We start from the raw sequence: 227786 nt of genomic DNA on the forward strand, positions 1-227786 counted from the left end.
ATTTCGGCATGTCCATGCCGGTGTAATAGTCCCAGGTGAGGTTCGGCAGATACTTGTCGCCGTTCCACGGATTCTGCTTGTTGAACTGGCGGTCGAAGGAGAAGACGACGTCGTCGGCATTGAGGTCGCGCGTCGGCTTGAAATAGTCGGTGGTCTGGAACTTCACGCCCGGATGCAGGTGGAACGTATAGACCAGGCCGTCGTCGGAGATTTCCCACTTGTCGGCGAGACCGGGCTCGATCTCGGTGCCGCCATGCTTGAACTCGACCAGTCGCGAATAGACCGTGCGCGAGGACGCGTCGAAGTCGTTACCGCCGGTGGTCGTACCCGGATCGAAGTTCGCGGGCGACGCTTCCGAGCAGTAGACAAGCGTCTTTGCGCTGGCCATGCCGCTGAGGACGCTTGCAGCCAGCAACGCGGCTGCAAAAGTCATTGTCTTTTTCATTGAGCACTCCCTGATGTTCTCCCAAGCCCCTCTATCAGGCCGGTGAAGGGCGCATATAAGCACCGTTTCCTCGGCTTTGGAACACCTCGTTTGCGTACCCCATGGGAAGCAGGAAAAGAATCTAGTCTTTGCTCAGAATGGAGAAAAAATGAGCAGTTTTTTCCGCTCACGACAATGTTAACGACGCCATTTTTTTATTGATATGCCGCCATTCGGAATGGCTTTGGCGCGGCGCGAATGGCGAAAGTCAAGCTGCTGCTCAAACCCGATGCCGGGCGGCCGAAGACGAGGATTTCGACGGCAAATCTTTCCTCGCCTTGCCGCTGGGGCAAGACTTGCACCGCCGCCGATAGAGGCAATACATAGATGCTGGCGGATTTCCTGGGGGAATCCCCGACCGGCGCGGAGGACGCTTGTTTCAAGAGCGTGCGCCACAGCGAAGGCGACAGGGAGAGACAGGGTGGCAAAAGCAGCAAAGACGACAGCGCCGGCGAAAGCAAAAGCCAAGCCTGCCGCCGCGAGCGACGCGCCGAAGCCCGCCAAAGCCGCCGCCGCGCCCAAGGCGAAAGCCGCCGCCAAATCGACTGCCGCGAAGGCCAAGCCTGCGACCGCAAAGGCAGCCGCCGCGAAAGCCGCTCCTACGAAGGACGCCGCGAAATCCGCCTCCAAGCGCCTGCCGAAAGCGATCACCGCGCTGACTGCCGGGCTGCCGGAAAAGCCGTGGCTGAAGAGCTACCCGAAGAACATGCCGGCCGAGATCGGCACCCTGCCCTACAATTCGATCGGCGACTTCCTCGTCGGCGCCTGCAAGCAATTCGCCAGCCAGCCGGCCTATGTCTGCATGGGCAAGTCGATCACCTATGCCGAGTTGGAGCGGCTGTCGGCCGCCTTCGGCGCCTATCTGCAGTCGAAGGGCCTGGAGAAGGGCGCGCGCGTGGCATTGATGATGCCCAACGTGCTGCAATATCCGGTGGCGATGATGGCGGTGCTTCGCGCCGGTTACACGGTGGTCAACGTCAACCCGCTCTACACGCCGCGCGAGCTCGAGCATCAGCTGAAGGATTCCGGCGCGCAGGCGATCGTCATCCTGGAAAACTTCGCCGGCACGCTGCAGGCGGTGGTCGCCAGGACGCCCGTCAAGCATGTGGTGGTGGCCGCCATGGGCGACCTGCTGGGCGGGCTCAAGGGCGCTATCGTCAATCTGGTCGTGCGGCGGGTGAAGAAGATGGTGCCGGCCTGGTCGCTGCCCGGCCATGTGAAGTTCAACGCCGCGCTCAAGACCGGCGCCACGATCGCCTTCAAGCCACCGGCGGTTTCGGGCGACGCCATCGCCTTCCTGCAATATACCGGCGGCACCACCGGCATCTCGAAGGGCGCGGTGCTTTTGCACAGCAACGTGCTGTCCAACGTCGTGCAGAATTCGCTGTGGGTGGAGGATGCCTATACGGTGAAGCCGAAGCCGGCGCATCTCAACTTCATTTGCGCGCTGCCGCTCTATCATATCTTCGCGCTGACGGTGAACGCGCTGATGGGCATGCAGCAGGGTGCGCAGAATGTGCTGATCCCCAATCCGCGCGACATTCCGGGCTTCGTCAAGGAGCTCGGCAAATATCCGGCGCATATCTTCCCCGGCCTCAACACGCTGTTCAACGCGCTGCTCAACAATGAGGAGTTCCGCAAGCTCGACTTCAAGCCGCTGATCCTGACGCTGGGCGGCGGCATGGCGGTGCAGAAGGGCGTGGCCGAGCGCTGGAAGGCGCTGACCGGCTGCGCGGTCAGCGAAGGCTACGGCCTGTCCGAGACCTCGCCCGTGGCCACCGCCAACAAGTTCAGCGCCAGTGAATTCACCGGCACGATTGGCCTGCCGCTGCCCTCGACCGAGATCGCCATCCGCGACGACGACGGCAACAACGTCCCGCTGGGCGAAGTCGGCGAGATCTGCATCAAGGGACCGCAGGTGATGGCCGGCTATTGGAACCGGCCCGACGAGACCGCCAAGGTGATGACCAAGGGCGGCTTCTTCAAATCCGGCGACATGGGCTTCATGGACGAGCGCGGCTACACCAAGATCGTCGACCGCAAGAAGGACATGATCCTGGTCTCGGGCTTCAACGTCTACCCGAACGAATTGGAAGAAGTGGTGGCGCATCACCCCGGCGTGCTGGAAGTTGCGGCGATCGGGGTGCCGGACGAGCATTCGGGCGAAGTGCCTAAACTGTTCGTGGTGAAGAAGGACCCGGCGCTCACCGTCGAGACGCTGATGGCCTATTGCCGCGAGAACCTGACCGGCTACAAGCGGCCGAAATTCATCGAGTTCCGCACCGAACTGCCGAAGACGCCGGTCGGCAAGATCCTGCGGCGCGCGCTGCGGGACCCGGCTTGAGCGAAGCGTCCGGAAACGCAACGCGGGAGCCTGCCCAGAGGCTCGATCCCGCCGCGTTCATCCAGGCGAACATGCGGCTTATGCTGGTGCCTTCGTTGCCGGAGATCCAGCTCTACCTTGCCCATCCCGGCAGCGGGCTGAGGCGTTTGCTCGAACCGGACGACGACAGCAAGGCCGAGCCGCAGCCGCCCTACTGGGCCTATGCCTGGGCCGGCGGCGCCGTGCTGGCGCGCTACATTCTCGACAAGCCGTCGGTCGTCGCCGGAAGACGGATGCTCGATCTCGGCGCCGGCTCGGGGCTGGTCGGCATGGCTGCGGCCAAGGCCGGCGCGCGCGAAGTCATCGCGGCCGAGATCGACCGCAACGGCATCGCGGCGCTCCGCCTCAACGCAGCGGCCAATGGCGTTGCCATCGATATCGTCGACAAAGACATCACCGCCGGTCTGCCGCCGGCCGTCGATCTGGTGCTGGCCGGGGACGTCTTCTACGCGCAGGAGGTGGGGCTGCGCATGATGCCCTTCCTCGATCGCTGCCTCGCCGCCGGCATCGAGGTGCTGGTCGGCGATCCCGGCCGCGCTTGGCTGCCCAGATCGCGGTTGCGGTTGCTCGACGAATATCAGGTGCCGGATTTCGGCGACGCGAAGGGTGCTGTGGTTCGGCCAAGTGGAGTGTTTTCATTGGAGAAAGAGCGCGATCGCTGAGTGGCCGGTTTCGACTCACCAAACGACTCTTTGCGCCTAATTCCGGTCGCTGCAAGAGTTGTCTCTCTCGACCGACACGGACGCGAGGTGCATCGGCGAGACGGCTGATCTAATCTGTGTATGAGCAATGGCGAGGATTAAGACCGATGGAGGATTTTGTTGGTCGCTGGATCGCTGGAAACGACTGGCACACGACCACGACGATCGAGATCAAGATTGTCGATGGCCACCTCGTCGTGTGCGCCATCGATGGCTCCAACGGCGAACGAGCGGAAATCCAGGACCTGATCTATGGGAATGACGAAGTCCGCTTCGCTTCCCATTGGTCATCCGGCAAAACCACCACATACCGGCTTCTGCTGTCGGACGGACGGCTGGTCGTGCATTTCACGGTTTCCGACACCGACTATTTCAAGAGAGATCTGAACCCGGACGGGACGCAGAGGTGGCGCAGCGGCATCCTGCACATCGCGCCCGGCCATTCGGCGGGCGGTTCGCTTCGCCGGGCGGTCCGCACGAGCGGGCGTACCGACGATGTGATCAATTATCGCGACGATCTCAGCTGCGGCCCAATTGATTCCGAAGAGCCCTCTGCGCGAGTGCGCTGGTGGGCGTCGATATACGACGAGTACGAGCGGCACGACGTCGATCTCGACGGTTTCTGGAAGCAAATCATGTCGACCTCGGACCGTCTCGTCGTCTGGGTCGGACGCCATAGCGCCCAGGAGCATGCTTTCTTCCTGGCCCTGGTGGATCGCCTTGGCGACCGCCCCTACGACATCATCGATGTCACCGGGCTGCAGATGCCGTTGACACGGCCCGACGGCAAGCCGCGATTATCGAGCCCCAAACAGGCCGTTTCGCTGATGAGCGAGACGGAGCTCGCCTCGTTGTTTGGCACGCAACGCGCGTTGACGAGCCAGGAACGAGAGGATGCCGCGCGACGCTGGCGAACGTTGAAATCCGAAAACGCACCGTTCCGTATCGTCGCAGATTCTGGGCTGGTCTCGGCGCCTGCGGATGTTTTCGACGCGCTTCTTCTCGAGCGGGCCAGCAAAGATTGGCGCAAGGTTGCACGCGTCATCGCCGAGACTATGGGACACAATATGGAGCCATATACCCAGGTCGGCGACCTGATGCTGCTGACCCGTATCGTTGCCCTTGTCGATCAGGGAAAGCTCATCGCCCATGGCGACCCCTGGCTCATGCGACAATGCGAAGTACGGCTCCCGGATTAGCAAGATAGGCGTCTTCTTTCGGAAGAGCCTCTGCGGACCAGCCGGTCCGCTTGTGGCCCAATCTCGGCGGTTGAGGGCAACGTGCTTTTTTGCCCAAGCCTTCCCGGTCAGATCGTCTCCTTGACCCTTGCCGCCAAGAAATCCGGCAGGTCGGCGACCGAATCCAGGATGACGTCGGCCAGCGGCGCCAGCGAATCGCGCGTGCCGGTGCCGGAGAGCACGCCCACCGCCAGGCCGCAGCCGCCGGCGCGCGCCATTTCGAGATCGTGGCGGTTGTCGCCGACCATGGCGATCTCGTTTGCTTTCAACCCGGTCAGATCGCAGAACGCGACCACCGTGTCGGGCGCCGGCTTGGAGTTGGCCACGGCGTCATAGCCGAAGGCGGCATCGAAGAGCTGCGCGATGCCGAGCGTCGCCAGCGTCTTTTCGGCGCCGCTGGTCGAATCGTTGGTGGCGACGCCCATCCGGAAGGATCGTTGGTGCAAGGTCCGCAGCGACTCGATGATGCCGGGTAACGCGACGGCCATCGATGAGCCCTGCACCGAGGTGATCTCGTTGAAGCGGGAGACCGCAAGCATCTGGTCCTCGTCGGACAGACGCGGGAACCAGAGCTCGACGACGTCCATGTTGGAGCCGGAAGCAAAGATCGAATCGGGCTTGAAGCGCTTGGTGACGAAGTCGAAGCCGGCGGCGGCGAGCAGGCGATCGGCCTTCCAGCGATCGCCCTCAGCGGCGTCCATGGCCATGAAATCGGCAATGCCGAGCCAGGTTGTGTTGAAGTCGACAAGCGTGCCGTCCTTGTCGAACAGAATTCCTTTGATATCCGCCAATGCTTTTACTCCACGCTACGCAATTGGTGGATGTGTCCCACCAGACCGGCAGTCGAGGCGTCGCGTTTTGCGGCAGGCTCCTTGCCCTCAACGACAGGCAACAGGCCTGTCGCCAATTCCTTGCCGAGTTCGACACCCCACTGGTCGAAGGAATTGATGTTAAACAGCGTGCCTTCGACGAAGACGCGATGTTCATAAAGCGCGATGATCCGGCCGAGCGTGCGCGGATCGAGCTTCCTGTAAAGAATGGTCAGCGACGGGCGGTTGCCCGAGAAGACGCGATGCGGCGCTATCTTGTCTACATCGGCTGATTTCATGCCCTTGGCCAGCATCTGCGCGCGCGCCTCCTCCAGCGTGCGGCCCTTCATGAAGGCTTCCGACTGCGCCAGGCAATTGGCGAGCAGAAGGTCGTGCTGATGCTTCAGCTCGGGTTCGTGACCGACCGCGGCGGCGAGGAACTCGACCGGGATGAAATCGGTGCCCTGATGCAGCAGTTGGAAGAAGGCGTGCTGGCCATTGGTGCCGGGCTCGCCCCAGACCAGCGGGCCGGTCGGCGTGGCTACCGCGGTGCCGTCCAGCGTCACGCTCTTGCCATTCGATTCCATGTCGAGCTGCTGGAGATAGGCCGGCAGGCGTGACAGGCGCTGGTCGTAAGGGATGACCGCGCGGGCCGGATATTTGCAGACGACCCGGTGCCACCAGCCGATCAGGCCGAGAAGAACCGGCAGGTTCTTCTGCAGCGGCGCCGAGCGGAAATGCTCATCCATCTCATGCGCGCCGTCGAGGAAGGCGCGGAAGTTGCGCGGACCGACGGAAATCATCACCGGCAGGCCAATGGCGCTCCAGACCGAATAGCGGCCGCCGACCCAGTCCCAAAAGCCGAAGACGCGGTCCTTTTCGATGCCGAACTTGGCCACGAGATCGAGGGCCGTCGAGACGGCGGCGAAATGCTTGCCGACCGCTTTCTCGCCAAGCGCCTTCTGCACCCAGTCGCGCGCCGTCTGCGCATTGGTCATCGTCTCGACCGTGGTGAAGGTTTTCGAGGCGATGATGAACAGCGTCGTTTCGGCCGAAAGTCCCTTCAGAGTGTCGTGGATATGGGCGCCGTCGACATTGGAGACGTAATGCGCGCGCGGCCCGTCATGGTAGGGGGCGAGCGCCAGCGTCACCATGGCCGGGCCGAGATCCGAGCCGCCGATGCCGATGTTGACGATGTCGGTGATCTTCTTGCCGGTGGCGCCGGTGGCCTTGCCGGACCGGATGGCGTCGGCGAAGGCGCCCATGGCGTCGAGCACGGCAATGACGTCGGCCTTGGTGTCCTGCCCGTCGACGATGACGCTTTTACCCGTGAGGTTGCGCAGCGCGGTGTGCAGCACGGCGCGGTTTTCGGTGATGTTGATCTTCTTGCCTTCGAACATGGCGGCGCGGCGGCCAGCCAGGTCGGCGGCGCCGGCGAGCTTCTCCAGCATCGCCATGGTGTCGGCATCGATGGCGCATTTCGACCAGTCGAGCAGAAGGTCGCCATCGGTGGCGGAAAATTTCTCGAAGCGCTTTGGATCGGCGGCGAAAGCTTCGCGCATCGTACCCTTGGCCGCCGCGCGCTGGTCGCGCAAGGCGGCAAGTTGCTTGTCGAAAGAAGACTGATCCACTGGCGGGCTCCTGGCGGGTTTTTGGACCATTTTAACAGGCCGGATGTTTCCGGCGCGTGTCGGCGCGTCATTCTATTGATGCGATTTCCATTTCGTTCAAGCGCGGCTTTGCCGCACCGCATCACGCTTTGATGAGGCGTGGTATTTGACGGTGAGGGGCGAGAATTTCGCGGTGACGATGCTGGGCGGGAGGGTGATGATGCTGTCGCTTCGCGCCTTGGATGGTGCCGCGACGATGCTTCGCATCGCGCTTAATCGCGCCGGCGACGACGCTGCGCGTCGCGCCTGATAGATCACTGGCATAAATCCCTGCGATCAGAAAAATTGATTGGCGCAACCCCTTATGCCACCCATACACTCAACTGGTCCAGCCAAATGAAAACAGCTGGCCATCCGAGGATGATTCTCCATGCCACAGCGCAATGACACGGCCATATGGTCCGGCCTGTTCCGTATTTCCGCCGAATCCGGCCAAACCCTCCAGGCACAGATCCGCCAGGCGATCGTCGCGGCCATTCTCGACCGACAGATCGCCGCTTCGATGCCGCTGCCGTCGTGCCGAATTCTCGCGGAAAAACTTGGCGTTGCCCGCGGCACGGTGGTGCTGGCGTTCCAGCAACTGGTCGACCAGGGTTTTCTCGTGGCGCGCGAGCGGCGCGGCCATTTCGTCAACCCCGACGTGCTGGCCACCCCCGCCAAGCCGCACCAGAAGGCGCCGGACCAGCAGAACGAGATCGACTGGAAGGCGCGCCGGCAGATCGCCGCCAGCGACATGCCGCCGCCGGCCAAGCACGACAACTGGATCAAGTCGTCCTACCCGTTCGTCTACGGCCAGTTCGATCCGGCACTGTTCCCGACCGCCGAATGGCGCGAATGCAACCGTATGGCGCTCGCGGTGCTGGAGATCCGCAACTGGGCGTCCGACATGGTCGATCGCGACGATCCGCTGCTGATCGAGCAGATCCAGGCCAGGCTTCTGCCGCGCCGCGGCATCTTCGCCAATCCGGACGAGATCATCGTGACGCTGGGCGCGCAGAACGCGCTCTACATGCTGGCGACGCTGCTGATGACCAAGGGCTCGAAAGTCGCGATGGAGGATCCGGGCTATCCGGATGCTCGCTCGATCTTCCGGCTGGCCGGGGCCGATATCCAGCCGGTTCCGGTCGACCAGTCGGGCATCGTCACGTCGTCGATCCCGAGCGATTCCGGCTTCGTCTTCGTCACGCCGAGCCACCATTGCCCGACCATGGTGCCGCTGTCGGCGGAGCGCAGGCAGGATCTCTTGGCGCGGGCCAACCGCAACAACCAGATCATCATCGAGGACGGCTATGACAGCCAGCTTCTCGACGAGGCGCCGCAGCAGGCGCTGAAGAGCCTCGATCGCTCGGGCCGCGTCATCTATGTCGGCTCGATGTCGAAGACGCTCGCTCCGGGCCTGCGGCTTGGCTACATCGTCGCCTCGGCCGGGCTGATCGCCGAGCTGCGCGCGCTGCGCCGCTTCATGCTCAGGCACCCGCCGGCGAACAACCAGCGCGCGGTGGCGCTGTTCCTGTCGCTCGGCCACCACGAGGCGCTGGTGCGCAGGCTGTCGGCCGCCTTCGACGAGCGGCGCAAGCGTCTGGTCCATGCGATTTCCGCTTTCCTGCCAGAATGGCGCTCGACCGACTCGGCGGGCGGCACCTCGCTCTGGCTCGAAGGGCCGCGCGGCACCGACTCGCGCGGTTTGGCCGAAGCGGCAGCCTCGCGCAGCGTGATCATCGAACCCGGCGACCGCTTCTTCGACCGCAGCGAAAAGCCCTCGCGTTTCATGCGCTTGGGCATCTCCTCGATCTCGCTGCAGCATATCGAGCCTGGCATCCGCGAGCTCGCGACCGCCGCGGGGCGCAGACCGGCGGCGGCCTGATCATCGAAAGAACTTTTCCGAAAGGAGCCGGCCTCGTGCCGGCTCCTTTCGTTTTGGGCCGACCGCCGCTCCAGCGCCTGGTATACTCGACGGCGATTCCTGGCCCATATTCTGTACCAATGCCGGTAGCATAGTCGGGGCCAGAAGGGGACTAGGCAGGCCGATGGTGGACCAACCGCTGCGCCCTGACCGATAAAAATCAAAGGTGGAGTGCATCCCATGTCAGTGGCTCTCGAGAAGCAGGAAGCGTCGTCGGACCAGCGTTCGCGGCGGTCCGGCGGGCGCGAAGCGCGCCGTGCAATGCGGGCAGCGCCCTTGGCCGACGACATCCGGCCAGTGCGGGCTGGCCTGGAGGGCGGCAGCTACGGCCCGTTGAGCCAGAACGACAAGGAGCGCATCCACGAAGCGGTGCTGACACTGCTGGAGACGGTCGGCTTCGCCAACGCCATCCCGTCCTGTATCGAGGCGCTGGTCCGGATCGGCGGCACCTATGGCGATGACGGCCGCATCCGCCTGCCGCGCGCCCTGGTGCTGGACACGATCAGACAAGCGGCGCGCAATTTCACCCTCTACGGCCAGGATCCGAAGCACGACATGCTGATCCAGGGCAAGCGCGTGCATTTCGGCACGGCGGGCGCGGCGGTGCATCTGGTCGACGTCGAGAAGCGTGAATACCGCGAATCGCTGCTGCAGGACCTCTATGACGCCGCCCGCATCGTCGACGGGTTGGACAACATCCATTTCTTCCAGCGCACCATGGTGCCGCGCGACATCCCCGATCCGCTCGATATGGATTTCAACACGCTCTATGCCTGCGTGATGGGGACCTCCAAGCATGTCGGCACCTCGTTCACCGTGCGCGAGAACGTCAAGCCGGCGCTGGAGATGCTTTATGCGATTGCCGGCGGCGAGGAGAATTTCCGGGCGCGTCCCTTCGTTTCCAACTCCAACTGCTTCGTCGTGCCGCCGATGAAATTCGCCGAGGACGCCTGCGGCGTGCTCGAAGCCTGCGTCGAGGGCGGCATTCCGATCCTGCTTTTGTCGGCCGGTCAGGCCGGCGCCACGGCGCCCGCGGCGATTGCCGGCGCAGTCGTCCAAGCGGTGGCCGAAGTGCTGATGGGCCTGGTCTATGTCAACGCGATAAAACCCGGACATCCGGCGATCTTCGGCACCTGGCCGTTCGTCTCCGACCTCAGGACCGGCGCCATGTCGGGCGGCTCGGCCGAGCAAGCGGTGCTGACTGCCGCTTGCGCGCAGATGGCGCAATTTTACGACCTGCCGGGCGGCTCGGCCGCCGGCATGACGGATTCGAAACTGCCCGACATCCAGTCCGGCTATGAAAAGGGCATCACCGACGTGATGGCCGGTCTTGCCGGGCTGAACCTCGTCTATGAATCGGCCGGCATGCATGCCTCGCTGCTCGGTTTCTGCCTGGAAAGCCTGATCATCGACAACGACATGCTTGGACATTGCCTGCGCTGCGTGCGCGGCATCGAGGTGACCGACGAGGCGCTGTCGATCGACACCATCGCCGAAGTCTGCCTGAACGGTCCCGGCCACTATCTCGGCAACGAGCAGACGCTGAGGCTGATGCAGACCGAATACTTCTATCCTGCCGTCGGCGACCGTTTCTCGCCCAAGGAGTGGAACGAGAAGGGCCGGCCCGACATCCTGTCCAGGGCCATCGCTGAGAAGAAGCGCGTGCTGGCCGAGCGTTTCCCGCGCCACGTGTCGCGCCTGCTCGACGACAAGCTGCGCGCCCGCTTCGGCGAGATGATTAAGCTGCCGCGCAGCGGCATGGGCGGCTAGGACGCATCGATATCCGGTGAGGCCGGTCTGCAAACGATATTTTTCTGCGCTTCCGGTGCTCACGTACTTAAGTACGCTCCGCTCCGGTTCTCGGAAACCACCTTGTTTGGTCGCTTCGCGCCCGTCTTCGACTCCGACACGGCCTGACCGGAATCTCAACGCGTCCTATTCCGCGGATCACTCGGCGCTCAGTCCGTAGCGCTCGACCACTTCGGCGTTGATCAGCTTGGCGTGCAGCGTCATCAGCACGATCTGCGCGTCGAAGCTGTCGCCGGTTTCCAGCGCCGCCTCGATGCGGCGCTCCACCTCCAGCGTGCGCTCCTTGCCATTGGCCCGCTCGAACACGTCCGGACCAGCAACGCAGTAGCCGCAGAGCTGCGCTACCGACGTATAGGCCTGCGCCGGCGGCTCGTCCGGCCAGCGGTCGTTCATCAGGTTGACGATGGTGAGTTTCACCCCTTCCGGCACCAGGGCCGGATGCAGGTCGGCGGCGCGCAGGGCGTCGTCCAGCTGGCGCAGGTCGCTTGAGCGGCCGAACATGCCGAGGAAGCCCAGGGAAGAACGCCTTTTCGCCATGGATTGCCTCCCGTTCGCGGAACCTGCCGATACAGGGCTTATCTGTAGGTTCCGAGCGGCCGAAACAAGGGCATGAAAAAGGGCGGCCTGCCGTCGGCAAGCCGCCCCTTTGATTGGACCGAATACGCGATCAGTGATTGTCGCGCGGCACGCCCCTGGTGTGCGCGACGTCCTGATATTTCACCGCCGGCTTCAGCACCATTCCCTGGTCGAACTGGTCGACCATGCCGCGCTGAATCTCCTGCCACGGCGTCTGATGCTGCGGATAGTGGTAACCGCCATTGCCGTTGATCGCCGCGCGGCGGCTGGCGAGTTCCTCGTCACTGATGAGGATGTTGGCGGTGCCTTTCTTCAGGTCGATGCGCACGCGGTCGCCGGTCTTGAGCAGCGCCAGGCCGCCGCCGATCGCGGCTTCCGGCGAGGCATTGAGGATCGACGGCGAACCGGACGTACCGGACTGGCGGCCGTCACCGATGCATGCCAGCGCATGGATGCCCTTCTTGATCAGGTAGGCCGGCGGCTGCATGTTGACCACCTCGGCGCCGCCCGGATAGCCGATCGGGCCGGCGCCGCGCATGAACAGGATGGTGTGCTCGTCGATGCCTTGCGCCGGATCGTCGATGCGGGCGTGGTAATCCTCCGGTCCGTCGAAGACGATGGCCTTGCCCTCGAAGGCTTCCGGATCGTTCGGATTGGAGAGATAGCGCTCGCGGAATTCCGCCGAGACGCCGCTGGTCTTCATGATGGCGGAATCGAACAGATTGCCCTTGAGGTTGATGAAGCCGGCATTCGCCTTGAGCGGCTTGTCGGCGCTGCGGATGACATCGTGGTTCTCGTTGGCTGCGTCGCGGCAATTGTCGCCGATCGACTTGCCGTTGGCGGTAACCGCATCGGGATGCGGCAGAAGCCCGGCCTTCATCAGTTCGGCCACCACCGCCGGCACGCCGCCGGCACGGTGGTAATCCTCGCCGAGATATTCGCCCGTCGGCTGCAAATTGACGATCAGCGGCACGTTGAGGCCGATCTTCTGCCAGTCGTCATTGTCGAGCGGTACGCCGAGATGGCGGGCGACGGCGTTGAGGTGGATCGGCGCATTGGTCGAGCCGCCGATGGCCGAGTTTACTACGATGGCGTTCTCGAAGGCCTGGCGCGTCATGATGTCGGACGGCTTCAGATCCTCATGCACCATCTCGACGATGCGCTTGCCGGTCTCGTACGAAATCTGGCCGCGCTCGCGATAGGGCGCCGGAATGGCGGCGGAACCCGGCAATTGCATGCCGAGCGCCTCGGCCAGCGAGTTCATCGTCGTGGCGGTGCCCATGGTGTTGCAATAGCCGGTCGACGGCGCCGAGGAAGCGACGATGTCCATGAATTCGTCATAGCCGATCTCGCCGGCCGAGAGCCTTTGACGGGATTCCCAGACGATGGTGCCGGAGCCGGTGCGCTTGCCGTGATGCCAGCCATTGAGCATCGGGCCGACCGACAGCGCGATCGCCGGGATGTTGACGGTGGCCGCTGCCATCAGCAGCGCCGGCGTGGTCTTGTCGCAGCCGATGGTCAGCACGACGCCGTCGAGCGGATAGCCGTAGAGCACCTCGACGAGGCTGAGATATGCGAGGTTGCGGTCGAGCGCCGCGGTCGGCCGCTTGCCAGTTTCCTGGATCGGATGACAGGGGAATTCGAACGGAATGCCGCCCATCGAAACGATGCCTTCGCGCACGCGCTTGGCGAGCTCGATGTGGTGACGGTTGCAGGGCGATAGGTCGGATCCGGTCTGGGCGATGCCGATCAGCGGCTTGCCCGACATCAATTCGGCGCGGGTCAGGCCGTAGTTCAGGTAACGTTCCAGATAGAGCGCCGTCATGCCCGGGTTGTCGGGATTGTCGAACCACTCCTGCGAGCGAAACTTCTTCTTCTTGGTGGGGGCGCCTGCCATGGTGGACTCCGTATTTGTATGACAAATCGATAAGACAACGCGCCCGTGCAGGCAAGAGCATGAGGGCCCTGAAACCAGACTTTGGTGCGATAGACATGCATCGGGCGCTGCGTTAGGCCTTTTTGGAATAGCGCTTGGGAGGTGTCGATGGCGTTGGTGATGGAAGGCGAGGAACACATTGCCGCACCTATCTCGAAAGTGTGGCAAGCCCTCAACGATCCGGAAATCCTGAAGGAGGCCATTCCCGGCTGCCAGAGCCTGGAGATGAACTCGCCGACCGAGATGGCGGCGACCGTGGTACTGAAGATCGGACCGATCAAGGCGACCTTCAACGGCGCGGTGACGCTGAAAAATCTCAAGCCGCCGCACTCCTACACCATCCAGGGCGAAGGCAAGGGCGGCATAGCGGGCTTCGCCAAGGGGGGCGCCGACGTGACGCTGACGGAGGACGGGCCGAATGCCACGGTGCTGAAATATGCCGCCAAGGCGGAAGTCGGCGGCAAAATCGCGCAACTCGGCAGCCGGCTGATCGACTCGACGTCGAAGAAGCTTGCGGCTCAGTTCTTCTCGAACTTTGGCGAGAAGGTGGGGGCAGCTTAGGTTGTGCTTCGCCTGAACAGCACCTGGTTTATCGAGCGCCGGCGCCGCCCCTCATCCGCCCTTCGGGCACCTTCTCCCCGTGAACGGGGAGAAGGCAGCGTAGCGACGCTGGCGATTGGCGAAATCCTCGGCGCGGGCTTCTTTCTCCCCGTCACTATACGGGGAGAAATGCCCGGCAGGGCAATGAGGGGCAGCGCTAACTAAAGCAATTATTCAAACACGATTGAAGGCACGGAAGCCTCGGCCGCGCCGCGTTCTTCGTTGACCCTGTCCCAAACTTTCGAAGCGATCTCGCGATAAATTTTGGCCTCGGCGCCGTCCGGCTTGGAGACGACCACAGGCGCGCCGGCGTCGGAGCTTTCGCGGATGCCCATCTCCAGCGGCACCTCGCCGAGGAACGTCACGCCGAGGCGCTCGGCTTCACGTCTGGCGCCGCCATGGCCGAAGATGTCGTAGCGTTTGCCGGTGTCGGGGGCGAGGAAATAGCTCATATTCTCGACGATGCCGAGCAGCGGCACGTCGACTTTCTTGAACATGTTCAAGCCCTTGCGGGCATCGATCAGGGCCAGGTCCTGCGGCGTCGAGACGATGACGGCGCCGGCGAGCGGCACCTGCTGGGCCATGGTGAGCTGGGCGTCGCCGGTGCCGGGCGGCATGTCGACGACCAGCACGTCGAGCGGACCCCATTCGACCTCGCGCAGCATCTGCGTCAGCGCCGACATCACCATCGGGCCGCGCCAGATCATCGGCGTCTCCTCATCGACGAGGAAGCCCATCGACATCACGTTGAGCCCATAATTCTGCATCGGCTTGAGGATCTTGCCGTCGACGGTCTGCGGCCGGCCATGGATGTCGAGCAGCCGCGGCATCGACGGGCCATATATGTCGGCATCGAGCACGCCGACCTTCAACCCGTTGGCGGCGAGACCGAGCGCCAGGTTGACGGCGGTGGTCGACTTGCCGACGCCGCCCTTGCCGGAGGCGACCGCGATGATGGCATCGATGCCGGGCACGCCGCGCTTGCCGTGGCTGTGCGAAGCAGGCGCCTGCGGCGCAGGACGCTGCGGCGCCGGCTGCGGAGCGGCGGGCTTGGGCGCTGCAGGGCGCGGCGGGACCGGTGCTTCCATGCCGCCGCCCTTCTTCTCGGCCGTCAGCGCGACCATGGCGCTGGCGACGCCGGGAATAGATTTGACCACGCGTTCGGCGGCGGCGCGCAGCGGCTCCATCTCCTGCGCGCGGGCGGCCGGCACGGTGATGGAAAAGAAGACCTTGGAATCGGCGATGAAGATATCGGAGACCATGCCGAGGTCGACGATGTTGCCGGTGAAGTCCGGCCCGTTGACCGTCTTCAGCCGCTCGATGACGTTTTCCTTGCTGACGGACATGGTTCTTTCCTCGGCGTTTGGCGATCCAGATAGTGCAGTTTCCCGCCAGAACCAAGCCGTGGCGCAAAGGCTTGCCCGACGTGCCACGGAAAACGACGGCGCAGGTCGGATTTGGCGGTGGAACACATACGCCCTGCTTCAGTTACCTGATCGGCCACGACAATCCCGGGAAGGAGACGGTCATGCTCGAGAACAGCAATGCGACGGCCAATCTCGCGGTAAAGGACCTGGCGAAGGCAAAGGCCTTCTATGAAGGCACGCTGGGCCTCAGCCAAGTGCACGACATGGGCGGCGAACTGGTCGTCTACAAAAGTGGCGACACGCTCATCAATGTCTATCATTCGCAGTTCGCCGGCACCAACAAGGCAACGGCGGTGACTTGGGCTGTCGGCGACCGGATCGAGCCGATCGTCAAGTCGCTGAGATCGAAGGGCGTCGCCTTCGAGCACTATGAGATGCCCGGTCTGGCGCTCGAGGGCGATATCCATGTCGGCCACGGCATGAAGGTCGCATGGTTCAAGGACCCCGACGGCAATATTCTGAACCTGGTCGACAAATAGATTTCATGATGGGCTGAGCACTGCGTCAGCCGATCAGCCGCGTGACGAAAAAGGTAAGCGCCGAAATGGCGGCTGTGGCCGGCAAGGTGACCACCCAGGCGACGACGATGTTGCCGGCGATGCCCCAGCGCACAGCCGAGACGCGGCGCGCAGCGCCGACGCCGATGATGGCACCGGTGATCGTATGCGTGGTCGAGACCGGAACACCAAGCCAGGTGGCGGCAAACAGCGTTATGGCGCCGCCGGTTTCAGCGCAAAAACCCTGCATGGGGTTCAGCCGCGTGATCTTCGAGCCCATGGTGTGGACGATGCGCCAGCCGCCGAACAGCGTGCCCAGCGCCAGCGCCGACTGGCAGGTGAGGACCACCCAGAGCGGCACGTAGAAGCTCTGGCCGAGCATGCCCTGGGAATAGAGCAGCACGGCGATGATGCCCATGGTCTTCTGCGCGTCATTGCCGCCATGTCCCAGCGAGTATAGCGATGCGGAAACGAACTGCAGCACGCGAAATGTGTTGTCGACCGCGAACGGCGTCTGGCGCACGAACAGCCAGGAAACGATGAGAATAAGCAGGAGCGCGAGCACGAATCCCGTCGCCGGCGACAGAGCGATGGCCGCGACCGTCTTGCCGAGCCCCGACCAGACGATGGCGCCCGTTCCGGCCTTGGCGACGCCCGCGCCGACCAGCCCGCCGATCAGCGCGTGCGAGCTGCTCGACGGAATGCCGGCGATCCAGGTGACGATGTTCCAGACGATGGCGCCGACAAGTGCCGCAAAGATGACCGCCGGCGTGACGATGCTGGCATCGACAATGCCCTTGCCCACGGTCTCGGCGACATGCAGGCCGAAGAACATAAAGGCGATGAAATTGAAGAAAGCTGCCCAGAACACCGCATAATGCGGCCGGAGCACGCGGGTGGAGACGATGGTCGCGATCGAATTGGCGGCATCGTGCAACCCGTTGAGGAAATCGAAGAACAGCGCCACGGCAACGAGGCCGATCAGCAGGGGAAAAGCGATCGTGGCGTCCATCGCCTAAACGTTCTCGATCACGATGCCGCTGATCTCATTGGCGACGTCCTCAAACCGGTCGACCACCTTTTCCAGCTGGCCATAGATCTCCGAGCCGATCAGATAGGCCATGGGATCGCTGCGGCCATGCCGCTTGAAAAGGTCCTTGAGGCCCTGTTCGTGCAGGTCGTCGGCGCGGCCTTCGACGCGCATGACCTCCTCGGCGACGGCGTTGAGGCGCGCGGCATTCGCGCCGACCTTGCCCAGCAGCGGGATCGCCTCCGCCACCAGCCGGGCGGCCTGGACGATGACCTCGCCCATTTCCCGCATCAGCGGATCGAACTCCCGCACCTCGAACAACTTCACCGTCTTGACGGTCTTGTGCATCATGTCGATCGCGTCATCCATCGACTGGATCAGATCCTTGATGTCGCCGCGGTCGAAGGGTGTGATGAAGGAGCGCCTGACGGCAAGCAGAACCTCGGCCGTGATGCCGTCCGCCTCGTTTTCGAGATCGACGATCTTCTGACACCAGCGGTCGATCTCCTTGCCCTGGAGAAGCTGCTCGAGGGCTTCGGCGCCGCCTACCACGGTGCGCGAGTGCCGCTCGAACAGATCGAAGAAGCGATCTTCGCGCGGCAACAGCTTGCGAAACCAACCCAGCATGTCGTCCTCCCTGCTTCCGCTTACCCCACATAGCGCCATGCGCGGCGCGGGAAAACAGGTGAGCCGGCTCAAAAATGTGGACGAGACTAGTTTGCGCCCGCGTCTTGCGCGGCAGAGCGATTTCCTCGACCTTGGCCTGACCCGTGGGGATCGGACGGCATGATCGACAAGCTGGAATTCTTCATCGCTCTCGCCAAGGAAGAGCATTTCGGCCGGGCGGCGGAGGTGTGCGGTGTCACCCAGCCGACGCTGTCGGCCGGCATCAAGCAGCTCGAGGAGCTGCTCGGCGTCATGCTGGTGCTGCGCGGCTCGCGCTTCCAGGGGCTGACGCCGGAAGGCAAGCAGGTGCTCAGTTGGGCGCGCCGCATCGTCGGCGATTCACGCACGATGCGCGAGGAGATGCGCGCGGCGCGGCACGGCCTGTCCGGCCGCATCCGCATCGCCGCCATCCCCACCGCGCTTGCCATGGTGGCGCGGCTGACCACGCCGTTCCGCGACAAGCACCCGGGCGTGACCTTTTCGGTGCTGTCGCGCACCTCGATCGAGGTGCTGACGCTGCTCGGCAATTTCGACGTCGACGCCGGCATCACCTATCTCGACAACGAGCCTCTCGGGCGGGTTACCAGCGTGCCGCTCTATGACGAGCGCTACCAGTTGATCACGGCCATCGGGAACCCATTTTCGGACCGCGACAAAGTGACGTGGGCCGAGATCAGCCAGCTGCCGCTCTGCCTGCTGACGCCGGACATGCAGAACCGGCGCATCATCGACCAGCATCTGGCGGAGGCCGGCGTGCAGGTGCGGCCGACGCTGGAATCCAATTCGATGATCGTGCTGTTCTCGCACATCCGTACCGGCAAATGGTCGTCGATCATGCCGCTCAACCTTGCGGAAACATTCGGCTTTTCCGAGCCGATCCGGGCCATTCCGATCGTCGAGCCCGATGCCAGCCACACCGTCGGCCTGGTGGCAGCGCCGCGCGAGCCGCACACACCTTTGGTGCAGGCGCTGCTGGACGAGGCGATGGCGCTGGCGGACGATTTCCGGTCGCACAAGTGATTTAGACAGTCCGGGCCGGTTTTGATTGATAGAAAATTTCTATCAAGCGACGGATCGGCTTTATTGATTTCAGAGGTTTCCTCTGATTTCCTAAGGACTTAGCGATATTGCGCCTCATGCATGTCGTTGCCCCGAAATCGCTCTATATTGCGGGGTGGCATACATCAGGCCGCCACGACCAGGGAGGGCGCTGCTTGACCATGCAGCCCGCAGGTACCGAGATCGCATCGCGCACGGCCGCGATCATCGACGAGTTGAAGGACCTCGAAGGTCCGCTGTTGCCGATCCTGCACGAGATACAGGAAGAGTTCGGCCATGTGCCGCAGGCGGCGCTGCCGGTCATTGCCGATGGGTTGAACCTCTCTCGCGCCGAGGTGCACGGCGTCGTCACCTTCTATCATGATTTCCGCGCCCGGCCGGCCGGCCGGCATGTGCTGAAGCTCTGCCAGGCGGAGGCCTGCCAGTCGATGGGTTCGGACGCCGTCGCGGCAAAGATCAAGCATCTGCTCGGCATCGGTTTCCACGAGACCACCCGCGACGGATCGGTTACACTGGAACCGGTCTACTGCCTCGGGCTTTGCGCCTGCTCGCCATCGGCCATGCTCGACGGCGAAGTGATCGGCCGGCTCGACGACGAGAAGATCGAAGAGATCGTCGCGGAGGTGCGCTCATGATCCCGCGCATCTACATTCCCGGTGATTCCGGCGCGATCGCGCTGGGTGCTGAGAAGGTCGCCAAGGCCATCGCCAAGGAGCTTGCCGAGCGCGGCATCGAGGCCAAGATCGTACGCAACGGCTCGCGCGGCGCCTATTTCCTCGAGCCGATGGTCGAGGTGGCCACGGATACGGGCCGCGTCGCCTACGGGCCGGTCAAGCCGTCGGACGTGAAGAGCCTGTTCGACAGCGGCTTCCTGAAAGGCGCCCCACACAAGCGCTGGCTGGGCTCTCCCGACAAGATCCCGTTCCTGGCCAAGCAGACCCGGCTGACCTTCGCGCGCTGCGGCGTCATCGATCCGCTGTCGCTCGACAATTACAAGGCGCATGGCGGGCTGAAGGGCCTCGAGAACGCCGTCGCCATGACGCCGGCCGACATCGTCAAGCAGGTGACCGAATCCGGCCTGCGCGGCCGCGGCGGCGCCGGCTTCCCGACCGGCATCAAGTGGAAGACGGTGCTGGAAACGGCGGGCGAGCGCAAATACATCGTCTGCAACGCCGATGAGGGCGACAGCGCCACCTTCGCCGACCGCATGATCATGGAAGGCGACCCCTTCGTGCTGATCGAAGGCATGGCGATCGCCGGCATCGCCACCGGCGCGACCAAGGGCTTCGTCTATATCCGCTCGGAATATCCGCATGCGGTGGCGACGATGAACAAGGCGGTCGAGATCGCCCGCAAGCACGGCGTGCTCGGCGTCAATGTGCTGGGTTCCGCCAACGCCTTCGACATGGAAATCCGCGTCGGCGCGGGCGCCTATGTCTGCGGCGAGGAAACCTCGCTGCTTAACTCGCTCGAAGGCAAGCGCGGCGTGGTGCGCGCCAAGCCGCCGCTGCCGGCCATCCAGGGCTTGTTCGGCAAGCCGACGGTGATCAACAATGTGATCTCGCTGGCTTCCGTGCCGATCATTATGGACAGAGGTGCGGCCTACTACAAGGATTTCGGCATGGGCCGCTCGCGCGGCACGATCCCGATCCAGATCGCCGGCAACGTGAAAAATGGCGGCCTGTTCGAGACGGCCTTCGGCCTGACGCTGGGCGAGATCGTCGACGACATCGGCGGCGGCACCTCGACGGGACGCCCGGTCAAGGCGGTGCAGGTCGGGGGTCCCTTGGGCGCTTATTTTCCCCGCGGACTGTTCGACACGCCGTTCGACTATGAGGAATTCGCCAAGCGCGACGGGCTGATCGGCCATGCCGGCATCACGGTGTTCGACGACACCGCCGACATGCTGAAGCAGGCGCGCTTCGCCATGGAATTCTGCGCCATCGAAAGCTGCGGCAAGTGCACGCCCTGCCGCATCGGCTCGACACGTGGCGTCGAGGTTCTCGACAAGGTCGCGGCCGGCATCGAGGCGGAGAAGAACCTCGCTCTGGTCACCGACCTCTGCAACACGATGAAGTTCGGCTCGCTCTGCGCTCTGGGCGGCTTCACGCCCTACCCGGTGATGAGCTCGATCACGCATTTCCCCGACGACTTCAAGCCCGCGCCGGCGCGCGTGGCGGCTGAATAGGAGCTGGCAGATGAACATCAAGGCCGACTTCCCCACCCTCATCGAAGAGATCGACTACGGAACGCCGGAGTCGAAAGCGACGAAGCAGATCACCCTCACTGTCGACGGGCAGAGCATCACCGTGCCGGAAGGCACCTCGATCATGCGCGCGGCAATGGATGGCGGGGTCGAGATCCCGAAACTCTGCGCCACCGACATGCTGGACTCCTTCGGCTCCTGCCGCGTCTGCCTGGTCGAGATCGAGGGCCGCGGCGGCACGCCGGCCTCCTGCACGACGCCGGTCGGCGAAGGCATGGTGGTGCGCACGCAGTCGGACCGGCTCGACGCCATCCGCCGCGGCGTCATGGAACTCTATGTCTCCGACCATCCGACCGGCTGGAACGAAAAGGCCGGCACCGGCGCCAGCGAGTTCGATGCGGTGGCGAAGTCGGTCGGGCTGAACGAAAACCGCTACGGCACCGAAGGCCGCAACCACGTCAAGGAAGAGGGCGGCGTCGCGCCAGGCCATGGTTCTTTGGCCGTCGACTACATCGCCCGCGACGAATCCAACCCCTATTTCACCTACGACCCGGCGCAGTGCATCGTCTGCTCGCGCTGCGTGCGCGCCTGCGAAGAGGTCCAGGGCACCTTCGCGCTGACCATCGAGGGCCGCGGCTTCGAATCGCGCATGGTCGCCGGCATGCATGAGGACTTCATCGCGTCCGAATGCGTGTCCTGCGGCGCCTGCGTTCAGGCCTGCCCGACCGACGCGCTGCGCGAAAAGACCGTGCTCGAAAAGGGCATGCCGGAGCGCTCGGCCGTCACCACCTGCGCCTATTGCGGCGTCGGCTGCTCGTTCAAGGCCGAGGTTAAGGACGACGAGGTCATCCGCATGCTGCCTTACAAGGACGGCAAGGCGAACCACGGTCATAGCTGCGTCAAGGGCCGTTTCGCCTATGGCTACGCCACGCATAAGGACCGGATTCTCTCGCCGATGATCCGCGAGAAGATCTCGGACCCGTGGCGCGAAGTCTCCTGGGAAGAGGCGATCGCTCATACTGCCAAGGAATTCCGCCGCATCCAGTACCAGTACGGACGCACCGCGATCGGCGGCATCACCTCGTCGCGCTGCACGAACGAGGAGACCTATCTCGTCCAGAAGCTGGTGCGGCAAGGTTTTCGCAACAACAATGTCGACACCTGCGCGCGCGTCTGCCACTCGCCGACCGGCTACGGTCTCGGCCAGACCTACGGCACCTCGGCCGGTACGCAGGATTTCGATTCGGTCGAATTCACCGACGTTGCCGTCATCATCGGCGCCAATCCGGTTTCGGCTCATCCGGTGTTCGCCTCGCGGCTGAAGAAGCGGCTGCGCCAGGGCGCCAAGCTGATCGTGCTCGATCCGCGCCGCACCGAGATGGTCAAGTCGGCGCATATCCAGGCCGACTATCACCTGCCGTTGAAGCCTGGCACCAATGTGGCGGTATTGACGTCGCTGGCGCATGTCATCGTCACCGAAGGGCTATTCGACGAAGCCTTCATCCGCGAGCGTTGCGACTGGGCCGAGTTCCAGGACTGGGCGTCTTTCGTCGCGCTGCCGGAAAACAGCCCGGAAACCATCGGCAAACTGTCCGGCGTCGATCCCGAACTGATCCGGGGTGCCGCGCGCCTCTATGCCAAGGGCGGCAATGGCGCGATCTATTACGGCCTCGGCGTCACGGAACACAGCCAGGGCTCGACCACGGTGATGGCGATCGCCAACCTCGCCATGGCGACCGGCAATATCGGCCGTCCGGGCGTCGGCGTGAACCCGCTGCGCGGCCAGAACAACGTGCAGGGCTCGTGCGACATGGGCTCCTTCCCGCATGAATTGCCGGGCTATCGCCACATCTCGGGCGACGCGGTGCGCGACATCTATGAGAGCCTGTGGGGCGTGAAGCTCGACGACGAACCGGGTCTGCGCATCCCCAACATGCTGGACGCCGCCGTCGACGGCTCGTTCAAGGGCATCTACATCCAGGGCGAGGACATCCTGCAGTCCGACCCCGACACCAAGCATGTCGCCGGCGGCCTCGCCGCGATGGAATGCGTGGTCGTGCACGACCTCTTCCTCAACGAGACGGCGAATTACGCGCATGTCTTCCTGCCGGGCTCGACCTTCCTCGAGAAGGACGGCACCTTCACCAACGCCGAGCGCCGCATCAACATGGTGCGCAAGGTGTTGGAGCCGAAGGCGCGCTATGCCGACTGGGAAGCGACGCAGGAGCTTGCCCGCGCCATCGGGCTCGACTGGAACTACACGCATCCGTCGCAGATCATGGACGAGATCGCCAAGACGACGCCGAGCTTCGCCAATGTCTCCTTCGACCTGCTCGACCGCGTCGGCTCGGTGCAGTGGCCCTGCAACGACAAGGCGCCGCTCGGCACGCCGATCATGCATGTCGACGGCTTCGTGCGCGGCAAGGGCAAGTTCATCCGCACCGAATATGTGGCGACGGACGAGCGGACTGGACCGCGCTATCCGCTGCTTCTCACCACTGGCCGGATTCTCTCGCAATACAATGTCGGCGCGCAGACCAGGCGTACCGAGAATGTGATGTGGCACGCTGAGGACCGGCTGGAGATCCATCCGCACGACGCTGAAGTCCGTGGCGTCCGCGAGGGCGACTGGGTGCGGCTGGCCAGCCGCTCCGGCGAGACCACGCTGCGCGCGCTGATCACCGATCGCGTCTCGCCCGGCGTCGTCTACACGACCTTCCACCACCCGGACACGCAGGCCAATGTGATCACCACCGACTTCTCGGACTGGGCGACCAACTGTCCGGAATACAAGGTCACTGCCGTGCAGGTGGCGCCGTCCAACGGGCCGAGCGACTGGCAGAAGGACTATAACGAGCAGGCTGAGCGGAGCCGCCGCATCGCACCGCTGGCGGCGGCGGAGTAGCCTTGGCCGCGCGCCGCAAAGCGACGACGCAAATCTCGCGGCTGGCGCATCGCGCCGGCGGAACTGCTGCCGCGAACCGCATGGTGCCCGAGGAGACGCCGGTGGCGTTCTCCTTCGCCGGCACCACCCATGCGGTGATGATGGCGAGCCCGGCCGATTTCGAGGATTTCGCGCTCGGCTTCTCGCTGACCGAAGGCATCATTGCCGATCCGGCCGAGATCGAGGCGATCGAGGTCGAGGACCTCGGCGCCGGCATCGACATCCAGATCAGGCTGAAGGACCAGGCCAATACGCGCTTCCAGGCCAGGCGGCGCCGGCTGGCCGGACCGGTCGGCTGCGGGTTGTGCGGTATCGAATCCATTGAGGAGGCGATGCGCTCGGTCGATGCGGTCGGTGCGTCAAAACTTACACTTGGCGCCAACGACATCACGAGCGCCGTGCGGCTGCTTTCCAAGGTGCAGCCGCTGCATGCCGAGACCGGCGCGGTGCACGCCGCGGGCTTCTATGTGCCAGGCAAGGGCATCGTCATGGCGCGCGAGGATGTCGGTAGGCACAACGCGCTGGACAAGCTGGCCGGTGCGCTGGCCAAGGCCGGCATCGATGGCGCGACAGGCGCCGTGGTGGTGACCTCGCGCGTTTCGGTCGAGATGGTGCAGAAGACCGCCTCGATCGGCGCTTCGATCATTATGGCCGTGTCCGCCCCGACCGCGCTCGCCATCCGCACTGCCGACGCCGCCGGCATGACGCTGGTGGCGCTGGTGCGCGGCGACGAATTCGACATTTTCACCCACCCGGAACGGGTGGCTTCCGGAGTTTCCCAGCATGTTGCATGACGAAGAACACATCACCAGCACCCGGGAAAAGCTGGTGCGCATGGCAAACCAGATCGCCACATTCTTCGATTCCAAGCCGCGCGAGGAAGGCATTGCCGGCGTCGCCGAGCACATCAATAAGTTCTGGGAGCCGAGGATGCGGCGGCAGCTCTTCGAAATGCTGGACGGCGGCACCGAGCATTTCAACGAGCTGGTGGTGGCGGCTTCCGCCAGGATCAAGCGGCCAAGGACCGACGCGCAGGCCGATGCAACCATTGGCTACACCACGGCTGCAGATGCCGAAGGTGCCGTCCCGCAGAAATAGTGGCCTCGCGACGTCAAAGGTCCTACATTTCCGCCTGCTAAAGTTCGGCTGCCGTTGCGGCATATTTCTGCTACCATCGGACGAAAATCGTCTGGCTGGGCGGGGTAGCTTGCGTGAGGCCCATAGAGACCAGATACGCCCGTAGCGGGGATGTGCGGATCGCCTATCAGGTGGTCGGCCAGGGTTCGTTCGATCTGGTCTTCGTGCCCGGCTTCATCTCCAATCTCGACTTGCACTGGGAGGATGAAGGCTACAGCCGACTGTTGAAGCGGCTTTCGGCCTTCTCGCGGCTGATCCTGTTCGACAAGCGCGGCACCGGCCTGTCGGACCGCGTCGACAGTCACCACCTGCCCAGCCTCGAGACCCGTATGGACGACGTGCGTGCGGTGATGGATGCCACAGGCAGCGGCCGCGCGGCGATCCTCGGCGCCTCGGAAGGCGCGCCGATGGCGATGCTGTTTGCCGCCACCTATCCTGAGCGCACGCGCTCGCTGGTGCTCTATGGCGGCTATGCGCATTTCCACAAATGGGTGATGCCGCCGGAGCGGCTGCAGGCCTTCATCGATGCGGCGGAGACGGCCTGGGGCACCGGCGCCACGCTGCCCAATTTCGCGCCGGGCCGGGTCGACGATGCGCATTTCACGCAATGGTGGGGGCGCTTCGAGCGACTGTCGGCCAGCCCGACCGCGGCGGCGGCCCTTGCCCGCATGAATGCCGGGATCGACGTGCGCGGCATTCTTTCGATGATCCGCGCGCCGACGCTGCTCATCCATCGCCGCAACGACGTCCGTGTCGATCCCGACGCCAGCCGCTTCCTGGCGAAGAAAATTCCGAACGCCCGGCTGGCCGAGATCCCTGGACGCGACCACCCGATCTGGACCGGCGATGTCGACCGCGTCGCCGACCTGATCGAGGAATACCTCACCGGACAGCCGGCCGTGGTCGATACCGAGCGCGTGCTTGCCGCGCTGCTGGTGACGCGCATCTATGACACTGCGCGGCTTGGAGACCGGTTGTGGAGCGAACGCAGCCTGCGCTTCCAGGAGAACTGGCGAATGCTGGTCGGTCGTCACGGCGGGCGCGTCGCCGGAACGCATGGCGAACTCATGATCTCGCGCTTCGACGGCCCGGCGCGTGCCGTACGCTGCGCGGCGTTGCTGCGCGAAGCGGCGCAGGAGATAGGCGTGGCAAGCGCGCAAGGGGTGCATGTCGGCGAGGTCGAGGTGCGTGGGCCCCCGACTGGACTGACAGCGCGTGTGACCATCCAGCTTGCCGCCCATGCCGAACGCGGCCACATCCTCGCCTCACGGCTGGTCGCAGACCTGGCGGCCGGTTCCGGCTTGCATTTCGTCGACGCCGGGCGCGTCGGCCTCGACGAGCTGGACGAGCCGCTGGCACTGGTTCAGGTGACGGCCGAACAGCATCTGGAACCGGCCTGCCGTCCCAAGCCCAAACCCGCGGAACCGGCCACGCTGTCGGCGCGCGAAAGCGAGGTGGTGAGCCTGATCGCCGACGGCAAGAGCAATGCCGCCATCGCCGCCGAACTCAGCCTCAGCGAGCACACGGTCAAGCGCCACGTCGCCAACATATTGCTCAAGCTCGACCTGCCCTCTCGAGCGGCTGCGGCGGCTTTTTCCGCGAGGAACACTGGCCCGGACGGGCCATAAGAGCCATGGCGCTTTCGGGCGAAGCGGCGAAGGCAGGTTAAGCGGTATCACTTCTCCCATGCAGGCCAGGCGATATCGCCGCGACGGCCCTGCGAATGGAGGATGAAATGCTGAAGCTCAATCGCAAGATCGGATTGCTGGCATTTGCGGCAGGCGCATTGCTGGCCATCTCCATGGCGCGAGCCGAAGACGCCTCGGCCACCGCCGCCTACAAGGACATCCAGGCCACGCTGGGCTCGGTGCCCGACATGTTCAAGACGCTGCCGGACGTCGCGGTGGCCGGCGCCTGGGCCGAGATCAAGGCCGTGCAGCTCAATCCCAAGACCGCGCTGGACGGCAAGACCAAGGAGCTGATGGGGCTCGCGGTCGCCGCGCAGATCCCTTGCCAGTACTGCATCTATTTCCACACCGAAGCGGCCAGGCTCAACGGCGCATCGGACGAGGAGATCAAGGAGGCGATCGCGATGTCTGCGATCGTGCGGCACTGGTCGACGATGCTCAACGGCAGCCAGGTCGACCTCGCCACCTTCAAGAAGCAGACGGACGACGTGTTCGCGGCCGTCAAGGCGAAGTCGCAGTGACGAAATCCCCGCCCGGCGATGAGCGCCGGGCAGCATTTTCTCGTCAACCGCCCGATCAGAAAGACGGGCACATGGAGGATGACATGTTGACCAAGACCAAAGCAGTGGACGGCGCGGCGATCAAGAAGGCGATCGAGGGCCGGGACGGCAAGCTGCTGTCGAGCTTCTACAACGACGACGCGCTGGTGCGGGTCGTCGACCGCAACAACCCACCAAGCAAGCCGCGCGAAATCCGCGGCCGCGCGGCGATCAGTACCTTCTGGGACGACATCTGCAGCCGGGCGATGACCCATAAGGTCGACACCACCATCGCCGACGGCGACAACCTCGCCTTCATGCAGGCCTGCGCCTATCCGGACGGCACCAAGGTTTTGTGTGCCGCGATGGTGGAGCTGAAGAACGGTCTGATCGCGCGGCAGACGGTCGTGCAGGCCTGGGACGAGTAATTCAACCTCGGATGAATCAACCTTAATCACGCAGGAGAGTGGAAGATGTTCAGCGCCAGATGGCAGATCGACGCCAAGTTCGGGCACAAGCAGACCGCACTCGAGCTGATGCGGAAATGGGAGCGCGAGATCGGCTCGCAGGTCGGGCTCGCCGATCTGAATTTCCGGCTCATGACGGGCTCGATCGGCGCACGCGAAGCGACGATCGAGTCTCATCACGAGGTCGAGAGCTTGGCCCAGTTGGAGGCATTCTTCGCCAAGATCGCCAAGATCGACGCGCATGCCAAATGGGGCAAAGAGCTGGAGCCCTATGTGGTTTCGGGCACCAGCCTTTGGAACATTTACCGGATTGTCGGGTAGCGGCTTTCGCTCTTCTCCCCGTTTACGGGGAGAAGAGCCGGCAGGCAGATGAGGGGCGGCGCCAGCGTCCGCTATCTATTTGTTTTGCCGTAGTTTTGGGTCTGAAATTGCCGAGGTTGGCGCTGCCCCTCATCCGCCCTTCGGGCACCTTCTCCCCGTAAACGGGGAGAAGGAGATTTCTACCCGTGCGCCACCATTACGTGGCGGACGGCGGTGTAGTCTTCCAAGGCATAGAGCGACATGTCCTTGCCGTAGCCGGACTGTTTCAGGCCGCCATGCGGCATCTCGTTGGTCAGCATGAAATGGGTGTTGATCCAGGTGCAGCCATATTGCAGTCGGGCGGCGGTGGCCATGGCGCGCGAGACGTCCCTGGTCCACACCGAGGAAGCCAGCCCATAGTCGCTGTCGTTCGCCCAGTTCACCGCTTCGTCGACGTCCGAGAAGCGGGTGACCGAGACGACCGGGCCGAACACTTCGCGGCGCACGATCTCGTCTTCCTGCAGCGCGCCGGCGACGACGGTCGGCTGGTAGTAGAAGCCCGAGCCCTCGCCCGGCTTGCCGCCGGTGGTGATCTCGATGTGCTTGAGCTCCGAGGCGCGCTCGACGAAACTCGACACGCGGTCGCGCTGGCGGCGCGAGATCAGCGGGCCGATCTCGTTTTCGGTGTCGTCGGGCTGGTTGAACTTGATGGTCGAAACGGCCGAGGAGAGATCGGCGACCAACTTGTCGTAGATCTTCTTGCCGGCATAGATGCGGCAGGCGGCGGTGCAGTCCTGGCCGGCATTGTAGTAGCCGAATGCGCGCAGGCCGTTGACCACGGCGCCGAGGTCGGCGTCGTCGAAGACGATGACCGGCGCCTTGCCGCCGAGCTCGAGATGCGTGCGCTTGACCGACTTGGCGGCCGCCTGCAGCACCTTCTTGCCGGTTGCGACATCGCCGGTGATCGAGATCATGTTGACCTTGGGGTGGTTGATCAGCGTGTTGCCGACACTGTCGCCGCGGCCGAGCACGACGTTGACGACGCCCTCGGGCAGGACATCGGCGAGGATCTTCGCCAGCTTGAGCGCCGTCAGTGGCGTCTGTTCGGAAGGCTTGAAGACCACTGTGTTGCCGCCGCCGATGGCCGGCGCCAGCTTCCAGGCCATCATCATCAGCGGATAGTTCCACGGCGCGATCGAGGCGACGATGCCGATCGGATCGCGCCTGACCATCGAGGTGTGGCCGGGCAGATATTCGCCCGCCACCTGGCCGGGCATCGAGCGCACCGCGCCGGCGAAGAAACGGTAGCAGTCGACGATCGCCGGGATCTCGTCATTGAGCACGGCATTGATCGGCTTGCCGCAGTTCAGCGCTTCGAGCGCCGCGAATTCCTTGGCTTCCGCCTCGATGCGGTCGGCGATCTTGAGCAGATAGCCGGAGCGCTGCGCCGGCGTGGTGCGCGACCAGCTGACGAACGCCTGTTCGGCGGCGGCCACAGCAGCCTCGATCTGCGCCGGGCTCGCCTCCGGCAGGTTGAGAATGGTCGCCCCGGTCTTCGGATTGAGGATCGGCTCCTCGGTCTCGGTGCCCTTGTCGAATTTCGAGCCGATCAGCATCTGGGTGTCCATGGACATCACTCCCTTATGAATTTGGTTATTTGCCCGAACCGGCGATCTGGTCGCCGTCGCGGGTCAGGTAATAGGCAAAGAGGATCGGCAGCAGCGTCACCAGCACGACGACCATGGCCACGACATTGGTGACCGGGCGCTGGCGCGGGCGGATCAGTTCCTCCAGCATCCAGATCGGCACGGTCTGCTGCTGGCCGGCGGTGAAGGTGGTGACGATGACCTCGTCGAAGGACAGCGCGAAGGCGAGCATGCCGCCTGCAAGCAGCGCGGTGGCGATGTTCGGCAGCACGACATGGCGGAAGGTCTGAAAACCGTCGGCGCCGAGGTCCATCGAGGCCTCGATCATCGAGCCGGAGGTGCGGCGGAAGCGGGCCACCGCATTGTTGTAGACGACGACCACGCAGAAGGTGGCGTGGCCGAGCACGATCGTCCAGAACGAGAACGGGATGTCGGCGAGCGAGAAGGCCGAACGCAGCGCGATGCCGGTGATGATGCCGGGCAGCGCGATCGGCAGGATGACCAAGAGCGAAATGGCCTCGCGGCCGAAGAAGCGCGTCTGCGAGACGGCCGCCGCACAGAGCGTGCCGAGCACCAACGCGATCGCCGTCGAGATGGCGGCGACACGGACCGACAGCGAAAGCGCTTCCCAGACATCCGGGCGGTTCCAGGTGACGGCGAACCACTGCAGAGTGAGGCCGGGGGGCGGCCAGACGAAGCTCTTCTCCTCGGTGGTGAAAGCGTAGACGAAGATCAAGAGGATCGGCAGATGCAGGAAGAGCAGGCCGCAGCCAGCGGCGATCTTCAGGCCGAGCGGAGCGGATTGGCCACGATCAGAGCGCATCGAAGGCCCCCATGCGCTTGGCGCCCCAGAGGTAGAAACCCATGATGACGATGGGCACCACGGTGAAGGCGGCGGCCAGGGGAATGTTGCCGGCGGTGCCCTGCTGCGAATAGACGGCCTGGCCGATAAACAGGCGCGAGGTGCCGATGATCTGCGGGATGATGTAGTCGCCCAGCGTCAGCGAGAAGGTGAAGATCGAGCCGGCGACGATGCCGGGCAGCGCCAGCGGGAACAAAACGTTGCGGAAGGTTTGGCCGGGCGAGGCGCCGAGATCGGATGAGGCCTCGACCAGATTGCCGGGCACCCGCTCGAGCGCCGCCTGCACAGGCAGGATCATGAAGGGCAGCCAGACATAGACGAAGACGATGAAGGTGCCGGTGAAGGAGACCGACAGCGAATTGCCGCCAACGACGGGCAGCGACAGCCAGGCGTCGAGCAGCCAGAGCAGGTGCAGCTTGGCCAACAGCCAGGTGAGGATGCCTTCCTTGGCGAGGATCAGTTTCCAGGCATAGATCTTGACCAGGTAGCTCGACCACAGCGGCAGCATGATGCCGAGATAGAACAGCGCCTTCCAGCGGCCGCGCGCATAACGCGCCGCGTAATAGGCGATGGGAAAAGCGACGACCGCGGAGGCGAGCGTGACCAGCGCGGCCATCGTAATGGTACGCAGAATGATGTCGAGATTGGCGGCCTGGAACAGGTCGCCATAGGTCTTCAGCGTGAACTCGCGGTTGATGAGGCCGGAGAACTCGTCGATGGAGAAAAAGCTCTGCGCCAAGAGCGCGAACAGCGAGCCGATATAGACGATGCCGAGCCACAGCAGCGGTGGAGCTAGCATCAACAGAAGCAGGAATTTCGGTCGGCGCCAGAAGAGGTCGGACAAGGCACCACGCAGACCGCCGCTGCCGGGAAGGATGGCGGGTGCGGGATTGGATTGAACAGCGGCGATGGTCATGCCGGCTCGTCCATCAGGTGCAGGCTGTCGCGGTTGAAGGTGAGCATCACCGCCTCGCCTTCCGCAGGCAGCGCCGTTCCCGCCGGCACCATGGCGTGCAGCCTCAACCCGTCAGCGTCGAGCGCCAGCCTGGTCGTGGCACCTAGATAGTTCGTGCCGACCAGTCGCGCGGCGACGCCGTCGCCGCTGGTCGCGGTGGAGACGCGGATGGACTCGGGGCGCAGGCTGCCCCAGCGATGCTGGCCGGCATAGCGCTGGACGAAATCGGGCGGCAGCACGTTGGATGAGCCGACGAAATCGGCGACGAAGCGGGTCTTTGGCCGCTGGTAGATATCTTCCGGCGTGCCGACCTGCATGATCCTGCCGTCGTTGAAGACGGCGACGCGGTCGGCCATCGACAGCGCCTCGCCCTGGTCGTGGGTGACGAAGACGAAGGTGATGCCCAGCACCTTCTGCAGCGACTTCAATTCTTCCTGCATGTTCTCGCGCAGCTTGAGGTCGAGCGCGCCGAGCGGCTCGTCGAGCAACAGCACCTTGGGCTGGTTGACCAGGGCGCGGGCGAGCGCGACGCGCTGGCGCTGGCCGCCGGAGAGCTGGCCGGGGCGGCGCGCGCCATAGCCCGGGAGCCTTACAAGGGAAAGCGCCTCTTCCGCCGCCTTGAGGCGCTCGGCCTTGCCGACGCCCTTGACCATCAGGCCGTAAGCGACGTTGTCCAGCACATTCAGATGCGGGAACAGCGCATAGTCCTGGAAGACGGTGTTGACGTTGCGGCGATAGGGCGGGACGCCTTCGGCGCGCTCGCCGAAGATGGAGATCGATCCGGCCGTCGGCTGCTCGAAGCCGGCAATCAGCCTGAGACACGTCGTCTTGCCGGAGCCGGACGGGCCGAGCATGGCGAAGAATTCGCCCGGCACGATGTCGAGATCGACGGCGTCGACCGCGCGCACGCTGCCGAAATGGCGCGAGACTTGTTTGAAGGAAACGGCTGCGGTCATGGTCGCTTTTCAGTTACAGGTTATCGCGATTACCCCTCATCCGACCTCGCTTCGCGAGGCCACCTTCTCCCACAAGGGGAGAAGGGAAGTCCTGCGCAAAGGTCGCCGCAAACCACCGACGGTGGAGCTTATGAAAGGCGGCAGTGCCGCGACCTTCCTTCTCGCCTTGTGGGAGAAGGTGGCCGAGCGGAGCTCGGTCGGATGAGAGGTGGGTGCGAGGCAAGATTTCCTGCCTCGCCCCTATCAATCACCGCCCGCCGATGACGCCGATATAGTCCGACACCCAGCGGTAATAAGGCACGCACTGGTTGTTCTGGCTGGCGCATTTCGAAACCGGCGTCTTCCAGAACTTGATCTTGTCGAAATTGTCGTAGCCGTTGGTCTTGCAGCCTTCGTCGCCGAGCAACTCGTTGCCCTTGCAGGCGGCGGGCACGACGGGGAGCGAACCGAACCAGGCCGAGACGTCGCCCTGAACCTTCGGCGAGAGCGAATGCTCGAGCCACATATAGGCGCAGTTCGGATGGGCGGCGTCGGCCTCCATCATGGTGGTGTCGGCCCAGCCGGTGACGCCTTCTTCCGGCACGGTCGAGGCGACCGGCTTCTTGGCGGCGACCAGCGTGTTGACCTGATACGGCCAAGAACCGGAAGCGACCACGCCTTCGTTCTGGAAGTCGTCGACCTGGATGGCGGCGTCATGCCAGTAGCGGCCGACCAGCGTGCGCTGCGTGCGCAACAGATCGAGCGCCGCCTTGTACTGGTCCTCGTTGAGTTCGTAAGGATCCTTGATGCCGAGTTCCGGCTTGTGGAACATCAAGTAATTGGCGGCGTCGGCGATGTGGATCGGGCCGTCATAGGCCTGGACGCGGCCCTTGTTAGACTTGCCATCGGGCAGCTTCATTTCCTCGAAGACGACGTTCCAGCTCTTGGGCGCTTCCTTGAAGACATCGGTGTTGTACATCAGGATGTTCGGCCCCCACTGGTAGGGGACGCCGTAATGCACCTTGTCGACGGTGAACCAGGGCGCATCCTTGAGGCGGTCGTCGACCGTCTTCCAGCTCGGGACGAGATCGGTGTTGATCGGCTGCACGCGTTTGCCGGCGACGAGGCGCAGCGAGGCATCGCCCGACGCGGTGACGAGATCGAAGCCGCCCTCATTCATCAGCGAGACCATCTCGTCCGAGGTGTTGGCGGTCTTGACGTTGACCTTGCAGCCGCTTTCCTTTTCGAAAGCCGTCACCCAGTCGTAACCCTTGTCGGTCTCGCCGCGCTCGATGTAGCCCGGCCAGGCAACGATGTTGACCTCGCCCTCGCCCTTGCCGAGTTCCTTGACCTGGGCCATCGCCTGGCCGGAAAAAGTCAGCGCGACCGTCAGCGCCGTGCACGACTTCAGGAATGCATTCATCATCGACTCTCCCATTGCTAGGGGCAGCGCTCTCAGGGCGCGGCTTTGTTCCCTTGGCAAAAAGTGCTGTGAAAAATCCGGTTTCGCAAATTCATTTATCAGAAAGCCGGTATCGGTTTTTCCGATATGTATTTGGTCCGCCTGTCAAACCCGCTGACGGACCGTGCGCTGCGACTGGGCAAGGCCGATGAAGTCGCGCGCGGCCTGCGGCAGGCTGGAACCGCGGCGCCAGACCATGCCGACCTGGACGACCGGCAAGGACCCGGAAATATCGCGCGATTCGATGCGGTCGCCTTCCAGCGACCAGGGCCGGTAGACGAGGTCGGGCAGCAGCGCCACGCCGGCGCCGGTGGCGACCAGGCTGCGCACGGCCTCGACTGAACGCGTGCGGAAGGCGACATGGGGCCTCGCGCCGAGTGCCGACAGCAGTTTGCCGGTGTTCTCCTCGATCTCGTCGACGGTCAGCATGATCAGAGGTTCGGAGGCGATGTCGCCGATCGAGATGATGTCGGCGCTGGCCAGCCTGTGGCTAAGCGGTACCCATAGCCGATAGGCCGAGACCTCGAGGATTTCGGATTGCAGCGCGGTGCGGTCGCGTAGGTTGGACGTCACCATCACCGCAATGTCGAGCTTGCCGCCGACCAGAAGGTGCTCGAGATAGTCGCCATTGTCCTCGATGGCCGAAACCTCCACGCCCGGATAGGCGCGGCGGTAGCGGGCGAGCAGATCGGACAGCACATAGCCGGCGACCAGCGAGGTGACGCCGAGCTGGAGACGGCCGCCGGCGACGGCCTGCTCGGCGGAAAAGGAGCGGCGCGCATCGGAGACGTCGGCCAGGATCTTGGTCGCGTGGCGCAGGAACTGGTGGCCCTTGTGGGTAATGTTCAGGCCGCGCGGATGGCGCTCGAACAGCTCGACGCCGAGATCGCTCTCCAGTTCCTTGATCGCCTCGGTGACCGAGGATTGCGAGATGGAGAGGTTCTGCGCGGCGCCCGAAACCGTGCCCTGCTCGGCAACGGCGACGAAGAACTGCAATTGGCGAATGGTGAAGGCCATGGCCGGACTAAACACTGGCGGTGCTGCCGTGGGAAGTGCCCGCCTGTCGATCGCCGTTATCGGCCAACCGATCCTGTCTCAGCCGGCAGCGATGCTCAGGCGCGCGCCTGCCTGGTTCAGCGCCGCGGCAATGTCGCGCGGCGGCGGCTGGTCGGTAGCGAGTTCGGCAAAAGCATCGAAGCCGCAGACCCGCACCAGTCCTTGCCGCCCGAATTTGGTGTGGTCGGTGATGACCAGCGAGCGCTGGCCGCGCGACAGCACCATGCGGGCGAATTCCGCCTCGTCCAGCGCATAGTCAGTGAGACCGGCAACCGTATCGACGGCGCCTATCGAGATCACCGCGTGATCGACCGAGAAGCGGCTGACGAACTCGATCGCCGAATTGCCGAAGGCAGCACCTGAATCGCTGCGCAACTCGCCGCCCGCCATATAGACCTTGTTGCCGTTGACGGTGGCCAGCGTGCGGGCGATGTCCGACGAATTGGTGACCACCGTCAGCCGGCGGTGACCCAGCAATTCGCGCGCCAGGAAGGAGGTCGTCGTGCCGGTGTCGAGCATGACCGACTCGCCGTCGCGGATGGTGGCGGCGACCATGCGGGCGATCAGCCGCTTGGCCTCGGCATTCTCGCGCATGCGGCGCTCGAACGGCGCCTCGCCCACCATCGAGGCAAGGCCGACGGCGCCGTGCATCTTCAGCAGCGCCCCGTCATCGGCGAGCGGCTTGACGTCGCGCCGCACGGTTTCCAACGAGACACCGAGACGTTCGGCGAGGCTGGCAATGCTGATCGTGCCTTCCTCGTTGAGGAGCCGCAGGATCTCGCCGTGGCGTTTCGAATGGATCATCTGGAAGTCCGGGATTTTGACCGTTTGTAGGGCAATCCTGACGCTTTTAAAGGATTTGCTTATAGTTTCCGGGCAAAACACCCAAAAAAAGTCACAGCATTTTGATTGACAGTTGAAGGCCGCAGGCGTGTGATCGATGTCGTGTCAGGCTCGGAACTGTCACAGGAGAGTGATGGCAGAGCCTGGTGACCAGACCGTCTGGAAGCTTTCAGACGCGAGCTTTTTTCAAATCCGCGGGGGCGGATGCCGGGGTCACAAACCTGGCCAAGGGGCTCGTCGGTGCGGTGCGGGATACCGATCCCGGCGTCTCGCACCGACGAGACTTTTTTGTTGTCTCCCATCATCGCCTTGTCAAAAAACGGCTGGAGCAGGATCGAACCCGTGAGCGCCGAAGACCGCATCCGTGCCCTGCCCTGCTGGACCGGCCCGATCGACATCGAGCCGCTGCCGGGGGGCTTGAGCAATTCCAACTTCGTGGTGACGGACGCCGCCGGGCGGCATGTCGTGCGCTTCGGCCAGGATTTCCCGTTCCACCATGTCTTTCGCGAACGCGAGGTGATGACGGCGCGAGCGGCAGAGGCCGCCGGTTTCGCCCCGGCCGTGCATTATTCCGAGCCCGGCATATTGGTGACGGCGTTTCTCGGAGCGAAGACCTTTGTCGGCGAAGACGTGCGCGCCAATCTCGGCCGGGTGGCGGCGTTGCTGCGCTCCTTCCATCGCGAGATGCCGAACCATGTCTCCGGCGCCGGCTTCATGTTCTGGGTGTTCCACGTCATCCGCGACTATGCGCGCACGCTGGACGAAGGCGGCAGCCGCAAGAAGGGCGAGTTGCCGCGCTATCTGGCTCTGGCCGACGAACTCGAGCGGGCGCAGAAATTGCTGCCGATCGTTTTCGGCCACAACGATCTTTTGCCGGCCAATATCCTGGACGACGGCAAGCGGCTGTGGCTGATCGACTTCGAATATGCCGGCTTCAACACGGCGATGTTCGATCTCGCCGGCGCCGCCTCCAATGCCGGGTTGAGCGACGATGAATCCTTCGCCTTCCTGACCGCCTATTTCATGAAGGAGCCGGACAGTGAAATCCGCCGCTCGCACGCCGCCATGCAATGCGCCTCACTGCTGCGCGAGGCGATGTGGAGCATGGTTTCCGAGCTCTATCTCGACGCGCCCGGCATCGACTACGTCGCCTATACGGAAGAGAACCTGACGCGGCTCGACGCGGCGCTGGACAACTACCGGACCAAATACGGAACCAAGCCATGACCCTTCCCAGCCATGCCGGCATCGTCGTCATCGGCGGCGGCATCATCGGCTGCTCGACCGCCTATCACCTGGCCCGCGACCACAAGGCGGATGTCGTGCTTCTGGAACAGGGCAAGCTGACGTCGGGCTCGACCTGGCACGCGGCCGGGCTGGTCGGGCAGTTGCGCTCCTCGGCCTCGATCACGCGCGTGCTCAAATATTCGGTCGAGCTCTACAAGGGGCTCGAAGCCGAGACCGGTCTTGCGACCGGCTGGAAAATGACCGGCTGCCTGCGGCTGGCGACCAATGCCGACCGCTGGACCGAGTTCCAGCGGCTGGCGACGACGGCGAAGAGCTTCGGCATGGACATGCAGTTGCTGTCGCCGACCGAAGTCAAACGCATGTGGCCGCTGATGGAAACTGACGATCTTGTCGGCGCTTCGTGGCTGCCCACCGACGGCCAGGCCAGCCCGTCCGACATCACGCAATCGCTCGCCAAGGGCGCGCGCATGCATGGCGCGAAATTGTTCGAAGACGTGCGCGTCACCGGCTTTGCGATGAAAGACGGCCGCATCACCGCGGTGAAGACCGACAAGGGCGACATCGCCTGCGACAAAGTGGTGAACTGCGCCGGGCAATGGGCAAGGCAGGTCGGCGCAATGGCCGGCATCAACGTGCCGCTGCAGCCGGTCAAGCATCAGTATATAATCACCGAAAAGATTCCCGGGCTCGCCAACGACGCGCCGACGATCCGCGACCCGGACCGCCGCACCTATTTCAAGGAAGAGGTCGGCGGGCTGGTGATGGGCGGCTATGAACCCAATCCGCAGGCCTGGACGACAGGCGACGTCCCCAACGACTGGGAATTCCGCCTGTTCGACGACGATTACGACCATTTCGAACAGCATATGGCCCAGGCGATCGCGCGCGTTCCCGCCCTGGAGACCGTCGGCGTGAAGCAGATGATCAACGGTCCGGAAAGCTTCACGCCGGACGGCAATTTCATTCTCGGCGTGGCGCCGGAATGTTCGAACATGTTCGTCGGCGCCGGCTTCAACGCGTTCGGCATCGCGTCGGGCGGCGGCGCTGGCTGGGTGCTGGCGCAATGGGTGGTCGACGGCGAGGCGCCGCTCGATCTGTGGGTGGTCGATATCAGGCGCTTTTCAAACCTGCATCGCGACCGCGACTGGGTGCGCGACCGCACGCTGGAAGCCTACGGCAAGCATTACACGATCGGCTTCCCGCATGAGGAATATCTGTCGGGGCGGCCGCGCATCGTCTCGCCGCTCTATGAGCGGCTGAAGGCGCACCGCGCCGTGTTCGGCTCCAAGCTCGGCTGGGAGCGGCCGAACTGGTTCGCGCCCGATGGCGCCCCGGCCGAGGACGTCTATTCGATGGGCCGGCAGAACTGGTTCGACCCGGTCGGTGACGAGCACCGGCATGTGCGCGAGAAGGTCGGCATCTTCGATCAGTCCTCCTTCGCCAAATACGATCTGACCGGCGCCGATGCCTTGAAGGCGCTCGACTGGATTTGCGCCAACGATGTCGCCAAGCCGGTCGGGCGGCTGATCTATACGCAGCTCCTCAACACGCGCGGCGGCATCGAGGCGGACCTGACCATATCGCGGCTCGGCGAGGACAGGTTCTACATCGTCACCGGCACCGGTTTCCGCACGCACGACCTGTCCTGGATCGGCGACCATATCGGCCATAGGCTCGATGCGACACTGAAAGACGTCACCGAGGATTACGGCACGCTGTCGCTGATGGGGCCGCGCGCCCGCGAAGTGCTTTCGGCGGTGACGAAGGCCGACGTTTCGAACGCCGCCTTCCCGTTCGGCCATGCGCGCGAAATCGGCATTGCCGGCCATATCGTGAAGGCACTGCGCGTTACCTATGTCGGCGAACTCGGCTGGGAGCTGCATGTGCCGATCGCCGCCACCGGCGACGTCTTCGACGCGCTGATGGCTGCGGGCAAGCCGCACGGCATTCGCCCGGTCGGCTACCGGGCGCTGGAATCGCTGAGGTTGGAAAAGGGCTACCGCGCCTGGGGCTCGGACATCACGCCGAACGACACGCCGCTGGAGGCGGGGCTCGGCTGGGCAGTAAAGCTTCGCAAGAACACCGATTTCGTCGGACGCCGGGCGTTGGAAAAGGCGGACGGCAAGCTGCTGGTCAAACGCTTTGCCGGCTTCACGGTCGACGATGCCGAGACAGTGCTGGTCGGACGCGAGACGATCCTGCGCAACGGCGAGCCGGTGGGCTATCTCACCAGCGGCGGCTACGGCTACACGCTGGATAAAAGCGTCGGCTACGGCTATGTGCGCAACGCCGACGGCGTCAGCGACGATTTCCTCGCCTCGGGCGAGTATGAGCTGGTGGTGGCGATGCAACGCAAGCCGGCAAAGATCCATCTCGAGCCGATGTACGATCCGGCCGGGGCAAGGATAAAGGCCTGATCAGTTGACGCGCAGCACCAAGCCGCGGCTCGGCACCGTGTCGACCTCGCCGGGCATCGAGGCATAGGGCTTCGTTTCCTCGACACGCGTCAGCTTGCCTTCGGCTTCCAGCGCGGCGACGCGTTCGGCAAAGCCCGCCTGCCAAAGCGTGTTCTTGACCGTCAGCACGATGACGCCGCCGGGGCGGCAGATGCGGATCAATTCGTCCAGGCCCTCGGCTCCGACATGGCCGGAGGTGAAGACGCCGGCCGAGACGATGCCGGCATAGGCATTGTCGGCGAAGGGTAATGGCCCGCCCATCGCGAGTTTGTGCAGCGCCGTATAGACGCCCTTGGCCGCCGCCTTGTCCAGCATGCCTTGCGAGATATCGAGCGCCTCGACCTTCGGATAGCCGGTGATGACCAGCCACTCGCCGATCAGGCCTGTGCCGGCGCCGGCGTCGAGCACGGGTTCGGCGCCGCGCGGCAGGTGGCGGGCAAGCAGCGCCAGGCAGATCGTCGGATGGCGGTAGCCGGCGGCCGACATGTCGGCATCATAGGTCTCCGACCAGTCGTCATAGATAGCCGCGACATCCTCCGGCCGCTTCGCCGCATAGGCCGCGCTCAGCGCGCCGCTGTGCTTGCCTTCCGTCATCGTCTCTCCCAAAGCCGAATCCTTTTTGGGTGATGATAGCCAAGCAACGAAAACTGTGGAACCGTCCGAGCGTAAACATGATGTGAAGGTTAAAAAGGGGGAATTCAATGGAAGAGCTGCGCGCGGCATTGGCCGCCATTCCGGCGCTGGCCGGCTATGACGGGCCACTGGAGCGGCTCGGCGGCCTCACCAACAGGGTCTATAGGGCCGGCGAGATCTGCCTGCGCATACCGGGAAAGGGTACCGAGGAATATATCAACCGCGCCAACGAGGCGGTGGCGGCGCGCGAGGCGGCGAAAGCCGGCGTCAGCCCTGAGGTGCTTTATGCCGATCCGTCATCGGGGGTGATGGCGACGCGTTTCGTCGCCGGCGCCGAGACGATGTCGCCAGAGAAGTTCAAGGCGCGGCCGGGCAGCCCGGCCCGGGCCGGCGCGGCTTTCCGTAAGTTGCATTCGTCCGGTGCGGTCTTTCCTTTCCGCTTCGAACTGTTCGCGATGATCGACGACTATCTCAAGGTGCTGTCGACCAAGGATGTCGCCTTGCCCGCCGGCTACCACGACGTGGTGCGCGAGGCGGGCAGCGTGCGGGCCGCACTGACCGCGCACCCCATCCGGCTCGCCGCCTGCCATTGCGATCCGCTGTGCGAGAACTTCCTCGATACGGGCGAGCGGATGTGGATCGTCGACTGGGAATATTCCGGCATGAACGATCCGCTGTGGGACCTCGGCGACCTCTCCGTCGAAGGCGGGTTCGATGCCACCCAGGATGAGGAACTGATGCGCGCCTATTTCGGCGGCGAAGCAAAGCCGGCCGAGCGCGGCCGCGTCGTCATCTACAAGGCGATGTGCGACCTTTTGTGGACGCTGTGGGGGCTGATCCAGCTTGCCAACAACAACCCGGCCGACGATTTCCGCGCCTATGCCGACGGGCGTTTCGCCCGCTGCAAGGCGCTGATGGAGAGCCCAGCGTTTTCACGCCACCTGGCGGCCGTGCGCCTCGCATAGATCGGTTCCCGATTTTTCCGGCCGCCCTATCTGAAAACATTCTGTATTTCGTTCAGCGAACCGGTCTGATCGGACTTTTTGCAATACCAGATGAGCAACGCGATGGTGCCGATGGGAAACAATGGCGCAAGAAGTTGATGCCAGCCGCTTCTGTTGATGTCATGCAGCCGGCGAGCGGTGATGGCCAATGACGGCACCAGGACGGCAAGATTCCAGATCGATGAGATGATTTCATTGCCGACAACAGCATCGATCACGACCATGACGATGCCGACGATAAACAGGAATAGGTAGGCATACCAGAACGCCGAGCGGCTGGCCCTGCCGGAAAAATTCGCATAATTCCGGAAGAAACTTGAGGTAGCTTCACCAAAGCCCATCGGGAGCGATGTGTCGCCGAAACGATTGGCGCCGGCCGGCGGCGCTCTTAAAACAAACAGCAATGGCAGGCCGAGAAGGACCAGAACGATAAGCCAATGCCAAATGGAAAAACTACCCATAATTACCCCCCAATAATCCGGTTTTCCAGGCTACAGATATTCAACCTGTGCCGCCGAGAATCAACCACCGATTGCGCGCCGCAGGCGATTTGCACCGTAAAATGATATCGTGAAATCACTGTAATGCGCGTCACGCTGAAACGAGTTCAGGCGACGCGCTTCAAGTCCTGATTTTGGCTCATCGCATTGTCCTGGAAACCGCGGCGCACTTCCTGGGCGAGATGCATTAGTTCACGCCCTTCGGCACATTCTCCGGCGGCACCACCGTTTCCACCACCTTCTGGCGATGGAAGATGAAGATGCCGGCAAGCACGACGATCGCCGAGCCGATCAGGATGCGCGGGCTCGGCACGTCGCCGAAGAAGACCAGGCCGAAGACGATGGCCCACAAAAGCAGGCTGTAGTGCAGCGGCGCCAGCGTCGAGGCCGGCGCCAGCTTCAGCGCCCTGGTGATCAACAGATGCGCGGTGCAGGAGACCACGCCGAGCAGAAGCATGGCGCCAAAATCGAGCGCCGACGGCATGCGCCAGGCGCCGATGGCAAGCACGCCGCCGACAATCAGCGTGCCGACGGTCTGCCAAGTGACCAAGGTGGTGTCGCTGGTGGCGCGCAGGCGACGGCCGAGGATGATGGCGAAGCCGAAGGCGATGCTGCCGATCAGCGCAAAGCCGGAAGACATGGAGAAGGCGGCCGAGGACGGCTTCAGGATGATCAGCACCCCGCAGAAGCCGACCAGGATGGCCAGCCAGCGGCGCCAGCCGACCTTCTCGCCGAGCAGCAGGTGCGACAGCGCCGCGACGTAGATCGGACCAGCCATGTAGAAGCTCATCACGTCGGCGAGCGGCATATAGACGACTGCGGCGTAGAAGAACCCGGTATCGACCGTGGTCGCCACGACGCGCAGGACCTGCAGCAGCGGCCGCTCCATCTGGAACAGCTTGCCCGTGCCTTGGTTGGCGATCATCGGACCGAGCACGATGAAGGCACCGATCGAACGGATCAGCACCACCTGTCCGACCGAGAACGAGGCGACCAGCCATTTGCCCATCGCATCGTTCAGCGCGAACATGAAATCGCCGGCCAGCATCAGCAGGATGCCGGCCAGAAGCATGTTCTTGATCGTGAGGCCGCGGGCGAGAGACTGAGCCATGGCGGCGTCCTAGCCACAAGCTGGCGATTTGACGAGAAAAATCCGTAAGACCAGCGGCGGGAATCGAGGTTGGCCGAGGCGCGGAAACTTCGTCATCCACAGGCGAAGCGGACGCGCAGACCCGAGTATCCATGCCGTGACCTCGCGCGAAGGGTAAAGGCGGTGCAGGACAAAGGTCGTTCTGCACCGCCGTAACGCCTGCAGGTAACGGCATGGATTCTATGGTCTGCGCCGCGTCGCTTCGCTCCTTGCTTCGCCATAGAATGACGAAATCAAGGGCGTTCCGGCCAATTGGCGGACGCGCAGAGACCTAAGCTGTCTTATGCCGCCGGTTGACCCTTTGCGGCCTGCCCGCGATCGAAAGCCGGGTTTCCTGCTGCGTCCGTTCGGCTACGACCTTGCCCCTGGCGATGACACATAGGCGTTCGGGGCGCAGGCGCACGGCCTCGATCGGATCGCCGGCGTCGAGCACGACGAGGCTGGCGCGCTTGCCGACGGCTAGTCCCAGATGATCGAGGCCCATGATGGCGGCGTTGACGTTGGTGACCATGTCGAAGCAGCGCGCCATGTCGGCCGGGCTCGACATCTGCGCGACATGCAGCCCCATGAAGGCGACGTCGAGCATATCGGCGGTGCCGAGCGAATACCAGGGGTCGAGCACGCAATCCTGGCCCCAGCCGACGCGGATGCCGAGCGCCAGCATTTCCTTGACCCGGGTCAGGCCGCGCCGCTTTGGAAACGTGTCGTGGCGGCCCTGCAGCATGATGTTGATCAGCGGGTTGGGAATGGCCGACACGCCGGCCTCGGCGATCAGCGGCAAAAGCTTGGAGACGTAGTAATTGTCCATCGAATGCATGGAAGTGAGGTGCGATCCGGCCACCCTGCCCTGCAGGCCAAGGCGTTGCGTTTCATAGGCAAGTTGCTCGATGTGGCGCGACAGCGGATCGTCGGTCTCGTCGCAATGCAGGTCGACCATCAGGCCGCGTTTGGCCGCGATCTCGCACAGTTCCGTAACCGAGCGGGCGCCGTCGGCCATGGTGCGCTCGAAATGCGGGATGCCGCCGACGATGTCGACGCCCATGTCGAGCGCGCGGATGGTGTTTTCAAGCGCCGTCGGCGAGCGATAGAGCCCGTCCTGCGGGAAGGCGACCAATTGCAGGTCGATATAAGGCGCGACCGTCTTCTTGACGTCGAGCAGCGCCTCGACCGCAAGCAGCCGGTCGTCGCAGACATCGACATGCGTGCGGATGGCAAGCAGGCCCATCGACACAGCCCAGTCGCAATAGGCGAGCGCGCGGTCGCGCACCGCCTCATGCGTCAAAAGCGGCTTCAGCTCGCCCCACAGCGCAATGCCCTCGAGCAGCGTGCCGGAGGCGTTGATGCGCGGAATGCCGTAAGACAGTGTCGCATCCATATGGAAATGCGGATCGACGAAGGGCGGCGACACCAGATTGCCGCGCGCGTCGATCTCGGCCGGCGCGGAACCAGCCAGGTTCTGCTCGACCGCGCGGATGGTCTCGCCGGAAATGCCGATGTCGGCGATCCTGCCGTCCGGCAGCGTGCCGCCGCGCACGATGAGGTCGAAATCCATCTTTCGTCATCCTCTTCCCAAGAATCGGCCTTCATCGTGACCGAAAAGACAGCCTGCCGCAGCCATTTCTTTCCCTCGGCCGCCGAAAGGTTCCACTCCGCTGCAACTCGCTCTATAAGCCGCCTCTCGTCCCTGCGGCGAATCCGAAGTTCTCACAGCCAGGCATAGGATCGGCCGTTGTTTCGCTTCTTCCGCTCAACGGAAAACCAGCGCCTTATAGCGAGGCTGGTGAGGGAGTCGTTCCACGAACATAAATTCGGCTATGGCGCGGCCATATTGTCGATGCTGGTGGTGGCCGTCATGACGGGCGCCAGCGCCTGGATCCTGAAGGAGATCACCAACGAGTTCGTGATCTACAAGAGGATCGACCGCGTCAACCTGATTGCCGCGGGGGTGGCCACGATCTTTGTCGTCAAAGGTCTCGCAACCTTCGTCCAGAGCTATTTCATGAGCCGTGTCGGCAATGCCATCATTGCCGACCGGCAGCGCAAGATCTACGACCAGATCCTCGCGCAAGGCATCGAATTCTATCATTCCACCTCTTCGTCGGACCTGATCACCCGCATGACCAACAATGCGCAGGCCGCGCGCAGCGTGCTCGACCTTGTCGTCACCTCCTATGTGCGCGACCTGGTGACATTGGTCGTCTTGGTGGCGCTCATGGTCTGGCAGCAGCCGGCGCTGTCGCTGATCTGCTTCGTCGTCGGGCCGATCGCGGTCTACGGCGTCAACCGCATCCTGAAGCGCGTGCGCAGCATCGCCGCCATGGAGTTCCGCTCGCTCGGCCAGATCGTTCACGTCATGCAGGAGACGGCGATCGGCGTGCGCGTCGTCAAATCCTTCAACCTCGAAGGCGCGATGCGCAAGCGCATGTACAAGGCTGTCTCCGACGTCGAGAACCGCGCCAACAATATCGCCACGCTGGAAGCGGCCACCAGCCCGGTGATGGAGACGCTTGCCGGCCTGGCGATCGCCGGCGCCGTGTTCGTCAGCGGATTCCTGGTGCTGCAAGGCGGCCAGATGCCCGGCAACATCATGGCCTTCATCGCGGCGCTGCTGCTGGCCTACGAGCCGGCAAAGCGCCTGGCCCGCGTGCGCATATCGCTGGAGAGCGGCATTGTCGGTGTTCGCATGATGTTCGAACTCGCCGACCGGCCGTTGACGCTCGCCGAAAGGCCCGGCGCCACGCCGCTCAAGCGGGGGCCGGGCGAAATCCGCTTCAAGGACGTGACCTTCGCCTATCCGGAGAGCGCGCCGGTGTTCGAAGGCTTCGACCTGACGCTCAAGGCCGGCAAGATGACGGCGCTGGTCGGGCCGTCGGGCAGCGGCAAGTCGACGATCCTCAACCTGATCATGCGCATGTACGACCCGCAGGTCGGCAAGGTGGAGTTCGACGGCCAGGACATCTCCTACGCGACGCTCGATTCGCTTCGGCAAAAGATCGCCTATGTCAGCCAGGACACGTTCCTGTTCGCCGGCACCGTAATGCACAATATCCGGCTTGGCCGCGAGGACGCGACCGACCAGGAGGTGATCGCCGCCGCCAAGGCCGCCAACGCGCATGACTTCATCAGCGCCATGGCCAAGGGCTACGACACGGACGTCGGCGAGAACGGCTCGCTGCTCTCCGGTGGCCAGCGCCAGCGCATCTCGATCGCCCGCGCCATGCTGCGCAATGCCGAGATCCTGCTTCTGGATGAGGCGACCAGCGCGCTCGACGCCGAATCCGAAGCGCTGTTCCGCGACGCGCTGCAGCAGCTTACCGTCGGGCGCACGACGATCGTCATTGCGCACCGGCTGTCGACCGTGCACCAGGCCGACACGATCGTGGTGCTGGAAAAAGGCCAGGTGCAGGAAAGCGGCCCGCACAAGACCCTGCTCAGGCAAGGCGGGCTGTACCAGAAGCTTTATGAATATCAGCTGATGCCGTAGGGCGGGCTTCACCTTCTCCCGCAGCTACGCAATGCACGCATCTTCCGTGACCGGCGTGGCCGATCGGGCCGAAGCGCTTGATTGCCAGGTGGTTCCCCCAATCCGTCGCTGCTTCGCAGCGCCACCTTTCCCCCCTCCGGAGGGAAAGGAAGGGAGCCTTAATAAGCGCGTTGATGGCAAAGAGCCTGGCGCCCTTCCTCTACCCCGTCGATCGGGGGAGAGGTGGCCCGGCGCGCAGCGCCGAGACGGAGTGGGGGTCGACCAGCGCTGTAGTCTCCCGCAAAGGGAGAAGGTAAAACCGCGCTATTCCGGCACTTTGCGCACCGCGCCCTTGTCGGCGCTGGTGGCGAAGGCGGCGTAGGCGCGCAGCGCCGTCGTCACCTTGCGCTTGCGCTTTTCCGCCGGCTTCCAGGCATCCGGGCCCTTGGCGTTCATCGCCGCGCGGCGCGCGTCGAGCTCGGCATCGCTGATGGCGAGTCGGATGGTGCGGTTGGGAATGTCGATCTCGATCGTATCGCCCTCCTCGACCAGGCCGATCGCGCCACCTTCGGCGGCTTCCGGCGAAACGTGGCCGATCGACAATCCGGAAGTGCCGCCTGAGAAGCGGCCGTCCGTGATCAGCGCGCAGGCTTTGCCGAGGCCCTTCGACTTCAGATAGCTGGTCGGATAAAGCATCTCCTGCATGCCCGGGCCGCCGCGGGGCCCCTCATAGCGGATGACGACGATGTCGCCGGCCTTGACCTCGTTGGCCAGGATCGCCTTTACGGAAGCATCCTGGCTTTCGAAGACGCGGGCCGGACCGGTGAACTTCAGGATCGATTCATCGACGCCGGCGGTCTTCACGATGCAGCCGTCGAGCGCCAGATTGCCCTTTAGCACGGCAAGGCCGCCATCCTTTGAGAACGGCGTTTTCGCCGAGCGGATGACGCCTGTCTCGCGGTTGGTGTCGAGATCGTCCCAACGGCGGTCCTGGCTGAAGGCGACCTGGGTCGGCACGCCGCCGGGGGCAGCGAGGAAGAAGTCGCGGACATTCTGGCTGGAGGTACGCGAAATATCCCAATGGTCGAGCGCTTCGCCGAGCGTCGCCGTGTGCACGGTCGGCAGGTCGCGGTTGATCAGGCCGGCCTCGTCGAGCTGGCCAAGGATCGCCATGATGCCGCCGGCGCGGTGGACGTCTTCCATGTGCACGTCGGACTTGGCCGGGGCCACCTTGCAGAGCACCGGCACCTTGCGCGACAGCCGGTCGATGTCTTCCATGGTGAAATCGACCTCGCCCTCATGCGCAGCGGCCAGGATGTGCAGCACCGTGTTGGTCGAGCCGCCCATGGCGATGTCGAGGGCCATGGCGTTCTCGAAGGCGCCCTTGGAGGCGATGCTGCGCGGCAGTGCTGTCTCGTCATCCTGCTCGTAATAGCGCTGGGCGAGATCGACGACGAGATGGCCGGCCTCGACGAACAAGCGCTTGCGGTCGGCATGGGTGGCGAGCGTCGAGCCGTTGCCGGGCAGCGACAGGCCGAGCGCCTCGGTCAGGCAGTTCATGGAGTTGGCGGTGAACATGCCGGAGCAGGAGCCGCAGGTCGGGCAGGCCGAGCGCTCGATGACCTTGACGTCCTCGTCGGAGATGCGGTCGTCGGCGGCGGCCACCATGGCGTCGACGAGGTCGAGCGCCTGGGTCTTGCCGGCCAGCACCACCTTGCCGGCCTCCATCGGGCCGCCGGAGACGAAGACGCTCGGGATGTTGAGGCGCAGCGAAGCCATCAGCATGCCGGGGGTGATCTTGTCGCAATTGGAGATGCAGACCATGGCGTCGGCGCAATGGGCGTTGACCATGTATTCGACGGAATCGGCGATCAGCTCGCGCGACGGCAGCGAATAGAGCATGCCGTCATGGCCCATGGCGATGCCGTCATCGACGGCGATGGTGTTGAACTCCTTGGCGACGCCGCCGGCCTTCTCGATCTCGCGCGCCACCAGCTGGCCAAGGTCCTTCAGATGCACGTGTCCAGGCACGAACTGGGTGAAGGAATTGACCACCGCAATGATCGGCTTGCCGAAATCCGAGTCCTTCATGCCGGTGGCGCGCCACAGGCCGCGGGCGCCGGCCATGTTGCGGCCATGGGTGGTGGTGCGGGAACGATAGGCAGGCATCGGATTGTCCTTGGCTTGGCGGCCACGCCGATGCGCGGCGGGCGGCGCTCAAATTTTAGTCGGCAGCGGTTATAGCGGCCATAGCCCGGCATGACCACCATTTTGCACTGCGCCAGATTCTCCCGAAAAAACACCAGGCCGGTGTCGGATCGCGGGCCGCACAGCCGTCCTTGGGCAGACGGCATGGCACAATTCCCCCAGTCAGCCGTTTGACCGTAACCGCAAAAGAAGCATTCGGAGGACAGACGCATGCAAAAGATCACCACTTGCCTGTGGTTCGACGGCCAGGCCGAAGAGGCGATGAACCATTACATTTCCATCTTCAAGAACTCGAAGGTGCTGAGCGTCATGCGCTGGCCCAAGGGCCATCGCGATGAGGGCAAGGTGCTGGTGACCACGTTCGAGCTCGACGGAGTGCCGTTCCAGGCGCTCAATGGCGGACCGGAGTTCAAGTTCAACGAGGCGATGTCGCAGTCGATCGACTGCAAGACGCAGGAAGAGGTCGATCATTTCTGGAGCAAGCTCGGCGAAGGCGGCGAGCCCGGCCCCTGCGGCTGGCTGAAAGACAAGTTCGGCGTTTCCTGGCAGGTCGTGCCGGAGCAGCTGCCACGCCTGCTCCAGGATCCGGACCGGGCCAAGGCCGGGCGCGTGATGGACGCGATGATGAAGATGGGCAAGATCGAGATTGGCAAGATCGAGGAAGCGGCGAAGGGTTGACCGTGTATCGCCCCGCTTGTTCAGTGGCTGAATGGCCATGGCCGGACCAATCCGTGTCCGGCCAGAATATCGGCGATCAGACTGCCGACCACGACGGGCGAATGACTGCTTCGAAGGCGCTCAAACCCGCATCGCGCCCGCGCCTCAGCTCCGCTGAAATCGGCGTCGATGGCGCGCAAGGCAGCGACCGCGGCTTCGTGGCTGGGTGATGCCCAGACGTGCCCTTCGGCCCCGGGATACTCTTCGGGTCCAACCGGCACCATTTCATAGGCGACCGGATATCCGGTCGCCTCGCTGATGAAATCAGTCGTGCCGCCATAGTCGGTTGCCACCACGGCCTTGCCGGCGGCGAGCGCCTCGGCGGGGCCAAAGCCGAACCCTTCTGACCGATGCAGGGATATGAAGGCATCGCAATCCCGCATCAGCGCATCCATCCCCATGCGATCAACGGTCTGGTCCATCACGCGAATTCTGTCGTCTTGCGAGGCTGCCTCCATCAGCCAGCGTCGTCGGCCGCTGTCGCGTTCTCCACGCGTCTTGACGACAAGTTCGACATCTCTCCGGGCAGGCGGGAAAGCAGCGCGGAAAGCGTTGACCGCCGCTTCAGGGTTCTTGCGCGCGGCGTAGGAGGCATAGTCCAGGAATGTAAAGAAACGCAATGTGGAGCGGTCGGGGCGCGATTGCGGCACCTGTGCCCGCAGACGCACCGGCTGAGGCACGAAACGAACCGTGACCCCAGCAAGGTCGCGAAAGAGCGAAGCGACAAAACGCGATGGCGCCCAGATCTCGTCGAATGCGCGGATGTCGCGGTTCCATTCGGGTCGAATAGTGTCGACCTCCCAGAAAGGGTAGAAAATATTCAACCTGCCGGGGGCGGCTTCACGCAGAAATATTTCAACGCTCGGCAGACCGCCGACAATCAGATTGGCCTTGCGGTCAGCGACTGGAACGCATTTGCTTTCAAATTCCCTCTCGTTTTCCAATCCAGGGAGCCTCAACGCGCGGCATGACACGGGAAGGCGCACCGCATCGCAGGCGCGCACGAGATTGCGTGCTGCCTGCCCCAAGCCGATCTCGGAGCGCAGGTAGCCAGTTACGCATAACCCATCAGCAAGCGTTCTCGGCAGGCGCGCCTCCACGCGCATGGCAGGCGAGGCGCGGCTTTCTGCAGAGAGCGAGCTTGCGCTCCGTCTGACAAACAAAAAGCGTATCGGATTGTCCACGCCCAGCCGAAAGCCCGGATACCTTGCCGCGACTGACTCGATTTCGATGCGTTCAGCCGGCGGTATTTGAACCCGCCAGCCGCGGCGCATGTAGTGGACAAAAGGGTCGCTGCCCGGCATCAATTCATCGGCCAGGATCTCCCGGTACCATGCTGCATCGAACAATCCTGCTGTTTCAGCAAAAATCTGGAGATCGCGAAGCCTCCACCGGCGAAACCCGCTCTTCAACCGACGCGACCACTCCTCAACGCCGAGAAGATGGCGCATGGGCGATGGGCTCATATCACGTTCGGTCGTCACCGCTTGGGCTGGCTCCATGGAAAAAGAACGCTTTGAGCGTCTGTCGTCTCGATATGCGGATTGCAAAATAGATCGCGTTGCTTGCCCCAACGTGCCTGCATAAAGCGCGCATCCGCGCGGCGGGTTGCCAAGATCTCGGGCGTTGTCTCCAAGCCTCTGGTGGACGATTCACGATGAATAATTCCGTCGGTCGGCACGACTATGACCCGCAGGCCCATAGAACGAACGCGGAGGCAATAGTCGACATCGTTCTGCTCGATCGGCAGACTGATCTCATCGAAACCTTCGGCCGCATCGAAGACATCCCGGCGCGTGGCCATCAGCGCGCCGGTGACGACTTGGACGTTGCGTCGCGTGATCAAGGCGTGAAGATAACCCTTGGAATCTCCGCCAGCGCCACGCCAGGCGTGCTGGGCAGTACCTTCGGCGGGCCAAGTGAGAGCCATTCCGGCATGTTGCACCGTTCCGTCCGGATACAGCAGGCGCGCGCCGACGACGCCAACCTCGGGCCGCACGGCGTTTGCAACCATCTTTTCGACCTCTCCGGGTCGCGTGATCTCAACATCATTGTTGATCAAAATGACAACATCTGCCGTGGTCGCCGCCACGCCCAGATTGACCATGCGAGCGAAGTTGAAGGGGCCTTTCACTTTCACCAGACGGGCGCGATGCTTCTTCTGAAGATCGGCGTAGGTCGCCAAGGTCTCCGCATGCGTGCTGTCGTGATCCACGATCACCACTTCTGGGTCCGGTCCCTGGAAAAAATCCAGAAAGCGCACACACCGCCGCAAAAGCTCGGGCTGATCGCGATTTGGGATGATGACTGCAACTGAGGCTGTCAGTGGCAAGGCCGTGCCGCCAGCCGCCGAAGGCTCTGGCATTGGTGCCAGCAGATGCATGATCGGCTCGGTCAGGTGGGCGACCGTCAGAGAGTCGTTCGCCAACGCGCACAGCCAATCATGGAGCGAAGCTAGCGGCCCCGCCGGTCGCCGACGCAGAACAAGTTGCCGCGAAGCCATGAAGGCTGTTGCGATATAGTCCATTTGCTCGATCAGATCTGGGTCCCACCCTGGCAGGAAACAAGGTACGCCCATGCCGTCTGGGCCGACGCGGCGGTCATGATCGCAAACGATCAGGTCAGGCTGCTCGATCGCCGAGAGCTGGCCATTGAGCAAGGCGAACGCATCCGGATCGAAGGTTGTCCCGGCGGAAGCGAAAACCACATGGCTGCCGCGCCAGAGATGGTCCGCGCCGGCCTCCGACAGAACCGTCAGAGCCTCGAGCGCCGGTTCTAAGAACAGGCCCCGGAGGCCGAGGAAGTCGTCAGCATCCGGCAATTGGGCGGCATCGGCCCCTGTGACGATGATCTCGATATTGCGATAGTTCTGAGCGTTGAGCGACGCGAGCGTTTCTGTGAGCGCCTGCGCGCCGGCCTCTCGCGTATCGACGACGACCACGGTGATAAGGTGATTCCACAAGCCAATGGCCTGCGGCGTCTGCATTCTTTCGGCAAGCCTCTCCTGGCGCCATTTCTCATAGCCCGCGAGATCGACACTCTCTTGCGGGCTGTCGCTCATGCTGCCTTGTCGCGGACCTGGTAGTCCTTGACGGTGGCGAAGCGGATCGCCTTCCAGCGCTCGGCTTCGTAGTTGAGCGAGAAGGCGTGTTGCGCGAGGAACACCGGGTCGTTGTCGAGGTCGCGGGCGATGTCGCCGCGATGCGCCTCGATGAAGCGCTGCACTTCCGCCTTGTCGTCTGCCGATATCCAGCGGCAGACCGAAAAGCGCGACATCTCGAAATCCACCGGAAGCGTGTACTCGAAGTTCAGCCGCTCCTTCAGCACGTCGAGCTGCAGCGCGCCGACGACGCCGACGATGGCCGGCGAGCCGTCCTCGGGCGAGAACAGCTGCACGACGCCTTCCTCGGCCATCTGGTGCAGGGCTTCCTTCAGTTTCTTGGCCTTCATCGCGTCGCCCAAGCGGACGCGGCGCAGGATTTCCGGCGCGAAATTCGGCACGCCCCTGAAAAGAATCTCCTCGCCCTCGGTCAGCGTGTCGCCGATGCGCAGCGTGCCGTGGTTGGGAATGCCGACGACATCGCCGGCATAGGCTTCGTCGGCGGTGACGCGAGTGCGTGCGAAGAAGAATTGCGGCGCCGAGAGCGACATCGGCTTGCCGGTGCGCACCAGCTTGGCCTTCATGCCGCGCTCCAGCGTGCCCGAGCAGACGCGCACGAAGGCGATGCGATCGCGATGGTTGGGGTCCATGTTGGCCTGGATCTTGAAGACGAAGGAGGTCATCTTCTCCTCCGTCGCTTCCACCGTGCGGGTGTCGGCCTCCTGCGCGCGCGGCGGCGGGCCGTAGGCGCCCAAAGCCTCGATCAGGTCGCGCACGCCGAAATTGCGCAGCGCCGAGCCGAAATAGACCGGTGTCAGATGGCCCTCTCGGAAAGCGTCGACATCGAGAGGGCGGCAAGCTTCCCGCGCGAGTTCCAGTTCCTCGATGAAGGCTTCGCGCTCATTGGCCGGCAAAAGCCCGGCAACGCGGTTGGAATCGGGGCCGTTGACCGGCGTGCGTTCCTGTTCCTCGTCGCCCCTGCGCACCGCGTTGAGCGCCAGATGGTAGGTGCCGGAAAAAGTCCTGCCGCGGCCGATCGGCCAGGTGATGGGCGCGGTGTCCAGCGCCAGCTTCTGTTCGATCTCGTCGAGGATTTCAAACGGATCGCGGCTCTCGCGGTCCATCTTGTTGACGAAGGTGATGATCGGGATGTCGCGCAGACGGCAGACCTCGAACAGCTTCAGCGTGCGCGGCTCGATGCCCTTGGCGGCGTCGATGACCATGACGGCCGAATCCACCGCCGACAATGTGCGGTAGGTGTCGTCGGCGAAATCTTCGTGTCCAGGCGTGTCGAGCAGGTTGAAGACATTGCCTTCATATTCGAAGGTCATCACCGAGGTGACGACCGAGATGCCGCGCTCGCGCTCGATCTTCATCCAGTCGGAGCGCGTCTGGATACGGTCCTTCTTGGCCTTGACCTCGCCGGCAAGCTGGATGGCGCCGCCGAACAGCAGAAGCTTTTCGGTCAGCGTCGTCTTGCCGGCGTCGGGGTGGGCGATGATCGCGAAGGTGCGGCGGCGCGATACCGCCTGTTCGATGTCTTCTGCCAATTTCCGGAATCCTGTCTGTGGCGCGGGCTTCTAGCAGCGCTTACCCGGCATGTCGACAGTTTCGGGCAGATCGGCTCGGCCGGCAGGCATGGTCGCCGCCAATGACCAGGCGCCTGCCGACATTCAGGCGTCGCCGTGCCCGCCGCGGCCGAACCTGGTGATCGACCGTATCTCGCCGCGCCCGATGCCGATGTCGCGCAACAGATGGTCCGGGAATTCGTCCAGCCTGGCCCGGTCCCTGCGAATGCGGAGGATTCGCGCGATGCTGCCTATGCCGTGGCGGCAGATTTCGATGGCCACGGCGAAGAAGCGCCCAAGCGCCGACCGATCGGCGACAAGTTCCTGTTCGAGGATGGTCATGGTCATATCTCCCATTGGTTTGAACGATGATATCGGGAGAGCCGTTGAGTGGCCCTCCCAAGCGGTTTCTTGAAGGTCTGCGCCCGGTCAGGCGGCGGCGTAGGCCGTCGTCGGATCGAACAGGCGCTTGACCTCGGTGACCTTGGTCGCCGGGAAGCCGCTCATCTTGGCGTGGCGCTGGATGATCGCTTCGTCCTTGGCGAGGTAGACGCAGAAGGTCTTGTCGTCCGTAACAAAGGATTCGACCCACTGGATGTCGGGGCCGAGCTCGGCCAGGACGGCGTTCGAGGCCTTGGACGCATCGCGAAGCTGCTCGCGCTCGAAGGTGCCGACCTTAGGAATTTCCCTTTCGATGATGTACTTATGCATGTCGCAATCTCCTTGACCTGGGGTTCAATGCCCCGGCACCAGATCGGTGCCGGTGACATGCCCGGTGCCGCTGAGCTAAACTGCAGCTTGGCTCGCCAGGCAGGTGGAGAATTACGGAAGAGGCGGCCGACAGTCCTTACGCCGACCTTATCTTGTTCTGATCTTTTGCCCGATTGTCGTTACAGGAATTGCAGCCGATGGGACTCTATTGCTTCGGCAACTTCGAACTTAGCGAGGATACCCGCGCGCTTCGTCTCGCCGGAAGGGAGATCGAGGTGCAGCCCCTGGTCTTCGATTTTCTCGCCGTTCTGCTGCGGCACCAGGACCGCGCCCTGAGCAAGGACGAATTGTTCGAAACGCTGTGGCCGGACGTGACGGTGACCGAGGCCTCCTTGCAGCGGGTCGCGAGCCTTGCCCGCAGCGTCCTTCGCCGGGGCGGCCTGGAGACGGCGCTGCGTAACCTGCCGCGGTTCGGCTACCGGATTTGCCTCGATCAGCCGGCAGTCTCGGAAAACAAGGCCGCTCCGCCCGGCGAGGTGAGCAAGTCTTCGAGCCCCGGCTCGCCAATCCTATTGGCACGCGCGGCCGTTGCAGCCCGAAAATGGCGTGAGGCCGCGGCCTCCTTCGCCGAAGCAGACGCCACCAACGAGTTGCTGACGGCCGATCTCGAAGAATGGGCACTGGCGCTGGAATGCATGGGGCGGCCGTCAGAAGCAATCCCGCTCCTGACGCGCGCAGTGACGGAATACGGCGTCGCCGGCGAACGCCTGCGCGCGGCTTCCCCGGCAATCACCCTTGCCATGATCCATCTGGAAAGAGGAGAGCTTGCCGCGGCCAAGGGTTGGCACAAGCGCGCCGCGCAGCTGATCGACAAAGCAACCGAGAGCAGGGAGCATGGCCTCTGGTGCTGGATGGGCGCGCGCATCATGGGCGCGGATGCCGAGCCGGAGCGTGCGCTTGCCCTTGCCGAGCAAGCTTTCGAGGTCGGCAAGAACCTCGAAGACCCGGTTGTCGAGTCGCTCGGCCTCATCTATCGCGGCTTCTTCAAGCTTTGCCTTGGGGAAACAAAATCCGGGCAGGAAGACCAGGATTTTGCTGCGGCGCTTGGGCTCTCCAGCGATGTCGACCCGATCGTCGGCGGAATTCTCTATTGCAACATTCTCTGGGCCTGCCGAAATTTCGGCGACTGGACGAGAGCCAACCAATGGACCCTCAGCTATGAGGGCTGGTGCAGAGGACACGGGCTGGAGGAACTCACAGGCTCGTGCCGGCTGCATCGGGCCGAGGTGCTCGGCGTTCATGGCACGCTGAAAGAAGCGGAGACGCTGGTGCGTGCGGCGCTCGACCAACTTGCGCTCGACGCGCCTTGGGCCACGGGCGATGCGCTGCGCGTCCTGGGTGACATTCACCTTGCCGCCGGCGATTTCGCTGAGGCGGAAACAGCCTATCGCGCGTCCCACGCCGCGGGCTGGGACCCACAGCCTGGCCTTGCGCTGCTGCAGCTCGAGCAGGGGCAGGCAGAGGCCGCTTTCAGCGCGCTCGAGCGGTCCCTGGTTGGGAGCCGCTGGCCAACCCTGCAGCGGCGCGGCATGGTGCTTGCCACGCTCGCCAAGGTGGCGGCGCGGACCGACCGGCTGGAGCGCGCGAAGCAGGTGATTGCCGAACTGGAAAGCGATCCGCAGCGCTGGCCGATGGCCTCGATCCGGGCGCTGGCCGCCGAGGCCAAGGCGGAACTGTTTATGCGGGAAAATCGCTTCACCGAAGCGGTGCTGGAGCTGCAGATCGCATGCTCGCACTGGGCCGACATCGGCTCGCCGACCAGTTGCGCGGACGCCAGGCTTTCGCTCGCGGCGCTTCTCATCCAGCTCGGCGATCGAACCGGCGCGGAACTCGAGCTTGGCAGCGCCCTGGCTTGTGCGAGAAAGGTCGACTCGTCACGGCTCATGCGGCGCTGCGAAGAGCTGACGGCCCTACTTGGCGGCGCGCGGAGGGCAGCGTTGGGCAGCGCGTAGCCGCTTCTCCCCATTGTCGAGCCTGTGCCATGATCAGGTGACGGCGTGTAATTAGACAGGGGACGAATAAGTGCATAGCGAGTCGGTAGAAATATATTCGGACCAGACCAACGCGGCCATCATGCGGCATCCGGGTCGTCGTTTCCCTGGAGTCCTCATTCAGGGCGACTCGCTCTACATCCTTTGCCGGAAAGCGGATGACGCCTGCGCGGCGATCGGACGAGGACATCCAGGTTTTGAAGAGGCCAACGAATTGCGAAACAGTTTGTGGGCTTATCTCAATCACTACAAGGTCGTGCTGACCGAGCACGATCTCCCCCTACCTTTCAGTCATTAGGCAAGACATGAGCAGTCCAAAGCAAGTCATCGTCATCGGCGCCGGCATTATCGGCGCCTCGATCGCCTGGCACCTGGCGAAGGCCGGGGCGCGGGTGACGGTCGTCTCGGAAAGCGGCGCCGGCGGCGTCGCCACGCCCAATTCCTTCGCCTGGATCAACGCCAGCTGGGGCAACCCGGAGATCTATTTCCGGCTGCGCATGCGCGCCATGGCCGAATGGAAGCGCTTGGCAGGCGAGCTGCCCGGGCTGCCGGTCGCCTGGTGCGGCGGGCTGTGCTTCGACCTGCCGCCGGACAGGCTCGAAGCCTTCGCAGCCGAGCATTCGTCATGGGGCTACGGCATCGAACGGGTCGACGCCAGGCGGGCGGCGGAAATCGAGCCCAATCTCGTCGCGCCGCCCGCCTTCGCCGTCCATGTAGCGGAAGAAGGCGTCGCCGAGCCGGTGGCGACCGCCAAGGCGCTGCTGGCCGATGCCGAACGGCTCGGCGCGCGGGTGGCGACCGGGACGGTCGAGAGGCTGACCTTCGGCGACGGCAAGGTCACAGGCGTGGTCGTTTCGGGCGAAACCATCGGCGCCGACGAAATCGTCGTCGCGGCGGGTACAGGCGCCCCGGCCATCGTCGCCACCGCCGGTATTGTGCTGCCGATGGAGACGCCGCCGGGCCTCATCGTGCATTCGCGGCCATACAAAAAGCTGCTCAACGGGCTGGTGCATGGCGAGCTGCATCTGCGCCAGACGGAAGAGGGCCGCATCATCGCCGGTTCCGATTTCGCCGGCGGCGATCCAGGTGAGAACCCGGACGCGACGGCGCGCGACGTGTTCGCGGCGGCGAAGGCGGCCTTGCGCGGTGCCGAGGGGCTGGAGCTCGATTTTCACACCATCGGCTACCGCCCGACGCCGATCGACGGTTTTCCGGTCATCGGCCGGCCCAGGGATCTCGGCGGTCTTTACATCGCCGTCATGCATTCCGGCATCACGCTTGCCGCAGCGGTCGGCCTGTTCGCCACCCGGGAAATCCTGCAAGGCGAACGCAATGTGCTGCTCGCGCCATACGGGCTGGAACGGTTCGCTCAGTAGCGCCATCGACGGCGGATACTGCCGGTGAAGTGTCCTCAGCTTGCCAGCGCCAGTTCGGCTGCCGCAGGCGCGAAGGGCCGGATGCTCATGCTGTCCCTGGTCATGGTCACGAAACTGGACGGCGGGATAGCGTGCCAGGCGCGGCCATCGCGATCGAACGGTTCGGAGACGATGCAGCGGCCGACGCCCTTGGCGAAGGCGGCGGTATAGAGCGTCGGGGCATGATCGTCGGTGGCGTAACGAACGGCATGGAGCGCCTTTCCGTCGCTGAAGGCGGCGGTCAGTTTCAGGGACGGCTCGATGCCGGCGCGGCGCGAAGCCTCGATCACACGATGGGTCGCGCGCGACACCGCGCCTTGCGGATCCCGCGCCAGCCCTTCGTCGACCATGAGCAGGAAAAAGAGTTCGGAATCCGTGGTCCCCGCGAGCTGGTCGAACAACGGATCGGAGAGTGCGTTCTCGAGCGAACGGCGGATCCTTTCAAAGCCGCCGATCTGACCGTTATGCATGAACGACCAACGACCCGAGACGAAGGGATGGCAGTTCATGCGGCTGGTGGAGCCGCCGGTCGAGGCGCGCACATGTGCCAGGAACAGACCGGATTTTATCTGCCGGCCAAGGCTGCTGAGATTGGCATCCGACCAGGCCGGCAGAATGTCGCGATAAAGACCGGGTTCCGGCCGGTCGCCATACCACGCAACCCCGAAGCCGTCGGCATTGGTCGCGGATCTCGCCTCACGCGCCTCGCGGCTCTGCACGATCAGCGAATGGGAGGGTGCGGCGATGACGTCTTCCAGGAAGATCGCGTCGCCAAGATAGGCAGCCCACCTGCACATTGTCCTGTCATCCTCTGTTGAAGCGTTTTGAGCGCGCGAAATGATCTCCATTCGCGGCTCGTCGGGCGCTACAGATGACAGGGGCGCGCTTTGGCGTCCTTACGCCGCGCTTACGTTTTGCTGATCTTAGCCGAACATGGCAGCTCGGGATTTCGCTTCAGCCGACCAAAGCGAGCTTGTTTGCCGCGGGGGCAAACGGGCGGATCGCGATTGCGTCCCTCGTCATGGTCACAAAGCTGGCGGGAGGGATTGCCTGCCACTCGCCGCCTTCGCGGTCGAACGGCTCGGAGACGATGCAGCGGCCGCCATTGCGAAACACGGAGGTGTAGAGCGTCGGCGCATGGTCGTCGGTGGCGTAGCGCACGGCGTAGAGCGCCTGTCCGTCCGAAAAGGCGGCCGTCAGTTTCAAAGCCGGCTCGATGCCGGCGCGGCGGGAGGCCTCGACGACGCGGGCGGTGGCGCGCGAGACGGCGCCTTGCGGGTCGTCGCAAAGCCCTTCGTCGATCATGAGGAGAAAGAAAAGCTCGGAATCGGTGGTGCCCTCACGCTGGTCGAAAACGGCGTCGCAGAGCGAGTTTTCCAGCGCGCGGCGGATCTTTTCGAAGCCGCCTATCTGGCCGTTGTGCATGAACGACCAACGGCCGGAGATGAAAGGATGGCAGTTCATGCGGCTGGTGGCGCCGCCGGTCGAGGCGCGCACATGGGCGAGGAACAGGCCGGACCTGATCTGCCGGCAGAGACTTTTCAGATTAGGGTCCGACCAGGCCGGCAGGATATCGCGGTAGAGGCCGGGCTCCGGCCTGTCGCCATACCAGGCGAGGCCGAAGCCGTCGCCATTGGTCGGCGACTTGGCTTCCTGGGCGCAATGGCTCTGGGCAATCAGCGAGTGGCAGGGCGCGGTGATGATGTCTTCAAGGAAGACCGCTTCACCAAGATAGGCCGCCCACCGGCACATTCGCTTCTTCCGTCGTTACGCGCGATCCATCAGAGCCACCGGCTCCTTGACCGCATGCGAGCCTCTGTTGTGCGTCCGCTCATAGAGCTCGCGGACGATTCGGCTTGCCGTAGTCTCGAAGACAAATGGCAAGAAAGCGTGAACGAGCGCGGCGCCCGCGGCCATCGACAGGCGCGAGCAGAACCAGGCGGCGAAGGCCATATGACCGAAATAGGTCTCGCCGACCTTCTCCGGGTGCGAGGTGAAAAGCGCGGTCAGCCTGGTCGTCATGGTGATCCCTCCAGCCGGGATAAGCCCCGATATTGTGTATCGTGCCACATCGCTTCGGTTCATCGGTCCCAAATTATCCTTGCATTTTGCTCTTTGGTGGGACATTCATCCCAATATGGCGCTTGATATCGATGAAATCGATCGAAGATTGCTGGCCGAACTGCAGCGCGACGGCACGCTTTCGGTCGACCAGCTGTCGGAGCGGGTGGGCCTGTCGCGCAACGCCTGCTGGCGCCGCGTCAAGCGTCTGGAGGAAGACGGCGTCATCACCGGCCGCGTGGCGCTGGTCGACGCCGACAAGCTTGGACTCGGGCTTTCCGTCTTCATCCTGATCCGCACGTCCAACCACGACCCGGACTGGCTGCAGAAATTCCGCGCGGCGGTGACCGGCTTTGCCGAGATCACCGGCGTCTACCGCATGTCGGGCGACCTCGACTATGTGCTGAGGGCCCGGGTCGCCGACGTGAAGGCCTATGACCGGCTCTATCAGCGATTGATCGCCAAGGTGGCGCTATCGGATGTCTCGGCCTCTTTCGTCATGGAGGAGATCAAGGAGACGACGGTGGTGCCGGTCGAGCTCCGATAAGACGGAACCGGACGCGAAAGAAAGCCGTTGATAGGCTTGGCTGCGGGTTGACCGAATCGGCACTCGCGCCGATAGGAATGGGCTCATGCGCACCGCTGTCTATCCTTCATCCGTCATCGGCCCCACCGTCGGTTTCGTCAGGCTTCCGCATGGTGAAGGCCTGCCGCTGCCGGCTTACGAGAGCGCCGGCGCCGCCGGCATGGACCTGCGGGCCGCGGTGCCGGAAGACCGGCCGCTGCTGATCCTCCCCGGCAAACGCATGCTGGTGCCGACCGGGCTGATCCTGGAAATCCCCGAGGGCATGGAAGGCCAGGTGCGGCCGCGTTCGGGCCTAGCCTTCAAGCATGGGCTGACCGTGCTCAACTCGCCCGGCACCGTCGACAGCGACTATCGCGGCGAGGTGAAGGTGCTGCTGGTCAATCTCGGCGACGAGGATTTCGCCGTGACGCGCGGCATGCGCATCGCCCAAATCGTGTTCGCGTCGGTGACGCAAGTTGCCGGCGAGGAACGCGCGCTCGCCGGCGGCACGACGCGCGGCGCCGGCGGTTTCGGGTCGACCGGCACGGCGTAATGCTTGGGCCGTGTTTTGGTCATATTGAACCATTCTGCCGGGTGAATTCGAGCCAAATCCTTCGCCCTTCGGACTTGGCCGTGCTACCAGCACGACCTGCGCCGAAGGGCTCGACCTTGACCCGAATTCCGTCCGACAGAATTGCTTCAATATGACTAAAACACGCCCCCTCCCAAAGCTGGTCATTTTCGACTGCGACGGGGTCCTGGTCGATACCGAGAACCTTGCCAACAGGCGCCTCGCCGAATGGCTGACTGCGGCCGGTTTTCAAACCACCTTCGAATATTGCCGCAAGCATTTTTCAGGCCGCAGCATGGCTTCGGTGCAGAAGGAGATCGAAGCGTCGACCGAGGTGCGGCTCGGCGCCGATTTCGTCGACCGCTGGAATGCCGGCCTGCCTGACCTGTTCTCGCATGGCGTCGAGGCGATCCCTTATGTGCGCGACTTCATCGAGAAGGTGCGCGCGGCCGGCATCGCCTATTGCGTCGCTTCCTCGGCGCGTGTGTCGAAGATGCACATCACGCTCGGGCAAACCGGGTTTTTGCCGCTGTTCGAGCAGGCGATGTTCTCCGCCACCATGGTTACGCGTGGCAAGCCATTCCCGGACCTTTTCCTGCACGCCGCGAAGACGATGGGCTTCGCACCGGCCGACTCCATCGTCATCGAGGACAGCGTGGCGGGTACCGAGGCCGGCATCGCCGCCGGCATGCGCGTCTTCTCGTACCACGCCGATCCGCTTTCGGATCGCCATGGCCTGGCGGCGGCCGGCGGCATCCTGTTCGACGACATGCGCGAACTGGCTGGGCTTGTGCCGATTCCTTGATCGGGAAAGCTGCTGTGCGGGGAAATCTCCCGTGCTAAAGCGTTTCACCGTTTCATGGAAACGGCGAACCACTCTATCTCTTTGTTTTTACGCAATTCCGGACGGAAAACCGCTCACACTTTTCCTGGAATTGCTCTAGCGTGCAGCCGCCAGACAGCCGGCGGCTCCCATCGATGACATCCACCCTGCTTCGCCTCGTCCTTGCTCTCGTGTTTCTGCCATGGCTCTGGGGCCCGGCGAGCGCGGAGAATGTCAGCTTTCCGGATTTCGCCAGCGCCATCCCGGGCCATAAGGACGTCACCTACCTCGACCTCGCCAGGATGGTCATCCCCGATCTGGCCTCGAATGCCGATGGCTTCTACCACGGCGGTTTGCCGATCGAGATGCGCCACATCGAAGGCCCGGACGGCGGCGGCTCCCCGCCCGAGACGTCGAGCCTGCCCAACGCCGCCGTGCTTCCGATCAAGGCCGCCGGCAAGGACCGGCTGACCATGCTGTTCGATCTCGGCGACTCGCCCGACAGCGCCGAGGGCTATGCGGTGCTGGCGCTTTACGATCTGACCGGCAAGCCGGCGCTGCTCGACGCGGTCAATGTCGCCGTCGACCGCAGCACCTATTTCCGCGACCCGAACAAGCTGTCGATCGGTGCCGGCGACGACATCCTCATCACCATGAGCACGCATTTCAATTCGAGTCAGGGCTATGTGATCACGCCGCTGATCATGGTGCGCAACGACAAATTCGAACTGATCGACATGATCTACACCTTCGATGAGAGGCTTTGCACCTACAGCCGCAAGCAGGACATCGCCTTCAAGACCATCGCCGACGGCCAGCCGCATGCAGCCATCAAGGTGACGGTGACAGACGCCACGATACCGAGCGGTGAAAGCTGCGACGAAGCTCCGCCCAAGGCGTCGGCGGAGCACATCTCCACCACCTACCGCTGGGACAAGAAGGCGTCGCGCTATGTGGCGAATTCGGACGCCCTCAAGCGTTTGTCAGCAGAGAACGAGAAACGCTTCTGAACCGTCCGCATTCGTTTGCCCGGCCGGAATGGTCGCGGTAAATTCCCTTCACGACCGCCGCTCATGATCGAGGATCCGCCATGGACAAGGGCAAGATTTTTCGCGACCTGCATGCCTCCACTTTCGTCATGCCGAACCCGTGGGATATCGGCACGACCAAGCTTCTCTCCTCCTTCGGCTTCAAGGCGCTGGCGACGACCAGCGCCGGCTTTGCCTTCTCGCGCGGCCTGCCGGACGGCGGCGTGAGTTTCGAGGCGATGATCCACCATTGCCGCGAGGTGACCGCCGCGACCGACCTGCCGGTTTCGGCCGATCTCGAGCGCGGCAAGGGCGATAGCCCGGAGCAGGCGGCCGAAACCATTTTCGCGGCGGAAGCCGCGGGGCTTGCCGGCTGCTCGATCGAGGATCATTCGGGCGACGCGGACAACCCGATCTACGACTTCTCGCACGCGGTCGAACGCGTCGCCGCGGCTGTAGAGGCGTCGCGCGCGCTCAAGCATGATTTCGTCTTCACCGCGCGGGCCGAGAATTTCCTGTGGGGCAGGAACGATCTCGACGACACGATCAAGCGGCTGCAGGCCTTCGAGAAGGCTGGCGCCGACGTGCTCTACGCGCCGGGCATCGGCGACGTCGAGATGGTGCGTACGATCTGCGCGTCGGTGTCGAAGCCGGTCAATGTGATGGCGCGGCCGGGCTTCACCGTCGCCGACCTTGCCATGGCCGGCGTCAAGCGCATCTCGCTCGGGCCGTGGCTGACCAATTTCGCCTTCGGCATGATGGAGACGGCGGCGCGCGAGATCCAGCAGGACGGCACGTTCGGCTTCACCCGCGCCGCCATGCCGTTCGGCAAGCTGCAGGCGCTGTTCGGGGAAGGCAACGAGTAGGCTAACCCGGTTCCCGTGCCGACACCGCCTTGTACAGGTGCACCATCATGGCGGCCGCGAAGAGCGGCGTCAGAAGATTGAGCAACGGCACGGCGAGCACGACGGAGATCACAAGCCCGGCCAGGAACACGGTGCCGGCATATCTGCGGCGCAGCGCCTTTGCCTCCGCCTCCGGGCGGAAGCGCATGGCGGCGAATTCGAAGAACTCGCGCCCGAGCAGGTAGCCGTTGACGATGAAGAAGGCGGCAATGTTGATGCCCGGCACCAGAAGCAAGAGCAAAGCGACGATGTTACCGACAATGACCACACCGAAGAACTTGACCGCCAGCACCAGCGAGCGCAACGCCGGCACCGGGCTTCCGGGCGGATCGCCGGGGTAATCGGTGCGCTCGACCACCGCGGCAACGTCGTCGAGGAACAGGCCGGCGATGATCGCCGTCACCGGCGCGACGAGCAGCGCCATCCCCACCGCCAGAACGATACCGGCGACGATGGCGCTGAGCCAGCCGGCCCAGGACGGCAGCCCGGGCAAAAATGTCTCGAGCCACGGCCAGGCCAGCCATTCGAGCAGGCTCTGGAGACCGACCCAAAGCCCCAGCAGGGCCAGCAGCGTGAGCCCCAGCGTCTTCAGGAAGACGGCACGGAATTCGGGCGAGAACAGCTGACTGGCGGCGGCGCGGGCGGCGTCGAGGATCACGGCAGGTCCAAGCCCTCATCGAGAAACAACCTTTCCGAGATAGGCGGAGCCGAAGGCTAGCGCAACTGTTGCGCCTATTGCGCCAGTTCAGAGCGTTTCCCCGTATTCAAGGAACGGTGAACCGCTCTATCCCTTTTTGGCGCAATTCCGGACGAAAAACCGCTTCACATTTTTCCTGGAATTGCTCTGGTCTGCCGCGCCGGAATGGTCATGGCCGCAACGCCGGCAACGACAAACGCCATGCCGAGCCATGCGGCCGGGCCCAGACTTTCGCCGAGAAAGAGCGCGCCGATGCCGACGCCGATCGGCACGCGCAGATAGGCTTGCGAAGTGGTGCCGACCGAGCCCAGCGTGTGGATCAGGCGAAAGAAGATCGAGAAGGCGAGCGCGGTGGAAAAGATCGACAGGCCGAGCAATGCCAGGATCGAGGCGCCCGACGACGCCAATGTCCACGGCCTCTCGAAGATCAGGCTGAGCGGAATCAGGATCGCGGCGCCGCAGATCATCGAACCGGCCGCAGGCACCATCGGGTCCAGTCCCTTGAAGTTGCGGCCGAATATGGCAGCGCCCGCATAGCAGATCGTGGCGGCGACGACAGCAAGCTGCGCCCATAATTGATGGCCGATGCCGCCCAGCGCCTCGGTGCCGACGATCAGGCATATGCCGGCGATGCCGGCGCCGACGCCGACCAGCTTGCGCGACGTGACCGGCTCATGGCGGGTGATCAGCGCCGTCAGCAGGAAGGTGAAGATCGGCGATGTCGCGTTGAGGATGGTAGTGAGGCCGGCATCGATGGAGCGCTCAGCGGCGGCGATCAGCGTGAACGGGATGACGCTGTTCAGGCAGGCCTGGAACATGAAGCGGCGCCAGTTCAGCGCGTCGCGCGGCATGGCGAGGCCGCGCCAGCGGATGATGGCCAGAAGGATGCCGCCGGCGATCAGGGTGCGGCCGGCGATGAAGCTGATCGGCGGGATCGTTTCGACGCCGATCTTGATGAAGGTGTAGGAGGCGCCCCAAAGCAGAGCCAGGAAGCCGAGCAGCGCCAGTTCGGTGGTGAGTTCGGTCTTCTCGGACATTGATGGTTGGCGCCTTCAGCCTGGAACGATCCGCTTCTAGCGCTGGGCGAGGCGCAAATGTTTCGATCGTGGTGGAAAGATAGCCGTCGGCACTTCAATTGAGATGGGCCAGTTGGATGCGAATGCTGCCGCAGCCGGCGAACAATCGCGCATCAGGTCGGCCAGGCGGCAAACACCGCCGATTTTCCGGGTAGGCAAAGCGGTTGCGACCCGCTAGACCCGCGCCCGGCCGGCATGGCAGAAAGCCGGGGTGGTTTCTTGGCGGAGACATTGATGCCGGAATATGACGTGCTTTGCATCGGCAATGCCATTGTCGACATCATCGCGCAATGCGACGAGGCGTTCCTTCAAACCAACGGCATCATCAAGGGCGCGATGAATCTCATCGACACCCAGCGCGCCGAACTGCTCTACAGCCGCATGGGGCCGGCGATCGAGGCTTCCGGCGGCAGCGCCGGCAACACGGCGGCGGGCGTCGCCAGCCTCGGCGGGCGCGCCGCCTTCTTCGGCAAGGTGTCGAACGATGCGCTGGGCGAAATCTACACGCACGACATCCAAGCCCAGGGCGTCGCCTTCGACACCAAGCCGCTCACCGGGCAGCCGCCGACAGCGCGCTCGATGATCTTCGTCACGCCGGACGGCGAGCGCTCGATGAACACCTATCTCGGCGCCTGTGTCGAGCTCGGCCCGGAGGACGTCGAGGCCGACAAGGCGGCCGGCGCCAAGGTCACCTATTTCGAGGGTTATCTGTGGGATCCGCCGCGCGCCAAGGAGGCGATCCGGCAGACGGCGAAGCTGGCGCATGCCGCCGGGCGCGAAGTGTCGATGACGCTCTCGGATTCCTTCTGCGTCGACCGCTATCGCGACGAATTCCTCGATCTGATGCGCTCAGGCACCGTCGATATCGTGTTCGCCAACAGCCATGAGATCAAGTCGCTCTACCAGACTTCGTCCTTCGAGGATGCGCTGGCCGCCATCCGCCAGGACTGCAGAATAGCCGCCGTCACCCGTTCCGAAAAAGGCTCGGTGATCGTGCGTGGCAACGAGACCGTCACCATAGAGGCGACGACGATCAAGGAACTGGTCGACACGACCGGCGCCGGCGATCTCTACGCCGCCGGCTTCCTCTACGGCTACACGACCGGGCGCAACCTCAAGGACTGCGGCGATCTCGGCTCGCTGGCGGCCGGGCTGGTGATCCAGCAGATCGGCCCGCGGCCACGGCAGAACCTGCGGCATGAGGCGCAGAAGGTGGGGCTGCTTTAACGCATGCCGAGTTGGTGCCGCTGCGTCATTGCCTGCGACGTTCTCAAACTGGCCCTTTGTCGCGCGTCTGTCACAGAGCGATCCTACATGCAGGCTGAGGCATTCCGGGACTGACATTTTGGAATGCCCATCCAGGGGTGTGATGATGCAAGCCAGCAACCTTTCGGGTCGCTGCATCTGTTGTCGTTGCGATTTGTGCTTTCCGCTATAGCCGTCCAACAACCGGCCGTAGCCAGGGAGGGGCGCACGCAGCCAGCAAGACAGATGCATGACCAGATTCCAGAATCCGTCCGACGGGATTTCGCAACAGGCCCTGGCAGGCCTGTTGACCGACGCAGTGCAGCAGGCGCTGATGCAGCACGGCGTGGTGCTGGATGCGGAGGCCTTGGCCTCGGCCAGCATCATCGCCGGTAGCGTTGCCGCCGCCCTTCCCTTCTTGCCGCAGGCGCAGCGCCTTGCGGTCGCATCCTTCAAGGGCGACTGGACCGGGCTTGTCGCCGATTTCTTCCGTACCGTCGCGGACAGGATCGCCAGCGATCGCCCAGCCGCGTCCAGCCAGACTTCCGAAAGTGCAGCGCCAAAACCGGAAGCAGGAAGGCCTCTAGCCGAGCGCGCCACCGCGCTGCAGTCGATGCTGATCGAGGATTGGGCCGGCGAGGTCGCCGGGTCGACTTATCTGGAAGAGAAGCTGCGCATTCCGCGCTCGACGCTGCATCGCTGGCAGCGGCGGGGCGAGGTCGTTGCGCTTCGCAAGGGCGGCCGCAAGCATGTCTTCCCGCTGGCGCAGTTCATCGACGGCAGGCCGGTTCCGGGCATCGGCGAGGTGTTGTCGGCGATCGCCAATCCCAGGCTGGCCTGGTTCTGGCTGACGCGGCCCTCGCCGGAACTCGGCGGCCGTGTGCCGGTCGAGATGCTGCGCGAAGACCTCGTCGAGGATGTGGTGCGCGCCGCTCGCACCCTGCCCTGATCTCGATCCCCACGTCCGCGCCTCACCCATCCGCGTGACCACTAATTTAGCCGATTAATAACCTGTCATACAAATGTAATAATGGCACATTTGGCACATATACAAGATCTTCATTCGTCTCGATTGTATATATTGTGCCATATGTGTCATTCTTTCAGTTATGTGACGTGATATTTGAGCAACAAGACTTTCATAAGATTCGGAAAGTCGCCTTTCAGACACAATCTCTGTTGTGAAAGACCGGCGATTAGGCCATGTCCAAGGCGAAGAAGCGGCGCCGGTGCGCGTGCTTTTTCAACGATGGGGACGGGGTGGCAGGAGAGCCCAAGAGGCCTGCCGAAACCTGTCTTGAACCTTTGACTGGAGATTCAAGAAAATGAACATCAAGAGCCTTCTACTCGGCTCCGCTGCGGCCCTGATCGCAGTTTCGGGCGCCCGCGCCGCCGACGCGGTCACCGTCGCTGAGCCGGAACCGGCCGAATACGTCAAGATCTGCGACGTCTATGGTTCGGGGTACTTCTACATCCCCGGCACCGAGACCTGCCTGCGCATCGGCGGCTATCTGCGCTACGACATGGGCGCGGGCGACAGCGGCACGCTGGACGGCGTCAACAACGTCCCGGACCATATGAATGGCCGCGACCACGATACCTATTACAAGAACATGCGTTTCGCGCTGCGGACTTATACCGGCCAGGAAACCGAGCTCGGCACGTTGAAGACGTTCACCGAGACCCGCTTCCAGTTCGGCAACTCCTCCGGCGACTACGGGGTTAGCGGTTCGGGCTGGCAGGCTGGCAACAAGGCGGTCACCCTCAACTTCGCCTGGATCCAGCTCGGCGGCCTGCGCATCGGTAAGGATGAGACGGCATACGACCAGTTCATCGGATATGCAGGCGCCGTCATCCAGGACACGATCATCCCGTACGGCATCAAGGACACCAACGTCGTCCAGTACAATTTCGACGCTGGCAACGGCATCACGGGCGTGGTCTCGCTCGAAGAAGGTACCGACACCACGGGTGCCACGGCGATCCACGGTACCATTGACAGCTACGTTCCGCACGTCGTCGGCGGCTTGAAGTATAAGGGCGATTGGGGTGCGATAACCGGTGTTGTCGCCTATGACAGCAACTACGAAGAAGTTGCCGGCAAGGTCCGCCTGGACGTCAACGTGACCAAGGAACTGTCGCTGTTCGTCATGGGTGGCTACGGCACCGACGGCAACTTCAAGGATGCCGGCAATTTCATCAACGCGAATGGCCGTGGCCAGTACAAGCCTTGGGGCGGCAATTGGGCTGTCTGGGGTGGCGGCACCTACAAGTTCAACGAGAAGACTGCTTTCAACCTCCAGGTCTCGGCTGATGACGCCAAGAACGTCGCCGTTGCGGCGAACGTCGCCTACACGATCGTTCCCGGCTTCACGATCACGAGCGAAGTCGACTATGCCCACGACGGCAAGTTCGGCGATGCCGACGATTTCAACTGGGCGCACGCCGACAAGAAGAACAGTGTTGGCGGCATCGTCCGCTTCCAGCGCAATTTCTGATTGAACCTGCGATGTCAACGGAAAGGCCCGCGGCGACGCCGAGGGCCTTTTCTATTTTCAGCCCAGCCTGGCCTGCGCCGCACTCAGGCGGTGCGGCGATGCCCGCCGGTTGGCGGCTCCAGGGCATCAGCGGTGACCAACTGGCCGCGGCCGTTCTTCTTGCCGACATACATGAGCCGGTCGGCGAGCGCGACCAGCGCGTCCGGATCCGTGGCTTCCGTCGGGTAGATCGCGACGCCGACGGTGCAGCCGACCTGGATGTCACCGCCGAGGGCGGGAACCTTGATGCGCAGCCTCTCCAGCACGCGCTCTGCCACGCGCACGGCTTTCTCCCTCGCCTGCTCGGCTTTTCCCGAAAACAGGAAAGCGAACTCGTCGCCGCCGAGCCGCGCGACGAAATCGTCGCTGCGCAAAACGGAGCGAAGGTGGTTCGACACGCGCTGCAGCAGCGCATCGCCGGCCTCGTGGCCAAGCGTGTCGTTGACGTCCTTGAAGCGGTCGAGATCGATGAACAGAAGACCTGCCGCGTCGCCACTGCCGGCGCAGCGCGCGAGCACCGATTTCAGTTCATTGTGGAAGGCGCGCCGGTTGGGCAGGTCGGTCAACTGATCGTGGTGGGCGGAATGGTCGCTCTGCTGCTTGGCGAGCTCGATCTCGCGCTTTTGCGCCGAAAGCTCCTCATTGGCGACCTTGAGATCGAGCAGCAGCTGGGCGTTGAGGTCCTCGACGACCTTGCGGTCGCTGATGTCGACGACGAAGCCTTCGAGGAATTCGAGCTCGCCGGCACTATCCCAGACGCCACCGCCGATCTCGCGCACCCAGAGCGGTTCGCCGATGGCCGGCACGATGCGATAGTCGATGTTCCAGTTGCGGCGCGCCTCGAGGGCCGCGTCGACCGCCGCATAGACCGAAGCGAGGTCATCCGGGTGGATCGCAGAGACATAGTCCCGCACCGCATTCTGGATGAAATCGCTCGGCCGATAACCGCTGACGGTGAAGATGCCGTCGCTGATATAGAGCATCGTATAGGACGCATCATTGCGGCAACGGTAGAGATAACCGTCCATGCGGCCGGTGATGCTGAGCAGCGCGTCCAGACGCTCGTCTTGGTAGACCCCCTGGCCGACCGTGGATGCAGAAACCCCGTCATGCTGCATGGCCGCACCCCCGTTAGCGGTCTGAGCGCGCCGTAGTTGCCGTAGCGGCAAGTCGGCAAGAGGTTTTCTATATCAGCCGAATATTATCAATCTCTTATAGCCCGAACGCAGCCTGACGCCGGGCACTTGTCACGTCCCCGCCGTATAGGCCGCGATCGCCGCCATGTTCACGATGTCGGAATCCTTGGCGTTGAGCGAGACGATCTGGACAGGCTTGTTCAGGCCGACCAGCAGCGGGCCGATAACGGTCGAGCCGCCGAGCTCCTGCAGCATCTTGGTCGAGATCGAGGCCGAGTGGAATGCCGGCATGATCAGCACATTGGCCGGACCGGTCAGGCGGATGAACGGATATTGCGCCATAGCGCGCGGGTTGAGCGCCACGTCGGCGGCCATCTCGCCGTCATACTCGAAATCGACGCGGCGCTTGTCGAGGATGCGCACCGCTTCCTGCACGCGCTCCGAGCGCTCGCCCTGCGGATGGCCGAAGGTGGAATAGGCGAGCATGGCGAGCCGCGGCTCGTAGCCCATGCGGCGGGCAAAGCCGGCGGCTTCCTCGGCGATGTCGGCGATCTGCTCGGCGTTGGGCATGTCATGCACGGCGGTGTCGGCGACGAGAACGGTGCGACCCCGCGCGAGCACGATCGAGACGCCAATGACGCGGTGGCCGGGCTTGGCGTCGATGATGCGGCGCACGTCGTCGAGCGCGGTTGAATAGTTGCGGGTGACGCCGGTGACCATGCCGTCGGCATCGCCCAGCGCCACCATGCAGGCGGCGAAATGGTTGCGGTCGTTGTTGATCAGCCGATGGCAGTCGCGGAACAGGAAGCCCTTGCGCTGCATGCGCTCGTAGAGATAGTCGGTGTAGATGCTGTTGCGGCGCGACAGGCGGGCGTTGATGATCTCGATGCCCTGCTTGTTGAGATCAATGCCGGCGTTGCGGGCATTGTCCTTGATGACGTCGTCGCGGCCGAGCAGGATCGCGGTGCCAAGCCGCTGGTTCACATAGGAGACGGCGGCGCGCATCACCTGCTCCTCCTCGCCTTCGGCGAAGACGATGCGCTTGGGCTGGCGGCGCACGCGGTCGTAGATGCGCTGCAGCGTCGAGGCGATCGGATCGCGGCGAGCGGACAATTCCTGCGCGTAGCGGTCGAGGTCGAGGATCGGCTTGCGGGCGACGCCGGAATCCATCGCGGCCTTCGCCACCGCCAGCGGGATCGCCGAGATCAGGCGCGGATCGAACGGCACCGGAATGATGTAGTTGGGGCCGAATTTCGGCCGGTTGCCCTGATAGGCGGCGGCGACATCGTCCGGGACGTCCTGGCGCGCCAGCTCGGCCAGCGCGCGGGCCGCGGCGATCTTCATGTCGTCATTGATGGTGGTGGCCCTGACATCCAGCGCGCCGCGGAAGATGTAAGGGAAACCCAGCACATTGTTGACCTGGTTCGGATAGTCCGAACGGCCGGTCGCCATGATGGCGTCGGTGCGGATCTCGGCCACTTCCTCCGGCGTGATCTCCGGATCGGGATTGGCCATGGCGAAGATGATCGGGTTCTTGGCCATCGACTGCACCATGGCGGTGGTCAGCGCGCCCTTGGCGGAGAGGCCGAGGAAGACGTCGCAACCCTCGAGCGCCTCGGCAAGGCTCCTCGCCTCGGTCTTGACCGCATGCGCCGACTTCCACTGGTTCATGCCTTCGGTGCGGCCCTGATAGACCACGCCCTTGGTGTCGCACAGGATGATGTTTTCGGGCGCAAAGCCCATCGCCTTCATCAGTTCGATGCAGGCGATGCCGGCAGCACCCGCGCCATTGCAGACCATCTTGGTGGTCTTCATGTCGCGGCCGGTGATTTCCAGCGCGTTGATCAGCCCTGCGGCCGAGATGATGGCCGTGCCGTGCTGGTCGTCGTGGAAGACCGGGATGTCCATCAATTCGCGCAGCCGCTGCTCGATGATGAAGCATTCCGGCGCCTTGATGTCTTCCAGATTGATGCCGCCGAAGGAGGGCCCCAGGAAGCGCACGCAGTTGATGAACTCGTCGGCGTCCTCGGTATCGACCTCGAGGTCGATGGAATCGACATCGGCAAAGCGCTTGAACAGCACCGACTTGCCTTCCATCACCGGCTTGGAGGCCAGCGCGCCGAGATTGCCGAGGCCAAGGATGGCGGTGCCGTTGGAGATGACGGCGACCATGTTGCCGCGCGTCGTATAGTCGAAGGCGCGGCTCGGGTCCTCGGCGATGGCGCGCACCGGAACGGCGACGCCCGGCGAATAGGCGAGGCTCAGATCGCGCTGCGTCGCCATCGGCTTGGTGGCGACGATCTCCAGCTTGCCGGGCCGTCCCATGGCGTGGAATTCCAGCGCCTCCTCGGGACTGACGGAGGGCCCGCTGTTTTCGGTTTTCCTGGCCATGATGCTTTTGATTTCCTCGCCTTGGCACGGCACCGCTTGGACGGGTGCTTCCTTATGGGCTTCCACGACTAAGGCCAGAGGCGGCCGCTGTAAACCGCCAAGCGCGGCAAAGCTCATTCAATGCGAATGAGGTTGCCGAAGGCACGGCACGGCGACACCAGTTGGCAGCATCACGTCCAAGCTTTCCCCCGCTTTTCGAGCGGCCGGCATTAAACCCGGCTGGCCGATCTGCTAGCGTTCCTTGATGAACATGCACATGCCGACCGATCCCGACACCCCGGAAACAACGACCACGGCGCCCGCCACGGGCGGCGTCACGCCGATGATGGAGCAGTTCATCGAGATCAAGGCGGCGAACCCGGATTCGCTCCTGTTCTACCGCATGGGCGATTTCTACGAGTTGTTCTTCGACGATGCGGAGAAGGCCAGCCAGGCGCTCGGCATCGTTTTGACCAAGCGCGGCAAGCACCAGGGCCACGACATCCCGATGTGCGGCGTGCCGGTGCATGCGGCGGACGACTATCTGCAGAAGCTGATCGCGCAAGGTTTCCGCGTCGCCGTCTGCGAGCAGATCGAGGACCCGGCCGAAGCCAAGAAGCGTGGCTCGAAATCGGTGGTGCGCCGCGACGTGGTGCGGCTGGTGACGCCCGGAACCATCACCGAGGACAAATTGCTCGCGCCGTCGGAATCGAGCTTCCTGATGGCGCTGGGCCGGGTGAAGACCGGAAGCACCGCCCAAGGCAGCTTCGCGCTGGCCTGGATCGACATCTCGACCGGCGCCTTCCGCGTCGCCGAGACGAGCGCCGAGCGGCTGCTCGCCGACATCTTCCGCGTCGATCCGCGCGAGCTGATCGTCGCCGAGCCGGTGTTCCACGACCCAGAATTGCGACCCGTCTTCGACGTGCTCGGCCGGGTGGCCAATCCGCAGCCGCCGTCGCTGTTCGATTCGGCATCGGCGACGGGCCGCATCGCGCGCTTCTTCGAGGTGGCGACGCCGGACAGTTTCGGCACGTTTTCGCGCGCCGAGCTGTCGGCGATCTCGGGCGCTATTGCCTATGTCGAAAAGACCCAGAAGGCCGAACGGCCGCCGCTGTCGCGCCCCGAGCGCGAGGAGGCCGGCTCGACGCTGTTCATCGACCCGGCGACGCGCGCCAATCTGGAACTGTTGCGCACGCTTTCCGGCAGCCGCGACGGCTCGCTGTTCAAGGCGATCGACCGCACGGTGACCGGCGGCGGCGCGCGCATGCTGGCCGACCGGCTGATGGCGCCGCTGACCGACCCGGCGGCAATCGCGGCGAGGCTGGACTCTGTATCGTTCTTCCGCACCGAGACAAGGCTCTGCCAGGGCTTGCGGACCAGCCTGAAGAGCGTCGCCGATATGCCGAGGGCATTGTCCCGACTGGCGCTCAACCGCGGCGGGCCGCGCGACCTCGGCGCGCTGCGCGCCGGCTTCGAAGCCGCCGGCGCCATCGCCGGCCTGCTGGTGGCAACGGCCCTGCCCGCCGAGTTGGCGGCAGCTTTGGCTGCGATCAATGCCCTGCCGGAAGCGCTCGCCCGGCACCTCAGCGAGGCGCTGGACGACGAGCTGCCACTGATCAAGCGCGACGGCGGTTTCGTGCGTTCCGGCTATCACGCCGAGCTCGACGAGATGCGGGCGCTGCGCGACGAATCGCGAAAGGTGATCGCCGGGCTGGAGCGCTCGCTGATCGAGGAAACCGGCATCCGCTCGCTGAAGATCCGGCACAACAATGTGCTGGGTTACTACATAGAGGTGACCGCCAATCATCACGCGATCATGACCGGCAGCGATGCCGCCAAGGCGCGCTTCATCCATCGCCAGACCATGGCCAACGCAATGCGCTTCACCACGACGGAGCTGGCGGAGCTGGAATCGAAGATCGCCAACGCCGCCGACAAGGCGCTCGGCATCGAACTCGCCACCTTCGACCGGCTCACCGCCGAAGTGGTGAGCGAAGCCGACAGCATCCGCGCCGGCGCCGAAGCGCTTGCGGTGCTCGACGTGTCGGCGGCACTGGCGCTCCTTTCCGAAAGCGAGGCATGGTGCCGGCCGGTGGTCGACGCCAGCCTCGCCTTCGAGATTTCCGGCGGGCGGCACCCGGTGGTCGAGCAGGCACTGCGGCGTTCGGGCGAAGGCCCTTTCGTCGCCAATGATTGCGACCTGTCGCCGGAAGGCGGCGCCAGGACCGGCGCGATCTGGCTGCTCACCGGCCCGAACATGGGCGGTAAGTCGACGTTCCTCAGGCAAAACGCGCTGATCGCCATCCTGGCGCAGACCGGCTCCTTCGTGCCGGCCGAGAGCGCCCATATCGGCGTCGTCGACCGGCTGTTTTCGCGCGTCGGCGCCTCGGACGACCTGGCGCGCGGACGTTCCACCTTCATGGTCGAGATGGTGGAGACGGCGGCGATCCTCAATCAGGCCGGCGAGCGGGCGCTGGTCATCCTGGATGAAATCGGCCGCGGCACCGCGACTTTCGACGGGTTGTCGATCGCCTGGGCGGCGGTCGAATATCTGCATGAGAAGAACCGCTGCCGGGCGATCTTTGCCACACATTTCCACGAGATGACGGTGCTGGCCGGCAAGCTCTCCCGGCTCTCTAACGTCACCATGCGGGTCAAGGAATGGGAGGGCGAGGTCGTCTTCCTGCACGAGGTCGGCAAGGGTGCGGCCGACCGCTCCTATGGCGTGCAGGTGGCGCGGCTCGCCGGCCTGCCGGAAGCCGTGGTGGCGCGAGCCAAGGAAGTGCTGCACCAGCTGGAGGAAGGCGAAGTTTCCGGCAAGACCAACCGGCTGGTCGACGACCTGCCGCTGTTTTCGGTGGCGTTGAAGCGCGAGGCGCCGAAGCCGGTGAAGAGCGATGCGCTCGGCGAGGCGCTGGGGGCAATCAATCCCGACGAGATGACGCCGCGCGAGGCGCTGGACGCGCTCTATCGGCTGAAGGGGCTGGCAACCAAGCCCTGAGTCTGCCCTCTGTTGACTCATTGTACCGTTCGGTACAATACTCCCGGTCAGATGCCTGACCGACAGGAGATCCCATGAGCCGTCCGCCTTTACCGCCCTTCACGGCCGAGACCGCCGCGCAGAAGGCGCGGCTGGCCGAAGACGCCTGGAACAGCCGCGACCCGGAACGGGTTTCTCTTGCCTATACCGAGGACAGTGCCTGGCGGAACCGGGCCGAGTTCATTTCCGGTCGCGGCGAGATCGTCGGCTTCCTGACGCGCAAATGGGCGCGCGAGCTGGACTATCGCCTGATCAAGGAGGTCTGGACCTGGAACGACAACCGCATCGCGGTGCGCTTCGCTTATGAATGGCGCGACGACAGCGGCCACTGGTTCCGTTCCTACGGCAACGAGAACTGGGAGTTCGACGAAGCCGGGCTGATGCGGCGGCGTGTGGCGAGCATCAACGACCTGCCGATCGCTGAGGCCGAGCGCAAGTATCACTGGCCGCTCGGCCGCCGGCCGGACGATCATCCCGGACTTTCGGAACTCGGGCTTTAGGACCGGTGCGGCGCATCGCATCCGATCGCGACGGCCTATTGGCCATGATCGGCGAGGTTTTTCGCGAACATGGCTATGAAGGCGCGAGCCTGGCCTTGATCGGCGCGGCGACGGGGCTCGGCAAGGGAAGCCTCTACCACTTCTTTCCCGGCGGCAAGGAAGAGATGGCAGGGGCCGTGATCGCCCATATCGACGGCTGGTTCGAGGACAACGTCTTTGCGCCGCTGCGCGATAGCGCCGACCCGCGAGCCGGGATCGGACAGATGCTCGAGGCGACGGACAGCTATTTCCGCTCGGGGCGCCGGGTGTGTCTCATCGGCGCCTTCGCGCTGGAGGAATCGCGCGATCTCTTCGCTGGCCAGATCAAGGATTATTTCGGCCGGTGGGTCAGGCATCTCGCCGATGCGCTGGCGCGCTCCGGGCACACAGAGGCCGAGGCGGCCGAGCTTGCCGAGGACGCCGTGGCAAGCATCCAGGGCGCGCTGACGCTCGCCCGCGCCGCCGCCGACGCCAGCGTGTTTTCGCGGGCGCTGCGGCGACTGCGCATGCGATTTGGGTTGCCGACAGACTCGGAGCCGCTTGCGGCGCGATGACGGATCAATCTTTCGCGTATTGCGCCTCGCCGTTGCCGAAAGACCAGTCTATCGACGCGTTCTCGGCGAGAACGATCATGATGTCCTGCTTTCTGACCCCAAGCCTTGCATGGAGGTTCTCCGCGATCGTCCGGTAGAGCGCGCGTTTCTTGTCGTCCGAGCGGCCGGCACGCAGGGTGATGTGGACGATCAGCGCGTCGGCGCTGCGGTCGACGCCGAGATAGGTCGGGTCGAGGATCAGCCATCCCGGCGCGTGCTCGGTGACGATCTGAAAACGATCGGTCTGCGGCGCGTCGATGGTGGCGACCATCGCGTCATGCACGCTTTCCGAGACCGCCTTTGCAAAGGCATCGCCCTTGCTGGCCGGGATTGAGATACGCACAAGCGGCATTGCTTCGTTCCTTCCGGGTCATGTCATGCGAGTGACCCGGAAGATAAGCCAGGCGCCATCGCTGCTTTCAGATCATCTCCAGGCCGCGCTTGCGGGTCGGTGGCGGAAAGGCGCGGTCGAGATCGGCGATGTCCTGCGGCGTAAGCTTTATGTCGAGCGCGGCGGAATTTTGGCGGACATGCTCCTGCCGGCTGGCCTTGGGGATGGCGATGACGCCCGGCTGCGCCATGACCCAGGCAAGCGCGACCTGCGCGGCGGTCGCATTGTGGCGCGCGGCCACGGCTTCCAGTCTGGCGTTGCGCGCCAACGCGCCCTGCTCGACCGGCGAATAGGCCATCAGCGGAATGCCGCGCTCAGCGCACCATGGCGAGAGATCGAATTCGGGACCACGCCGCGACAGGTTGTAGAGCACCTGGTTGGTCTGGACGTTGCCGCCGGAGGGCAGGCCGACAAGGTCCTCCATCTCGTCGGTGTCGAAATTGCTGACGCCCCAGTGGCGAATCTTGCCTTCCGCCTTCAGGCCTCGAAGGCCTCGACGGTTTCCGACAAGGGCACGCTGCCCGGCCAGTGCAGCAGATAGAGATCGATGCGATCGGTGGAAAGCCGCTTCAGGCTGTTCTCGCAGGCCCGCTTGACGCCGGCGCGCGAAGCGTTGGAGGGCAGCACCTTGGAGACCAGAAACGTCTCGTCGCGGCGCCCGGCGATGGCCTCCGCCACCACCTCTTCGGCGCCACCGCTGGCATACATCTCGGCCGTGTCGATCAGCGTGATGCCGAGGTCCAGCCCGAGCTTGAGCGCCGCGACCTCATCGGCATGGCGGCGCCGGTCCTCGCCCATCTTCCAGGTGCCCTGGCCCAGCACTGGCACGGCTTCGCCGGACGGCAGCTTCAAGGTTCTGACGGATGACGGCATGGCTTGCTCCTCCTGCCGGCGGATCGCAGCACAGCCAAAGTCGGAAATCCAGACCGAACGCTCCTGGTCGTCCGGATTTCCGGATTGGGCTAGTTCGCCGGATGCTTGGCGAGCCAGTCCTGCATTTCCTTGATTTCGGCTTCCTGCGCCGTGACCACGCCTTCGGCGAGCTTGCGGATTTCCGGATCCTTGCCGTTGGCGATCACCACCTTGGCCATGGCGATGGCGCCCTCATGATGCGGGATCATGCCGCGGACGAAATCGACATCGGCATTGCCGGTGTATTTGATCATCATGTCCTTGTGCATCTTCTTCATCGCCTTCTCGTAGCCGACGGTGGCCGGGCTCTGCGCGCCCATCGCCATCTTGGACATGTCGTGCTTCATCTCCTCCGACGAAGCCGGTACGCTTTCCAGGAAGACGGCAAGCAGCATTCCCGCCGCCATCAGCAGCAACACGATCTTCTTGGCCAGGGTCATTCAGGTCTCCTTGTGGTTGGTTTCGTATCTGGGGGTTTTGCTCAGAGTTTCAATGTTCTCAGCCGCAAGGCATTGGCGATGACAGACACCGAGGACAGGCTCATCGCCGCGGCCGCCAGCATCGGCGACAAAAGCGTGCCGGTGAGCGGATAGAGCACGCCGGCCGCGACCGGCACGCCGAGCACGTTGTAAAGGAAGGCGAAGAACAGGTTCTGGCGGATGTTGCGGATGGTTGCCTGAGCCAATGTACGAGCCCTGACGATGCCGTTGAGATCGCCCTTGACCAGCGTGATGCCGGCGCTTTCGACGGCGACATCGGCGCCGGTGCCCATGGCGATGCCGACATCGGCGCCGGCCAGCGCCGGCGCGTCGTTGACGCCGTCACCGGCCATAGCAATGCCGGCGCCCTTGGCGCGGAGGCTCTCGACCAGCGCCGCCTTCTCTTCCGGCAGCAGGCCGGCGCGCACCTCGTCAATGCCGAGTTTCCTGGCGATGGCCTGGGCAGTGCGCTCGTTGTCGCCGGTCGCCATGACGATCTTGAGGCCCTTGTCGTGCAGGGCCTTGATCGCCTCGGCCGTCGTTGCCTTGACCGGATCGGCGACGGCGACGATGCCGGCGAATCTGCCGTCGACGGCGACGAACATGGCCGTCTTGCCCTCGGCCTGCATCGCCTCGGCACCGGCCGCCGGCGTTTCGACGCCGAGGTCGGCCATCATCGCCGCATTGCCGAGCGCAACCTTCCTGCCCGACACTGCGCCGGAGACGCCCTTGCCGGTGACGGCGGCGAAATCGAACGCCTCAGCCAGCTTCAGGCCGCGCGTGGCCGCGCCCGCGAGAATCGCCTCGGCCAGCGGATGTTCCGAACCCTTTTCGAGCGCCGAGGCAAGCGCAAGCAACTCATTCTCGTCGATGCCCCCGGCCGCAACGACATCGGTCAGCCGCGGCTTGCCTTCCGTCAGCGTGCCGGTCTTGTCGACGATCAGCGTGTCGACCGATGCAAAACGCTCGAGCGCAGCCGCTTCCTTGATCAGCACACCGGCGTGCGCGCCGCGACCGGTCGCGGTCATGATCGACATCGGCGTGGCGAGACCCAGCGCGCAGGGACAAGCGATGATCAGCACCGACACCGCCGAGACGATTGCAAAGATCAGGCTTGGTTCGGGACCAAAGACCGCCCAGGCGGCGAAGGCCAGAACGGCGACCAGAACGACTGCCGGGACGAAATAGAAGGAAACGCGGTCGGCCAACCCTTGAATCGGCGCGCGTGAGCGCTGCGCCTTGGCGACCAGCTCGACGATGCGCGACAGCGTCGTCTCGGCGCCGACCTTTTCGGCGCGCATGACCAGCGAGCCGTTCTTGTTCAGTGTGCCGCCGGTAAGAGCGTCGCCTTCGGTCTTTTCGACCGGCAGCGGCTCGCCGGTGATCATCGATTCGTCGATTGCCGAGCGGCCCTCCAGCACGATGCCGTCGACCGGCACGGCGTCGCCGGGGCGGACGCGCAGCCGATCTCCGGACTTCACGCTGTCGAGCGGCACGTCCTTCTCGGAACCGTCGGCGCCGATCAGCCGCGCCGTCTTCGGCGCAAGGTCAAGCAGCGCGCGGATGGCCGAGCCCGTGCGCTCGCGCGCCTTGAGTTCCAGCACCTGGCCGAGGAACACCAGCGCGACGATGACGGCGGCGGCCTCGAAATAGACCGGGACAGTGCCGTCATGGCCACGGAACTGGTGCGGAAAGACATCCGGAAACAGCGTCGCGACCAGGCTGAACAGATAGGCCGCACCGACACCCAGCGAAATCAGCGTCCACATGTTGGGGCTGCGGTTGAGGATCGAGTCCCAGCCGCGATGGAAGAACGGAAACGCCGCCCACAGCACGACGGGGCTCGCCAGCGCCAGTTCAACCCAGGTCTTGGTGCGGCCGTCGATGAGGTTTTCGAAGCTGAAGCCCAGCATCGGCGCCATAGCGATGACCAGCAGCGGCACGGAAAGCACGGCGCTGACCCAGAAGCGGCGGGTGAAATCGACAAGCTCCGGGTTCGGACCCTCGTCGCCGGTCGGCACGCCCATCGGCTCCAGCGCCATGCCGCAGATCGGGCAGGAGCCCGGCTTGTCGCGGACGATCTCGGGATGCATCGGGCAGGTGTATTGCGTGCCTTTGGGCATCTCCTGCGGCTCCGGCCGGCCGGCGAGGTATTTTGCCGGGTCGGCCTCGAACTTGGCCTTGCAGCCGGAGGAGCAGAAATAGAAGCCTTGCCCTTCATGGCGCAGGAAGTGCTTCGCGCTCGCCCGGTCGACGCTCATGCCGCAGACGGGATCGGTCGCCGTCAGGTAGTTTTGCGGATCGGCAACGAATCTCCCGCGGCAGCGCTCGCTGCAGAAGTGAAATGTCCGGCCGCCATGCTCGGCCGTCGGCTTGCCGGCGGCCGGGTCGACCGTCATGCCGCAGACCGGGTCGCGAATCACCGCCTCGGCGGCCGGCGCGGTGTTTTTCGCCGAACAGCAGGAAGCGCCATGCGCATGATGGTGATGATGCTCGGAATGGCTCATGCTTTATGCCTCGGAATTCTCGAATTGAGGCGGAGGTAGTGCTTCCAGTAACTGGAAGGTCAAGGGCCGGATCGGACTTTCGGAAAATAGATCACCAGCCGTCGGTTATCCGCCATCGCAAAGCGCTCCGCCCGCCCCCATACACAGCGCGCATAAAACGCGCTATAGACGCCGCCGAATGGCAAAGATCTCCCTGAAACTCGACGAAATCATCGATGGCGACGCTCTGCGCCGCGACCTGACCACGCTGACGGCGGCAAGCGCCGGCGACGGCTCAGGGCCGGCGGTTCGAGCAGCCGTTCTCCAACTGCTCAAGGCTAGGCTTGCCGAGGGCCGCAAGGTCGCCGAGGCCATGCTGATGGAGGATGGCGGCGGCAGCGCCTGCGCCGAGCGGCTGTCGCATCTGATGGATGAGCTGATCCGCGCGCTCTACGATTTCGCCGCGACCCATGTCTACCGGGTAAAGAACCGCTCGGCGGCCGAACGCATGGCGGTGGTCGCTGTCGGCGGTTACGGCCGCGGCACGCTGGCGCCGGGTTCCGACATCGACCTGCTTTTCCTGTTGCCCTACAAGCAGACGCCCTGGGGCGAGCAGATCGTCGAATACATGCTCTATATGCTGTGGGACATGGGGCTGAAGGTCGGCCACGCCACCCGCAACATCGATGAGTGCCTCAGGCTGTCACGCAGCGACATCACCATCCGCACCTCGATCCTCGAAGCCCGTTTCCTGTGGGGCGAGCAGAAGCTCTATGACGAGTTGCTGACGCGCTTCGACCACGAAGTGGTGCGCACCACCGGGCCGGAATATGTGCAGGCCAAGCTCGCCGAGCGCGACGAGCGCCACGCCAAGGCCGGCGAGAGCCGCTATCTGGTCGAGCCCAACGTCAAGGACGGCAAGGGCGGGCTGCGCGACCTGCAGACCTTGTTCTGGATCGGCAAATACTTTTATCGCGTTCGCACCGGCGAGGAACTGGTCGAGAAAGGCGTCTTCACCGAGGCCGAATATCGCGAGTTCCAGAAGGCCGAGGATTTCCTGTGGGCGGTGCGCTGCCACATGCATTTCCTGACCGGCAAGGCGGAAGAGCGGCTGCATTTCGACATCCAGCGCGAGATCGCCGAGCGTCTCGGCTACACGACGCATCCCGGCCTGTCGGCGGTCGAGCGCTTCATGAAGCACTATTTCCTCGTCGCCAAGGATGTCGGCGACCTGACCCGCATCTTCTGCGCGGCGCTCGAGGAAGAGCAGGCCAAGCATGTGCCCGGCTTCAACCGCATCTTCCTCACCTTCCAGCGCCGCAAGCGCAAGCTTGCCGGCACCTCCGACTTCATCGTCGACAATCATCGCATCAACGTCGCCGATGACGGCGTGTTCGAGCGCGACCCGGTCAACCTGCTGAGGTTGTTCTGGTTTGCCGACAAGCACGGGCTGGAATTCCACCCGGACGCGCTGAAGCTGCTCACCCGTTCGCTCTGGCTGGTCAACAAGTCGCTCAGGCGCGACGAGGAAGCCAACCGGCTGTTCCTCGACATCCTGACCTCGGACCGCAACGCCGAGCTCAATCTCAGGCGCATGAACGAGGCCGGGCTGCTCGGCCGGCTGATCCCCGACTTCGGCAAGATCGTCGCCATGATGCAGTTCTCGATGTACCACCATTATACGGTGGACGAGCATCTGATCCGCTGCATCGGCGTGCTGGCCGAGATCGAGCGCGGCGACGGCGAAAAAGTCCATCCTTTGTCACATACGCTGATGCCCGGGCTGAAGAAGAGCCGCGAGGCGCTCTATGTCGCCGTGCTGCTGCACGACATCGCCAAAGGCCGGCCGGAAGACCATTCGGAAGCCGGCGCCAAGATCGCGCGGCGGATCTGCCCACATATGGGGCTGTCGGCGGCCGACACCGAGACCGTCTCCTGGCTGGTCGAGAACCATCTCGTGATGTCGATGACGGCACAGACGCGCGACCTCAACGACCGCAAGACGATCGAGGATTTTGCCTCCATCGCGCAGTCGGTCGAACGCCTGAAGCTGCTGCTCATCCTCACCGTCTGCGATATTCGCGGCGTCGGCCCGGGCGTGTGGAACGGCTGGAAGGGGCAGCTCTTGCGCACGCTCTACTACGAGACCGAACTGCTCTTGACCGGCGGCTTTTCGGAAGTGTCGCGGGCGCAACGCACGGCGGCGGCGCGCGAGCGGCTGCTTGAGGCGCTGTCGGCCTGGCCGGCCAAGGAGCGCAAGCGCTATGCCGGCCTGCACTATGACAATTACCTTTTGACCGTCGATCTGTCCGATCAACTGCGCCATGCCGAATTCATCCGCGAGGCGGACGCGACCGGGAAGAAGCTCGCCACCATGGTCAAGACGCATGAGTTCGAGGCGGTGACCGAGATCACCGTGCTGGCGCCGGACCATCCGCGCCTGCTCTCGATCATTGCCGGCGCCTGCGCGGCCGCCGGCGGCAACATCGTCGATGCGCAGATTTTCACCACCTCGGACGGGCGGGCGCTGGACACCATCCTGATCTCGCGGGAATTCGACCTCGACGAGGACGAGCGCCGCCGCGCCGAGCGCGTCGGCCGGCTGATCGAGGACGTGCTGTCCGGCAAGAGCTGGCTGCCCGAGATGATCGAGAAGCGCACCAAGCCGAAGCGCGGCGCCAAGGCGTTCCGCATCCAGCCGCGCGCCGAGATCCGCAACACGCTGTCGAATCGTTTTTCGGTGATCGAGGTCGAGGGGCTGGACCGTCCGGGTCTTCTGTCGGAGATCACCGGAACACTGTCGGACCTGTCGCTCGACATCGCATCGGCGCACATCACCACCTTCGGCGAGAAGGTCATCGACACCTTCTATGTCACCGACCTGACGGGACAGAAGATCGACAGCCCGACGCGCACCGCCACCATCCACAAGCGACTGATCGATACGCTCGAAGGCAATTCGTCCGAACGCAACGGCAAGGCCAAGGTGGCGGCCGAGTGACCATCCATTTGACGCAATCTTTCCGGCAGTCATTCCCCGCATGAGCCTTGTCAAGAAATTCGCCACCGTCGCCTCCGGCACGCTGATGAGCCGCGCGCTGGGATTCGGCCGGGAGATGCTGATGGCGGCGGCCCTCGGCACCGGGCCGGTCGCCGACGCCTTCAACGCCGCCTTCCAGTTCCCCAACACATTCCGCCGGCTGTTCGCCGAAGGCGCCTTCAACGCCGCCTTCGTGCCGCTCTTCGCCAAGGAGATCGAGCAGCACGGCAATGAGGGCGCCAAGCGCTTTTCGGAGGAAGTGTTCGGCGTGCTGTTCTCGGCGCTTCTGGCGCTGACCATCGCCATGGAACTGGCGATGCCGCTGATCGTGCGCTACCTGGTGGCGCCGGGCTTTGCGGGCATTCCGGGCAAGTTCGAGACGACCGTCCGGCTCGCGACGATCATGTTCCCCTACCTGATCTGCATGTCACTCGCCGCCATGATGGCCGGCATGCTGAACTCGCTGCGCCGCTATTTCGCCGCGGCGATCGCGCCGGCCTTCCTCAACATCATCCTGATCAGCGTGCTCGGCTATGCCTGGTATCACGGGCTCGACGCGCATGATGTCGGCTTCGGCCTGTCCTGGGGCGTGCTGGCGGCCGGCATCGTGCAGCTTGCCATCGTCTGGATCGCGGTGCGCAATGCCGGCATCTCGATCGGTTTCCGCCGGCCGAAGATGACGCCCAACGTCAAGCGGCTCTTGATCCTGGCGCTGCCGGCGGCGATCACCGGCGGTATCACCCAGATCAACCAGCTGATCGGCACGGCGATCGCTTCCGCGCAAAACAGCGCCGTGTCGTCGCTGGCCTATGCCGACCGCATCTACCAGCTGCCGCTCGGCGTCGTCGGCGTGGCGGTGGCGATCGTGCTGTTGCCGGAACTGTCGCGGGCGCTGAAATCGGGCAATTTGAAAGAGGCCGCAAACCTGCAGAATCGCTCGGTCGAGTTCACCTTGTTCATGACGCTGCCGGCGGCGGCAGCACTTTGGGTGATGTCGGAGCCGATCGTGCGGCTGGTCTATGAGCGCGGCGCCTTCGCCGCCAACCACTCGACGCCGATCGTCGCCTCGATCCTGGCGATCTTCGGCCTAGGCCTGCCGGCCTTCGTGCTGATCAAGGCCTTCACGCCCGGCTATTTCGCGCGCGAGGACACGCGCACGCCGATGATCTTCGCCGCCCTCTCGGTCGGCGTAAACGTCGTCACGGCGCTCAGCCTGTTTCCCTCGATGGGCGCGCCCGGCATCGCGGTGGCTTCGGCGATTGCCGGCTGGGTTAACGCGCTGATGCTTCTCGCCATGCTGATCAAGCGCGGACATTGGGGCCGCGACATCCCGCTCTTGAAGCGCATTCCGCGGCTGGTGCTGTCGGCGGTGATCATGGCCACGGCGCTCTACTTCGCCGAGCGCCATTTTGCCACGCAGATCGGGCCTGGCTCGCCACTGGTGGTCAAAGCGACGACGTTATTCGCGCTGGTCGGCGGCGGTGCGGCGCTCTATTTCATCGCCGCCTTCGCCACCGGCGGCGCGGACTTCGGCATGATCCGCAGGAATGTGAAGCGCGGTTCGGGTAAAGCAGCGCCACCACCAACTACGGAACAGTCTCCAGATCCGTGAGCCTGAATTCGTCGGCCGTGGAAAGCATCGGAACGGCGTAGTGGCGCGCGCAAGCGTAGTGGAAGCAATCCGCCAGGTTCAGTCGGATGGCGTTGTTGCGAAACCGGGACGCGGCCTCGATGGATAGCGATGCAGCCTCTGGCGCCGGCGGAAGCTCGCGCAAGGCAATTGCGCGCTCTTCAAGAAAACGGCTCACAATCTCAGCGCTTCTGGCAACCGGTATTGCCAGCTTTTCTGGCCGAGATAGTGCCATTGACGCTTCCCAGACAGCGATTGCCGAGGTGAATGGAGCCGAGGCGTCCACGACCGCTCGCGCACAGCGTCCGGCCTCAGCTTCATTGCTCAGCATCGCGACAATAGCGGCTGCATCGACGAACATCAGTCTTCGCCAGACAGTTCATCATAGATCGAGCGCGGCAACGGCTTGCGCGCCTGCTCGCTCAACTCAATTCCAAATTCGGCCCTGAGCCGAGCAGCCGTCTGCAACGGCGTCTCGCGATTGCGCCGCCGCTCCAAGGCTTCGCGCATGGCGATCACGATGGCCTCGGTGATGCCGACGCCCTCGATTCTCGCCAAGGTGCGAGTCAGGCTGTCCGCTTCCTTGTTGTTGATGTTGATGGTCATCGCGCACCTACATTTCTCTATGTAGCTCATACAATGTAGCAAACTGTATGAGTTAGATCAATGATAGACACCCGGGACGGGGATAAGCGCGGGGCCAATCAATCCAAGATGGGAAGATTGCAGGCGCCAAGCCGGCTGCCTCTTGATCCTGTTGTCCCCTTCGGCCATAAGCGCGCCCGTCGAAAGACTTTCGCCGCGTGCGAAACGGCCCTCCACAAGCCATGAGGAACTCATGTCCGCCTTCAAGCCACTCGTCTTTTCGGGCGTCCAGCCGACCGGCAATCTGCATCTCGGCAACTATCTCGGCGCCATCAAGAAATTCGTCGCGCTTCAAGCACAGTCCGACTGCATCTATTGCGTCGTCGACCTGCATTCGCTGACGGCGCAACTGGTCCATCAGGATCTCGGCGACCAGACGCGCTCGATCACCGCGGCGTTCCTGGCCTCCGGCATCGACCCGAAGAAGCACATCGTCTTCAACCAGTCGCGGGTCATCCAGCATGCCGAGCTCGCCTGGATCTTCAACTGCGTGGCGCGCATCGGCTGGATGTACCGGATGACGCAGTTCAAGGACAAGGCCGGCAAGGACCGCGAGAACGCCTCGCTCGGCCTGCTCGCCTATCCGAGCCTGATGGCCGCCGACATCCTGCTCTACCGCGCTACCCACGTGCCGGTGGGCGAGGACCAGAAGCAGCATCTGGAGCTGACCCGCGACATCGCGCAGAAGTTCAACAACGACTTCTCCGAGAAGATCGCCGCGCTCGGCGTCGGCGTCGAGATGCAGGTCGGCGAGGAGACCGTGAACGGCTATTTCCCGATCACCGAGCCGGTGATCGGCGGCCCGGCCGCGCGCATCATGAGCCTGCGCGACGGCTCGAAGAAGATGTCGAAGTCGGATCCGTCGGATCTGTCGCGCATCAATTTGACCGACGACGCCGACACGATCTCGAAGAAGATCCGCAAGGCCAAGACCGATCCGGAAGCCTTGCCGAGCGAGATCGACGGGCTGGCAAGCCGGCCGGAAGCGGAAAACCTGGTCGGCATCTATGCCGGGCTGGCCGAAATCTCGAAGGAAGACGTGCTGAGAGAATATGGCGGCCAGCAGTTTTCCGTGTTCAAGCCGGCGCTTGCCGACCTTGCGGTGGAAAAGCTCGCGCCGATCGCTTCCGAGATGCGCCGCATCGAGGGCGATCGCGCCTATGTCGACGCCGTGCTCAAGGATGGCGGCGACCGCGCGCGCGCCATTGCCGAGGGCACGATGAAGACGGTGCGCGACATCATCGGCCTGCTGCAGGACTGATCGCCCCCCTGCCTCGTTGACTTTTCATCACCATGCCGGCCGGCACCTTGCGCCGGTCCGGAGGCATCGCCACGCCGGCGGCTTGCCGCCGGTCCGTGGCGGTGGCAGATTGCGGCCGAATTGATACCGAGCAGATAGACATGGTCTCCAAACGCCTCAGCCGCGAAGCCGGCCATCGCCGCAAGTTCCTGGCGATCATCGACGATACGCCGGAATGCGAGCGCGCCGTTGCCTACGCCTCGAAGCGGGCGGAGCACACCAGCGGCGTGCTGGTGCTGCTCTATGTCATCGAGCCGGACGATTTCCAGCACTGGCTGGGCGTCGAGAAGATAATGCGCGAGGAAGCAAACGCCACCGCGCGCGGCGCGCTCGACGGCTACGCCAACAAGGTGCGCCAGAATGTCGGCATCGAGCCGGAACTGGTGGTGCGCGAGGGCAAGCCGACCGAGGAGATCCACAAGCTGATCGAGGACGACCAGGACATCGCCATCCTGGTGCTGGCGGCCGGCGCCGGCAAGGAAGGCCCGGGACCGCTGGTCAGCGCGGTCGCCGGCCGCGGCGCCGCCTTCCCCATTCCGGTCACTGTCGTGCCGCAGAATCTGTCCGACGAGGAAATCGACAGCTTGGCTTGAGGTGTATCGATATTCCGGTGAGGCCGGTCTGCAAATGACGGCTTCCTGCGCTTCCGGTGCTCACGTACGAAAAAGTACGCTCCGCTCCGGTTCTCGAAATCCACCATTTTCGACTCGGCCTGACCGAAATCTCGATACACCTCGACGTCTGCGATAGAAGCTGTAAAAACATTCCACCCAGCCAGCCATTCAGGCGACGTGTTTCGCTTGAATGTCCAGCCGATAGAGCCTATTTAGAACTATTCCAAACTATCGGCCCCGAGGGGCCTGGAGATACCCATGTTCATCCAGACCGAATCGACGCCGAACCCGGCGACGTTGAAGTTTCTTCCCGGCAAGGAAGTGCTGCGCGAAGGCACCGCCGATTTCCGCAACGCCGATGCGGCGACTGAGGCCTCGCCGCTGGCCGGCCGGCTGTTCGAGATCCCGGGCGTCACCGGCGTCTTCTTCGGCTATGACTTCATCACCGTGACCAAGGACGGCCCCGACTGGCAGCATCTGAAGCCGGCGATCCTCGGCGCCATCATGGAGCACTTCATGTCCGGCGCCCCGGTGATGGCTTCGGCGGCTGCGGCGACGGACGCTGGCGAGACCGGCGAATTCTACGACAAGGCCGACGAGGAGCTGGTCATCACCATCAAGGAACTGCTCGACACGCGCGTGCGTCCGGCGGTCGCCCAGGATGGCGGCGACATCACCTTCCGCGGTTTCGAGAACGGCACCGTGTTCCTGCACATGAAGGGCGCCTGCGCCGGCTGCCCGTCCTCGACCGCGACGCTCAAACACGGCATCCAGAACCTGCTCCGCCACTTTGTGCCGGAAGTGCAGCAGGTCGAACAGGTCGCCTGACGCCCGTTGATAGTTCTACCCTGCTGACCATCTGGCTCGGTTTCCTGCGCTTCCGGTGCTCACGTACTTAAATGTACGCTCCGCTCCGGTTCTCGAAAACCAAACCATATGGATTCAGCAGGGCGAACTCTCAAAGGGCGTCGCGTTGCAACACGCAGCAAACCGCAAAAACAAAAAACCGGGCCCCAACAGCCCGGTTTTCTGTTTTCAGGACGTCTTGTTGTTGCCTAGACGGTCCGCCTGCGAAACTCTTTAGTTGACCATGATCTTTTCCGAAAACCGGCTTCCACTTTTCGGGATCATGGTTCTTACATAACGATGACCTTGGCCCCGACCGAGGTGCGGTCGTAGAGGTCGATAATGTCCTGGTTCATCAGCCGGATGCAGCCCGAGGACATCGCCTTGCCGATCGAGAACCATTCCGGGCTGCCATGCAGCCGGTAACCCATGTCGCCGCCCTTGTTGAACAGGTACATGGCGCGCGCGCCGAGCGGGTTCATCAAACCCGGCTCCATGCCGTTGGCGAATTTGGCAAGCTCCGGCTGGCGCTTGATCATCTCGCGCGGCGGCGTCCAGGTCGGCCATTCGCGCTTCAGCGCGATATGGGCGGTGCCATGCCACTCAAAACCCTGGCGGCCGACGCCAATGCCGTAGCGCATCGCCATGCCGTCGCCCTCGATGAAATAGAGGAACTTGTTCTGGGTATCGACGATGATTGTGCCCGGCTTTTCCGAGCTGTCGTAGCGCACTTCCTGGCGATGATACCTGGCCGGGACCTTTTCGATCGGGATGCGCGGCAGCTGATAGCCGGCGTCGGTCATCGCGCCATAGTTGTTGGTGAACAACTGACCGCCGATGGTGCTGCAGCCGCTGACCGCGGTCGACAGCGCAAGTGCGGCAAAGATTGCAAACGACTTCAAGCGCATGAATAAGTCCGACGCCCCGTCTCGATGCTGGCGGCACGAGTCGGCCGCCTTGTTGCCATCATTCATGCTGGCATTTCTTTTGCTTGCCAAGCGGACACTGCCTATATGCAAGACCTTCCCTGCCGGTAAGTCGCGAACTGCGGCATTTCGGCAACAGGCGTCACAGGATTGTGAAGCAAAATCAATGGGCCTGTCCCGAGCTGCCCTAAGGATCGTAGGAGAGCGCCATGAATGTCGGTGATGCCGCCGAGCGTTCCGGCCTGCCGGCCAAGACTATCCGCTACTATGAGGAGATCGGCCTGATCCGCCCGTCGCGGGCCGACAACGGTTATCGCGACTACTCCGGCGAGGACATCCATCGGCTCGCCTTCCTGCGCCGGGCACGCAATCTCGGCTTCTCAATCGACGATTGCAGGCAGCTGATGGCGCTCTATCAGGACCGCGGCCGCGCCAGCCACGACGTGCGCGAAATCGCCAGCGCCCATGTCAAGGCAATCGAGGAAAAGGTGCGCGAATTGCAGTCGATGCGTTCGACGCTGCAGAAGCTGATCCATGCCTGCCACGGCGACGAGCGGCCGGACTGTCCGATCCTGGATGACATGGCTGGGGTGGCGTAAGGCCGGATGGCCTCAGCGCTTCCAGAAATCGCGGTGCGGGGCGAGCATCTCGTCGGCGATTTCAGGGAACGGGCCAAAGACCTCGATCTTCTTCTGGCCGGAGGCGAAGACGGTGCGCGAAGGCAGGCTCATCGTCGGATTCTCAGCATGATCCCCGGTGAGCGCCAATAGCTCGCTCTCCTCGAAGCCGTAGACCAGCCGCCCGATATTGGCCCAATACATAGTGCCGGCGCACATCGCGCAGGGCTCGCCGGTCGTGACAAGCGTGCATTGCCATAGGAACTCCGGCTCATAGGCCGCAGCTGCGCGCCGCGCCAGTTCGGTCTCGGCATGGCGCACCGTGTCGAGATTGCCCTGCCGCATCAGCACCTTGTCGTCCGGCCCGACCAGCACGCAGCCGAACGGATGATGCCCATGCGCCGCCGCCTCGCGGGCAACGGCGTCGGCGGATCGGAGATGGGCGAGCATCTGATCACGGGTCATGGCATCCTCCACGCAAAATCCAGCCTATGAGCGGCTCCTAGCCCGAGATTGCTGCCAAGAGCCATATTTAGCAATGGCTAACACTTAGCTGAACGAAGATTGACTAATCGGGTTCAAACCGTGAACAAAGTCTGGCATGGTGCCCGCCATGCCTCTCATCTCCCCGATTCCCCTCAACCCCTTGATCGACGGCCGCCAGTCTGAGCGCGCCATGCTGGTGCGGCGCGGTGTGCAGCGGCTGCTCATGGAAATGGGCGCGCATGTGCTGCCGGAATTGTCCCTCGCCACCGGGCGCCGGGCCGATCTCGTGGCGCTGACGCGGCAGGGCGACATCTGGATCATCGAGATCAAATCCTCGATCGAGGATTTTAGGGTTGACCGCAAATGGCCCGACTACCGGCTGCATTCCGATCGTTTCTTCTTCGCCACGCATCCCGGCGTGCCTGCGGAGATTTTTCCGGAGGAATGCGGCTTCATCCTTTCCGACGGCTATGGCGCGGAGATCCTGCGCGATGCGCCGGAGCACCGCATGGCAGCGGCGACGCGCAAGGCGCTGATGCTGCGGATCGCGCGCGCAGGCGCCGCGCGGCTGCTTGCGGCGGAGTTGGCGGGCGTGGCGGTGCCGGTGCTGGATGGCGAGAGCGAGTAGCTCGGGTTCCTCGCCTCACGCAGTGGGGAGAGGTGGCCCGGCGAAGCCGGGACGGAGAGGGGCCAGCGCGGCGTTTGGAAGTTAAGCACCATTGGCTCTGCTGATCTTGCGCCTGGTCCTGCATCGGCTCTGGCTTCGCGGAGGGCGTCCCCCGCTCCGTGCCGGCTTCGCCGGGCCACCTCTCCCCCGCCTTCGCGGGGGCGAGGAAATGCGCGTTGCGGGCAGCGCCTACTCCGCTTCTTCCTCAACGCCGCCAGCCGCCGGCGCCATCAGCAGCACGGCGGCGCCAATCAGCGCGGCGATCAGCGATCCAGCAAGGATGCCGACCTTGACCGCGTCCTGCAGCGCCGCATCGCTGGCGAAGGCGAGCAGGCCGATGAACAGGCTCATGGTGAAGCCGATGCCGCAGAGCAGCGAAATGCCGACCATATGCATCCAGCCGGCATTGAGCGGCAGGTCGGCCAGGCCGAGCCTTATGGCCAGAGCCGAGGAGCCGAAGACGCCGACCAGCTTGCCGAGCACCAGGCCGGCGGCGACGCCCAAGGTCAGCGGCTCGACCAGGGCGGCGAAGCTCAGGCCGCCGAGCGAGACGCCGGCATTGGCGAAGCCGAAGATCGGGATGACGATGAAGGGGACGAGCTTATGCAGGCCGTGCTCCAGTCGGTGCAACGGCGAATGTTCGGTGTCATGGCTTATCCCCGGCGTGCGCTCCAGCGGGATGGTCAGCGCGAGTGCTACGCCGGCAAGGGTGGCATGCACGCCCGATTTCAGCACCAGCACCCAGAGCACGACGCCCAGGACGAGGTATGGGACGAGGTTCATCACCCGCATGCGGTTGAGCACGATCAGCACGGCGATGACGGCAAAGGCCGCCGCCAGATAGGCGAGCGACAGGCCGGTCGTGTAGAACAGCGCGATGATGATGACGGCGCCGAGATCGTCGATGATGGCCAAGGCGGTGAGGAAGACTTTCAGCGAGGCCGGCACGCGGTTGCCGAGCAGCGACAAGACGCCGAGCGCAAAGGCGATGTCGGTGGCGGTGGGGATCGCCCAGCCGGAGAGTGCTGCCGGATTGCCGCGGTTGATGGCGACATAGATCAGCGCCGGAAAAATCATGCCGCCCGCGGCGGCGATGCCGGGCAGCACGCGGCGCGGCCAGGTGGAGAGCTGGCCGTCCAGCACCTCGCGCTTGATCTCCAGCCCGACCAGCAGGAAGAACACCGCCATCAGCCCGTCATTGATCCAGTGCGAGACGCTGAGCGGCCCGAGATAGGCATGGAGCACGGCGAAATAGGTGCCCGCCAGCGGCGAATTGGCGACGATCAAAGCCAGAGCGGCCGCCACCATCAGGATGATGCCGCCGGCCGCCTCGCCGTCGAGGAATTCGCGCAGGATCGATTTCGGGCGCTGGTCTTGCATGTGCTCTCCGTTGCCTGGTTTCTCGGCCGGCATTCTCGCGATGATGCGCAATGCTCTATGGCTGGGCAAGAGTCACAATTTGCGAAGGCCGGCGCCGCCCCTCATCTGCCTGCCGGCATCTTCTCCCCGTGAACGGGGAGAAGGGGGCTGTCGCGCAGGATTTCGCCAATATCCAGCGTTTGCGGATAGGAGCCGGCGTTGCCACCAGCCCCTTCTCCCCGTCACTATACGGGGAGAAGTGCCCGGCAGGGCGATGAGGGGCAGCGCCGACTTCGGCGGTTGGCGTCTTCACTACAAGCCGGCTTAAGGCAGGCCCGAGGCGCATAACGCCGCGCTCAGCGATGCTTACCGCGGCGCCCGCTTGGCCAGTATCCGCTGCAGCGTGCGGCGATGCATGTTCAGCCGGCGCGCCGTCTCGGAGACGTTGCGGTCGCACATTTCGTAGACGCGCTGGATATGCTCCCAGCGGACACGGTCGGCCGACATCGGGTTTTCCGGCGGAGCGGCGCGTTCGCCCGAGGTGCGGGTCAGCGCGGCAAACACGTCGTCGGCGTCGGCCGGCTTGGACAGATAGTCGACGGCGCCGAGCTTCACGGCCGTCACCGCGGTGGCGATGTTGCCGTAGCCGGTCAGGATGATGGCGCGGGCGTCGTCGCGCTTTTCGCGGATGGCGGCGACGACGTCGAGGCCGTTGCCGTCGCCCAGCCGCATGTCGACCACCGCATAGGCCGGCGGATGGGCGCGCGCCTTGGCGACCGCCTCTTCCACGCTCTCGGCCGTCTCGACGACAAAGCCCCTCGTTTCCATGGCCCGGGCGAGCCGGGTGAGGAAAGGCTTGTCGTCCTCGACGATGAGCAGCGAGGTGTCCTCGCCCTCAACCATTGCCCCAGTCGTTTCGTCTGCGCTCATCTATCGGCATCCTGCTGACCAAAGCACTTCGCTACGAAACGAATTCTAGCGAACGCACCTTAAGTCCTTGTTTCCGGGCATGTCGTTTCCCAAAAAAGCTGCACGATTTCGGATGATATGCCTCACTTTTACGCAGATACAGTCCTGTGGCGGCAATGTCCAATTTTTACAGCCGGCAACAGAGCTGCCATGCAGTGATTGCAAGGGTTACGCATTGTCGAACATGGTGGCCGAAGCTTGATCCGGGTTGAGAAAGAGACCGCGCGGCCAGGAAATGTTCACCACCGCGCCTTCGCCGAGTCCGCTCGAATTGCGGAAATCGATGGTGGCGCCGGAGCGCTCGAGCAAGGTCTTGGCGATGAACAGGCCGAGCCCGAGGCCGCCGCCGGCCTCGGTGCCCTGGCGCGTCGACATATAGGGCTCGCCGATGCGGTCGATGATCTCGGGCGGAAAGCCCGGACCGTCGTCGGTGATGGAGAAGGTGACTTCCTCATTGTCCCAGGTCCAGCTCACGGTGACGGTCTTCTTGGCGAAATCGACGGCGTTCTCGACCAGATTGCCGAGTCCATAGATGACGCCGGGGCTGCGCTGGCCGACCGGCTCCGGGCCGATGCGCTCGCCAGGCCGCAGCCGGATCGAGATGCCGAAATCGCGATGCGGCGCCGTCACCTCCTCGACCAGCGAGGTGAGCGGCAGGCGCGACAGATGCGCCTCGCCCTCCGAGGACAGGCTGGTCAACCGCTTCAGGATCTCGCGGCAACGCTCGCTCTGCGAGCGCAGGAGCTTGACGTCCTCGCCATATTTCGGATCCTTGCCGAGCGCCTTTTCCATTTCCTTGGCGACGACGGTGATGGTGGCCAAAGGCGTGCCGAGTTCATGCGCGGCGGCGGCCGCCAGACCGTCCAGCGCCGAGAGATGCTGCTCGCGCTGCAGCACCAGTTCGGTGGCGGCAAGCGCATTGGCGAGCAGACGCGCTTCGGCGGCGACACGGAAGGCATAGATGGCGGTAAAGGCGATCGAGGCAAAGACCGCCATCCACATGCCGGCGACATAGATGAAGGGCATCTCCAAAGGCGAGCCTTCATACCAGGGCAGCGGCTCGTGGAAGAAGACGAGCAGCGTGGCGGCGATCATCACCAGCGCGCCCAGGATAGCGGTGAGGCGCAGCGGCAGCGACGCCGCCGAGATGACGACCGGCACGGACAGAAGCACAGAGAAAGGATTGGTCAGGCCGCCGGTCATGTAGAGCAGGCCGGTGAGCTGAATGCCGTCGAAGGTCAGGATCGCAAAAGCAGAGAGCGGCGTCAGTCGGTGGGCCGCCGGATAGCGGAAGGTCAGCCACAGATTCATCCAGGCCGAGCAGGCGATCAGGGCGAAGCATACCGACACCGGCAGCGGGAATTTCAGGCCATAGGCGACGACCAGCACCGCCAGGCTCTGACCGACGATGGCGAGCCAGCGCAGGCGGATCAGCGTGTTGAGCCGCAACCGCTGGCTTTGCTGGGAATCGGGCGCGTGCAGGATGTTGATCATCGACTTACGATTATAACCGCGGGAGGGTAAGCGCTAGTAGGGCTGTAGGGGCGGCTTGACCGGTTGGCGGCCGGTGTTTCATCGCTTGGTGATTGGCCGAGGCCCCCGCGATTTCGTCATCCACGGGCGGAGCGACGCGAAGCGGAGCGCAGACCCGAGGATCCATTCCGTTACCTTGACCGTAGAATGCAGCTGGGCAGAATTCTGAACCGTTGCAACGCCTTAGCGTCACGGCATGGATCCTCGGGTCTGCGCGCGTCGCTTCGCTCCTTGCTCCGCCCGTGGATGACGACGTGGTAGGGCGTTTTGCGCCAATCGCCAACCTACATTGCACACTAACGCGAATGGCCCGCCGAAGCGGCACGATCCTACGTCCCACGCGGCTTGGCGCGGCTGGTGGCTGCGGCGTGCAGCGGGTTTTCCGGCCAGACATGCCTGGGATAGCGGCCGCGCATGTCGGTGCGCACATCCGCCCAGGAGCCGCGCCAGAAGCCGGGCAGGTCGCGGGTGGTTTGGATCGGGCGGTGCGCCGGCGAAAGCAACTCCAGCGTCAGCGGCACCGTCCCATTGGCGATGGAGGGGTGACGATCGAGGCCGAACAGCTCCTGCACGCGGATCGCCAGCACCGGCCACTCGCCGTCATAGCGGATCGGCACGTGGCTGCCGGATGGGGCGTCGAAATGGGTCGGCGCCAGCGCGTCGACATTGCGCTGCAAGTCGTGCGGGACCAGCGAAAGCAGCGCCGCCGAGAGCGTGCCCGGTTTGATGGCGGCGAAAGAGGCGTCGCCGGCAAGAAACGGCACGAGCCAGTCGTCGAGGCGATCGATGAGAGCGGTATCCGAGACATCCGGCCAGGGTTCGCCGAGGCCGCGATGCAGCCAGCCGAGCCGCTGCCGCAACGTCTCGGCTTCCTTTCCCCAGTCGATCAGCGACAGGCCGTGCTCGCGCAGGGCGTCCGTTATGGCCCGATCGGCATCGGCGCCTGAAGGCGCGGGCAGCATGCGCTCGGCGAGCGTGACGGCTCCAAGCCGGGCGGTCTCGCGCACACGAACGGCGCGGCGCTCGCGGTCGAAGCTGGTCTCGCGCCTGGTCTCGATGCGGTCGGCAAGCGCGGCGCGGATGTCGGCCTCGTCGACCGGAGTAGCGGCGGTGATGCGGGCATTCTGCGCCTTGCCCTGCAGGTCGGCGACGACCAGCCAGGTCTCGCCGGCCAGCGGATCGGCAGCGTCGACCATGGCGCCAGAGCCATTGGCGAGCACGAAGCGACCGCGCTCGCCGCGCGCCCTCGCGACGCGGTCCGGCCAGGCATGGATTAGGAGCGCGCCGGCAGAGGCCGCCTCGCCGCCCTGCCCATCGCCGGCCTGCCTGGCCAAACGTTCGGCGAGCTGGCGGGCGGCGTTGGCGCGCGGCGATTTCTCGCCGCGAAAGCGGATCAACCGTCGCTCCAGATCGGCGCTGTCGCCTCCCAATCCGCGCTCGGTCAAAAGCACGGCGAGCGTCGCCGCTTCGAACGCATGCCCGCCCTTCGCGGCCTCGGCCACCATATGCGCGAGCCGCACCGGCAAAGCGAGCTTGCGCATGGCGGCGCCCGCTTCCGTCAACCGGCCGGCATCATCGATGGCATGCAGCGCCTCGAGCAACGCGCGCGCCTCGTTGAGCGCCGGCGTCGGCGGTGGATCGAGGAAGGACAGGCTCGACGGATCGGCGACGCCGAAGGCTGCGCAGTCGAGCAGCAGGCCGGAGAGGTCGGCCTCGAGGATTTCCGGCGGGGTGAAGGCAGGGAGCGCGGCGGTCTGCTCAGCGCGCCACAGGCGGGTGGCGACGCCTGGTTGCGTGCGCCCGGCGCGGCCGGCGCGCTGGTCGGCCGAGGCCCTGCTGACGCGCACGGTTTCCAGCCGAGTCAGGCCGCTCGCCGGCTCATAGCGCGGCAGGCGCGACAGGCCGGAATCGATGACGACGCGCACGCCGTCGATGGTGATCGAGGTCTCGGCGATCGACGTCGCCAGCACCACCTTGCGGCGGCCGTCCGGCGCCGGCCTGATCGCCTGGTCCTGCGCCCGGTTGTCGAGCTGGCCGTAGAGCGGGACGATGTCGGTATCCGCGCCGACATTGCCTTGAAGCCTTTCGGCGGTGCGTTCGATCTCGCGTTGCCCGGGCAGGAAGGCGAGCACGCTGCCGGGCTCCGCCGCGAGCGCCGAACGGACAGCCTTGGCCATCGCATCCTCGATCGCCACGCCGGCCGGCCGTTCGTCGTAGCGGATCTCGACCGGAAAGGCGCGGCCCTCGCTTTCGATCACCGGCGCCCCGGCCAGAAGTCTTGCCACGCGCGCGCCGTCGAGCGTCGCCGACATGACCAGCAGGCGCAGATCGGGCCTGAGCGCGCCCTGCACATCGAGCGCCAGCGCCAGGCCGAAATCGCCGTCGAGCGAGCGCTCGTGGAATTCGTCGAAAATCACCGCCGAGACGCCCGGCAGTTCCGGATCGTCGAGGATCATGCGCGAGAGGACGCCTTCGGTGACGACCAGGATTTTCGTCCGCGCCGAGGTGCGGTTTTCCATGCGCATGGCATAGCCGACCGTGTCGCCGGGCTCCTCGCCGAGCAATTCGGCCATGCGGCGGGCGGCGGCGCGAGCGGCCAGCCGGCGCGGTTCGAGCAGCACGATCCGGCCCTGCCCCAGCCAGGGCGCGTCGAGCAGCGCCAGCGGCACCAGCGTCGTCTTGCCGGCGCCGGGCGGGGCCACCAGCACGGTGCTGCTGCGCTGGGCAAGTGCCTCGCCCAAAGCCGGCAGCACGGCGGTAACCGGAAGTTCCGGCAGGGATTTCGTCGTCATCGCGCCCGCATATCAGCGGTCGCAGCCGCTATGCAACGTGCCTATTCAAAGCCTTGTGCGCGAAAACGGGTTCCAGCGCACGGTGCCCAGCCTCACCTCCTCGCGCACCATGGTCAGCAAGCCGGAGCCGCCGACCACCGCCAAGCCGACCAATGACAGCCAGTCGGGATATTCCTTGAAGAACAGCGCGCCGAGGATGACCGCCCAGACGATCTGCGAATAATGCGTCGGGGCGATGCGGTTGGCCGGCGCGTATTTGACCGCAAGCAGCTGCAGCAGCTGACCGCCGGCGGTGAACATCCCGGCCAGCATCAGCCAGACCAATTGCCCGAGGCCGGGAAGCGTGAAGGAGGTTGCGGCGGCACCCACCCCATTGAAGACCAGGCCATAGCCGACCAGCGCGCCGAGGATCGTCGTGCGCTTCTCCTGCTGGGCGAGCGAGCGCATCAGGACGACGCTGGTGGCGGCAAGGAAAGCATTGGCGAAGGCGGCGAGATGGCCGAGATGCAGTTCGCGAAAGCCCGGACGCACCACCAGCATGACGCCGACAAAGCCGGCGACCACGGCCAGCCAGCGCCAGGGACCGACCCGCTCCTTCAGGACGATCGTCGACAGGATGGTGACCAGCAGCGGCGCCAGGAAGATCAGCGCATAAACTTCCGCCAGCGGAATGGTGGTGAAGGCAAAGACACTGAGCACGCCTGACGCGATGCCGGCCAAGGCGCGCGCTTGGACCGCCCAAGGCCGTTTGGTGCGCCAGGCGTCGCGCCAACGCTCGTCGCTCGGCTTGGTGAAGAACAAAAAGCAGCCGGCAAACAATGTCGAGAAAAAGCCGATCTCGAAGACGGTGAACTGCCCGCCCAGGCTCTTGATGACGGCGTCGCTGAACGAATAGCTTGCATAGGCGATCAGGGCGAGCAGGATTCCGTTCGGCACAGTTCCATTCCGGGAGAGCAGACTTGAAGGTATTGGCGCTGGGGGCACATCCCGACGACATCGAGATATTCATGTTCGGTACGCTTGCCGCCTATGCGGCGCTAGGCGCAGAGCTGACTTTTGCGATAGCCACGGATGGCGCCAAGGGCGGCAAGGGCGATCCGGTGGCGCTCGCCAGGACGCGGCGCCAGGAAGCGAGCGCGGCGGCGAGCCTGCTCGGCGTCGAGCCGCGTTTCCTCGACTTCCCCGACGGCGAACTGATTGCCGACGCGGCGCTGATTTCGGCGTTGAAGGCGTTGATCGGCGAGGTGAAGCCCGACCTTGTCATCACCCACGCGCCCTATGACTATCATGGCGACCATCGCGCTTTGTCCGACGGGGTGCGTATCGCGGCGTCCTTCGCAGTGCCGGTGCTGCATGCCGACACGCTCGGCGGCACCGGTTTTTCGCCAACGCATTATGTCGAGATCTCGCCTCACTGGGATATCAAGGCGCAAGCGATCCGCGCGCATCGCTCGCAAGGCCCGGAGCACTATGTCGAAAGAGCGCGCCTCCAGAACGAGTTTCGCGCAGGCCAATGCAATGGCGTGTCCGGCGCGCTGGCCGAGGCCTTCCGCTTCGAGCCGACCTTCCCCTTCGCCGACATACGCGCGCTGCTGCCGCCGGCGCCGCCGGTTCGGCCGGTGATGGCGAGCCCGGTCAGCAAAGACAACTGACGGGCTGTCCGGACGAGGCCTCCGGCGGTCATTTCCCAACGAATTCAATGACCCGTTTCGCCATGCTGCGGCGCAGCAACGAATTCGCTTGCCTTGTTTAGTAAAAATTGCATCACTAAACAAATTACTAAACATCACCGGCGCACTGCGCGCGATGGCGACGCGACAGCGCGCCTTGTTCAACCCCTCGGAGGAGCGAGGGTTAGAGGGCTCTTGAAACCGTCATCCGGACGCGTTTCGCAAATGGGAGGTAAGGCATGAAATCGACCTTGAAACTGGCGTTGGGACTGGCCTCGGCGATCTTTGCGTCGACAGCCGTCTCGAACGTCGCGCATGCGGAAGACCTGACGCTGTGCTGGGCGGCCTGGGATCCGGCCAACGCGCTCGTGGAACTGTCCAAGGACTTCACCAAGGAAACCGGCATCGGCATGAAGTTCGAGTTCGTGCCGTGGACCAACTACGCCGACCGCTTCCTCAACGAGCTCAACTCGCACGGCAAGCTCTGCGACCTGATCATCGGCGACAGCCAGTGGATCGGCGGCGCGGCCGAGAACGGCCATTACGTCAAGCTGAACGACTTCTTCGACAAGGAGAAGATCAGCATGGATGACTTCGTGCCGGCGACCGTGGTCGGCTATTCGGAATGGCCGAAGAACACGCCCAACTACTGGGCGCTACCGGCGATGGGCGACGTCGTCGGCTGGACCTACCGCAAGGACTGGTTCTCCAGGCCCGAGCTGCAGAAGGAATTCAAGGACAAGTATGGCTGGGATCTCGGCCCGCCGCAGACCTTCGACCAGTTGAAGCAGGTCGCCGAGTTCTTCCAGAAGCGGCAGATCGACGGCAAGACTGTCTATGGCGCCTCGATCTATACCGAGCGCGGCTCGGAAGGCATCACCATGGGCGCCATGGACGTGCTCTACAGCTATGGCTTCCAGTATGAGAACCCGAAGAAGCCCTATGAGATGGAAGGCTACGTCAACTCCGAGAAATCGGTGAAGGGGCTGGAATTCTACAAGGCGCTCTATGATTGCTGCACGCCGCCCGGCGCTTCCAACAGCTATATGGGCGAAGGCGTCGACGCCTTCAAATCCGGCCAGGTGGCCATGCATATGAACTTCGCCTTCACCTGGCCCGGCCTGCAGAAGGACGAGAATGTCGGCGGCGACAAGATCGGCTATTTCGTCAATCCGAAGGGTCCCGACGGCGACCAGTTCGCGCAGCTCGGCGGCCAGGGCATTTCGGTGGTGTCCTATTCCGACAAGCAGGAATCTGCGCTGAAATACATCAAGTGGTTCGCCAACAAGGACGTGCAGGCCAAGTGGTGGTCGCTCGGCGGCTATTCCTGCCTGAACGCCGTGGTCAAGGATCCGAAGTTCCCGGCCAGCCAGCCCTATGCGCAGACCTTCCTCGACTCCATGGCGATCGTGAAGGACTTCTGGGCCGAGCCGAGCTACGCGCCGCTGCTGCAGGCGTCGCAGAAGCGCTTCCACGACTATGTCGTCGCCGGCCAGGGCTCAGCCAAGGATGCGCTCGACGGCCTGGTCAAGGACTGGACGCAGGTCTTCCAGGACGACGGCAAGATGTAAGGCTCCTCCCGAGCCCGACCCGAGCGTCCCGTGCCGCCCTTGGCACGGGACGCAGTTCAGATAAATTCCATTGTCGAGACTTGACGTGACCGAAGCAGGACTAACCATGCTCAATCGGACTGCGGACAACGTTGCCCGGGCGACACCGGAGCCGTTGGCCAAGAAGATCCGGGGCATAAGCGACAAGGGCCTTGCCTGGCTCTTCATCTCGCCGACGATCCTTCTGTTGCTCGCCATCAACATCTTCCCGCTGTTCTGGGCGATCTATCTTTCCTTCACCAACTACCGCGCCAACCGGCCGAACGAGGTGGTGAAGAACCTCGGCTTCGCCAACTACCAGCGCATCCTCGGCGACCAGGACATCTGGATCGCCATGCAGACGACCGCGCATTTCGTGTTCTGGACGATCCTGCTGCAGACGGTGATCGGCTTCACGCTGGCCTGGCTGATCGATCGCAAGTTTCGCGGCCACGCCTTCTGGACCACCATCATCCTGGTGCCGATGATGCTGTCGCCGGCGGTGGTCGGCAATTTCTGGCGCTTTCTCTACGAGCCGCAGATCGGGCTCTTCTCCTACGTCATCTCCTTCGTCACCGGCATTCCGCCGACGAATGTGCAGATGCTGTCCAATGTCGAGCTGGCGCCATGGTCGATCATCATCGTCGATACCTGGATGTGGACGCCCTACGTGATGCTGATCTGCCTCGCCGGCCTGCGTTCGATCCCGGAATACATCTATGAGGCGGCCGAGGTCGACCGCGCCTCCAACTGGCGGCAATTCTGGTCGATCACGCTGCCGATGGCGCTGCCCTTCATCATGCTGGCGGTGCTGTTTCGCGGCATCGAGAACTTCAAGATGTTCGACATGGTCAACCTGCTTACCGGCGGCGGGCCTGGCTCGACCACCGAGGTCGCCTCGATCACGCTGAAGCGGCAGGCCTTCGAGAGCTGGCGCACCGGCTATTCCTCGGCCTTCGCCATCATCCTGTTCGTCGCGGTGTTCGGCTTGGCCAACATCTACGTCAAGGCGCTCAACAAGGTGAAGCAGAGATGAGCCTGACCACCGCCCATTCCGTCGTCGCACCTTCGGCAAACTCGAAGCGGATCGCCGGCGTCATCATCGTCGCCTATGCGCTGATCTCGATCGTGCCGCTTCTGTGGATCTTCGCCACCAGCTTCAAGACGCCGCCGGATTCGATCGCCTATCCGCCCAAGATCGTCTTCCAGCCGAGCATCGAGGGTTATTGCAACCTGTTCACGACCCGGACCCGGCAGACGCCGGAATACATCAACTCGCTCGGCCCGGCGACCGGCTTTTGCGACGAGACGGTGCGCAAGCGCAATATGGTGATCGCCGGGCCGTCGAACTTCCTGCCGCGCTTCGTCAACTCGCTGATCATCGCCTTCGGCTCGACCTTCTGCGCGGTGTTTCTCGGCACGCTGTCGGCCTATGGCTTCTCGCGCTTCAAGGTACCGCTGGCCGACGATCTTCTGTTCTTCATCCTGTCGACGCGCTTCATGCCGCCGATCGCGGTGGCGATCCCAATCTACTTGATGTACCGCGAGCTCGGCCTTTCCGACACCGCGCTCGGCATGATCCTGCTCTATACGGCGGTCAACGTCTCGCTCGCGGTCTGGCTGCTCAAGGGATTCATCGACGAGATCCCACGCGAGTACGAAGAGGCCGCGATGATCGACGGCTATACGCGGCTCCAGGCCTTCTGGCGCACCGTGTTGCCGCAAGCGACGACCGGCATCGCGGCGACGGCGATCTTCTGCTTGATCTTTGCCTGGAACGAATATGCGTTCGCAGCACTTCTCACCTCCGGCACGGCGCAGACCGCGCCGCCCTTCATCCCGACCATCATTGGCGAAGGCGGCCAGGACTGGCCGGCAGTGGCGGCGGGCACGACAATCTTCCTGGTGCCGATCCTGGTCTTCACCATCCTGCTCCGCAAGCAATTGCTGCGCGGCATCACCTTCGGCGCGGTGCGCAAATGATGAACGGTCAGCAAGTATGGAACCAGCGGTGGCGCAGCGTCCCTTCTCCCCGTTCACGGGGAGAAGATGCCGGCAGGCAGATGAGGGGCAGCGCCGACATCTGCCTTAATCGGGGGCGTTTGCGCCGCCCCTCATCCGACCCTTCGGGCCACCTTCTCCCCGTAAACGGGGAGAAGGAAGGGGGTGCCGCATGAGCCGCACTGTTGTCTCCAAGCGCTCTTCCTGGCCGCGCTGGGCAAGGCGTGGCCTGATGGAAAACATCGCCACCGCGATCATCGCCATCGGCTTCCTGATGTTGTTCCAGCCCTTCGCGCTGTCGCTCTACACCTATTCCTTCATCACCATGCTCGCCGGCACGGTCATGTTCATCATCGTCTCGAAATTCCCGGAATAAATATGGCCGAGATCCGAGTTCAGAACCTGAGGAAGGCCTTCGGCGCATTCGTCGCCGTGCAGGACTCCAACTTCGTCGTCGAGGACGGCGAATTCTTCGTCATGCTGGGGCCCTCCGGCTGCGGCAAGACGACGACGCTGCGCATGATCGCCGGGCTCGAACTGCCGACCGGCGGCCAGATCCTGCTCGGCGGCGAGGACGTCACAATGCGCCGGGCGCGCGAGCGCGACATCGCGTTCGTGTTTCAGCTGTTCGCGCTCTATCCGCATATGAACGTGCGCAAAAACATCGGCTTCCCGCTGCTGGCGCAGGGCATGGCATCGGCCGAGATCCGCAGCCGCGTCGAGGAGACCGCGAGGCTCTTGCGTATCGACCACCTGCTCGACAAATCGGTCTCCGGCCTTGCCGGCGGCGACCGCCAGCGCGTCGCGCTCGGCCGCGCCATCGTGCGGCGGCCGAAATGCTTCCTCATGGACGAGCCGCTCGGCACGCTCGACACCGAGTTCCGCGATCTGATGGTCCACGAACTGCGCGAACTGCACAACCGCATCCACGCCACGACGGTCTACGTCACGCACGACCAGATGGAAGCGATGTCGATGGCCGACAAGATAGCGGTGATGAACCACGGCGTCATCGAGCAGTTCGGCACGCCGCGCGAGATCTACGACCGCCCGGCGACGATGTTCGTCGCCGATTTCATCGGCTCGCCGCCGATGAATTTCCTGCGCTTCGGCGGCGGGCTCGCCAAAGGCGCGAAGGAGATCGTCGTGCAGGGCGCTAAAGTGTCGGTGCCGGAAGTGCGCGAGGATATCGCGCCGGCCGACATGGCGCTGGGTATCCGGCCCGAGCACATCCGCTTCGACGACGCCTCGAAGCTGCGCGGCGCGATCTACGGCACCGAATATCTCGGCACCACGCAGATCGTCGCGGTGGAGACCGCTGACGGCATCATCAAGGCGCGGGTGCCGGCCGGCATCCCGCTCAACCCCGGCGAACAGGTCGGGCTGGCGCTGAGCAGCGCGCGGCTGTCGCTGTTCGAAAAGAGTTCCGGGCGCGCGGTCAGGACCGCCATGTATGATCAGGCAGCGGAGGCGCGCCATGGCTGATGTCCATATCCAGGGCGTGACCAAGAGTTTTGGCGACACCGTCGCGGTCGACGATCTCGACCTCGCGATCAAGGACGGCGAATTCGTCGTGCTGCTCGGCCCGACCGGCGCCGGCAAGACGACGACGCTCAGGCTGATCGCCGGGCTGGAGCGGCCGGACAGGGGCACGATCCATATCGGCGGCCATGACGCGACGACGCTGTCGCCGGCCGAACGCGACACCGCCTTCGTCTTCCAGCAATATTCGCTCTATCCGCATCTTTCGGTGTTCGACAACCTCGCCTTTCCGCTGCGCTCGCCGGCGCGGCGGTTTCCGGAAGAGGCGGTGCGCCGCCGCGTCGAGGAAGTGGCGCGCATGGTGCGCATCGACCACAAGCTCGACAACCGCTCGACCAAACTGTCGGGCGGCGAGATGCAGCGTGTCGCCATCGGCCGGGCGCTGGTGCGCAAGCCGGCGATCTATCTGATGGACGAGCCGCTGTCGTCGCTCGACGCCAAGCTGCGCGCCGATCTCAGGCTCGAATTGAAGCGCATCCAGTCCGAGCTCGGCGCCACCATGCTCTATGTCACGCATGATCAGATCGAGGCGATGACGATGGCCGACCGGATTGGCATCCTCGCCGACGGCGTGCTGGTGCAGATCGGCACGCCGCGGACGATCTATTCCGAGCCGGCAAACCTGCATGTCGCGGCTCGCCTTGGCCAGCCGGCGATCAATCTTCTGCCGGCGGGGCTCCTGCCCGACGGCGGCGCGCCGGCCGGCACGACGACGATCGGCGCCCGCACCGAACATCTGGCGATCGAGAAGGCGGCGAACGGCCATGCCGACGGCGTCGTCGACTGGGTCGAGCATCTCGGCGACCAGAACCACCTGCATGTGACGGTGGGAGCGAAGAAGCTGGTGACGCTGACCGATCCCGACACGCTGCTCGGCAAGGGCGACAGAGTGACGATCCGCTATCGCTCGCCGCTTTATTTTGGCCCGGATGGGCAAAGATTGATGTAACCGCCGCGGATTTGCACTGTTTGACGAGCACGGACTGGACGATATCCATGAAGCACTTTTTCAACCGCAAAGAGACGATCGTCACCGAAGCGCTGGACGGCTTCCTGGCCACGGCGGGATCGGGCACGCTGGCGCGGCTCGACGGCTATCCCGAGATCAAGGTCGTGCTGCGCGCCGATTGGGACAAGACCAAGGTCGCCGTCGTTTCGGGCGGCGGCGCCGGGCATGAGCCTTCGCATGCCGGCTTCGTCGGCGCCGGCATGCTGACGGCGGCCGTCTCCGGCGAGATCTTCGCTTCGCCGAGCGTCGAGGCGGTGCTGGCGGCGATCCGTGCGACGACCGGTGCGGCCGGCTGCCTGCTGATCGTCAAGAACTACACCGGCGACCGGCTCAATTTCGGCCTTGCCGCCGAGAAGGCGCGCGCCGAAGGTCTTGCGGTCGAGATGGTGATCGTCGGCGACGACATCGCCCTGCCTGACATCGCGCAGCCGCGCGGCGTTGCCGGTACGCTGTTCGTGCACAAGATCGCCGGCTACCTTTCCGAAACCGGCCAGGATCTGACCTCGGTCGCGGCGGCGGCGCGCGCGGCGGCGAAGGATATTTTCTCGCTCGGCATCTCGCTCTCGTCTTGCTCGATCCCCGGACAGGCGCATGAGGACCGCTTCGGCGCGAATGACGGCGAGCTCGGCCTCGGCATCCACGGCGAGCCCGGCGTCGAGCGCATCGCGTTGCAGAGCGCGGGCGCGCTGGTCGGCATCATGGCGGAGCGCCTCGCCGCGCGGCTCGATCCCGGCAGCCGCTACGCCTTGCTGATCAACAATCTCGGTTCGGTGCCGCCGGTCGAAATGTCGCTGATCGCCAATGCGGTGTTGTCCTCCTCGCTCGCCAAGGCGGTGACGCTGACAATCGGTCCCGGACATCTGATGACCGCGCTCAACATGAACGGCTTTTCCCTGTCACTGATCAGGCTCGACCCGGCACGCGAAGCGGCGCTGCTGGCGCCCGTCGGCCCGCATGCCTGGCTGCCGGCGAAGCCGGTGCGCGCGCCGGTTGTCGTGGCGATGGCCAAGCCCGCCGGCCGTGAAGCGAAGGCGGCCAGCCGCGATGCGGCCGCCGAGCGGCTGATCACCGCCGTCTGCCAAAAACTGATCGCGCTGGAAGAGCCGCTCAACACGCTCGACGCCAAGGCCGGCGACGGCGATACCGGCTCGACCGTGGCGACGGGCGCGCGCAGCGTGCTTGAGCGCATCGATACGCTGCCGCTTGCCGAAAAGGCCGCAACGCTTGCCGCGATCGGCGAGACGCTGGGCACTTCGATGGGCGGGTCCAGCGGCGTGCTGTTGTCGATCTTCTTCACCGCCGCCTCGCAGTCGCTCGGCGCCGGCGCATCGCTGAGCAAAGCCCTGCTCGCCGGGCTCGACCGGATGACTTTCTACGGCGGCGCCAAGGTCGGCGACCGCACCATGGTCGATGCGCTGGAACCGGCGCTCAAAGCCCTCGATGTGAGCGGGCTGGAGGCGGCGGCCAGGGCGGCGCGGCAGGGGGCCGACTCGACAACCGCGATGCAAAAGGCGAAAGCTGGACGCTCGGCCTATATCGGCCGGCAGCTCGACGTAGCGGATCCCGGCGCCTTTGCGGTCGCCGAAGTCTTCGCGGCCGTGGCGGCGCTGTTCGCCCCGGCTTGAAGGACAGAAAATGGCCGCAGCCCATTTCTCCCGATTGATCGCGGCGGCGGCCGACACGATCGCGGCGCATGCCGAGGAACTCACCGCGCTCGACCAGGCGATCGGCGACGGCGACCACGGGCTGAACATGAAGCGCGGCTTCGAGGCGGTGCGCGCCGAAGCGGACGGTTTTGCGGCCAAGCCGCTGCCGGATGCGCTGAAGGCGGTCGGCACCAAGCTGGTAATGACCGTCGGCGGCGCCTCCGGCCCGTTGTTCGGCACGCTGTTCATGGCATTGGGCAAGGAATTGTCGGCAGCCCCCGACCGCGCCGGGCTTACGGCGGCGTTTAACAAGGCAATCGAGGCGGTGGCCGCGCGCGGCAAATCGCAGCCGGGCCAAAAAACCATGCTCGACGTGCTGCAGCCGGTGTATGAGGCGCTGGCGCAAGGCAAGACGGCCAATGAAATCGCCGATGCCGCCGACGAGGCGGCCGAGGCGACGGTGCCGATGAAAGCCCTGCGCGGGCGCGCCTCCTTCCTGGGGGAGCGCTCGGTCGGGCATATGGATGCCGGAGCGCGCTCGACCGCGCTCTTGGTGCGCGCGGTCGCGGAAGCGATAGAGGGTCATTGATGAGCAATGTCGGGATCGTCATCGTGTCGCATTCGCCCTTGGTTGCCGAGGGCACGGCCGACATGGTGCGCCAGATGGTCGGAGACGAAGTGCCGCTTGCATGGTGCGGCGGCAACGGCCATGGCGGGCTCGGCACCAGCGTCGAGGCGATCATGGCGGCGATCGACAAGGCCTGGTCGGAAGCGGGCGTCGCCATACTAGTCGATCTCGGCGGCGCCGAAACCAACTCGGAGATGGCGGTCGAGATGATCGGCGAGCCGCGCTCGCACAGGATCATCGTCTGCAACGCGCCGATCGTCGAAGGCGCGGTGATGGCGGCGACCGAATCCTCCGGCGGCGCCTCGCTCAAGGAAGTGGTGGCGACGGCGCATGAATTGTCGCCGGCGTGAACGAACGGGAACCGACTGAATGTCCGCATCCGCCGAAGCAACCGTTCTGATCACCCATGCGGTGGGCCTGCATGCGCGGCCTTCGGTGAAGTTCACCAAGCTCGCCAAGTCATTCGCGGCCGAGGTGGAAGTGGCGGTGGCGGCCAACGGCCCTTGGCTCGACGCCAAGAGCATCGTCAAGGTGATGGCGGCCAAGGCGCCGAAGGGCACGCTGCTGCACATCCGCGCCACGGGCGACGGCGCCGGCGCCGCCGTCAAAGCGCTGGTCGATCTGGTGCAGCGCGACTTCGACGAGGATGCGGACCATGCTCGGTCCGCTTGACGCCGGTCATCCCGGTCCCGTGGCCCGGAGGATCGCGGATCATGCGGCTTGAGGGCATCCCAGCGTCTCCCGGCTATGCTGAAGGTCTGCTGTTCGACCTCGACCGGCCGCCCGCCGGCTACAGGGCCAAGGCGAGCGTCGGTGAAGAAAAAGCCGCGCTGGAACTGGCGATCGGCAAGGCCGTCAACCGGCTGACGACGCTGGCCGATGCCGCCGACGCCGATGCTGCCGGCATCCTCGAATTCCATATCGCCATGCTGGAGGACGATGCGCTGAGCGGCCCGGCCTTCGCCTCGATCGGTTCGGGACAGCTGGCGGATGCCGCCTGGCGGGCAGCGCTCGACAGCGAAATCGCCGGTTACGAGGCTTCGGACCAGGACTATTTCCGCGCTCGCGCAGCGGATTTGCGCGACATCCGCGACCAGGTGCTGCGGGCGCTGAGCCAGGACGGCGAGGCCGCAGCGGCGCCCGGCGCCATCCTTTATGGCGAGGATATCGCGCCGACGCGCTTTCTCGAAACCGACTGGAGCGCGGGCGGCGGCATTGCGCTGAAAGCCGGCAGCACCGCCAGCCATGTCGCCATGCTGGCGCGTTCGCGCGGCGTACCGATGGTGGTCGGTCTCGGCGGCTCTGCGGAAAAGGTGGGAGGATTTGCCTTGCTCGACGCGGAACGCGGCGGGATCGTCTTCTCGCCGTCACCAGCCGATATCGAAACCTTCCGCAGATCGGCCTTGTCTTTCGCGGACCGCCAGGGCGCGGCGCAAACCTTCCTGACCCGGCAGGCGATAACCAAAGCAGGGGCAGCCGTGCGCGTGCAGGTCAACATCGCCTATCCATCCGACGTCGACGGCATCGATATCGCGACCTGCGACGGCGTCGGGCTGATGCGCACGGAATTCTTGTTCGGAAAGACGCTGCCGGATGAGGAGACGCAGTATCAGGCCTACCGCAAGGTGCTGGAATGGGCCGGCGACAAGCCGGTGACGATCCGTACAGTCGACGCCGGCGGCGACAAGCCGATACCCGGCTTCACCGTCGAGGAGACCAATCCGTTCCTGGGCCTGCGCGGCATAAGGCTGTCGCTCAAGCGGCGCGACATTTTTCGCGTGCAGATCCGGGCATTGCTGCGCGCCGCCATCCACGGCAATCTGAAGGTGATGTTCCCGATGATCGCCACGCCTGAGGAATACGGCCAAGCCGTCGCGCTGTTCGCGGAGGAGCAGGCCGTCCTTGCCGCGCAAGGCGTGGCGCACAAGCTGCCGCCGCTTGGCATCATGGTCGAGGTGCCCTCGGTGGCGCTGGCGCCGGAGAGTTTCGCCGACGTCGCCTTCTTCTCGATCGGCTCCAACGACCTGACGCAGTATGTGATGGCGGCGGCGCGCGACAATGCGGCGGTCGCGCATCTCAACTCCGTCCGGAACCCGGCGGTGCTGCGGCTGATCGCTGCCGTCGCCGAGTTCGGGCGCGGCAAGGGCATACCGGTCAGCCTGTGCGGCGATGCGGGCGGCGATCCGGCAACCATCCCGGCTTTGCTCGAAGCCGGCTTGCGTGACCTCTCGGTTGCACCTGCTCAACTCGCAATGGCCAAGGCCGCCATTGCCGACGTATCGGTGTAAGCATCGCATGGCCAAAGCCGCCAAAATGGTCGAGCCGGGATCCGAAGAGGCGATCCGCGCCTATAAGACAATTCTGTCGCATGTCATCGACCAGCGCCCGTCCGGCATGCGCCAGCGCCTGGCCGATGCGCTCGGCAAGCACCGCAGCTTCGTCACACAGATCTCCAGTCCCGCCTACACGATCCCGATCCCGTCAAAACATTTGCCGGCGATCTTTTCCGTCTGCCATTTCAGCCAGGCCGAGCGCGACCAGTTCCTCGCCGCCTACCATCTGGCGCATCCTGGCAAGATGTCGGTCGCGGCAGGCATGCGCAAGACCAGGCATGTCTCGGTGATCGTGCCCGATTTCGGCGACGACAAGCAGAACGCCGCGCTCGACCGGGCGATCAACGATTTCATCCAGAAGATTACCAGCATCACCGGCAAGAGTGGCGGCTGATCCATATCGCGTAAGGCTGTGTCGGGAGGACACATGAAGAAGTTCCTGAATTCGGTCGATACGGTGCTGACCGAAAGCCTCGACGGTTTCGCGGCCGCCCATGCCGATATCCTGGTGCTGGGTGACGAGCACAAATTCATCCGCCGCAGGGAGTTGAAGCCCGGCAAGGTGGCGCTGATCTCGGGCGGCGGCTCCGGCCACGAGCCGCTGCATGGCGGGCTGGTCGGCCACGGCATGCTCGACGCCGCCTGCCCCGGCCAGGTCTTCACCTCGCCGACGCCGGACCAGATGCTGGCGGCCGTTGAGGCCGTCGATACCGGCGCCGGCTGCCTGTTCATCGTCAAAAACTACGAAGGCGATGTGATGAATTTCGACATGGCGGCCGAGATGGCGGACGGCGTGCTGCAAGTGGTGACCAATGACGACGTCGCGGTCGAGAATTCGTCGTATACGACGGGTCGGCGCGGGGTGGCCGGCACGCTGGTGGTGGAAAAGATCGTCGGCGCGGCCGCCGAGCAAGGCATGGCCTTGCCCGAGCTCAAGGCGCTCGGCGATCGAGTCAACGCCGCGACGCGCTCGATGGGCGTGGCGCTGACCAGCGGCACGGTGCCGGCGGCCGGCAAGCCGACCTTCGAGATCGGCGACGGCGAGATGGAATTCGGCGTCGGCATCCATGGCGAGCCCGGCCGCCGGCGCGACCGGCTGAAGAGCGCGGACGCCATCGCCGAGGAGGTCTGCGCGGCGATCGCGGGCGACCTCGGCGCGGGCGCCAGCGGGCCGGCGCTGCTTTTGGTCAACGGCTTCGGCGGCACGCCGTCGATGGAGCTCTATTTGATGTACAACAGCGCCCGCAAAATCTTCGAAAAGCAGGGCATCCTTGTGACCCGTTCATTGGTCGGATCGTATGTCACCTCGCTAGACATGGCCGGATGCTCGATCACGCTGACCATGCTCGACGATGAGATGACCGCGCTCTGGGACGCACCGGTGCATACGGCGGCGCTTCGCTGGGGGATGTAGTCGAGCGCTGGTATCGATCGGGCTTTTCTGGCAACCATGTCGGCAGAAACTGATTACTGACCCTGATGCTGCCTGATCTTTCGCCCGCGCAAGAGAAACTCCTTATCCGCCTCGCCGATCCCGAGGCCGCCGCCGATTGGGGCAACGATGTCTCCGGGGCAAGCCTGATGGCGCTGCTGGCGAATGCCGAATTCCATGGCGTGCTGCCGATCGTGCTGCGCAAGTTTCGCGAGCGCGGCGACGCCAATTTGCCGAAAGACGCCGGCCTGCCGCAAAAACTCGCCGAATTGCGCGACCAGGCGACGACGGCGACCGGCCAGTCGATGCTGCTGCAGTACCACGGCGACCGCATCATGAAGGCACTGGCGGCGAAGAGCGTTCCGGCCCGGATCGTCAAAGGCCCGGTGTTCGCGCGCAAGCTTTACCGCCAGGTCGCCGACCGGCCGTTCACCGACATCGACATCCTTGTCGATCCCGCCAGCATTGACGAAGCCAACAGGACGATTGCCCAATGCGGCTTCGAGCTCGGCAGCAACGAGGCCGAGTCGCGCGAGCTGCAGGAATACAAATGGCTGGAGAAAGAGAACTCCAGCCTGCTGATCGAATTGCACGGCAATCTGGTGCATGACACCGGCATGCGCAGGCGCCTGTCGCTTGGCTTCCGCGAGCTGCAGACGATCGACGGCGGCCAGACGGATACGCCGGCGGCGCTGCTTACCATTGCCATCGTCCACGCCGCCGGCGGCCACAAATTCCACCGGTTGCAATTGTGCGTCGACGTGCTGCAGGGGTTGCGGGCGTTGAAATCGCCGGAAGAGGAAGCCCGGCTGCTCGAGGCCGCTCGGATGACCGGCATCGAACTGGAACTGGCCACGGTGCTCAACGTCACCGGACGCCTGTTCGGCGCGGCGCGCGCGATCGAGCTTGCCGACCGCATCAAGCCGGACCTTTCGATCCGGCTCGCCAAATGGCTGATCACCGGCAAGATGCTTTTGCGCGTCAACTCGCGCGACAAGATGCGCTCGCGCCTCAGCCGCGACGCCTTCCGCTGGGTGCAGAGGCTGGCGCGGCCGAGACCTTATCCGGCCTGAGCGCGGCATGGAAACGCCTCTGTCAGCCGTCTTCGTCACCGAGGTTTCATACGTCACCGCGCCCATGCTTGGCAGTTGGGTCGACAAGGGCCACCGCATCGCCGCGATCGTCGTGCCGGGTCCACGTCCCGGCAAACGCTTCAGTTTCAGCACCTTGCGCCGCCGCCTGCGGCGAAGGGCTGCGCTGGGGTCCCGGCTTCGGCACACGCGCCTGATCGAATTCAGCCAACCCTATGACTGGGACGCGCTTGGGCGAGAAATCGGCACGCTCGGGGCCGACCTTCTGATCTGCTTCGCCTTCAAAAACCTGATCCCCCGGAGCGCGCTCGAGCTGTTTCCGCAGGGCGGCCTCAACTTGCATCCTGCCCTTCTGCCGCATTATCGCGGCCCCAATCCGATCTATCGGCTCGTTGTCGATCAGGTGCATGAAAGCCATGGCGGCGTGACCTTGCACAAGATGACCTCGGGCTTCGATGAAGGCGACATCCTCGCGCAGGTGGAACTTGCCAAGGCGGATTGGCATTCGGCTGGAACGGTGGCCCAGGCTCTGGCCGATGGGATGGCCGCGCTGGTGGCGGATGTAGTCCCCGAATTTTGCCACGGCAAGCTTGCCGGATCACCGCAGCCGGACGGCACCTATGTCTGGGCGCGTCTCGATCGCGATCCATTGATCGTCAGCGGGCAATCGTCCGCCGAGCACGTCGCCCGGCTGTGCCGCATCGTCGGGTCGAGTTTTCCCGTGAACGTCCTGGTAAGGGGCGAGCCGGTCCGGCTGGGTCAGCCTGTCCGGCGCCTCGGACCGCCCACCGGCGAAGCGGCGAAAAGCCGATGGGGGCTGGTGGAGTTCGACTGCGCCGACGCGCGCGTCGTCCATCTGGCCTATAACGGATTTTCCCGCCGGCTGCTGCGATGGCAGTCGAGACGCCGGAGGGCCCGACAGGGGCCGCGATCCTTCGAGATTGTACGTTTCGGCGCGACGGACTGACAGTGCTATCTCTTTGTTTTGACGCAATTCCGGGCGGAGGGCGACGGCGAAGTCGCCGCGCCTTACCGCTTCACACTTTTCCTGGAATTGCGTCAGCCGGCAGCGCCGCCTGGATCAGGCTGGCCGCATCCGCAGGCGTTCTGCCGACCTCCAGCGTGAAGGTCGGCACCGTCTTGACCAGCGTCGCGATGGTGGCCATGCGGCGCTTCTGAAGCGGCATCAAGCCGGTCATGCCGGTCCGCACATTGTCGGTGGCCAGGGCCACCATGGCGTCGGTTCTGGCCAGAGGCAAAAGCCGGTTCTCGCCATCGGCGGAGCGGGCAAGATTCAGCAGCGCCGCGATCGGCCGAATGCGGACGTCCTCGACGCGGATCACCTCGGCGAGGCGTTCGAGCGATACGGCCTGCTCGCCCTCGGCGTCCCATTTGTCGCGAAGCAAGGGCGCCACGAAGGGCAGCATGGACGCTGTGTTGCGGTGGATCTTCACCTTGCGCGGCATGCCCCAGGCCGCGACACCCTGGGGCACCGCGCCGAGGATCATGACGTCATCCGAGCAGAGGCCGTAGCCGCGCGATGCCAGCGCCAGCGACGTCGTCGACTTGCCGGTGCCGCTCGGCGCATGGATGAGCACCAGCGCATCCGTACCGGGCAGCGTCAGGCCGGCCGTGTGCAGCATGTGCTGGCCGCCGGCATCGAGCGCGGAGTCGATCACCATCATGGCAAGCGTCCATTTGATCTTGCTGTCGGGATGAACGCGGATCTCGGCCCAACCTTCCCTGTCGTGGACCGCAACCGTCTGCTGACCGGGAAAGATCAGATGGAAGACGTCGCCGGCGTCGATCATCCGGCAATAGCCATCCACCGGCACGTCGCCGTCGAAAGCAAGCTTTCCCGCGGGGTCCTCGTCGAGTTCCGCGGTCTCGACGATGTTGACGCGAAACCCGGGCTCGGCGTCGTCGACGCGCAGGGTGCCGAGCATCAGGTCGAATCCCGGCCAGAGATCGTCGCGCGGGGCGGTTATGCTGATGACCTGGCCCTTGAGATCGTAGCTGAAGGTCTGATCGGTCAAGCGGCAGGCGCCTTTGCGCTGGAGGGATGACGATAGATCTCCACCATGCCGGGCTGGCTGTCGCTGACCACCGGCCTGCCGTCGAGGCAGACCCAGCAATGCGCCGACAAGCGTGGCTTGTGCATCGATTTGGCATCGACGCCGAACCGCAGATCGGGATCGAGCCCGGCCATTCGCAGGAAGCGGAAGCCGAGCAGGCCCTCACGCAGGCACCTGCGGTCGCGCATGAACCAGGGGTGGCGCACCGTACGGTTGACGCGGTGCACGATGTAGGTCCAGGGCAGGTCGCGATAGGGCGTCGGTGATCGCAGCGGCGCCAGCTTCAACACCCCTTCGAAATCGCGGCGGCCGACAAGCGCCGGCATCAGCCGCGCGCTCAACCACAAATGGGTCCGGAACAGGGCGCGCAGGAACGGTCCGTCGGTCATCACGCGCCTGGGTCGGCAAGGATGCCTTCGGCAACCAGCTCGACTGCCAAAGCCGTCATATCCTCGTCGAGCGTCGCCTTGTCGATCTCGAATTCGTCCGACAACAGGCCGACGATCTCGTCGAGGCTGCGCGCGCCATCGACCTTGTCGAGAAAGGCTTCGGTGGTGTCGTTGCAAGTGTAGAGCTGGCCGCTGCGCGCCAGAAGCACGACGGCGCCGTCGCCGACATGCTGCACCGAGGCGTCGTCCGCCATGCGCAGAACCGTATCCGAGACTATCTCAGCCATGTGCCCGCCCTATCTCTTTGCTTCAACGCAATTCTGGACGGAACAGCTCACGCATCTCCAGGAATTGCTTTTTTAGCCGCAGAGCAATTAGCGCGGCATCAAGGCGTCGTCCATAGCAGGCAACGATGCTTCAACCCTTCGGACCGGTCGGGCCGCTTGGCGCCCCGGCAACGACGGTCGACAGCTTCTCACGCTTTACCAGCATCGGCTTTTCGTAAATGCTCTTCATCAAAATCCCCCAAAAAACAAATCCACGGCGGAAGGATGACGGGTGGTTGTACCCGCTGTCAAGGCGCACTCGTCCCAGGGTTGCCATACTTCCCCCAAGTAAGCTATGACTCCGCCGGGCTTTGGGGAGTTGTTCTGTTATGCGTTACAATTGGGAACGGGCTCCGACGGCGTTCGAGCGCCATCGGAAGGCACTGGCGGCTGCTATTCTGATCGCCGGCGGTGTTGGGCTGATGCTGGCGGCATTGCCGCTCTAAGCCGGCTGTAAATTCAGGACACGATTGGACGGCGCGTTGGACCGGATGCGCCGCAGCAAGGTATTTGGCGCGATGTCGACCAAATTGCAGGAAGACATGGCCGGCGGAACCGACTTAGGCTATTTCCCGGGAGATGAGATACTCCTGGGGAGGAAAGCCGGATGGCCTCACGCTATCATGAAGTCTATGCGGGCTGGAAACGCGACCCCGTAGGGTTCTGGGCCGAGGCGGCAAAGGCGATCGACTGGTATAAGTCGGCCGACAAGGTCTTCGACCCGGGGGCCGGCGTCTATGGCCGCTGGTTCGTCGGCGCCTCCTGCAACACCTGCTACAATGCGCTCGACCGCCATGTCGCGGGCGGCCGCGCCGACCAGTTGGCGCTGATCCATGACAGCGCCATCACCGGCACGGTGCGCAAATTCACCTATGCCGAGCTCAAACACGAGGTGATCGCGCTGGCTTCGGTGATCCGGCATCGCGGCATCGGCAAGGGCGACCGCGTCATCATCTACATGCCGATGGTGGCCGAAGCGGCGATCGCCATGCTCGCCTGTTCGAGACTGGGCGCCGTGCATTCGGTGGTGTTCGGCGGCTTCGCCTCGCATGAGCTCGCCACCCGCATCGACGACGCCAAGCCGAAGCTGATCATCACCGCCTCCTGCGGACTGGAGCCCGGACGCGTCGTCGCCTACAAGCCGTTGCTCGACAAGGCGATCGAAATGTCGAAACACAAGCCGGACGCCTGCCTGATCCTGCAGCGCGAGCAGCTGCGCTGCGACATGAAGGACAATTACGATTTCGACTATGCCGATGCCGTGGCGCGCGAACGCGCGGCCGGCGCCAATGTCGACTGCGTGCCGGTGCTGGCCACCGACCCGCTCTACATCATCTACACCTCCGGCACGACCGGCCAGCCGAAGGGCATCGTGCGCGACAATGGCGGCCATATGGTCGCGCTGAAATGGACGATGGACAACGAGTTCGGCGTCAAGCCCGGCGAAGTGTTCTGGGCGGCGTCCGATGTTGGCTGGGTGGTCGGCCATTCCTACATCGTCTACGGGCCGCTTTTGCATGGCTGCACGAGCATCCTGTTCGAGGGCAAGCCGGTCGGCACGCCGGACGCCGGGACTTATTGGCGGGTGATCGCGGAGCATGGCGTGGTGGCGCTGTTCACCGCGCCGACGGCCTTCCGCGCCATCAAGGGCCAAGACCCCAAGGGCGAGTTCGTGCCGAAATACGACCTATCGAAATTCCGCACCCTGTTCCTGGCCGGCGAGCGCGCCGACCCCGAAACCATCAAATGGGCCGAGCAAAAGCTCGACCGCCCGGTCGTCGACCATTGGTGGCAGACCGAGACCGGCTCGCCGATGACCATCAATCCAGCGGGGCTCGGGCTGCTGCCGGTGAAATACGGCTCGCCCGGCGTGCCGATGCCAGGCTACGACATCCGCATCCTTGACGATGCCGGCCACGAGGTGCCGCGCGGCACGCTGGGCAATGTCGTGGTCAAGCTGCCGCTGCCGGCGGGTTGCCTGCCGACGCTGTGGAATGCCGACGCCCGGTTCCGCGAGGCCTATCTCGAAGAGTTCCCCGGCTACTACAAAACGGCAGACGCCGGCCTGATGGACGAAGACGGCTATCTCTATGTCATGGCGCGCACCGACGACATCATCAACGTCGCCGGCCACCGGCTGTCGACAGGCGCCATGGAAGAGGTGCTGGCCGCTCACCCGGATGTCGCCGAATGCGCGGTCATCGGCATCGCCGACGCCATGAAGGGCCAGATTCCGCTCGGCTTCGTCGTGCTCAACGCCGGCGTGGCGCGCGACACAAGCGCCATCGAGAGCGAGGTCGTCGGCCTGGTGCGCGAGCGGATCGGCCCTGTCGCCGCCTTCAAGACGGTGGTGACGATCAAACGCCTGCCCAAGACGCGCTCCGGCAAGATCCTGCGCGGCACCATGCAGAAGATCGCCGACAAGGAAGACTGGACGATGCCGGCGACGATCGACGATCCCGTCATCCTCGACGAGATCACCGCGGCGCTGAAGGGACGCGGCATTGGCGTATAGATCGCCCGCAGCAATTCCAGGAAAAGTGTGACGCGGTAAGGCGCGGCGACTTCGCCGTCGCCCTCCGTCCGGAATTGCGCCAAATCAAAGCGCTCTATGCTGCGCAGCATGAATTCATGTTGCGCAGCGCAATCGTCTGTTGTGCAATGCAGCAATAGCCCTTAAACTTCGCGTGGGGGGCCATACCGAAGGCACGGCATGGCTCAGCACAAGACGACATTCGGCGGCGTCGACATCCTGCGATTCCTCGCTGCCGTCATGGTGATGGTCTATCACTATGGCTTCTGGGTCTGGGCGTATCCCGACGGCATTTCGGCGCGCGCCACCGGCGGTGTTTCGCCACACCCCGAAATGGCCTTCCTCGGCTCCGGCTGGGTAGGCGTACAGATATTCTTCGTCATCAGCGGCTTCGTCATCGCCTTCAGCGCCGAGAATTCGACGCCGCTGAGATTCTTCGAGGCGCGCTTCCGGCGGCTGGCCCCGGCGGTCTGGGTCTGCGCTCCGATCTCGGCGATCGTGCTTTTGATGGTCGGCCTGTCCTGGCCGACGGATGCCATGATCCGGCTTGTCCGCACCGGCCTGTTCGTACCGTTCGATCCGTGGGTGGACAGCGTCTACTGGACGCTTGGCATCGAGATCGCCTTCTACGCCATCGTCTGGACCCTGCTCAGGCTCGGCCGCTTCGACCTGATGGAGACCGTCGCAGTCATCATCGGCCTCGTCAGCACGCTGTTCTGGTGTGCCTATTTCACCTTCGGCTGGACCGATCTCGCCGAAACACGCTGGCTGCAATTGACGCTGGTGCATCACGGCGCCTTCTTCGCCGTCGGCGTGCTTCTATGGCTGATGCGCTTCAAGGCAACAACCGTGCCGCGCTTGGCTTTCTGCGGATTGTTCCTCTTCGGCGGCGTGCTCGAGATCGTCAGTTCGGTCGACGTGCACAGCATCAAGGTCGAGGTCGCGATGCCCTACGCACCGCCCATTGCGATCTTCCTGATTGCGGTGGCGCTGATGGCGTGGTCGCTGCGCCTCGATCTTTCCTGGAGCGGCTGGCGGCGGATCGGGCTGATGACCTATCCGCTTTACCTCATCCACGATGTGGTGGGCGCGGCGATGCTGGGCGCGCTGATGCGGACCGGCCTGCCCTATCTTGCGGCGGTCCCGGTCGTTACCGCGGCGATGATCGCGGCGAGTTGGCTGATCGCGGCCGAGGCCGAACCGCGCATCCGGTTGGCGCTTGACCACACGCTGTTTCGTTACCGGCTGAAGGCCGCCTGACGCCGGGCCAGAGCAATCCAAGGAAAGGGGTGAAGCGGTTTACCTTTTGGAATTGCTTGAAAAACAGAGAGATAGAGCAGGTCGCCATTTCGGTGAAATGGTTAACCGCCCGGTGTGGAATTGTTTGCATTCGGCGTGATATTCGAGGCGCAGTCCAGTGTTAGTACCCGAGCCTCAATCCGTGAGCCTGTTCCTGCGATCGAGACGACCCCGACCCGCGCCGCGCGAACGGCTGGTCATGGATATGCGCGGCACCGTGGTCTACGCGATCGGCGACGTGCATGGCTGCCTCGACGAGTTGAGGGCGCTGGAAGACAAGATCGTCCGCGACGCGCAGCGGTTCAGCGGTCGCAAGATCATCATCATGCTCGGCGACTATGTCGACCGCGGGCCGAACTCGCGGCGCGTGGTCGAGCATCTGATGGCGCCGCCGCCGAAAGATTTTCTGCGCGTCTGCCTCGCCGGCAACCACGAGGTGGCGCTGCTTGCCTATCTCGACGGCTATCTGTCGCGCGAGCCTTGGCTCGGTTATGGCGGGCGCGAGACGTTGTTCTCCTACGGCGTCGATCCCGACCGCCTGGCAAGCCTCTACGGGTCGAGCGACGAGACCGACAGGCGCATCCGCGAGGCGATACCCTCCAGCCATATCGACTTCCTGCGCACGCTGCCGGTGATGGTCTGCTCCGACGAATGGGTCTTCGTCCATGCCGGCATCCGGCCCGGCGTCTCGCTCGAGGCGCAGGACGAGACCGACCTCCTCAACATACGCGAGGAGTTCTTCCGGGCGGCGCACCGCCTCGACCGCTGGGTGGTGCATGGGCACACGATCGTCGACGCCCCGCAACGCGAAGGACGCCGGATCGACATCGACACCGGCGCCTTCCAGACCGGGCGGCTGACCGCGCTCAGGATCGTCGGCAAATACGGCCGACTGCTGTCTTCACAAGGTTAGGGCGGCTCGCCGCTTCAGGCTGAGCCGCCCCATATCTCGGTTTTTCTGCGCGCAAACCCGCCTCAGGCAGCCTGCTTGGCGCGCGCTTCCGACTTCTCCAGATAATAGGTCGAGTATCGGTCGAAGAAGCGTTCCGAGCCGCCGAGCGAGCCATATTTCGCCAGCTTCTTCAGGTCGACCTTGTTCAGCACCGCGCCGACGACCTTGTTGGCGATGTAAGGCTCCGATTCCAGCATCGAACGCACCATGTTGCGCGGCGTGCGGCCCCATTCGGCGACCAGCACGAAGCCGTCGACCAGCGGCGCGAAAGCCTTGGCGTCGACGACGGGGCCAAGCGGCGGCAGATCGACGATGATGTATTCGAACGTCTCCTTGGCGTTCTCGATGAAGCGCCGCATGCCGGCCGACCCCAGAAGCTCGCTGGTGTGCGAGAACTGGCCGCGCAAGACTGCGGGAATGATGGCAAGCTTGGTCTGGCGGTCGACCTTGCCGACCGACTGCCAGGTCTGGCCGTTGACCACCGCTTCCATCAGGCCTTGTTCGGCTTCCATGCCGAGGCTGCGGCTGAGGCCCGGATTGCGCAAGTCGCCATCGATGAGCAGCGTCTTGGCGCCGTTGGCGGCAAGCAGGCCGGCAAGATTGGCAGCCACCGTCGACTTGCCTTCGCCGGGCAGCACCGAGACGACGCCGATCACCCGGCAGCCGCGGTCTTCCATAACGACGTCGAAAGCGATCTTGGCATTGCGCAGCGTCTCGGCGAACATCGAGGCCGGCGCGTCGATGCTGACGCGCATGCGCGCCCTTTTCTCAGCTGCCGAGAGGCTCGCCACCTTGCCGTCGGCCGGCATTTCATCAGACTTGGCTTCCTTGGCCCTGCCACCGCCGATGGTCGGCAGGTAGCCGAGGAATTTCAGGCCGACGCGATCGCGAATGTCCTCGCCGGTCCTGAAGAAGCGCTCGTTGAACTCGTTGAGGCCGCCGAAGCCGGCACCGAGCATCAGGCCGAGCACCAGCGACAGCGCCATCACGCGCAAGGTGCGCGGGCTTGAAGCGGTAAGCGGCATCGACGCGTCGGATATGATACGAACCTTGCCGACCGGGAAGGACTGCTGCTGCGAAGCTTCCTCGTAGCGGCTGAGGAAGGTCTGGTACAGCGTGGCGAGCGCCTGCGCCTGTTGGTCCATTTCCTTCAGCTTCACCTGCGACTGGTTGTCGATCGAGCTCTTGCCGGCGGCCGTGGAGATCTTGTCGCGCAGCGCGGTTTCGCGCGCCTGTGCCACCTCATAGTCGTTGCGATAGCTTTCGGTGAGCTGCTTCAACTGGCCGAATATCTGCGCAGAGACATCGGCCTTCTCCTTTGCCAGGGCGACTGCCTGCGGATGATCCTTGCCGAAATTCGTCTCGACATCCTGCAGGCGCTTGGCGATCGCGAGATAGCGCGTCTTGAGCGCGATGATCACCGAGCTGCTCGGCTGGTCGGCGCCGACGGCCGAATCGTTGAAGGCGCTTTCGGAACCGCTATCGACGATCGCCTTGTACTGCTGGTAGCGGGCGCTGGCGCGCGCCGTATCGGCCTGCGCCACGATCAGCTGGGCGTTGAGGTCGGAAAGCTGCTTGTCGCTCATCAGCTGGCCGTCGCTGTTGGCGGAAAGCCCGTGCTCGGCCCTGAACTTCTCGACGGCAAGGGCGGCGTCCTGCGAGCTCTGGCGAAGCTCCGAGATTCTGCCTTGCAGCCAGACCGCCGCACGCTCCGTGGCGTCGAAGCTGGCGTTGAGCTGGTCGGCAAGATAGGCGTCGGCATAGGCCTTGGTGATGGCCGTGGCCAAGCCGGGATCGGCCGCCTGATAGCCGATGGAAATCACGTAGCTGCGGCCGTTGCGCTGCGCCAGCACCTCGCTCTGCAGCTTCAAGACGGCATAGTCATGCGTGGCCGTCTTGATCATGGCCTCGCGCGTCGCCTCGTCGACATTCTCCATCCCGGGGATCTCGTCGGCAGAGCTGCTGCGGAAATAGCCGACCACGCCGCGCAGGAAGCCGATGCCCTTGACCAAAGCCGATTGCGGCGGGTTCATGAAGGCCGGGTTCTGGTCGAGCTTCAGCTTGTCGACCACCACCGATGCCAGCCGCGCGGAACTCAGGATTTCGATCTGGCTGAGCATCGAAGAATCGGTCTGCATGGTGGCCGAGGCCGCCGAAATGTCGTCGACCACCTTGTTCAGCCCTTCGTCGATCAGCACGCTGGCGACCGACATATACTGCTTGGGCGTGGTCTGCAGATAGATAACGCCCAGGAACAGGCCGATGATGGCGCAGACCGCCACCACCTTGGCCTGCCGGGCCGCCATGCCAAGCAGACGCTCGACGTCGATGAAGTCCTCACCCTTTTCCTGATCGGCGCTGGGCAACGGCGTCCTCTTGTCGAGAGGGAAGTTGGCATAGTTCATCTTCGGTCCAATTCCAGGTTGCAGGCGCTATCGGCCTTCGTAAATCGGCGTCATGACCAGAAAAGACCACGCAACATTCATGCCACGCGGCGCGAGGCCTTGCAGGCCAAGCGCCGGCGTGGCTGTCGCGCCATCGCGATTGCGCATATGCACCCAAAATTTGGGCATTATGCGGCTACTTCCCGGCGCTCATGCGACCGGACGAATTGCTGCAGCATCTCAAACACTGGTCCCTTCATGTCGTCGCGCGCCAAGGCGAAAGCGATGGTCGCCTCGATGAAGCCTTCCTTGGAGCCGCAATCGAACATGCGGCCGCCGAAAGGCTGGGCATAGAAAGACTGGCTTTCAGCCAGACGCACCATGGCGTCGGTGAGCTGGATCTCGTTGCCGGCGCCGCGCTGCTGGTTGCCGAGCAGCGCGAAGATCTCCGGCTGCAGCACATAGCGGCCGTTGATGTAGAAGTTCGACGGCGCTTCTGCCGGCGCCGGCTTTTCGACCATGGCGGTCACCTCAAAGCCCGAGCCGACGTCGTTGCCGCGCGCGACAATGCCGTATTTGCTGGTCTCGGCCGGGTCGCAGCGCTCGACGGCGATGACGTTGCCGCCGGTACGCTCGTAGAGATCGACCGTCTCGGCGAGGCAGCCGCGGGCGCCGAACGACACCATGTCGGGCAAAAGCAGCGCGAAAGGCTCGTTGCCGATCACGTCGCGCGCGCACCAGACAGCGTGGCCAAGACCCTGCGGCGATTGCTGGCGGATGAAGCTGGTGGCGCCGGCGACGGGCAGCAGGCTTTCCAGCGATTGCAGTTGCGCCTTCTTGCCGGTCTGCTCCAGCGTGCCGATCAATTCAGGATGCAGGTCGAAATAGTCCTCGATGACGGCCTTGTTGCGGCCGGTGACGAAGACGATGTGCTCGATGCCGGCCTCGAACGCCTCGTCGACGGCATATTGCACGACAGGCTTGTCGACCACGGGCAGCATTTCCTTGGGCATCGACTTGGTCGCCGGCAAAAACCGCGTTCCGAGCCCCGCCACCGGGATCACTGCCTTCCTGACTTTCTGCATCTGCTATTCCTTCTGAGACAAAAGATTTCAATCTAACGCTGGCTATCCAAAATGGCCGGCATGCTTCATCTCCCCGTCCCCACGGCGAACTGAGCCGCAACCCTGCGCAGCCGGACCGCGATCGGCATTCCCATATGCCTGACCGCGGCCGGATCCCTGAGCGCCGTGCCTATCGCCTTGAGCGGCGCGCGCGCCTTGATGTGCTTAACCAGCGACAGGAAGGACGCCGCCTTGCGCAGGCTGCGGCCGCGCAGGGCGAAGGCGGCCTTGGCCTTGTCGTCCATCGAATGTTGCGCGGCAAAGGCCGCGTCGGCACGGGCCATCGCTTCGACATGGTGCAGTTCGAGCACGCGCGAAATCGAGCCGGTGCGGATGTGGTAGATGTAGCCGACGCTCGGCTCGACGACGCAGCTTCCACCCCTGGCCAAGGCGCTCGCGAGAAGAATGTAGTCTTCGCCGATGCGCAGCTTCTCGTCGTAGCGCAGCCGGTTCTCGTCAAGGAAACGGCGTTGGAAGATCGGCTTCAGATAGCCGAGGTTGAAGCGGGATTCGAAGACCAGGTTGCCGGCAATGTAATCGGCGAGCGTGATTTCGCTTAAGGCTTCCAGGTAGCTTGCCGGGAACATGGTGTTGTCGGGCGTACCGTCCTCGCGCACGACCTGGACGTTGTCGACCGCGATCTTGGCCCCCGCCGCTTCGGCGCGGGCGATCATCGCCGCCAGGCGGTCGGGCAGCACGGCATCGTCGGAATCGAGCACGGCGACCCAGCGGCCACTGGCCATGTCGAGGCCGGCATTGCGGGCGCCGCCCGGACCGCGATTGGCGGGCAGAGCCACCACCTTCACGATATCTTGCGGATAGGCGCGCGCCACCTCCAGCGTGCGGTCGCGCGACTGGTCGTCGACGACGATGATCTCGACGCTGACGCCGCGCTGCGCGATTGCGCCGGCGATCGCCCGGTCAAGGGTCGCCTCGGCATTGTAGGCCGCGATGACGAAGCTGACGTCAGGCTGCACGCTTGTCCCCCTCTTGCGGCGCAAGGCCGTATTGGCGGATTTCGCGGACCCCGACCAAACCGCTGACGACACCGACATGCATGATGCCGCGCAGCACGCTGCGGTTCCGGCGCACCGGGCTGACCGCGGTCAGCACAGCCATGCCGAAGCAATAGGCAGCCTTGGCCGAGGCGAGGCAGACCTGGCCGACGCGGCGCAAGCCAGGCGTGTTGTGTCCGATCAGATGGCCATGTGTCTGGCCGAAGCGGAAACGGCGGCGGCGCAGCCAGTCGAACGCCGCCCGCGCGCGCGGTACGACTTCGTCGACGTACGCCTCCGGCGCGAAGGCGATGCGGCCGCCAGCTTTCACCATGGCATCGAAGAATTCGGTGTCCTCGCCGCCGGTCTGGCCGCGCGCCAGGCTGAAGCGCCGGCTACGCAGGCTGGAATCCGCCATCCGCAACAGGACATTGCAGGTGTAGCCGGTGCGGATCTCGCCGCGCACCCAGACCGGCAAGGTCGAATGGAAATCGCCCTTCTGCATCCAGGCCGGCGCATCCTGGCGATAATGCGCGCGGACCGGCCCGAGCACGGCGGTGGCGCCCTTGGCGTCGGCCGCCGCCATCAATTCAACCAGCCAGGCGGCCGAGGCCGTCTCGTCGTCGTCGATGAACGCGACGAAGTCCGAGACGCTGGCATCGAGGCAAGCGTTGCGGGCGATGGAGATGTTGCGCGCCGGCGCATGGCGATAGCGGATTGGGAGCTTCAGTTCCCGCGTAAGGGCCTTCACCAGTTCCTGCGCCGTCGGCTCGTCGTCATTGTCGGCGACGACCACGCCGATCTCCGACCCCGCCGGCTTCTCCAGCGCCGCGATGGAGCGCAGCGTGTCGGCCAATTCCGGCCGGCGGAAGGTGCAGATGCAGATGTCGATCGAGCGGCCGGCCATCACGCCACCTTGCGCTGGGAACGACCCAGCAGAAGCTGCTGCCAGAAACCGACCGACCAGCCGAAATGCATGACCATGGCCGAGACGCCGACAAGCGCGATGCCCGGATTGCGCTCACGGACCGCGGTAGCTGCGCCATAGCCGAGGCACACGGCCGCCCACAACAGGAACGGCACGGCCGCCAGCCAATGGACGAAGGAGAAGAGCGCCAGCACCACCACCGGCGCCACCAGAAGCGGGATCATCTGGCGCACCTTCGGCACCATGCGGTGCTTGAGCACATTCCTGGCGCGGCCGCGGCCATAGCCGAGATACTGGAAATAGAGGCTCTTCAGCGTCGCGCGCGGATAATAGACCATGTGCGTCCTGCCGCTCATCCAGATGCGGTAGCCGGCCTGGCGCAGGCGATAGTCGAGCTCGGCGTCCTCGTTGTGGCTGAAGCTTTCGTCATAGCCGCCGACGTCCCGGAAAGCGGCGACGCGCATCAGCGCGTGATGGCCGTGGTCGACCCATTCGCCTTCCGACATGTGGCGGTGTTTCGAGCCGCCGGTACCGAGCTTGGAGTTCTGCGCCGCCGCGACTGCCTTCTGCACGGCGCCAGTGCCGCTGGTCAGCATCGATACGACGACCGAATCGGCGCCGGTGGCCGAAGCCTCCTCGACCAGCCTGTCGCAGTATTCGGCGGGATAGCCGCCATGCGCGTCGATGCGGATCAGGTAATCGGCGCTGTCGCCGTAGGCCGCGACCGCGAGATTGATCGCCGCGCTCTGCAGACGCTTGGGATTGGCAAGCAGCACCACTCGAGTATCCAGCGCCGCGATCTCCTCGACGATGGCTTGCGTACCGTCGGCGCTGCCGCCGTCGGCAACGACGATCGTGGCGCCGAGCCTTGCCGCCGCCGGCCGCAATTGCTCGAGCAGGCCGCCAATATGGGCCGCCTCGTTGAGGCAGGGAATGACGATCAGCGTCGATGCGGCCTTCGCCATCGTGTCTTGTCTCTCCATTATGCCGCTGCCTGGGTTGCGAAGGAGCCGGGAATGGCGGCCAGACCACGCAGCTTGTCGACGAAGGCCAGGCAATCGCTGCGGTCGTAGCTCCAGGTCCTCGGATTGCGGCTCAGCACCCGCGACTTCAGGGCTCGATAGGCGTCCTGATCCATGCGGCCGAGCATCGCTTCGATCCCGTCGGCGGTGGCTTCGGGCAAAAGCAGGCCGATGCCTTGCGCCTTCAGGAACCGCCCGGTTTCGGTATCGGCCATCGAGATCGGCACCGCGCCGAAGCGGCAGCCTTCATAGAGGCGGTTGGGAAGCAGCCACTCGGAATTCTGGCCGGCCTCGAAAAAGTCGATCGCCCAGGAGAAATGCACCTCGCGGTAGATCGCCGCCATGTCCTCCGGGTTGCGATAAGGCCCGCCAAAGGAAAGCCACGGCTCGGCATCGACGAAAGCATGGAAATCGGGGAATTCGGTGAGCGCCGGGCGACCGCGCAGCAAGACCTCGAAGCGTCCCGACTGCCGGCGGGTGAAATCGGCCAGCAATTCCAGCGAGCGGCGGCAGCGCAGCGCGCCGAACCAACCGATGCGCCATGGCGGCGCCACCGGGCTTTCGTCCTCGAAACCCTCCTGTGCCGCCACGGGCGCGGTGTCGAAATACTTGTTCTCGATCAGTTCGACAGGTGCGGCGATCTGGCCGAACGGCTCGAAATAATTGGCAATGAAGGCCGGCGAGCTCGTCACCAGCAGTTTCACGTCGCGGGCGAGGCGGCGCTCGGCGCCACGCAGCGTCCTGCCGACGAAATCGTTGCGCAGCACCAGGCGATGGATGTCCAGGCATTCATAGACGATCGGCACATCCGCACCGAGCGCGCTGTTGGCGCGGCGGGCGAGCGCCAGCATCTCGAGGTTGCGCGCGATCATCAGATCGGGCTTCGGCAGCGCGCCGAGCTTGGCGCCGATCGACATCGCCGCCTTGGCGACCGCGCCGATGCGCTGCGCGAATCGGCCATCGCGCGTCGCGCCAAGGTCGATCGGCTCGACACCTTCGATCTCGGCGACCGGGCCGTTGGTGCGGCGGAAGCCCGCCAGGGTGATCCTGGCGCCGCCTGCCCTGAGCATTTTGACCCGCCGGCGCACCGCTGGATCGGATACGTCATGCACAAGGTACAAGACATGCAGCATAAAACTCGACCGCTGTTGGCCCACCCATTGGGGATGCTATTACAGGTTTTGCTGCATCGCAACATTTTTGGTGCGGCGAAGCAAGTGCCCCACATTTTTTGTTGCACTGCAAAAACGTCTTGCGGTAGTTTGTTCATGGCGGCGGGCGCCGGTCGCGACGATGTCGGGCCGGTGCAAGATCAGGAATCCTGAATTTGGAAACCAGTGCATTCGATCCGCCCGAGGGCTCACTGCGCAGATCGGTCGGGCGTGGCGCCGTCGTCACCGCGATGGCGCAAGGCGTGCGGGTGGCGACACAGATGATCTCCGTCATCGTGCTGTCGCGGCTGTTGTCGCCGCAGGATTTCGGCGTCGTGGCGATGTGCGCGCCGGTGCTTGCCTTCATCGCGCTGTTCCAGGATTTCGGCCTGACCCAGGCGACGATCCAGAAAACCGGCATCCGCCACGAAGAGGTCAACTATCTGTTCTGGATCAACACGGCGGTCAGCGCCGTGCTGGCCTTGGCGCTCGCCGGCGCCGCGCCACTGGTCGCCGCCTTTTATGGCGAGCCGCGCGTCACGGGACTGGTCGCTGCCTTCGGCCTGCAGATCATGGCCTACGGCCTGGGAGCCCAGCATGTGGCCTTGCTGACGCGCCGCATGGAGTTCACGAGGCTCGCCATGATAGACATCGCCAGCGCCGTCGTCGGTGTCGGCGTTTCGATAGCCTGGACCTTCATCGATCGTTCCTACTGGGCACTTTTCGCTGGCACGCTGGCGAGCGCCGTGCTGCCTACGCTCTGCTATTGGGCCTCCTCGCGCTGGCGTCCCGGACTGCCGCGAAAGGTCGAGGGCATCGGCCAGCTGATCCATTTCGGCGCCGGCATCACCGGCTTCAACTTCGCTAACTTCTTCGCCCGCAACCTCGACAATGTGCTCATCGGCAAATATTGGGGCGAAGCCCAGCTCGGCCTCTACGACCGCGCCTACAAGCTGCTGCTTTTCCCACTCAGCCAGATCACCAATCCGCTTTCCAAGGTCATGGTCCCGGCGCTGTCGCGGCTGAAGGACGAGCCGGATCGCTACCGCAGCGCCTATCTGCGCGTCATGCCGCTGATCCTCCTGGTGGCGTTGCCCGGCGTCGCCTTCGCCACCGCCATGTCCGACACGCTCATCCCCTTCGTGCTCGGCGAGCAATGGCGCGGGAGCGCACCGATCTTCCTGGCGTTAGGCTTTGCCGGCCTGCTGCAACCGCTCAACAATCCGGCGGGATGGCTGTTCGTCAGCCAGGGCCGCTCCAGCGATTTCATGCGCTGGGGCATCGTCACGGCCGTGACCTCGGTGCTGGCCTTCGCCATAGGCCTTCCTTATGGGGCGCTCGGCGTCGCGATCGCTTACGCGATCAGCGAATATCTCAGAACCCCGTTCCTATGGCTTTATATCGGCAAGGTCGGACCGCTGCGCGCCAGCCACGTGCTCCATGCCGCAACTCCGTTCGTGCTTGGCGCACATCTGGCGCTGACCCTGGTCTGGCTGGCCAAGCCAGTGCTGCCAGCGCAGCCCGTCGTCGCGCTGGCCGGAGGAGCGGTGCTCTCCTATACCGTCACCATTCTCGTAGCTCTCGCCTTCAGCGCTGGCCGCGAAGCGCTTCGCGAGGCCTTAAGGCTTATCCCGGCGCGCGGCTTTTCTCCGGCATCAAGCGAGGCGAAATGATCTCGTTTATCGCAACGGCTTCGACGGCTTTTCCGTCGCCATCCGGCAAACCGCCTACGTTTTGAGGTAAGGCAACACAATGAACTACCGATCGATTTCAGACATGAACGACACGATCGTGCGCAACCTGCACCGACTGCCGCGCGATATCGACCTGGTCGTCGGCGTGCCGAGGAGCGGTATCCTCGCCGGCACCATGGTCAGCCTGATCGCAAACATCCCGATGACCGATCTCGACAGTTTCCTGGCCGGCAGGATCTATACGTCGGGCATCACGAAGCGCTGGGCGGGCCTCGACCGGCAGGCTTCCGAGATGCGCAAGATCCTGGTGATCGACGACAGCATCATCGGCGGCACCGCAATGCGCGATGCGCGCGAGAAGGTCGCGGCCAGCGGCATCGAGGGCGAGTTCATCTTCGCGGCCGTGTTCGGGCTGTCGCTGCAGCATGAAGAAACCGACATGGTCTTCGAGGCCGTGCCGCATCCCAGGATGTTCCAGTGGAATTTCATGCACCATATGTTCCTCGAGCAGTGCTGCGTCGACATCGACGGCGTGCTTTGCCTCGATCCGACCGAGGAGGAAAACGACGACGGTCCGGCCTACGAGAAATTCCTCGCCGAGGCGCGGCCCCTGCTCAGTCCGACCCGCAAGATCGGCTGGCTGGTCACTAGCCGGCTGGAGAAATACCGCAAGCCGACCGAGGCCTGGCTCGCCGGCCAAAACATCAAATACGACCACCTCATCATGCTCGACTTGCCGAACAAGGCGGAGCGGCAGCGGCTCGGCGCGCATGGCAGCTTCAAGGCCGAGTTCTACCGCAAGTCGGACGCCATCCTGTTCATCGAGAGCGAGCACCAGCAGGCGCACAGTATCGCGAAGCTCTCCGGCAAGCCGGTGTTGTGCGTAGAAACCAACATGGTTAGCCTGCCCGACCCGCTGTCGCTGCCGGCGCTGGAGCAGGCGGCGCGCAACCTGCCGGCGCGGTTGAGACAAATCAATTCACTCGATGGGCGAAAGCAGGCCGTGAAGGCGACGGCGCGCGCCCTGCTAGGCGAGCGCGGCTACCAGGCGCTGAAGAACCGGGTGAAGCGCCCGGCATAAAGGCGTTTCAGGAAAATTACGCTGCGCGGCGGACGCCCTGCCGGGCCGCTTTTTCGAGAAGATCGAGAAACACCACCAATTGCCGCGCGGGGTCGAGCTCCGGGCGTTTGGAGAAGGCGATAGCCGCGGCGGAAAGCCGTTCGTATTCCTGGCGATCGTTCCACAGGCTCCGCACCGCCGCGGCCCAGTCGGCGACCGGAGCTTCATAGTCCAACACCACGCCGCCGGGTCCGATGGCTTCGGGCAGGCCGCCACGCTTCGATCCGACGACGGGGATGCCGCTGCAATGCGCCTCGGAAGCTACGCGGCCCCAGGCTTCCTCCCACTTGCTCGGCGCAAGCAGGATTCTGGTGCGGCCATAGACCGTCTTCATGTCGTTGGTGCGGTTTTCGAGCTTGATGTTCGAAAACGGCGCGATGGTCTTCTCGACGCGGGCGCGATGGTCGTCATCCAGCTTCCAGCTTTCCACGAGCAGGAACGGAATCTCCGGACAGGCGGCCGCGATCTTGACCGCCAGATCGAACCCCTTCTCCTCGTAGGGATTGATCATGGTGACGAATTCGCCGGTCGTGCGCGTGCAATAGAGCGCGTCGTCGATGGCCGGCGGAAGGACGATGGACTCGATGCCGAATTTTTCCTTATAGGTGCGCGCCGTGAACTCGGAATTGGCGATGTATATGGCCGAACCGAGTTCACGCGGGTCGCCGGCCAACTCGTGGAACTCGACATTGTGGAGATAGACAACCAGCGGCACGCCTTCGGCCAGAAGCGCCTTTCCGAGCAGCACCGACTTGTGGCACTGCACGACGGCAACGTCGGGTCCGGTTTTCTCGACGGCGAAGCCGGCTGCCTCCCAGGGGAACCAGGCGCGCATCACCGGATAGCCGGGAAAATTGTCGACAACCGCGGGCTGCCGCAGCAGCTTCATCTTGGCACGCGCCTTGAGGCCGAACATGCCGTCGCCGAACAGCGATGCGAGGACCGATGCCTGGTGGCCGTGCTCGATCAGCTGTTCGGCGAGATGGTGAGTGTTGGATTGCACGCCGCCGGTGAACTCGGGAATGTATCCGTTGCCGCTTGCAAAAAGCACTTTCATCGGTCGGCTCCTAAATTCGGTCCAGCGTTGTCCGGCAATCCCGCGCTCAATTGCAGGCCGTTAGCTTGCGCCGCGCAGCAATGGAAGCTTCGACGTCATTGCCCGACAGAGGCGACTGACCGAGCCTGAGAGAGACAGCGTTGAGTACTCTCGCAAGAGCTTCGATGCGGGGACGAGTTTTCCCGCCTTCAAATCACGGGCGAGGAAATGCGGGAAGGAGTGCATGTATTCCCTGACGATATCGGTCCTCAGGGCTCCCGCCTTCCATCCCTTCACCGCCGAGACGAATTCGTCGGCGGGGGCGGATGCCAGGCCCGTGTCATAGGCTTCGAACGTGCGCCGCACGATGGCGCGTTCCTTGTCGCTGAGCGACGTCTTTCCGGCTCGCTCCGCAAGCAGGGCGTAATGGCGGATGTCTTCGGCCGCGTGGTGCCATAGACCCTTCCTAGCCATGATGCTCGAACGCTGCAGCAATGCCTGCATCTCGAGATCTGCCGTTTTCGGCAAGGCCTGTTCCGAGCGGTCGAGATATTCATACAGATCGACCGACTGGTAGACCTCTTCCATGATCACCCGGTCGTACGAGCCCCAGGCCTTGATCCGATCGGTATAGGAAATCACCACCTTGGTGCTGCCGCGGATCATATCGTGCTGGCGCTGGAAGAACATGAGGCCGTCGACCCTGACGCCCTTGAACCGGCGCGCAAGCCTCAGCATCATCTCGTAGTCCTGCGACCGGACCAGGGTTTCATTGAAGCCTCCGACCTCGTCGTAGCATTCGCGGCGCACCAGCAGACCCGGCTGGTGGACGTGGCAATATTCGAGATGCGACGGGAAGAAATTGTCCTGGCTGACGTGGCCGAAGGCGACAATCTGGTAGTCCCCTTCAGCGATCTGTGCCGAGCGCTGGAAACGCGCATATTCGCCGAAGGCGAAGTCCGCCGAGGGATCCTGCTCGAAAGCAGCGAGAAACCGCTCGAGCGCAGTCGGATCCGCGACGTCGTCGTCGTCGAATATCCAGACGAAATCTCCCGTGCAATGCTTCAGGGCAAAATTGAGCGCCGTGGATTTGCCGCCATTCTCCTTGCGGTAATACTCCACTGGCACGGGGAAAGAAGCCGCCACTGAACCGGTGTTGTCTGTCGAGCCGTCGTCCACGATCAGGATCTGATCCGGCGCCACAGTCTGCTGGAGCAGGCTGGCGATGGCTTCGGGCAGGAACTTCTCGCGGTTGAAGGTGGGAACGATGACGGTGACCGTCGGTTTGCGTGGTGCAGCCATTGATGACCTCATACTGTCTTCTGTTCCGCCTGCCTTACGCATTCTGCGGCTCGAGATTGGCGAAGGGATTGGTGCAGGGATGCCAGCCGGTGAAGCGAATTGGATCGTTCGGCGAGCTGCGCCAGGCGTAGTCGGTCAGCATGTGGAACTCGGCGATCACCCAGCGGTCGAAATGGCGCAAATCGCGCCGCTTCTGTCTCGGCAAAAGTTCACGCGCTTCGCCAAGTTTAACTGTCTCGGCCAGGGTCACAGCGTCGGCCAGCCGGTCGCTCGGGAATACCCAAGGATTGCGGTTGCGGAACTCCAGCGCGAACTGCTGCAGATGCTCGATGCGCATGTTGAGTGAGCCAAAGTATCTTTCCAGAGTGACGCGGATCAGATCCTCATCCGAGAAAGACGAAACGGCGGCCGCGGCAATGCCGGTCGAGGCGACACCGCCGGCAAGGATGGCGAGCGCCGTGCGCCGATTGATCTTCATCAGGCCCTCCCTCATGCCGCCAGCCTCCCGGCCGCCCGCAACGACAGGGCCGCGGCGGTCAGGCTCGGATTGGCGCAGGAACAGCTCGGATAGGTGCTGGTGCCGACGACGACCAGGTTCCTGAGCTGGTGATGGATCATGTCGCGGTCGACCACCGAATCGGCCGGGCCGGTGCCCATGCGCAAGGTGCCCTGCACATGCGATTCGGTCGGCCGGATGCCGCGGTCGAAAATCTTCTCGACCGGCAGCGGCTCAAGCAGGCCCGGCAGCCTTTCAAGCGCTTTGGCCATGCCTTTGGTCGCGTAGTCGGACGCGCCCTTGAAGCTGACGAATGCATTGTCCTCCTCGTCGAGGACGACGCGGTTTTCCGGATCGAGCAGGTTTTCGGTGACGATGACCAGCGGCAGCGTCTGCCTGAGCCGCCCCTTCTCGGCGCGCATGCCGTGCTGCCAGCGGTTCTCGAAATAGACCAGTGCTGCGGCGTGCTCGGCACGATGCGGGCCGTCATAGAGGCCGAAATTCAGGCCGGTGGTGATGGTCGAGCCGTCGAAATTGTCGACGCCGTCGAGATAGACCTCGAAATTCCAGCCATAGGATTCGTGCAGGCCGAGCCCGACGAACTCGCCGCCGAGGCCTGAGCGCAGCATGATCGCCGGGCTCTGGATGGCGTTGGCGCCGAGGATGAAGAGATCGCCACTGACCGCATATTCCTTGCCCTTGTTCATGAAGACGACCGACCGGGCGGAGCCGCCGGCGTGATCGAAACGGCGCACCTCGGCGCCGAGGCACACCGAGACGTCGGGATGCTGGAAGACATGCATCAAGCCGTTGTTGACGGTGAACTTGGCATCGGCCGGGCACAGCCAGCATCTGAGATTGGCGCAGCATGAGGCGCGCTGCGGCGTCGCCACCCGGGCGCGCGCCGTCGGCATGACGAAATGCTGCTCCGGCTGGGCGGCCTTCATCAACTTGTCGGGGCTCGACATGCGATGCGGCGGCTGCGGGAACGGCCGCGAGCGCGGCAGCATCCCGGCCATATCCGGATCGCCGGAGATCGACATGACCTCCTCGGCGTCGCAGTAGAACGGCTCCAGCTCGTCATAGCTGATCGGCCAGTCATTGCCGACGCCATAGGTGCTCTTCAGCTTGAAGTCGTTGGGGTGGAAGCGCGGCGTCTGCGCGAACCAGCAATTGGTGCCGCCGCCGAGGCCGATCGTGTAGTTCCACGGCTTGTCGGCATTGTCGGTCTTGTAGGTGCTCTCGTCGTCGATATCGGTGTTGGCGTTCTGCCTGAGCTGCCACTCATGCGTGTTGTGGCGGCCCCATTCGAGTACCAGGACGCGGGCTTTGCGCCGATTCAGGAACTCATGCAGGAAGAAGGACGAGCCGAAACCGGAGCCAATGACGACGAGATCGAAATGTTCGTTGGCGATTTGTTCGGGCCGAACGTCCAGCACCATCAGATCGACCCTTTTACTGATACACACATCCCCGGAACGCAGATCGTCATTGTCGGCCTCGCTGTCGTTCGCCGAGGCGAGCCTGGTTCTGTAGGTCGACGCTCACCATCACGCCGCCATCCTGCCGATCGAGAAATATTCGATGCCGTAGCGCGCGATCACCTTGGGATCGTAGAGATTGCGGCCGTCGAAGATCACCGGCGTTGTCAGCGCATCCTTCAGCGCATCGAAGGACGGCGCGCGGAAGCTTTTCCATTCGGTGCAGATCAGCAGCGCGTCGGCGCCGCGCAGCGCCGCTTCCTTGGTGCCGCACAAGAGCAGGTCGTCGCGCAGACCGTAGATCGCCTGGCATTCCTGCATGGCTTCCGGATCATAGGCCTGCACCTTGGCGCCGGCGGCCCACAGCGCTTCCATCAGCGTGCGCGCCGGCGCCTCGCGCATGTCGTCGGTGTTCGGCTTGAATGCCAGCCCCCAGACGGCAAAGGTCTTTCCCTTGAGCGCACCCTTGAAATAGTGGTTCACCTTGTCGAACAGCACCGACTTCTGCGCGTTGTTGCGCTCCTCGACGGCGCGCAGCAATTTGGCGTCGAACTTGACGCCCTCGGCGGTCTTGATCAGGGCGCGTACGTCCTTCGGGAAGCAGGAGCCGCCATAGCCGACGCCGGGATAGATGAAGTGATAGCCGATGCGCGGATCCGAGCCGATGCCCTTGCGCACCTCCTCGATATCGGCGCCCAGTTGCTCGGCCAGATTGGCCATCTCGTTCATGAAGCTGATCTTGGTCGCCAGCATGCAGTTGGCGGCGTATTTGGTGAACTCGGCGCTGCGCACGTCCATCACGATCATCTTCTCGTGGTTGCGGTTGAACGGGGCGTAGAGCTCGCGCATCACCATCTCGGTGTCCTCGCTGGAGGTGCCGACGATGATGCGGTCCGGTTTCATGCAGTCGGCGACCGCCGAGCCTTCCTTGAGGAATTCCGGATTGGAGGCGACATCGAAGGTCAGGTCCTCGCGACCGCGCGCCTTCAGCGTCTCGGCGATCCTGGCCTTGACCTTTTCGCAGGTGCCGACCGGCACCGTCGACTTGCCGACGACGATCTTGGGCGAATCCATCTCGCGGCCGATGGCTTCGGCGACGGCCAGCACATATTTGAGATCGGCCGAGCCGTCCTCGCCGGGAGGCGTGCCGACGGCGATCATCTGGATCTGGCCGTGCTTCACCGCGGCGGCCGCATCGGTGGTGAAGCGAATGCGGCCGGCGGCGTGGTTTTCCTTGACGAGGCTTTCCAGGCCGGGCTCGAAAATCGGAATGAAACCCTGGTTGAGCCGCTCGACCTTGGCCGCGTCGATATCGACGCACACCACTTCGTGGCCAACCTCGGCAAGCACCGCAGCCTGGACGAGACCGACATAGCCAATCCCAAACACCGTCAAATTCATTCGTTTTTTCCTGTTCAAGGCCGGGCCGCGGATGGGCCCGGTCGATTCTGCTGCCCCAGGCCGGACAGGCCTAGTTGTTAGTTCAGCATGGTCTTATCCGAAACCGATTCCCACTTTTCGCTAACGCGGTCCTTCGGTTCGGGATCATGCCTAGTTGCTGTTACTTATGCTGCAAGCCAGCGATTCCGGGAACTGGCACCGATCGCCCAGGGCGGTGAAGGCGATGCGCTTGACCTCCATGGTCACCTTGCTGCCGGGATCGACGAAGGCGCCCATCCAGTTGGTCAGCTTGTCGCTGCCCCACAGGCTGAAGAATATCTTCTGCGAGTTGGTCGGCAGTTGGTCGGGATTGGTCACCTCATTGACCAGCTTGCCGTTGACGTACCAGCGCAGCCGGTTCTTTTCCCAGACAAAGCCATAGTCGTTGAAACCCTTGTCGGCGCCGCCCTCGACGTCGACCAGCTTGGTGTTCTTAGGCTTGCCCTGGATGTAGCTGTTGACCTGGACTTTCGACGGGTCCTTGGTGAGGACCTCGAAGTCGATCTCGTCCCAGGGCTTTTTGTCCGACGGGCCGATATAGGTGAAGAAGGCGGCGTTGAGACCGGAACCGGTACCGGTCTTCATGCGTGCTTCATAGACGCCGTAACCATAGCGCTGCTTGGTCTGGATTTCGGCACAGGCGAAGTCGCGGTCCTTCAGCTTGCGCTTTTCGAAGCCGAGCGACAGCACGCCGTCGGAAAGCCGGACGAGGTCCTTCGACCAGATGCAGTTCTGATGGGCGCCGTTGCTCCAGCCGTCGGAGACGTACCAACGGGACCGGTCGAAGCTGGAGAAATTGTCGACGAAGGACGGCGCGCTCTGCATGGGATCGGCGCTTGCGGCGGCATCCTCGGCGCGGGCGGCCGGTGGGGCAGCCACAAAGGTCGCCGCGACGGCAAACAATGCGCCAATCGCGCCGAACCGCAGGCCGGCAATTCCATTCACCAGCGCATGCGACATCGCGCGAGCGCTGGGGGTGTTCGGATCTACTTTCATAACAAACTCACCTTGTGTTGTCCGCCCAACCCAAGTCTTCCCTGGCTCGCATCGAGCGAACCAAATCCGATCCTCCGCCCTTACTCCTCTATCGTCTCATGCCGGTGACGCCGCCTGTGGCTGCCATCAGCCTCATCCCGCCGAAATCGCCTGCCCGGCCTCCGAGCCGACGCGATCGGCGTCGACAATCGCGTCGAGCGAATGACGCAGTTCCTTCATCACGCCTTTCTGGCGGGCGAGTTCGGCAATGCGCCGCTCGCAATTCAGGATCGCATTGGTCATCGCGCTGACATCCGATCCCTTGCTGCTCGACGCCGAGCCGTTCTCCATCGCCTCGACCAGAAAGGCCGCATTGGTCGCCGTCGACCGGTAGCGGCTCTCCAGGCCAGCCTTTTCCGCCTCGATCTCGGCCGCGATCTGGTCGAACAGCTTCGCCAGCCGGTCGAAACGCTGAAGATCGGTCTGCCTGTCCCGGGCCGGATCCCGGGATCTGAAGCCGAAAATCGAAGCCATCCGATTGGCCTTTCGAAATTGCTGCATTGCAGCATAGACTGCCATCCTCCGGACGATCAGGCAACCTCATTGTTTCGGGAACGCGGATTTTTTGAAGAGGTGGGCTCCGAAACAGGCGCGCGGATCACTCTTTCGCGGTGCTGGTCGCCGCCATGAGGAAGCGCATCGGCGGTACTTGCTGCTTGGCAGCCATGCCGGTGCGGCGGAACAGCGCGTCGAGCTTGTCGGCGGCCACACCGCTGACGATCGGGAAGAAATTCGACTGGCTGGCGAAAGCATAAGCGGCGGCTGACGCAAGTCCGCGTTCCGCCTTGACGTCGAGGAAATGGCGCAAGCGGTACTTGTCGCGCACATGGCGTTCGTGACGGCGCAACGCCGCTTTGGCGCGCTCTGGCAGGCCGCGCATGGCCAGCAGAGCCAGATCGGCGTCGGCAAGCCGCTTCAGATCCAGTGTCTTGTGGCGTCCGCTCAGCGAATCGGCGCGCACGAGGGCGCCATAACCGCAGGATTTGATGATCTTGAACCGAGCCCCGGAGGCGACGGCGCGCGCATAGAGTTCGTAATCCTCGCCGAGCCGCAAGTTCTCGTCGTAGCTCAGCCCATGGCGCTCGAGAAAGGCCCGGCTGATCACCGGCTTAAGAAAGCCCAGTTCGCCACGCAGCATGCTACGGCGCGAAATGTTGCCGTAGATGAAGCGCTCGAAGTCGAGGAATTCTGGATCGGCTGCGAGCGGCGGGGCAGCGACCTTGGCGAGGTCGGCCGCTGGATCGTCGCGGATCAGCATGATGTTGTCGGCGGCGAAATCCCAGTCGGTAGCAGCGAACAGCCGTCGGAAGCGGCCTTCAAGAAAGAAATCGTCGGCATCGAGAATGCTGATGAAGGGCGATCGCGAGGCCTTGATCGCGGTATTGCGGGCGAAGGAAGGCCCGCGGTTGACGTCGAGGCGGATGACGGACAGCCGGCCGCTGCCGTCATCGCCGGCCAGGGCCACGTCCCGCGTGTTGTCGGTGGAGGCGTCATCGACGACGACGACCTCGGCGACTTCCGTCTCGCGCAGCGCCGAAGCGATAGCAACAGGGATCGTGCGCGCCGCATTGCGCGCGGCGATGATGACGCAGACCCCGAAGGCCGTCACAGGGTTGGTCACAGGCGTCACGGGCATGGTTTACCTTTCGATTGCATTGGAGGCTGCCCCGCCTGCGATTCTGATGATTTCGTCCCGCCCCGGCTCGACCGCCACCGGACGCTCGAAGAGCCGCCGGCTGAGGTCGGCGGAGGCCGCCCAGCCGGCCTCCGCCAGATAGCGGACAGGCTCGCGGCCGCAGAGCTCCCACAGCACATGGCGGCGCTGCGGCCAGCGCAGCGACGACAACCAGGGCGCGAGCACCATGTGGAAAAGATCGGCATTGTCGATGCGCGCCAGGATCCGGGTGGCGCGATCCGAAAGCAGGGAGCCCGTGCCGCCAAGCAGCACGTCGGCGGCGCGCAGGCCGAGCAGCAAGGTGTCGGCGAGGCCCTGCCCGGCGGCGTGATCGAGCAGCTTCTGCTGCTCCGCTTCGCTCAGACGGCTGGCGCTGGCGCGGACATCGCAGACGTAGCCGGCGCAGGGCTCACGGTTGAAAAACGCCTTGGCGACGCTGATTGCCGACAGAAGCAAGGTGTCCGACGCGGAGATGATGGGCATGGCGGCGCCGGCGACCTTCACGTCGCGCTTGCGGCGCAGGAAGCCGTCGATGTCGCGCGGGCTGGGCGATCCGGGCTGCTGCAGGCGATGATGCAGATCGACCGTGGACGCCCTTACCCCGTCGTCGCGGACCATGTGCTGCTCGCCGAGAAAGCGCACCCACCAGACCGAGCGGGACTTGCCGGCGACTTCGTAGCCGACCGAGCGCAGCGCTTCGCGGGCCGCGGCAAAACCCGCCGGCGAGACCAGTATGTCGACGTCGCCGGACGGCTTCACGAAATGGTCGCCATAGAGCAGATGCTGCTGGAGCGGTCCCTTGAGGAAGACGAAATCGACCTGCCTGTCGCGCAGCACTCGATGGATGGCAATCGAATCGCCGAGACAGGCCGCGTTCATCGACATGGTCCGGCGGCGGTAGCCGTCCAGCCAGGCAAGCAGTTGCGGCGGCGCCGCGCCGGCAGGCGCACGCCCCAGAGCCTTCAGCATGAAGACCGCGACCTTGTTCAGCCTGGCGATGTCGGCGACGTTTTCTGTAGAGATGGCCGGGGTCGGCGTATCGGCCGGAACGGCGGCGAGTTCGGCGCCAGGAGCGAAAAACAGCCTTAGACAGGCCTGCACATAAGCGACCTCATCGGCACAGCCGGCGGCGCGCAGCCTTTCATAGGAGCCGTCCTGCATGGGCATGCCCGATGTCGTTCTCCGCACAAAATCCACCTGGAGGACTTATATCGCAACTGCGAAGAAGTGCACGCAAAAAACGACTCAGCCGCCGACTTCCGGCATTGTCCCGCAGGGATTCTGCAACCAGGGCGTTTAGATTGGAGCGACCACCAATCACTTTCGGAAACAGCGCCGGCACCTCCTGCGAAGGCTGTCTGCGCAGGTCCGCTTGCAGCAATTTTTCTCGCAATTGCGAAAAATTTCCGACGCTTAAAAAATTATCATAATCAAATCATATGCTTATTTAATCAGCAAAAACCCACCCTTCTCTTTCCCGGCGATAAGCGCCTATACTGCAGCTGCTCACTGTTTGATCACCGACCAAGGCAGACGCAACCGAGAATTGATTAACGTCCGGTAAATCAGGCTTGACTCATAAATGCTGCCGTGCAGCAATTGCGTTGCAGCATAGTCATATGCTGGCGGCACTTGGTGGCCGCTTCCAGTCCTCAGTTGGAGAGTTAAATGGAACAGAATGTTGAAAAGCATGAGTACGAGACCCCCAGCCTGACGGTTCATGGTTCGATTGAAACCATCACCCAGGGCGGCGGTGGCTCGACGGCGCTCGACGCGAGCTTTCCCGCGCACACGCCGATCAGCCAGCTGACTTTCTCGTAAGCTCAGTCTCAGCAGCATCCGGAGTTGACTAGTTGGGGCTCCGGACGCCCTTTAAACAGGTGAGCCGGGGGGCCATGTCCCCCGGCTTCCTGCCCGGGCAATCGCCGGCAACCGATCCCGGTTTCGAGTCTTCTGGTTCAGGTCTCTCTGGTTCAAGTCCGGGGCGTGGCGGCCAGCAACGAGGTTTTAGATGAACTGGAACCCATCCGACCGTGACCGTGTGGTTGCGACAGGCGACGCGGTGGCCTGCGAATTCGGCAGCGGACTGGCGCTGCTCCACCTCAAATCCAATGTCTATTACAGCCTGAACGGCGTCGGCGCCTTCGTCTGGGAACAAATCCAGGAGCCGCGATCCATGCTCGATATCCGCAACGCCGTGCTTGCGCGCTACAGTGTCGATGCCGAACGGTGCAAGGCCGACGTCGAGGGCCTGCTCAAAGGGCTCACCGAAGCAGGACTTGCGAGGCTGGACCATGAGGAACTGGTCTAGGGCGTTTCACCGTTTCATGGAAACGGCGAACCGCCCTATCTCTTTGTTTTGGCGCAATTCGGGGCGTAAAACCGCTTCGCACTTTTCCTGGAATTTCTCGAGGCTCGGCTCCTTGAGCATGCCGGAGGCGTTCTTCCTGATGCGCTGCCTTGCCGTGGTGGCGGTCGTGCGACTCGGGCTGACGCTGTCCTCATACAACTATGTTCGCGGCAGGGTCATGCGCCTGGAGGCGACAGGCGACGCCGGCATCGGCGATTTGCGGCGCGTCGCCTGGGGCGTCGCCGCGGCCGCGCGGCTCGTGCCTGGCGCCAGTTGCCTTACCCAGGCGCTCGCGGGCCAATACCTTTTGGCGCGCCAGGGCAAGGCCTCCAAGATCACGATCGGCATCGAGCGTGACAGTGGCCCGCGGCTCAAGGCGCATGCCTGGCTGATGAGCGGCGACCACATCGTGCTCGGCGGCTCGATCAATGGCTTCACCCATCTCGTCGACCACGGGTCCTAAGCGATGAGCGGCGTCGCCGGAATCCTGTCCAGACAAGGCGGCAAGCCGGCCGCCGCCGGCGACATCCAGGAGATGCTGGCGCGCATGCGCCACCGCGCCCGCGACGGCGCCTCATGGTGGACAGACAGCGGCGCGGCGCTCGGCCATGCCTGGCTCGACACGACCGGGGAGGACGGGCCCGGCCCATTGACTATGGCCGGCGGCAAGCTCGCCATCACGGCAGATTGCCGGCTGGACAACCGCGACGAGCTCATGGCGCGCCTTGGCTTGCGAGACCGGTCGATGGCCGACGCGGCGCTGATCATGCGGGCCTATCTCAAATGGGGCGAGGCCTGCCCGACCTATCTGCAGGGCGATTTCGCCTTTGCGATCTGGGACGGCGAGCAGCAGTCGCTTTATTGCGCACGCGACCATTTCGGCGTCAAACCCTTCTACTACCATTCAACCGACAGGCGCTTCGCCTTCGCCTCCGAGATCGGACCGATCCTTGCCCTGGACGATGTCGGCAGGCGCATCAGCGAACATCAGATTTCCGGCTTCCTTGCCGGCCTGCCGGATGACACCCAGGCGACCCCTTACGCGGAAATCTTCCGCTTGCCGGCGCGCCACAGCATGGTTGTGACGGAGCGTCAGGTGACGCTGCGGCGCTACTGGCAGATCGAGCCTTCGCAACGGCCGCCGCGCGCCGATGCGGCGGAGGAGTTCAGGCATCTTTTTGCGCAGTCGGTGGAGAACCGCATGCGCGGCACGCCGGCCACCGGCGCCATGCTTAGCGGCGGCCTCGATTCTTCCTCGATCGCCTGCCTCGCCGGCCTCCGGGGCTCGGCGCAGCGCCGGCCACGGCTGAAGACCTTCTCCCTGGTCTTCGACAAGGGATCGCCAATGGACGAAAAGCCGTTCATCGACGCGGTCCTCGATCATCAAAGGTTCGATCCGACGCTGATAGCCGTCGGCAACTACGCGCCCTTCGCCGAATTCGAGCGCATCCTCGAAGAGCAGGAAGGGACTTTTCTCGCCCCCGGCCTGTCGCTGACCCGCGATATCTACCGCACCGCCGGAGCCAAGGGCGTGAGGGTGCTTCTCGACGGACACGGCGGCGACGAAGTCGTCTCACAAGGCCATGGCCACCTGCACGAACTGGCCAATGCGCGCCGCTGGCTCGAGCTGTGGCGAGAGCTGCACAGCGCCGCCAACACCTATGGCGAAGGCATGCTGTCGCTCTATTTCAAATTCCTGACCATCTACGGACCGGCCTGGCGGATCGCCAGGATGCGGTCGATCGCCGGACGGCTTCTCGGCAAGGTTTGGCGCAGCCCGCATAAGGCGCCGCGCGCCGCCTGGGCGAGTCTGGTCAATCCGGATCTCGCCAGACGCACCGACCTTGCCGAGCGCTTCCATCGCGCCGGCCATATGCCCGCGGCGGTCAGCGCCAGCGAAGCGCTGACGCATCGCTGGCTTCTGTCCAACGGGCTGGTGCAGCACTCTTTCGAGGTGCTTGACAAGGCGGCCGCCAATTTCGGCGTCGAGCCACGTTATCCGTTCTGGGACAAGCCGCTGGTCGAGTTCTGCCTGGCGCTGCCCGGCGAGGAAAAACTGAAGGACGGCTTCGGCCGCTACGTCATGCGCCGGGCCATGCAAGGCATCCTGCCGCCGGCGGTGCAATGGCGGCGCGACAAGATCGATTTCACCGCCAACCTGGTCAAGGGCATGCTCGGCAATCATCGCGCGCTGCTGGACAAGGTGCTGGTATCGGACGGCGATCTGATCGCGCCCTATGTCAACCTGCCGGAAGTCCGCGCCGTCTATGCCCGCATACAGAACCAGCCCGAACAGGCGACGCTGCCCGATGTGCAGCATGTCTGGCGCTCGGTTTCGCTATCGCTTTGGCTGCGCCAGGTCCAGGCAAACGGGAGCCCTGCATGATTATCGCGAATGCTTCCGTCACCGAGACGCCACTGCCGCCCACCCACGCGACTATGCGACACGGCCGCATCCGCCGCTTCTACAAAGCTTACGGGCTGGTCATCAGCTCGGAGGTGGCTCTGCCGGAACTGGAGCCGACGACGCCCGTAGCGCCCGATCTGGAGATCGTCGTCAAGCCGATCGACCCTCCGGAAGGCGCGTCGCAAGGCGCCACCGCTTTCCAGTTCGAGCCGACGCGGCAGTATCTTTTCTGGGAGGCGGTCGGCGCGTTCCTGATCGATGACGGCAAGCGCATCGATGTCGATCCGGCGCCAGGCGTCGACGATCCGCTGCTTGCCTTCCCGTTGCTCGGGCCGGTGCTGGCGCTGGCTCTCCACCAGCGCGGGCTGCTCATCCTGCATGCCAGCGCCATCGCCGTCGGCGGCAAGAGCGTGATCTTCCTCGGCGACAAGGGCGCCGGCAAATCCACCACGGCCGGCGCCATGATACGCGCCGGCCACCATCTCTTGACCGACGATGTCGTGGCGCTGGATCTGTCCGACCCAAACCGCCCGATGATCCTGCCCGGCTTCCCGCAGCTCAAGCTTGCCGCGGATGCGGCCGGGGCCATCCGCCTGGAGCAGGCGGAGATACGCCCGCAGGTGCATCCGCAAATCGACAAGGCGCAACATCGCCTGAATGACGGCTTCGCCGCAGACGCAGTGCCGGCGTCGCGCATCTATGTACTGGAGCGCGGCGAAACGGCAGCGATCTCGCCGCTACCGGCGCTTGCCGCGTTGCCGGCCATCATCAAGTTCTCCTACATCACGCGGTTCGGCCGGCAGGCGCTCGCCGGCGATTTCGCCGCCACGCATCTGCGCCAGAGCGCGCAGCTTGCCGCGCAGGTCGGCGTGTGCCGCCTGGAAGTGCCGACCGGTCTCGAACGCATTGATGAAGCGGTCGCGCTTATCGAAGCCGATTTGATCGAAGCCGATTTGGCATCCGGGTGAGCAAGGACATGGGCTGGTCTTCCAAGCTGCGACTCTCGCTCTTCCGGGACATCGCCGGCTTCGGCGCCATGATGGCCTATGTCGGCGGGCGTCGCACGCTGACGGCGCTGTCTTTCCTGATCCTGGGCAGCCTGACCGAAGGCATCTCGATCCTGCTGCTCGTCCCGCTGCTGCATCTGATCGGCAAGGCGGACCAGGACTATGCGGTGCGGGTGCCGCAAGCCCTGCAATGGCTGGTGCCGGGCGGAACGCTGCCGCTGGCGGCGATCCTTTGCCTGCTGGTGGCACTGGTTGTGCTGCAGGCGATCTTCAACCGCTTCAAGGCGGTCTACATGGCGCGGCTGCTCTACGACTTCGTCAACCGCGTTCGGCTCGATCTGTTCGAGAGCATCGGCAAAGCGCGCTGGGGCGTGTTCACCCGCATCCGCGGCTCCGACCTAGACCATGCGCTGAACGGCGATGTCGACCGCGTGCAGGCGGCCGCCTTCGGACTACTGATGCTGACCCAGGCCATGCTTTTGCTGGCGGGCTATCTCGTGGTGTCGCTGTTCATTTCGCCGGTGATGACGTCCTTCGCCATCGTCATCGGCGTGGTGCTGCTGGTCGCGCTGCAGCCCTTCCGGGCACGCGCCAGGACCTATGGCCGCACACTGACCGCCAACCGGCAGGACCAGTATCGCACGGTGTCGGAATTCCTCGGCGGCATCAAAGTGGCGAAGAGCCTGAACGTCGAGGCAAGCTATTTCGCCGAATTGCGCGCGACGCTCGACAGGATGAAGGCCGACAACATCGCCTTTGTCCGCAACTCCACGCTCGGCAGCGCATTGTTCCAGGTGGCGAGCGTGGTCGGGCTCAGCCTGTTTATCTACATCGCGCTGGTTCGCTTCCATCTGTCGCTCGCCGAGATCGTTGTGCTGCTCCTGGTCTTCATGCGGGTTGCGCCGCGCTTCATGGACATGCAGTTGCAAGCGCAGCAGGTGCTGATCAACCTGCCGGCCTACGCCTCCATGCAGGCCCTGCAGGCGCGATTCGATGCCGAGCGCGAGCCGGCGGAGGCTCTGGCAGGACAAGACGCAAGACTGTCGCTCGATACCGGCCTCAACATCCGCGATGTGTCCTTCGCTTACGGCGACGGCGACGCAAAGCCGGTGGTCTCGGGCATCACCTTCGGCCTGCCGGCCGGCAAGGTGACGGCCCTGATCGGTCCCTCGGGCTCCGGCAAGAGCACGATTGCCGACATGCTGCTTGGGCTGCTGGAGCCGAGCGGAGGCAGGATCCTGGCGGACGGCATCGAGATCACGTTGCAGAACCGTCGGGCCTGGCGCGACCAGGTGGCCTACGTACCGCAGGATGTGTTCCTGCTGCATGAGACGATCGCCGCCAACCTGCGGCTGGCCTCGCCCAAAGCCAGCGACGACGAACTCTGGGCGGCACTACGCAAGGCGCATGCGGCCGACTTCGTCGAGCGGCTCGAGCTGAAGCTCGAAACCGTGGTGGGCGACCGCGGCGTCAGGCTTTCGGGTGGCGAGCGCCAGCGCATCGCGCTGGCACGGGCGCTGCTGCGCAAGCCCTCGCTGCTCATCCTCGACGAAGCGACGAGCGCGCTCGACTGGCAGAACCAGTCGCTGATCGCGCAATCGATAGACGGGCTGCGCGGCCAGATGACGATCCTTACCATCGCGCATCGGCCCTCGATGATCGCTTTCGCCGACTGGGTGGTGGCGATGGAGGACGGCCGCATCGTCGAGGTCGGCCAGTACCGCCGGCTGAAGGCCAAAGCCGGCAGCCGGCTGGCCAGGATGCTTTCCGGCGAGCAGGCGGAGCGCGAAACCACGCCATCGCCGGAGCTTAAAGCGCGTCGCGCTGAACCGGATTCAGTCGACGCCCTTTGAGTGATTGTTCTGATGCATGTCATTGCCCAGAACCGCTGTGCTTCCGGGCAACATGCACTGGGCAGATCGAATCACCGGTGGAGGCTGCTGCGCCCGGCGCCTAGCTTCTCGCCTTCGGCGACCTTGTCGAGGATCGTGCCGCGCCCGGTTCCACGGATTTTATCCGCCGGCGTCGGCGTGCCTCCGGCAATCATGGCAAAGACCAGAAGGAAGTAACCCGCCTGGATGATGACCGCGCAGATGACGGCGCGGATCAGGATCGTGCCGGCAGATGCGCCGTCGAAATAGGACCAGCCGATGACGATCGCCAGCGCGAAGGTCATCCCGACGATGAATTTTGACAGAGACACGTTCGCCTCCTCAACCGAGACGAGCATGCAAAAGAAGTGACCTACCCACCCGCGTAACTCCCCGTTGCGCCAAGAGCTGTTTATGGGTGCTCTATCCGGCCGGTTGTTTCCGGCCTTCCTTACCCATGCCGACAATGACAGAAACAATTTGCGACTCTATTAAGACGTCTCGATTGCGGCAAGGCCAGAGGCGGACGATTTCCAATGATTTTGCGAGATCGACTCTGGCATGCTGCGTCGCACACTCCGGCTCCGCTACCTATTCAAACAGGCGGGTTATGCTGCAGTAAAACCAACGACATTGATTAGTATTTTATTCGTATAACTTACCAAAACGAGCGATTCGAACGCCCTGCAACCGCTTTTCGTCTGCAGCAAAGAATGCACTGTCCAAAAATGGCCCTGAATGCGGACTACATTTTCATCACATCCGATCACCTTGTCACAAACGTGCCACAAAGGTGAAAATTTGGGCACGTAAGGTTTATTATTTAGTCAATTCATGACGTGAACATTTCATGGAAATGGGAAATTGTGTGTTGCGCTGCAGCATTTTTTTGATATCGTGCTGTAAACCATCCGTTCAACGTATGGAGCTTTTGCATGAGGGACGTCGCCAAGCCGGCCAACGCGGCTTTTTCGCAGGCTGGCATTGATTTTCCACCACCAATCGGCGGTCTTTTGAAGCGCAGTTTCGATATCTTCGGCTCACTCGCCGGCCTTGCGCTGCTCAGCCCGCTCTTCCTGATGGTAGCCCTGCTGGTCAAGCTTTCCGATGGCGGTTCGATCTTCTATGGCCACAAGCGCATAGGTCGTGGCGGCAGGATCTTCTCCTGCCTGAAGTTCCGCACCATGGTGCAGGACGGCGAGCGCGTGCTCAACGCCTATCTGGCAGCCAATCCGGAAGCCAAAGCCGAATGGATCGCGACGCGCAAGCTGAAAAACGACCCACGCGTCACCCGCGTCGGCCAGGTGCTGCGCAAGCTCAGCCTCGACGAACTGCCGCAGATCCTCAACATCCTGCAGGGCGACATGAGCCTTGTCGGACCGCGCCCGGTTGTGCGCGACGAACTGGAGATCTACGGCAGCGCCGCAGTCTATTACCTGAAGTCGCGCCCTGGCCTGACCGGTCTGTGGCAGGTGAGCGGCCGCAACGACGTGTCCTACGACACGCGCGTCGCTTTCGACCGACACTATGTCGAGAACTGGTCGCTGCTCCAGGATATTCGCATCATCTTCAAGACCGTGCCGGCGGTATGGATGTCGCGCGGCAGCTACTGACCATCGAGCCTGCCCCTCGAACCGGGGCAGGCATCCGGCAGTGATCTCATCGGGCGGATGGGGCCAAAGCGGATCGGAACGTCATTTGAAAAAACACCCTCTTGGACTGTTTAGTCCCAAGGCGCCCGGCCGGATAGCGGCCGCGGCGCTTGTCGCCTGTCTCGCCGTGCCGCATATGGCGGTCGCCGGCGACTACCAGCTCGGCCCGCAGGACAAGCTCAACATCCGCGTCGCCGAATGGCAGACGGTCGACGGCACTTTCCGTGACTGGTCGGCCATCAACGGCGAGTATTCTGTCGGCCCCGGCGGCACGCTTTCCGTGCCGTTCGTCGGCGACATGCAGGCCGCCGGCAAGACAACTTCCGAGATCGCTTCGGCGATCGGCATCGCCCTGCAGCGCAAGCTGGCGCTGCCGGATAAGCCAGAAGCCTCTGTCGAAATGGCGCAGTTCCGGCCTTTCTATATTTCCGGCCAGGTGCAGAACCCCGGACAGTTCCCCTATGTGCCGGATCTGACGGTGCTGAAGGCGATCAGCATTGCCGGCGGCATGCCGCGCAATTCCGATTACGGGCCGCAACTCGGCAAAGACCTGATCATGGCCAAGGGCAGTTTCGACGTCTATGACGACCAGCGCGTGCGCCTGCTCGTCAAGCGCGCGCGCATCGACGCCGATCTTGCCGGCAAGGACAGCTTCGACCCGCCGAAAGAAGTCGAGGGCGATCCGAAGCTGCCGACCATCGTTGCCGACGAGATGCAGATACTGACGTCCGACCAGAAGGCGCTGAAGCTGAAGCTCGATGCGCTCGACGATTTGAAGGGCGTGCTGCAATCCGAGATCGAATCGCTGCAGAAGAAGATCGTCAACCAGCAGCAGCAGGTCGACCTAGCGCAGCAGCAGCTCGCCTCGATCGGACCGCTGGCGCAGAAGGGCTTGGTCGCCAATGCGCGGCTGCTCGATTCCAAGCAGTCGGTGGCCGACCTGCAAGGCAAGATCCTCGACTATGAAACCGCCATCCTCACCGCTAAGCAGTCGATCAGCAAGGCGACACAGGACGGCATCGACGCCCGCAACACGCTGAGCTCGAGCCTCGCCTCCGACCGGCAACAGACCGAGGCCAATCTGAACGAGGCGGCGCTCAAGGCGAGCATGCAAAAAGGCCTGATCGCCCAGGCGTCGGACCCCGCCACGACCGCCGCCTTCACCGGCAGCGAAGCGCCGACGCTGCTTTACTCGCTGGTGCGCGTCACCGACGGCAAGACCAGCGAGATCACGGCCCAGGAAGACACGCCGGTGCTGCCGGGCGACGTCATCAAGGTCAAGCTGGCGCCGATGGCCAGCCAGTAGCGCCAATTGCCTGGCTGGATTTCCCCGGATGTTCAGCGCCAGCATTTGCTGGAGCTGACTCAGCCGGAAGCATGCGTGCCTTGATACCCAGAAATTGCAGATAGATTCATACGAGCAAGGTTGTAAGCCGCAACGAAGCCAGCGAGGTGCTACCGGAATTGGTCGTGGCTCTGGTGGTGGAGACGGCGTCCTTGACGCTCTGGTTCATCCTCTCGACTTGGCCGCTGGTCCACGACCGTGGTCCGTCCCGTCCACGTCAGGACGGTCTTCTGGTCGACCGCATAGCGCTTGGTCAGTGCCCTTAAACTCTCTTGACCAATGCTGTACCGCCAGGCGGGTCGCCACTGTCGCTGTGGCGCTCCCATGCAGAAACCCGCAGCGCAGGGCCGAAAGAATTCATGTCCGGTCGATGACTATCGGCATACCAAACTGAGGCGAATAGGCGGTATCTTTTGCCCCGGGCCTCAGGACTTCGACGCCAGACGGAATCCGGCGTGCAGAAACAACGGGAAGCCGGGTTCGCTTGAAAAAGCAGAAATACATCAAGAATGAGCCGACGACAAAGGGGGGGAGTACTTCTACTTCAAAGAATGAACGAAGCAACAGCAGTGCCATCGCGCCGGCGAGCACGACCGAATCCGCTCTCCAGTCGCCGAACACCACTTTCGAGATATGGCCCCAGAAGGAAATCAATATGATCAGGGCCAGCATGGTCACGCCGATGAAGCCGAGTTCGACCAGCGCCTCGACATAGGTGTTGTGGAAATGGAAGCCGGTGCGGGTCGAGATGTAGAACTCGACCCATAGCCGCTCCGGATCGGCGAAACCCTGCACCCAATAGGCGGCATAGCCATAGCCGAGCAGCGGGCGCTGCTGCGCTGCAGCCCAGCCTTGTTCCCAGAGATAGGTGCGGCCGGTGAGTGTGGAATCCTTGCCAAACAGGCCTAGCAAAAGGTCGAACAAACCAGCATTGAGTGCCGCCACTACACTGGCCACCAGCGCCCCGGAACCGACTACGAAAATTACACGGCGATAGCGGAGCGAAAGAATTTTGCTCATGGAAAGCAAGGCGGCGATGCCAAGTCCGGCCGGCAGCGCAGCAACTGAGGTGGCCGAATGCGCGATCGCCAACGAGTACAGCGAAAGCAGGATGATCGGAGCTGTCCACAAGAAGCCCAGCCAATTGCGTCGGTAAAAACCGATAAAGACAAGGTAGAAAAAGACGCCGAGCGAGGCGAACAGGCCGACCTGGTTCTTGGAACTGAAGGCGCCGACGAAGTTGAAGGTGCCGTCCATGGTGTCGAGCGCGTAAGCGCCGACTTTCAGCGAATAGAGCAGGACGAAGAAGATGCCGATCAGCGAGCCCACCACCAGGGTGCGCACGTTGATGGTTCGCGCCGCGACATAGGCGCAGACGAGATGCGAGGAATATTGCACCGCCGCGCGCGCGCTGATGCCGGCGGCTTGCGACCAGAAGACGGAGAAGCAGACATAGGCGGCGAAAAGGATCGGCAGCCAGGCGCTCGACAGCTTCCAGGTGAAGCGCCGGTAGTCGACGAAGATCAGCGGTAGCCAGACGGCATAATAGGCAAGGATCAGGACCTGGCCGAAAAGGCTCGAATAGGCGAAGGCGATCATGGAGACCACGACGGCGAAGGTGCCGTATGTCTCGTTGCGGTCCGGATCGATCAGAATGGATTTCGGAATCTTCATGCCGGATTTTTGTCCGCTGAGCCCTTTTTTGGCCGGGCAAGCGCAGCAGCTTCCCGGCATCCATTGTGCAGTGCAGCATAACCTATCGCCATATGGCCGGCGGCTCAACCATAAACTTGCCTCCAGCAGCCCGGCGACAGGAGCGTGCCGCATCGCACAATGAAACGGCGGGAATGGGGCGGAGATCCAGGCATCAGGTCGAACAGCCGCGGACCCAACTTGGTTAGAAACATAGTAGCGGTGATGACCGGGAGCTTGAACCTGATGAAATACGGCGCCGTATCAGGTGCTACCACAAAGCCCCGCCAGTGATCTGGATGTTCTCCATGGTGATCCCCCTGGCGAGATCCGAGCACAGGAACACCGCAAGCGCGGCGATCTCTTCCGGTTGCATCATGCGCCCCTGGGGGTTGCCTTTCCTGAATTCGTCCATCAGTTCCTCGACGCTGCGGCCCTTGCCCTCGCGCTCGACCACCTGCGCCACATTGCGGCGCATCAGCTCGGTCTCGACCCAGGTCGGGCTGATCATGACGCAGGTGACACCGTGCGCAGCACCTTCGAGCGCGACGCAGCGGGTGAGCCCGAGCAGGCCCGCCTTGGAGGCGCAATAGGCGGGGTTATCCTTCCACCCGACGGATGCCGCAGTCGAGCCGATGTTGACGATGCGGCCCCAGCCGCGCTCGATCATGCCGGGCAGCACCGCACGGGTCGTGCGGAACGCCCCGGTTAGGTTGGTGTCGACGATCTTGTCCCAGAGCGCGTCGGAATGGCCGCAAACCGGCTGCTCGGCGGTGGTGCCGGCGGCATTGACGAGGATGTCCGCCGGGCCGACAGCCGCCTGGGCTTCGGCAAAGAAGCTGCCGGTGAGGTCACTGTCGCGCACATCAAGGTGGGCGGCGTGCACTTTGATGCCATGCGTCGCGAGCGACGACCGCACGCGCTCGATCTCGTCCGCGCCAGGATAATAGGCGGCATCCGCCCTGCCCTCCCGTGGCAGCGCCACATAGGAGCCGACGGCGACATTGGCGCCGGCCTTAGCGAGCGCCGTTGCGATGGCAAAGCCCATGCCGGAAAAGCCGCCGGTGACGATGGCGGCGCGACCGATGAGGTTTGTCATTGCCAGCGATCTCCATATCGGGCTGCACAGTAGCCTTTATTCAGCATCATTTTGGAGTCGCGTCCGAATTCTGGACATGCCGGCATCAGCCGCCTTTGCTTGACGGCTCGAGCGGCTTGCCCAGCCAGTCGCGATAGAAGCCTTCGAGGTCGGGCTCGAAGTCATGCACGATCGGATAGCCGGGCGCGGCCGCCTCGACCTCATGCAGCGTGCCGCATTCCGGACAGATGAACTCGCGTATCTCCATCCATTCCGGATCCGGCAGGTCGCTGTTGGGGTAGATCTCGCGCAGCAGTTCCTCGGTGTCGCGCACGATGATCGAGGCCTTGAGCTTCCAGTTCTTGCGATAGTCGCCGAAGGAATGGCCGCATTCGCACTTCGTGACCCGCTCGTCGCCGCTCTGGCAGATGAAGAGGTGGTCGCCGACGGGCAGCAGGATCGGTTCCTCCCAACCGACGCGATCCTGCAGCACCGCGACATATTTGAAGAAACGGTCGTCGTCCTTGTAGGCGCTCATGATGCGGCGCGTCTGCGGCCAGGGCAGCGTGCCGGCAACCAGATCGGCGATGACTTCCTTGCTGTATGAGGTCATGGTTCCCTTACTCCACGCCGAAGGTCGATTTGGCATCGACATCCCAGAAGGCCGAAAAATCCCTGGTGAAGCGCGCCGAAAGCTTGATCGCGCTGGCATACATCTTCTTCACCTCGGGCGCGAAATCTGCCGCCTTGACCCGCTCTCGCTCCTTGGCCACCCACTCCGAGACCGGCCTGGCGCGGGCCAGGCGCTGCGCCCGCATCTCGACGCGGTGGCGTTTTGTGGCGTCCAGATTGGCGACAGGGAAGCCCTCTTCGTCCTCGTCGAGCACGATACCGAAGATGCCTTGCGCCGCTTCCCTGGTGAGAAAACCGTTCTCGACGTCCCAGGCAGTCTTGACCGGGTCGCGCTCCAGCACGTCGCCATAGCCGCCGCCGCCATTGTAGGAATGGGTGAAGACGTCGCCGGTCTTGTGCGGCGCGGTGATGTAGGGGCCTTCCACGGTCACGTGCTTGCCCTCGAGCCGCACCTCCAGCTCCGAGCGATACGGATTGGTGCCGGTGTGGTGCGCCAGGGGCGCGCCTTTCTCGGCGAGCTCGAAGATGTTGGTGTCGCGCACCGCGCGGTGCTTCTGGCAGGTCGGCGCGGGATAGCCGCCGCAAAGACCGCCATTGTCGAAGACGCGGGACGAATGCTCCGACGTCACCAGCCTGAGATGATCGGTCTTGGAGACCAGCCAGGTCGAGAGAAAAGCGCAGCCGCCGCGATATTTGCCGGCGCCGCCGGAATTGGGAACGATCGACCGGCCGATATAGAGCATCGGCATGTTCTGTTCCCAAATCTCGATGTTGCCCATGTCGGATTCCGGGTTCCAGCCGACATAAGCGGTGTCGAGACCGTCTTTGATGGCGATGGCGCCAGAGCCCGCCGCCGCGCATTCGAAATGCGCCATGCCGAACAGAGTGCCGTACTGGCTGGTGCCGCCCATCTCGATCATCGGGCTGTTGACCTGGCCGACGAAGGCTTCCTCGACGAAGCCGCGGGCGACGAGGGAGCGTGCCAGAAGCCGTTGGAACACGCCGTAGGCCGGCAAGAGCAGTGCCCATGACGTCGCAGTCGCAGCCATTTCGCTGTCGGGATTCGTCCAGGTACCCTTTGGCAGTTTCAACTCGGTCGCCATCCAGGCGCCGTCGTTGACGAACCCCTCGAAGTTCATGGTCTGGGTCAGCGTCACGAACATGCCGCCATCCATGCCGGCCGGCGTGCAATTCATCGAATGGTAGCCCCAGGGCTGGGTGCCCTCGAAGTCCATGATGATTTTGCCGTCGGACGTGATCTGCATCTCGATCGGCATGTTGTAGAGCCAGTCGGGATCGCCGAGCGGCTGGTAGCCTGGCTTGCCGGCGGTGACATGGCCATAGAACGTATGGCCGCGATAGATGCCGGGCACGGTGAGTTGGCGCGCTCGTGCAAGTTGGGCGCGGCGGCCTTCCTCGATGAACTCCTTCGACACCTGCATCCAATAGTCGAGGCCGATCTCGTCGATCAGCGCCTTGACGCTCTCGCGCATGTCGATGCACGACGCCACCTTGGCCTTTTCGTCGAGGACCCAGTAGATCGGCATCCGGAGATTGCGCTCGCAGCGGATGACATAGTCGCGGCGCAGCTCGTCGTTCTGGCCGACCTTTTCGGCGCAGACGAACAGGCCCTCGGTGAACCGCTCCTGGGCAAGAGCCACGTCGCCGCCGGGAGTAATGCCGCCGGCCTCGAGCTCGTGGCAGACAGCGCCGGCCCAGCCGACCAGCTTGCCGGAGTGGAAGATCGGCATGACGTCCATCACGTCGGGCACCTGCACCGTGCCGATGAAGGCGTCGTTGTTGGCGAAGATGTCACCGTCGTTGATCTGTGGATTCTCCTCGTAGCCGTTGCGGATCATCCATTTGATGAAGCGGCTCATCGTGTGCACATGCACCATGATGCCGTTGGAAAGCGCGATCGCATCGCCTTCCGGCGTGTAGATGGCGACGACCATTTCGCCGACCTCGCGCACGCCTGGCGAGGCCGAGATACGGCGGGCCATTTCGCGCGCCGAGACGCAATAGGCGCGCAGCTTGGTGTGCAGCGTCTCGAATTTCAGCGGGTCCTGGTTGCGCAGCGAAAGTTCCGTGATGCCGTCATAGCAGCCGGTCCCTTCCATCAGCCGCTCGGATTCGATCAGCCTTTCGCGGATGCGCAGCGCAGAGGCGGGTTTGTCCAGCATGGCGTTCGCCCTTCTCAAGCGTGGGTGTAGTGCAGCAGCGTCCATTCATCGACATGGACACGGTCTTGCGGGTGGACGACGAGCGTGGTGGCGGGATGTTCGATGATGGCCGGACCGGTCACCTCGTGGCCGGGCTGCAAAAGGTCCATCTCGTAGAGATCGGCCTTATGCCAGCGCCCGCCGATATAGGCCTCGCGCACACCCTTGTGGGCGGATGCCGGATCGGACTTGCCCATGGGACGCTTGACCAGTATCGGCTTCACCTTGTCGGCGGTGGCGATGACGCCGAGCTCGGTGATCGAATAGCCGGCCTCGCCATAGCGCGAGACGCGATGGTTGACCTTGGCGTAGACCGCTTCGAACTCGGCGATCACCTTGCGCATGTCGTCGGCGGAATTGACGGCCGACAGTGGCGCCATCACCTCGACGTCCTCGAGCTGGCCCGTATAGCGCATCATCAGGAACGGCACGGTCTTGATCTTGTCGCGGGCATGGCCGTCGGCGATCATCTCGTCGACCGCAGCCCTGGTGAGATCGTCCCAGACATTGGTGACCTTCCTCCCGAAGGCGGCCAGCTCGTCGTCGCTGGCGCGTGCGCCGATGTCGTGCTGCGTCGACACGGAATGGCGGCGCATGAAATCGGCGGTGGTGCAGCCGAAGGCCGAGAAGGCGGCGGCGAACTGGAAGGTGATGATGTCCTTGAAGCCGATGCCGCGCGAGCAGCCAGCGAGGTGAAGCGGCCCAGAGCCGCCATAGGAAAGCAGCGTGAATTCCGATGGATGGATGCCCTGGCCTGAGATGACGCGGCGCAGCGCGTTGTTGGCGTCGGCTTCCAGCATCTCGATCATGCCTTCGGCTGCTTCCTCGACGCCGACGCCGAGCACGCGGGCGCATTTTTCCTCGAAAGCCTGCCGCGCTTTCTCGACCTGAAGCACGACCTTGCCACCGAGGAAGTAATGCGGGTTCAAACGGCCGAGGATGGCGTCGCAGTCGGCGATGGTCGGCTCGGTGCCGCCCTTGGCGAAGCAGATCGGGCCGGGGTCGGATCCGGCGCTTTCCGGTCCAAGCGAGACCTTTTTCGTCAGCGGGTCGACCTTGAGGATCATGCCGGCGCCGGCGCCGATCGTGTCGAGATGCAGCGTCGGCACGTTGAGCTTGAAGCGATCCATCAGCGGCTCGTTCTCGATCCGCGTCTGGCCGCGGGTGATGACGCCCATGTCGAAGGAGGTGCCGCCCATATCCGAGCAGATCAGCGAGTCGTTGCCGATCAGCTTGCCGACATAGGCAGCGCCCAGGATGCCGCCGATCGGTCCGGAGATCATGGTCTCATGCAGGCGCGGATGATTGATCGAGGTCAGGCCGCCGAAGGAGAGCAGCGTCTGCACGCCGTATTTGAAGCCGTATTTCTTCGAGACGTCTTCGATGCCCTTCAACTGCTTGCGGCCGCGCGAGGTGGCGTAGGCCTCGATCAACACCGAGTTCAGCCGCGACTGCTCGCGGATGACCGGGCGTACCTCGTGACTGGTGTAGACGAGGATGTCGGCGCCGGCGGCCGCGATCTCCTCGCGGCAGATCTCGGCGATGCGCTTCTCATGCGCCGGATTGACGTGCGAGAAGACGGTCATGATGCAGATCGCCTCGACCTTGTCGGCGATCAGCTTCTTTGCCGCCGCATGCACTTCGTGCTCGTAGAGCGGCAGGATGATGTCGCCGAACTGGTCGATGCGCTCGGTGACGCCATGGGTGCGGCGGCGCGGCACCAGCGGATCGGGATGATGGTGGGTCACCGCATGCAGGCGGTCGGCATAGGAGTAATCCGCCCACGCCTGCAGGCCGCGGCCCATCAGGATCATGTCCTCAAGGCCCTTGGTGGTGATCAGCCCGAGCTTGCGGCCGGTGCGCGACAACAGCGTGTTGAGCATGCCGGTGCCGGAATAGAGCACGACGTTAACGCCGGAGAAGAGATCCTGCAGCGAGATGCCCCAGGCCTCCGCCGCATCCTCGGCCGAGGCGAGGAAGCCCTCGGCCTCGTTCTTCGGCGTGGTCGCCGACTTGCCGATCTTGAAGTGACCGTCCTGATCGACAAGGATCGTATCGGTCATGGTGCCGCCGGCGTCGATGCCGATGACGATTGGGTTGGTCGTGATCTGGTCCACTGGTCGCTTTCCCTTGCCGAGAATGACCGCAGGCTAGATTCGATCGCGCCGATCGCGCCATATGCCTAAAGACACAATGACGCTTGGGCCGGGTTCGCCGAGAAAAGGGTATGCGCATGGGCAACATCTGGGCGCCGCTGGCCAGAGCGATCGCGGCCACCGGCACCGACCGGCATGTCGACTGCCTGATCGACCTGATCGGGGCCGACATCGCGCATGACCTTGTGACGGTGACGCGCTATTCGGCGACCAGGACGCCGGAATTCGTCAAGCACCGGCGCTTCTCCGACGCGATGGTGCGGCGCTATCTCGACGATTACTACGTCTTCGATCCGTTCTATGCCTCGTGGCGCAGCCGGCGCCGGCTCGGCATCATGCCGCTCAAGAGCCTTGCCAACGAAGAGGCCAGGCGCGGCCAATACATAGCCGGCTTCCTGGCGCAGTCGGAGATTTGCGACGAGGTCGGCATCATGCTCGCCGATGGCGGCGACTGGTGCCTCGGCATCTTCCTCGACCGCTCGACCAGCGCCTTCAAGGACAGCGAAATCGCACTGCTGGAGGAGCGTCTGCCGGTATTCGAGGCGCTGCATGCGCTGGACATCAAGGCGCGTGGCTCAGACTTCTCCCGCACCTCGGCGCCGAGCGGCCCCGGTGCCACGCCGCAGCAGAAACCAAAGATACCGGAGAGCCTCTGGCCGGAGCTGTCGCTCCGCGAACGCGAGTTGGTGCAGTTGGTCCTGGCCGGGCATCCGACCGCCAATATCGCGGAGCGCCTCGGCATCACGGTCGGCACGGTGAAGAACCATCGCCGCCGCATCTACGAAAAGCTCGACATCACCACCGAGCGCGAGCTTTTCCTGCAGTTCTTCCAGCATAGGATCGACGTCTAGCGCTTCAGCACTATCTAGGCGATCGATGATCGCAGGAATTTGGGCGGGAGCGCAGGTCGATGTTGCTGCGCTACTTGACCAAGCCGGCGATGGGTAAAAAGATCGACTGGGGAATGCCATACGGACGGCGGAAAGCTGGCTGATGCAGCGTGGGGTGTTGACCGACTATGTCTTGAAACTGCGGGACCGCGGCTATGTCTGCCTGCCGCTTCGTGCCGGCGGAAAGCATCTCGACCTCGCGGCCATGGCGTATGATCCGTTGCATTGGCGGACGCTGCGCAAGGATCTGAAGGAACTGGCCTTCACTTCGATCGCCTTCCATCTGTCGCAGAAACCGCCCGGCAGCGAGGAGATCGCCCGATGGTTTCGCGGCTTCTCCGGCAATGTCGGCATATTGGGAGGATACGCCAACCTGCTGGTGCTGGATTTCGACGACGCCGCCGGCTATCGCAATTGGCTGGACGGTCACAAGGAGATCGCGAGCCGCACGCCGATGGCGAGATCGCCCGTCGGGTTCCATGTCTATCTGAGAAGCCGCGAGCCGACGGTCTCGTCCAGCCTGCATTTCGGCATGCGACGGGTTGGCCATGCCAAAGCGCTGGGCGGCTACATCGTCGCCAGTCCGTCGTTGCTGAAGGACGGCTCCTGCTACAGCTGGATCGACGGCCAGTCGCCGCTCGACGTCGAGCCGCAGGCCGTCGACAGCCTGGCCAGCCTGTCGCTCAGTCCGGTGTCGCCGTTCAAGCATTTCTACGACCGTTTGCTGAGGCGCGGTTTCTTCGAACGGCAATGAGCGCGCGAATGGCCGCGGACATCAGCGTCGTCATTCCGGCGAAAAACGCGGCGGCAACGATCGAAGCCGCGCTTGGCAGCCTTGTTCCCGACAAAGCGCTGATCCTGGAAATCCTGGTGATCGACGATGGATCGGACGACCGGACGGCGGCGGTCGCAACCAGTTGCGCGCAGCGTCATGGACTGCCGGTGGACGTTCTCAGCGTTCGTCTCGGCAGCGCCGGGGCCGCGCGCAATGCCGGTATCGCGCAGGCCAAGGGCGCGTTCATTTTCTTCCTCGACGCCGACGACGCGGTGATGCCCGGAAGCCTGTCGCTGCTGCATGCCGCGCTGACAGGCCGGGCTGGCGCCGGCATCGCGACCGGCGCCAGCATCAGGCGTACCGAGGGTCGGCCGGACAAGCTCAAGACGCCGCATGGCTATGGACCGGACAAGCGCCGGAACGCGTCGCGCTATCTTCGCAACGAACTTTGGCCGATCGCCATGGGGAGCGCGCTGGTGGCCAAATGGGCGACCGCCGATGTCCGCTTCCCGGAGGCGATCGGGCTCGACGAGGATACCTGCTACTGGACCGCGCTGCTGGCGCGCGCCGACGTGGTCGCGATCGATGCGCCGGTCCTGCTCTACAATCATGACGAGGAGAGGATGACCCGGCGGTTCGTAGCGGCGCCACGCGAAACCTTCGTCGCCGTCGCAAAAGAGCTGGGACGCCTGACGGCAGCCGGCGTCGACCGGGATGCGCTGCAATGGCGCAAGGCGTGGGTCGCGCAACGCATTGCGCGCCAGTTGATCAAGCACCGGATGTTCAAGGACGCCGCCGGCATGATGCGCGCCGTGCTGGCGCATCGCGAACTGGGGCGCGGCTGGAAAGCGCTCCAATACCGGGGCCGGATCCTGTTGGGGCGGCTGAGCCGAAACCAGGTCAAGGCACCGGGCCGCAAGAGGCGCACATTGATCGTCAGCTTCGATCCGGCGTTTCCAGCTGTCTCGGGCGCCGACCTCAGGACCTTCGGCAATGCCTCGGCCGCCGCAACCTTCGGGCCTGTCCGCCTGGCGTCCATAAGGGCCGCTGAGGACATAGCCCCGCCCTCGGGTATTCGAACGGTCTCGCTTACAGATCAGGCGGACACCAAGTCGCACTCGGTTGGCTGGCGCAGGATAAACGGCGAAAACCGTATCCCACGCGTTGCACTGACGCGTCTCAAGCGCCTGGCCCGGGAGTTCCGTCCCGATACGATCGTCGTCGAGAGCATCTGGCTGTTCAAGCTGCTGCGACCGTTGCGGCGCCTGACAGAACAGCTCATCCTCGACATGCACAACATCGAATCCAGCGTTGCCGAGCAAGGTCCAGCCGGCCCTGGACAGTTGGTGCCCTCTGATATCCGGAAGCTGGAACAAAGGGCCGCGACAATCGTCGATCGCATCTGGGTCTGTTCGCATCTCGACCGCGAACGGCTGGCGGCTTTTGTCGGGCGACCGATGCCGATCGATGTCGTGCCGAACGGCATTCCGCGCGCCGCCAGCATGGCCGCGGAACTGCCCGCCGCGCCTGCTACCGCCAACGGCTTCCCAACCATCATCTATGTCGGGCATCTCGGCTACGGACCAAACGTGGAGGCGGCGGAAAAATTGGCGAACGTCATCCTGCCGCGCATCCGGCGCGCGCTGCCCAGCGCAAAACTGCAGCTTGCCGGCCGTTCGCCAAGTCCGCGCAGCCGGGCGCTGGCCACGCTGCATGGGATCGAGCTGATCGACAGCCCCGAGGATATCGGCCCGCTGCTCTCGGCGGCGCATCTGACCATCGTCCCGCTCGCCATGGGCGGCGGCACGCGCATCAAGATCCTCGAAGCGATGGCCTGGGGTGTTCCCGTGGTCGCCACACCGCTCGCGGTCGAGGGACTCGATCTGGCGAATGGCGAGGACGTGCTGCTCTCCTCCAGCGATGAAGGCCTTGCCGACCTGGCGGTCGAGCTCTGTTCCAATCCCGCCCGCATGGCCCGACTGCGCGCCGGCGCGCACCAGACCGCATGGTCTCGTTTCGGACCTCAGGCAACCCGCGAGGCGGTGAGCCGGGGGCTGGACAACACCGGGCAATGACAGCCACCGTGCCGACCGATCGAATGACGAGCCGCCGATGATCCCAAAAATCCTGCACCAGACATGGAAGACGGACGCGATCCCGGCGCGCTTCCAGGCCTATGCCGAGAGCTGGAAGCGCCACAATCCGGACTGGACGGTGATGTTCTGGAACGACCGGACGCTGCTCGAATTCGTTGCCGCTCATTATCCCGACTTCCTGCCGGTTTTTTGCAGCTATCCGTCCGGCGTGCTGCGCGCCGACGCCGGCCGCTATCTGCTGCTGCACCATTTCGGCGGCGTCTATGCCGATATCGACTGCGAATGCACGGCGTCGTTCGACGCAATTCTTGACGAGACGCGGATCGTGTTCTGCAAGGAGCCGGACACGCATGCCCGCGTGCAGGGCGATTTTCGCGGGCTGCCCTATCTCCTGTTCAACGGAACGATGGTTAGTCCGTCCGGGCACCCGTTCTGGCCGCACCTTATGTCGTTTCTGCCAGGCCTGGTGCATGCGAAGCAGGCAATCGATGCGACCGGACCTTGTGTGCTCACCTCCGCGCAGCTCTCCTACCCTGACCAAGCGGCTTTCGCGATCCATCCGGCGGATTTGTTCTCGCCCATCGATTCCGACGGCAGGCCGGCCGGCGGCAACGGACTGACGCTGTCTATCCATCATTGGGCCGGGACGTGGTGGACGCCGGAAAAGCCGCCGCGCCTGCGGCACAGGCTGCGCAAGCTGTTCTACCAGGCCCGGCACCGCGTGACGCGCGGAGCGGTGCTCGATGAAAGGGCCGCCAGGCAAAGCGTGAGCCCATCGGCGGTCAGCGCACCGCCCCCGACGGGACGCAACCTTGCCATACTGGCGCCGCTGCGCGATGCCGAGCAGCATATCGAGCCCTTCCTCGCGGCCGTGGGCCGGCTCGACTATCCACGGGACCAGATCAAGCTCGTCTTTTGCGAGGGCGACAGCTCGGACGGCAGTTGGGAGCGGTTGCAGGCTGCAACGGCGACCATCCGCGCGGCTTACCGCGGGGTCGTTCTGCTGCGCAAAGAGCTCGGCACCAAACTTGAGCACGCCAAACGGGCCAACCGGCGCCTGCAGCGGACAAGGCGCGGCGGCATCGCCAAGGTGCGTAACCATCTCATCGATCACGGCCTGGCTGAAGACGACGACTGGGCTCTCTGGATCGACATCGACGTCTGGCGCTTCCCGGCCGATGTCGTGAAGCGTTTGATCGACACGGGGGAGCGCATCGTCACGCCGCATTGCGTGAAGGTTCCGGGCGGCGACAGTTTCGATCTCAACAGCTTTGTCACGGTGCGGCACGCCAGGGATTTCCACTACTATCGCCATCTGCGCCAGGGCCTCCATCAACCGCCCAGGCTCGCGCAAGGCCGGCTGCATCTGAGCGATGTCCGCCACCTCGAGCGCATCGGCCTCGACGGCGTCGGCGGGACGATGCTTCTCGTCGATGCGGCGCTGCATCGCGGCGGCCTGCGTTTTCCGGAACTGCCCTATCGCGACCTGATCGAGACGGAGGGTTTCGGCGCCCTGGCCAATGATCTCGGGATCAGGCCGATCGGGCTGCCGCGGCTGGAGATAGAGCACGTGCCCTGGTGATTTGCGTGGCTGGCGCGAGCAATCAGCGGGCGCGGAATTTTCCGCGCCAGCGCAGCGCGCGTGCCGACAGGAACGCCGCACGGCCGAATGGCGGATAAGGCCGGCCTGACGGCGGGCCGGTCCGTGTCGCCAGACGTTGGTTTACGAGTTCGGCCAGACGGCATCTCGGCGGGCTTGCAGCCCGCTGCAACCTGTCCACCAGAGCTTTAGGCAGCGGCTTCGAGCGCCAGGCGAAATAACGCTCATAGTCCCGCGGCGTCTCGGCCAGATGCCGCAGATAAGCTGCCAACTCCGACGGAGTGCCGAAAGAAGTCGCGTCGATATAGGAGTGTTCCGGAACGAAATCTGCGGCATTCGGCGCGCCGAGATAGACCGGCACCGTGCCGGCCGCCAGCGGATCGAACATCTTTTCCGTGACGTAATCCGGGGCGATCGAGTTTTCGAGCGCCAGGCAGAAACGATAGCGGCCGATGGTTTCAAGCTTCGTTTGCGTGCCAAGATCCGGACCGTCGATATGCCGATTGGGATCGAACTTGCCGTAGCGGTCGACGCCGATATGGCGGGATAGTTCGGGGACGAATATGCCGCGCCCGCTCTTGTTGATCCTGGAAGACTGGAAATGCACCGCCAATGCGGTCTCGGTCTTGCGCGGTATCGCCAATCCACGCGCGGCCTCCCACCAGCCGGCTTCGGGCAGATAGGGTATCCAGACATCCGATCCGGCCTCATAGGTCATCGTGATGTCAAAGTGGCGCATGAAAGCCGGGTCGACCAAAGCGGGGTAATTTTCAATGCTCTCCATCGACCAGGCCACCCAGAGCTGTCCCGGATATTTGCGGGCATCGGCGATCTCTTTGAGATTCGGCACATGGAAGACGACGGCTGCCGCTTCCGCCAATCTGCGTCGGTCGGTCGTCCACTCGACAGGAACATCGCAGCGAGGAATGGCGCCGAGGTCGACGGCCTTTCTGAAATAGCGCGTCCAGAACAGGATAAGCGGACGGTTCAGCGGCATCTGGCTCTGCGACATCAAGCGGTGCCAAGTCTTACGCCTTTCGCGGCGCCCGCGAAAGGACCGCCGCAGCAGCAGTCAGTCGTGGAGGTCCCTGGGGATAGCCGGCCCGACGGTGAAATCCGAGAAGGTCGCTTCAAAGCCCTCGCGCTGTGGCGAGCAGCACATCATGCCGACATCGACCGTCTTCGAGATCGGGAAATAGGCGAGCCGCACCGGCTTCCAACGGCCATCCGCGGCGTCCAGATATTGGATGCGGATCGCCTCGGCGTGGCGGGTCAGGCGGATGCGGACGCCGTCGCTGCCGGCGACGATGTTGACCAGCGACCAGTCGGAGGTGTCGTTGGTGACGACGACGGAGAAATAGGCCAGCCCATCGGTGTATTCGATGCCGGCCTTGATCCAGTGGTTCTCGCTCAGGCGCAGCATCAGCCCCGCCTGATCGTAGAGCACCTCATACTTGCCGTTGACGGTGACCTCCGCGGTGAAATCACCGTCGACGGACCGGTAGAGAAAATGGCCGTTGTCGCGCCAGAAGCCGTAAAACGTCTCGCGCCAGAAATCGGTGTCCTTGCCGGTGCGAACGGTGAGCGTCCCGTCGCCGAACACGTGGTGCGGCGGCGGGTTCAGCCATGTCATGCCGGCAAAGTCGGGTGCCATGCTCGTCAGCCGGCGAATGTATAAGCCGTCTTCACCGTGGTGTAGAACTCCATGGCGTAGCGGCCCTGCTCGCGCGGGCCGTAGCTGGAGCCCTTGCGGCCACCGAACGGCACGTGGAAATCGACGCCCGCCGTCGGCAGGTTGACCATGACCATGCCGGCTTCGGAATTGCGCTTGAAATGCGTGGCGTGCTTCAGGCTGGTCGTGCAGATGCCGGAGGTGAGACCGAAAGGCGTGTCGTTGGCGACGGCCAGCGCCTCGTCATAGTCCTTGACGCGGATGACATTGGCGACGGGGCCAAAAATCTCCTCGCGCGAGATGCGCATGGCGTTGGTGGAGCCGGTGAACAGCGTCGGCTGCAGATAGAAGCCCGGCGTTCCGCGCTCCAGCCGCTCGCCGCCGAAGGCGAGCGTTGCACCTTCCCTGACACCGATGGCGATGTAATCCTCGTCCTGCTTCAGTTGCGTCTGGTCGACGACCGGGCCGATCTGCGTCTTGGCATCCAGCGCATCGCCGATGACAAGCTTGTCCAACCGCTCCTTCATCGCATCGACGAAACGGTCGTGGATGCCTTCGGTGACGATCAGGCGCGAGGACGCGGTGCAGCGCTGTCCGGTGGAAAAATAGGCGCCGTTGATGGCGCAATCGACGGCGACCGCAAGGTCGGCGTCGTCGAGTACGACGAGCGGGTTCTTACCGCCCATCTCGAGCTGGAACTTGCGCATATGCTCCACGCTTGCCGCGGCGACGCGCTTGCCCGTGCCGACCGAACCGGTGAAGGAGATGGCGTTGACATCCGGGCTGTCGAGCATCGCCTGGCCGACCACCGAGCCCTTGCCCATGACGAGGTTGAGCACGCCCTTGGGCAGGCCGGCGCGGTGCAGGATATCGACGATGGTCCAGGCGCTTTCGGGCACCAGCTCCGCCGGCTTGAAGACGATGGTGTTGCCATAGGCGAGCGCCGGCGCGATCTTCCAGGCGGGAATGGCGATCGGAAAATTCCACGGCGTGATGATGCCGACCACGCCGACGCCTTCGCGCGTCAGCTCGACGCCGACGCCCGGTCGCACGCTCGGCACCAGTTCACCCGAGAGCCGCAGCGTCTCGCCGGCGAAGAAGTCGAAGATCTGGGCGGCGCGGATCGTCTCTCCGATGCCCTCGGCCAAGGTCTTGCCCTCTTCGCGCGAAAGCGCGCGGCCGATCTCGTCCTTGCGCGCCATGATCTCGTCGGAAGTTTTCTTCAGCACCGCATGGCGCGCCAGCGGCCCGGAGCGCGACCATGCCGGGAAGGCAGCCTTGGCGGCGGCGATGGCCTGCTTTGCCTGCTCCGGCCCGGCGGAAGCATATTCGCCGACCACATCATCGGTGTTCGACGGATTGATGTTGCGCGAGCCGGCCTCGCCCAGCCATTCGCCATCGATGAGGTTCTTGCGGTGCACGGTCATTTTGTTTCCTTGAGTTTTTGGTCGCGGCAACCATCGGCCGGTCAATTGTCAGACAAATGATATAGTCATTGTCCAGGAGGAGGTCTACCTGCGATCTTAAACCTGGAGCGGCCCGCCGTCAGGTCGAGAACGACCAGAAAAGGCAGGCCAACGTAACCGCGCCAAAGATGACGAAGAACAGGCTTCTGAGCAGGATATTGCGCCGCAGCTCGTTCATGGTGAGATGCGCGGCTACGATCGCCGCGACGAAGAGAAACCGCCAGTTGACCAACGCCCAGAGCACCTCATGCTGGCCGAAGGCCCAGCGGGCGACAAGCGAACCGACAATGGTCGCGAACAGCGTAAGCGTCGCCCAGAAGATCGCGTCGGCGGCATGGGTCAGCACGATGCCGGCGGCGCGGATCGGCAGGATCATCATCAGCATGGCGCCGAAGAAATAGATGGCGGCAATGGCCAGGAAGGAGCCGGCGTCGGCAATGCCGTCGAGGCGCTTCACGCCATAGGCGCCATAGGGGTAACCGTGCCGCGCCACCGCCAGAGACAGCGCCATCAGCAAGGCGCTGAAGAGAGTGACCAGTGCGAATGTGCCGAGGGCCTTGCTCATGCCGTTTCCCTGTCGAGACGAATCAACAGGAGTTTAGCAGAGCATGATCCTAGGCAGCCGCAATTCACCGCTCGATGCTCTCGAAGGCGCCTGCCCCGTGCGCGATGTTCTTCGCCATGACCGTCGGCCCGATTTGGGCAGCCTCGCCGGCAAGCTGAATTTCAGGGCTTCTGGCTCGCCGTGACGAGTTCGGCCTTGCGCCGCGCCGTCTCGAGGCCGACCGCGATGAAGCGGCGCGCGTGGCGGGCGAGCTCCATGTTGTCAGTCCACAGATTGCGCCAAATCGCGGTCTTCTTCGACAGGTTCTCGTCGACGATCTCCGATGAGAAGGATTCGAAGCTGAGGTCGTCGCGGTAGCCGATCGCCGTCAGCGCGTCGAAGATGGCGGCGAAGTCGATGCTGCCGGTGCCGAGAAAGCCGCGATGGCTTTCGCCGATATGGACATAGCCGATCTTGCCGGCCGCGTTGCGGATGGCCAGCGCGACATCGGCCTCCTCGATGTTCATGTGGAAGGTGTCGAGATGCAGGAAGATGTTGTCGGAGCCGGTGTCCTCGATGAAGGCCAGGCCTTGCGCCGCGGTGTTGAGCAGATTGCTTTCGAAGCGGTTGACGATCTCCAGATTGAGCGTAACGCCGGCGGCCTTGGCCGTACTGGCAACCCTGGCCAGCGTCGTGGCGCTGCGGTTCCACTGATCGAGGGTCGGCGCTTCCGTCTGCAGGCCGTGGCTTGCGGAGAGGATGCCGCCGACTTTCCGGCCGCCGAGATCGCGGGTGAGCGCGACGGTGCGGTTGAGTATCTCGACGCCGCGCGCGGCGACCGCCTTGTCGGCGCTGGAGATATCGCCGTCGGCCGGCAGGCCGATGCTGATTGCCACACCGAGACCGAGATCGGCGATACGTTTGGCCAGCCTGCCGATGTCTACATTGGCCGGATCGAGATAGGAGAACTCGATCAGGTCGAAGCCGGCCTCCTTGGTGTTGACCAGGGTGCGCTCGATGTCGTCCTGCGCCGAACTCGCCGACCAGACGAAAGAGTGGATTCCAATGCGCGACATCTTCGTCTCCGTCGGCTTCTGAGTAGGGTGGCGAAAGCGAAATCGGTTCCGAGGACAAAGTACGGCCGGGTTCAGCCCGGCCGTACCGGTTTGGGGCCTATCTCAGCGGGCCGCGGTCCAGCCCTTGTAGTCCTTGAGGTTGTCGGCGGTGATCAGCTTGGGATCGAGCAGCACGACCGGTTCGGCCGGCTTCTTGCCGGCAAGCACGTCGGCCGCCATCGTCAGCGACTGACCAGCCATGACATAGGGATCCTGCGAGGCCGACGCCTTGATCATCGAGGTGCCGGAGGCGAATTCCTTCTCGATATCGGGCGCGCCGTCGACGGCCGTGATGATGAACTCGGAACGGTTGAGCTGCTTGGCCGCGAGCTGAGCGCCGATCGCCGTCGGGTCGTTGATGGCAAAAACGGCATCGATCTTGTCGAAGCGCGTCAGCAGCGACTGGAACACCTTCAGGCCGCCGTCGCGTGAACCTTCGGCATTCTGATCGTCGGAAAGGATCTTGATGTCGGGGTGCTTGGCCAGCAGATCCTTGCAGCCCTTGACGCGGTCGAGGATCGACGACGAGGCCGGGCCGTTGAGGATGACATAGTTGCCCTTGCCGCCGGTATGGTCGACCAGATACTGGCAGGATTCCTCGCCGGCCTTGACGTTGTTGGTCATCACGGTGACGTCGGCGCCGGGAGCGGAGACGTCGAAGGCGGCAACCACGATGCCCGCGGCCTGCGCCTTCTTGACCGCCGGCGCGATCGCCTTGGCGTCCACGGCGTTCAGCATGATCACGTCGACGCCAGCGGCGATGAAGGAATCGATCTGCGAGACTTGCTTGTTGAGGTCGTAGTCGGCCGAAACCGAGGTCACCTCGACCTTCGGATTGATCTTCTTGGCCGCGTCCTCGATGCCCTTGATGGTGGCGACGAAGAACGGGTTGCCGAGCAGGCCGACGGAGATGCCGACCTTGTTCAAGTCCTTTGCCGATGCCGGCGCGATGGCGACGGCCGCGAACGCGGCGCCGCAGAGCAGTTTGGTGATGGTCTTCATTACGCTTACTTCCTCCGATTGCCCCGCGCCTCTCACGGTGCGTTACACAAGCCGGTCGTTGACGCCGGCGACCAGGTCACTCACGTTCTCGCCCCTGCCTGGAGCCGGTAGCGGTCGAGGGCGACCGCCACGATGATGACCAATCCCTTGATGATGTACTGCCAGATGTCCGAAACGCCGGCCAAGATCAGTCCGTTGGACAACACCGCGATGATCAGCCCGCCGATCAGCGTGCCCCAGATGGAACCGACGCCACCGACGAAACTGGTGCCACCGAGAATCACCGCGGCGATGGCGTCGAGCTCATAGGACTGGCCGAGTTGCAGGCCGTTGGCGGCATAGAGCCGGGCCGCGGACATGACGCCGCCGAGGCCGGCGAGCAAACCGGACACGCCGTATACGAAGAGCAGCACCAGCGGCACCTTGATGCCGGTGAGGCGCGCCGCCTCGGCATTGCCCCCAACCGCATAGATCCAGGTGCCCAGCACCGTGCGCTTGAGCACCAGCCAGGACAGCACCACCACCGTCAGCGCGATGATGACCAGCCAGGGAATGCCAAGCAGCGAGCCATTGCCGATAAAGTCGAAAGGCAGATCGGAATTGAACACGGTCGTGTCCTCGCCGAGCAGGCGGGCGATGCCGCGCACGGCGGTGAGCGAGCCCAGCGTGACGATGAAGGGCGGCAGCCTGATATAGGCCACGAGCAGCCCGTTGATGACGCCGAAGCCGAGGCCGACCGCAATGGCGGCGGGAATGCCGAGCATACCGATGTCCGGCACCAGCGACACCAGCACCGCAACCATGGCGGAGGCGGCGAGGATCGAACCGACGGAAAGATCGATGCCGCCGGTCAGGATGACGAAGGTCATGCCGGCGGCGAGCACGATGTTGATCGACGACTGCTGCGTGACGATGAGCAGATTGGTGCCGGTGAGAAAGCGCGGATTGATGAGCTGGAACGCAACGGCCAGCAGAACCAGCACCGGCAGCATACCGAGGGCGGCGAAGACGGTGCGCAGCCGTCGGCTCCTGACGGCCGCCTGATCCGTCGCCGTCGCGGTCATTGCCTTGTCGGTCATTGCCGAACCGCTCCCGTTGCAAGTTCCATGATCGCTTCCTGGCTGAGCGGCGCGACTCCGGACGCCGCCACTTCGCCGACGATGGCACCGGCGCGCATTACCAGCACGCGATCGGCGACGCCGATCACCTCCGGCAATTCGCTGGAGATCATCAGGACAGCGATGCCTTTGTTGGCTAGGCTGTCGATCAGCCGGTAGATTTCGGACTTGGCGCCGACATCGACGCCGCGTGTCGGCTCGTCGAGGATGACCACGCGCGGCTCGGTCTCCAGCAGGCGTGCCAGCAGCACTTTCTGCTGATTGCCGCCCGACAACGAGCCGGCATTGGCCTGAGCCGACTTGGTGCGGATCGAGAGGTCGGCTATGGCTTTAGCGGCGCGCCTGTCGGCAGCCGAGAAGTCGCGAAACCCTGCTGCCCGCGAATCCCGAGAGAGCACGCCTACATTGATATTGTCCGCTACCGACATGTCGAGGAACAGGCCGAGTTCCTTGCGATCCTCGGTGAGATAGGCGATGCCGGCATCGAGCGCCTGCCGCGGCGACGCGATCGCGACCGCCGCGCCGTCGAGTTCCAAAGTGCCGGCGGTGCGCCTGTCGGCGCCGAAGATCAGTCTGGCAAGCTCCGTGCGGCCGGAACCGACAAGCCCGGCCAGCGCCAGCACCTCGCCGTGATAGAGGTCGAAAGAGCAGTCCTTCAGCAGCCGGCCATCCGACATGCCGCGCACAGACAGCGCCACCCGGCGCTTCTCGTCAGGCGGCCGGTGATCCTTCTTGTAGAAGGCCGAAAGGTCGCGGCCGACCATCATCGAGACCAGGCGCGAGGCGTTGAGATCGGCGCGTTCGAGCGTGCCGACATAGCCGCTGTCGCGCAGCACGCTGACCCGGTCGGCAAGCTGATAGACCTCCTCCATGCGGTGGCTGATGTAGATGATGGCGATGCCCTGTGCCTTCAGCGTCGCGATGACCTCGAACAACCTGTCCGTCTCGCGCGAGGTCAGCGACGTCGTCGGCTCGTCCATGACGATGATGCGGGCGCTGGTCGACAGCGCGCGGGCGATCTCCACCAGTTGGCGCTCGCCGAGCGACAGGCTGGAAACCAGTGCGCGCGCCGGGAAAGAGACCCCGAGCCGCTCGATGATCTCGGTGGCGCGTCGGTTGCAAAGCTCGCGGTCGACGACGCCGAAGCGCCTGGGCTCGCGGCCGAGGAAGATGTTCTGCGCTACCGTCAGGTTGGGCGCCAGCGACAGTTCCTGATAGATGACGGCGATGCCGTGGGTACGCGCCTTGATCGGGTCGCCGGTGGCGACCGGCACGCCGTCGATGAGAATCTCGCCGCCGGCGTCCGGCCGATAGGCGCCAGACAGCACTTTCATAAGCGTCGACTTGCCAGCGCCGTTCTCGCCCATCAGCGCGTGCAGCTCGCCGGCGTTGACGGTGAGCGACACATCCTGGAGCGCGCGCACGGGTCCAAAGGTCTTGGAGATGTGACGCATCTCCAGGACCGGCCGGTGTACGGCCTCGACCGCCGCGGCCGCGCTCACCGCGCGCCTCCCGCGACCTTGGCGGCGACGCCGCGCTCGAAGGCAAGCCCGCGCCAGTCCTTGCGGTAACCGGCAAGGCCATCGAAGCGCGCGGCACGGACCGGCTGCGGCGCCTCGGCGGCAAATGCGCGGCCGACGCTTTCGAAGGCCAGCGCCGCGGCGCCGGTGGCGCTGCCCTCCAGCGTCGCGCCCTGCATGAAAGCCTGGCCCGGACGCAGCGTGGCCAGCAGTCCGGCAAGCAGGCCGCCCGTGTTCAGCCCGCCATCGACGATGACCGTGTTTTGCGAATGGATCAGGTCGAGCGATAGGTCGACCATCAGCGCCACATAGAGGAGCGCCGCGGCGGCGCGCTCCTCGGCATCGGGGGCACGCCCGACAAGCTCGCCGCGCCGGCCGGGCATCGGGCCGCCGGGCGCGAAGCTCGGCAGGGCCATGATGCCGGCGTCGATCACGCGCTGGATCGCGCCGGGCGCAATCGCGCCCTGCCAGTCGCCGCTGATCGCGGCGAATTCGCGTCCGCCCATGAAGCGGACGGTCGGCACCGGGCCGCCGTCGACATCGACATTGACCAGCATGTCGCGGTCGCGGTCGAGCTTATCCAGCGGACAATCCGGATTGAGCACGATCACCCAGGTGCCGGTCGAAACAACAGTGAGCGAGCCGAGCTGCTGCCGGCGATAGGCATGGAGCGCGGCGTTCGAATCGTTGTGGATGGCGACCGGCCGCCCGGACTTGCCGAAGCCCCGCTCGCCTATCACGGCGCCGGCCCGGGCCATGGCTGGCATGCGGCCGCGCCAGCTCTCGGCATCGACGAGGGAGGAGAAGTCGCGCCGGCGCGGCGCCCACAGATGCGAGTGGCAGCCGAGATAGGAGACCTCGGAGACGGCGGCGCCGCCGAAGCGCCAGCTCCAATATTGCGGATAGCCGAGTATCGATCGCGCCGCGGCGAAGGCGCGGGGCTCGACCTCGTTCAGCCACAGCATGTGGCGGCCATAGTTGAAGCCGAGCGGCAGGCGCGGCGAGAAAGTCTCGGCGAAGTCCGGTATGCGGCGGTCGATGCGCGCCGCGATACCGGCAGGCGGCTCCTGCTCATAGTCGAGGATCGGATGCGTCAGCGTGGTTTCATCGACCAAGGCGAAGGTGCAGCCGTGACCGGACACCATCAGGCCTTCGACGGCATGGCGATCGACGGCGTCGCCGACGGCGCCGAGCGCCCAGTCATACAACGCCGCCTCGTCGAGCACGCCGAGGCCGCCCTTGCGAACCCAGCGAGGCTTGGTTCGCCGTTCGTCGAGGATGCGTGCGGCCTCGTCGAAGACGAACAACTTCGAATTGGTCTTGCCGAAGTCGAGCACCGCCAGTTTCACTGGACGCTCCCCGAAGTAGCAGCGATCCGCACGGCGACTCCGGCGTCCTCCAGCATGCGCGCGTCCGCGTCGGACAGGCCATCGTCGGTCACCAGCGTGCCGATTCGCGACAAGGGGAGCGCAATGCTGCGCGCCTGGATCTGCAGCTTGCGGCTGTCGGCCAGCACAACGATCTGGTCGGCGCAAAGGCTGAGATCGGCAATGGAGCGGACCAGCAAGGGGTGCGATTCGAGCACCCCGTCCTGGCTGACGCCCTGCGCGCCGAGAAAAAACTTCGAAGCGTAGAAAGGCGATGTCGCGGTCTGCGAATGGATAATGCCGGGCTCGCGATGCAGGTCGCCGCCGGCAATCGTTAGACTGCAGTTGCCATGGTCGCCGAGATAGGCGGCGAGCGGCATCGAATTGGTGAACAGGCGGATGTTGCGGTCGGCGAGCCTGACGCCGAGATGGAAGCAGGTCGAGCCGCCATGGACGATGACGGCGTCGCCGTCGCGCACCATGGTCGCGGCGACGGCGGCGATCTGCCGCTTGGCCTCGACCGCCAGATCGCGATTCTCGTCATAGGGCCTGGCGTAGGCGATCACCTGCGAGGCGCCGTCCAGCGCCGAAATACCGCCATAGACCTTCCGGGCCTCGCCAGCCTCGTCGATCTTGTCGATGTCGCGGCGGACGGTCGCGGCAGAAACGCCGAGACGTTCCTGCAGCTCGCGCACCGACGCGAACGGCCGATCGCGCAACAGCTCGACAATCTGACGCTGGCGGCCGGAGTCGCTCAATATTTCCTCCCCGATGCCACTTTTCGATGGCATTTGGCGTAACTTACTCAACATTAGTTGGATTGCAAGCGAGTTTTGATCATACTCAATCATAGTTGACGGATGTCGCTCATATCTGCGATATCAGCGCCAGATTGCGGTCCCTGTGGAGGGGCCTGCAGGATGCGGCCAGGCCGCTGGAGGACGCGTGATGGCGATCGGAGCTGATGCGCTCAACTTGGCGGATGCGCAGGAACTCGCCGCCTTGAGGGCGCTGTCGGCCGACATCGGCAGCAGCCCGCATCTCACCCAGGGGGCCGGCGGCAACACGTCGCTGAAGGCAGCCGACACGCTGTGGATCAAGGCCTCCGGCACCTGGCTGAAGGACGCGCTCGCCGCCGACATCATGGTGCCGGTGGCGATCAGCCCGCTGATCGAAGCCGTCGAACGGCGCCATCCGGACGCCGATCTGCCGCAGCGCTTCACCATCGAGGCGCTCAATCCACGTGGACTGCGGCCGTCGATCGAAACCACGGTGCATGCACTGATGCCGCAGCGCGTGGTGCTGCATGTTCATTGCGTCGACACCATCTCGCTCGCCGTGCAGGCCGACGGCGAGGCCGAGGCCGGGCGGCGCCTCGATGGGATCGAATGGGCCTATGTTGCCTATCGTCGGCCGGGCCTGCCGCTCGCCCAGGGCATCGCCGAACGGCTGCGGCCAGGTGTCGATGTGCTGATCCTCGGCAATCACGGGCTGGTGGTGGCGGCCGAAACCGTGGCCGAGGCGGAACTTCTGCTGCGCCGGGTCACCATGCTGCTGGCGCGGCCGGTACGCGCGGCGGCGCCGCCCGACATCGCCGCCCTGCTCGCGCTGGCCGGAGACAGCGGCTACGGCCTGCCCGCCGATATCGAAGCGCATGCGACGGCGATCGATCCGGAAAGCCTGCGCATAGCCGAAGCCGGCAGCCTCTACCCCGACCACGTCATCTTCCTCGGCCGGGGCTCGGTCGTGGCGAGGCCCGGCGAAAGCGCGGCGGACGTCGTTCGGCGCATCGGCGCAGCGCCGGCGGCAATCATGTTTCCCGGCATCGGCGTTCTGATGCGCGGCGATGCCGGTGCCGGGGCGCATGCCATGCAACGCTGCCTTGCCGACGTTACCGCGCGCGTCGACGTCGCGGCGCGGCTGAACTATCTCACCGACTCAGAAAATGACGAGTTGATCAACTGGGATGCCGAGCGCTATCGCCAGAAGCTCAACGCTGCGGACTAGGCAGACGATGGCGCGGTTGGCGGTCGGCATCGATATCGGCACCTCCGGCGCGCGCGCCGTCGCCATCCGAGCGGACTGTTCGGTAGCCGCGCGCGCCGCCGTGCCGCTCGCGCGCTTCGGCGCGAATGGTCGCGATCCGGTCGTCTGGTGGGCGGCGGTCGAAGCGGCGCTGCAGGAGCTTGTCCGCGGCATCGATCGGGCGGCGGTGTGCGCTATCGCCGTCGACGGCACGTCGGGGACGGTGCTGCCGGTCGACGGTTCCGGCCGGGTGTTGGCCGAGCCGCTGATGTACAACGACAAGGTCGCCGACGAGACGATCCTCGCGGCAGTCGCGCGCGAGGCACCGCAGACCAGCGCGGCGCATGGCGCGACATCGGGCCTCGCCAAGGCGCTCTTACTCCAGCGCCTGCCCGGCGCCGCCAGACTGCTGCATCAGGCCGACTGGATAGCCGGACAGTTTTCCGGCCGCTTCGATATCAGCGACGACAACAACTGCCTCAAGACCGGTTACGATGTCGAGGCCGGTCGCTGGCCGGACTGGGTCGCCAGGACCGGCATGCGCGTGGAACTGCTGCCCGAAGTCGTGAGGCCAGGCAGCGTGACCGGTAGAATTGCCACCGGTACCGCCGAGTTATTCGGCCTGCCGCGTGACGTCGCCGTAGTCGCCGGTACGACGGACGGCTGCGCCTCGTTCCTGGCCACGGGTGCCGCGGCCGCTGGCGACGGCGTCACCGCGCTCGGCTCGTCGCTGACCCTCAAGATCCTGTCGGATCGGCCGATCTCGGCGCCGCGCTACGGCATCTACAGTCATCGCCTGGGCGATGCCTGGCTGGCGGGCGGTGCATCGAATACCGGCGGCAAGGTACTCGCCCAGCATTTTTCAGTGGCTCGCATTGTCGAACTCAGCGCGGCAATCGATCCGGGGACGAGCACCGGGCTCGACTATTATCCGCTCGGCGCGGCCGGCGAACGCTTTCCAATCGCCGATCCAACGCTGCCGCCGCGCCTGCTGCCCCGGCCGGCATCAGACGCCGACTATCTCAAAGCCATGCTGGAAGGCATCGCTTCCATCGAGGCGCTCGGCTATCAGCGGCTTGCCGAACTCGGCGCGCCAAAACTGACGTCGGTGCGCAGCGTCGGCGGCGGCGCCGCCAATCCAGCCTGGACCGCAATCCGGCGGCGCAAGCTCGCCGTCGATTTCCTGCCCGCACTGTCCGACGAGGCGGCCGCTGGCGCGGCGCGGCTCGCGCTCAAAGGCGCAGACCAAGCGGGGCTGCTGTGAGCAAGCCACAACCGCCGCACCTCGACGGGGTCGAAGCGCTGGCCGAGCGCTACGAAGTGTTTCTGCTCGACCAGTTCGGCGTGCTGCATGACGGGCAGCGGCCCTACCCCGGCGCGGTGGAAGCGCTCTCCGCGCTGCGGCACGCCGGCAAGACGGTCGTGCTGGTCTCCAACTCCGGCAAACGCGCAGAGCCAAACGAGCAGCGCCTGCTCAAGCTCGGCTTCCAGCCGGGCAGCTGGGATCATTTCGTCTCGTCCGGCGAAGTGGCGTGGCGCGACTTCGACAGGCTTGTGGTCAACGGGAAATTCCGCCTCGGCACCAGATGCCTGCTGATCAGCCGCGACGACGATCGCTCGGCGATCGAGGGCCTAGCCTTCAGACTCGCCAAGGACGGCAACGACGCAGAGTTGGTGCTGATCTCGGCCAGCGAAGGCGATCGCTACGACCTCGACCATTACCGCGCGCTGTTCGCTCCGGCGACGGCGCGGCGGGTGCCGTGCTTCTGCACCAATCCCGACCGGATCATGCTGACGGCGGTCGGGCCGCGCTTCGGCGCCGGCGCGCTTGCCGATCTCTACGAAAGCCTCGGCGGCAGCGTCGTCCGCATCGGCAAGCCCTATCCCGAAATCTATCACGCCGCGCTGGCGCTGGCCGGCAATCCGGAACCCGGCAGCGTGGTGTGCGTCGGCGACAGCGTCGAACATGATATCGCCGGCGGCGCCGGTGTCGGCGTCGCGACCGCGCTGGTGCGGTCGGGGATACTGGCCGACGCCGGCGACTTGACGGGCCTTTTCGACGAGCACGGCGCCTATCCGGACTTTATGCTCGACGCTTTCCGCTGGCGCTGAGCCGGGAACAGCTCCGGAATCTGGTCAATCGATACGGTTTCCACTCTTCGGATCGAAGAGGTGCAGCGCCGCCGGATCGGCGGCGAGGCGGATGGTGTCGCCCGGTTTCACGTCGCTGCGGCCCATGACGAAGACGCAGATCTGCTGGTTGGCGAACCGGACATAGAACTGCGTCGACAGGCCCAAAGGCTCGACCACTTCGACCTCGGCCTTCAGCGCGCCGTCGTCGACCAGCCTGATGTGCTCCGGCCTGAGGCCGATGGTCAGATCGTCACCGTCCTTCAGCGGCAGGCCGTCCGGCAATCTGAGCTTCTGGCCATCGGCGAGCACGGCGTCGACCTTGCCGCCCTTTGCGACCTTTGCCGGTAAAAAATTCATGCCGGGCGAGCCGATGAAGCCGGCAACAAAGGTGTTGGCCGGGCGGTCGTAGAGCTCCAACGGGCGGCCGACCTGCTGGACATAGCCGTCGTGCATGACCACGATGCGGTCGGCCATGGTCATGGCTTCCACCTGATCATGCGTGACATAGACCGAGGTGGTCTTGAGCTGCTGGTGCAGCGCCTTGATCTCGGCGCGCATATGGACGCGCAATTTGGCGTCGAGATTCGAAAGCGGCTCGTCGAACAGGAAGACCTTCGGATCGCGCACGATGGCGCGGCCCATGGCGACGCGCTGACGCTGGCCGCCGGAGAGTTGGCGCGGCAGGCGGCCGAGATAGGGATCGAGGCCGAGCCGCTTGGCGGCCGCACCGACGCGGCCGTCGATCATCGTCTTCTCAGCCTTCTTCAGCAGCAGGCTGAAGCCCATGTTGGAGGAAACGTCCATATGCGGATAGAGCGCGTAGGATTGGAACACCATGGCGATGTCGCGGTCCTTCGGCGCGACGTCGTTGACCAGCCGCTCGCCGATGCGGATCTCGCCGCCGGTGACTTCTTCCAGGCCGGCGATCATGCGCAGCAGCGTGGACTTGCCGCAGCCGGACGGGCCGACCAGCACAACGAACTCGCCGTCGGCGATGTCGAGGTCGACGCCGTGCAGGATGCGCAGCGAGCCGTAATCCTTCTCGACGTTTTGCAGCGTGACGGAAGCCATTTTTCACCCTTTGACCGCGCCGGCGGTGAGGCCGGTGACGAGATAGCGTTGCAGGAAAGCGAAGAAGACGCAGACCGGGATCAGCGCCAGGATCGAGGCCGCCATCATCTGCCCCCAGTCGACGGCGAACTTGCCGATGAAGGTGAGCAAGCCGACTGCGAAGGTCTTCTGCTCGTCGCTGGAGATCAGCATCAGCGCGAACAAGAGCTCGCTCCAGGCGGCGGTGAAGACGAAGCCGAGCGTAGCGCCCATGCCGGGCAAGGTCAGCGGCACGATCACCCGGCGCATGGCCTGGGCCCGCGTGCAGCCATCGATCATCGCCGCTTCCTCCAGGTCCTTCGGGATGCCGTCGAAGAAGGACTGCATGAGGAAGGTGGCGAAGGCGGTGTTGAAGGCGGTGTAGATGATGATCAGGCCGATCAGGCTGTTGGTCAGGCCGAGGTCGCCCATGATGCGGTAGATCGGCGGGATGACCATGACCAACGGGAAGGTCTGGGTGAGGAGCAGCAGGATTGCGAGCGTCGCCTTGCCGCGAAAGGTGAAGCGCGACATGGCATAGCCGGCAAGCGTGGCGATGATGGTAACCAGGGCGGCCGTCGACACCGAGACGATGACACTGTTCAGGAAATAGCGCGGGAAGTCGGACGCCTCCAAGACTGTGGCGAAATTCTTGAGCGTCGTTTTCGACGGCCAGAAGGTGATGCCCTCGGAATAGAGCAGGCGCTCCGGCGTCACCGAGATCTTCAGCGTCCAGAAGATCGGGAACAGCGCGAAGATCACGTAAGCCGCGATGGCCGCGTAGAGGCCGATGCCGCCGACGATGCGCGAGGACGTGGAGCGACCGGCGATCATCAGACGTGCCTCACCAGCGTGCGGCGGATGGCGATGAGGCCGACCGCGTAGGCGATCAGCAGCACCAGAAGCAGCACCGCGACGGCCGAGGCGTAGCCCTTGTCCAGCGACTTGAAGGCGCTGACATAGATGTAGACCGGCACAGTGCTGGTCGAACCCGCAGGCCCGCCCTCGGTCATGACGAAGATCAGGTCGGCGAAGGTTGCGATCCAGATGGTGCGCAGCATGACGGTGATGACGATGGTCGGCGCGAGGAAGGGCAGCGTCACCTTGGTGAAGCGCTGCCAGGGCGAGGCGCCGTCAATGGCCGCCGCCTCATGCAGTTCCGACGGGATCGACTTCAGCGCCGCAAGCAGCGTGATGGCGAAGAAGGGGATGCCGAACCAGATGTTGGCGACGATCGGCCCCCACATGGCTGTGGCGGGATCGGACAGCACATTGGTCGGCTCGGCCTTCAGCCCAAGCGCGAAGAGCCAGTGCGGCAACGGCCCGATAATGGGATTGAATAGCCAAGCCCAGGTGAGGCCGGAGAGGAAGGACGGCACGGCCCAAGGCAGGAAGACAACGGCCTGCACGACCTTGCGACCGTAGAACGGCTTGTCCAAGAGCAGCGCCAAGCCGAGGCCAAGGAAGAACTGGAAAAACAAGCTGGCAACGGTCCACCACAGCGTGTTGATCAGCGCCTGGCCGAGCACCTGGTCGGAGAACATCGCCTGGTATTGGGCAAGGCCGACATATTGCGATTTGAAGGCCGAGAATTTGCGGAAGGAATAGCTGATGCCGATGACCAGCGGCACCAAAAGCACCAGGACCAAAAGCACGATAGCCGGCGAAAGATAGAGCCACGGTTCGATCGCGGCCTTGGTCAGCCGCTTGCTTCGCGGCCGGGCGGCGGATCGGATTTCGGACACTGCGTAGGTCATGAATGTTTGGCTCTACGGTGGTGGGTGAATGCCGGAAGGCAAAGCAGCGTCCTTCTCCCCGTTCACGGGGAGAAGATGCCGGCAGGCAGATGAGGGGCGGCGCGAACCTAGGAGACGCTGGCGCTGCCCCTCATCCGTCACTTCGTGACACCTTCTCCCCGTGGACGGGGAGAAGGCAAAGACAGCGTCACTTCTTGTTTTTGGCCAGCCAGTCCTGCTGTTCCTTGGTCAGAAACGCGGCCCATTCGTCCGCCACCTGCTTGGCCGGCTTCTGGCCGAGCAGCACTTCCTGGAAGTTCTTGATCGCCACCTGGTCGACGAAATTGCCGAGGTTTTCCAGATGCGTGGGCGGCGTCACCATTTCATATTTGGCGCTGTCGCTGAGCTCGGTGAACCAGCCCTTGAACTGCTCGGTCTTGAAGTGCGCATCCTGGTCGGCGCCGTTGTGGATCGGCACGACGCCGACTTCCTTGGCCCATTCCAGATTGTCCTTCGGCGACAGCAACGTCGCCATCAGCTTCCAGGTCTCGTCCTTGTGCTGCGAGTTGGCGAACATCGCCCAGCCGGCATAGCCCAGCGTCGGGTAGGATTTGCCGCTCGGTCCGACGGGAAGCGGCGCGACGGCGAAGTCGTCGGCGCTCATCTTGTCGGCGATGCCGAGCAGGGCGTCGGGGTCCTGGTTGAGCATGGCGCAGGTGCCGGAATAGAAACCGGTCACCGTTTCGTTGAAGCCCCAGCTCACGGCATCCTTCGGCGCCAGGCCGTTCTTGTACATGTCGGCCAGCATCTGCAGGCCCTTGACCGAGCCTTCGTCGTTGATGGTCGAGGTGCCGTCCTCATTGAAGTAGCCGCCCTTGCCGTCGGCGATGTTCATGAACATGTGCATGCCGTTGAAGGCGCCGGGGCCGCCGCGCAGGCAGTAGCCGTATTTGCCGGGAATGGCCGAGATCTTCTTGGAGAAGTCGACGAATTCGTCGAGGGTTGCCGGCGGACGGTCGAGGCCGGCTTCCTTGAACAGCTTCTTGTTCCAGAACAGCGCGTTCACATAATAGCCGTAGGGGATCATGTACTGGGTGTTGTTGACGGTCGAGCCGAACTGCTTGGCGCGGTCGCCCAGCGTCTTGGCGTCATCCCACTTGGCCATATAGGCGCCGAGATCCTCGAGCTGGCCGTTGTTGGCGTAGAGGCCCATCCAGCGTTCCGGCATCTCGACGACATCGGGCGTGTCGCCGGCCTGCACCATGGTGAGGAACTTTTCGAAGGCCTGGCCCCAGGGCAGCGAAACCACCTCGACCTTGATGCCGGGGTTGGCGCTCTCGAATTCAGCAATCTGCTTCTTCAGGAATTCGGTGCGCGGCGGGCTGGTGATGACCTCGACCAGCTTGATGGTGGTGTCGGCCAGCGCGCCGCTGGCGGAAATCGCCAGGCCGGCGACGGCGGCAAGCATGAAGGTCAGTCTTTTCATCTTCGGGACTCCCATTTTTTGAACGCCTTATTTTTTTGCTTTGTCGAAAGCCTGGGCGATGTCTGCCCAGAGATCCTCGACATTTTCCAATCCGACATTGAAGCGGATGGTTCGGGGGCTGACGCCGAAGCGCGCCATCGAATTGATGCCCGGCGTCTGCTCGAGCGAGGCCTTTGCCGGCACGACCAGGCTTTCATGGCCGCCCCAGCTGACGCCGATGCGGAAATATTTCAGCGCATCGACGAAAGCCGGGATGTCGACATCCTCGGCGACCTCGAAGGAGAACAGCCCGGCATAGCCGGCTAAAGTCTTCTTGCCCGGATGATTGGAATAGGCCGGGTGGTTGACACGCTCGACCTTGCCATGCGCCTTCAGCCGCTCGGCGATGGCGAGCCCGCTCTTCATATGGTGCGGCAGCCTGAGCGGCAGCGTGCGCAGGCCGCGCAGCAAAAGCCAGCCCTCGAAGGGCGAGAGCTTGCCGCCAAGCTGCGAATAGGTCTGCTCGTTGATATGCTTGATGTGGGCGGCGGAGCCGGCCACCACGCCGGCGACGGTGTCGCTGTGGCCGCTCAGATATTTCGAGGCCGAATGCAGCACCAGATCGACGCCATGCGAAATCGGCTTCTGGAAAACAGGCGTAGCCCAGGAATTGTCGATGGTGGTGACAATGCCCTGCTCCTTGGCCAGCCGCGTCAGATGCTCCAGGTCCTGCAGCTCGAACAGCATCGAGGTCGGGCTTTCGAGATAGAGCAGCTTGGCGCCGGGAAGGGCCGCGGCAACGGCGTCCGGATCGGAGCCGTCGACATAGTCGACCTTGATGTTCAGGCGCGGGAACAGGCGCTCGAACAGCCGGTAGGCATCGCCATAGCAGTTGCGCACGGCGACCATGCGCTCGCCGGCGCCGACAAAGGCAAGCACGGTGCTGCTGATCGCCGCCATGCCGCTGGAAAAGCCGCGCGCGGCTTCAGCACCCTCGAGCGCCGCGACACGCGCCTCGAACTCCATCACCGTCGGATTGTCGCCGCGCGAATAGATCGGCTGCCTTCTTCTGCCGGCGAAGGTGTCGGCCATGTCGGCGTAGCTGGCGAAGGTGAAGAGCGAGGTCTGGTAGATCGGCGGCACCACGGCGCCGCCCGGGAACGGATCGTCATGCGCCAGCAGCGTGGCCGCCTCGCCGAGATAGTCGCTGGCCAGGGAGGCCGGGTCGAAAGTGTTGGGCTGCTCGTTCATCTGCGGTCCGAAAGTTTGAGGTTGGCGGCGCCGCGCTTCAGATCGTCCTCGACGGTGGCGATCAGCTTCAGCGCCTCGGCGCGGGCGCCGTCGGGGTCACGCGCGGCGATGCAGTTGAAGATGGTGCGGTGATAGGGAAAGCTGGCGTGGCCGAAATCGCGCACGCCGAGCGGATGTTCCCAGAAGCGGTGGAACATCTCGTACATGGCGGCGATGATCTGCTCGAACAGCGGATTGCCGGAGGCGCGGAAGACCGCCTGGTGGAACTCCCAATCCTCCTCCGAGGACATGCCGGCGCGGGTCTGGAAGGCCTCTTCCATCAGGTCGAGCTTGCGCTCGATCTCGGCAAGCTCGGCCTTGCCGGCGCGGATGGCGCAAAGTGCCGCTGCCTCCGCCTCCAGCGCACGGCGGATCTCCAGTGTCGACATCAGGCCGGCGAAATCATTGCCACCGGCCAGCGTCAGCGGCATGTGCAGCATATCGGGCGAGACGGCGGCCTTGAGATAGGTGCCCGAGCCCTGCCGCCGTTCGACGAGACCGAGGCCCTCCCAGCGGGTGAGAGCCTCGCGCACGGTGTTGCGGCTGACCTTGAGGCGTTCGGCGAGAATGCGCTCGGTCGGCAGCTTTTCGCCCGGACCCAGAGCCTCCTGCCGCACGAAGCCCGCCAACGCCTTCAGCACCGCGTCATCGCGGGCCGTGGTCTGGATGGGGGGCAGGAGATCGGTCAAGCCAGAGCCTAAAGTGGTTCAATGGTCCAACCAATTTCTGCACAGACAGCGAGATGAGTCAACCGCCGAAATGCAGCGGGCCGAACGACGGGGATATCCGCCGTCCGGCCTTGGGATTTCAGGCGCGGATGCGCGCCGGCGTGACCGCGCGTTCTTCACGCCAGCGGGCGAACATCTCCTCGCGAACCCGCCGCGAAGCCGAGAGCCGTTCCTTCGCCTCCGCCAGGACGGCCGGCGAAGCCTCGGCGGGCGTGCCCGACTGGAAGGGCGGTGCCGGGGCATATTCGAGCGAGAGCTGCACGACTTCCGCTTCGGCCTGACCGAGCAGCCTTGCGACCAGCGCCAGGCCGAAATCGATGCCGGACGTGACGCCGCCGGCGGTGATTAGCTTGCCGTCCTCGACGATGCGCGCATCGACAGGGATCGCGCCGAACTCTTCAAGAAAATCATGCGCATACCAGTGCGTGGTGGCGCGCTTGCCCTTGAGCAGCCCGGCCGCGCCCAGCACCAAGGCGCCGCTGCACACCGAGGTGATGTAGCGCGCCTGCGCAGCTCGTTCCCAGACGAAATCGAGAACCGCCTGATCCTCCAGCAGCGCGTTGACGCCGCCACCGCCTGGAATGCACAGCACGTCGAGAGGCGGACAATCGTCGAAGGTGGCCGTCGGCGTAAGCGACAGCCGCGTCGATGACATCACCGGATTGCGGTCCTTCCAGATCAGTTCCACCTCGGCACCCTTGGCCGTCGCCAGGACTTCATAGGGACCCGTGAGGTCGAGCTGCTGGACATTGGGGAAGACGAGAATGCCGAAACGAAGGGTCATGGAAATCTCCTAGGGTTGACTTTCGGCAATCTAGGGCATCATGCTTTGGCACGATTGCCATTGATCCCTCATTTCAGGCCAATCAAAATGCGCCGTATCGAAGTCCTTGCCTATCCCGACGTGCAGTTGCTCGACGTCAGCGGACCGCTGCAGGTTTTCGCCAGCGCCAACGACTTCCTGATGCAGTCCGGCGAGCCAGCGCCCTATGAGATCCTGGTCGTTGCCGCCTCGGGGCGGGTCAAGACCTCGGCCGGCCTCGTGTTGGAGGGGGCGCCACTGCCGGCGCATGGGCTCCAGGTTGACACGCTGATCGTGCCCGGCGGATGGGGCGTCAACGCGGCCTGCGAGGATCGCGAACTGGTCCAGTGGATTGCCGGCCGCTCGCGCGATGCCGTGCGTACGGCGTCCGTGTGCAGCGGCGCCATGCTGCTGGCCGAGGCGGGCCTGCTCGACGGCCGCCGCGCGGTGACCCATTGGGGGCGCTGCGCCGAGTTCGCCCGTCGCTTTCCGGCAGTCCGGCTCGAACCCGATCCGATCTTCATTCGCGACGGCAATGTCTGGACCTCCGCGGGCGTGACGGCGGGGATCGATCTGGCGCTTTCGCTCGTCGAGGCCGATCTTGGCCGGCACACGGCGCTTGCCGTGGCGCGCGAGCTGGTGGTGTTCCTGAAACGTCCGGGCGGCCAGGCGCAGTTCAGCCAGACCCTCAAACTGCAGGAAGGCGACGGCCGCTTCGACCGGCTGCATGGCTGGATCCTCGAAAACCTGGGCGGCGACCTGTCGCTGGAAGAGTTGGCCGACCACGCCAATATGAGCCGGCGCAGTTTCTCGCGGCGCTATCGCGAGGCCACGGGCCGCACACCTGCCCGCGCGATCGAGGAGATCCGGATCGAGGCGGCGCGGCGGATGCTGGAGCGGGGCCTGCCCGTCAACCAGACGGCGCGGCGCTGCGGCTTCGGCTCGGAGGAAACGATGCGGCGCGGCTTCCTACGCGTCCTCGGCACCAACCCGCGCGACTATCGCGAGCGTTTCTGAGCGCGACCGCTCGCGCCAGGCCGCGGGGCTCAGCGCCGTGACGCGGCGGAATTCGCGGTTGAAATTCGATTTCGTCTGGAAGCCGGATTCGAGCATTGCCGCCGTCACCGACATGTCGGTTTCGCCGAGCAGCCGGCAGGCTTCGGCGACGCGGAAATCATTGATGAATTGCGAGACATTCTTGCCGGCCAGCCGATTGACGGCGGCGGATATCTGGCGCGCCGGAACGCCGGCGCGACGCGCCAGCCGCGACAGGGTCAGGTTCTCGTCGCGCGCCAGCTTCTGCTCGACCAGAAGCGTGCGGACCCTGTCGAGGAGCTCGCGATCCTGCGCGGCCGACGACGGCGTTTCGGCCTCCTCGACGACGGCGGATTGAGGCTGCGCGCGAGCAGCGGCGATGGCTGTCAACCCGATGAGGAACAGGCCGAGAAAATTCGCATTGCTGACGATGAAGGCGGCGTTCTCGCCCCTGCTCCATTCGAAATCCATGAGTATGGCGAAGTCGAAGAAGGCCGAGACGCAAAGCGCCAAAGCGGCGATGACGAGCGCGCGGTGCGCGGCGACCGCGCCGTCGAGGCGCGCCTCATCCAGCGCATCGGGACCGGCGCGGCCGAGATCGAGCACGGCCAAGGCGTAGCCGACGAAGATCACGATCATCGCTGCGTCGATCAGCGCCGGGACGAACAGCACCAGGGCAAGCATCAGGATAGGCGGAGCCGCATGCAGCCAGCGGACGCGGCCTGCCTTCGCAGAACTGCGATGGATCAGGCTGCGAAACCCTGCCAGGACGATGGGGGGCAGGCAGCTTGCAACCACCGGCAGCACGTAGCGCAGCGCCGTCATCTCGTAGCCCCAGCGCAGGCCGAGAAGCACTGACTGCAAAATGCAGAGGCCGACCAAGGCAAGGAAAGGCCGGCTCGGCTGCTCGGCCCGCAGCATCAGGCCAAGCAGGACCAACAGCAACAGGGCGACGACGAAGGGAAGCGGAACGAAAATCACGGTGAATCTCAAAAGCAGTCGGATGCATGGATAATGGCCCGGATCGCGATTGAGAACGACCTCGATCGCGATCGAGGACGCGGCTCAAGGACGCTATCGGCCAATCATCGCCGGTCTCTCCAACCGAGCGAGGTTCTCATGACATTCTCCCGTATCCTTTCCGCAGCAATGCTCACAGTCGTCTTCACCGCCACCGGCCAGGCCGCCGAGGTCGGCATGCGCGAAATTTCCGTCGCGGCGCCGGAACGCGGCCGCGATCTCCAGGTCTTCGTCTGGTATCCGGCCGAGGCCGGCGGCGAAGCCATCGTGCTTGGCGACAACAAGGCCTTCAAGGGCGTGCCGGTTTTCCAGAATGCCCCGCCGCTCAAAGGACGTTTTCCGCTGGTCGTGCTATCGCACGGGTCGGGCGGCCGCGTGCAAGGCATGGCCTGGCTGGCAACGGAACTGGCCAAGGCGGGTTTCATCGTGGCCGGCCCCAACCATCCCGGCACAACCAGTGGCGACTCGACGCCGGCCGATACGCCGAAACTGTGGGAACGCACCCAGGACCTGTCGGCCGTGATCGACGCGATGACGGCCGATCCGACATGGGGCAACACCGTCGATGGCGACAGGATCGGCGTGCTCGGCTTTTCGCTCGGCGGCGGCGCGGCGATGGAGATCGCCGGCGCCCGCGCCAGCCTCGACGCCTATGCCCATTATTGCGACGAATACAAGAAATGGGACTGCGCCTGGTATGCGGGCGGCATCGGCTACCGCAACGACGCGCTCGTGCATGTCGACAAGCTCGACCTTAGGACGATCGACAAGGCGCGCTTCGAGCAGTCAAACCTCGACAAGCGCATCAAAGCGGCCGTGCTGGTCGATCCGGGCCTTGCACTCGCCTTCGATGCCGCGAGCCTGAAGGCGATCACGATCCCGATGGACTTCATCAATCTCGGCAGCGCCGACACGATCCCGCTGGGGGTCGTCGCCGACAAGCTGGCCGCGATCACGCCGCGCGGCACCTATGCCAATGTCGAAGGCGCCATCCATTTCAGCTTCCTGCAGGAATGCAAGCCGAGCGGCGCCGAATTGCTGAAGGCCGAGGGCGAGGTCGACCCGATCTGCGCCGACGGCGGCCGCTCGCGCGCCGACCTTCATGCCGAGCTGGTCAAGCTGATCCGCAATGACCTGCAGCGGAGCTTGCAGGTCCCATGTGATCATTAGAGCGTTTCACAGTTTCACGGAAACGGCGAAACGCTCTAACCTTTTGTTTTTACGCAATTCCGGACGGAAAACCGCTTCGCACTTTTCCTGAAATTGCTCTAGCCGGACATTGGGTCATGGGATCGTTTCCATGACCCCAATACCGGAACTGATCCTGTTTTCTTTCCCGGTCAGGCGGGGTGCTGCAATTGGCTGAGCCCGCCGTCGACGACGAGGCAGGCCGCGTTCATGAACGGGCATTCGTCGGAAATCATGAACACCGCGGCCAGCGCGATCTCGCGCGTCGAAGCGATGCGGCCGCCGGGATGCAGGGCCAGCGTCCTGGCGCGCGCGGCGGCCGGATCGGCGAAGCTGTTCCAGTAGTCGACGACCTTTTGCGTCTCGACATAGCCTGGCGCCAGCGCGTTCACGCGCACGCCCTGCCCGGCATATTCCAGCGCCAGCGACTTGGTCAGGCCAAGCAGCGCGTGCTTGGCCACGGGATAGGGGAACGTGTGCGGAATGATGGTGAAGCTGTGCGTCGAGGCGATGTTGAGGATGGCGCCGCCGCCGCTTGCAATCATCGCCGGCAGCACCGCCTTGCTGCAATTCCAGGCGCCCTTGACGTTGACGTCGAAATTGCGGCTCCACTCCTCCTCGGTCGCCTCGAGCGGCGTCGAGAACACATTCATTCCGGCATTGTTGATCAAGGCGTTGACCGGTCCGATCTCGGCGGTCGCCTGGCTGACGGCAGCGGCAATCGCGCCAGCGTCGCTGATGTCGGCTGCAACATGCCGGACACGGTCGCGCGGCGCGGCAAGGCCGGCCATCGTCTTGTCCAGCAGCGCGCCGTCGCTGTCGACCAGGAACAGGCTTGCGCCTTCGGCAAGGCAGGCCTCGGCGATGGCGAGGCCGATGCCTTGCGCGGCACCCGTCAGGAAGATGCGTTTGCCGGACAGGCGCTCAGTCATGCCAGTCACTCCAAGTCGAAAACGGTCATCGCAAAGCCGGCGTCAAAACTCTCGCCCGGCGACAATATCTTCAATCCCATCGGGTCGGTATCGACATGCTTCAACGCGTTCGGCGTGTGGCTCATCGGCTCGAAGCAGACGGAACTGCGGTCGCTGTCCGGCGCGTAAAGCATATAGCGCCCGAGCGCCCGGGATGCCTCGATATCGAGCCCAAGCCCATGTTCGGGCCAGACAATGCGCGCAATACCGCTCCAGCCTTCGAAGCCATTGTTCAACCAGCGCTCCGGCAACCGGCGCGGCGTGGAGAAGTCGACATCCTCGCCAAGCGCGATCCGCTCGCCGGGCAGGTGTCCATCGCGTTCGCTCCACCAGCCGCTCGCCGGCGCAACAAGCGTCGTCCGCGGCGTGCGCGGAAAGTAAGGATGAAAGCCGAGCCCAAACGGCAGAGCGGTCTCGCCCTTGTTGGTGACCGACATAGTGAGGTCCAGCCGCGCTCCGGCAAGCCGGAAAGACTGCCGCGCACGGTAAGCAAAGGGCGAGCCTTCGCCTTCCGGCTTGTCGAAGACCAATTCGACGCAGTCCTCACGTTGCGCCTCTACCCGCCAGATGCCAAGCCAGCCTTCACCGTGGATATAAAGCGGATCGAAGGCGCTCGGGACGAGCGCAAAACTCCGGCCCCTGAACGAGAACGCATTGCCTTCAATGCGGTTGCCGACCGGCACCAGCGGAAAGCAGGCGCTGGCCGCCACGTCGAATGCGCCCTTGCCTTGATACGGGCGCAGGAATGGCCTGCCGTCGTTTGTATAGCCATCGACAATGGCGCCGCCGCGCGGGCTTATGCGCAGGCGTAACCGATCATTGTCGAGAGATAACCAGTCCGGCAAGGCTGCCCTCCCGCTCAGCGTCGCCCCAGAGCCGAGGAGCGCAGATTGTCGAGCAGCACGGCCAGAAGCAGGATCACGCCGCGCACGATGTATTGGTAGAAGGCCGGGATGTTGAGGAGATTCATGGCGTTCTCGGCGATGCCCATGATCAGCACGCCGACGATGACGCCGGACATCGTCGCCCTGCCACCGGCCAGCGAGACGCCGCCGAGCACGCAGGCCGATATGACCGAGAGCTCCAGCCCGACCGCGGCGTTGGGCTGGCCCGACGTGATGCGCGAGGCCAGCAGGATGCCGGCGATGCCGCAGACGACGCCCTGCAGCGTAAAAATCCAGATGCGCGTCCGGTCGACATTGACGCCGGCAAGGCGCGAAGCTTCCGGATTGCCGCCGATGGCCAGCGTGTTCTTGCCGAAGACCGTGCTGTTGAGCACAAAGCCGAAAATGGCGAAGAGCACCGCCAGCACCCAGATCGGAGTCGGTATGCCGAGCAGCTTCGACAGAGCGAGCTGGTAGAAATCCGGGCTGTTGATGCCGACGGCCCGGCCGTCCGACGAGATCAGCGCGAAGCCGCGCACGATCTGCATGGTGGCCAAGGTGGTGATCAGCGCGTTGATGCGGAACTTGGCGATGACGACGCCATTGACCCAGCCGACGACGGCGCCGCAGGCGATCGCGGCGATCAAGCCGAGCAGGATCGAGCCGGTGGTGTTCGAGGCCATCACCGCGACCATGCCGGCAAAGGCGACGATGGAGCCGACCGAGAGATCGAAGTCGCGCGCGGCGAGGCAGAACATCATGGTGCAGGCGACGATGCCGACGGTGACCACGGATTGCAGGAGACCCAGCATGTTGCGGTCGGTGAGGAAGTTCGGCACCAGGAGCGACACCAGCGCGAAGGCGACGATGAAGATGACGACCAGGCCTTGTTCGCCGAGCAGGATTTTCTTCAGCTGATCGGTCATTAAAAATCCTCAGGATGCGATCGCGTCGGGGGTTTTCTTGTCCGGCAAAGCGGCGGCCAGAATCGCCCTTTCAGCGAACTGATCGCGCTTGAGCTCGGCGCTGATGCGACCGCCGCACATGACCAGGATGCGGTCGCAGATGCCCATCACTTCCGGCAGTTCGGAGGAGACGACGACGATCGCCATACCGTCCTCGGCAAGCTGGTAGAGCAGTTCGTAGATCTCGGACTTGGCGCCGACATCGATGCCGCGCGTCGGTTCGTCGACGATCAGCACGCGCACGCCCTGCTCCGACAGCCAGCGGCCGAGGATGACCTTCTGCTGGTTGCCGCCGGAGAGATTGACGATGTCCTGCTTGCGCGACGGCGTGCGCACCTTGAGCTTGTTGATGAAGGTTTCCGCAGTGGCGACCTCGCTGGCACGGTTGAGGACGCCGAAGCGCGTATGGTGGCGCCTGGACGAGATGTTGATGTTTTCCTCGATCGAGCGGCCTTGGATGATGCCGTCATGCTTACGGTCTTCCGAGCAGAGCACGATGCCGGCGCGGATCGCATCGTGCGGGCTGGCGGCGGCAACCGGCTTGCCGTCAACTGTGATCGTGCCGCTTGAACGCGGGTCCGCGCCGAAGACCAGCCGCATCAATTCCGAGCGCCCCGCGCCGATCAGGCCGAAGAAGCCGACGATCTCGCCGGCACGGGCTTCGAAGCTGGCCGGTATGCGCAGCCTGGCGCCGCTCAGGTCATCGACCTTCAGCCTAATGTCGCCAGCCTTGCGCGGGCGAAAACCCCAAATGTCGGAAATCTCGCGGCCGACCATTTCGGCGACGACCTGATCGCGTGTCACGCCTTTAAGCGATGCGTGATGCGCGGCGAGCTTGCCGTCGCGCAGCACGGTCAGGCTGTCGCAAAGCCGGAATACTTCGTCGAGGCGATGCGAGACATAGAGGATGACCTTGCCCTCGCCGCGCAGCCGGTCGATCAGTGCGAACAGGATCTCGCTTTCGCGCGAGGACAGCGACGAGGTCGGCTCGTCGAGCGCAATGACGCGGGCGTCGAGCATCACCGCCTTGGCGATCTCGACCATCTGGCGTTCGCCGATCGACAAAGTCTTGATCTTGCGGCGCATGTCGATGTCGATGCCGGCCGATTTCAGCTTGGCGCCGACATCGTCGAGCATGCGGCGCCGGGCGATGACGCCCCCGCTCGCCGGAAAGCGGCCGAGGCTGAGATTCTCAGCGACGGTCAGCTCGGGCACCAGTTGCAGTTCCTGATGGATGACGATGACGCCATTGTCGAAGGCGTCCCTGGTCGAGGCATAGGCCTGGGCCTTGCCGTCGATGCTGATCTCGCCGGCATCGGCATGCTGATCGCCGCAGAGGATCTTGATCAGCGTCGATTTGCCGGCGCCATTCTCGCCCATCAGCCCGTGCACGGCGCCCTTTTCGACGCCGAACGACACATCCGACAGCGCTTTGACGCCCGGATAGGTCTTGGTGATGCTGGAGAATTCGAGAAAGGACACGCTCTGATCCTTCTGTGCAACGCCAAACAGGCGGCGGCTCAAGCCACCGCCTGTTTCTACAGGGAGGATTACTCGATGCCGAGGTCCTTGCGCACCTTCTCGTAGTCGTCGCGCTTGGCCAGCGCGCCGGCGGTCAGCGTCAGCTTGGCCGGCTCCTTGTTGTTGGCGATCCAATCATACATGTCGAGCGCCGTCTCGTAGCCGTGACGCTTCGGCGAGATGATGACGGTACCGACGAAGCCGGTGGCGGCCGGTTTCTTGAACTCGTTGATGGCCGATTCCGCGCCGCCGATGCCGACGCCGATTATGCCGTCGGCCGGAATGCCGACGCTTTCGGCAGCGCGCACGGCGCCGAGCACGGCCTCATCGTTGAGGCCGAAGGAGACCCACTTCTTGATGTCGGCATGGGCGTTGAGGACCACAGTGGCGGCATTGAGCGCGGCTTCGGTATCAGTCTTGGCCTGCGGAGCGTCGAAGATGTTCTCGGCCTTGAAGCCGTTGGCCTTCAGCACCGAGATCGCGCCCTCGACACGATCGACGGCAGTCGGCAGCTGGTCGTAGGAGACGCGGATGGCGCCGACCTCGTCCGCCTTCCAGCCGCGCGCCTTCATCTCGTCGACGATCGCCTGGCCGACAGCCTCGCCGATCTTGGTGGCGGAGATGCCCATATGCGGCACGTCTTCCAGCGGCTTGCCGTCGGCGCCCACAAGGCGATCATCGACGGTCATCAGCTTCAGATTGTTGGCGGCGGCCTTTGCGACGATGCCGGGGCCGAGCTTCACGTCCGGCGTGCAGACGACGAAGCCTTGCGCTCCTTGCGCGCCGAGATTGTCGATCGCCGACATCAGCTTCTCGCCGTCCTCGGCGCCGATCTTGACCAGCGTAAAGCCTTTTTCCCTGGCGGCCTGGTCGGCGAATTTCCATTCGTCCTGGAACCAGGGCTCTTCCGGCTGCTTCACGATGAAGCCGATCTTGGTGTCCTGAGCATAGGCCGAAGCGATCGTGGTGACCGACAGAACGGCGAGAGCGCCCGCGACGAGCGCGGTCTTCAAAAGTCGCATGATTACCTCCCAGCAAACGGCCGGGCGATCGGCCCGGATGCAGGAGTCTCTAATTCTTTTTATCATACCCGTCAATTGATCTGGTATGATAAATGAGATAGATAGTCCGATAAGTGATCGCTGGCGCAAATCACTCGCATCCGCTAAAGCGCGTCGCGTTGAAACGGATTCAGGCGACGCGCTTAGGTCCTTGTTTTTTTGCATGTCGTTCTCCCAAAACCGAGGTCACTTTTGGGCGACATGCATTAAGGCCGGACCAGTTGCGCGCAAGCATAAGGGTTCGCTGCCTTGGAGGAGGGGCTGAGGTGACCGAGACACCGAAGAAGGCTGACGAAGAGATCGAAGCGCCCGAGACCACGCGGCGCCCGCGCGTCATGCCCGATGTGACCAAGGCGATCGCTTCCGACATCTTTTCCGGCCGCTATCCGGCCGGATCGTCGCTGCCGACCGAGAACGACCTCGGCGTCGAATATGGCGTCAGCCGCACCGTCATCCGCGAGGCGCTGAAGGTGCTGGCGGCCAAGGGACTGGTGCTGTCCAGGCCGCGCGTCGGCACCGTGGTGTGCGACCAGGACAATTGGAACATCATCGACCCGCAGGTGCTTGCCTGGCATGCGCCGCACGCGCTGGACGACAAGCTGTTCGACGCCATCCTCGAAACCCGGCGCGCCATCGAGCCGCTGGTCGCGGAGCTCGCCGCAACGCGTGCGACGCTCAAGGAGATCGCCGACCTCGAAGCGGCGTGGCAAGGCATGGCCGGTGCCGGCGAGGACCTGACGCAGTTCTCGCGCTCCGACATCGTCTTCCACCAGATCGTCTATGGCGCCAGCCACAATCCGATCTTCCGCCAGATCGGCAAGCTGATCGACACGGCGCTGCTGTTTTCGCTGGAGGCCACGGCGACAATCTCGCCGGTCAGGCGCAAGGAAGCGGCGGCGGCGCATGGCGAGGTGGTCGAAGCGCTGCGCATGCGCGACGCCGTCGCGGCGCGCGATGCGACGAACCGGATACTCGACCTCGCGGCGCGCGACCTGGCCAGCGCCAAGAAACTGAAGAACAACTGAGTTGTCGCCCGCATGAAGATCACCGCCCTCACCACCTATGTCGTGCCGCCACGCTGGCTGTTCCTCAAGATCGAGACCGATGCCGGCATAACCGGCTGGGGCGAGCCGGTGATCGAGGGCAAGGCGCTGACGGTCGAGGCGGCGGTCAAGGAACTGGCGGACTATCTGATCGGCAAGGATCCGCGGCTGATCGAAGACCATTGGACGGTGATGTATCGCGGCGGCTTCTACCGCGGCGGGCCGATCCTGATGAGCGCGATCGCCGGCATCGATCAGGCGCTGTGGGACATCAAGGGCAAGGCGCTCGGCGTGCCGGTGCATGAGCTGCTCGGCGGCAAGCTGCGCGATACCATCAGAGTTTATTCCTGGATCGGCGGCGACCGGCCGGCGGAAGTCGCCGCCGGCGCAAAAGATGTCGTGGCGCGCGGCTTCACGGCGCTGAAGATGAACGGCACCGAGGAGCTGCAGATCATCGACAGCCACGACAAGATCGACGCAGCCGTCGAGCGCGTCGCCATGGTACGCGAGGCCGTCGGCGCCAATATCGGCATCGCCGTCGACTTCCACGGCCGCGTGCACCGGCCGATGGCGCGCATCCTGGTCAAGGAACTGGAGCCCTACCGGCTGATGTTCATCGAGGAGCCGGTGCTGAGCGAAAACCGCGAGGCGCTGAAGGAGATCGCAGCACTCGGCTCGACGCCGATCGCGCTCGGCGAGCGGCTCTACAGCCGCTGGGACTTCAAATCGGTGTTCGAAGAGGCCGTCGTCGACATCATCCAGCCGGATCTGTCGCATGCCGGCGGCATCACCGAATGCCGCAAGATCGCGGCGATGGCGGAGGCCTATGACGTGGCGGTGGCGCCGCACTGCCCGCTCGGGCCGATCGCGCTCGCCGCCTGCCTGCAGCTCGACGCCGTCAGCTACAATTGCTTCATCCAGGAGCAGAGCCTGGGCATCCACTACAACGCCGCCAACGACCTGCTCGACTACGCCGCCAACAAGGATGTGTTCCGCTATCAGGAAGGCTACGTCGCCATTCCCGATGGCCCGGGCCTCGGCGTCGAGATCGACGAGGACTATGTCAAGGAGCGCGCCAAAGAAGGACATCGCTGGCGCAACCCGATCTGGCGCCACAAGGACGGTTCGTTTGCGGAGTGGTAAGCCGGCGAATTTTTGCGGCGCTATAGTCTATAGGGCCACCGCTGCGGGGGAGACGGCGGCAAGGCCGGCTTCGGTCAGCGCATAGATGCCGCGCTCGGCGCGGGCGAACCAGCCATAGTAATTGTTCTGCAGGATGCTCGCCGCGCGTGGCGAAAGCTCCTTGAGATCGCGCGGCCGCTTCGGCCCGTCGGCCATGGCTGTGGCGCAGGCCAGCGCCTCCTGCCGGTAAGCGGTCATGATCGGCTTCTTGCGCGTGCTGCCACCGATCGACGGGTCCCCTTTGCGGCGGTGGTGCTCCTCGACCAGGCGCGAACGCCGCCGCGGATCGCGGCGCGGCGGCAAGGCGGCCGGGCTGAGCAGCAGCTCGACCTCACCCTTCTTGCCGACACCCAGCAGGCCGAAGCCGAGGCGGCGGCAAAGCGCACGAAAACGGCGGTCATGCTCGCGGCCTTTTCCCCGCGCCGACATCAACGCGGCGAGCCAGACCTCGTCGCAGGCGGCGGCGCGATCGACAGCCTGCAGGACGAGCTCGAGATTGAACTGCAATTTCAGCTCGCAAATGACGACAACCGGCGGCTCGCCGTCGCGCAGGCCGACAACATCGCAGCCGCCGATCTCGCCCTTGACGGCGAAATCCATGCTCTCGAGGAACCGCTTCACCGGTTCGTAGAGGGAGGTTTCCTGCATGAGGAAGGCATAGCCGATTCGGAGACGGCCGGCCCATCCCAACAATCCAGGTGGGATCTGCCCGGGCTATTTCCGCTTGCGCAGCGACGCCTGGTAGACCTGCAGCGACAGAAGGCGGCCGGTCGGAATCGAAGGCTCCGTCATGGGTCAAGCGCATTCGAATCTGATTGAGATATTGCCGGCGAATCCGTAAGGTTTCGCCGACACAGGCCTTTCCACGCAATCGGGCATAGTCGTAGGCTTTAGATTGAACGAGGCCGCGAAAAGCCGGCGAAAGACTAAGTCGAGTCGATCCTGAGCGGCCAATGGATTTGCCGGGGGGCAAAACGTCCGATGACAGCCAAGGCCGGCATTACAGCGCGTCAGCGAGCGGTGCTGGCACTTGCCCGCGTTTTCCTGACGGCCCGCCACCCGATGCTCGTTATCCGGTTCTTCAGGCGGCTCGGCTACCTGCCCGACCCGGCGGCGCCGACGCGCTACCACGAGCGAATGCTGTGGCGCAAAATCGTCGATCACAACCCGCTGTTCGTGACGCTCTCGGACAAGCTTGCCGCCAAGGACTACATCCGCGATGTCTGCCCGGAGGTGGGCTCGGCGCGGACGCTCTGGTCCGGCCGCGATCCCGACGACATCCCGCAGGATCTGCTGAACGGCAATGTGGTGGTGAAGACCAATCACGGCTGCGACATGAACATCTTCGTCGCCGGCGGGCAGCCCGGCCGTGACGCGATCGTACGCAAGACGAAGCGATGGCTGAAGCGGCGCTTCGGCACGCGCTACGGCGAATGGGCCTATTGGCTGATCGAGCGCAAGGTCTTTGTCGAGGAGATGCTGCCGCTCAGCGGCGGCAGGATCGCCACGGAGATCAAGGTGCAGGTCTGCAGCGGCGTGGTCTGCCATGTGCGCGCGGAGGACAAGAAGGCGCTACGCTCACGCCTGTTCGACCCGCAGGGCAATCCGCTGCCGGGACGCGACCTCGACTATCCGCGCGAAGACCAGGCATTGGAGGTCACTCCGCGCCTGACAGAGTACATCCGTCGAGCAGCCGAGATCGCGCCGCGTATCGCCGGCGATCTCGACTATGCCCGCATCGATTTCCTGGTGACCGACGAACAACTCTATGCCGGCGAGATCACTGTCTATACGGCGGCCGGCTATGCGGTGTGGAGCAACCCGGTGATCATGGCCGATATCGAGCGGCGTTGGCGGCTCGATCAGTCGCATTATCTTAAGAGCCCGCACCGGGGCATCGCGCGTGTCTATGCCGACGCGCTACGCGCCAAATTGAAGAGTGATGCGCAAATCGCCGATGCGATGGGCCAAACGACGCTTCGGCCAGACGAGACGCCGACCGCAGCCTTGGACACTCTTTCCCGAACAATATCCTATCTCAGCACATCAGATCAGCCGCGATAGAGGTAGTCCTCGATCGACTGAGCCTTCATCTCGATCGAGAAGCCGGGTGCTGCCGGCGGCATGTAGGCTGCTTCGCTTATTACGCAGGGCTCCAGAAAATGCTCGTGCAGGTGATCGACATATTCGACGACGCGGCCGTCCTTGGTGCCTGAGACCGCGACATAGTCGATCATCGACAAATGCTGGACATATTCGCACAGGCCGACGCCGCCGGCATGCGGCCAGACCGGCAGGCCGAATTTGGCGGCGATCAAGAGCACCGCCAGCACCTCGTTCAGCCCGCCCATGCGGCAGGAATCGATCTGCACGACGTCGATGGCGCCGCCAGCGATGAACTGCTTGAACATGATGCGGTTCTGGCACATCTCGCCGGTGGCGACCTTGATCGGCGCCACCGCCTTGCGGATTTTTGTGTGGCCGGCGACATCGTCGGGGCTGGTCGGCTCCTCGATGAAGAACGGCTTGGCGAAGGCGAGGTCCTTCAGCCAGTCGATCGCCTGGTCGACCTCCCAGACCTGGTTGGCGTCGATCATCAGGTAGCGGTCCGGGCCGATCACCTCGCGGGCGATCCGCAAACGGCGGATGTCGTCGGCCCGGTCGCGCCCGACCTTCAGCTTGATGTGGTTGAAGCCATCGTCGACCGCTTCCTGGCAAAGGCGCCTCAGCTTGTCGTCGGGGTAGCCGAGCCAACCGGCCGACGTTGTGTAGCAGGCATAGCCCTCGCGCTCGAGCGCGGCGATACGCTCGGCCCTGCCTGCTTCGGCCTTTTTCAGGATCGCCAGCGCCTCGGCCGGGGTGATGGCATCGGTGAGGTAGCGGAAGTCGACGATCCTGACGATCTCTTCCGGGCTCATCTCGGCTACAAGGCGCCAGACCGGCTTGCCGGCTTCCTTTGCCCACAGATCCCAGACCGCATTGACCACCGCGCCGACCGCAAGATGCATGGCGCCCTTGTCCGGCCCGATCCAGCGCAACTGGCTGTCGCCGGTCATGTGACGCCAGAAGCGGCCGGGATCCTGTTTGACCCAGTCGAGATCCAGCCCGACGACGAGATGGCGCAGCGCCTCGATCGCCGCGCAGCAGATCTCGTTGCCGCGGCCGATGGTAAAGGTGAGGCCATGACCTTTCAGCGACGGCACATCGGTGTCGAGGGTGACATAGGCGGCGGAATAATCCGGGTCCGGATTCATCGCGTCCGAGCCGTCGAGACTTTGCGACGTCGGGAAGCGCAAATCGAAGGTTCTGAGGTCCGTGATCTTGGTCATTCTTTGCCTCGTAACTGGATTGCTGCCCGCCCTATCGTAACGGCCTCAGATCGACCAGCCGCCGTCGATGTTGTAAGCCTGCCCTGTCGTGTAGGTGGCGCCAGCCAGGTAGACCGCGAGATCGGCGATCTCCTCGGCCGTGCCCAGCCTGCCCATAGGCTGGCGGGCGATGAAAGCGGCGCGGGCGGTCTCATAGTCGCCCTGCGCGCGCATGCGGCTTTCCAGCGACGGGCTTTCCACCGTGCCGGGGCAGATGGCGTTGCAGCGTATGCCTTTGGCGACATAGTCGGCGGCGATCGATTTGGTCAGGCCGATGACCGCCGCCTTGGTGACGCCGTAAGCAAAGCGGTTCGGCACGCCCTTGGGCGCGCCGGCCACCGAGGACATGTTGATGATCGAGCCGTCGCCGCGCTCCAGCATCCCGGGCAGCACGGCGCGGATGGTGCGGATCATGGCCCGCACGTTGAGATTGATGGCGAAGTCGAGGTCTTCGTCCTTCATCTCCAGGATGGAACCCGCATGGACGAAACCGGCACAGTTGAACAGGACGTCCACGCGGCCGATCTCGGCGAAACCGGCCTTCACCGCTTCGTCGTTCAGCACGTCGAGTTTTCGCGTCGTGATGCCGGGCGTCTTGCCGAGTTCGGCCAGGGCCGCCTCGTTGACGTCGGTGGCATGGACGGTGGCGCCGGCCCTGGCGAAAGCCAAAGCGCTGGCCCGACCGATGCCTTGCGCGGCCGCCGTGACGACCACGACCTTGCCTGTGATGTCCGACATGTTTTTGTCTCCTTAGTTTCAGCCGGGCTTTCGCTCGACGATGTAGATGTGGTCGGCCGCCAGCACGACCTCGTCGCGCTGGTTGAGAACTTCGAGGCGCTCGATGACGCGGCCCGATCCCGGCCGCTTCGGATCGTCTTCCTTGGCGGCGATGGTGGTGCGCGTGCGGATCGTGTCGCCGATGAAGACCGGCTTGATGAAACGCAGCCGGTCATAGCCATAGGAGAAGGCGACCGGATTGATAACGCTCGCCGTCAGGCCGACGCCGACCGAAAACACCAGCGTGCCATGCGCGATGCGCTTGCCGAAGGGCGTCGTCTTCATGAACTCGGCGTCCATATGATGCGGGAAGAAATCGCCGGTGTGGCCGGCATGGACGACGAAATCGGTTTCGGTGATGGTGCGGCCGCTGGTAAGACGCGACGAACCGATCTCATAGTCCTCGAAATAGGTGATCTGTTCCATGTTCCGCCCTACGGCTTTGCGGCGAGCGGCGTCGCCGGCGCCGCGCTCGACTTATACGCGGCCTCGACCAGCGCCATGGTGTGCCAGGCATCCTCGACGGAGCTGACCAGCTCGGTATCCTCGCCGGCGGCGAAGCGCTGGATATTGGCCATGCGGCCGACAAAGGCATCGGGGAACCACTCGCCGGCGAGCGGCACGGCGACCCAGTCCGAGCCGCCCTTGGGATGGATTTCCAATATGTCGGGCTCGCCGCGCGGATAGTCGAGGTTGAGGCCGAGCTTGACGTAAGCCGCGCCCTCGGTGCCGCAGATGCGGAACTCGCAGGCCTGATAGCGGCGACCGAATTTGTGATCGTGATTGATCGACAGACCGCAGCGGACGGTGTCGCCATAGTCGAGGATGGCGCTGGTGCGGGTCTGCGCGACCTTGTGGTTGGGGTGGCCGAGCGTCTTGGCGTGGACGCCGAGCGGATTGCCGAGAAGCTGGCGGATCAGGTCGAGATAGTGGATCGAATGCATGGCAATCTCCACGCGCGGCGCCTTGAGCAGGAATTCCCAGAGCTGCCATGGCGTGTCGAGCGCGAGCAACGCGTCGAAGTCGACGACCTCGCCCAGCCATCCGCGGGCGATGGCGTCCTTCAGCGCCAGCATCATCGGCGCGAAACGGAGCTGGAAATTGACCGCGGCCTTGAGCTGCTTGGCGCGGCAGATTTCGAGGATTTCGGTTGCCTCGCCGAGATAGTTGCCCATCGGCTTCTGGATCAGCGCCACCGCGCCGTCCGGCAGCACCTTCAGCACCTCGGCGTGCCGGCCTGGCGGAGTCGCCAGATCGAAGATGGCGTCCTGCACCGCCGCTGCTTCCGCGACCGAGCGGAACGCCGTCACGCCCCAAGTCTCGGCTAGTTTCTGCGCCTTGGCCTGATCCGGATCATAGAGGCCGGCAACCGGAAATCCAGCCTTCTTGTAGGCAGGGAAATGCGCGTCGCCGACGATCGAGCCGGCGCCAAAGGTAACGATCGGGCGCGGCTTCGAAGGCTTCGGCCAGGCCTGCGCCAGCGATGCCGGATCGAAGGCATCAGTCATGGTGGAAGACCTCGTCCATCGACGCCCACCACTCGCCTTGCTTGCGGGTCTCCAGCGGCTCCTGGCAGGGCATGCAGACCGACCACCATTCCTGAGTCTTCGGGTCGGCCGCCATCTTGGCCATGTCGGCGGCGTAGTCGCTGCCGTGATACTCGAAATAGGAGAACAGGAGGTTTTCCGGGCGCTTCAGGTAGATCGAATAATTCTTGATATTGCAGGCCGAGATCATGGTGAGCACGTCCGGCCAGACGGCGGCATGCAGGCGGACATATTCCTCGACCTTCTCGGGCTTCAATCCGAGCACCATGCCCATACGCTGCATTTCCGCCTCTCCTATCCCGTTATCGCCGTGGTAAATTCGGCGATGCTTCTGGCCTTCACGGCGTCCCAATCCCAATCGATGCCGATGCCCGGCTCGCTTGGGGCGATCGCATGGCCGTCCTCGATGCGCATCTTCTTACCCGTCAGATCGTCGAGTTGGGGAATATATTCGACATACTTGCCGTTCTGGATGGCGCAGGTGAGGCTGACATGCAGTTCCATCAGGAAATGCGGGCAGACCGGCATGTCGAAGGCCTCGGCCGCATGCGCCACTTTCAACCAGGGGGTGATGCCGCCGATGCGGCCGACATCGACCTGGACGATGTTGCAGCCGCCTTTTTGCATGTATTCTCGGAAATGCCGGATCGAATAGAGCGACTCGCCGATGGCGATCGGCGTCGCGGTCGAGTTCGACAGCCGCACATGGCCGTCGATGTCGTCGGCGGGCAGTGGCTCCTCGATCCAGGCGAGGTCGAGCTCGCGCAGCCGCTCGGCGCGGCGGACTGCCTCGTCGACGGAAAAGCCCTGGTTGCAGTCGGTCATGATCTCATAGTCGTCGCCGACCGCCTTGCGCACCGCCGATAGGCGAGCGACGTCTTCCGAGCCATGCGGCTTGCCAATCTTCACCTTCGAGCCCGTGAAACCCTTCGCCTTGGCGGCTAAAGCGTCATCGACAAGCGCTGCCGTCTCGATATGCAGCCAGCCGCCCTCGGTGGTGTAGAGCGGGCAGCGGTCCTTGGCACCGCCGGCGAGCTTCCAGAGCGGCAGGTTCTGCTTCCGCGCCCGCAGGTCCCAAAGTGCTGTGTCGATCGCGGCCAGCGCGATCGCGGTGATGGCGCCGATGGTGGTGGCGTGGGTGGCGAATTCGAGATCGTGCCAGATCGCCTCGATCTGGTCGGCGTCGCGGCCGATCAGGCGCGGCGCGAGATGGTCGGCGAGAAGCCGCATCACCGAGGAGCCGCCGGTGCCGATCGTGTAGCTGTAGCCTGTGCCCGTCGCGCCGTCGGCATCGGTGATGGTGACGATCGGCGTCTCCTGGCTGACGAAACTCTGGATAGCGTCGGTGCGCTTCACCTTCGGCACCAGATCGACCATGCGCAGTTCGATTTTTTCGATCTTGGCCATGTCAGTTCCTCAACGACTTGCCGGTTTCAGCGGAAAACAGATGGGCGCGGGAAAGATCGAAGCTCATGCCGATCCTGTCGCCGGCCTTCAGCGGCTTCGGGTTGAGCATGCGCGACACCCAGTCGGTGCCGTTGAACTCGGCGAAGACCAAGGTCTCGTTGCCGAGCGGCTCGGTGATGCTGACCGGCAATTCGACGCGGTGGACTTCCGTTTCACCGCCAGAGCTCAGGCCATGGCCGGTGGGATAGAAATCGTCCGGGCGGATGCCGAACACGACCTTGTCGCCGGTTGATGTCCTCGACTTGAACTGTCCGGGCAGCGGCAGGCTGTCGCCGGCGCTGAAGACCAGCCTGCCGTCGCTCACCGTCGCCTCGTGCAAATTCATCGGCGGCGAGCCGATGAAGCCGGCGACGAAGCGGGTGGCGGGGCGGCTGAACACCTCGTCCGGCGTGCCGACCTGCTCGATATAGCCTGAGCGCATGATGACGATGCGGTCGGCAAGCGTCATCGCCTCGACCTGGTCGTGGGTGACGTAGATGACCGTCGACTTCACCTTGGCGTGCAGCTTCTTGATCTCGGTGCGCATCTGCGTGCGGAGCTTGGCGTCGAGGTTGGAGAGCGGCTCATCGAACAGGAAGACATCGGGATCGCGCACGATGGCGCGGCCCATGGCGACGCGCTGGCGCTGGCCGCCGGAAAGCTGCGAGGGCCGGCGTTCGAGCAATTCGTCAAGGCCGAGGATGGCGGAGGCTTCGGCAACGCGCCGGTCCATCTCGTCCTTGGTGGCGCCCGCGATCTTCAGCGAGAAGCCGAGGTTTTCGCGCACCGTCATATGCGGATAGAGCGCGTAGGACTGGAACACCATCGAGATGTTGCGCGAGCGCGGCGGCAGGTCGTTGACCTTGCGGCCGCCGATGTCGATCTCGCCGCCGCTGATGTCTTCCAGCCCCGCGATCATGCGTAAGGTCGTCGACTTGCCGCAGCCCGAAGGGCCGACCAGCGCGATGAACTCGCGGTCGGCGATCTCCAGATCGATGCCGTGCACGATCTCCATGTTGCCGTAGCGCTTGGTGAGGTTTTTCAGCGAAACCGTTGCCATGAAGTCAACCTTTCACCGCGCCGGAGGTGAGACCACCGACGAGGTGTTTCTGGACGATGTAGGTGAGGGTCAGCGCCGGGATGATCATCACCACGGCCAGCGCGCACATGCCGCGCCAGTCGATGGTGAACTCGGCCGTGTAGTCGAGCAGGCCGACCGGCAGCGTCTTGGAGTTGACGGAACGGGTGAGCTGCGAGGCCAGCGCGAACTCGTTCCAGCAGGTGAGGAAAGCGAAGATCGCGGCCGAGGCGATGCCGGGACGCGCCAGCGGGAACTCGACCTGCCAGAAGGCCTGCCAGCGCGTGCAGCCGTCGATCTGGGCGGCTTCGGCAAGGTCCTTCGGCACCTGGCGGAAGAAGCCGTCGATCAGCCAGATGGTGAAGGGCACGTTAAGCGCTACATAGGCGAGGATCATGCCGATATGGGTGTCGATGATGCCGAGGCGCACATAGAGGAAGAACAAGGGCAGCGAGAGCGCGATGCCGGGCACGGTGCGGGTCAGCATCAGGCCGAGGAACATTCCCGACTTGCCGCGAAAGCGGTAGCGCGCGAAGGCGTAGCCGCCGGCCATGCCGATGGCCACCGCGATCACCGTCGAGGTGACCGAGATGATCAGCGAATTGCGGAAATAATCGAGCACCGGGATGCCGCCCTTGCCGATGCCGCTGAACATGGCGATGTAGGCATCGAGCGACACCTCCTGCGGGATCCAAACCGGCGGCTTGGCCATGATCTCGACCGTCGGCCTGAGCGACGACAGCACGATCCAGATGCCCGGCAGGCAGATGACCAGCATGGCCAGGAACAGGCCGACGCTGTGCGCGACGGTCAGCGCGCGGCGGGTGAGGCGGGCGGAGGCGTTCTCGTCCATCCTCACCACTCCGCGCCGATCTGCGCGCGCGCCGCGGCGAGCTTGTTGTAGAAATAGACGGTAAAGGCGATCGACAGCAGGATCGAGAAATAGGCCATGGCGTTGGCCAGGCCCATGCGGGCATCGCTGTAGGCGGTGCGGCCGACCAGCGTCCACAACAGCTCGGTGCGGCCGGCCGGGCCGCCATCGGTCATGATCTTGACGATGTCATAGGCGCGCGCGACGTCGAGCGAGCGGATCGTCATGGCGATGTAGGCGAAGGGCATGACGAAGGGCCATGTGACATAGCGAAAAGTTTGCCAGGGCGTGCAGCCGTCGACCCGCGCCGCCTCGATCGGCTCCTTGGGCATAGCGAGCAGGCCAGCCAGGATCAGGATGGCGAAGATCGAGGTCGACGACCAGATCTCGGCGATGGCGATGGCGATGAAGGCGAGATGGCCTTCGATCAGCCACGGAATGGCGTCCTGCGTGATGCCCAGCGACTGCAGCGCGTTGTTCACCAGGCCGATATTGTCGTTGAACATGAATTTGAACTGGAAGCCGACCAGGATCGGCGAGAACATCATCGGGAACATCATCAGCGTGCGCAGGATGCGCTGGCCGCGCGTCGCTTTCTCGACCAGCATCGCCAGACCCAAGCCAAGCAGCATTTCGAGATTGAGCGCGATGGTAAGCAGCAGAACAGTGCGGCCGAAGGCCCACCAGAAATCGGCATTGGACAGGATCGACAGATAGTTCCTGAAGCCGACGAAGACGTAGAACGTCTCCGGCCGCGTCAGCCGGAAGGGCGTGAAACTGGAATAAAGCGACAGGATCAGCGGCAGCACCACGACAGCCGCCAGCACGACGATGGCCGGAAGCAGCAGCAGGAACGGCGCGGATGGCTTGAAGCCCTTCATCGGGATCCTGTGAGGTTTTGCATTCGAGTTCGGGCCGCTCGCTCACGCAGCCCAGCCCGGAACGGAAGCCCGGTCCGCGCCAGCGAGGCGCGATCGCCTCCCCCATTCACGATGGGGGAGGCAGGCTTGGGAGCGCCGGTTAGAGCTTGCCGGCGTCCTGGAGGATCTGCGTCGCCTTGGCGGCGGCGTCATCGAGCGCCTGCTTCGAGGTCTTGTCGCCGAGGATCGCCGATTGCAGCTCGGGATAGACGGCGTTCGAGATCTCGATCCACTCAGGCGTCTGCGGCACGGCGAAGGCGTGCTTGGCTTCCTCCTGGAAGGCAGCGAGAACCTCCTTCTTGTACGGGTCGTTCTCGGCCTGCTTCAGGTCCCAGTCCCAGACGGCGGTGCGGGTCGGCAGCGGGCCGGCGGCGGCTTCGAGCTTCTGGCTGTCCTCGTTGGTCAGCCACCAGACGAGCGAAGCGGCGGCCTCCTTGTTCGGGCAGTTCTCGGTGACCGAGAAGCCGTGGAAACCGGACCAGCCGGTGCGCTTGCCCGACGAACCCTTGGGCGCGACCTTGACACCGACATTGCCGGCGACCTTCGACGATTTCGGATCGTTGAAGAACCCGGCCCAGCCCGGCCAATCGAGGTTGATCGCCACGGTGCCCGAGGCAAAGCCCTGGCCGAGATCGTCCCACAGATAGTTGGTGGTGCCGGCCGGTACGGCCTTGGCCTTGTAGAGGTTGACGAACCAGTCGAGCGCCCGGATGCCGGCCTCGGAATTGAAGACGGGCTTGCCGTCCTTGTCGAGATATTCGCCGCCCTCGGCGACCACCATCTCATAGAAGCGGCCGTTGATCGCCTCTTCTTTGCCGGCGAACTGGGTGCCGTAGAAATTCGGCGGATTGGCGAAGAACTCGGCCTGGTCGGTGACTTCCTTCCAGGTGTCCGGCGGGGCAAGGTCGTAGCCGTATTTGGCCTTGAACTTGGTCTTGTTGTCCGCGTTCTCGTAGAGGCTCTTCTGGTAGTAGAGCGCCGAGACGTCGAACTGCGCGCGCGGCAGCATTTCCAGCTTGCCGTCGATGGTTGCGGCCTTGATGGTCGACGGCACGAAGGCGTCGATCTCTTCCTTCGGCAGCAATTTGCTGAGGTCGGTGTAGAGGCCGGTGTATTGTGGCGCGAAGGACGAATGGTTCCAGCCGACGCACCAATTGGTGCTGCCCGAGGCGATGTCGGACTTGAGCTCCTTGTCGATATCGAAGCCGTTCTTCTTGGTCAGGATGTTGACCTTGGCGCCGGTCGCTTTCTCCCATTCTGGAATGCGCTCGTAGAGCTTCTCATATTGCTGGCCGCCGATCAGCTTCACGTCGATCGTCACGCCCGGAAATTTGCCGGGCAGATCGGCCGAAAACGCCGTGCCGCTCATGAGCAGGCCGGCCAAGCCCGCGGAAATGCCACTAAGCAGTCTCGTCATGTTCTCCTCCCAACGGCTCACGGCGACGGCCGGCCGGATGCGCAGCCGATCGCCTAAGCTTCATTCATATGCAAATAGCATTTTCATTCCCGGGTCAAGGCGATTGTGCTTCCCGCGGAACGGAGTTCATGCATATATGCAGATCGAAATTCACTGGAGGGGTTAGTGACAGAGGAAGAAGACGGCGATCGCTACCGCGCGCCGGCGCTGGACAAGGGGCTGGACATTCTCGAATTGCTGTCCGGCGTCGACGGCGGACTGACGCAGGCCGAGATCGCCAAGCGGCTCGACCGCAGCCCGAACGAGTTCTACCGCATGCTCGACCGCCTGGTGCGGCGCGGCTACGTCACCAAGATCGACGGCGACCGCTACTCGCTGACGCTCAAGCTGTTCGGGCTGGCGCAATTGCACGCGCCCGTGCGCCGGCTCGTCTCCTACGCGACGCCGATCATGCGCGAACTGGCCGAGACCTCATGGCAAGCCAATCAACTGGTCGTGTTCGACCGGGGCGCCGCCGTGGTTATCGCCCAGCAGGAGGCGCCGCGCTACTGGGGCATCTCGATCCGCGTCGGCTCGCATATCAGCCTGTTCGACACCGGCTCCGGCCATGTGCTGCTCGCCTTCCGCTCGCCGGAAGAGCGCAAGATGATGATCGCCGAGCATCTGCAGAGCACGGAAGAGCTCAATCTGACGCCGGAATTCTTCGCCCGCCTCGACCAAGTTAGAGATCGCGGCTACGAGATGATGGCCTCGCTGCAGACGGCCGGGGTCTACAATCTTTCGACGCCGGTATTGGGGCCCGACGGCAGGGCCATCGCCGCGCTCACCATCCCCTATATCACGCTGGTCAATGCGCCCACGGCGCCGGATATCACACTGACGATTCGGCATCTGCAAAGCGCCGCGGCGAGGCTCTCGCAGCTCGCCGGGTCGGATGTGCCGCAATCGTCGTAATTTCTTATTTGAATAATGGATTTTTAGGCGAGATAGTGCGGACGGCTACTGAGGAGACGCCGCCATGATCATCGACACCCATCTGCACCTCATCGACCAGGCCGCGTTGCGCTATCCGTGGCTGGCCGGCGTGCCGGCGTTGAACCGCGATTTCTCCTACGAGGAATACGCCGCCGACGCGCTGCGCTCCGGCATCGAGGCCGTTCTGCATATGGAGGTCGATGTCGACGCCGCCGACATCGCCGCCGAGACCGCCTATGTAAAGTCGCTGGCCGGCAAGGCGGGCAGCCTGCTCAAGGGCGCGATCGCGTCCTGCCGGCCGGAAGAGGCAGGTTTCGAGGCCTATCTGGAGACGATCAAGGCCGAGCCGTTCGTCAAGGGTTTCAGGCGCGTGCTGCACGTGGTGCCCGACGATCTCTCGGAAGGCGCGCTGTTTCGCCAGAACATCAAGCGGCTGGCCGGCACCGGGCTGACCTTCGACCTGGTCGTGCTGCCGCACCAGATCCCGAAGGCCATCGCGCTGGCCGACCTCGCGCCGGACGTGCAGTTCGTCCTCGACCATTGCGGCGTACCCGACATCAAGGCCAATGCCGAGCATCCCTGGCGCGAGCATATGGAAGCCATCGCCAGACGGCCGAACATCACGGCCAAGATTTCCGGCGTCGTCGCCTATGCCGATCCGGCGACGTGGACGGTGGAGACGCTCAGGCCCTATGTCGAACACACGATCCGCTGCTTCGGCTGGGACCGGGTGATCTGGGGCAGCGACTGGCCGGTCTGCACGCTGGGGGGCGGGCTGACGACCTGGATCGCCGCCACCCATGCGCTGCTCGCCGGCGCGAGCGAGTCGGAGAGGACGCGGCTGCTCTCGGGCAACGCGCGCCGGCTCTGGCGGCTTGACTAGGTTGTAAAGAAACTCGCCTGCAAACTAGTCGCTTTACGCGAGCATTTGCGCCGGCACACCGAGTTCTGGTCCGGCGTCGGCGAGTCGCTGATCAAGCGTATATAGCGTGGCGCCATGCTCCGATGCGATGGCGAGATGCAGCGCGTCCCCTGCTCGAAGCCCGAGATCGTGCCGATCAGCAAACTTCGCTGCCGCCCGGAATTGCCCGCCCGTCACGCCGAGGACGGTAAAGCTCTCTGCGGCCAGCCTATTGAACATCGCGAGCCCCGCGGCACGCTGCTCCAGGCTGATTTGTCCAGTGCGTAGCTTGATCGCCATGGCGGACGACATCTCGGTGACGGTCCAGTCGCTAATGAGAAGCTGCGTCGGCTCCTGTTCCGTCAGCCAAGCCTGCACACGCGGCGTCATCGCTTCGTTGGTCAGCGCCGCGACGACGAGCGACGTATCGAGGTAAAGCATCAGTACCGGTCGCCATCACGCATCGACCGCACGAGGTCGGCGGCGCTCTGGGGCTGGGTGGGCATCGCCGCCGTCAAGGAGCGAAGCAGCGCCAAATCTATTGGTTTGCGTGGCTTGGCCACAGCGGTAAGTCGCGCGACCGGCTTACCGCGGCGGGTGATGTCGATCGAATCGCCCGCCTCGACCCGATCGACCAGTTCGCTGAGGTGAGCCTTGGCATCCGCCAGATTGATCGCATTCATGTCATACTCCTGACCATGTAGATAGTCATATAACATATTCGGCTTGACGATTCCAGAACGACGCTCCTGTGCGGTCAGCTGAGCAGATAGCCGCTCAAGCTAGATCGTCGCCCTAACGTGCCGCTCGCGGCCGTAGAGCGAGACCAGGAGCAGCATGACCAGTCCGAGCGCGGCCTGCACTGTTGAGGGCCGAAAACCCAAGCCGATCAGCAGCGTGTTGATTTCCGTCAGCACCAGGACGCCGGCGATGGTGCCGAGATAGCTGCCGCGCCCGCCGACCAGCGCCGCGCCGCCGACGACGACGGCAGCGATCGTCTGGAACAGATAGGGCTGGCCGACATCGCCATAGGCCGAGCCGGTGAAGCCGAGCAAAAGCACGCCGGCGACTGCGGCGAAGAAGGCGCTGGCCGCATAAGTCACGACCCACATGCGAAGCGGATCGATCAGCGCCAGGGGTGCAGCTTCCGGGTTGCTGCCGACTGCGTAGAGCCGGCGCCCGTAAGGCGTGCGGGCAAGCACCAGCACGATAAGTGCCGTCAGAACGACGAGACATGGCACCAGCAGCGGCACGGGCAAGGGGCCAACGGAGCCGCCGATCGAGACGAAGCTGGACACCGCCTCCGGCGCCGAGCCCGACGGAAAGCCGCCGGTCCACAACAGCACGGCGCCCTGCACGATCATGCCGATGCCGAGCGTGACGATCAGCGGATGGATGTTCAGCCCACGCGAGATCAGCCCGTTCAGCGCACCGATGGCGAGGGCAAGTATACCGACCAGGATACAGACCAGGACAAAACTCCAGCCCTGGCCATAGAGCTGCGCCGCCACGACATTGGCAAAGCCGATGACGAAGGGGATGGAAAGGTCGATGCCGCCGAGGATGACGACCAACGTCTGGCCGATCGAGGCCACCGCCAGCAGCGAGGCGATGACCAGCAGCGCACGGATGGCGAAGGGCGCCGAATAGCCGGGGATGAGAAGCGTGCCGATGAGTTGCAGAAGCAGCGCCATGGCGAAGGCGCCGGCGATACGGGCGTTGGTGGACTGGAACCAGTTGCCGATCATCCCGGTCACCCTTTCTGCGCCGCAAGCCGTTCCTGCACCGCCGTCAGCACGACGGCGACGACGAGGATCAGGCCATAGGCGATCTGCAGCACATAGGTTGAGACGTTGAAGGTGGTGAGCAGGCTCTGCAGCAGGAAGATGTCGATGGCACCGATGGCGGCGCCACCAAGCCCGCCGCGGCCGCCGGCAAGGCTGACGCCGCCGAGCGCCACGGCGGCGATCGCGATCAGCGTGTATGTCGGGCCGATGTTGGGATCGGCCGAACCGATCAGCGAGGTAAGCATCAGCCCGGCCGCGGCGGCGAAGAGACCGGTCAGGACATAGGCGATGAGCCGCACCTTGGTGACCGGTACGCCGGCGGAGTAGGCGGCGCGGTCGTCGCTGCCGACCGCCATCAGCAGGTCGTAGTAGGGTGTGCGGCGGATTAGGAGCCAGCACAAGGCAATCAGCGCCAGCGGCACGATCGACAGCGGGCCGGACATGGCCTTCAGCCAATCCGGCGCCGGACCGATCGGCGCCGGCAGGATGGTGAGCGTGATGCCGGTCAGGATGAGATAGGTGCCGAGCGTCGCCACTATCGGCTGGATGCGCACGATGGTCGCCAGCACGCCGTTGGCGGCGCCGACCGCCGCGCCAACCAGCAGGGCCGCCGGAACGATGATCCATGGCGAGGACATGCCGAGATTGAGGAACAGCACCTGGATGACCAAAGCGTTGACGAAACCCATCAGCGGGCCAACGGATATGTCGATGCCGCCGCGCCCGGCCAAGATCACCGGCGCGGAGGCGATCGCCGCTCCGATCAGCGGTGCGGCCAACCCGAGCAGCGTGCCCCATCCCGAGGGCTGAAAGCGCGCCGGATTGAGCGCGACGTTGAGGACCAACAGGACGACCAGCATCACCACGGCAAAGCCGACGCCGCTGAGCTTGCGAAGCACTCGGCTCATGCGGCGCGTCCGAACATGGCGGCGATCACGGCGTCGGCGGTCATTTCCGCGCCCGAGAACTCGGCCGACACACGCTGCTCGCGGAACACCAGCACGCGGTGGCAGAGAAGCAATATCTCCTCGATCTCGCTGGACAGGATCACCAGGGCCATGCCCTCGGCGGCAAGGCCGCGGAAGACATCGTAGAGGACGTGGCGCGTTGCCACGTCGACGCCGCGCGTCGGATCGTTGAGCAAAAGGAAGCTGGGCTCCAGCGCAAGGGCCCGGGCGAGCAGCACCTTCTGCTGGTTGCCGCCGGACAGCGTGGTGATGGCCGCATCGGGACGCGGCGCGACGATGCTGAGTTTCTGCCTGTAGGCCTCATAGCGGCGGCGCCGCGCCGCGAAGCTCAAGAAGCCGAAGCGGCGATCGCTCGACACGGTGGAGATGGCGAAATTGTCGAGCACCGACTGGGTCGGGAAAATGCCGGTCGCACGCCGGTCGCGCGGCAGATAGGCGATGCCGCCGGCGACGGCCTTGCGGAAGCTGGTGATCGATCCCGCTTTTCCGTCGACGGCGATCTCGCCGGCCACCGGTCTATCGAGTCCGGCGAGCGCGCGCAAAAAACGTTCCTGGCCATGGCCGTCGAGCCCGGCAAGGCCGACGATCTCGCCCGGCGCGATGGTCTGGCTGATCGGATCGGTCCCGGGCGCGATGACGAGGTCGCGAACTCGCAACGCATTTGCCTCAGCCATGCGCGAGCTCCGCCGCCGTTTGCGGCGCCATAGCCGCCAGAAGCTCGGCCGGCGTCGAGGCGCCGCGCTCTTCGGTCTTCACCACGCGGCCGGCGCGCAGGATGGATATGCGGTCGGACAAGGCCATCACCTCGTCCATGCGGTGCGTGATGAACAGGATCAGCGTGCCAGATCCGGCCATGGCGCGCATCAGCGCGAAAACGGACTCGCGATCGGCAAAGTCGAGCGCCGCCGTCACCTCGTCGAGGATCAGGACACGCGGGTTGCGGATGACGGCGCGGGCGAGCACGACGAGCTGGCGCGCAGCAAGCGGCAGCTCGCCGCAAGGCCGGTCGAGATCGATCGGTGTCACCGCGAAGCGGCCAAGTGCGGCTTGCGCCCGGGCGCGGCGCTCGCCGCGCGGCACGCCCCGTCGCCAGAGTCCGTCGAGGCCGAGCAGGATGTTGTCGGTCACCGAACGGTCGGGCGCGACCAGCACTTCCTGGAAAACGGTGGCGAAGCCGGCAGCCTGGAAGGCGGCGGGCTGGGTGCCGGAAAACGCCTTGCCATCGAGCAGGATCGTGCCGCCATCCGGCTGCACGATGCCGGACAACAGCTTCACCAGCGTGCTCTTGCCCGAGCCGTTCTCGCCGAGGATCGTATGGATCGTGCCGGGACGGAAGGCGATCGACGCCTCCGCCAGCGCGACCGTCTCGCCATAGCGTTTCGACACGCCTTGGACTTCGAGCATATCTCTTTCCGAAAATGAAGAAGCCGGCCCTTCAAGAAGCGCCGGCTTCGCAAAAAATCACTTGGCGCAGGCGTCGGGCACCTTGGAGTAATCCCAGCCCTTGGTCGGCGCCGGATTGCTGAAATAGGCGTCGAGCACGTTTTCGGGCATCGGGTCCGTCGGCGGCACCGGGAAGACCGAGACGGCATCCGGCGTCATGCAGTCCTTGTACCATTTGTCGAGTTCGGCGGCGTGGACCGGCGGGATCGGGATCAAGAGCGTGTTGAGCTTCGGCTTCTGGCCGTCGAGCATGCGCTCGCCGACACGGAACAAGGTCTGCGCCGTCCAGCCCGGCAGCACGGCATGGCCCTCGAAGCGGTACTTGTCCGGATTGGCCTTCCAGTAGCCCAGAGCATCGCCGGTGATCGAGCCGGTGATGAGCGGCACCGGCCGCCCGGCTTCGGCAAAGGCCTCGGCGACGACGCGGCTTTCGCTGCCGGTCGTCCAGACAGCGTCGATCGGCGCCGGATTGGTGGCGATCGCCTGCAGCACCACCGTTTTAGTGACGTTGGCGGTCCAGTTGCCGTTGACGGTGCGCGCGACCTTGAGGCCGGTGTTCTCGGCAAGCGCCTTGTCGGCGCCCTGCTTTTCCTGGACGACGATCGGATGCCCGGCGATGCCTTCGACCACCAGCACGCTCGAGTCGGCCTTTGCCTTGCCGATCGCCGTCATCATGTCATAGCCCCAGCGGGCATAGTTGGAATCGACATTGATGGCGTTGGGGCTGGTGATCGAGCCCGCCGCCGTGACGAAGGGAATGCCCGCCTTGGCGGCTGCGTCCACCGCATCGTCAAGCGCCGTCGCCGAGCCGGGGATCGAGGTGATGATCGAGCACTTCTTGTCGATGAAGGCGCGTATCTGATTGATCTGCTGGCTTGGATCGTTGTTCGAATCCGACACCTCGAAGCTCGACACGGTGCCGTCGGCGATCAGCCCGTCGACCAGCCGCTTCAATTCCTTGGTGACCGACACGCGCCATGGATTGCCCTGGTAGCTTTCCGAGTGGCACCATTTCCACGGCTTGGGCGGCGGCGTGAAATTGTCCCAGGCCGACGGCAGCACTTTTTGCGGCGCGCCGTCATATTGGGCCTGGAGGTCGGCGGGCAGGCTGTCGATCACCGATTTGACGTCCGCGGCATGGGCGGCGAGCGGGGTCGAGACTAAGGCGGTTGCGGCGAGCAGGCCGCGTATCAAGCTGGTCATTTTTTCCTCCCTTTGGTTGCAGTGAACTAGCCGGCGGCGGCCGGCGCGAAACTCTCCCGGAACAGGCGATTGATGTCGGCGACGACCTGGCGGACGTGGTGCCTGCCGGCCAGACCTTCGTTGATGCGGTCGGAAGCCCGCTGCTGGAACGCCATGTAGCCGTCGTGGCGCGGGCGGACCCAGGCGCCTTCGAGCGTCGCACGCGTGTCGCTGTAGAAATTGCCGGTCGAGGCGTTGACGGCGTCATCCTCCCAGGCCGCCGAATGGCCGGGCTGGCCGCCGGCGGCGGCGTAAGGGCCGCGCTGGACCTCGCCGCTAGCGATCCAGTAGGCGAAGTCGATCGCCGCCTGGCGCTCACTCGAAAGGGCGGACACGGCAATGCCGGTACCGCCGAGCGCCGAGCCGACCGGGGCGCTGCCGCCGACGACCGGCATGTCGGCAAAGGCCAGACGGTGCGGCCGAAAACCCACCACCGCGTAGGGGACATAGCCGTAGATCAGCGGTGCGCAGGCGATGCGCGAGCCGGATTCCGCCATCCTTTCGAACACCGCTATCGGATCCATCGTCAGGCATGCCGGATCGACCAATGCCGCGATCTCGCTCAGCATCTCGAAGGCGGTTTCGCCGATCTGGCCATCGACAAGGTCGGCCGACCCGTCGACCGTGCAGGGCCGGCCGAGATCGGCTGCAAGCGTGTAGAAGCACATCAGGGAGTGCGGCGGCCTGAGCGGCAGGAGCACGCGGCCCTGCTCGGCAAGCGCCAGAACTTCGGTCCAGATTCTTGGCGCGGCCTCGATCAGATCGGGCCGCCAGGCCTGCACCTGGGTGGCCGCATCGATCGGGAAGGCCCATTGCCGGCCCTGCCAATTGTAGCTCGGATAGGATTTGCCGACGCTTCCCTTGGACAGCGCGTCGCGTTCCGCCTCGCGTCCCGGCACGTCGAGCGGCGCCAGGCATTTTTCGGCGGTGATCTGGCCGACATGCGGATGGTCGATGACGATCAGATCATAGGCGCGGGCGAGTTCTTCCACCGGAAAGGACTCGAAATCCTGCAGCGAGCGTTTTTCCCATTCGATCGCGACACCGGTCTTTTCCTTCCAAAGCGCCGAGCAGACCACCATCGGGTCGTAGCCGCGCGGATGGCTCCAGGTCATGCCTTTCAACCGGATCACAGGCCGAACTCCGCGCGGATCTTTGCGCTGTGCTCGCCGATGCGGGGCGCTGCGCGATCGACTTTTGCGCGCGCGCCGTCGACGCGCAGCGGCGAGCGGGTGGTGAGGATCGAGACATTGTCCTCGCGCGCCACCGTCTGCAGCATGTCGAGCGTCTTGAAGCCGTCGCTTTCCATCATCTGCGGCCAGGTCAGCACCTTGGCGCACCAGACATCCGCCGGCTCGAGGACGGCCAACCATTCGTCGATGGTTTTTTCCGCGATGCGTGTCGCGATGATCGCCTTGATCTCGTCGCGGGCGGTCAACCAGGTCGCCGGCTTGTCGCGGAACGGATCGAGCGCGGGCAATTCGAGCAGGTCGGCGAGTTTCGGGATCGGCGTCATGGCTATCGCCAGATAGCCGTCCTTCGCCGGATAAACGCCGTAGGGCGCCGACAGATAGGCATGCGCGCTGCGGAAAGAGGAGCGCTTGGGCAGGCGGCGACCATCATTCAAATGCGTGGTCAGCACCTCGAACTGGAAGTCGACCAGCGCTTCGAGCAGGCTGGTTTCGACATGGCCGCCTTCGCCTGTGATGCCGCGCCGCACCAGTTTGGCGAGGATACCTTGCGCGCTGGCCGCGCCCGCCAGCATGTCGGCAATAGCCAGGCCGAACGGCACCGGCCCCTGCTCCTCGTCGCCGTTCAGCCACATGACGCCGGAGCGCGCCTGCGCCAGCAGATCCTGCCCCGGCCTTTTGACCCAGGGGCCTTCCTCGCCATAGCCGCTGATCGAGGCATAGACGAGCCGGGGATTGAGCGTCCTGACATGCTCATAGTCGAGGCCGAGCCGCTCGATGACGCCCGGCCGGAAATTCTGGATCAGCACGTCCGCCTTGGCGATCAGGCCGCGCAGCGCGGCAAGATCGGCCTCGTTCTTGAGATCGATGGCAAGGCTCTCCTTGCCGCGGTTGATGGCGTGGAAGATGGTGGAATCGCCGCCGATCTCGGTGTCGCTCAGGTAGAGCCGGCGCGACAGGTCGCCGCCGTCGGGACGCTCGATCTTAATGACGCGCGCGCCGAGGTCGAGCAGGCGCAGCGAACAATAGGGACCGGACAGGAACTGGCTCATGTCGATGACGACGAGCCCGGTCAGCGGGAGTTCTTTATCAGCGGCCACGGTTCACTTCTCGGTCTTGCCGACGAAATCGGCCGGGTTCTTGTATTTCACCGTCTGCAGGTGCTCGCAGTAGAGCACCAGCTCTCCTTCACCCTTGAAGACTTCATAGCTGGCGCGGATCAGGCCCATGTCCTTGTAACGCGGCTTTTTGTCGAGGTTGGTGCGGATCGAATAGATGGTGTCGCCGATGAAGACCGGCTTGATGAAGCGGAGCTTGTCGTAGCCATAGGAAAAAGCGTTGACGCAGTTGGTGGCGACGAGGCCGAGCCCGGCCGAAAAGACGAAGGCGCCAGCCACCAGCCGCTTGCCGAAAATGCCTTCCCGCTCGGCGAACATCTGGTCCTGCACGTAAGGGTGGATATCCAGCACTAGAGCGTTGAAAGCGTGGCTTTCGCCCTCCGCGATGGTGCGGCGAAGCGAGCGGATTTTGTGGCCGGGCTGCCAATCCTCGTAGAACCAGTTTTCCGCATTCCAGACCGGGATATCGGCATGCGCTTCCGGCATGTCGGCCGGATGCGTCGAGGCGACACCGACAGTCGGCGAGAATGCGCTCATGCCGCGCTCCGAGAGGTTCCGGCGCGGCCTGCAAGGCACTCACGGACACGATGCCGGATGGCGAGATGCATATTCGCTTTCCTCCCGTCGATTTTCTTTTGTGAATAATATTTTCACATATGGGATTGCCATGCAAGCGATGATCGGCGAAATTTTTGACCTCGGCAGCGTGGAGGCAGGCCGGCCCATGGGAGGAATATCGATGCAGAGCGCCTGTCTGGTCTTTGTCGGCAGCCTCAATCGCGAGGCGCCCTATTTCCAGGGCGCGCGCGGCGTCGGCCTCGGCGTCTACGCCTTCGACGAGGCGACGCCGGCGGTTGAAAAACTTGCCGAGACCAACGAGGTCGACAATCCGACCTTCCTGTCGGTGACGCCGGACGGCGCGCGCCTCTATGCCAATTCCGAAGTCTTCGCCTGGCGCGAGGGCACGATCTCGGCCTACAGCTTCGACCGCGCCAGCAATGCGCTCGCCTATATCAACAAGCAGCCATCGCTCGGCAGCATCACCGCGCACAACACCATCACCCGCGACGGCAGCAAGCTTTTGGTGGCCAATTACGGCATGGGCAGCGGCGGCCCGGACAAAGCGGTCGCCGTCTTCGGCTTCAATGCCGATGGCGGCCTGACCGCGCCACTGGCCAGCGTGGCACATTCCGGCACCGGCCCAAATGCCGAGCGGCAGGAACGCTCGCATGCGCACAGCGTCACCGAGACCATCCAGGGCGGCATCGCGATCGTCGCCGATCTCGGTATCGACCAGTTGGTTTCCTACCGGATCGAGGCCGGCGGAAGTCTGACGAAGCTCGCCGCTTCCGCGCTCGCGCCCGGCGCCGGTCCACGCCATGTCGCGCTGCATCCGAGCGGCCGCTTCGTCTTCGTCATGAACGAGCTCGACTCGACGGTGGTGTCTCTGGCGCTGGACCCGTCTTCGGGTCGGCTAGAGTTGATCGACACCAAGCCGGCAGTGCCCGAAGCGGCACGCGCGCATAATCACTGCGCCGACATCCAGATCTCGCCCGACGGCCGCTTCCTCTACGGCTCCAACCGCGGCCATGACAGCGTCGCCATTTTCGCCGTCGACCAGCAATCGGGAAAGCTCGACCTGGTCGACTTCACGCCCTGTGGCGGCGCCACACCGCGCAACCTGGCGCTGACGCCATCCGGCCGGCATTTGTTTTCAGCCAACCAGAATGCCGACCGCATCTCGATCTTCGGCCGCGACGAAGCGAGCGGGCGGCTGACGGATACGGGACGAGCCATCGACATCGGAACGCCGATGTGCGTGCGGATCACGCCGGACCTGCTTCGATCCTAGAGGCTTATTGGCTGACCCGCGTGAACGGACCGGTATAGGTCTGGCCGGCAAGACTGTAGGTCACGTCGAGCGTGCCTTGCGATACCATCGTGGCGGTAATGTCGGCGCCGTTCGGCAGGCGCCCGAGCTTCAGCGTGTTTCCGGCAATCCGGCCGGAGCCGTCGGCGACGCCTGGCTTGTTGTCGGCGAGATCGCCCCAGGCATAGCTCACCGTGACCTGACCGCCCGAGGAAACGGTCAGCACCGCCAGCTTGCCGTCATACATGCCGTTGAGCTGTCCGGCCCAGATGCCGGAGAAGGCGGCATATTTGACCGGCACGCCCTTGGCGGGCGGCGTGACCGCGATGCCTTGATCCAGCACCGCCGAATTCGGCGCGGCGGGAGCCGCGGCTATAGGAACCGGAGCGGGTTGCGGGTCTGCGGCAGGCTGCGTGTCGGGCGTAGACTGGCAGGCGACGAGCGCGAAGGCGGCGAAGCCAAGCACCGGCCAGAGCCTGTTCGGTGAAGCCAATCCAAATCGAACCGGCGACCTGTCGAATGCCATATGTCGTACCTTCCTCGCGTCCTGCCAGCCTTTGCCAGCTGAATTTCCGAGAGCTTATTGTTTCCCATGCAAAACAGCCACACCGTTTCCTTGCTATCGGGGCTGCTGTTTTTTGGCGGGTGCCCCCTGCGCGCCTGCGCCGCAGGAACCAAACTCTTGGCCGATGGTTTGCCCCACGAAGGGACCGCAAACGCAAAGGATGCGGAAGGATGCTTGAACACCAGAATATCGAACACGCGCGAGGCAGGCTTCAGCTCAATCGTGCCGAACGTGCTCTCGAAACCGCCGAGGAAATGCTCACCCAAAATTGCGGCGCGGTCGTCGGCACCGCCTTGTGCTGCACCATTCGAGGCGCCCAGCGGCGGGTTGTCGAGGCAAAGGCTCGCCTCGGCAGGATCGGCGTTTCACGAACGAATTGAGGTCGACCGATGATCGCTAGCTTCAACATTGCGAACGTCAAGACAAGCAACCTGTTTCGTGAGGCACGGATGGCGATGCTCACGCATCAGGCAATCCACCACATCGACCTCGCGGACCAGGCGGCCGAAAAGGTGGAGCAGGCCGCGGCTGTCTTGGTCGAGGCTACGCATCGACCTGACCGGCCTCAGTCGTGATTTTCAGCCTGGCTATGCGTTGAGGCGCCCTTCGTTCAAGCGACAAATGTCGCCAAACGCGCCGAAGCCGTCAAGCAAACCGCAGTTACGAAAGACTGTTTGGTGGAGCCAATCGGAATCGAACCGACGACCTCTTGAATGCCATTCAAGCGCTCTCCCAACTGAGCTATGGCCCCACTCCCGGCAGTCAGCCGGCGCCGTTTCCGGCGAAGAGATCCGGCGCGGTGTGAGAGCCGCGCCGTCGTTTAGTGCTGGCGGCTTCTAGCGCCGCCTTCGGTCAAGATCAAGCCTTCAAAGACCGCTTTTTCGTCACAGGCGAAAATCGCCGGCAAACGACCGGATCAGACCTCGTCCTCGTCGTCGCCGACGCCGATCATGTCGGAGACGTCGTCGTCCTCTTCCTCTTCGTCGGCGAGGAAGGTGTCGTCGTCATCGTCGCCGAGATCGACATCGTCGTCCTCGTCGTCGCCGAGATCGGGAAGATCGTCGCCGCCGCCGCCCTTGGCCTCTTCGTCAGCGTCTTCCAGCGAGACGACTTCGGCGCCTTCTTCCTCGTCGCCGTCTACTTCCTTGTCCGCGACCTCGTCATCCTCTTCGAGGGCGGAGATCTTGCCTTCCTCGAAATAAGAGCGCGGATAGCTCTTGCCGGTATAGGGCGAGACGATCGGGTCCTTGTTCAGGTCGTAGAATTTGCGACCCGTTTCTGGGTCGACACGCTTGGTGCCAAGTTCAGCTTTTGCCACGTCAGGCCTCGTCAAAAAAAGAATGGTCCCCATAACCGCAGTTTTCGGCGCTGTCAAAGCCAAAAGACATGTCTTGGAAACCCGCTTTTCAAAGCCCGCGCCGGGGGATGACCATTCTCCCGCGCCGTGATACGAGACCGCCGCAACATGATGAACCGCGCCGGCCTCGCCGGCATTTCATTTGGAAGACAAGGATGTCTCATTCAGCCGCCGCTAAGCCAGCCACGGCCCGCAAATCTCCCGCACTTTCCGGCACCGCGCGCGTGCCGGGCGACAAGTCGATCTCGCACCGCTCCTTCATGTTCGGGGGCCTCGCCTCCGGCGAGACGCGCATCACCGGCCTGCTCGAGGGCGAGGATGTGATGCGCACCGGCGCCGCCATGAAGGCGATGGGCGCGCATATCGAAAAGAACGGCACGGAATGGGTGATCCGCGGTACCGGCAACGGCGCGTTGCTGCAACCCGAAGCCCCACTCGATTTCGGCAATGCCGGCACCGGCTCGCGCCTCACCATGGGTCTTGTCGGCACCTATGACATGGAGACGACTTTCATCGGCGACGCCTCGCTGTCCGGCCGGCCGATGGGCCGGGTTCTCGATCCCCTGCGCCAGATGGGCGTGCAGGTGCTGAAGGCTACGCCCGGCGACCGCATGCCGATCACGTTGCGCGGGCCGAAGCATGCCGCGCCGATCACCTATCGCGTGCCGATGGCTTCCGCCCAGGTGAAGTCGGCCGTCCTGCTCGCCGGCCTCAACACGCCCGGCATCACCACGGTGATCGAACCGGTGATGACGCGCGACCACACCGAAAAGATGCTGAAGGGTTTTGGCGCCAATCTGACCGTCGAGACCGACGAGCGCGGCGTGCGCCACATCTTCATCGAAGGCCAGGGCAAGCTGACCGGACAGACCATCGCCGTGCCGGGCGATCCTTCGTCGGCCGGCTTCCCGCTGGTCGCGGCGCTGATTGTGCCGGGCTCGGACATTACAATCGAGAACGTGCTGATGAACCCGACCCGCACCGGCTTGCTTTTGACGTTGCAGGAGATGGGCGGCAAGATCGACATCCTCAACCCGCGCAATGCCGGCGGCGAGGACGTCGCGGACCTGCGGGTGTGGTATTCCGAACTGAAGGGCGTTGCCGTGCCGCCGGAGCGGGCGCCTTCGATGATCGACGAATATCCGGTTCTGGCGGTCGCGGCGAGCTTTGCCGAGGGCGAAACGCTGATGCAGGGGCTGGAAGAACTGCGCGTCAAGGAATCGGACCGGCTGGCGGCGGTAGCCAACGGGCTCAAGCTCAACGGCGTCGACTGCACCGAGGGCGAAGCCTCGCTTGCCGTGCGCGGCAAGCCGGGCGGCAAGGGGCTGGGTGGCAGCGACCGGGACGCGGCGGTGAAGACGCATCTCGACCACCGCATCGCCATGAGCTTCCTGGTGATGGGGCTGGCGACGGAAAAGCCGGTGACCATCGACGACGCCAACATGATCGCGACGAGCTTTCCGGAGTTCATGGGACTGATGAAGGGACTGGGCGCGGAGATAGAGTGACAGCGGATGGATTTGAGCCGACCTGAGATGCTGGCGGGACAGCGCCCCCCTCTGTCCTACCGGACATCTCCCCCACGAGGGGGGAGATCAGACGTCATCGCGGCTTTCGCCAATCGCCACCGTCGCAAGATTGGGCGGGGCGCCGAAACCGCCAATCTCCCCCCTCGTGGGGGAGATGTCCGGCAGGACAGAGGAGGGCGCGAAGGATCGCGGCGCTTGCTCCTTTCAACCGCGTCGCCCCAACCATGACCGACACCTTCACCATCGCCATCGACGGCCCCGCGGGCGCCGGCAAGGGCACGCTGGCCCGCCGGCTCGCCGACCACTACCGGCTGAACCTGCTCGACACCGGCCTCACCTACCGCGCGACGGCCCACAAGCTGCTCGAGCTTGGCCTGCCGCTGGACAATGTCTCGGCGGCCGAAACCGCGGCGCGGCAGGTCGATCTCTCCAACCTCGACCGCACGGTGCTGTCCGCGCATGCCGTGGGCGAGGCGGCGTCGAAGGTCGCGGTCATTCCGACGGTGCGGCGCATCCTAGTCGAGCAGCAACGCGCCTTCGCCAAGGCGCCGCCGGGCGCGGTGCTGGATGGGCGCGACATCGGCACGGTGGTTTGCCCCGACGCCGACATCAAGCTCTATGTTACGGCAAGTGCGGCGGTGCGGGCGAAGCGCCGGCTGGCCGAGATCGAGAGCATGGGCGGCAGCGCCGATTTAGCCACCATCCTGGCCGATATCGAGCGCCGCGACGAGCGCGACATGGGCCGCGCCGACTCGCCGCTGAAGCCCGCGGCCGACGCGCACTTGCTTGATACCAGCGAAATGGCTATAGAGGCCGCGTTCCTGGCGGCGATGGCGATCGTTGACGACGTCCTTGCCAAGAGAAACAAGGCCTGATTGCGGGTTTTCGGTTGCTGTAGGCGGCGAAAACACCCATATCGGGCAGGAACCAGCCTGCCAGCATTCTCCATGCGCCGGACTTGCCGCTCGAAAAGCGGCCAAGGGCTCTTAGCCCGGAACGCCGGCAGGCTCAACGCAACGCTAACCCACGGCGCCCGCTCCGCCAGACGCGGAGCATTCCAGGAGAAACAATGTCAGTAGCTAATCCGTCTCGCGACGATTTCGCGAGCATGCTCGAAGAATCATTCACCGCCGGCCATTCCGGCGAGGGCCAGGTTGTCCGGGGCACGATCACCGCGATCGAAAAGGACATGGCCATCATCGATGTCGGCCTCAAGGTCGAAGGCCGCGTGCCGCTGAAGGAATTCGGCGCCAAGGGCAAGGACTCCTCCCTCAAGGTCGGCGACACCGTCGAAGTCTATGTCGAGCGCATCGAAAACGCGCTTGGCGAAGCCATGCTGTCGCGCGAGAAGGCTCGCCGCGAAGAGAGCTGGGTGCGTCTCGAAGAGAAGTTCACCAAGGGTGAGCGCGTCGAAGGCGTCATCTTCAACCAGGTCAAGGGCGGCTTCACCGTCGATCTCGACGGCGCCGTGGCGTTCCTGCCGCGCAGCCAGGTCGATATCCGTCCGATCCGCGACGTCACGCCGCTGATGCACAACCCGCAGCCCTTCGAGATCCTCAAGATGGATCGCCGCCGCGGCAACATCGTGGTCTCGCGCCGCACCGTGCTCGAGGAAAGCCGCGCCGAACAGCGTTCGGAAATCGTGCAGAACCTCGAGGAAGGCCAGGTTGTCGAAGGCGTGGTCAAGAACATCACCGACTACGGTGCGTTCGTCGACCTCGGCGGCATCGACGGCCTGCTGCATGTCACCGACATGGCATGGCGCCGCGTCAACCATCCGACCGAAATCCTCAACATCGGTCAGACGGTCAAGGTGCAGATCATCCGCATCAACCAGGAAACCCACCGCATCTCGCTCGGCATGAAGCAGCTCGAGTCGGATCCGTGGTCGGATATCGGCACCAAGTTCCCGATCGGCAAGAAGATCCGCGGCACCGTCACCAACATCACCGACTACGGCGCGTTCGTCGAGCTGGAGCCGGGCATCGAGGGCCTCATCCACGTTTCGGAAATGTCGTGGACGAAGAAGAACGTGCATCCCGGCAAGATCCTGTCGACGACGCAGGAAGTCGACGTGGTGGTGCTCGAGGTCGATCCGGCCAAGCGCCGCATCTCGCTCGGTCTCAAGCAGACGCTGGAAAACCCGTGGGAAGCGTTCGCCCGCAACCATCCGGTCGGCAGCCAGGTCGAGGGCGAGGTCAAGAACAAGACCGAGTTCGGCCTGTTCATCGGCCTGGAAGGCGACGTGGACGGCATGGTGCACCTTTCCGACCTCGACTGGACCCGTCCGGGCGAGCAGGTCATCGAAGAGTACAATCGCGGCGACATGGTCAAGGCGCAGGTGCTCGACGTCGACATCGAGAAGGAGCGCATCTCGCTCGGCATCAAGCAGTTGGCCCGCGACACCGTCAGCGATGCCGCGAGCAGCGGCGAGCTGCGTAAGAACGCGGTCGTCACCTGCGAGGTCACCGGCGTGAAGGACGGCGGTCTGGAAGTGCGGCTGGTCGACAGCGGCCTCGAGACCTTCATCAAGCGTTCGGACCTTTCGCGCGACCGCGACGAGCAGCGCCCCGAGCGCTTCACCGTCGGCCAGAAGGTCGATGCGCGCGTCATCGCCTTCGACAAGAAGACCCGCAAGGTGCAGGTCTCGATCAAGGCGCTGGAAATCGCAGAGGAGAAGGAAGCGGTCGCCCAGTACGGCTCGACCGACTCCGGCGCTTCGCTGGGCGACATCCTGGGCGCCGCGCTGAAGAAGCAGGGCAACTAAGCCAAGCCTCTTCACCTGACGAACAAACAAAACCCCGCCGGAGCGATCCGGCGGGGTTTTGTTTTGTCCGGATATCAGAGCAGTTCCGGGAAAAGTGTCAGCGGTTTTCCGTCCGGAATTGCGTAAACCAAAGAGATAGATGTCAGGCCCGGCCGTAAAGCGGGACCAGCGTGCCGCTCATCGCCTGGTTGGCGGGCGAGGCGAGATAGGCGATGGCCTCGGCGGCGGCTTCGAGGCTGACCCATTTGCCGAAATCCGCGTCCGGCATGGCTTCGCGGTTGGCCTGGGTGTCGAGCGTCGAGGGCGCCACCGCGTTGACCAGTATGCCTTTGCCCTTCAACTCCTCGGCCATCGCCACCGTCATCGCAGCGACTGCAGCCTTCGAGGCGGCATAAGCGACCATGCCGGAACCCTTGCGCGGCTCGAGCGCGGCGCGTGCGGTGACATTGACGATGCGGCCTGCCGTGTTCGATTCCAGCATCGAGCGCACCGCGGCGCGGCTGCACAGGAAAACGGTACGGGCGTTGGTGTCCATCATCTCGGCGAAAGAAGCGGATTCGATCTTTTCGATCGGCGCCATGGTGAAGCCGCCGGCCAAATGGATCGATGCCCAGAGCTCGGGCAGTTGGTGGTAGAAGGCCTCGACCTTGGCGGAATCCGACAGGTCGACATTGTGCGCCAGGTGAACGCTGGCATGCGCCGCATAGGGGAAGTGCGGCGGGGCCGCGGCGTGGGCATTGGGCACGTGGCAGATCGCGCCCTGCTCCAGCAGTCGGCCGACCACCGCGCCGCCGAGCGCGCCGGTGCCGCCCGTAACCACGACATGCCTGCCTTCAAGTGTTTCCGTCATCCTGGAACCGCTCCTGTCTTTTTTATAATTCTTTGTTTTTGTTATGCCGCCCCAGTGTGAACCTCGCCTCTTTCAAGCTGTCACTCAATTGAAATATCGGCATGGCTGTCGCGGCGTCTTTGCATGCGTCAGGCGGTCGTTTTGCCTGCAGGCACGTCCATTCCAAGAACGAACGCGCTGCCGCCTTCAGTCCACGGTGATTTCGATGACGCGCGGCTTGCCCGACGCCCGCGCGCGCTTCAGCGCCTCTGCCAAACCACCGATGTCGGTCAGCCGCTCGGCCTCGATGCCGTAGGCGTCGGCGAGCTTGCAGAAATCCGGCGGCGCCGGCGAAACGCCGACCGGCTCGACGCCGACATCGAGCATCGAGGTCTCGATCTCGCGATAGCCGCGATTGTTCCAGACGACGAAGATGACCGGGGCATTTGAATCGAGCGCGACGGCGATCTCCGGCAAGGTGAACTGGAAGCCGCCGTCGCCGGTCAGGCACACGACCGGAGCCTCCGGCACGGCAAGTGCGGCGCCGATCGCCGCGGGCGGGCCGTAGCCCAGCGCGCCGAAGCCGGTCGCGGCATTGAACCAGCCGCCAGGCCGATCGTGATCGTAATAGAGATTGGCGGCGTAGATCGGCTGGGTGGAATCGCCGACGATGATCGCGCCGGGCAGCGTGTCGCGGATCGTCTCAACCGCGCGCACCTGCGCCAGATAGTCCGGCTTCAGCTCTGCCAGCGCGGCTTTTCGCGCTGCGGCAGCGCTGGCCTCGCCGTCTTTTGCCGCGGCATGATTGGGCCCGATCGCGGCGAGCAAGGCCTCGGCGGCTTGCGCGCAGTCCGCCTGGATGCCGACCGTCACCGGACGCCGTGCCAGCTGATCGGCGCCGATATCGATGCGGATCAGATTCTTCGGCAGCACGAAGCCGCCATCGCCATAGCCGTCATAGTCGGTCGGGCCGAATTCGGTGCCGGCGGCGATCACCAGATCGGCGTCGGCCATCAGCGCGCGCACCGCCTTGAGGCTCGGGCTTGCCGGCACGCAGAGCGGATGGCCGTGCAGGAGGCCGCGCGCGTTTGCTGTCTCTACGACAGGAGCACCGAGCGCCTCGGCCAGCCGCCGCAAGGCTGCGTCGGCCTTCTTGGCGCCGCCGCCGGCAAGGATCAGGGGGCGCCGCGCGGATTTGATCAGCTTTGCCGCTTCGGCTACGGCGCCCGCCTCCGGCGCGGGCGGCGCGGCGTTGCTGAGCGTTGGCGCGAGGCCGTCGGCCGGCTTCACCATGACGTCGGTGGGAATCTCGATATGCACGGGTCCAGGGCGCGAAGAGGAAAACAATGCGAAGGCGCGAGCCAGCGCGCCCGGCAGTTGATCGGCCTCGGTGACGCGCTCGGAAGACAGCGCCACCTTTTCCATCATACCGCGCTGGTCCGGCAGTTCATGCAGGAAGCCCAGACCCTTGCCCAGCGTATCGGTGGCATTGACGCCGGAGATCACCAGCATCGGCACGGAATCGGCGCGCGCCTGGCCCATGGCGGTGATGGTGTTGGTGAGGCCCGGCCCGGTGATGACGAAAGCGACGCCCGGCCGGCGGCCGGCGCGCGCATAGCCGTCGGCCATGAAGCCGGCGCCCTGCTCGTGGCGCGGCGTGACATGGCGGATCTTCGAGCGCGCCAGACCGCGATAGAGCTCGACCGTGTGCACGCCCGGAATGCCGAAGACGGTGTCGACGCCATGCGCCTCGAGCAGCGAGATCAACGCTTCGCCA

General features: G+C 64.2%; 213 protein-coding genes, 1 tRNA gene and 2 pseudogenes (2 of these 216 cut by a window edge). 95 read left to right on the forward strand and 121 right to left on the reverse strand.

Annotation, left to right across the window (positions count from 1 at the left end):
- On the reverse strand, nt 1–445 hold the 5' end (the start) of the coding sequence (locus FJ988_RS01635; RefSeq protein WP_140814998.1) for an ABC transporter substrate-binding protein. 1154 nt of this gene lie to the left of the window's left edge; 445 of the gene's 1599 nt are visible here — the first part of the coding sequence; its start codon is at nt 443–445; the stop codon falls past the left edge of the window.
- Between the two features lie 460 nt (nt 446–905).
- Between FJ988_RS01635 and FJ988_RS01640 the strand changes: the two genes are divergently transcribed.
- From FJ988_RS01640 to FJ988_RS01650, 3 genes are all read left to right on the forward strand, one after another.
- Complete coding sequence (locus tag FJ988_RS01640; RefSeq protein WP_140814999.1) at nt 906–2828, forward strand: long-chain fatty acid--CoA ligase; 1923 nt, start codon at nt 906–908, stop codon at nt 2826–2828.
- Entirely contained in the window at nt 2825–3529 is a 705-nt protein-coding gene (locus FJ988_RS01645; RefSeq protein ID WP_407067724.1) for a class I SAM-dependent methyltransferase, read from the forward strand. The genes FJ988_RS01640 and FJ988_RS01645 overlap by 4 nt, the downstream gene beginning before the upstream one ends.
- Nucleotides 3530–3675: 146 nt before the next feature.
- Nucleotides 3676–4767: a DUF3658 domain-containing protein gene (locus tag FJ988_RS01650; protein ID WP_140815000.1), complete on the forward strand. Its 1092-nt coding sequence runs from the start codon at nt 3676–3678 to the stop codon at nt 4765–4767.
- A 107-nt stretch (nt 4768–4874) separates the two neighbouring features.
- On the opposite strand, the gene FJ988_RS01655 is transcribed toward FJ988_RS01650, so the two are convergent.
- The 3 genes from FJ988_RS01655 to FJ988_RS01665 form a co-directional block, all read right to left on the reverse strand.
- Nucleotides 4875–5597 (reverse strand): HAD family hydrolase, encoded by a 723-nt coding sequence (locus FJ988_RS01655; protein WP_140815001.1) that lies wholly within the window; start codon nt 5595–5597, stop codon nt 4875–4877.
- A gap of 5 nt (nt 5598–5602) precedes the next feature.
- Nucleotides 5603–7246, reverse strand: coding sequence for a glucose-6-phosphate isomerase (gene pgi / locus FJ988_RS01660; RefSeq protein ID WP_140815002.1), 1644 nt, complete (start codon nt 7244–7246; stop codon nt 5603–5605).
- A 96-nt stretch (nt 7247–7342) separates the two neighbouring features.
- Nucleotides 7343–7549: a hypothetical protein gene (locus FJ988_RS01665; protein WP_140815003.1), complete on the reverse strand. Its 207-nt coding sequence runs from the start codon at nt 7547–7549 to the stop codon at nt 7343–7345.
- A 106-nt stretch (nt 7550–7655) separates the two neighbouring features.
- Here FJ988_RS01665 and FJ988_RS01670 point away from each other — a divergent pair, with 106 nt between their 5' ends.
- Both FJ988_RS01670 and FJ988_RS01675 read left to right on the forward strand, forming a co-directional pair.
- Nucleotides 7656–9149, forward strand: coding sequence for a PLP-dependent aminotransferase family protein (locus FJ988_RS01670; protein WP_140815004.1), 1494 nt, complete (start codon nt 7656–7658; stop codon nt 9147–9149).
- 219 nt (nt 9150–9368) lie between these two features.
- Nucleotides 9369–10958 (forward strand): trimethylamine methyltransferase family protein, encoded by a 1590-nt coding sequence (locus FJ988_RS01675; protein WP_140815005.1) that lies wholly within the window; start codon nt 9369–9371, stop codon nt 10956–10958.
- A gap of 177 nt (nt 10959–11135) precedes the next feature.
- Here the strand turns inward: FJ988_RS01675 and FJ988_RS01680 are convergent, their stop codons facing one another.
- Nucleotides 11136–11534, reverse strand: a complete 399-nt coding sequence (locus tag FJ988_RS01680) for a hypothetical protein (protein ID WP_140815006.1) — start codon at nt 11532–11534, stop codon at nt 11136–11138.
- Nucleotides 11535–11664: 130 nt separating this feature from the next.
- Nucleotides 11665–13470, reverse strand: a complete 1806-nt coding sequence (locus tag FJ988_RS01685) for an IlvD/Edd family dehydratase (protein ID WP_140815007.1) — start codon at nt 13468–13470, stop codon at nt 11665–11667.
- 147 nt (nt 13471–13617) lie between these two features.
- On the opposite strand from FJ988_RS01685, the gene FJ988_RS01690 reads away from it, so the two are divergent.
- A complete protein-coding gene (locus FJ988_RS01690) occupies nt 13618–14070 on the forward strand; it encodes a carbon monoxide dehydrogenase subunit G (protein ID WP_140815008.1) in 453 nt (150 codons plus the stop codon).
- A 209-nt stretch (nt 14071–14279) separates the two neighbouring features.
- Here the strand turns inward: FJ988_RS01690 and FJ988_RS01695 are convergent, their stop codons facing one another.
- A complete protein-coding gene (locus FJ988_RS01695; RefSeq protein ID WP_140815009.1) occupies nt 14280–15455 on the reverse strand; it encodes an Mrp/NBP35 family ATP-binding protein in 1176 nt (391 codons plus the stop codon).
- Between the two features lie 182 nt (nt 15456–15637).
- Between FJ988_RS01695 and FJ988_RS01700 the strand changes: the two genes are divergently transcribed.
- On the forward strand, nt 15638–16015 hold the full coding sequence (locus tag FJ988_RS01700) for a VOC family protein (RefSeq protein WP_140815010.1): 378 nt from the start codon (nt 15638–15640) through the stop codon (nt 16013–16015).
- Between the two features lie 25 nt (nt 16016–16040).
- Here FJ988_RS01700 and FJ988_RS01705 read toward each other — a convergent pair whose 3' ends face one another.
- Nucleotides 16041–17045, reverse strand: coding sequence for an inorganic phosphate transporter (locus FJ988_RS01705; RefSeq protein WP_140815011.1), 1005 nt, complete (start codon nt 17043–17045; stop codon nt 16041–16043).
- A 3-nt stretch (nt 17046–17048) separates the two neighbouring features.
- The gene (locus FJ988_RS01710; RefSeq protein WP_140815012.1) at nt 17049–17690 is read right to left on the reverse strand and encodes a DUF47 domain-containing protein; all 642 of its coding nucleotides are present in this window, start codon (nt 17688–17690) and stop codon (nt 17049–17051) included.
- A 159-nt stretch (nt 17691–17849) separates the two neighbouring features.
- On the opposite strand from FJ988_RS01710, the gene FJ988_RS01715 reads away from it, so the two are divergent.
- From FJ988_RS01715 to FJ988_RS01760, 10 genes are all read left to right on the forward strand, one after another.
- On the forward strand, nt 17850–18749 hold the full coding sequence (locus FJ988_RS01715) for a LysR family transcriptional regulator (protein WP_140815013.1): 900 nt from the start codon (nt 17850–17852) through the stop codon (nt 18747–18749).
- A gap of 194 nt (nt 18750–18943) precedes the next feature.
- A complete protein-coding gene (locus tag FJ988_RS01720; RefSeq protein WP_140815014.1) occupies nt 18944–19423 on the forward strand; it encodes a formate dehydrogenase subunit gamma in 480 nt (159 codons plus the stop codon).
- On the forward strand, nt 19420–20976 hold the full coding sequence (locus tag FJ988_RS01725) for an NADH-quinone oxidoreductase subunit NuoF (protein WP_140815015.1): 1557 nt from the start codon (nt 19420–19422) through the stop codon (nt 20974–20976). The genes FJ988_RS01720 and FJ988_RS01725 overlap by 4 nt, the downstream gene beginning before the upstream one ends.
- A gap of 10 nt (nt 20977–20986) precedes the next feature.
- Nucleotides 20987–23899, forward strand: a complete 2913-nt coding sequence (gene fdhF / locus FJ988_RS01730; RefSeq protein ID WP_140815016.1) for a formate dehydrogenase subunit alpha — start codon at nt 20987–20989, stop codon at nt 23897–23899.
- A 2-nt stretch (nt 23900–23901) separates the two neighbouring features.
- Complete coding sequence (gene fdhD, locus FJ988_RS01735) at nt 23902–24732, forward strand: formate dehydrogenase accessory sulfurtransferase FdhD (protein ID WP_140815017.1); 831 nt, start codon at nt 23902–23904, stop codon at nt 24730–24732.
- Nucleotides 24722–25036 carry a formate dehydrogenase subunit delta gene (locus FJ988_RS01740; RefSeq protein WP_140815018.1) on the forward strand — a complete coding sequence of 105 codons (315 nt, stop codon included), beginning with the start codon at nt 24722–24724 and terminating at the stop codon, nt 25034–25036. The genes fdhD and FJ988_RS01740 overlap by 11 nt, the downstream gene beginning before the upstream one ends.
- Before the next feature lie 113 nt (nt 25037–25149).
- A complete protein-coding gene (locus tag FJ988_RS01745; protein ID WP_140815019.1) occupies nt 25150–26703 on the forward strand; it encodes an alpha/beta fold hydrolase in 1554 nt (517 codons plus the stop codon).
- 107 nt (nt 26704–26810) lie between these two features.
- Nucleotides 26811–27284 (forward strand): carboxymuconolactone decarboxylase family protein, encoded by a 474-nt coding sequence (locus FJ988_RS01750; protein WP_140815020.1) that lies wholly within the window; start codon nt 26811–26813, stop codon nt 27282–27284.
- Nucleotides 27281–27730 carry a nuclear transport factor 2 family protein gene (locus FJ988_RS01755; protein ID WP_246688405.1) on the forward strand — a complete coding sequence of 150 codons (450 nt, stop codon included), beginning with the start codon at nt 27281–27283 and terminating at the stop codon, nt 27728–27730. Before FJ988_RS01750 ends, FJ988_RS01755 begins: the two co-directional genes overlap by 4 nt.
- 45 nt (nt 27731–27775) lie before the next feature.
- Nucleotides 27776–28090, forward strand: coding sequence for a hypothetical protein (locus FJ988_RS01760; RefSeq protein WP_140815021.1), 315 nt, complete (start codon nt 27776–27778; stop codon nt 28088–28090).
- A 179-nt stretch (nt 28091–28269) separates the two neighbouring features.
- Here the strand turns inward: FJ988_RS01760 and FJ988_RS01765 are convergent, their stop codons facing one another.
- The 4 genes from FJ988_RS01765 to FJ988_RS01780 are packed head-to-tail and all read right to left on the reverse strand — an operon-like array spanning nt 28270 to nt 32488.
- The gene (locus FJ988_RS01765; protein ID WP_140815022.1) at nt 28270–29697 is read right to left on the reverse strand and encodes a gamma-aminobutyraldehyde dehydrogenase; all 1428 of its coding nucleotides are present in this window, start codon (nt 29695–29697) and stop codon (nt 28270–28272) included.
- A gap of 25 nt (nt 29698–29722) precedes the next feature.
- Entirely contained in the window at nt 29723–30538 is an 816-nt protein-coding gene (locus FJ988_RS01770) for an ABC transporter permease (protein ID WP_140815023.1), read from the reverse strand.
- Nucleotides 30528–31493: an ABC transporter permease gene (locus tag FJ988_RS01775; RefSeq protein ID WP_140815024.1), complete on the reverse strand. Its 966-nt coding sequence runs from the start codon at nt 31491–31493 to the stop codon at nt 30528–30530. The genes FJ988_RS01770 and FJ988_RS01775 overlap by 11 nt, the downstream gene beginning before the upstream one ends.
- Nucleotides 31490–32488, reverse strand: a complete 999-nt coding sequence (locus tag FJ988_RS01780) for an ABC transporter ATP-binding protein (protein WP_140815025.1) — start codon at nt 32486–32488, stop codon at nt 31490–31492. Before FJ988_RS01780 ends, FJ988_RS01775 begins: the two co-directional genes overlap by 4 nt.
- Between FJ988_RS01780 and FJ988_RS01785 the strand changes: the two genes are divergently transcribed.
- Nucleotides 32487–32693 (forward strand): hypothetical protein, encoded by a 207-nt coding sequence (locus FJ988_RS01785; RefSeq protein WP_140815026.1) that lies wholly within the window; start codon nt 32487–32489, stop codon nt 32691–32693. The two genes, FJ988_RS01780 and FJ988_RS01785, sit on opposite strands and share 2 nt — an antisense overlap.
- A 42-nt stretch (nt 32694–32735) precedes the next feature.
- Here the strand turns inward: FJ988_RS01785 and FJ988_RS01790 are convergent, their stop codons facing one another.
- The 3 genes from FJ988_RS01790 to FJ988_RS01800 form a co-directional block, all read right to left on the reverse strand.
- Complete coding sequence (locus FJ988_RS01790; RefSeq protein ID WP_140815332.1) at nt 32736–33890, reverse strand: ABC transporter substrate-binding protein; 1155 nt, start codon at nt 33888–33890, stop codon at nt 32736–32738.
- A 144-nt stretch (nt 33891–34034) separates the two neighbouring features.
- Nucleotides 34035–34946: a LysR substrate-binding domain-containing protein gene (locus FJ988_RS01795; protein ID WP_140815333.1), complete on the reverse strand. Its 912-nt coding sequence runs from the start codon at nt 34944–34946 to the stop codon at nt 34035–34037.
- Between the two features lie 78 nt (nt 34947–35024).
- Entirely contained in the window at nt 35025–35789 is a 765-nt protein-coding gene (locus FJ988_RS01800) for a DeoR/GlpR family DNA-binding transcription regulator (protein WP_140815027.1), read from the reverse strand.
- 381 nt (nt 35790–36170) lie between these two features.
- On the opposite strand from FJ988_RS01800, the gene FJ988_RS01805 reads away from it, so the two are divergent.
- Complete coding sequence (locus tag FJ988_RS01805; RefSeq protein ID WP_140815028.1) at nt 36171–37055, forward strand: phosphotransferase family protein; 885 nt, start codon at nt 36171–36173, stop codon at nt 37053–37055.
- Entirely contained in the window at nt 37052–39493 is a 2442-nt protein-coding gene (locus tag FJ988_RS01810; RefSeq protein WP_140815029.1) for an FAD-dependent oxidoreductase, read from the forward strand. Before FJ988_RS01805 ends, FJ988_RS01810 begins: the two co-directional genes overlap by 4 nt.
- Here the strand turns inward: FJ988_RS01810 and FJ988_RS01815 are convergent, their stop codons facing one another.
- Nucleotides 39494–40126, reverse strand: a complete 633-nt coding sequence (locus FJ988_RS01815) for a class I SAM-dependent methyltransferase (protein WP_140815030.1) — start codon at nt 40124–40126, stop codon at nt 39494–39496.
- A gap of 107 nt (nt 40127–40233) precedes the next feature.
- On the opposite strand from FJ988_RS01815, the gene FJ988_RS01820 reads away from it, so the two are divergent.
- Nucleotides 40234–41130: a phosphotransferase family protein gene (locus FJ988_RS01820; RefSeq protein ID WP_140815031.1), complete on the forward strand. Its 897-nt coding sequence runs from the start codon at nt 40234–40236 to the stop codon at nt 41128–41130.
- A gap of 26 nt (nt 41131–41156) precedes the next feature.
- Here the strand turns inward: FJ988_RS01820 and FJ988_RS01825 are convergent, their stop codons facing one another.
- The 3 genes from FJ988_RS01825 to FJ988_RS01835 all read right to left on the reverse strand — a co-directional run bounded on the left by FJ988_RS01825 (nt 41157) and on the right by FJ988_RS01835 (nt 44371).
- A complete protein-coding gene (locus FJ988_RS01825) occupies nt 41157–41630 on the reverse strand; it encodes a DUF805 domain-containing protein (protein ID WP_140815032.1) in 474 nt (157 codons plus the stop codon).
- A 226-nt stretch (nt 41631–41856) separates the two neighbouring features.
- Entirely contained in the window at nt 41857–42780 is a 924-nt protein-coding gene (locus tag FJ988_RS01830) for a DMT family transporter (RefSeq protein ID WP_140815033.1), read from the reverse strand.
- 310 nt (nt 42781–43090) lie between these two features.
- A complete protein-coding gene (locus FJ988_RS01835) occupies nt 43091–44371 on the reverse strand; it encodes an amidohydrolase family protein (protein WP_140815034.1) in 1281 nt (426 codons plus the stop codon).
- A 177-nt stretch (nt 44372–44548) separates the two neighbouring features.
- On the opposite strand from FJ988_RS01835, the gene FJ988_RS01840 reads away from it, so the two are divergent.
- The gene (locus tag FJ988_RS01840; protein ID WP_140815035.1) at nt 44549–46303 is read left to right on the forward strand and encodes an ABC transporter ATP-binding protein; all 1755 of its coding nucleotides are present in this window, start codon (nt 44549–44551) and stop codon (nt 46301–46303) included.
- A 303-nt stretch (nt 46304–46606) separates the two neighbouring features.
- On the opposite strand, the gene ilvD is transcribed toward FJ988_RS01840, so the two are convergent.
- A complete protein-coding gene (gene ilvD, locus FJ988_RS01845; RefSeq protein ID WP_140815036.1) occupies nt 46607–48451 on the reverse strand; it encodes a dihydroxy-acid dehydratase in 1845 nt (614 codons plus the stop codon).
- Between the two features lie 249 nt (nt 48452–48700).
- Here ilvD and FJ988_RS01850 point away from each other — a divergent pair, with 249 nt between their 5' ends.
- Nucleotides 48701–49168: a VOC family protein gene (locus FJ988_RS01850; RefSeq protein WP_140815037.1), complete on the forward strand. Its 468-nt coding sequence runs from the start codon at nt 48701–48703 to the stop codon at nt 49166–49168.
- 20 nt (nt 49169–49188) lie between these two features.
- Here the strand turns inward: FJ988_RS01850 and FJ988_RS01855 are convergent, their stop codons facing one another.
- From FJ988_RS01855 to FJ988_RS31085, 6 genes are all read right to left on the reverse strand, one after another.
- Nucleotides 49189–50658: a glycosyltransferase gene (locus FJ988_RS01855; protein ID WP_181183388.1), complete on the reverse strand. Its 1470-nt coding sequence runs from the start codon at nt 50656–50658 to the stop codon at nt 49189–49191.
- 29 nt (nt 50659–50687) lie between these two features.
- Nucleotides 50688–52268 carry a glycosyltransferase gene (locus FJ988_RS01860; RefSeq protein WP_140815039.1) on the reverse strand — a complete coding sequence of 527 codons (1581 nt, stop codon included), beginning with the start codon at nt 52266–52268 and terminating at the stop codon, nt 50688–50690.
- Nucleotides 52265–53857, reverse strand: a complete 1593-nt coding sequence (locus tag FJ988_RS01865) for a peptide chain release factor 3 (RefSeq protein WP_140815040.1) — start codon at nt 53855–53857, stop codon at nt 52265–52267. Before FJ988_RS01865 ends, FJ988_RS01860 begins: the two co-directional genes overlap by 4 nt.
- Nucleotides 53858–53980: 123 nt before the next feature.
- Nucleotides 53981–54217 carry a DUF1127 domain-containing protein gene (locus FJ988_RS01870; RefSeq protein ID WP_140815041.1) on the reverse strand — a complete coding sequence of 79 codons (237 nt, stop codon included), beginning with the start codon at nt 54215–54217 and terminating at the stop codon, nt 53981–53983.
- An 87-nt stretch (nt 54218–54304) separates the two neighbouring features.
- Nucleotides 54305–54586, reverse strand: a complete 282-nt coding sequence (locus tag FJ988_RS01875; protein WP_140815042.1) for a DUF4242 domain-containing protein — start codon at nt 54584–54586, stop codon at nt 54305–54307.
- A 179-nt stretch (nt 54587–54765) separates the two neighbouring features.
- The gene (locus FJ988_RS31085) at nt 54766–54906 is read right to left on the reverse strand and encodes a hypothetical protein (protein ID WP_246688427.1); all 141 of its coding nucleotides are present in this window, start codon (nt 54904–54906) and stop codon (nt 54766–54768) included.
- Between FJ988_RS31085 and FJ988_RS01880 the strand changes: the two genes are divergently transcribed.
- From FJ988_RS01880 to FJ988_RS01890, 3 genes are all read left to right on the forward strand, one after another.
- Nucleotides 54862–56598, forward strand: coding sequence for a winged helix-turn-helix domain-containing protein (locus FJ988_RS01880; protein WP_246688422.1), 1737 nt, complete (start codon nt 54862–54864; stop codon nt 56596–56598). The two genes, FJ988_RS31085 and FJ988_RS01880, sit on opposite strands and share 45 nt — an antisense overlap.
- A gap of 70 nt (nt 56599–56668) precedes the next feature.
- Nucleotides 56669–56935, forward strand: a complete 267-nt coding sequence (locus tag FJ988_RS01885) for a DUF6959 family protein (RefSeq protein WP_140815044.1) — start codon at nt 56669–56671, stop codon at nt 56933–56935.
- A gap of 7 nt (nt 56936–56942) precedes the next feature.
- A complete protein-coding gene (locus tag FJ988_RS01890; RefSeq protein ID WP_140815045.1) occupies nt 56943–58013 on the forward strand; it encodes an FAD-binding oxidoreductase in 1071 nt (356 codons plus the stop codon).
- 35 nt (nt 58014–58048) lie between these two features.
- Here the strand turns inward: FJ988_RS01890 and FJ988_RS01895 are convergent, their stop codons facing one another.
- The 3 genes from FJ988_RS01895 to FJ988_RS01905 all read right to left on the reverse strand — a co-directional run bounded on the left by FJ988_RS01895 (nt 58049) and on the right by FJ988_RS01905 (nt 60074).
- Nucleotides 58049–58849 (reverse strand): class II glutamine amidotransferase, encoded by an 801-nt coding sequence (locus tag FJ988_RS01895; protein WP_140815046.1) that lies wholly within the window; start codon nt 58847–58849, stop codon nt 58049–58051.
- 157 nt (nt 58850–59006) lie between these two features.
- A complete protein-coding gene (locus FJ988_RS01900) occupies nt 59007–59804 on the reverse strand; it encodes a class II glutamine amidotransferase (protein ID WP_140815047.1) in 798 nt (265 codons plus the stop codon).
- A gap of 15 nt (nt 59805–59819) precedes the next feature.
- The gene (locus FJ988_RS01905) at nt 59820–60074 is read right to left on the reverse strand and encodes a DUF6356 family protein (protein ID WP_140815048.1); all 255 of its coding nucleotides are present in this window, start codon (nt 60072–60074) and stop codon (nt 59820–59822) included.
- Between the two features lie 115 nt (nt 60075–60189).
- Between FJ988_RS01905 and FJ988_RS01910 the strand changes: the two genes are divergently transcribed.
- From FJ988_RS01910 to FJ988_RS01930, 5 genes are all read left to right on the forward strand, one after another.
- Nucleotides 60190–60660: an Lrp/AsnC family transcriptional regulator gene (locus FJ988_RS01910; RefSeq protein WP_140815049.1), complete on the forward strand. Its 471-nt coding sequence runs from the start codon at nt 60190–60192 to the stop codon at nt 60658–60660.
- Between the two features lie 85 nt (nt 60661–60745).
- A complete protein-coding gene (gene dut / locus FJ988_RS01915) occupies nt 60746–61231 on the forward strand; it encodes a dUTP diphosphatase (protein WP_140815050.1) in 486 nt (161 codons plus the stop codon).
- A gap of 151 nt (nt 61232–61382) precedes the next feature.
- Nucleotides 61383–62054, forward strand: coding sequence for an HAD family phosphatase (locus tag FJ988_RS01920; protein WP_140815051.1), 672 nt, complete (start codon nt 61383–61385; stop codon nt 62052–62054).
- A 173-nt stretch (nt 62055–62227) separates the two neighbouring features.
- Nucleotides 62228–63082 carry a hypothetical protein gene (locus FJ988_RS01925; protein WP_140815052.1) on the forward strand — a complete coding sequence of 285 codons (855 nt, stop codon included), beginning with the start codon at nt 62228–62230 and terminating at the stop codon, nt 63080–63082.
- Nucleotides 63083–63162: 80 nt separating this feature from the next.
- Nucleotides 63163–63966 carry an oxaloacetate decarboxylase gene (locus FJ988_RS01930; RefSeq protein ID WP_140815053.1) on the forward strand — a complete coding sequence of 268 codons (804 nt, stop codon included), beginning with the start codon at nt 63163–63165 and terminating at the stop codon, nt 63964–63966.
- 1 nt (nt 63967) lies between these two features.
- Here the strand turns inward: FJ988_RS01930 and FJ988_RS01935 are convergent, their stop codons facing one another.
- Both FJ988_RS01935 and FJ988_RS01940 read right to left on the reverse strand, forming a co-directional pair.
- Nucleotides 63968–64663 (reverse strand): sulfate transporter family protein, encoded by a 696-nt coding sequence (locus FJ988_RS01935; protein ID WP_140815054.1) that lies wholly within the window; start codon nt 64661–64663, stop codon nt 63968–63970.
- Between the two features lie 164 nt (nt 64664–64827).
- Nucleotides 64828–65739 carry a DMT family transporter gene (locus tag FJ988_RS01940; RefSeq protein ID WP_140815055.1) on the reverse strand — a complete coding sequence of 304 codons (912 nt, stop codon included), beginning with the start codon at nt 65737–65739 and terminating at the stop codon, nt 64828–64830.
- A 273-nt stretch (nt 65740–66012) separates the two neighbouring features.
- Between FJ988_RS01940 and FJ988_RS01945 the strand changes: the two genes are divergently transcribed.
- The 3 genes from FJ988_RS01945 (at nt 66013) to FJ988_RS01955 (ending at nt 69521) form a co-directional block, all read left to right on the forward strand.
- Complete coding sequence (locus FJ988_RS01945) at nt 66013–67005, forward strand: adenosine kinase (protein WP_140815056.1); 993 nt, start codon at nt 66013–66015, stop codon at nt 67003–67005.
- Nucleotides 67006–67273: 268 nt separating this feature from the next.
- The gene (locus tag FJ988_RS01950; protein ID WP_140815057.1) at nt 67274–67972 is read left to right on the forward strand and encodes an antitoxin Xre/MbcA/ParS toxin-binding domain-containing protein; all 699 of its coding nucleotides are present in this window, start codon (nt 67274–67276) and stop codon (nt 67970–67972) included.
- Nucleotides 67973–68348: 376 nt separating this feature from the next.
- Entirely contained in the window at nt 68349–69521 is a 1173-nt protein-coding gene (locus FJ988_RS01955) for a porin (RefSeq protein WP_140815058.1), read from the forward strand.
- Between the two features lie 83 nt (nt 69522–69604).
- Here FJ988_RS01955 and FJ988_RS01960 read toward each other — a convergent pair whose 3' ends face one another.
- Together FJ988_RS01960 and FJ988_RS01965 are read right to left on the reverse strand one after the other, a co-directional pair.
- Nucleotides 69605–70678 (reverse strand): sensor domain-containing diguanylate cyclase, encoded by a 1074-nt coding sequence (locus tag FJ988_RS01960; protein ID WP_140815059.1) that lies wholly within the window; start codon nt 70676–70678, stop codon nt 69605–69607.
- 129 nt (nt 70679–70807) lie between these two features.
- The gene (locus tag FJ988_RS01965) at nt 70808–73087 is read right to left on the reverse strand and encodes an NADP-dependent malic enzyme (protein WP_140815060.1); all 2280 of its coding nucleotides are present in this window, start codon (nt 73085–73087) and stop codon (nt 70808–70810) included.
- 244 nt (nt 73088–73331) lie between these two features.
- On the opposite strand from FJ988_RS01965, the gene mutS reads away from it, so the two are divergent.
- From mutS to FJ988_RS01980, 3 genes are all read left to right on the forward strand, one after another.
- Nucleotides 73332–76067: a DNA mismatch repair protein MutS gene (mutS, locus tag FJ988_RS01970; RefSeq protein WP_140815061.1), complete on the forward strand. Its 2736-nt coding sequence runs from the start codon at nt 73332–73334 to the stop codon at nt 76065–76067.
- A 74-nt stretch (nt 76068–76141) separates the two neighbouring features.
- A complete protein-coding gene (locus FJ988_RS01975) occupies nt 76142–76606 on the forward strand; it encodes a nuclear transport factor 2 family protein (protein ID WP_140815062.1) in 465 nt (154 codons plus the stop codon).
- Nucleotides 76607–76611: 5 nt separating this feature from the next.
- On the forward strand, nt 76612–77199 hold the full coding sequence (locus tag FJ988_RS01980; protein WP_181183389.1) for a TetR/AcrR family transcriptional regulator: 588 nt from the start codon (nt 76612–76614) through the stop codon (nt 77197–77199).
- Between the two features lie 4 nt (nt 77200–77203).
- Here the strand turns inward: FJ988_RS01980 and FJ988_RS01985 are convergent, their stop codons facing one another.
- The 4 genes and pseudogenes from FJ988_RS01985 to FJ988_RS02000 all read right to left on the reverse strand — a co-directional run bounded on the left by FJ988_RS01985 (nt 77204) and on the right by FJ988_RS02000 (nt 81527).
- The gene (locus tag FJ988_RS01985; protein ID WP_140815063.1) at nt 77204–77590 is read right to left on the reverse strand and encodes a tautomerase family protein; all 387 of its coding nucleotides are present in this window, start codon (nt 77588–77590) and stop codon (nt 77204–77206) included.
- Nucleotides 77591–77657: 67 nt separating this feature from the next.
- Nucleotides 77658–78502, reverse strand: a pseudogene (locus tag FJ988_RS01990) (aldo/keto reductase).
- Between the two features lie 89 nt (nt 78503–78591).
- On the reverse strand, nt 78592–78981 hold the full coding sequence (locus FJ988_RS01995; protein WP_140815064.1) for a DUF305 domain-containing protein: 390 nt from the start codon (nt 78979–78981) through the stop codon (nt 78592–78594).
- Nucleotides 78982–79022: 41 nt separating this feature from the next.
- Nucleotides 79023–81527 carry a heavy metal translocating P-type ATPase gene (locus FJ988_RS02000; RefSeq protein ID WP_140815065.1) on the reverse strand — a complete coding sequence of 835 codons (2505 nt, stop codon included), beginning with the start codon at nt 81525–81527 and terminating at the stop codon, nt 79023–79025.
- A 178-nt stretch (nt 81528–81705) separates the two neighbouring features.
- On the opposite strand from FJ988_RS02000, the gene FJ988_RS02005 reads away from it, so the two are divergent.
- Complete coding sequence (locus FJ988_RS02005; RefSeq protein ID WP_140815066.1) at nt 81706–84507, forward strand: [protein-PII] uridylyltransferase; 2802 nt, start codon at nt 81706–81708, stop codon at nt 84505–84507.
- A 40-nt stretch (nt 84508–84547) separates the two neighbouring features.
- Nucleotides 84548–86158 (forward strand): murein biosynthesis integral membrane protein MurJ, encoded by a 1611-nt coding sequence (murJ, locus tag FJ988_RS02010; protein WP_140815067.1) that lies wholly within the window; start codon nt 84548–84550, stop codon nt 86156–86158.
- Here the strand turns inward: murJ and FJ988_RS02015 are convergent.
- Both FJ988_RS02015 and FJ988_RS02020 read right to left on the reverse strand, forming a co-directional pair.
- Complete coding sequence (locus FJ988_RS02015; protein WP_140815068.1) at nt 86133–86537, reverse strand: type II toxin-antitoxin system VapC family toxin; 405 nt, start codon at nt 86535–86537, stop codon at nt 86133–86135. The genes murJ and FJ988_RS02015 overlap by 26 nt on opposite strands.
- Nucleotides 86537–86782 carry a type II toxin-antitoxin system VapB family antitoxin gene (locus tag FJ988_RS02020; protein WP_140815069.1) on the reverse strand — a complete coding sequence of 82 codons (246 nt, stop codon included), beginning with the start codon at nt 86780–86782 and terminating at the stop codon, nt 86537–86539. The genes FJ988_RS02015 and FJ988_RS02020 overlap by 1 nt, the downstream gene beginning before the upstream one ends.
- A 232-nt stretch (nt 86783–87014) precedes the next feature.
- Here FJ988_RS02020 and trpS point away from each other — a divergent pair, with 232 nt between their 5' ends.
- The 3 genes from trpS to FJ988_RS02035 all read left to right on the forward strand — a co-directional run bounded on the left by trpS (nt 87015) and on the right by FJ988_RS02035 (nt 89563).
- Nucleotides 87015–88082, forward strand: a complete 1068-nt coding sequence (trpS, locus tag FJ988_RS02025) for a tryptophan--tRNA ligase (protein ID WP_140815070.1) — start codon at nt 87015–87017, stop codon at nt 88080–88082.
- A 140-nt stretch (nt 88083–88222) separates the two neighbouring features.
- Nucleotides 88223–88714 (forward strand): universal stress protein, encoded by a 492-nt coding sequence (locus FJ988_RS02030; RefSeq protein ID WP_140815071.1) that lies wholly within the window; start codon nt 88223–88225, stop codon nt 88712–88714.
- Between the two features lie 279 nt (nt 88715–88993).
- A complete protein-coding gene (locus FJ988_RS02035; protein ID WP_140815072.1) occupies nt 88994–89563 on the forward strand; it encodes a NifU family protein in 570 nt (189 codons plus the stop codon).
- Between the two features lie 308 nt (nt 89564–89871).
- Here FJ988_RS02035 and FJ988_RS02040 read toward each other — a convergent pair whose 3' ends face one another.
- Entirely contained in the window at nt 89872–90489 is a 618-nt protein-coding gene (locus FJ988_RS02040; protein ID WP_140815073.1) for a L,D-transpeptidase, read from the reverse strand.
- Nucleotides 90490–90716: 227 nt separating this feature from the next.
- On the opposite strand from FJ988_RS02040, the gene cueR reads away from it, so the two are divergent.
- Nucleotides 90717–91106, forward strand: coding sequence for a Cu(I)-responsive transcriptional regulator (cueR, locus tag FJ988_RS02045; protein WP_140815074.1), 390 nt, complete (start codon nt 90717–90719; stop codon nt 91104–91106).
- 12 nt (nt 91107–91118) lie between these two features.
- On the opposite strand, the gene FJ988_RS02050 is transcribed toward cueR, so the two are convergent.
- Nucleotides 91119–91589, reverse strand: a complete 471-nt coding sequence (locus FJ988_RS02050) for a nucleoside deaminase (RefSeq protein ID WP_140815075.1) — start codon at nt 91587–91589, stop codon at nt 91119–91121.
- A gap of 148 nt (nt 91590–91737) precedes the next feature.
- Between FJ988_RS02050 and FJ988_RS02055 the strand changes: the two genes are divergently transcribed.
- Nucleotides 91738–92238, forward strand: a complete 501-nt coding sequence (locus FJ988_RS02055) for an MmcB family DNA repair protein (RefSeq protein ID WP_181183390.1) — start codon at nt 91738–91740, stop codon at nt 92236–92238.
- A gap of 228 nt (nt 92239–92466) precedes the next feature.
- On the opposite strand, the gene nhaA is transcribed toward FJ988_RS02055, so the two are convergent.
- The 5 genes from nhaA to FJ988_RS02080 all read right to left on the reverse strand — a co-directional run bounded on the left by nhaA (nt 92467) and on the right by FJ988_RS02080 (nt 99866).
- A complete protein-coding gene (gene nhaA, locus FJ988_RS02060) occupies nt 92467–93657 on the reverse strand; it encodes a Na+/H+ antiporter NhaA (protein WP_140815077.1) in 1191 nt (396 codons plus the stop codon).
- Nucleotides 93658–94002: 345 nt separating this feature from the next.
- Nucleotides 94003–94566 carry an ActR/PrrA/RegA family redox response regulator transcription factor gene (locus FJ988_RS02065; protein ID WP_140815078.1) on the reverse strand — a complete coding sequence of 188 codons (564 nt, stop codon included), beginning with the start codon at nt 94564–94566 and terminating at the stop codon, nt 94003–94005.
- 207 nt (nt 94567–94773) lie between these two features.
- Nucleotides 94774–96099, reverse strand: a complete 1326-nt coding sequence (locus FJ988_RS02070) for an ActS/PrrB/RegB family redox-sensitive histidine kinase (RefSeq protein WP_140815079.1) — start codon at nt 96097–96099, stop codon at nt 94774–94776.
- Nucleotides 96100–96467: 368 nt separating this feature from the next.
- Entirely contained in the window at nt 96468–98930 is a 2463-nt protein-coding gene (gene hrpB / locus FJ988_RS02075; RefSeq protein WP_140815080.1) for an ATP-dependent helicase HrpB, read from the reverse strand.
- A 45-nt stretch (nt 98931–98975) separates the two neighbouring features.
- A complete protein-coding gene (locus tag FJ988_RS02080; protein WP_140815081.1) occupies nt 98976–99866 on the reverse strand; it encodes a DMT family transporter in 891 nt (296 codons plus the stop codon).
- Nucleotides 99867–99889: 23 nt separating this feature from the next.
- On the opposite strand from FJ988_RS02080, the gene FJ988_RS02085 reads away from it, so the two are divergent.
- The 16 genes from FJ988_RS02085 (at nt 99890) to FJ988_RS02160 (ending at nt 114838) form a co-directional block, all read left to right on the forward strand.
- Complete coding sequence (locus FJ988_RS02085; RefSeq protein WP_140815082.1) at nt 99890–100582, forward strand: PIG-L deacetylase family protein; 693 nt, start codon at nt 99890–99892, stop codon at nt 100580–100582.
- A 257-nt stretch (nt 100583–100839) separates the two neighbouring features.
- A complete protein-coding gene (locus tag FJ988_RS02090) occupies nt 100840–102171 on the forward strand; it encodes an ABC transporter substrate-binding protein (RefSeq protein WP_140815083.1) in 1332 nt (443 codons plus the stop codon).
- 106 nt (nt 102172–102277) lie between these two features.
- The gene (locus FJ988_RS02095; protein WP_140815084.1) at nt 102278–103225 is read left to right on the forward strand and encodes a carbohydrate ABC transporter permease; all 948 of its coding nucleotides are present in this window, start codon (nt 102278–102280) and stop codon (nt 103223–103225) included.
- Nucleotides 103222–104172, forward strand: a complete 951-nt coding sequence (locus tag FJ988_RS02100; protein ID WP_112096868.1) for a carbohydrate ABC transporter permease — start codon at nt 103222–103224, stop codon at nt 104170–104172. Before FJ988_RS02095 ends, FJ988_RS02100 begins: the two co-directional genes overlap by 4 nt.
- A 190-nt stretch (nt 104173–104362) precedes the next feature.
- Nucleotides 104363–104566 (forward strand): hypothetical protein, encoded by a 204-nt coding sequence (locus FJ988_RS02105; protein WP_140702469.1) that lies wholly within the window; start codon nt 104363–104365, stop codon nt 104564–104566.
- A 2-nt stretch (nt 104567–104568) separates the two neighbouring features.
- Nucleotides 104569–105675 (forward strand): ABC transporter ATP-binding protein, encoded by a 1107-nt coding sequence (locus FJ988_RS02110; protein ID WP_140815085.1) that lies wholly within the window; start codon nt 104569–104571, stop codon nt 105673–105675.
- Entirely contained in the window at nt 105668–106681 is a 1014-nt protein-coding gene (locus tag FJ988_RS02115) for an ABC transporter ATP-binding protein (RefSeq protein ID WP_140815086.1), read from the forward strand. Before FJ988_RS02110 ends, FJ988_RS02115 begins: the two co-directional genes overlap by 8 nt.
- A gap of 47 nt (nt 106682–106728) precedes the next feature.
- Entirely contained in the window at nt 106729–108366 is a 1638-nt protein-coding gene (locus FJ988_RS02120) for a dihydroxyacetone kinase subunit DhaK (RefSeq protein ID WP_140815087.1), read from the forward strand.
- A 10-nt stretch (nt 108367–108376) separates the two neighbouring features.
- A complete protein-coding gene (dhaL, locus tag FJ988_RS02125; RefSeq protein ID WP_140815088.1) occupies nt 108377–108976 on the forward strand; it encodes a dihydroxyacetone kinase subunit DhaL in 600 nt (199 codons plus the stop codon).
- Nucleotides 108976–109365 carry a dihydroxyacetone kinase phosphoryl donor subunit DhaM gene (gene dhaM / locus FJ988_RS02130; RefSeq protein WP_140815089.1) on the forward strand — a complete coding sequence of 130 codons (390 nt, stop codon included), beginning with the start codon at nt 108976–108978 and terminating at the stop codon, nt 109363–109365. Before dhaL ends, dhaM begins: the two co-directional genes overlap by 1 nt.
- A gap of 19 nt (nt 109366–109384) precedes the next feature.
- Entirely contained in the window at nt 109385–109687 is a 303-nt protein-coding gene (locus FJ988_RS02135; RefSeq protein WP_140815090.1) for an HPr family phosphocarrier protein, read from the forward strand.
- A 41-nt stretch (nt 109688–109728) separates the two neighbouring features.
- A complete protein-coding gene (gene ptsP / locus FJ988_RS02140) occupies nt 109729–111303 on the forward strand; it encodes a phosphoenolpyruvate--protein phosphotransferase (protein WP_140815091.1) in 1575 nt (524 codons plus the stop codon).
- Nucleotides 111304–111310: 7 nt separating this feature from the next.
- Nucleotides 111311–111742, forward strand: a complete 432-nt coding sequence (locus FJ988_RS02145; protein ID WP_407067750.1) for a hypothetical protein — start codon at nt 111311–111313, stop codon at nt 111740–111742.
- Between the two features lie 33 nt (nt 111743–111775).
- The gene (dhaK, locus tag FJ988_RS02150; protein WP_140815092.1) at nt 111776–112762 is read left to right on the forward strand and encodes a dihydroxyacetone kinase subunit DhaK; all 987 of its coding nucleotides are present in this window, start codon (nt 111776–111778) and stop codon (nt 112760–112762) included.
- A 65-nt stretch (nt 112763–112827) separates the two neighbouring features.
- Nucleotides 112828–113853 carry a nucleotidyltransferase family protein gene (locus FJ988_RS02155; RefSeq protein ID WP_140815093.1) on the forward strand — a complete coding sequence of 342 codons (1026 nt, stop codon included), beginning with the start codon at nt 112828–112830 and terminating at the stop codon, nt 113851–113853.
- Nucleotides 113854–113860: 7 nt separating this feature from the next.
- On the forward strand, nt 113861–114838 hold the full coding sequence (locus FJ988_RS02160) for a formyltransferase family protein (RefSeq protein ID WP_140815094.1): 978 nt from the start codon (nt 113861–113863) through the stop codon (nt 114836–114838).
- A gap of 70 nt (nt 114839–114908) precedes the next feature.
- Here the strand turns inward: FJ988_RS02160 and FJ988_RS02165 are convergent, their stop codons facing one another.
- From FJ988_RS02165 to FJ988_RS02175, 3 genes are read right to left on the reverse strand one after another with little or no spacing between them, the layout of a single operon-like run.
- A complete protein-coding gene (locus tag FJ988_RS02165) occupies nt 114909–115907 on the reverse strand; it encodes a serine kinase (protein WP_140815095.1) in 999 nt (332 codons plus the stop codon).
- Nucleotides 115904–116335 (reverse strand): lasso peptide biosynthesis B2 protein, encoded by a 432-nt coding sequence (locus tag FJ988_RS02170; protein WP_140815096.1) that lies wholly within the window; start codon nt 116333–116335, stop codon nt 115904–115906. The genes FJ988_RS02165 and FJ988_RS02170 overlap by 4 nt, the downstream gene beginning before the upstream one ends.
- Entirely contained in the window at nt 116335–116622 is a 288-nt protein-coding gene (locus tag FJ988_RS02175; RefSeq protein ID WP_140815097.1) for a PqqD family protein, read from the reverse strand. The genes FJ988_RS02170 and FJ988_RS02175 overlap by 1 nt, the downstream gene beginning before the upstream one ends.
- 646 nt (nt 116623–117268) lie before the next feature.
- On the opposite strand from FJ988_RS02175, the gene FJ988_RS02185 reads away from it, so the two are divergent.
- The 3 genes from FJ988_RS02185 to FJ988_RS02195 all read left to right on the forward strand — a co-directional run bounded on the left by FJ988_RS02185 (nt 117269) and on the right by FJ988_RS02195 (nt 121406).
- Nucleotides 117269–119176 (forward strand): propionyl-CoA synthetase, encoded by a 1908-nt coding sequence (locus FJ988_RS02185; protein ID WP_140815099.1) that lies wholly within the window; start codon nt 117269–117271, stop codon nt 119174–119176.
- 198 nt (nt 119177–119374) lie between these two features.
- Entirely contained in the window at nt 119375–120454 is a 1080-nt protein-coding gene (locus FJ988_RS02190) for an acyltransferase (RefSeq protein ID WP_140815100.1), read from the forward strand.
- A 238-nt stretch (nt 120455–120692) separates the two neighbouring features.
- Nucleotides 120693–121406 (forward strand): metallophosphoesterase, encoded by a 714-nt coding sequence (locus FJ988_RS02195; RefSeq protein ID WP_181183391.1) that lies wholly within the window; start codon nt 120693–120695, stop codon nt 121404–121406.
- Nucleotides 121407–121468: 62 nt separating this feature from the next.
- On the opposite strand, the gene FJ988_RS02200 is transcribed toward FJ988_RS02195, so the two are convergent.
- The 6 genes from FJ988_RS02200 to FJ988_RS02225 all read right to left on the reverse strand — a co-directional run bounded on the left by FJ988_RS02200 (nt 121469) and on the right by FJ988_RS02225 (nt 129031).
- Complete coding sequence (locus tag FJ988_RS02200) at nt 121469–123850, reverse strand: polysaccharide biosynthesis tyrosine autokinase (RefSeq protein WP_140815101.1); 2382 nt, start codon at nt 123848–123850, stop codon at nt 121469–121471.
- 167 nt (nt 123851–124017) lie between these two features.
- Complete coding sequence (galU, locus tag FJ988_RS02205) at nt 124018–124914, reverse strand: UTP--glucose-1-phosphate uridylyltransferase GalU (protein ID WP_140815102.1); 897 nt, start codon at nt 124912–124914, stop codon at nt 124018–124020.
- Nucleotides 124915–124979: 65 nt separating this feature from the next.
- Entirely contained in the window at nt 124980–125930 is a 951-nt protein-coding gene (locus FJ988_RS02210) for a glycosyltransferase family 2 protein (RefSeq protein ID WP_246688406.1), read from the reverse strand.
- Nucleotides 125920–126855 carry a glycosyltransferase family 2 protein gene (locus FJ988_RS02215; protein WP_140815104.1) on the reverse strand — a complete coding sequence of 312 codons (936 nt, stop codon included), beginning with the start codon at nt 126853–126855 and terminating at the stop codon, nt 125920–125922. The genes FJ988_RS02210 and FJ988_RS02215 overlap by 11 nt, the downstream gene beginning before the upstream one ends.
- A complete protein-coding gene (locus FJ988_RS02220) occupies nt 126855–127841 on the reverse strand; it encodes a glycosyltransferase family 2 protein (RefSeq protein ID WP_140815105.1) in 987 nt (328 codons plus the stop codon). The genes FJ988_RS02215 and FJ988_RS02220 overlap by 1 nt, the downstream gene beginning before the upstream one ends.
- A 17-nt stretch (nt 127842–127858) precedes the next feature.
- Nucleotides 127859–129031 carry a glycosyltransferase gene (locus FJ988_RS02225; protein ID WP_140815106.1) on the reverse strand — a complete coding sequence of 391 codons (1173 nt, stop codon included), beginning with the start codon at nt 129029–129031 and terminating at the stop codon, nt 127859–127861.
- Between FJ988_RS02225 and FJ988_RS30725 the strand changes: the two genes are divergently transcribed.
- The 3 genes from FJ988_RS30725 to FJ988_RS02235 all read left to right on the forward strand — a co-directional run bounded on the left by FJ988_RS30725 (nt 129005) and on the right by FJ988_RS02235 (nt 131824).
- Nucleotides 129005–129223, forward strand: a complete 219-nt coding sequence (locus FJ988_RS30725) for a hypothetical protein (RefSeq protein WP_181183409.1) — start codon at nt 129005–129007, stop codon at nt 129221–129223. The genes FJ988_RS02225 and FJ988_RS30725 overlap by 27 nt on opposite strands.
- Nucleotides 129224–129225: 2 nt before the next feature.
- Nucleotides 129226–130722, forward strand: coding sequence for a lipopolysaccharide biosynthesis protein (locus FJ988_RS02230; protein WP_140815107.1), 1497 nt, complete (start codon nt 129226–129228; stop codon nt 130720–130722).
- Between the two features lie 79 nt (nt 130723–130801).
- Nucleotides 130802–131824 (forward strand): phosphoribosyltransferase, encoded by a 1023-nt coding sequence (locus tag FJ988_RS02235; protein ID WP_140815108.1) that lies wholly within the window; start codon nt 130802–130804, stop codon nt 131822–131824.
- A 16-nt stretch (nt 131825–131840) separates the two neighbouring features.
- Here the strand turns inward: FJ988_RS02235 and FJ988_RS02240 are convergent, their stop codons facing one another.
- The 9 genes from FJ988_RS02240 to FJ988_RS02280 form a co-directional block, all read right to left on the reverse strand.
- The gene (locus FJ988_RS02240) at nt 131841–132920 is read right to left on the reverse strand and encodes a glycosyltransferase (protein WP_140815109.1); all 1080 of its coding nucleotides are present in this window, start codon (nt 132918–132920) and stop codon (nt 131841–131843) included.
- A gap of 60 nt (nt 132921–132980) precedes the next feature.
- Complete coding sequence (locus tag FJ988_RS02245) at nt 132981–134243, reverse strand: glycosyltransferase family A protein (protein WP_140815110.1); 1263 nt, start codon at nt 134241–134243, stop codon at nt 132981–132983.
- On the reverse strand, nt 134236–134679 hold the full coding sequence (locus FJ988_RS02250; RefSeq protein WP_407067751.1) for a hypothetical protein: 444 nt from the start codon (nt 134677–134679) through the stop codon (nt 134236–134238). Before FJ988_RS02250 ends, FJ988_RS02245 begins: the two co-directional genes overlap by 8 nt.
- 11 nt (nt 134680–134690) lie before the next feature.
- Complete coding sequence (locus FJ988_RS02255) at nt 134691–136139, reverse strand: GMC oxidoreductase (protein ID WP_140815111.1); 1449 nt, start codon at nt 136137–136139, stop codon at nt 134691–134693.
- A 108-nt stretch (nt 136140–136247) separates the two neighbouring features.
- Complete coding sequence (locus tag FJ988_RS02260) at nt 136248–137579, reverse strand: UDP-glucose/GDP-mannose dehydrogenase family protein (protein ID WP_140815112.1); 1332 nt, start codon at nt 137577–137579, stop codon at nt 136248–136250.
- A gap of 150 nt (nt 137580–137729) precedes the next feature.
- Nucleotides 137730–138614 carry a family 16 glycosylhydrolase gene (locus FJ988_RS02265; RefSeq protein ID WP_140815113.1) on the reverse strand — a complete coding sequence of 295 codons (885 nt, stop codon included), beginning with the start codon at nt 138612–138614 and terminating at the stop codon, nt 137730–137732.
- A 132-nt stretch (nt 138615–138746) separates the two neighbouring features.
- Nucleotides 138747–139127, reverse strand: coding sequence for a hypothetical protein (locus tag FJ988_RS02270; RefSeq protein WP_140815114.1), 381 nt, complete (start codon nt 139125–139127; stop codon nt 138747–138749).
- Nucleotides 139128–139251: 124 nt separating this feature from the next.
- On the reverse strand, nt 139252–140289 hold the full coding sequence (locus tag FJ988_RS02275; protein WP_140815115.1) for a glycosyltransferase family 2 protein: 1038 nt from the start codon (nt 140287–140289) through the stop codon (nt 139252–139254).
- A gap of 3 nt (nt 140290–140292) precedes the next feature.
- A complete protein-coding gene (locus FJ988_RS02280) occupies nt 140293–141495 on the reverse strand; it encodes a nucleotidyltransferase family protein (protein WP_140815116.1) in 1203 nt (400 codons plus the stop codon).
- Nucleotides 141496–141996: 501 nt separating this feature from the next.
- Here FJ988_RS02280 and FJ988_RS02285 point away from each other — a divergent pair.
- From FJ988_RS02285 to FJ988_RS02310, 6 genes are all read left to right on the forward strand, one after another.
- Nucleotides 141997–142149 (forward strand): lasso peptide, encoded by a 153-nt coding sequence (locus FJ988_RS02285; RefSeq protein ID WP_140815117.1) that lies wholly within the window; start codon nt 141997–141999, stop codon nt 142147–142149.
- A 190-nt stretch (nt 142150–142339) separates the two neighbouring features.
- A complete protein-coding gene (locus FJ988_RS02290; RefSeq protein WP_140815118.1) occupies nt 142340–142639 on the forward strand; it encodes a PqqD family protein in 300 nt (99 codons plus the stop codon).
- 118 nt (nt 142640–142757) lie between these two features.
- Complete coding sequence (locus FJ988_RS02295) at nt 142758–143141, forward strand: lasso peptide biosynthesis B2 protein (RefSeq protein ID WP_246688424.1); 384 nt, start codon at nt 142758–142760, stop codon at nt 143139–143141.
- Between the two features lie 3 nt (nt 143142–143144).
- Complete coding sequence (locus tag FJ988_RS02300) at nt 143145–145064, forward strand: lasso peptide isopeptide bond-forming cyclase (RefSeq protein ID WP_140815120.1); 1920 nt, start codon at nt 143145–143147, stop codon at nt 145062–145064.
- Nucleotides 145061–146053 carry a serine kinase gene (locus tag FJ988_RS02305; RefSeq protein ID WP_348644342.1) on the forward strand — a complete coding sequence of 331 codons (993 nt, stop codon included), beginning with the start codon at nt 145061–145063 and terminating at the stop codon, nt 146051–146053. Before FJ988_RS02300 ends, FJ988_RS02305 begins: the two co-directional genes overlap by 4 nt.
- An 8-nt stretch (nt 146054–146061) precedes the next feature.
- Entirely contained in the window at nt 146062–147945 is a 1884-nt protein-coding gene (locus FJ988_RS02310) for an ABC transporter ATP-binding protein (RefSeq protein ID WP_140815121.1), read from the forward strand.
- Nucleotides 147946–148016: 71 nt separating this feature from the next.
- Here FJ988_RS02310 and FJ988_RS02315 read toward each other — a convergent pair whose 3' ends face one another.
- Nucleotides 148017–148295 carry an exopolysaccharide production repressor exox gene (locus FJ988_RS02315; RefSeq protein WP_140815122.1) on the reverse strand — a complete coding sequence of 93 codons (279 nt, stop codon included), beginning with the start codon at nt 148293–148295 and terminating at the stop codon, nt 148017–148019.
- A 603-nt stretch (nt 148296–148898) separates the two neighbouring features.
- On the opposite strand from FJ988_RS02315, the gene FJ988_RS02320 reads away from it, so the two are divergent.
- Together FJ988_RS02320 and FJ988_RS02325 are read left to right on the forward strand one after the other, a co-directional pair.
- Nucleotides 148899–149576 carry a sugar transferase gene (locus FJ988_RS02320; RefSeq protein ID WP_140815123.1) on the forward strand — a complete coding sequence of 226 codons (678 nt, stop codon included), beginning with the start codon at nt 148899–148901 and terminating at the stop codon, nt 149574–149576.
- A 175-nt stretch (nt 149577–149751) separates the two neighbouring features.
- Complete coding sequence (locus FJ988_RS02325) at nt 149752–150921, forward strand: polysaccharide biosynthesis/export family protein (RefSeq protein WP_140815339.1); 1170 nt, start codon at nt 149752–149754, stop codon at nt 150919–150921.
- 227 nt (nt 150922–151148) lie between these two features.
- Here FJ988_RS02325 and FJ988_RS31090 read toward each other — a convergent pair.
- A pseudogene (locus tag FJ988_RS31090) lies at nt 151149–151290 on the reverse strand (IS481 family transposase); the annotation flags it as partial.
- Between the two features lie 27 nt (nt 151291–151317).
- Complete coding sequence (locus FJ988_RS02330) at nt 151318–152634, reverse strand: O-antigen ligase (protein WP_140815124.1); 1317 nt, start codon at nt 152632–152634, stop codon at nt 151318–151320.
- Here FJ988_RS02330 and FJ988_RS30730 point away from each other — a divergent pair.
- Nucleotides 152558–152797, forward strand: a complete 240-nt coding sequence (locus FJ988_RS30730; RefSeq protein WP_181183410.1) for a hypothetical protein — start codon at nt 152558–152560, stop codon at nt 152795–152797. The two genes, FJ988_RS02330 and FJ988_RS30730, sit on opposite strands and share 77 nt — an antisense overlap.
- A gap of 126 nt (nt 152798–152923) precedes the next feature.
- On the opposite strand, the gene FJ988_RS02335 is transcribed toward FJ988_RS30730, so the two are convergent.
- From FJ988_RS02335 to FJ988_RS02350, 4 genes are all read right to left on the reverse strand, one after another.
- The gene (locus tag FJ988_RS02335; RefSeq protein ID WP_140815125.1) at nt 152924–153751 is read right to left on the reverse strand and encodes an SDR family NAD(P)-dependent oxidoreductase; all 828 of its coding nucleotides are present in this window, start codon (nt 153749–153751) and stop codon (nt 152924–152926) included.
- A gap of 85 nt (nt 153752–153836) precedes the next feature.
- The gene (locus FJ988_RS02340; protein WP_140815126.1) at nt 153837–154343 is read right to left on the reverse strand and encodes an acetone carboxylase subunit gamma; all 507 of its coding nucleotides are present in this window, start codon (nt 154341–154343) and stop codon (nt 153837–153839) included.
- Between the two features lie 7 nt (nt 154344–154350).
- On the reverse strand, nt 154351–156546 hold the full coding sequence (locus FJ988_RS02345; RefSeq protein ID WP_140815127.1) for a hydantoinase B/oxoprolinase family protein: 2196 nt from the start codon (nt 156544–156546) through the stop codon (nt 154351–154353).
- A gap of 14 nt (nt 156547–156560) precedes the next feature.
- Nucleotides 156561–158702: a hydantoinase/oxoprolinase family protein gene (locus FJ988_RS02350; RefSeq protein ID WP_140815128.1), complete on the reverse strand. Its 2142-nt coding sequence runs from the start codon at nt 158700–158702 to the stop codon at nt 156561–156563.
- A 110-nt stretch (nt 158703–158812) separates the two neighbouring features.
- Here FJ988_RS02350 and FJ988_RS02355 point away from each other — a divergent pair, with 110 nt between their 5' ends.
- From FJ988_RS02355 to FJ988_RS02370, 4 genes are all read left to right on the forward strand, one after another.
- Complete coding sequence (locus tag FJ988_RS02355) at nt 158813–159592, forward strand: helix-turn-helix transcriptional regulator (protein ID WP_140815129.1); 780 nt, start codon at nt 158813–158815, stop codon at nt 159590–159592.
- A gap of 142 nt (nt 159593–159734) precedes the next feature.
- Complete coding sequence (locus tag FJ988_RS02360) at nt 159735–160385, forward strand: bifunctional DNA primase/polymerase (RefSeq protein ID WP_140815130.1); 651 nt, start codon at nt 159735–159737, stop codon at nt 160383–160385.
- An 8-nt stretch (nt 160386–160393) separates the two neighbouring features.
- Nucleotides 160394–162481: a glycosyltransferase gene (locus FJ988_RS02365; protein ID WP_140815131.1), complete on the forward strand. Its 2088-nt coding sequence runs from the start codon at nt 160394–160396 to the stop codon at nt 162479–162481.
- Nucleotides 162482–162518: 37 nt separating this feature from the next.
- Entirely contained in the window at nt 162519–164084 is a 1566-nt protein-coding gene (locus FJ988_RS02370) for a glycosyltransferase (RefSeq protein ID WP_140815132.1), read from the forward strand.
- Between the two features lie 22 nt (nt 164085–164106).
- Here FJ988_RS02370 and FJ988_RS02375 read toward each other — a convergent pair whose 3' ends face one another.
- The 10 genes from FJ988_RS02375 to FJ988_RS02420 form a co-directional block, all read right to left on the reverse strand.
- Entirely contained in the window at nt 164107–165114 is a 1008-nt protein-coding gene (locus FJ988_RS02375; RefSeq protein ID WP_246688408.1) for a glycosyltransferase family 10 fucosyltransferase, read from the reverse strand.
- 60 nt (nt 165115–165174) lie between these two features.
- Nucleotides 165175–165756 (reverse strand): DUF1349 domain-containing protein, encoded by a 582-nt coding sequence (locus FJ988_RS02380; protein WP_140815133.1) that lies wholly within the window; start codon nt 165754–165756, stop codon nt 165175–165177.
- A 5-nt stretch (nt 165757–165761) separates the two neighbouring features.
- Entirely contained in the window at nt 165762–167201 is a 1440-nt protein-coding gene (locus FJ988_RS02385) for an aldehyde dehydrogenase family protein (protein ID WP_140815134.1), read from the reverse strand.
- Between the two features lie 118 nt (nt 167202–167319).
- Nucleotides 167320–167805, reverse strand: a complete 486-nt coding sequence (locus FJ988_RS02390) for a hypothetical protein (RefSeq protein WP_140815135.1) — start codon at nt 167803–167805, stop codon at nt 167320–167322.
- A 161-nt stretch (nt 167806–167966) separates the two neighbouring features.
- On the reverse strand, nt 167967–168860 hold the full coding sequence (locus FJ988_RS02395; protein WP_140815136.1) for a sugar phosphate isomerase/epimerase: 894 nt from the start codon (nt 168858–168860) through the stop codon (nt 167967–167969).
- A gap of 102 nt (nt 168861–168962) precedes the next feature.
- Nucleotides 168963–169901: an ABC transporter substrate-binding protein gene (locus tag FJ988_RS02400; protein WP_140815137.1), complete on the reverse strand. Its 939-nt coding sequence runs from the start codon at nt 169899–169901 to the stop codon at nt 168963–168965.
- Between the two features lie 80 nt (nt 169902–169981).
- Nucleotides 169982–170980, reverse strand: a complete 999-nt coding sequence (locus FJ988_RS02405; protein WP_140815138.1) for an ABC transporter permease subunit — start codon at nt 170978–170980, stop codon at nt 169982–169984.
- Nucleotides 170977–172473 carry a sugar ABC transporter ATP-binding protein gene (locus FJ988_RS02410; protein ID WP_140815341.1) on the reverse strand — a complete coding sequence of 499 codons (1497 nt, stop codon included), beginning with the start codon at nt 172471–172473 and terminating at the stop codon, nt 170977–170979. Before FJ988_RS02410 ends, FJ988_RS02405 begins: the two co-directional genes overlap by 4 nt.
- Before the next feature lie 44 nt (nt 172474–172517).
- Nucleotides 172518–173888 carry a carbohydrate kinase gene (locus FJ988_RS02415; protein ID WP_140815139.1) on the reverse strand — a complete coding sequence of 457 codons (1371 nt, stop codon included), beginning with the start codon at nt 173886–173888 and terminating at the stop codon, nt 172518–172520.
- Complete coding sequence (locus FJ988_RS02420) at nt 173885–174664, reverse strand: DeoR/GlpR family DNA-binding transcription regulator (RefSeq protein WP_140815140.1); 780 nt, start codon at nt 174662–174664, stop codon at nt 173885–173887. The genes FJ988_RS02415 and FJ988_RS02420 overlap by 4 nt, the downstream gene beginning before the upstream one ends.
- A gap of 190 nt (nt 174665–174854) precedes the next feature.
- Between FJ988_RS02420 and FJ988_RS02425 the strand changes: the two genes are divergently transcribed.
- From FJ988_RS02425 to FJ988_RS02435, 3 genes are read left to right on the forward strand one after another with little or no spacing between them, the layout of a single operon-like run.
- On the forward strand, nt 174855–175913 hold the full coding sequence (locus FJ988_RS02425; protein WP_140815141.1) for a class II aldolase/adducin family protein: 1059 nt from the start codon (nt 174855–174857) through the stop codon (nt 175911–175913).
- Nucleotides 175914–175920: 7 nt separating this feature from the next.
- Nucleotides 175921–177195, forward strand: coding sequence for an FGGY-family carbohydrate kinase (locus tag FJ988_RS02430; RefSeq protein ID WP_140815142.1), 1275 nt, complete (start codon nt 175921–175923; stop codon nt 177193–177195).
- Complete coding sequence (locus FJ988_RS02435; protein ID WP_140815143.1) at nt 177192–178043, forward strand: TIGR01459 family HAD-type hydrolase; 852 nt, start codon at nt 177192–177194, stop codon at nt 178041–178043. The genes FJ988_RS02430 and FJ988_RS02435 overlap by 4 nt, the downstream gene beginning before the upstream one ends.
- Before the next feature lie 24 nt (nt 178044–178067).
- Here the strand turns inward: FJ988_RS02435 and FJ988_RS02440 are convergent, their stop codons facing one another.
- From FJ988_RS02440 to FJ988_RS02470, 7 genes are all read right to left on the reverse strand, one after another.
- Entirely contained in the window at nt 178068–179135 is a 1068-nt protein-coding gene (locus FJ988_RS02440) for an ABC transporter ATP-binding protein (protein WP_140815144.1), read from the reverse strand.
- A 3-nt stretch (nt 179136–179138) separates the two neighbouring features.
- On the reverse strand, nt 179139–179987 hold the full coding sequence (locus FJ988_RS02445; RefSeq protein WP_140815145.1) for a carbohydrate ABC transporter permease: 849 nt from the start codon (nt 179985–179987) through the stop codon (nt 179139–179141).
- Nucleotides 179987–180910 carry a carbohydrate ABC transporter permease gene (locus tag FJ988_RS02450; RefSeq protein ID WP_140815146.1) on the reverse strand — a complete coding sequence of 308 codons (924 nt, stop codon included), beginning with the start codon at nt 180908–180910 and terminating at the stop codon, nt 179987–179989. Before FJ988_RS02450 ends, FJ988_RS02445 begins: the two co-directional genes overlap by 1 nt.
- Nucleotides 180911–181097: 187 nt before the next feature.
- Nucleotides 181098–182375 carry a sugar ABC transporter substrate-binding protein gene (locus tag FJ988_RS02455; RefSeq protein WP_140815147.1) on the reverse strand — a complete coding sequence of 426 codons (1278 nt, stop codon included), beginning with the start codon at nt 182373–182375 and terminating at the stop codon, nt 181098–181100.
- Between the two features lie 27 nt (nt 182376–182402).
- The gene (locus tag FJ988_RS02460; RefSeq protein ID WP_140815148.1) at nt 182403–183605 is read right to left on the reverse strand and encodes a PLP-dependent transferase; all 1203 of its coding nucleotides are present in this window, start codon (nt 183603–183605) and stop codon (nt 182403–182405) included.
- Complete coding sequence (locus tag FJ988_RS02465; protein WP_140815149.1) at nt 183602–184333, reverse strand: FadR/GntR family transcriptional regulator; 732 nt, start codon at nt 184331–184333, stop codon at nt 183602–183604. The genes FJ988_RS02460 and FJ988_RS02465 overlap by 4 nt, the downstream gene beginning before the upstream one ends.
- Before the next feature lie 118 nt (nt 184334–184451).
- Nucleotides 184452–185156 carry a DJ-1/PfpI family protein gene (locus FJ988_RS02470; protein ID WP_140815150.1) on the reverse strand — a complete coding sequence of 235 codons (705 nt, stop codon included), beginning with the start codon at nt 185154–185156 and terminating at the stop codon, nt 184452–184454.
- Between the two features lie 87 nt (nt 185157–185243).
- Here FJ988_RS02470 and FJ988_RS02475 point away from each other — a divergent pair, with 87 nt between their 5' ends.
- Entirely contained in the window at nt 185244–186191 is a 948-nt protein-coding gene (locus tag FJ988_RS02475; RefSeq protein WP_140815151.1) for a GlxA family transcriptional regulator, read from the forward strand.
- On the opposite strand, the gene FJ988_RS02480 is transcribed toward FJ988_RS02475, so the two are convergent.
- A complete protein-coding gene (locus FJ988_RS02480; protein WP_140815152.1) occupies nt 186144–187190 on the reverse strand; it encodes an AraC family transcriptional regulator in 1047 nt (348 codons plus the stop codon). The two genes, FJ988_RS02475 and FJ988_RS02480, sit on opposite strands and share 48 nt — an antisense overlap.
- A gap of 138 nt (nt 187191–187328) precedes the next feature.
- Between FJ988_RS02480 and FJ988_RS02485 the strand changes: the two genes are divergently transcribed.
- Nucleotides 187329–188399, forward strand: coding sequence for a serine aminopeptidase domain-containing protein (locus FJ988_RS02485; RefSeq protein WP_140815153.1), 1071 nt, complete (start codon nt 187329–187331; stop codon nt 188397–188399).
- 170 nt (nt 188400–188569) lie between these two features.
- On the opposite strand, the gene FJ988_RS02490 is transcribed toward FJ988_RS02485, so the two are convergent.
- From FJ988_RS02490 to FJ988_RS02510, 5 genes are all read right to left on the reverse strand, one after another.
- Nucleotides 188570–189349 (reverse strand): SDR family oxidoreductase, encoded by a 780-nt coding sequence (locus tag FJ988_RS02490; protein WP_140815154.1) that lies wholly within the window; start codon nt 189347–189349, stop codon nt 188570–188572.
- Nucleotides 189350–189354: 5 nt separating this feature from the next.
- Nucleotides 189355–190233 carry an aldose 1-epimerase gene (locus tag FJ988_RS02495; RefSeq protein WP_181183393.1) on the reverse strand — a complete coding sequence of 293 codons (879 nt, stop codon included), beginning with the start codon at nt 190231–190233 and terminating at the stop codon, nt 189355–189357.
- Between the two features lie 14 nt (nt 190234–190247).
- Entirely contained in the window at nt 190248–191198 is a 951-nt protein-coding gene (araH, locus tag FJ988_RS02500; RefSeq protein ID WP_140815155.1) for an L-arabinose ABC transporter permease AraH, read from the reverse strand.
- A 9-nt stretch (nt 191199–191207) separates the two neighbouring features.
- Nucleotides 191208–192719: an L-arabinose ABC transporter ATP-binding protein AraG gene (araG, locus tag FJ988_RS02505; protein ID WP_140815156.1), complete on the reverse strand. Its 1512-nt coding sequence runs from the start codon at nt 192717–192719 to the stop codon at nt 191208–191210.
- 68 nt (nt 192720–192787) lie between these two features.
- Nucleotides 192788–193780, reverse strand: coding sequence for an arabinose ABC transporter substrate-binding protein (locus tag FJ988_RS02510; protein ID WP_140815157.1), 993 nt, complete (start codon nt 193778–193780; stop codon nt 192788–192790).
- A gap of 374 nt (nt 193781–194154) precedes the next feature.
- Between FJ988_RS02510 and FJ988_RS02515 the strand changes: the two genes are divergently transcribed.
- Both FJ988_RS02515 and dgoD read left to right on the forward strand, forming a co-directional pair.
- Nucleotides 194155–194844 carry a FadR/GntR family transcriptional regulator gene (locus FJ988_RS02515; protein ID WP_140815342.1) on the forward strand — a complete coding sequence of 230 codons (690 nt, stop codon included), beginning with the start codon at nt 194155–194157 and terminating at the stop codon, nt 194842–194844.
- A gap of 12 nt (nt 194845–194856) precedes the next feature.
- Nucleotides 194857–196005 (forward strand): galactonate dehydratase, encoded by a 1149-nt coding sequence (gene dgoD, locus FJ988_RS02520; protein WP_140815158.1) that lies wholly within the window; start codon nt 194857–194859, stop codon nt 196003–196005.
- 27 nt (nt 196006–196032) lie between these two features.
- Here the strand turns inward: dgoD and FJ988_RS02525 are convergent, their stop codons facing one another.
- Complete coding sequence (locus FJ988_RS02525; RefSeq protein WP_140815159.1) at nt 196033–196692, reverse strand: DUF2161 domain-containing phosphodiesterase; 660 nt, start codon at nt 196690–196692, stop codon at nt 196033–196035.
- A gap of 333 nt (nt 196693–197025) precedes the next feature.
- Here FJ988_RS02525 and FJ988_RS02530 point away from each other — a divergent pair, with 333 nt between their 5' ends.
- The gene (locus tag FJ988_RS02530) at nt 197026–198108 is read left to right on the forward strand and encodes an ATP-grasp fold amidoligase family protein (protein WP_140815160.1); all 1083 of its coding nucleotides are present in this window, start codon (nt 197026–197028) and stop codon (nt 198106–198108) included.
- Here the strand turns inward: FJ988_RS02530 and FJ988_RS02535 are convergent.
- The 10 genes from FJ988_RS02535 to FJ988_RS02580 all read right to left on the reverse strand — a co-directional run bounded on the left by FJ988_RS02535 (nt 198096) and on the right by FJ988_RS02580 (nt 207468).
- Nucleotides 198096–199373, reverse strand: a complete 1278-nt coding sequence (locus tag FJ988_RS02535) for an L-fuconate dehydratase (RefSeq protein ID WP_140815161.1) — start codon at nt 199371–199373, stop codon at nt 198096–198098. The two genes, FJ988_RS02530 and FJ988_RS02535, sit on opposite strands and share 13 nt — an antisense overlap.
- 45 nt (nt 199374–199418) lie before the next feature.
- The gene (locus FJ988_RS02540; RefSeq protein ID WP_140815162.1) at nt 199419–200150 is read right to left on the reverse strand and encodes an SDR family oxidoreductase; all 732 of its coding nucleotides are present in this window, start codon (nt 200148–200150) and stop codon (nt 199419–199421) included.
- Nucleotides 200151–200168: 18 nt separating this feature from the next.
- Entirely contained in the window at nt 200169–200615 is a 447-nt protein-coding gene (locus FJ988_RS02545) for a MaoC/PaaZ C-terminal domain-containing protein (RefSeq protein WP_140815163.1), read from the reverse strand.
- A gap of 8 nt (nt 200616–200623) precedes the next feature.
- Nucleotides 200624–201697 carry a Gfo/Idh/MocA family protein gene (locus tag FJ988_RS02550; protein ID WP_140815164.1) on the reverse strand — a complete coding sequence of 358 codons (1074 nt, stop codon included), beginning with the start codon at nt 201695–201697 and terminating at the stop codon, nt 200624–200626.
- The gene (locus tag FJ988_RS02555) at nt 201690–202019 is read right to left on the reverse strand and encodes an L-rhamnose mutarotase (protein WP_140815165.1); all 330 of its coding nucleotides are present in this window, start codon (nt 202017–202019) and stop codon (nt 201690–201692) included. Before FJ988_RS02555 ends, FJ988_RS02550 begins: the two co-directional genes overlap by 8 nt.
- Nucleotides 202020–202030: 11 nt before the next feature.
- Nucleotides 202031–203143, reverse strand: coding sequence for a mandelate racemase/muconate lactonizing enzyme family protein (locus FJ988_RS02560; RefSeq protein ID WP_140815166.1), 1113 nt, complete (start codon nt 203141–203143; stop codon nt 202031–202033).
- 1 nt (nt 203144) lies between these two features.
- Nucleotides 203145–204242, reverse strand: a complete 1098-nt coding sequence (locus FJ988_RS02565; protein ID WP_140815167.1) for an ABC transporter ATP-binding protein — start codon at nt 204240–204242, stop codon at nt 203145–203147.
- 4 nt (nt 204243–204246) lie between these two features.
- On the reverse strand, nt 204247–205113 hold the full coding sequence (locus tag FJ988_RS02570) for a carbohydrate ABC transporter permease (protein ID WP_140815168.1): 867 nt from the start codon (nt 205111–205113) through the stop codon (nt 204247–204249).
- Nucleotides 205114–205115: 2 nt separating this feature from the next.
- Nucleotides 205116–206012: a carbohydrate ABC transporter permease gene (locus FJ988_RS02575; protein WP_140815169.1), complete on the reverse strand. Its 897-nt coding sequence runs from the start codon at nt 206010–206012 to the stop codon at nt 205116–205118.
- A 139-nt stretch (nt 206013–206151) separates the two neighbouring features.
- The gene (locus FJ988_RS02580; RefSeq protein ID WP_140815170.1) at nt 206152–207468 is read right to left on the reverse strand and encodes a sugar ABC transporter substrate-binding protein; all 1317 of its coding nucleotides are present in this window, start codon (nt 207466–207468) and stop codon (nt 206152–206154) included.
- Between the two features lie 165 nt (nt 207469–207633).
- Between FJ988_RS02580 and FJ988_RS02585 the strand changes: the two genes are divergently transcribed.
- Together FJ988_RS02585 and FJ988_RS02590 are read left to right on the forward strand one after the other, a co-directional pair.
- Nucleotides 207634–208422 (forward strand): IclR family transcriptional regulator, encoded by a 789-nt coding sequence (locus FJ988_RS02585; protein WP_140815171.1) that lies wholly within the window; start codon nt 207634–207636, stop codon nt 208420–208422.
- A 64-nt stretch (nt 208423–208486) separates the two neighbouring features.
- Nucleotides 208487–209326 (forward strand): amidohydrolase, encoded by an 840-nt coding sequence (locus FJ988_RS02590; protein ID WP_140815172.1) that lies wholly within the window; start codon nt 208487–208489, stop codon nt 209324–209326.
- A gap of 33 nt (nt 209327–209359) precedes the next feature.
- Here the strand turns inward: FJ988_RS02590 and FJ988_RS02595 are convergent, their stop codons facing one another.
- The 10 genes from FJ988_RS02595 to FJ988_RS02640 form a co-directional block, all read right to left on the reverse strand.
- The gene (locus FJ988_RS02595) at nt 209360–209785 is read right to left on the reverse strand and encodes a type II toxin-antitoxin system VapC family toxin (RefSeq protein WP_140815173.1); all 426 of its coding nucleotides are present in this window, start codon (nt 209783–209785) and stop codon (nt 209360–209362) included.
- Nucleotides 209785–210027, reverse strand: coding sequence for a type II toxin-antitoxin system Phd/YefM family antitoxin (locus FJ988_RS02600; RefSeq protein ID WP_140815174.1), 243 nt, complete (start codon nt 210025–210027; stop codon nt 209785–209787). Before FJ988_RS02600 ends, FJ988_RS02595 begins: the two co-directional genes overlap by 1 nt.
- Before the next feature lie 99 nt (nt 210028–210126).
- Nucleotides 210127–211092, reverse strand: a complete 966-nt coding sequence (locus FJ988_RS02605) for an ABC transporter permease (protein ID WP_140815343.1) — start codon at nt 211090–211092, stop codon at nt 210127–210129.
- 5 nt (nt 211093–211097) lie between these two features.
- Nucleotides 211098–212039 carry an ABC transporter permease gene (locus tag FJ988_RS02610; RefSeq protein WP_140815175.1) on the reverse strand — a complete coding sequence of 314 codons (942 nt, stop codon included), beginning with the start codon at nt 212037–212039 and terminating at the stop codon, nt 211098–211100.
- A complete protein-coding gene (locus FJ988_RS02615; protein WP_140815176.1) occupies nt 212036–212773 on the reverse strand; it encodes an ATP-binding cassette domain-containing protein in 738 nt (245 codons plus the stop codon). Before FJ988_RS02615 ends, FJ988_RS02610 begins: the two co-directional genes overlap by 4 nt.
- A complete protein-coding gene (locus FJ988_RS02620) occupies nt 212766–213503 on the reverse strand; it encodes an ATP-binding cassette domain-containing protein (RefSeq protein WP_140815177.1) in 738 nt (245 codons plus the stop codon). Before FJ988_RS02620 ends, FJ988_RS02615 begins: the two co-directional genes overlap by 8 nt.
- A 57-nt stretch (nt 213504–213560) precedes the next feature.
- Entirely contained in the window at nt 213561–214745 is a 1185-nt protein-coding gene (locus tag FJ988_RS02625; protein ID WP_140815178.1) for a substrate-binding domain-containing protein, read from the reverse strand.
- Between the two features lie 26 nt (nt 214746–214771).
- Nucleotides 214772–215899, reverse strand: coding sequence for an extracellular solute-binding protein (locus FJ988_RS02630; protein ID WP_140815344.1), 1128 nt, complete (start codon nt 215897–215899; stop codon nt 214772–214774).
- Between the two features lie 14 nt (nt 215900–215913).
- Nucleotides 215914–217026 (reverse strand): CaiB/BaiF CoA transferase family protein, encoded by a 1113-nt coding sequence (locus FJ988_RS02635; RefSeq protein WP_407067708.1) that lies wholly within the window; start codon nt 217024–217026, stop codon nt 215914–215916.
- A 51-nt stretch (nt 217027–217077) separates the two neighbouring features.
- Nucleotides 217078–217629, reverse strand: a complete 552-nt coding sequence (locus FJ988_RS02640) for a MaoC family dehydratase (RefSeq protein ID WP_140815180.1) — start codon at nt 217627–217629, stop codon at nt 217078–217080.
- A gap of 202 nt (nt 217630–217831) precedes the next feature.
- Here FJ988_RS02640 and FJ988_RS02645 point away from each other — a divergent pair, with 202 nt between their 5' ends.
- Nucleotides 217832–218944: a lactonase family protein gene (locus FJ988_RS02645; RefSeq protein ID WP_140815181.1), complete on the forward strand. Its 1113-nt coding sequence runs from the start codon at nt 217832–217834 to the stop codon at nt 218942–218944.
- Nucleotides 218945–218948: 4 nt separating this feature from the next.
- Here the strand turns inward: FJ988_RS02645 and FJ988_RS31095 are convergent, their stop codons facing one another.
- Nucleotides 218949–219488: a hypothetical protein gene (locus FJ988_RS31095; RefSeq protein WP_246688409.1), complete on the reverse strand. Its 540-nt coding sequence runs from the start codon at nt 219486–219488 to the stop codon at nt 218949–218951.
- Between the two features lie 209 nt (nt 219489–219697).
- On the opposite strand from FJ988_RS31095, the gene FJ988_RS02655 reads away from it, so the two are divergent.
- Nucleotides 219698–219907 carry a hypothetical protein gene (locus FJ988_RS02655; protein WP_140815182.1) on the forward strand — a complete coding sequence of 70 codons (210 nt, stop codon included), beginning with the start codon at nt 219698–219700 and terminating at the stop codon, nt 219905–219907.
- Between the two features lie 9 nt (nt 219908–219916).
- Nucleotides 219917–220102, forward strand: coding sequence for a hypothetical protein (locus tag FJ988_RS02660; protein WP_140815183.1), 186 nt, complete (start codon nt 219917–219919; stop codon nt 220100–220102).
- Between the two features lie 100 nt (nt 220103–220202).
- On the opposite strand, the gene FJ988_RS02665 is transcribed toward FJ988_RS02660, so the two are convergent.
- Nucleotides 220203–220278 (reverse strand) — tRNA-Ala (locus FJ988_RS02665).
- Nucleotides 220279–220443: 165 nt separating this feature from the next.
- On the reverse strand, nt 220444–220845 hold the full coding sequence (locus FJ988_RS02670) for a TIGR02300 family protein (RefSeq protein WP_140815184.1): 402 nt from the start codon (nt 220843–220845) through the stop codon (nt 220444–220446).
- A 194-nt stretch (nt 220846–221039) separates the two neighbouring features.
- Here FJ988_RS02670 and aroA point away from each other — a divergent pair, with 194 nt between their 5' ends.
- From aroA to rpsA, 3 genes are all read left to right on the forward strand, one after another.
- Nucleotides 221040–222392, forward strand: a complete 1353-nt coding sequence (aroA, locus tag FJ988_RS02675) for a 3-phosphoshikimate 1-carboxyvinyltransferase (protein WP_140815185.1) — start codon at nt 221040–221042, stop codon at nt 222390–222392.
- A 245-nt stretch (nt 222393–222637) separates the two neighbouring features.
- Nucleotides 222638–223288 carry a (d)CMP kinase gene (gene cmk / locus FJ988_RS02685; protein ID WP_140815186.1) on the forward strand — a complete coding sequence of 217 codons (651 nt, stop codon included), beginning with the start codon at nt 222638–222640 and terminating at the stop codon, nt 223286–223288.
- Between the two features lie 194 nt (nt 223289–223482).
- Entirely contained in the window at nt 223483–225180 is a 1698-nt protein-coding gene (gene rpsA, locus FJ988_RS02690; RefSeq protein ID WP_140815187.1) for a 30S ribosomal protein S1, read from the forward strand.
- Between the two features lie 142 nt (nt 225181–225322).
- Here rpsA and FJ988_RS02695 read toward each other — a convergent pair whose 3' ends face one another.
- A complete protein-coding gene (locus tag FJ988_RS02695; protein ID WP_140815188.1) occupies nt 225323–226030 on the reverse strand; it encodes an SDR family NAD(P)-dependent oxidoreductase in 708 nt (235 codons plus the stop codon).
- Between the two features lie 186 nt (nt 226031–226216).
- On the reverse strand, nt 226217–227786 hold the 3' portion of the coding sequence (locus FJ988_RS02700; protein WP_140815189.1) for a 5-guanidino-2-oxopentanoate decarboxylase. The gene runs 11 nt beyond the window's last position; the window shows 1570 of its 1581 coding nt (coding positions 12–1581); its start codon lies off the right edge, out of view; the stop codon is at nt 226217–226219.

Source organism: Mesorhizobium sp. CU3 (assembly GCF_006442965.1).
Classification (GTDB): Bacteria; Pseudomonadota; Alphaproteobacteria; order Rhizobiales; family Rhizobiaceae; genus Mesorhizobium.

Bases quoted from the DNA above. Each gene is read 5' to 3' on its own strand.
- FJ988_RS01650 (WP_140815000.1), top strand. From the start codon at position 3,676: ATGGAGGATTTTGTTGGTCGCTGGATCGCTGGAAACGACTGGCACACG.
- FJ988_RS01665 (WP_140815003.1), bottom strand. From the start codon at position 7,549: ATGCCAGTGATCTATCAGGCGCGACGCGCAGCGTCGTCGCCGGCGCGA.
- FJ988_RS01670 (WP_140815004.1), top strand. From the start codon at position 7,656: ATGCCACAGCGCAATGACACGGCCATATGGTCCGGCCTGTTCCGTATT.
- FJ988_RS01675 (WP_140815005.1), top strand. From the start codon at position 9,369: ATGTCAGTGGCTCTCGAGAAGCAGGAAGCGTCGTCGGACCAGCGTTCG.
- FJ988_RS01680 (WP_140815006.1), bottom strand. From the start codon at position 11,534: ATGGCGAAAAGGCGTTCTTCCCTGGGCTTCCTCGGCATGTTCGGCCGC.
- FJ988_RS01685 (WP_140815007.1), bottom strand. From the start codon at position 13,470: ATGGCAGGCGCCCCCACCAAGAAGAAGAAGTTTCGCTCGCAGGAGTGG.
- FJ988_RS01690 (WP_140815008.1), top strand. From the start codon at position 13,618: ATGGCGTTGGTGATGGAAGGCGAGGAACACATTGCCGCACCTATCTCG.
- FJ988_RS01695 (WP_140815009.1), bottom strand. From the start codon at position 15,455: ATGTCCGTCAGCAAGGAAAACGTCATCGAGCGGCTGAAGACGGTCAAC.
- FJ988_RS01700 (WP_140815010.1), top strand. From the start codon at position 15,638: ATGCTCGAGAACAGCAATGCGACGGCCAATCTCGCGGTAAAGGACCTG.
- FJ988_RS01705 (WP_140815011.1), bottom strand. From the start codon at position 17,045: ATGGACGCCACGATCGCTTTTCCCCTGCTGATCGGCCTCGTTGCCGTG.
- FJ988_RS01710 (WP_140815012.1), bottom strand. From the start codon at position 17,690: ATGCTGGGTTGGTTTCGCAAGCTGTTGCCGCGCGAAGATCGCTTCTTC.
- FJ988_RS01715 (WP_140815013.1), top strand. From the start codon at position 17,850: ATGATCGACAAGCTGGAATTCTTCATCGCTCTCGCCAAGGAAGAGCAT.
- FJ988_RS01725 (WP_140815015.1), top strand. From the start codon at position 19,420: ATGATCCCGCGCATCTACATTCCCGGTGATTCCGGCGCGATCGCGCTG.
- fdhF (WP_140815016.1), top strand. From the start codon at position 20,987: ATGAACATCAAGGCCGACTTCCCCACCCTCATCGAAGAGATCGACTAC.
- FJ988_RS01740 (WP_140815018.1), top strand. From the start codon at position 24,722: ATGTTGCATGACGAAGAACACATCACCAGCACCCGGGAAAAGCTGGTG.
- FJ988_RS01750 (WP_140815020.1), top strand. From the start codon at position 26,811: ATGCTGAAGCTCAATCGCAAGATCGGATTGCTGGCATTTGCGGCAGGC.
- FJ988_RS01760 (WP_140815021.1), top strand. From the start codon at position 27,776: ATGTTCAGCGCCAGATGGCAGATCGACGCCAAGTTCGGGCACAAGCAG.
- FJ988_RS01765 (WP_140815022.1), bottom strand. From the start codon at position 29,697: ATGGACACCCAGATGCTGATCGGCTCGAAATTCGACAAGGGCACCGAG.
- FJ988_RS01770 (WP_140815023.1), bottom strand. From the start codon at position 30,538: ATGCGCTCTGATCGTGGCCAATCCGCTCCGCTCGGCCTGAAGATCGCC.
- FJ988_RS01775 (WP_140815024.1), bottom strand. From the start codon at position 31,493: ATGACCATCGCCGCTGTTCAATCCAATCCCGCACCCGCCATCCTTCCC.
- FJ988_RS01785 (WP_140815026.1), top strand. From the start codon at position 32,487: ATGGTCGCTTTTCAGTTACAGGTTATCGCGATTACCCCTCATCCGACC.
- FJ988_RS01780 (WP_140815025.1), bottom strand. From the start codon at position 32,488: ATGACCGCAGCCGTTTCCTTCAAACAAGTCTCGCGCCATTTCGGCAGC.
- FJ988_RS01790 (WP_140815332.1), bottom strand. From the start codon at position 33,890: ATGAATGCATTCCTGAAGTCGTGCACGGCGCTGACGGTCGCGCTGACT.
- FJ988_RS01795 (WP_140815333.1), bottom strand. From the start codon at position 34,946: ATGGCCTTCACCATTCGCCAATTGCAGTTCTTCGTCGCCGTTGCCGAG.
- FJ988_RS01800 (WP_140815027.1), bottom strand. From the start codon at position 35,789: ATGATCCATTCGAAACGCCACGGCGAGATCCTGCGGCTCCTCAACGAG.
- FJ988_RS01810 (WP_140815029.1), top strand. From the start codon at position 37,052: ATGACCCTTCCCAGCCATGCCGGCATCGTCGTCATCGGCGGCGGCATC.
- FJ988_RS01815 (WP_140815030.1), bottom strand. From the start codon at position 40,126: ATGACGGAAGGCAAGCACAGCGGCGCGCTGAGCGCGGCCTATGCGGCG.
- FJ988_RS01820 (WP_140815031.1), top strand. From the start codon at position 40,234: ATGGAAGAGCTGCGCGCGGCATTGGCCGCCATTCCGGCGCTGGCCGGC.
- FJ988_RS01825 (WP_140815032.1), bottom strand. From the start codon at position 41,630: ATGGGTAGTTTTTCCATTTGGCATTGGCTTATCGTTCTGGTCCTTCTC.
- FJ988_RS01830 (WP_140815033.1), bottom strand. From the start codon at position 42,780: ATGGCTCAGTCTCTCGCCCGCGGCCTCACGATCAAGAACATGCTTCTG.
- FJ988_RS01835 (WP_140815034.1), bottom strand. From the start codon at position 44,371: ATGGATTTCGACCTCATCGTGCGCGGCGGCACGCTGCCGGACGGCAGG.
- ilvD (WP_140815036.1), bottom strand. From the start codon at position 48,451: ATGCCTGCCTATCGTTCCCGCACCACCACCCATGGCCGCAACATGGCC.
- FJ988_RS01850 (WP_140815037.1), top strand. From the start codon at position 48,701: ATGCAAAAGATCACCACTTGCCTGTGGTTCGACGGCCAGGCCGAAGAG.
- FJ988_RS01855 (WP_181183388.1), bottom strand. From the start codon at position 50,658: ATGCGCCATCTTCTCGGCGTTGAGGAGTGGTCGCGTCGGTTGAAGAGC.
- FJ988_RS01860 (WP_140815039.1), bottom strand. From the start codon at position 52,268: ATGAGCGACAGCCCGCAAGAGAGTGTCGATCTCGCGGGCTATGAGAAA.
- FJ988_RS01870 (WP_140815041.1), bottom strand. From the start codon at position 54,217: ATGACCATCCTCGAACAGGAACTTGTCGCCGATCGGTCGGCGCTTGGG.
- FJ988_RS01875 (WP_140815042.1), bottom strand. From the start codon at position 54,586: ATGCATAAGTACATCATCGAAAGGGAAATTCCTAAGGTCGGCACCTTC.
- FJ988_RS01890 (WP_140815045.1), top strand. From the start codon at position 56,943: ATGAGCAGTCCAAAGCAAGTCATCGTCATCGGCGCCGGCATTATCGGC.
- FJ988_RS01895 (WP_140815046.1), bottom strand. From the start codon at position 58,849: ATGTGCAGGTGGGCTGCCTATCTTGGCGACGCGATCTTCCTGGAAGAC.
- FJ988_RS01900 (WP_140815047.1), bottom strand. From the start codon at position 59,804: ATGTGCCGGTGGGCGGCCTATCTTGGTGAAGCGGTCTTCCTTGAAGAC.
- FJ988_RS01905 (WP_140815048.1), bottom strand. From the start codon at position 60,074: ATGACGACCAGGCTGACCGCGCTTTTCACCTCGCACCCGGAGAAGGTC.
- FJ988_RS01910 (WP_140815049.1), top strand. From the start codon at position 60,190: ATGGCGCTTGATATCGATGAAATCGATCGAAGATTGCTGGCCGAACTG.
- dut (WP_140815050.1), top strand. From the start codon at position 60,746: ATGCGCACCGCTGTCTATCCTTCATCCGTCATCGGCCCCACCGTCGGT.
- FJ988_RS01920 (WP_140815051.1), top strand. From the start codon at position 61,383: ATGACTAAAACACGCCCCCTCCCAAAGCTGGTCATTTTCGACTGCGAC.
- FJ988_RS01925 (WP_140815052.1), top strand. From the start codon at position 62,228: ATGACATCCACCCTGCTTCGCCTCGTCCTTGCTCTCGTGTTTCTGCCA.
- FJ988_RS01930 (WP_140815053.1), top strand. From the start codon at position 63,163: ATGGACAAGGGCAAGATTTTTCGCGACCTGCATGCCTCCACTTTCGTC.
- FJ988_RS01940 (WP_140815055.1), bottom strand. From the start codon at position 65,739: ATGTCCGAGAAGACCGAACTCACCACCGAACTGGCGCTGCTCGGCTTC.
- FJ988_RS01945 (WP_140815056.1), top strand. From the start codon at position 66,013: ATGCCGGAATATGACGTGCTTTGCATCGGCAATGCCATTGTCGACATC.
- FJ988_RS01950 (WP_140815057.1), top strand. From the start codon at position 67,274: ATGACCAGATTCCAGAATCCGTCCGACGGGATTTCGCAACAGGCCCTG.
- FJ988_RS01955 (WP_140815058.1), top strand. From the start codon at position 68,349: ATGAACATCAAGAGCCTTCTACTCGGCTCCGCTGCGGCCCTGATCGCA.
- FJ988_RS01960 (WP_140815059.1), bottom strand. From the start codon at position 70,678: ATGCAGCATGACGGGGTTTCTGCATCCACGGTCGGCCAGGGGGTCTAC.
- FJ988_RS01965 (WP_140815060.1), bottom strand. From the start codon at position 73,087: ATGGCCAGGAAAACCGAAAACAGCGGGCCCTCCGTCAGTCCCGAGGAG.
- mutS (WP_140815061.1), top strand. From the start codon at position 73,332: ATGAACATGCACATGCCGACCGATCCCGACACCCCGGAAACAACGACC.
- FJ988_RS01975 (WP_140815062.1), top strand. From the start codon at position 76,142: ATGAGCCGTCCGCCTTTACCGCCCTTCACGGCCGAGACCGCCGCGCAG.
- FJ988_RS01985 (WP_140815063.1), bottom strand. From the start codon at position 77,590: ATGCCGCTTGTGCGTATCTCAATCCCGGCCAGCAAGGGCGATGCCTTT.
- FJ988_RS01995 (WP_140815064.1), bottom strand. From the start codon at position 78,981: ATGACCCTGGCCAAGAAGATCGTGTTGCTGCTGATGGCGGCGGGAATG.
- FJ988_RS02000 (WP_140815065.1), bottom strand. From the start codon at position 81,527: ATGAGCCATTCCGAGCATCATCACCATCATGCGCATGGCGCTTCCTGC.
- FJ988_RS02005 (WP_140815066.1), top strand. From the start codon at position 81,706: ATGGCAAAGATCTCCCTGAAACTCGACGAAATCATCGATGGCGACGCT.
- murJ (WP_140815067.1), top strand. From the start codon at position 84,548: ATGAGCCTTGTCAAGAAATTCGCCACCGTCGCCTCCGGCACGCTGATG.
- FJ988_RS02015 (WP_140815068.1), bottom strand. From the start codon at position 86,537: ATGTTCGTCGATGCAGCCGCTATTGTCGCGATGCTGAGCAATGAAGCT.
- FJ988_RS02020 (WP_140815069.1), bottom strand. From the start codon at position 86,782: ATGACCATCAACATCAACAACAAGGAAGCGGACAGCCTGACTCGCACC.
- trpS (WP_140815070.1), top strand. From the start codon at position 87,015: ATGTCCGCCTTCAAGCCACTCGTCTTTTCGGGCGTCCAGCCGACCGGC.
- FJ988_RS02030 (WP_140815071.1), top strand. From the start codon at position 88,223: ATGGTCTCCAAACGCCTCAGCCGCGAAGCCGGCCATCGCCGCAAGTTC.
- FJ988_RS02035 (WP_140815072.1), top strand. From the start codon at position 88,994: ATGTTCATCCAGACCGAATCGACGCCGAACCCGGCGACGTTGAAGTTT.
- FJ988_RS02040 (WP_140815073.1), bottom strand. From the start codon at position 90,489: ATGCGCTTGAAGTCGTTTGCAATCTTTGCCGCACTTGCGCTGTCGACC.
- cueR (WP_140815074.1), top strand. From the start codon at position 90,717: ATGAATGTCGGTGATGCCGCCGAGCGTTCCGGCCTGCCGGCCAAGACT.
- FJ988_RS02050 (WP_140815075.1), bottom strand. From the start codon at position 91,589: ATGACCCGTGATCAGATGCTCGCCCATCTCCGATCCGCCGACGCCGTT.
- FJ988_RS02055 (WP_181183390.1), top strand. From the start codon at position 91,738: ATGCCTCTCATCTCCCCGATTCCCCTCAACCCCTTGATCGACGGCCGC.
- nhaA (WP_140815077.1), bottom strand. From the start codon at position 93,657: ATGCAAGACCAGCGCCCGAAATCGATCCTGCGCGAATTCCTCGACGGC.
- FJ988_RS02065 (WP_140815078.1), bottom strand. From the start codon at position 94,566: ATGAGCGCAGACGAAACGACTGGGGCAATGGTTGAGGGCGAGGACACC.
- FJ988_RS02070 (WP_140815079.1), bottom strand. From the start codon at position 96,099: ATGATCAACATCCTGCACGCGCCCGATTCCCAGCAAAGCCAGCGGTTG.
- hrpB (WP_140815080.1), bottom strand. From the start codon at position 98,930: ATGACGACGAAATCCCTGCCGGAACTTCCGGTTACCGCCGTGCTGCCG.
- FJ988_RS02090 (WP_140815083.1), top strand. From the start codon at position 100,840: ATGAAATCGACCTTGAAACTGGCGTTGGGACTGGCCTCGGCGATCTTT.
- FJ988_RS02095 (WP_140815084.1), top strand. From the start codon at position 102,278: ATGCTCAATCGGACTGCGGACAACGTTGCCCGGGCGACACCGGAGCCG.
- FJ988_RS02100 (WP_112096868.1), top strand. From the start codon at position 103,222: ATGAGCCTGACCACCGCCCATTCCGTCGTCGCACCTTCGGCAAACTCG.
- FJ988_RS02105 (WP_140702469.1), top strand. From the start codon at position 104,363: ATGAGCCGCACTGTTGTCTCCAAGCGCTCTTCCTGGCCGCGCTGGGCA.
- FJ988_RS02110 (WP_140815085.1), top strand. From the start codon at position 104,569: ATGGCCGAGATCCGAGTTCAGAACCTGAGGAAGGCCTTCGGCGCATTC.
- FJ988_RS02115 (WP_140815086.1), top strand. From the start codon at position 105,668: ATGGCTGATGTCCATATCCAGGGCGTGACCAAGAGTTTTGGCGACACC.
- FJ988_RS02120 (WP_140815087.1), top strand. From the start codon at position 106,729: ATGAAGCACTTTTTCAACCGCAAAGAGACGATCGTCACCGAAGCGCTG.
- dhaL (WP_140815088.1), top strand. From the start codon at position 108,377: ATGGCCGCAGCCCATTTCTCCCGATTGATCGCGGCGGCGGCCGACACG.
- dhaM (WP_140815089.1), top strand. From the start codon at position 108,976: ATGAGCAATGTCGGGATCGTCATCGTGTCGCATTCGCCCTTGGTTGCC.
- FJ988_RS02135 (WP_140815090.1), top strand. From the start codon at position 109,385: ATGTCCGCATCCGCCGAAGCAACCGTTCTGATCACCCATGCGGTGGGC.
- ptsP (WP_140815091.1), top strand. From the start codon at position 109,729: ATGCGGCTTGAGGGCATCCCAGCGTCTCCCGGCTATGCTGAAGGTCTG.
- FJ988_RS02145 (WP_407067750.1), top strand. From the start codon at position 111,311: ATGGCCAAAGCCGCCAAAATGGTCGAGCCGGGATCCGAAGAGGCGATC.
- dhaK (WP_140815092.1), top strand. From the start codon at position 111,776: ATGAAGAAGTTCCTGAATTCGGTCGATACGGTGCTGACCGAAAGCCTC.
- FJ988_RS02155 (WP_140815093.1), top strand. From the start codon at position 112,828: ATGCTGCCTGATCTTTCGCCCGCGCAAGAGAAACTCCTTATCCGCCTC.
- FJ988_RS02160 (WP_140815094.1), top strand. From the start codon at position 113,861: ATGGAAACGCCTCTGTCAGCCGTCTTCGTCACCGAGGTTTCATACGTC.
- FJ988_RS02170 (WP_140815096.1), bottom strand. From the start codon at position 116,335: ATGACCGACGGACCGTTCCTGCGCGCCCTGTTCCGGACCCATTTGTGG.
- FJ988_RS02175 (WP_140815097.1), bottom strand. From the start codon at position 116,622: ATGGCTGAGATAGTCTCGGATACGGTTCTGCGCATGGCGGACGACGCC.
- FJ988_RS02185 (WP_140815099.1), top strand. From the start codon at position 117,269: ATGGCCTCACGCTATCATGAAGTCTATGCGGGCTGGAAACGCGACCCC.
- FJ988_RS02190 (WP_140815100.1), top strand. From the start codon at position 119,375: ATGGCTCAGCACAAGACGACATTCGGCGGCGTCGACATCCTGCGATTC.
- FJ988_RS02195 (WP_181183391.1), top strand. From the start codon at position 120,693: ATGGATATGCGCGGCACCGTGGTCTACGCGATCGGCGACGTGCATGGC.
- FJ988_RS02200 (WP_140815101.1), bottom strand. From the start codon at position 123,850: ATGAACTATGCCAACTTCCCTCTCGACAAGAGGACGCCGTTGCCCAGC.
- galU (WP_140815102.1), bottom strand. From the start codon at position 124,914: ATGCAGAAAGTCAGGAAGGCAGTGATCCCGGTGGCGGGGCTCGGAACG.
- FJ988_RS02215 (WP_140815104.1), bottom strand. From the start codon at position 126,855: ATGGCCGGCCGCTCGATCGACATCTGCATCTGCACCTTCCGCCGGCCG.
- FJ988_RS02220 (WP_140815105.1), bottom strand. From the start codon at position 127,841: ATGGCGAAGGCCGCATCGACGCTGATCGTCATTCCCTGCCTCAACGAG.
- FJ988_RS30725 (WP_181183409.1), top strand. From the start codon at position 129,005: ATGCACAAGGTACAAGACATGCAGCATAAAACTCGACCGCTGTTGGCC.
- FJ988_RS02225 (WP_140815106.1), bottom strand. From the start codon at position 129,031: ATGCTGCATGTCTTGTACCTTGTGCATGACGTATCCGATCCAGCGGTG.
- FJ988_RS02235 (WP_140815108.1), top strand. From the start codon at position 130,802: ATGAACTACCGATCGATTTCAGACATGAACGACACGATCGTGCGCAAC.
- FJ988_RS02240 (WP_140815109.1), bottom strand. From the start codon at position 132,920: ATGAAAGTGCTTTTTGCAAGCGGCAACGGATACATTCCCGAGTTCACC.
- FJ988_RS02245 (WP_140815110.1), bottom strand. From the start codon at position 134,243: ATGCGTAAGGCAGGCGGAACAGAAGACAGTATGAGGTCATCAATGGCT.
- FJ988_RS02250 (WP_407067751.1), bottom strand. From the start codon at position 134,679: ATGAAGATCAATCGGCGCACGGCGCTCGCCATCCTTGCCGGCGGTGTC.
- FJ988_RS02255 (WP_140815111.1), bottom strand. From the start codon at position 136,139: ATGGTGCTGGACGTTCGGCCCGAACAAATCGCCAACGAACATTTCGAT.
- FJ988_RS02260 (WP_140815112.1), bottom strand. From the start codon at position 137,579: ATGAATTTGACGGTGTTTGGGATTGGCTATGTCGGTCTCGTCCAGGCT.
- FJ988_RS02265 (WP_140815113.1), bottom strand. From the start codon at position 138,614: ATGAAAGTAGATCCGAACACCCCCAGCGCTCGCGCGATGTCGCATGCG.
- FJ988_RS02270 (WP_140815114.1), bottom strand. From the start codon at position 139,127: ATGGCTTCGATTTTCGGCTTCAGATCCCGGGATCCGGCCCGGGACAGG.
- FJ988_RS02275 (WP_140815115.1), bottom strand. From the start codon at position 140,289: ATGCCCGTGACGCCTGTGACCAACCCTGTGACGGCCTTCGGGGTCTGC.
- FJ988_RS02280 (WP_140815116.1), bottom strand. From the start codon at position 141,495: ATGCCCATGCAGGACGGCTCCTATGAAAGGCTGCGCGCCGCCGGCTGT.
- FJ988_RS02285 (WP_140815117.1), top strand. From the start codon at position 141,997: ATGGAACAGAATGTTGAAAAGCATGAGTACGAGACCCCCAGCCTGACG.
- FJ988_RS02290 (WP_140815118.1), top strand. From the start codon at position 142,340: ATGAACTGGAACCCATCCGACCGTGACCGTGTGGTTGCGACAGGCGAC.
- FJ988_RS02295 (WP_246688424.1), top strand. From the start codon at position 142,758: ATGCCGGAGGCGTTCTTCCTGATGCGCTGCCTTGCCGTGGTGGCGGTC.
- FJ988_RS02300 (WP_140815120.1), top strand. From the start codon at position 143,145: ATGAGCGGCGTCGCCGGAATCCTGTCCAGACAAGGCGGCAAGCCGGCC.
- FJ988_RS02305 (WP_348644342.1), top strand. From the start codon at position 145,061: ATGATTATCGCGAATGCTTCCGTCACCGAGACGCCACTGCCGCCCACC.
- FJ988_RS02310 (WP_140815121.1), top strand. From the start codon at position 146,062: ATGGGCTGGTCTTCCAAGCTGCGACTCTCGCTCTTCCGGGACATCGCC.
- FJ988_RS02320 (WP_140815123.1), top strand. From the start codon at position 148,899: ATGAGGGACGTCGCCAAGCCGGCCAACGCGGCTTTTTCGCAGGCTGGC.
- FJ988_RS02325 (WP_140815339.1), top strand. From the start codon at position 149,752: ATGGCGGTCGCCGGCGACTACCAGCTCGGCCCGCAGGACAAGCTCAAC.
- FJ988_RS30730 (WP_181183410.1), top strand. From the start codon at position 152,558: ATGGAGACCACGACGGCGAAGGTGCCGTATGTCTCGTTGCGGTCCGGA.
- FJ988_RS02330 (WP_140815124.1), bottom strand. From the start codon at position 152,634: ATGAAGATTCCGAAATCCATTCTGATCGATCCGGACCGCAACGAGACA.
- FJ988_RS02335 (WP_140815125.1), bottom strand. From the start codon at position 153,751: ATGACAAACCTCATCGGTCGCGCCGCCATCGTCACCGGCGGCTTTTCC.
- FJ988_RS02340 (WP_140815126.1), bottom strand. From the start codon at position 154,343: ATGACCTCATACAGCAAGGAAGTCATCGCCGATCTGGTTGCCGGCACG.
- FJ988_RS02345 (WP_140815127.1), bottom strand. From the start codon at position 156,546: ATGCTGGACAAACCCGCCTCTGCGCTGCGCATCCGCGAAAGGCTGATC.
- FJ988_RS02355 (WP_140815129.1), top strand. From the start codon at position 158,813: ATGCGCATGGGCAACATCTGGGCGCCGCTGGCCAGAGCGATCGCGGCC.
- FJ988_RS02360 (WP_140815130.1), top strand. From the start codon at position 159,735: ATGCAGCGTGGGGTGTTGACCGACTATGTCTTGAAACTGCGGGACCGC.
- FJ988_RS02365 (WP_140815131.1), top strand. From the start codon at position 160,394: ATGGCCGCGGACATCAGCGTCGTCATTCCGGCGAAAAACGCGGCGGCA.
- FJ988_RS02370 (WP_140815132.1), top strand. From the start codon at position 162,519: ATGATCCCAAAAATCCTGCACCAGACATGGAAGACGGACGCGATCCCG.
- FJ988_RS02375 (WP_246688408.1), bottom strand. From the start codon at position 165,114: ATGTCGCAGAGCCAGATGCCGCTGAACCGTCCGCTTATCCTGTTCTGG.
- FJ988_RS02380 (WP_140815133.1), bottom strand. From the start codon at position 165,756: ATGGCACCCGACTTTGCCGGCATGACATGGCTGAACCCGCCGCCGCAC.
- FJ988_RS02385 (WP_140815134.1), bottom strand. From the start codon at position 167,201: ATGACCGTGCACCGCAAGAACCTCATCGATGGCGAATGGCTGGGCGAG.
- FJ988_RS02390 (WP_140815135.1), bottom strand. From the start codon at position 167,805: ATGAGCAAGGCCCTCGGCACATTCGCACTGGTCACTCTCTTCAGCGCC.
- FJ988_RS02395 (WP_140815136.1), bottom strand. From the start codon at position 168,860: ATGTCGCGCATTGGAATCCACTCTTTCGTCTGGTCGGCGAGTTCGGCG.
- FJ988_RS02400 (WP_140815137.1), bottom strand. From the start codon at position 169,901: ATGAAGACCATCACCAAACTGCTCTGCGGCGCCGCGTTCGCGGCCGTC.
- FJ988_RS02405 (WP_140815138.1), bottom strand. From the start codon at position 170,980: ATGACCGACAAGGCAATGACCGCGACGGCGACGGATCAGGCGGCCGTC.
- FJ988_RS02410 (WP_140815341.1), bottom strand. From the start codon at position 172,473: ATGCGTCACATCTCCAAGACCTTTGGACCCGTGCGCGCGCTCCAGGAT.
- FJ988_RS02425 (WP_140815141.1), top strand. From the start codon at position 174,855: ATGGCGATCGGAGCTGATGCGCTCAACTTGGCGGATGCGCAGGAACTC.
- FJ988_RS02430 (WP_140815142.1), top strand. From the start codon at position 175,921: ATGGCGCGGTTGGCGGTCGGCATCGATATCGGCACCTCCGGCGCGCGC.
- FJ988_RS02440 (WP_140815144.1), bottom strand. From the start codon at position 179,135: ATGGCTTCCGTCACGCTGCAAAACGTCGAGAAGGATTACGGCTCGCTG.
- FJ988_RS02445 (WP_140815145.1), bottom strand. From the start codon at position 179,987: ATGATCGCCGGTCGCTCCACGTCCTCGCGCATCGTCGGCGGCATCGGC.
- FJ988_RS02450 (WP_140815146.1), bottom strand. From the start codon at position 180,910: ATGACCTACGCAGTGTCCGAAATCCGATCCGCCGCCCGGCCGCGAAGC.
- FJ988_RS02455 (WP_140815147.1), bottom strand. From the start codon at position 182,375: ATGAAAAGACTGACCTTCATGCTTGCCGCCGTCGCCGGCCTGGCGATT.
- FJ988_RS02460 (WP_140815148.1), bottom strand. From the start codon at position 183,605: ATGAACGAGCAGCCCAACACTTTCGACCCGGCCTCCCTGGCCAGCGAC.
- FJ988_RS02470 (WP_140815150.1), bottom strand. From the start codon at position 185,156: ATGACCCTTCGTTTCGGCATTCTCGTCTTCCCCAATGTCCAGCAGCTC.
- FJ988_RS02475 (WP_140815151.1), top strand. From the start codon at position 185,244: ATGCGCCGTATCGAAGTCCTTGCCTATCCCGACGTGCAGTTGCTCGAC.
- FJ988_RS02485 (WP_140815153.1), top strand. From the start codon at position 187,329: ATGACATTCTCCCGTATCCTTTCCGCAGCAATGCTCACAGTCGTCTTC.
- FJ988_RS02490 (WP_140815154.1), bottom strand. From the start codon at position 189,349: ATGACTGAGCGCCTGTCCGGCAAACGCATCTTCCTGACGGGTGCCGCG.
- araH (WP_140815155.1), bottom strand. From the start codon at position 191,198: ATGACCGATCAGCTGAAGAAAATCCTGCTCGGCGAACAAGGCCTGGTC.
- FJ988_RS02510 (WP_140815157.1), bottom strand. From the start codon at position 193,780: ATGCGACTTTTGAAGACCGCGCTCGTCGCGGGCGCTCTCGCCGTTCTG.
- FJ988_RS02515 (WP_140815342.1), top strand. From the start codon at position 194,155: ATGCCCGATGTGACCAAGGCGATCGCTTCCGACATCTTTTCCGGCCGC.
- dgoD (WP_140815158.1), top strand. From the start codon at position 194,857: ATGAAGATCACCGCCCTCACCACCTATGTCGTGCCGCCACGCTGGCTG.
- FJ988_RS02525 (WP_140815159.1), bottom strand. From the start codon at position 196,692: ATGCAGGAAACCTCCCTCTACGAACCGGTGAAGCGGTTCCTCGAGAGC.
- FJ988_RS02530 (WP_140815160.1), top strand. From the start codon at position 197,026: ATGACAGCCAAGGCCGGCATTACAGCGCGTCAGCGAGCGGTGCTGGCA.
- FJ988_RS02535 (WP_140815161.1), bottom strand. From the start codon at position 199,373: ATGACCAAGATCACGGACCTCAGAACCTTCGATTTGCGCTTCCCGACG.
- FJ988_RS02540 (WP_140815162.1), bottom strand. From the start codon at position 200,150: ATGTCGGACATCACAGGCAAGGTCGTGGTCGTCACGGCGGCCGCGCAA.
- FJ988_RS02545 (WP_140815163.1), bottom strand. From the start codon at position 200,615: ATGGAACAGATCACCTATTTCGAGGACTATGAGATCGGTTCGTCGCGT.
- FJ988_RS02550 (WP_140815164.1), bottom strand. From the start codon at position 201,697: ATGACTGATGCCTTCGATCCGGCATCGCTGGCGCAGGCCTGGCCGAAG.
- FJ988_RS02555 (WP_140815165.1), bottom strand. From the start codon at position 202,019: ATGCAGCGTATGGGCATGGTGCTCGGATTGAAGCCCGAGAAGGTCGAG.
- FJ988_RS02560 (WP_140815166.1), bottom strand. From the start codon at position 203,143: ATGGCCAAGATCGAAAAAATCGAACTGCGCATGGTCGATCTGGTGCCG.
- FJ988_RS02565 (WP_140815167.1), bottom strand. From the start codon at position 204,242: ATGGCAACGGTTTCGCTGAAAAACCTCACCAAGCGCTACGGCAACATG.
- FJ988_RS02570 (WP_140815168.1), bottom strand. From the start codon at position 205,113: ATGGACGAGAACGCCTCCGCCCGCCTCACCCGCCGCGCGCTGACCGTC.
- FJ988_RS02575 (WP_140815169.1), bottom strand. From the start codon at position 206,012: ATGAAGGGCTTCAAGCCATCCGCGCCGTTCCTGCTGCTGCTTCCGGCC.
- FJ988_RS02580 (WP_140815170.1), bottom strand. From the start codon at position 207,468: ATGACGAGACTGCTTAGTGGCATTTCCGCGGGCTTGGCCGGCCTGCTC.
- FJ988_RS02590 (WP_140815172.1), top strand. From the start codon at position 208,487: ATGATCATCGACACCCATCTGCACCTCATCGACCAGGCCGCGTTGCGC.
- FJ988_RS02595 (WP_140815173.1), bottom strand. From the start codon at position 209,785: ATGCTTTACCTCGATACGTCGCTCGTCGTCGCGGCGCTGACCAACGAA.
- FJ988_RS02600 (WP_140815174.1), bottom strand. From the start codon at position 210,027: ATGAATGCGATCAATCTGGCGGATGCCAAGGCTCACCTCAGCGAACTG.
- FJ988_RS02605 (WP_140815343.1), bottom strand. From the start codon at position 211,092: ATGATCGGCAACTGGTTCCAGTCCACCAACGCCCGTATCGCCGGCGCC.
- FJ988_RS02610 (WP_140815175.1), bottom strand. From the start codon at position 212,039: ATGAGCCGAGTGCTTCGCAAGCTCAGCGGCGTCGGCTTTGCCGTGGTG.
- FJ988_RS02615 (WP_140815176.1), bottom strand. From the start codon at position 212,773: ATGGCTGAGGCAAATGCGTTGCGAGTTCGCGACCTCGTCATCGCGCCC.
- FJ988_RS02620 (WP_140815177.1), bottom strand. From the start codon at position 213,503: ATGCTCGAAGTCCAAGGCGTGTCGAAACGCTATGGCGAGACGGTCGCG.
- FJ988_RS02625 (WP_140815178.1), bottom strand. From the start codon at position 214,745: ATGACCAGCTTGATACGCGGCCTGCTCGCCGCAACCGCCTTAGTCTCG.
- FJ988_RS02630 (WP_140815344.1), bottom strand. From the start codon at position 215,899: ATGACCTGGAGCCATCCGCGCGGCTACGACCCGATGGTGGTCTGCTCG.
- FJ988_RS02635 (WP_407067708.1), bottom strand. From the start codon at position 217,026: ATGAGCCAGTTCCTGTCCGGTCCCTATTGTTCGCTGCGCCTGCTCGAC.
- FJ988_RS02640 (WP_140815180.1), bottom strand. From the start codon at position 217,629: ATGAGCGCATTCTCGCCGACTGTCGGTGTCGCCTCGACGCATCCGGCC.
- FJ988_RS02645 (WP_140815181.1), top strand. From the start codon at position 217,832: ATGCAGAGCGCCTGTCTGGTCTTTGTCGGCAGCCTCAATCGCGAGGCG.
- FJ988_RS31095 (WP_246688409.1), bottom strand. From the start codon at position 219,488: ATGGCATTCGACAGGTCGCCGGTTCGATTTGGATTGGCTTCACCGAAC.
- FJ988_RS02655 (WP_140815182.1), top strand. From the start codon at position 219,698: ATGCTTGAACACCAGAATATCGAACACGCGCGAGGCAGGCTTCAGCTC.
- FJ988_RS02660 (WP_140815183.1), top strand. From the start codon at position 219,917: ATGATCGCTAGCTTCAACATTGCGAACGTCAAGACAAGCAACCTGTTT.
- aroA (WP_140815185.1), top strand. From the start codon at position 221,040: ATGTCTCATTCAGCCGCCGCTAAGCCAGCCACGGCCCGCAAATCTCCC.
- cmk (WP_140815186.1), top strand. From the start codon at position 222,638: ATGACCGACACCTTCACCATCGCCATCGACGGCCCCGCGGGCGCCGGC.
- rpsA (WP_140815187.1), top strand. From the start codon at position 223,483: ATGTCAGTAGCTAATCCGTCTCGCGACGATTTCGCGAGCATGCTCGAA.
- FJ988_RS02695 (WP_140815188.1), bottom strand. From the start codon at position 226,030: ATGACGGAAACACTTGAAGGCAGGCATGTCGTGGTTACGGGCGGCACC.